171 protein-coding genes and 4 pseudogenes (1 of these 175 cut by a window edge) are annotated in these 213,458 nt (G+C 60.0%); 112 read left to right on the top strand and 63 right to left on the bottom strand.

Translation table 11 applies throughout. From position 1 onward, the window contains the following. Positions 1 to 392 (bottom strand): DNA-binding protein (locus tag AC3WOY_RS26050; RefSeq protein WP_492429105.1); only part of this gene is annotated, 392 nt, incomplete at its 3' end. 185 nt (positions 393 to 577) lie between these two features. On the opposite strand from AC3WOY_RS26050, the gene AC3WOY_RS26045 reads away from it, so the two are divergent. After that, a complete protein-coding gene (locus AC3WOY_RS26045; protein ID WP_492420140.1) occupies positions 578 to 1,582 on the top strand; it encodes a site-specific integrase in 1,005 nt (334 codons plus the stop codon). A gap of 35 nt (positions 1,583 to 1,617) precedes the next feature. On the opposite strand, the pseudogene AC3WOY_RS26040 reads toward AC3WOY_RS26045, so the two are convergent. Further along, positions 1,618 to 1,941, bottom strand: a pseudogene (locus AC3WOY_RS26040) (cation transporter); the annotation flags it as partial. Positions 1,942 to 2,252: 311 nt separating this feature from the next. Between AC3WOY_RS26040 and AC3WOY_RS26035 the strand changes: the two are divergent. Next, the gene (locus AC3WOY_RS26035) at positions 2,253 to 3,203 is read left to right on the top strand and encodes a DNA-binding protein (RefSeq protein ID WP_492420139.1); all 951 of its coding nucleotides are present in this window, start codon (positions 2,253 to 2,255) and stop codon (positions 3,201 to 3,203) included. Between the two features lie 2 nt (positions 3,204 to 3,205). Then, the gene (locus AC3WOY_RS26030; RefSeq protein ID WP_492420137.1) at positions 3,206 to 4,693 is read left to right on the top strand and encodes a tyrosine-type recombinase/integrase; all 1,488 of its coding nucleotides are present in this window, start codon (positions 3,206 to 3,208) and stop codon (positions 4,691 to 4,693) included. A gap of 220 nt (positions 4,694 to 4,913) precedes the next feature. Here the strand turns inward: AC3WOY_RS26030 and fur are convergent, their stop codons facing one another. Continuing rightward, on the bottom strand, positions 4,914 to 5,327 hold the full coding sequence (fur, locus tag AC3WOY_RS26025; RefSeq protein WP_492429111.1) for a ferric iron uptake transcriptional regulator: 414 nt from the start codon (positions 5,325 to 5,327) through the stop codon (positions 4,914 to 4,916). A gap of 605 nt (positions 5,328 to 5,932) precedes the next feature. On the opposite strand from fur, the pseudogene AC3WOY_RS26020 reads away from it, so the two are divergent. From AC3WOY_RS26020 to AC3WOY_RS25965, 12 genes and pseudogenes are all read left to right on the top strand, one after another. Next, positions 5,933 to 8,165, top strand: a pseudogene (locus AC3WOY_RS26020) (TonB-dependent receptor). A 40-nt stretch (positions 8,166 to 8,205) separates the two neighbouring features. After that, complete coding sequence (locus AC3WOY_RS26015) at positions 8,206 to 8,811, top strand: hypothetical protein (RefSeq protein WP_492429103.1); 606 nt, start codon at positions 8,206 to 8,208, stop codon at positions 8,809 to 8,811. Continuing rightward, positions 8,786 to 9,622, top strand: a complete 837-nt coding sequence (locus AC3WOY_RS26010) for a type III PLP-dependent enzyme domain-containing protein (protein WP_492429101.1) — start codon at positions 8,786 to 8,788, stop codon at positions 9,620 to 9,622. Before AC3WOY_RS26015 ends, AC3WOY_RS26010 begins: the two co-directional genes overlap by 26 nt. Before the next feature lies 1 nt (position 9,623). Continuing rightward, positions 9,624 to 10,670 (top strand): PLP-dependent cysteine synthase family protein, encoded by a 1,047-nt coding sequence (locus AC3WOY_RS26005; RefSeq protein WP_492420131.1) that lies wholly within the window; start codon positions 9,624 to 9,626, stop codon positions 10,668 to 10,670. A gap of 20 nt (positions 10,671 to 10,690) precedes the next feature. Continuing rightward, positions 10,691 to 11,833 (top strand): NAD/NADP octopine/nopaline dehydrogenase family protein, encoded by a 1,143-nt coding sequence (locus tag AC3WOY_RS26000; protein WP_492420129.1) that lies wholly within the window; start codon positions 10,691 to 10,693, stop codon positions 11,831 to 11,833. Positions 11,834 to 11,845: 12 nt separating this feature from the next. Beyond that, positions 11,846 to 13,753 (top strand): IucA/IucC family protein, encoded by a 1,908-nt coding sequence (locus AC3WOY_RS25995; RefSeq protein WP_492420127.1) that lies wholly within the window; start codon positions 11,846 to 11,848, stop codon positions 13,751 to 13,753. A 60-nt stretch (positions 13,754 to 13,813) separates the two neighbouring features. Then, entirely contained in the window at positions 13,814 to 15,007 is a 1,194-nt protein-coding gene (locus AC3WOY_RS25990; protein ID WP_492420125.1) for an MFS transporter, read from the top strand. Positions 15,008 to 15,034: 27 nt separating this feature from the next. Beyond that, positions 15,035 to 16,231 carry an ABC transporter substrate-binding protein gene (locus tag AC3WOY_RS25985; protein WP_492420123.1) on the top strand — a complete coding sequence of 399 codons (1,197 nt, stop codon included), beginning with the start codon at positions 15,035 to 15,037 and terminating at the stop codon, positions 16,229 to 16,231. Beyond that, entirely contained in the window at positions 16,228 to 17,289 is a 1,062-nt protein-coding gene (locus tag AC3WOY_RS25980; RefSeq protein ID WP_492420121.1) for a FecCD family ABC transporter permease, read from the top strand. Before AC3WOY_RS25985 ends, AC3WOY_RS25980 begins: the two co-directional genes overlap by 4 nt. Further along, positions 17,283 to 18,038: an ABC transporter ATP-binding protein gene (locus AC3WOY_RS25975; protein WP_492420119.1), complete on the top strand. Its 756-nt coding sequence runs from the start codon at positions 17,283 to 17,285 to the stop codon at positions 18,036 to 18,038. The genes AC3WOY_RS25980 and AC3WOY_RS25975 overlap by 7 nt, the downstream gene beginning before the upstream one ends. Before the next feature lie 19 nt (positions 18,039 to 18,057). Beyond that, positions 18,058 to 19,260, top strand: a complete 1,203-nt coding sequence (locus AC3WOY_RS25970) for an aminotransferase class V-fold PLP-dependent enzyme (RefSeq protein ID WP_492420117.1) — start codon at positions 18,058 to 18,060, stop codon at positions 19,258 to 19,260. Further along, a complete protein-coding gene (locus AC3WOY_RS25965; RefSeq protein WP_492420115.1) occupies positions 19,250 to 19,732 on the top strand; it encodes a ParB N-terminal domain-containing protein in 483 nt (160 codons plus the stop codon). Before AC3WOY_RS25970 ends, AC3WOY_RS25965 begins: the two co-directional genes overlap by 11 nt. A 15-nt stretch (positions 19,733 to 19,747) precedes the next feature. Here the strand turns inward: AC3WOY_RS25965 and AC3WOY_RS25960 are convergent, their stop codons facing one another. From AC3WOY_RS25960 to AC3WOY_RS25950, 3 genes and pseudogenes are all read right to left on the bottom strand, one after another. After that, on the bottom strand, positions 19,748 to 19,945 hold the full coding sequence (locus tag AC3WOY_RS25960) for a hypothetical protein (RefSeq protein WP_492420113.1): 198 nt from the start codon (positions 19,943 to 19,945) through the stop codon (positions 19,748 to 19,750). Continuing rightward, entirely contained in the window at positions 19,942 to 22,884 is a 2,943-nt protein-coding gene (locus AC3WOY_RS25955; protein ID WP_492420111.1) for a Tn3 family transposase, read from the bottom strand. The genes AC3WOY_RS25960 and AC3WOY_RS25955 overlap by 4 nt, the downstream gene beginning before the upstream one ends. Before the next feature lie 154 nt (positions 22,885 to 23,038). After that, a pseudogene (locus AC3WOY_RS25950) lies at positions 23,039 to 23,677 on the bottom strand (cation diffusion facilitator family transporter); the annotation flags it as partial. Positions 23,678 to 23,744: 67 nt separating this feature from the next. On the opposite strand from AC3WOY_RS25950, the gene AC3WOY_RS25945 reads away from it, so the two are divergent. Beyond that, complete coding sequence (locus AC3WOY_RS25945) at positions 23,745 to 24,020, top strand: metal/formaldehyde-sensitive transcriptional repressor (protein ID WP_492420109.1); 276 nt, start codon at positions 23,745 to 23,747, stop codon at positions 24,018 to 24,020. Positions 24,021 to 24,469: 449 nt separating this feature from the next. Here AC3WOY_RS25945 and AC3WOY_RS25940 read toward each other — a convergent pair whose 3' ends face one another. After that, positions 24,470 to 24,637 (bottom strand): hypothetical protein, encoded by a 168-nt coding sequence (locus tag AC3WOY_RS25940; RefSeq protein ID WP_492420107.1) that lies wholly within the window; start codon positions 24,635 to 24,637, stop codon positions 24,470 to 24,472. Between the two features lie 11 nt (positions 24,638 to 24,648). On the opposite strand from AC3WOY_RS25940, the gene AC3WOY_RS25935 reads away from it, so the two are divergent. The 12 genes from AC3WOY_RS25935 to AC3WOY_RS25880 all read left to right on the top strand — a co-directional run bounded on the left by AC3WOY_RS25935 (position 24,649) and on the right by AC3WOY_RS25880 (position 37,611). Beyond that, positions 24,649 to 25,332, top strand: a complete 684-nt coding sequence (locus AC3WOY_RS25935) for a response regulator transcription factor (RefSeq protein ID WP_492420105.1) — start codon at positions 24,649 to 24,651, stop codon at positions 25,330 to 25,332. Continuing rightward, the gene (locus AC3WOY_RS25930; protein WP_492420103.1) at positions 25,322 to 26,560 is read left to right on the top strand and encodes a sensor histidine kinase; all 1,239 of its coding nucleotides are present in this window, start codon (positions 25,322 to 25,324) and stop codon (positions 26,558 to 26,560) included. Before AC3WOY_RS25935 ends, AC3WOY_RS25930 begins: the two co-directional genes overlap by 11 nt. 84 nt (positions 26,561 to 26,644) lie before the next feature. Continuing rightward, complete coding sequence (locus AC3WOY_RS25925) at positions 26,645 to 27,007, top strand: GtrA family protein (protein ID WP_492420102.1); 363 nt, start codon at positions 26,645 to 26,647, stop codon at positions 27,005 to 27,007. Then, positions 27,004 to 28,026: a glycosyltransferase family 2 protein gene (locus tag AC3WOY_RS25920; protein WP_492429099.1), complete on the top strand. Its 1,023-nt coding sequence runs from the start codon at positions 27,004 to 27,006 to the stop codon at positions 28,024 to 28,026. The genes AC3WOY_RS25925 and AC3WOY_RS25920 overlap by 4 nt, the downstream gene beginning before the upstream one ends. Beyond that, entirely contained in the window at positions 28,023 to 29,606 is a 1,584-nt protein-coding gene (locus AC3WOY_RS25915; protein ID WP_492420100.1) for an ArnT family glycosyltransferase, read from the top strand. Before AC3WOY_RS25920 ends, AC3WOY_RS25915 begins: the two co-directional genes overlap by 4 nt. A gap of 232 nt (positions 29,607 to 29,838) precedes the next feature. Then, entirely contained in the window at positions 29,839 to 30,234 is a 396-nt protein-coding gene (locus AC3WOY_RS25910) for a YkvA family protein (protein WP_492429109.1), read from the top strand. A 27-nt stretch (positions 30,235 to 30,261) separates the two neighbouring features. After that, the gene (locus AC3WOY_RS25905) at positions 30,262 to 31,620 is read left to right on the top strand and encodes a bifunctional DedA family/phosphatase PAP2 family protein (RefSeq protein ID WP_492420098.1); all 1,359 of its coding nucleotides are present in this window, start codon (positions 30,262 to 30,264) and stop codon (positions 31,618 to 31,620) included. Positions 31,621 to 31,665: 45 nt separating this feature from the next. Then, positions 31,666 to 31,977, top strand: coding sequence for a sensor histidine kinase (locus AC3WOY_RS25900; RefSeq protein ID WP_492429097.1), 312 nt, complete (start codon positions 31,666 to 31,668; stop codon positions 31,975 to 31,977). A 112-nt stretch (positions 31,978 to 32,089) separates the two neighbouring features. Beyond that, complete coding sequence (locus AC3WOY_RS25895) at positions 32,090 to 32,965, top strand: class I SAM-dependent methyltransferase (protein ID WP_492429095.1); 876 nt, start codon at positions 32,090 to 32,092, stop codon at positions 32,963 to 32,965. A 229-nt stretch (positions 32,966 to 33,194) separates the two neighbouring features. Beyond that, positions 33,195 to 36,167, top strand: a complete 2,973-nt coding sequence (locus AC3WOY_RS25890) for a Tn3 family transposase (RefSeq protein WP_492429093.1) — start codon at positions 33,195 to 33,197, stop codon at positions 36,165 to 36,167. Positions 36,168 to 36,250: 83 nt separating this feature from the next. Beyond that, a complete protein-coding gene (locus tag AC3WOY_RS25885) occupies positions 36,251 to 36,439 on the top strand; it encodes a recombinase family protein (protein ID WP_492429406.1) in 189 nt (62 codons plus the stop codon). A gap of 176 nt (positions 36,440 to 36,615) precedes the next feature. Then, positions 36,616 to 37,611, top strand: a complete 996-nt coding sequence (locus AC3WOY_RS25880) for an oxidoreductase (RefSeq protein ID WP_492429091.1) — start codon at positions 36,616 to 36,618, stop codon at positions 37,609 to 37,611. Between the two features lie 53 nt (positions 37,612 to 37,664). Here the strand turns inward: AC3WOY_RS25880 and AC3WOY_RS25875 are convergent, their stop codons facing one another. Next, a complete protein-coding gene (locus AC3WOY_RS25875) occupies positions 37,665 to 38,639 on the bottom strand; it encodes an AraC family transcriptional regulator (RefSeq protein ID WP_492429090.1) in 975 nt (324 codons plus the stop codon). A gap of 160 nt (positions 38,640 to 38,799) precedes the next feature. Between AC3WOY_RS25875 and AC3WOY_RS25870 the strand changes: the two genes are divergently transcribed. The 4 genes from AC3WOY_RS25870 to AC3WOY_RS25855 all read left to right on the top strand — a co-directional run bounded on the left by AC3WOY_RS25870 (position 38,800) and on the right by AC3WOY_RS25855 (position 43,292). Continuing rightward, positions 38,800 to 39,258, top strand: a complete 459-nt coding sequence (locus AC3WOY_RS25870) for a (2Fe-2S)-binding protein (RefSeq protein WP_492429089.1) — start codon at positions 38,800 to 38,802, stop codon at positions 39,256 to 39,258. A gap of 11 nt (positions 39,259 to 39,269) precedes the next feature. Beyond that, positions 39,270 to 41,453: a xanthine dehydrogenase family protein molybdopterin-binding subunit gene (locus AC3WOY_RS25865; protein ID WP_492429088.1), complete on the top strand. Its 2,184-nt coding sequence runs from the start codon at positions 39,270 to 39,272 to the stop codon at positions 41,451 to 41,453. A 9-nt stretch (positions 41,454 to 41,462) separates the two neighbouring features. After that, the gene (locus tag AC3WOY_RS25860) at positions 41,463 to 42,473 is read left to right on the top strand and encodes an XdhC family protein (protein WP_492429086.1); all 1,011 of its coding nucleotides are present in this window, start codon (positions 41,463 to 41,465) and stop codon (positions 42,471 to 42,473) included. Positions 42,474 to 42,887: 414 nt separating this feature from the next. After that, a complete protein-coding gene (locus AC3WOY_RS25855; RefSeq protein ID WP_492429084.1) occupies positions 42,888 to 43,292 on the top strand; it encodes a GYD domain-containing protein in 405 nt (134 codons plus the stop codon). Positions 43,293 to 43,512: 220 nt separating this feature from the next. Here AC3WOY_RS25855 and AC3WOY_RS25850 read toward each other — a convergent pair whose 3' ends face one another. From AC3WOY_RS25850 to AC3WOY_RS25825, 6 genes are all read right to left on the bottom strand, one after another. Further along, positions 43,513 to 44,331, bottom strand: a complete 819-nt coding sequence (locus AC3WOY_RS25850; RefSeq protein WP_492429082.1) for an enoyl-CoA hydratase/isomerase family protein — start codon at positions 44,329 to 44,331, stop codon at positions 43,513 to 43,515. 14 nt (positions 44,332 to 44,345) lie between these two features. Next, positions 44,346 to 44,996, bottom strand: a complete 651-nt coding sequence (maiA, locus tag AC3WOY_RS25845) for a maleylacetoacetate isomerase (protein ID WP_492429080.1) — start codon at positions 44,994 to 44,996, stop codon at positions 44,346 to 44,348. Positions 44,997 to 45,031: 35 nt separating this feature from the next. Then, a complete protein-coding gene (locus AC3WOY_RS25840) occupies positions 45,032 to 45,718 on the bottom strand; it encodes an NIPSNAP family protein (RefSeq protein WP_492429078.1) in 687 nt (228 codons plus the stop codon). Between the two features lie 35 nt (positions 45,719 to 45,753). Further along, on the bottom strand, positions 45,754 to 46,527 hold the full coding sequence (locus tag AC3WOY_RS25835) for an SDR family NAD(P)-dependent oxidoreductase (protein WP_492429076.1): 774 nt from the start codon (positions 46,525 to 46,527) through the stop codon (positions 45,754 to 45,756). A 4-nt stretch (positions 46,528 to 46,531) separates the two neighbouring features. Next, complete coding sequence (locus AC3WOY_RS25830; protein ID WP_492429074.1) at positions 46,532 to 48,274, bottom strand: FAD-dependent oxidoreductase; 1,743 nt, start codon at positions 48,272 to 48,274, stop codon at positions 46,532 to 46,534. A gap of 169 nt (positions 48,275 to 48,443) precedes the next feature. Then, complete coding sequence (locus AC3WOY_RS25825; protein WP_492429072.1) at positions 48,444 to 49,361, bottom strand: LysR family transcriptional regulator; 918 nt, start codon at positions 49,359 to 49,361, stop codon at positions 48,444 to 48,446. Between the two features lie 168 nt (positions 49,362 to 49,529). Here AC3WOY_RS25825 and AC3WOY_RS25820 point away from each other — a divergent pair, with 168 nt between their 5' ends. From AC3WOY_RS25820 to AC3WOY_RS25760, 13 genes are all read left to right on the top strand, one after another. After that, a complete protein-coding gene (locus AC3WOY_RS25820; protein WP_492429070.1) occupies positions 49,530 to 50,426 on the top strand; it encodes a beta-keto acid cleavage family enzyme in 897 nt (298 codons plus the stop codon). Positions 50,427 to 50,451: 25 nt separating this feature from the next. Next, a complete protein-coding gene (locus tag AC3WOY_RS25815; protein WP_492429068.1) occupies positions 50,452 to 52,521 on the top strand; it encodes an acetate--CoA ligase family protein in 2,070 nt (689 codons plus the stop codon). A 53-nt stretch (positions 52,522 to 52,574) separates the two neighbouring features. Then, positions 52,575 to 53,624: a cupin domain-containing protein gene (locus tag AC3WOY_RS25810; RefSeq protein WP_492429066.1), complete on the top strand. Its 1,050-nt coding sequence runs from the start codon at positions 52,575 to 52,577 to the stop codon at positions 53,622 to 53,624. Further along, positions 53,621 to 54,316: a fumarylacetoacetate hydrolase family protein gene (locus AC3WOY_RS25805; protein WP_492429064.1), complete on the top strand. Its 696-nt coding sequence runs from the start codon at positions 53,621 to 53,623 to the stop codon at positions 54,314 to 54,316. The genes AC3WOY_RS25810 and AC3WOY_RS25805 overlap by 4 nt, the downstream gene beginning before the upstream one ends. Positions 54,317 to 54,411: 95 nt before the next feature. Further along, positions 54,412 to 55,410: a 3-hydroxyacyl-CoA dehydrogenase NAD-binding domain-containing protein gene (locus tag AC3WOY_RS25800; protein WP_492429062.1), complete on the top strand. Its 999-nt coding sequence runs from the start codon at positions 54,412 to 54,414 to the stop codon at positions 55,408 to 55,410. Between the two features lie 16 nt (positions 55,411 to 55,426). Continuing rightward, positions 55,427 to 56,227 carry a crotonase/enoyl-CoA hydratase family protein gene (locus tag AC3WOY_RS25795; RefSeq protein WP_492429060.1) on the top strand — a complete coding sequence of 267 codons (801 nt, stop codon included), beginning with the start codon at positions 55,427 to 55,429 and terminating at the stop codon, positions 56,225 to 56,227. A 32-nt stretch (positions 56,228 to 56,259) separates the two neighbouring features. Continuing rightward, positions 56,260 to 57,828, top strand: a complete 1,569-nt coding sequence (locus tag AC3WOY_RS25790; RefSeq protein WP_492429058.1) for a class I adenylate-forming enzyme family protein — start codon at positions 56,260 to 56,262, stop codon at positions 57,826 to 57,828. Between the two features lie 21 nt (positions 57,829 to 57,849). After that, positions 57,850 to 58,995: an acyl-CoA dehydrogenase family protein gene (locus AC3WOY_RS25785; protein WP_492429056.1), complete on the top strand. Its 1,146-nt coding sequence runs from the start codon at positions 57,850 to 57,852 to the stop codon at positions 58,993 to 58,995. 178 nt (positions 58,996 to 59,173) lie between these two features. Next, complete coding sequence (locus AC3WOY_RS25780) at positions 59,174 to 59,923, top strand: electron transfer flavoprotein subunit beta/FixA family protein (protein WP_492429054.1); 750 nt, start codon at positions 59,174 to 59,176, stop codon at positions 59,921 to 59,923. A gap of 2 nt (positions 59,924 to 59,925) precedes the next feature. After that, positions 59,926 to 60,861 carry an electron transfer flavoprotein subunit alpha/FixB family protein gene (locus tag AC3WOY_RS25775; protein WP_492429052.1) on the top strand — a complete coding sequence of 312 codons (936 nt, stop codon included), beginning with the start codon at positions 59,926 to 59,928 and terminating at the stop codon, positions 60,859 to 60,861. A gap of 89 nt (positions 60,862 to 60,950) precedes the next feature. Continuing rightward, a complete protein-coding gene (locus AC3WOY_RS25770; RefSeq protein ID WP_492429050.1) occupies positions 60,951 to 61,580 on the top strand; it encodes a TetR/AcrR family transcriptional regulator in 630 nt (209 codons plus the stop codon). A gap of 441 nt (positions 61,581 to 62,021) precedes the next feature. After that, positions 62,022 to 63,143 (top strand): IS110 family RNA-guided transposase, encoded by a 1,122-nt coding sequence (locus AC3WOY_RS25765; protein ID WP_492422126.1) that lies wholly within the window; start codon positions 62,022 to 62,024, stop codon positions 63,141 to 63,143. A 379-nt stretch (positions 63,144 to 63,522) separates the two neighbouring features. Further along, positions 63,523 to 63,750 (top strand): SDR family oxidoreductase, encoded by a 228-nt coding sequence (locus AC3WOY_RS25760; protein ID WP_492429048.1) that lies wholly within the window; start codon positions 63,523 to 63,525, stop codon positions 63,748 to 63,750. A 12-nt stretch (positions 63,751 to 63,762) separates the two neighbouring features. Here AC3WOY_RS25760 and AC3WOY_RS25755 read toward each other — a convergent pair whose 3' ends face one another. Continuing rightward, positions 63,763 to 65,493, bottom strand: a complete 1,731-nt coding sequence (locus AC3WOY_RS25755; RefSeq protein ID WP_492429046.1) for a methyl-accepting chemotaxis protein — start codon at positions 65,491 to 65,493, stop codon at positions 63,763 to 63,765. Between the two features lie 215 nt (positions 65,494 to 65,708). On the opposite strand from AC3WOY_RS25755, the gene AC3WOY_RS25750 reads away from it, so the two are divergent. The 3 genes from AC3WOY_RS25750 to AC3WOY_RS25740 all read left to right on the top strand — a co-directional run bounded on the left by AC3WOY_RS25750 (position 65,709) and on the right by AC3WOY_RS25740 (position 68,831). Further along, a complete protein-coding gene (locus AC3WOY_RS25750) occupies positions 65,709 to 66,617 on the top strand; it encodes an acyl-CoA thioesterase (protein ID WP_492429044.1) in 909 nt (302 codons plus the stop codon). 75 nt (positions 66,618 to 66,692) lie between these two features. Next, positions 66,693 to 68,216 carry an AMP-binding protein gene (locus AC3WOY_RS25745; protein WP_492429042.1) on the top strand — a complete coding sequence of 508 codons (1,524 nt, stop codon included), beginning with the start codon at positions 66,693 to 66,695 and terminating at the stop codon, positions 68,214 to 68,216. A 63-nt stretch (positions 68,217 to 68,279) separates the two neighbouring features. Further along, positions 68,280 to 68,831, top strand: a complete 552-nt coding sequence (locus AC3WOY_RS25740; RefSeq protein WP_492429040.1) for a glutathione peroxidase — start codon at positions 68,280 to 68,282, stop codon at positions 68,829 to 68,831. Between the two features lie 36 nt (positions 68,832 to 68,867). Here the strand turns inward: AC3WOY_RS25740 and AC3WOY_RS25735 are convergent, their stop codons facing one another. Beyond that, entirely contained in the window at positions 68,868 to 69,635 is a 768-nt protein-coding gene (locus AC3WOY_RS25735; RefSeq protein ID WP_492429038.1) for an SDR family oxidoreductase, read from the bottom strand. 20 nt (positions 69,636 to 69,655) lie between these two features. After that, positions 69,656 to 71,668: an oxidoreductase gene (locus AC3WOY_RS25730; RefSeq protein WP_492429036.1), complete on the bottom strand. Its 2,013-nt coding sequence runs from the start codon at positions 71,666 to 71,668 to the stop codon at positions 69,656 to 69,658. 158 nt (positions 71,669 to 71,826) lie between these two features. Between AC3WOY_RS25730 and AC3WOY_RS25725 the strand changes: the two genes are divergently transcribed. From AC3WOY_RS25725 to AC3WOY_RS25695, 7 genes are all read left to right on the top strand, one after another. Continuing rightward, positions 71,827 to 72,621, top strand: a complete 795-nt coding sequence (locus tag AC3WOY_RS25725) for an SDR family NAD(P)-dependent oxidoreductase (protein ID WP_492429034.1) — start codon at positions 71,827 to 71,829, stop codon at positions 72,619 to 72,621. Between the two features lie 23 nt (positions 72,622 to 72,644). After that, positions 72,645 to 73,463: an enoyl-CoA hydratase/isomerase family protein gene (locus AC3WOY_RS25720; protein ID WP_492429032.1), complete on the top strand. Its 819-nt coding sequence runs from the start codon at positions 72,645 to 72,647 to the stop codon at positions 73,461 to 73,463. Positions 73,464 to 73,640: 177 nt separating this feature from the next. Further along, on the top strand, positions 73,641 to 74,012 hold the full coding sequence (locus AC3WOY_RS25715; RefSeq protein ID WP_492429030.1) for a Zn-ribbon domain-containing OB-fold protein: 372 nt from the start codon (positions 73,641 to 73,643) through the stop codon (positions 74,010 to 74,012). Positions 74,013 to 74,022: 10 nt separating this feature from the next. Beyond that, a complete protein-coding gene (locus tag AC3WOY_RS25710) occupies positions 74,023 to 75,132 on the top strand; it encodes an acyl-CoA dehydrogenase family protein (RefSeq protein WP_492429028.1) in 1,110 nt (369 codons plus the stop codon). Between the two features lie 9 nt (positions 75,133 to 75,141). Continuing rightward, positions 75,142 to 76,350 carry an acyl-CoA dehydrogenase family protein gene (locus tag AC3WOY_RS25705; protein ID WP_492429026.1) on the top strand — a complete coding sequence of 403 codons (1,209 nt, stop codon included), beginning with the start codon at positions 75,142 to 75,144 and terminating at the stop codon, positions 76,348 to 76,350. A 24-nt stretch (positions 76,351 to 76,374) separates the two neighbouring features. Continuing rightward, on the top strand, positions 76,375 to 77,571 hold the full coding sequence (locus AC3WOY_RS25700) for an acyl-CoA dehydrogenase family protein (RefSeq protein WP_492429024.1): 1,197 nt from the start codon (positions 76,375 to 76,377) through the stop codon (positions 77,569 to 77,571). A 2-nt stretch (positions 77,572 to 77,573) separates the two neighbouring features. Further along, positions 77,574 to 78,719 carry an acyl-CoA dehydrogenase family protein gene (locus AC3WOY_RS25695; RefSeq protein WP_492429022.1) on the top strand — a complete coding sequence of 382 codons (1,146 nt, stop codon included), beginning with the start codon at positions 77,574 to 77,576 and terminating at the stop codon, positions 78,717 to 78,719. A gap of 99 nt (positions 78,720 to 78,818) precedes the next feature. Here the strand turns inward: AC3WOY_RS25695 and AC3WOY_RS25690 are convergent, their stop codons facing one another. Continuing rightward, positions 78,819 to 79,631, bottom strand: coding sequence for a TetR/AcrR family transcriptional regulator (locus AC3WOY_RS25690; RefSeq protein ID WP_492429020.1), 813 nt, complete (start codon positions 79,629 to 79,631; stop codon positions 78,819 to 78,821). Positions 79,632 to 79,864: 233 nt separating this feature from the next. Between AC3WOY_RS25690 and AC3WOY_RS25685 the strand changes: the two genes are divergently transcribed. Then, positions 79,865 to 81,451 (top strand): MFS transporter, encoded by a 1,587-nt coding sequence (locus AC3WOY_RS25685; protein ID WP_492429018.1) that lies wholly within the window; start codon positions 79,865 to 79,867, stop codon positions 81,449 to 81,451. A gap of 15 nt (positions 81,452 to 81,466) precedes the next feature. Here the strand turns inward: AC3WOY_RS25685 and AC3WOY_RS25680 are convergent, their stop codons facing one another. Further along, the gene (locus tag AC3WOY_RS25680) at positions 81,467 to 82,213 is read right to left on the bottom strand and encodes a hypothetical protein (protein ID WP_492429016.1); all 747 of its coding nucleotides are present in this window, start codon (positions 82,211 to 82,213) and stop codon (positions 81,467 to 81,469) included. Between the two features lie 296 nt (positions 82,214 to 82,509). On the opposite strand from AC3WOY_RS25680, the gene AC3WOY_RS25675 reads away from it, so the two are divergent. From AC3WOY_RS25675 to AC3WOY_RS25655, 5 genes are all read left to right on the top strand, one after another. Next, entirely contained in the window at positions 82,510 to 82,881 is a 372-nt protein-coding gene (locus AC3WOY_RS25675) for a hypothetical protein (protein ID WP_492429014.1), read from the top strand. A gap of 463 nt (positions 82,882 to 83,344) precedes the next feature. Then, positions 83,345 to 85,027, top strand: coding sequence for a DUF1302 domain-containing protein (locus AC3WOY_RS25670; protein ID WP_492429012.1), 1,683 nt, complete (start codon positions 83,345 to 83,347; stop codon positions 85,025 to 85,027). A gap of 70 nt (positions 85,028 to 85,097) precedes the next feature. Beyond that, complete coding sequence (locus AC3WOY_RS25665) at positions 85,098 to 86,480, top strand: DUF1329 domain-containing protein (protein WP_492429010.1); 1,383 nt, start codon at positions 85,098 to 85,100, stop codon at positions 86,478 to 86,480. Between the two features lie 131 nt (positions 86,481 to 86,611). Beyond that, complete coding sequence (locus AC3WOY_RS25660) at positions 86,612 to 87,739, top strand: WD40/YVTN/BNR-like repeat-containing protein (protein WP_492429008.1); 1,128 nt, start codon at positions 86,612 to 86,614, stop codon at positions 87,737 to 87,739. A 48-nt stretch (positions 87,740 to 87,787) separates the two neighbouring features. Continuing rightward, on the top strand, positions 87,788 to 90,268 hold the full coding sequence (locus AC3WOY_RS25655) for an efflux RND transporter permease subunit (protein ID WP_492429006.1): 2,481 nt from the start codon (positions 87,788 to 87,790) through the stop codon (positions 90,266 to 90,268). Between the two features lie 782 nt (positions 90,269 to 91,050). Here AC3WOY_RS25655 and AC3WOY_RS25650 read toward each other — a convergent pair. Both AC3WOY_RS25650 and AC3WOY_RS25645 read right to left on the bottom strand, forming a co-directional pair. Further along, positions 91,051 to 92,355: a spinster family MFS transporter gene (locus tag AC3WOY_RS25650; protein WP_492429004.1), complete on the bottom strand. Its 1,305-nt coding sequence runs from the start codon at positions 92,353 to 92,355 to the stop codon at positions 91,051 to 91,053. A gap of 116 nt (positions 92,356 to 92,471) precedes the next feature. After that, on the bottom strand, positions 92,472 to 94,100 hold the full coding sequence (locus AC3WOY_RS25645) for an AMP-binding protein (RefSeq protein ID WP_492429002.1): 1,629 nt from the start codon (positions 94,098 to 94,100) through the stop codon (positions 92,472 to 92,474). Between the two features lie 326 nt (positions 94,101 to 94,426). Between AC3WOY_RS25645 and AC3WOY_RS25640 the strand changes: the two genes are divergently transcribed. Continuing rightward, positions 94,427 to 94,576: a hypothetical protein gene (locus AC3WOY_RS25640; protein WP_492429000.1), complete on the top strand. Its 150-nt coding sequence runs from the start codon at positions 94,427 to 94,429 to the stop codon at positions 94,574 to 94,576. Here the strand turns inward: AC3WOY_RS25640 and AC3WOY_RS25635 are convergent. Continuing rightward, entirely contained in the window at positions 94,550 to 95,449 is a 900-nt protein-coding gene (locus AC3WOY_RS25635; protein WP_492428998.1) for an alpha/beta fold hydrolase, read from the bottom strand. The genes AC3WOY_RS25640 and AC3WOY_RS25635 overlap by 27 nt on opposite strands. A gap of 205 nt (positions 95,450 to 95,654) precedes the next feature. Here AC3WOY_RS25635 and AC3WOY_RS25630 point away from each other — a divergent pair, with 205 nt between their 5' ends. Together AC3WOY_RS25630 and AC3WOY_RS25625 are read left to right on the top strand one after the other, a co-directional pair. Further along, positions 95,655 to 97,916, top strand: a complete 2,262-nt coding sequence (locus AC3WOY_RS25630; protein ID WP_492428996.1) for a CoA transferase — start codon at positions 95,655 to 95,657, stop codon at positions 97,914 to 97,916. Positions 97,917 to 98,056: 140 nt separating this feature from the next. Continuing rightward, positions 98,057 to 98,953 carry a Bug family tripartite tricarboxylate transporter substrate binding protein gene (locus AC3WOY_RS25625; RefSeq protein ID WP_492428994.1) on the top strand — a complete coding sequence of 299 codons (897 nt, stop codon included), beginning with the start codon at positions 98,057 to 98,059 and terminating at the stop codon, positions 98,951 to 98,953. Positions 98,954 to 99,043: 90 nt separating this feature from the next. Here AC3WOY_RS25625 and AC3WOY_RS25620 read toward each other — a convergent pair whose 3' ends face one another. The 3 genes from AC3WOY_RS25620 to AC3WOY_RS25610 are packed head-to-tail and all read right to left on the bottom strand — an operon-like array spanning position 99,044 to position 102,394. After that, positions 99,044 to 99,868: an SDR family NAD(P)-dependent oxidoreductase gene (locus AC3WOY_RS25620; protein WP_492428992.1), complete on the bottom strand. Its 825-nt coding sequence runs from the start codon at positions 99,866 to 99,868 to the stop codon at positions 99,044 to 99,046. Positions 99,869 to 99,924: 56 nt separating this feature from the next. After that, a complete protein-coding gene (locus tag AC3WOY_RS25615; protein WP_492428990.1) occupies positions 99,925 to 101,475 on the bottom strand; it encodes a class I adenylate-forming enzyme family protein in 1,551 nt (516 codons plus the stop codon). Then, positions 101,465 to 102,394, bottom strand: coding sequence for an alpha/beta fold hydrolase (locus AC3WOY_RS25610; protein ID WP_492428988.1), 930 nt, complete (start codon positions 102,392 to 102,394; stop codon positions 101,465 to 101,467). The genes AC3WOY_RS25615 and AC3WOY_RS25610 overlap by 11 nt, the downstream gene beginning before the upstream one ends. Before the next feature lie 278 nt (positions 102,395 to 102,672). On the opposite strand from AC3WOY_RS25610, the gene AC3WOY_RS25605 reads away from it, so the two are divergent. Then, entirely contained in the window at positions 102,673 to 104,889 is a 2,217-nt protein-coding gene (locus AC3WOY_RS25605; protein WP_492428986.1) for an acyl-CoA dehydrogenase family protein, read from the top strand. Positions 104,890 to 104,922: 33 nt separating this feature from the next. Next, a complete protein-coding gene (gene folE, locus AC3WOY_RS25600) occupies positions 104,923 to 105,489 on the top strand; it encodes a GTP cyclohydrolase I FolE (RefSeq protein ID WP_492428984.1) in 567 nt (188 codons plus the stop codon). Positions 105,490 to 105,618: 129 nt separating this feature from the next. On the opposite strand, the gene AC3WOY_RS25595 is transcribed toward folE, so the two are convergent. Both AC3WOY_RS25595 and AC3WOY_RS25590 read right to left on the bottom strand, forming a co-directional pair. Then, positions 105,619 to 106,800, bottom strand: coding sequence for a lipid-transfer protein (locus AC3WOY_RS25595; protein WP_492428982.1), 1,182 nt, complete (start codon positions 106,798 to 106,800; stop codon positions 105,619 to 105,621). 70 nt (positions 106,801 to 106,870) lie between these two features. Continuing rightward, complete coding sequence (locus tag AC3WOY_RS25590; protein ID WP_492428980.1) at positions 106,871 to 107,737, bottom strand: SDR family NAD(P)-dependent oxidoreductase; 867 nt, start codon at positions 107,735 to 107,737, stop codon at positions 106,871 to 106,873. Positions 107,738 to 107,965: 228 nt separating this feature from the next. Between AC3WOY_RS25590 and AC3WOY_RS25585 the strand changes: the two genes are divergently transcribed. From AC3WOY_RS25585 to AC3WOY_RS25565, 5 genes are all read left to right on the top strand, one after another. After that, positions 107,966 to 108,835: a MaoC/PaaZ C-terminal domain-containing protein gene (locus tag AC3WOY_RS25585; protein WP_492428978.1), complete on the top strand. Its 870-nt coding sequence runs from the start codon at positions 107,966 to 107,968 to the stop codon at positions 108,833 to 108,835. Positions 108,836 to 108,862: 27 nt separating this feature from the next. Continuing rightward, complete coding sequence (locus AC3WOY_RS25580; RefSeq protein ID WP_492428976.1) at positions 108,863 to 109,672, top strand: enoyl-CoA hydratase; 810 nt, start codon at positions 108,863 to 108,865, stop codon at positions 109,670 to 109,672. Between the two features lie 32 nt (positions 109,673 to 109,704). Then, positions 109,705 to 110,544: an FAS1-like dehydratase domain-containing protein gene (locus AC3WOY_RS25575; RefSeq protein ID WP_492428974.1), complete on the top strand. Its 840-nt coding sequence runs from the start codon at positions 109,705 to 109,707 to the stop codon at positions 110,542 to 110,544. A 106-nt stretch (positions 110,545 to 110,650) separates the two neighbouring features. After that, the gene (locus tag AC3WOY_RS25570) at positions 110,651 to 111,922 is read left to right on the top strand and encodes an amidohydrolase family protein (RefSeq protein WP_492428972.1); all 1,272 of its coding nucleotides are present in this window, start codon (positions 110,651 to 110,653) and stop codon (positions 111,920 to 111,922) included. Positions 111,923 to 111,940: 18 nt separating this feature from the next. Then, the gene (locus tag AC3WOY_RS25565) at positions 111,941 to 113,131 is read left to right on the top strand and encodes a thiolase family protein (RefSeq protein ID WP_492428970.1); all 1,191 of its coding nucleotides are present in this window, start codon (positions 111,941 to 111,943) and stop codon (positions 113,129 to 113,131) included. 103 nt (positions 113,132 to 113,234) lie between these two features. On the opposite strand, the gene AC3WOY_RS25560 is transcribed toward AC3WOY_RS25565, so the two are convergent. Continuing rightward, entirely contained in the window at positions 113,235 to 114,263 is a 1,029-nt protein-coding gene (locus tag AC3WOY_RS25560) for a universal stress protein (protein ID WP_492428968.1), read from the bottom strand. 398 nt (positions 114,264 to 114,661) lie between these two features. On the opposite strand from AC3WOY_RS25560, the gene AC3WOY_RS25555 reads away from it, so the two are divergent. After that, entirely contained in the window at positions 114,662 to 115,858 is a 1,197-nt protein-coding gene (locus AC3WOY_RS25555) for an amidohydrolase family protein (protein WP_492428966.1), read from the top strand. A 214-nt stretch (positions 115,859 to 116,072) separates the two neighbouring features. Continuing rightward, a complete protein-coding gene (locus AC3WOY_RS25550; RefSeq protein WP_492428964.1) occupies positions 116,073 to 117,344 on the top strand; it encodes an amidohydrolase family protein in 1,272 nt (423 codons plus the stop codon). Positions 117,345 to 117,508: 164 nt separating this feature from the next. On the opposite strand, the gene AC3WOY_RS25545 is transcribed toward AC3WOY_RS25550, so the two are convergent. Beyond that, positions 117,509 to 118,696 carry an amidohydrolase family protein gene (locus AC3WOY_RS25545; RefSeq protein WP_492428962.1) on the bottom strand — a complete coding sequence of 396 codons (1,188 nt, stop codon included), beginning with the start codon at positions 118,694 to 118,696 and terminating at the stop codon, positions 117,509 to 117,511. Positions 118,697 to 118,864: 168 nt separating this feature from the next. Here AC3WOY_RS25545 and AC3WOY_RS25540 point away from each other — a divergent pair, with 168 nt between their 5' ends. From AC3WOY_RS25540 to AC3WOY_RS25495, 10 genes are all read left to right on the top strand, one after another. Then, the gene (locus AC3WOY_RS25540) at positions 118,865 to 119,560 is read left to right on the top strand and encodes an SDR family NAD(P)-dependent oxidoreductase (RefSeq protein ID WP_492428960.1); all 696 of its coding nucleotides are present in this window, start codon (positions 118,865 to 118,867) and stop codon (positions 119,558 to 119,560) included. Positions 119,561 to 119,602: 42 nt separating this feature from the next. Beyond that, complete coding sequence (locus AC3WOY_RS25535; protein ID WP_492428958.1) at positions 119,603 to 121,276, top strand: electron transfer flavoprotein-ubiquinone oxidoreductase; 1,674 nt, start codon at positions 119,603 to 119,605, stop codon at positions 121,274 to 121,276. A 70-nt stretch (positions 121,277 to 121,346) separates the two neighbouring features. After that, a complete protein-coding gene (locus tag AC3WOY_RS25530; protein ID WP_492428956.1) occupies positions 121,347 to 121,883 on the top strand; it encodes a VOC family protein in 537 nt (178 codons plus the stop codon). A 45-nt stretch (positions 121,884 to 121,928) separates the two neighbouring features. After that, the gene (locus AC3WOY_RS25525) at positions 121,929 to 122,789 is read left to right on the top strand and encodes a fumarylacetoacetate hydrolase family protein (RefSeq protein ID WP_492428954.1); all 861 of its coding nucleotides are present in this window, start codon (positions 121,929 to 121,931) and stop codon (positions 122,787 to 122,789) included. A gap of 62 nt (positions 122,790 to 122,851) precedes the next feature. Further along, positions 122,852 to 123,430, top strand: coding sequence for an amino acid synthesis family protein (locus tag AC3WOY_RS25520; protein ID WP_492428952.1), 579 nt, complete (start codon positions 122,852 to 122,854; stop codon positions 123,428 to 123,430). 684 nt (positions 123,431 to 124,114) lie between these two features. Continuing rightward, a complete protein-coding gene (locus tag AC3WOY_RS25515) occupies positions 124,115 to 126,688 on the top strand; it encodes a bifunctional diguanylate cyclase/phosphodiesterase (protein WP_492428950.1) in 2,574 nt (857 codons plus the stop codon). After that, entirely contained in the window at positions 126,685 to 127,824 is a 1,140-nt protein-coding gene (locus AC3WOY_RS25510) for a porin (RefSeq protein WP_492428948.1), read from the top strand. The genes AC3WOY_RS25515 and AC3WOY_RS25510 overlap by 4 nt, the downstream gene beginning before the upstream one ends. A gap of 5 nt (positions 127,825 to 127,829) precedes the next feature. Further along, on the top strand, positions 127,830 to 128,270 hold the full coding sequence (locus AC3WOY_RS25505; protein ID WP_492428946.1) for a phosphate ABC transporter substrate-binding protein: 441 nt from the start codon (positions 127,830 to 127,832) through the stop codon (positions 128,268 to 128,270). A gap of 109 nt (positions 128,271 to 128,379) precedes the next feature. After that, complete coding sequence (locus AC3WOY_RS25500) at positions 128,380 to 129,561, top strand: acetyl-CoA C-acyltransferase family protein (protein ID WP_492428944.1); 1,182 nt, start codon at positions 128,380 to 128,382, stop codon at positions 129,559 to 129,561. Between the two features lie 218 nt (positions 129,562 to 129,779). After that, the gene (locus tag AC3WOY_RS25495) at positions 129,780 to 131,441 is read left to right on the top strand and encodes a sensor domain-containing protein (RefSeq protein WP_492428942.1); all 1,662 of its coding nucleotides are present in this window, start codon (positions 129,780 to 129,782) and stop codon (positions 131,439 to 131,441) included. 152 nt (positions 131,442 to 131,593) lie between these two features. On the opposite strand, the gene AC3WOY_RS25490 is transcribed toward AC3WOY_RS25495, so the two are convergent. From AC3WOY_RS25490 to AC3WOY_RS25480, 3 genes are all read right to left on the bottom strand, one after another. Continuing rightward, positions 131,594 to 132,238 carry a TetR family transcriptional regulator gene (locus tag AC3WOY_RS25490; protein ID WP_492428940.1) on the bottom strand — a complete coding sequence of 215 codons (645 nt, stop codon included), beginning with the start codon at positions 132,236 to 132,238 and terminating at the stop codon, positions 131,594 to 131,596. Positions 132,239 to 132,463: 225 nt separating this feature from the next. Then, positions 132,464 to 132,844 carry a SpoIIAA family protein gene (locus AC3WOY_RS25485; RefSeq protein WP_492428938.1) on the bottom strand — a complete coding sequence of 127 codons (381 nt, stop codon included), beginning with the start codon at positions 132,842 to 132,844 and terminating at the stop codon, positions 132,464 to 132,466. Positions 132,845 to 134,048: 1,204 nt separating this feature from the next. Continuing rightward, positions 134,049 to 134,360: a hypothetical protein gene (locus AC3WOY_RS25480; RefSeq protein ID WP_492428936.1), complete on the bottom strand. Its 312-nt coding sequence runs from the start codon at positions 134,358 to 134,360 to the stop codon at positions 134,049 to 134,051. Positions 134,361 to 135,070: 710 nt separating this feature from the next. Here AC3WOY_RS25480 and AC3WOY_RS25475 point away from each other — a divergent pair. Further along, positions 135,071 to 135,277 carry a hypothetical protein gene (locus AC3WOY_RS25475; RefSeq protein ID WP_492428934.1) on the top strand — a complete coding sequence of 69 codons (207 nt, stop codon included), beginning with the start codon at positions 135,071 to 135,073 and terminating at the stop codon, positions 135,275 to 135,277. 367 nt (positions 135,278 to 135,644) lie between these two features. Here the strand turns inward: AC3WOY_RS25475 and AC3WOY_RS25470 are convergent, their stop codons facing one another. The 4 genes from AC3WOY_RS25470 to AC3WOY_RS25455 all read right to left on the bottom strand — a co-directional run bounded on the left by AC3WOY_RS25470 (position 135,645) and on the right by AC3WOY_RS25455 (position 138,771). Further along, a complete protein-coding gene (locus AC3WOY_RS25470) occupies positions 135,645 to 135,833 on the bottom strand; it encodes a hypothetical protein (protein WP_492428932.1) in 189 nt (62 codons plus the stop codon). Between the two features lie 4 nt (positions 135,834 to 135,837). Further along, positions 135,838 to 136,680: an ExeA family protein gene (locus tag AC3WOY_RS25465; RefSeq protein ID WP_492428930.1), complete on the bottom strand. Its 843-nt coding sequence runs from the start codon at positions 136,678 to 136,680 to the stop codon at positions 135,838 to 135,840. After that, positions 136,677 to 138,077 carry a DDE-type integrase/transposase/recombinase gene (locus AC3WOY_RS25460; protein ID WP_492429405.1) on the bottom strand — a complete coding sequence of 467 codons (1,401 nt, stop codon included), beginning with the start codon at positions 138,075 to 138,077 and terminating at the stop codon, positions 136,677 to 136,679. Before AC3WOY_RS25460 ends, AC3WOY_RS25465 begins: the two co-directional genes overlap by 4 nt. 133 nt (positions 138,078 to 138,210) lie before the next feature. Further along, positions 138,211 to 138,771 carry a hypothetical protein gene (locus AC3WOY_RS25455; RefSeq protein WP_492428928.1) on the bottom strand — a complete coding sequence of 187 codons (561 nt, stop codon included), beginning with the start codon at positions 138,769 to 138,771 and terminating at the stop codon, positions 138,211 to 138,213. A 388-nt stretch (positions 138,772 to 139,159) separates the two neighbouring features. Here AC3WOY_RS25455 and AC3WOY_RS25450 point away from each other — a divergent pair, with 388 nt between their 5' ends. The 3 genes from AC3WOY_RS25450 to AC3WOY_RS25440 all read left to right on the top strand — a co-directional run bounded on the left by AC3WOY_RS25450 (position 139,160) and on the right by AC3WOY_RS25440 (position 141,808). Next, positions 139,160 to 140,218: a DNA-binding protein gene (locus AC3WOY_RS25450; RefSeq protein WP_492428926.1), complete on the top strand. Its 1,059-nt coding sequence runs from the start codon at positions 139,160 to 139,162 to the stop codon at positions 140,216 to 140,218. Between the two features lie 124 nt (positions 140,219 to 140,342). Beyond that, positions 140,343 to 140,948, top strand: coding sequence for a type IV toxin-antitoxin system AbiEi family antitoxin domain-containing protein (locus AC3WOY_RS25445; RefSeq protein WP_492428924.1), 606 nt, complete (start codon positions 140,343 to 140,345; stop codon positions 140,946 to 140,948). 17 nt (positions 140,949 to 140,965) lie between these two features. Further along, positions 140,966 to 141,808, top strand: coding sequence for a nucleotidyl transferase AbiEii/AbiGii toxin family protein (locus AC3WOY_RS25440; protein WP_492428922.1), 843 nt, complete (start codon positions 140,966 to 140,968; stop codon positions 141,806 to 141,808). Between the two features lie 67 nt (positions 141,809 to 141,875). Here the strand turns inward: AC3WOY_RS25440 and AC3WOY_RS25435 are convergent, their stop codons facing one another. Then, positions 141,876 to 143,075: a tyrosine-type recombinase/integrase gene (locus AC3WOY_RS25435; RefSeq protein WP_492428920.1), complete on the bottom strand. Its 1,200-nt coding sequence runs from the start codon at positions 143,073 to 143,075 to the stop codon at positions 141,876 to 141,878. 1,118 nt (positions 143,076 to 144,193) lie between these two features. Between AC3WOY_RS25435 and AC3WOY_RS25430 the strand changes: the two genes are divergently transcribed. From AC3WOY_RS25430 to nhaA, 7 genes are all read left to right on the top strand, one after another. Continuing rightward, the gene (locus AC3WOY_RS25430) at positions 144,194 to 145,333 is read left to right on the top strand and encodes a tyrosine-type recombinase/integrase (RefSeq protein ID WP_492428227.1); all 1,140 of its coding nucleotides are present in this window, start codon (positions 144,194 to 144,196) and stop codon (positions 145,331 to 145,333) included. A gap of 20 nt (positions 145,334 to 145,353) precedes the next feature. Then, a complete protein-coding gene (locus AC3WOY_RS25425) occupies positions 145,354 to 146,967 on the top strand; it encodes a site-specific integrase (RefSeq protein ID WP_492428229.1) in 1,614 nt (537 codons plus the stop codon). Then, complete coding sequence (locus AC3WOY_RS25420) at positions 146,964 to 148,835, top strand: hypothetical protein (protein WP_492428231.1); 1,872 nt, start codon at positions 146,964 to 146,966, stop codon at positions 148,833 to 148,835. Before AC3WOY_RS25425 ends, AC3WOY_RS25420 begins: the two co-directional genes overlap by 4 nt. Next, positions 148,822 to 149,232 carry a TetR family transcriptional regulator gene (locus AC3WOY_RS25415; RefSeq protein WP_492428233.1) on the top strand — a complete coding sequence of 137 codons (411 nt, stop codon included), beginning with the start codon at positions 148,822 to 148,824 and terminating at the stop codon, positions 149,230 to 149,232. The genes AC3WOY_RS25420 and AC3WOY_RS25415 overlap by 14 nt, the downstream gene beginning before the upstream one ends. Before the next feature lie 592 nt (positions 149,233 to 149,824). Then, positions 149,825 to 150,280: a hypothetical protein gene (locus AC3WOY_RS25410; RefSeq protein WP_492428918.1), complete on the top strand. Its 456-nt coding sequence runs from the start codon at positions 149,825 to 149,827 to the stop codon at positions 150,278 to 150,280. Between the two features lie 107 nt (positions 150,281 to 150,387). Then, positions 150,388 to 150,969 carry an HAD family hydrolase gene (locus AC3WOY_RS25405; protein WP_492428916.1) on the top strand — a complete coding sequence of 194 codons (582 nt, stop codon included), beginning with the start codon at positions 150,388 to 150,390 and terminating at the stop codon, positions 150,967 to 150,969. A gap of 992 nt (positions 150,970 to 151,961) precedes the next feature. Beyond that, a complete protein-coding gene (nhaA, locus tag AC3WOY_RS25400; RefSeq protein ID WP_492428914.1) occupies positions 151,962 to 153,221 on the top strand; it encodes a Na+/H+ antiporter NhaA in 1,260 nt (419 codons plus the stop codon). A 204-nt stretch (positions 153,222 to 153,425) separates the two neighbouring features. Here nhaA and AC3WOY_RS25395 read toward each other — a convergent pair whose 3' ends face one another. Genes AC3WOY_RS25395 through AC3WOY_RS25370 form a run of 6 tightly spaced genes read right to left on the bottom strand, consistent with a single transcriptional unit; the run spans position 153,426 to position 160,224 of the window. Further along, positions 153,426 to 153,956: a response regulator gene (locus AC3WOY_RS25395; protein WP_492428912.1), complete on the bottom strand. Its 531-nt coding sequence runs from the start codon at positions 153,954 to 153,956 to the stop codon at positions 153,426 to 153,428. Then, complete coding sequence (gene nosR, locus AC3WOY_RS25390; RefSeq protein WP_492428910.1) at positions 153,953 to 155,287, bottom strand: response regulator c-di-GMP phosphodiesterase, NosR family; 1,335 nt, start codon at positions 155,285 to 155,287, stop codon at positions 153,953 to 153,955. Before nosR ends, AC3WOY_RS25395 begins: the two co-directional genes overlap by 4 nt. Then, positions 155,284 to 156,825, bottom strand: coding sequence for an ATP-binding protein (locus AC3WOY_RS25385; protein WP_492428908.1), 1,542 nt, complete (start codon positions 156,823 to 156,825; stop codon positions 155,284 to 155,286). Before AC3WOY_RS25385 ends, nosR begins: the two co-directional genes overlap by 4 nt. Further along, a complete protein-coding gene (locus tag AC3WOY_RS25380; protein ID WP_492428906.1) occupies positions 156,822 to 157,664 on the bottom strand; it encodes an HDOD domain-containing protein in 843 nt (280 codons plus the stop codon). The genes AC3WOY_RS25385 and AC3WOY_RS25380 overlap by 4 nt, the downstream gene beginning before the upstream one ends. After that, positions 157,661 to 157,981 carry a hypothetical protein gene (locus tag AC3WOY_RS25375; protein ID WP_492428904.1) on the bottom strand — a complete coding sequence of 107 codons (321 nt, stop codon included), beginning with the start codon at positions 157,979 to 157,981 and terminating at the stop codon, positions 157,661 to 157,663. The genes AC3WOY_RS25380 and AC3WOY_RS25375 overlap by 4 nt, the downstream gene beginning before the upstream one ends. Continuing rightward, complete coding sequence (locus AC3WOY_RS25370) at positions 157,978 to 160,224, bottom strand: EAL domain-containing protein (protein ID WP_492428902.1); 2,247 nt, start codon at positions 160,222 to 160,224, stop codon at positions 157,978 to 157,980. Before AC3WOY_RS25370 ends, AC3WOY_RS25375 begins: the two co-directional genes overlap by 4 nt. Before the next feature lie 810 nt (positions 160,225 to 161,034). On the opposite strand from AC3WOY_RS25370, the gene AC3WOY_RS25365 reads away from it, so the two are divergent. From AC3WOY_RS25365 to AC3WOY_RS25350, 4 genes are all read left to right on the top strand, one after another. Beyond that, positions 161,035 to 161,451, top strand: coding sequence for a response regulator (locus AC3WOY_RS25365; protein ID WP_492428900.1), 417 nt, complete (start codon positions 161,035 to 161,037; stop codon positions 161,449 to 161,451). Further along, on the top strand, positions 161,444 to 163,747 hold the full coding sequence (locus AC3WOY_RS25360) for an EAL domain-containing protein (protein WP_492428898.1): 2,304 nt from the start codon (positions 161,444 to 161,446) through the stop codon (positions 163,745 to 163,747). Before AC3WOY_RS25365 ends, AC3WOY_RS25360 begins: the two co-directional genes overlap by 8 nt. A gap of 238 nt (positions 163,748 to 163,985) precedes the next feature. Continuing rightward, entirely contained in the window at positions 163,986 to 164,402 is a 417-nt protein-coding gene (locus AC3WOY_RS25355; protein ID WP_492428896.1) for a disulfide bond formation protein B, read from the top strand. Continuing rightward, a complete protein-coding gene (locus AC3WOY_RS25350) occupies positions 164,399 to 165,061 on the top strand; it encodes a DsbA family protein (RefSeq protein WP_492428894.1) in 663 nt (220 codons plus the stop codon). Before AC3WOY_RS25355 ends, AC3WOY_RS25350 begins: the two co-directional genes overlap by 4 nt. A 221-nt stretch (positions 165,062 to 165,282) precedes the next feature. Here AC3WOY_RS25350 and treY read toward each other — a convergent pair whose 3' ends face one another. From treY to AC3WOY_RS25315, 7 genes are all read right to left on the bottom strand, one after another. After that, a complete protein-coding gene (gene treY, locus AC3WOY_RS25345) occupies positions 165,283 to 168,075 on the bottom strand; it encodes a malto-oligosyltrehalose synthase (RefSeq protein WP_492428892.1) in 2,793 nt (930 codons plus the stop codon). A 1-nt stretch (position 168,076) separates the two neighbouring features. Continuing rightward, positions 168,077 to 170,179 carry a 4-alpha-glucanotransferase gene (malQ, locus tag AC3WOY_RS25340; RefSeq protein WP_492428890.1) on the bottom strand — a complete coding sequence of 701 codons (2,103 nt, stop codon included), beginning with the start codon at positions 170,177 to 170,179 and terminating at the stop codon, positions 168,077 to 168,079. Next, a complete protein-coding gene (gene treZ, locus AC3WOY_RS25335) occupies positions 170,176 to 171,966 on the bottom strand; it encodes a malto-oligosyltrehalose trehalohydrolase (RefSeq protein WP_492428888.1) in 1,791 nt (596 codons plus the stop codon). The genes malQ and treZ overlap by 4 nt, the downstream gene beginning before the upstream one ends. After that, on the bottom strand, positions 171,953 to 174,070 hold the full coding sequence (glgX, locus tag AC3WOY_RS25330) for a glycogen debranching protein GlgX (protein WP_492428886.1): 2,118 nt from the start codon (positions 174,068 to 174,070) through the stop codon (positions 171,953 to 171,955). The genes treZ and glgX (AC3WOY_RS25330) overlap by 14 nt, the downstream gene beginning before the upstream one ends. A 154-nt stretch (positions 174,071 to 174,224) precedes the next feature. Continuing rightward, positions 174,225 to 176,471, bottom strand: coding sequence for a 1,4-alpha-glucan branching protein GlgB (glgB, locus tag AC3WOY_RS25325; protein ID WP_492428884.1), 2,247 nt, complete (start codon positions 176,469 to 176,471; stop codon positions 174,225 to 174,227). Next, complete coding sequence (gene treS, locus AC3WOY_RS25320) at positions 176,464 to 179,859, bottom strand: maltose alpha-D-glucosyltransferase (protein ID WP_492428882.1); 3,396 nt, start codon at positions 179,857 to 179,859, stop codon at positions 176,464 to 176,466. The genes glgB and treS overlap by 8 nt, the downstream gene beginning before the upstream one ends. Before the next feature lie 9 nt (positions 179,860 to 179,868). Then, complete coding sequence (locus AC3WOY_RS25315) at positions 179,869 to 183,135, bottom strand: alpha-1,4-glucan--maltose-1-phosphate maltosyltransferase (protein WP_492428880.1); 3,267 nt, start codon at positions 183,133 to 183,135, stop codon at positions 179,869 to 179,871. Between the two features lie 338 nt (positions 183,136 to 183,473). Between AC3WOY_RS25315 and AC3WOY_RS25310 the strand changes: the two genes are divergently transcribed. The 3 genes from AC3WOY_RS25310 (at position 183,474) to AC3WOY_RS25300 (ending at position 185,914) form a co-directional block, all read left to right on the top strand. Further along, entirely contained in the window at positions 183,474 to 185,024 is a 1,551-nt protein-coding gene (locus AC3WOY_RS25310; protein ID WP_492428878.1) for an alpha-glucosidase, read from the top strand. Positions 185,025 to 185,157: 133 nt separating this feature from the next. Beyond that, entirely contained in the window at positions 185,158 to 185,406 is a 249-nt protein-coding gene (locus tag AC3WOY_RS25305; protein WP_492428876.1) for a DUF3563 family protein, read from the top strand. Positions 185,407 to 185,701: 295 nt separating this feature from the next. Beyond that, entirely contained in the window at positions 185,702 to 185,914 is a 213-nt protein-coding gene (locus AC3WOY_RS25300; RefSeq protein ID WP_492428874.1) for a hypothetical protein, read from the top strand. A 58-nt stretch (positions 185,915 to 185,972) separates the two neighbouring features. Here AC3WOY_RS25300 and AC3WOY_RS25295 read toward each other — a convergent pair whose 3' ends face one another. From AC3WOY_RS25295 to AC3WOY_RS25285, 3 genes are all read right to left on the bottom strand, one after another. Beyond that, complete coding sequence (locus AC3WOY_RS25295) at positions 185,973 to 186,461, bottom strand: hypothetical protein (RefSeq protein WP_492428872.1); 489 nt, start codon at positions 186,459 to 186,461, stop codon at positions 185,973 to 185,975. Positions 186,462 to 186,498: 37 nt separating this feature from the next. Beyond that, positions 186,499 to 188,607, bottom strand: a complete 2,109-nt coding sequence (gene glgX, locus AC3WOY_RS25290; protein WP_492428870.1) for a glycogen debranching protein GlgX — start codon at positions 188,605 to 188,607, stop codon at positions 186,499 to 186,501. An 87-nt stretch (positions 188,608 to 188,694) separates the two neighbouring features. Next, on the bottom strand, positions 188,695 to 188,889 hold the full coding sequence (locus AC3WOY_RS25285) for a hypothetical protein (RefSeq protein ID WP_492428868.1): 195 nt from the start codon (positions 188,887 to 188,889) through the stop codon (positions 188,695 to 188,697). Positions 188,890 to 189,168: 279 nt separating this feature from the next. On the opposite strand from AC3WOY_RS25285, the gene AC3WOY_RS25280 reads away from it, so the two are divergent. Beyond that, complete coding sequence (locus tag AC3WOY_RS25280; protein WP_492428866.1) at positions 189,169 to 189,513, top strand: copper-binding protein; 345 nt, start codon at positions 189,169 to 189,171, stop codon at positions 189,511 to 189,513. A 48-nt stretch (positions 189,514 to 189,561) separates the two neighbouring features. On the opposite strand, the gene AC3WOY_RS25275 is transcribed toward AC3WOY_RS25280, so the two are convergent. Next, the gene (locus tag AC3WOY_RS25275) at positions 189,562 to 189,858 is read right to left on the bottom strand and encodes a BON domain-containing protein (RefSeq protein ID WP_492428864.1); all 297 of its coding nucleotides are present in this window, start codon (positions 189,856 to 189,858) and stop codon (positions 189,562 to 189,564) included. A 933-nt stretch (positions 189,859 to 190,791) separates the two neighbouring features. Between AC3WOY_RS25275 and AC3WOY_RS25270 the strand changes: the two are divergent. Continuing rightward, positions 190,792 to 190,881 (top strand): annotated as a pseudogene (locus tag AC3WOY_RS25270) (PEP-CTERM sorting domain-containing protein); the annotation flags it as partial. A gap of 143 nt (positions 190,882 to 191,024) precedes the next feature. Beyond that, positions 191,025 to 192,992 carry a peptidase U32 family protein gene (locus AC3WOY_RS25265; protein WP_492428862.1) on the top strand — a complete coding sequence of 656 codons (1,968 nt, stop codon included), beginning with the start codon at positions 191,025 to 191,027 and terminating at the stop codon, positions 192,990 to 192,992. Here the strand turns inward: AC3WOY_RS25265 and AC3WOY_RS25260 are convergent. The 6 genes from AC3WOY_RS25260 to AC3WOY_RS25235 form a co-directional block, all read right to left on the bottom strand. Next, a complete protein-coding gene (locus tag AC3WOY_RS25260; RefSeq protein ID WP_492429404.1) occupies positions 192,989 to 193,267 on the bottom strand; it encodes a c-type cytochrome in 279 nt (92 codons plus the stop codon). The two genes, AC3WOY_RS25265 and AC3WOY_RS25260, sit on opposite strands and share 4 nt — an antisense overlap. A 92-nt stretch (positions 193,268 to 193,359) precedes the next feature. Further along, positions 193,360 to 196,485, bottom strand: a complete 3,126-nt coding sequence (locus AC3WOY_RS25255) for an efflux RND transporter permease subunit (protein ID WP_492428860.1) — start codon at positions 196,483 to 196,485, stop codon at positions 193,360 to 193,362. Between the two features lie 12 nt (positions 196,486 to 196,497). Next, complete coding sequence (locus tag AC3WOY_RS25250) at positions 196,498 to 198,087, bottom strand: efflux RND transporter periplasmic adaptor subunit (protein ID WP_492428858.1); 1,590 nt, start codon at positions 198,085 to 198,087, stop codon at positions 196,498 to 196,500. Then, a complete protein-coding gene (locus AC3WOY_RS25245) occupies positions 198,084 to 199,367 on the bottom strand; it encodes a TolC family protein (RefSeq protein ID WP_492428856.1) in 1,284 nt (427 codons plus the stop codon). The genes AC3WOY_RS25250 and AC3WOY_RS25245 overlap by 4 nt, the downstream gene beginning before the upstream one ends. Positions 199,368 to 199,440: 73 nt before the next feature. Continuing rightward, positions 199,441 to 199,914, bottom strand: a complete 474-nt coding sequence (locus AC3WOY_RS25240) for a hypothetical protein (protein ID WP_492428854.1) — start codon at positions 199,912 to 199,914, stop codon at positions 199,441 to 199,443. Positions 199,915 to 200,032: 118 nt separating this feature from the next. Beyond that, positions 200,033 to 200,257 carry a hypothetical protein gene (locus AC3WOY_RS25235; RefSeq protein WP_492428852.1) on the bottom strand — a complete coding sequence of 75 codons (225 nt, stop codon included), beginning with the start codon at positions 200,255 to 200,257 and terminating at the stop codon, positions 200,033 to 200,035. Between the two features lie 245 nt (positions 200,258 to 200,502). Between AC3WOY_RS25235 and AC3WOY_RS25230 the strand changes: the two genes are divergently transcribed. Next, on the top strand, positions 200,503 to 200,916 hold the full coding sequence (locus AC3WOY_RS25230) for a hypothetical protein (RefSeq protein ID WP_492428850.1): 414 nt from the start codon (positions 200,503 to 200,505) through the stop codon (positions 200,914 to 200,916). Between the two features lie 42 nt (positions 200,917 to 200,958). Here AC3WOY_RS25230 and AC3WOY_RS25225 read toward each other — a convergent pair whose 3' ends face one another. Continuing rightward, a complete protein-coding gene (locus tag AC3WOY_RS25225) occupies positions 200,959 to 202,008 on the bottom strand; it encodes an AraC family transcriptional regulator (protein ID WP_492428848.1) in 1,050 nt (349 codons plus the stop codon). 91 nt (positions 202,009 to 202,099) lie between these two features. Between AC3WOY_RS25225 and AC3WOY_RS25220 the strand changes: the two genes are divergently transcribed. From AC3WOY_RS25220 to AC3WOY_RS25210, 3 genes are read left to right on the top strand one after another with little or no spacing between them, the layout of a single operon-like run. Next, the gene (locus AC3WOY_RS25220) at positions 202,100 to 203,737 is read left to right on the top strand and encodes an FAD-binding oxidoreductase (protein WP_492428846.1); all 1,638 of its coding nucleotides are present in this window, start codon (positions 202,100 to 202,102) and stop codon (positions 203,735 to 203,737) included. Next, a complete protein-coding gene (locus tag AC3WOY_RS25215; protein WP_492428844.1) occupies positions 203,715 to 205,346 on the top strand; it encodes a glycerol-3-phosphate dehydrogenase/oxidase in 1,632 nt (543 codons plus the stop codon). Before AC3WOY_RS25220 ends, AC3WOY_RS25215 begins: the two co-directional genes overlap by 23 nt. 14 nt (positions 205,347 to 205,360) lie before the next feature. Then, a complete protein-coding gene (locus tag AC3WOY_RS25210) occupies positions 205,361 to 206,923 on the top strand; it encodes an FGGY-family carbohydrate kinase (protein ID WP_492428842.1) in 1,563 nt (520 codons plus the stop codon). Here AC3WOY_RS25210 and AC3WOY_RS25205 read toward each other — a convergent pair. Both AC3WOY_RS25205 and AC3WOY_RS25200 read right to left on the bottom strand, forming a co-directional pair. Then, complete coding sequence (locus AC3WOY_RS25205) at positions 206,920 to 209,307, bottom strand: penicillin-binding protein 1A (protein WP_492428840.1); 2,388 nt, start codon at positions 209,305 to 209,307, stop codon at positions 206,920 to 206,922. The two genes, AC3WOY_RS25210 and AC3WOY_RS25205, sit on opposite strands and share 4 nt — an antisense overlap. Positions 209,308 to 209,439: 132 nt before the next feature. Next, the gene (locus tag AC3WOY_RS25200) at positions 209,440 to 209,760 is read right to left on the bottom strand and encodes a hypothetical protein (RefSeq protein WP_492428838.1); all 321 of its coding nucleotides are present in this window, start codon (positions 209,758 to 209,760) and stop codon (positions 209,440 to 209,442) included. A gap of 235 nt (positions 209,761 to 209,995) precedes the next feature. Between AC3WOY_RS25200 and AC3WOY_RS25195 the strand changes: the two genes are divergently transcribed. The 4 genes in view from AC3WOY_RS25195 to AC3WOY_RS25180 are tightly spaced (at most 58 nt apart) and all read left to right on the top strand, a layout consistent with a single transcriptional unit that may run on beyond the window. Continuing rightward, positions 209,996 to 210,769: a phosphoribosyltransferase gene (locus AC3WOY_RS25195; RefSeq protein ID WP_492428836.1), complete on the top strand. Its 774-nt coding sequence runs from the start codon at positions 209,996 to 209,998 to the stop codon at positions 210,767 to 210,769. A 39-nt stretch (positions 210,770 to 210,808) separates the two neighbouring features. Further along, complete coding sequence (locus tag AC3WOY_RS25190; RefSeq protein ID WP_492428834.1) at positions 210,809 to 212,056, top strand: NTP/NDP exchange transporter; 1,248 nt, start codon at positions 210,809 to 210,811, stop codon at positions 212,054 to 212,056. Next, the gene (locus AC3WOY_RS25185; RefSeq protein WP_492429403.1) at positions 212,043 to 212,954 is read left to right on the top strand and encodes an aldo/keto reductase; all 912 of its coding nucleotides are present in this window, start codon (positions 212,043 to 212,045) and stop codon (positions 212,952 to 212,954) included. The genes AC3WOY_RS25190 and AC3WOY_RS25185 overlap by 14 nt, the downstream gene beginning before the upstream one ends. Before the next feature lie 58 nt (positions 212,955 to 213,012). Continuing rightward, positions 213,013 to 213,458 carry the 5' portion of a hemerythrin domain-containing protein gene (locus AC3WOY_RS25180; RefSeq protein WP_492428832.1) on the top strand. It continues 166 nt past the right edge of the window, so the window shows 446 of its 612 coding nt (coding positions 1–446); it begins with the start codon at positions 213,013 to 213,015; its stop codon lies beyond the right edge, outside the window.

Here is a 213,458-nt window from a genome sequence, read left to right as displayed (position 1 = left end):
CTTGCGCGCGCCAATTCCTCGGTCAAAGCGGCATTGGCGGCCAGCGCTGCCTGGTGTCCGGTGCGCAGTTGCTTTTCCCGTTCAGCAGCCTCGCCCATCGCGATGCCATGTGCCTGCCGCGCCTGTTCGATCTGTTGACTGGCCTCGGCCTGCATGTGCTGGTGCAAGCCCTTTACGGCTTGCAGGAGGGGCGCCGGCAAGCCGGATTCGGCTTCGGCGATGGCATCCTGCTGTTCGGCTTTCCAGCGTTTTAGGAAAGGGGCGATGGTGCTCTTGCTGCCGGTGCTACCCAGCGCCTCGCGCACGCTGTCGACGGTGGGATTTTTGCCGTCTTGAAGCAGCGTTGCCGCCGCTTGGGCGACATGGGAATAGAGAATGCCGGCGCGTGCCATCAAGACCTCGAAATAAAGTTATGTATTACGTGTCACGTAATATTATCTTATATAACGATAAAGACAGTCTGAAAGTTTGAATTTAAAAGGCGCGATAAGAAGGATTATCGCAGGTTATGATGGCCGCTGCATGCTATGCTTAGTAACTCGCTGGTACAAATCTCGAATTTGAGCGACAAAATTGCATGACTGAAAATCCGCCTCTTCCCCCAAATTCATCTATCGAGGTAGCTCAGGAAATCGTTGTTCGTAACGCAGGTACAGTTATAGATGGCGATTTGACTGCACAGCACCGCGCGTTTCTAGCCGCCGCCACGGCCGAGAACACTCGCCGCGCCTACCGATCGGCGATTCGTCATTTCCATGCCTGGGGCGGTGTGCTGCCCTGCGATGAGCCGGCTTTGATCCGGTATCTACTGGCCTATGCGGCGTCGTTGAATCCCCGCACGCTGGCACTGCGGCTGACCGCGCTGTCGCAGTGGCACCTTCACCAAGGCTTTGCCGATCCGGCGTCGACGCCGACCGTGCGCAAAACACTGGCCGGCATAGAGCGCGTGCACGGAAAGCCGAAAAAGAAGGCCAAGGCGCTGCCGCTGGAAGATCTGGATCGTATCGCTGTGCATCTGGCTAGCCTCGACACCTTGAAAGCCAAGCGCGACAATGCCCTGCTGCAGGTCGGCTATTTCGGTGGATTTCGCCGCAGCGAAATAGTGGCTCTGGAAATCCCTCATATAGTGTGGGAGCCGGAAGGCATCGTCATCACGTTGCCGCGCTCGAAAACCGATCAGCAGGGTCGAGGCATCGTCAAGGCGATTCCCTACGGCAGCGGCCCTTGTTGCCCAGCCAGCGCGCTGCGCGCTTGGTTGGCAGCCGCCGGCATTACGTCCGGACCGCTATTCCGTCCGATCACTAAATGGGGCGAGCTCGGCCCCGAAGCATTGCACGAAGCGAGCGTCAACACCATACTGGCGACGTGCGCAACGCTGCTTCAACTAGACTATGCCCCGCAGCTCTCCAGTCATAGCCTGCGTCGTGGCATGGCCACCAGTGCGCACCGTGCCGGTGCAGACTTCCGTGATATCAAGCGGCAAGGCGGCTGGCGCCACGATGGCACTGTCCAGGGTTATATTGAGGAGGCGGGCCAGTTTGAAGAAAATGCAGCGCGCATTCTATTGCGACGCAAGCCATGAACCTATTGCGAATCCAGGGTGCGTTAGTTAGGGCGTTACGTTGATGGTCGACGGCGATTCACTTCAACCGAGATATGAACCAGTTCTTCGTGAATGCGCAGCTGCTGCCTGAAGTAGTCGGGTTCGACCTCATCCATGGTCGCTAGAGCAAGAATGCAGGCGTATTTGCCCTTGCCAACACGCCACACATGCAAATCACAGATATCGGCCTTGATTGGGCTGGCCTCAATTACCTCTCTGATTTCAGCCACGACAGGAGCATTCATCTCGGCATCGAGCAGCACACGTCCGGAGTCCCGCAGTAACCCATAGGCCCAAACCGCAACCAGTCCTGCGCCGACAATACCCATGAGGGGGTCCCTTTGATTTCCGTGCATTTTACGACGGTAGCCGCCCCTAGCATTCATGCGGGTTCCAGCCGATCGTCTCTCGCAAATCCTTTTTAAATCAGGCACTTGCTGTCTGGGTCTTTTACCTCGCCAATTCTCGCCCTGCGCACATCACGTTTCGGCACTTCTGGCCGTCGCCCCTCCGGTTTCTGCCGTCAGTTTTACCACGATAATAATTGTTATCGTCGGATCCAGGCATCCACATATCTAACGTTTATGGCTTACGTAACGTTATAAATGAATGTAAGATTAGCGCCGACTCCCCGCATCCGGAGCCCATCATGCCGCGCGCCGCCATCGCCACACCCGACCAAATCCGCTCCACGATCCTCGCCATGCTCGCCGAGGCGCACGACGCCGCGCCCGCAACGGGCGAGCGCTTCCGCCGCATCGTGTCAGTGCGCAAGCTCAAGGACCGCCTCGGCGGCGGTGACCCGGCCACGCTCGGCCGCGCGATCAACGCGGTCGAATCCGAAATCGTGACAGCCGGTTTGACCGACATCGCGCTGCCCGACATCCCGGCCGAGATCGCCGAGCAGATGCGTCAGCTCTGGCACGCCGCGGTAGCGGTCCAGCTTGACGACGTCGTCAAGCTCAAGGCCGAGGCCAGGCAGACCGTCGAAGCGGCGCAGGCGACCTTGACCGAATCGAGCTTGCGGGTCGACATGCTTCGCGAAGAACTGGACGCTGTGCGCGGCCTCCTGGCGGCGCGCGATGCCGACCTGGCGCAGGCGCGCACCGATTCGGCCGCCGCCAACATGCAGCTGGCATCGCTCCAGGAAAGCCAGGAGGCACTTCAGGCGGAATTACGGGCGGCGCGCCTGCACGCCGCCGCCCTGGCACAATCCCATACGGAAAGCCTGGCGTCCGCCCAGCAGCGTTACGACGGATTGTCCAAGCAATTGCTTCAAGAAACCGCGCAGCAGCGGCAAGCACTGCAGCAGGAACAAAGCCGCATCGCCTCACAGATGAAATTCGCCGAACGGCGCATCGCGACGCTGGAAGAAGCGGTCGCGCATGCCGAGGCTGACGCGGCGGCCGAGCGCGACAAGCGACAGGTGGCTGTCGGCGAAGCGAATGCGCTGAAAGCGATCAACGCCAGCCAGCGGGCGCAGCTCGATGAGCTGATGCGTGCCGCGATCGCCAAGACGCCGGTGCCGAAACAGCGCGCCGCCGCGCCGGCCGAGAAGCCCAGCGGCAAGCGTGCGGCGCCGCGACGCAAGGGAGGCTGACCATGCAGTGCTGGCTCGACCACGGCGTCACGCCGCCGGCACCATTGCCGGAGACCGTCGACGCCGCGCTCGCCTACCTGACCCATGTGCTCGGCCATGCCTGTTACGAACGGTGGACGCTGCCCCGGATCAAGCAAGTCTTCCCGTCGTTCGGCGAGGCGAAAGCCGCCAAGCCGGTCGTGTTCGAGCTGCTGCTCGACTATCCCGACGCCGTCGAGTGGTGGGAAGGCGGCCGGCTCCGCACAGCGGCTGCCGTCGACGCGCCGGAACCGGAGAATGTCCTGGAGCGATTGCTGCACGCGCACCGCCGGCGCTTCCGGCGCATGGACGGCTCGATGTCGGTACTGCAGAACGTCGATAGCGGGAACGCGTGCCTGGCCGCGATCGAGCCCCACCATACAGGTGCGCTGGTTGCATGGCTATTCCGGAGCGGCCGGTTCGTGAACCGTGACGCCGCGACGAACACGCTGGCGGTCTTCGACGACGCCCAGGCCGTCGCGCTGTTCCTGCGCGAGCTCGCGAACCGGTCGCGTCACACGCTGCGCGCGTACGCGGCCGATCTGCGCCGACTGATCGGATGGTGCCGCGACCGGCATCTCGGGCCACTGTCCGACCTCACGCGCAACGATCTACTTGCCTACCGCGATCACCTCCGCACGGCGCACGCCATTGTCACGCCAACCGGGCGGCAGCGCGCGACGGCGCCTGGCGAACGCACCTTGGCGCGGGCGCTGGCCGTGGTCGCGAGCCTGTACCAATACTGGTTCGAGACCGGCTACCTGATTGCGAACCCGGCCGCGGGTCTCGTGACCGGAACGCAGGCGCGGACCGGATTTTCACCGCAGCGTTTTCTGGCGCCGGCGGCGCTCGCCGCGTGCGATGCCTGGATGGCCGCGATGTCGTCCGGCGCAGATAACATTGCCTCATTGCGCCGGCGCGCCATCTGGGCGCTGTACCGTTATGGCGGCGTGCGCCTGGCGGAGCTGGCATGGTCGATCGACACCAATCTGCCGCGCGTCGAGGTCGAAGACGGCGGACAATGGACGTTGTATGTGCATGGCAAGGGCGACAAGCCTCGCGCCATTCCCTTGCCGGCCGTGGCAGTCGGGCCGCTGGCCGCCTATCGTCTGGCGCGCGGGCTGCCGGCGGATCCGGCCGCGCACGAGGTGCTGCCGCTGATCCACGGTTTCAAGGGCGGCTCGCTCCAGGAAGGCGGGCTGTACGCCGAGGTGAAGGCAATCTTCGCGGCGGTCGCCGCCGGCCTGCAGGCGGACCACCCGGCGCGAGCGGTGCTGCTGCGCGCCGCGTCGCCGCACTGGCTGCGCCACGCCTATGCCAAAGCGTTGGTGGTCGACCACCAGGTGCCTCTGCCGGTCGCGCAAGCCTTGCTCGGACACGCGTCGGTACAGACGACGGCCGCTTACGCGAAGACGGACCTGTCCCTGCTTCGGGCATTCGTGGAGGGGAGTTTTGCCGATGGAAGCAAATAGTGCCGCTCGCCTGTGATTTCAGGATTTCTCCAGCAAGCCACTGGATATTGGTTCGGACGGCAGCATCAGCTTCATTGACGGGAAAGGATGCTCGATTTCCTTATGATACTTAAGTATCGCGCTTTCATCGCACCTCAGGAACACGTCGCATTTGTTTTCGATGGCCAGCACGACGTGATGGGCATCGCTACGGTCCAGGTCAATATGCGGGATTTTCGGCTTATTTCGTGCAAGTCGAGCAAATGCCGTATAGGGAAAGCGAATGTTCCTGAAGCACAAAGCCGAGATCTTTCGCAATCTCTTCCTGACGGCGCTCGATCTCGTTATCGACGAATTCTTCCACTTTACCGCACGATGTGCAGATCAGGTGGTCGTGATGGTGCCCCTCATTCAGTTCGAATACCGCTGCGCCGGACTCGAAATGGCGACGACTGAGAATGCCCGCTTCGGCGAACTGCATCAATACGCGATAAATGGTGGCAAGTCCAACATCGATTTTTTCGTCCAGCAAGAAACGATAAATCTCTTCTGCAGACAGATGTTTGATTTGGCGTTCATGAAATAACTGCAAGATACGCAATCTTGGCAATGTCGCTTTCAGACCGGAGTCGCGTAGTTCTTTGGGTATGTCCATTTGCGCGCTCATCAAAACCGCTTTTGTTCCAAAGGGCTTCTTCTCATTTTTTCTTGTTACCAGCATCAGTTTATTGCGCCAGGACGGATAGTCCATTGTCAACGCCATCAGAGTGCATGTCGAATGGGGTGAAATGCAGTTCAACTCAACGACAAGTTTGGTTTTCAGAAATTCTTGCATCACCAATCACCAGTTACAGGCGCACATGGATAACTTCCCGCAAGTCTCGCAGCTATCGAAGCTTGAAGTTTAGATGAGAACAATTATTATTTGCAAATGATTCTCATTTGACTTATGATGGCGTCAATGGATGTCATGTCGAACAGGTAACAACCTGCTGTTTCAGTCATATATCCAGTAGTCCGTTCAGCCAGCCAGCTTTCCTGTCTTCGGAAAGCAGCCAGTCAATGATGCTTGCAAGGGTATGCACTACGCGTCCCGTGATCGGCTGGCAACACGCTCTTCCCGTTTGCCTCCGTCTGTTCCGTTGCTTCGTCCGGACTGATGGGTGCCGTCATGGTCGGCGTTTTCTTGCATTCGTCATGTTTACTGTGTCCTGACCGGGAGCCGTAATCGTCACGCCTATTCGTACTTCAAGAAAGCCAATCATGTTAGCGATGCCTCAGCCCGACTCCATAACTCGCCCTTCCATCTCTTCGCCTGATACCGGTGCCATGCTTCTCAAACCGCTGGCGTTTGCCATGCGCATGGCTTTCGCCGGCATGCTGGTGACCGGATTTGCTGCTCAAGCACAGACCAAGCAAGGGGAGCAACAGGCGGCGGTTGAAGACGCGCGAACACTCTCCGAGATCAAGGTGAGCGCCGAGCGGTCCGGCGGTCTTCCGCAGGCCTACGCCGGCGGCCAAGCTGCGCGCGGCGCACGGCTGGGGCTGCTCGGTAACGCGGACGCCATGAAGGCGCCGTTCAGCATCAGCAGCTATACCTCACAGATGATCCAGGACCAGCAGGCCGCCACTGTGGCGGATGTTGTGGCCAAGGATGCGTCAGTGCGCGCGACCGGCCAGACAGGCGGCATCCTTGACGCCTTCTTCATTCGCGGATTTCCGATTGGCGAAGGCAACCTGGGCGAAATCGCGTTTGACGGGCAATACGGCGTGGCGCCCAATTTCCGCGTGCTGTCCGATTATGTCGAGCGCGTCGAGGTGATCAAGGGGCCCGCGGCACTGCTGTACGGCATGTCCCCGAACAGCGGCATCGGCGGCGTCATCAACATTGTTCCCAAGCGCGCGTTGAATACCGACCTCACGCGGTTCACGGCCGATTATGCATCGAGCTCCCAGGGTGGCGGCCATCTCGATGTGAGCCGGCGCTTCGGCGCGGATCGCCAGTTCGGCGTGCGATTCAACGGCAGTCATCACCAGGGCGACACGCCGGTGGACAACCAGTCCCGGAAAGCGACCGTCGGCGCCGTGGCGCTCGACTACCAGGGCGAACGGCTGCGGGCATCGCTCGATGTGATCGATCAGCGGAGCGCTTCGATGCTCCCTCGCGCCCGTTTACCATTGCGGCGGGAGTCGCCGTGCCCGACGCGCCGGACGGCCGCCGCAATGTCTCCCAGGCATGGGAATGGGCGAAGATCGATGACCAGTCGGTCTTGCTGCGCGCCGAATATGACGTGAACGACAAGCTGACGCTGTTCGCCAACGCCGGCGGCAGTCAGACCGACGTTAACCGTCTTTTCGGAGGCCCGCAGATTCTGAATGCGGCCGGCGATGTACGCACGACCCCCGCTCACTTCATCTTCGACATCGAACGGTCGACCGCCGACGCCGGCCTGCGTACCCGCTTCGATACCGGGGCGGTACGCCATACCGTCACGCTGCAGGCAAGCACTTATCGCGATCAGCTGGATCGGGGTTCCAGAAACGGCACAGCGGTAACCTCCAACATCTATACGCCGGCGGCATATCCCAGCCAGGCTGTCGCGGCGCCGGCTCTGGTATCGAAAATCTCGGAAACGAAGCTTTCCGGTGTTGCGCTCGCCGATACCTTGTCCATGCTGAACGATCGCGTGCTGCTTTCCCTCGGAGCGCGTCACCAGCAGGTCGAGTCGGACAATTTCAATCCGACCACCGGCGCGGTCACTTCTTCCTACGACAAGAGCGCCGTCACCCCCCGGTCGGCCTGGTCTTCAAACCCTGGCAGAACGTCTCGCTCTACACCAACTACATCGAAGGGCTGAGCAAGGGCGATACCGCCCCGTCGACGGCGGCCAATGCGGGCGAGGTCTTCGCGCCGTACAAGGCCAAGCAGCACGAGATCGGCGTCAAGTTCGATCATGGCCGCGTGATGACCACGGTGAGCCTCTTCCAGATCGCCAAGCCCAGCGGACAGATGACCGGCAACGTCTTCGGCGTCGATGGCGAGCAGCGCAACCGCGGCCTGGAGATCAACGTGCTGGGTGAGGCAGCCCGCGGCGTCAGGCTGCTTGGCGGCGTGACGCTGATCGATGCGGAACTGACGAAGACCAACAGCGCCGCCACGCTCGGCAAGACACCGATCGGCGTGCCGTCGGTGCAAGCCAACGTTGGCGCCGAATGGGACACGCCTTGGGTAACCGGACTCACCTTGACCGGCGGCATTGCATACACCGGGAAGCAATACGTCAACCAGGCGAACACGGCACGCCTTCCCGCGTGGACCAAGGTTGATCTTGGCGCGCGTTATGCCACCAAGGTCGCCGGCAAATCCACGACCTTCCGGGCCAATCTCCTCAATGCATTTGACCGCGACTACTGGTCGGGCGTGGCATCGTGGGGCGGCTTCGTGCAGGGGGCGCCGCGTACCGTGCTGTTGTCCGCCTCGGTGGATTTCTGATCCCACCTGCAATCGCAATACTGGAAAAGGGAGGCGGCCTATGCGAAGCGACAAGCCATTGACCGAAACAGGCATGGGACGGATACAGATCCGGGAGCCGATGTCGCTCAAGCCCATACTCGACCGGTCGATCGCCGACCTTGTCCATTCCTCGCCGGAGACGCTGCTGGCCTTGGCCGACCGATATGGATCGCCGCTCAACATTGTCTGGCCGCATATCCTGAAGCAAAACGTGGAAGCGTTTCGTTCCGTATTGCGCGCGCATCAGGTGCGATTCGAGATCTTCTACGGCGCGAAGGTCAACAAGTCGCAGGCGCTGGTCAGCGCCGCCGTGGAATCCGGCATCGGCGTGGACGTGTCCAGCATCCATGAAATGAGGGATTCGCTGCGTGCCGGAGCGAATCCGGCAAGACTCTGCGCAACCGGCCCGGCGAAGACGGCGGCGTTCCATGCCGAACTGATCGCCAACGGCGCACTGATTTCGATCGATTCCGCCGAAGAGCTTGCGGAACTGGAAGAATCCGTCCGCAGGCTCGCACCGGATCGCCGGGCGCGGATTCTTCTCCGGTATCGTCCCGACGCCTCCCGCGCGAGCCGGTTCGGGATGGGGAGAGGATCTCATGCGATGCCTGCATCGCCTCGTTGAGGCGAGGAAGCAGTTTGCATTCGAGGGATTCCATTTCCATCTCGGCGGCTATGCGCATGAAACGCGGGCACAGGCGCTGCGCGAACTTGTCCGTTATATCGATGCGGCGCGCGGCTTGGGCCTCGGCCCGCGGATGATCGACATCGGCGGCGGACTGCCGATCCGGTATGTGGACAGCGACGAGTACGAGGCGTTCCTGCAATACCCGTGCAAGGAGCATTACCGCAACGGCAAGGTACCCGAATCCTTCTATCCCTATGGCGGACGCATCGGCGCCTGCGAATGGCTGGACCGCCTGCTGAAGTCGCCGTGCGCGGATGGCCAGTCGGTCGCCGAATATCTGAACGCGATGGATCTCACTCTGGCGCTCGAACCGGGGCGCAGCCTCGCCGACCAGGCCGCCATTTCCGTATTCAAGGTTACCCGCGTGAAGCCGCTGGCAGCGGGAAACCATGTGATTTTCGTCGAAGGAAGCAGCTTCAGCGCGTGCGAAACCTGGTTCGCCTCCGAATTCCTGGTCGACCCGATACTCGTGGCGACAGAGAAATCCGGCGACAACGGTGCAGCGCCAGGTCAGGCCTATATCGCGGGGCACAGCTGCCTCGACGACGACGTCATCACCAATCGGCTGATCGGCTTCGACAGGATGCCGGAGGCCGGCGACCTGCTCGTGTATGCCAACACGGCCGGTTACCAGATGGACTTGCTGGAGAACGAATTTCACCGTCATCCGATGCCGCGGAGGATTGCCGCCGCTTACGACGCAGCTGGAAAGATGACTATTTCACCTGACGATAGTACGGAGAATTGAGATGATTCTGAACAAAGTGACTGATTTGATCGGCAATACCCCTATCCTGAGCATTCCGATTCCTGCAAAGAACTCCAGGTTGCTGCTCAAGATCGAGAAAAACAATCCGGGTGGCAGCATCAAGGACAGGATGGCTCGCAACATGGTCATTGCGGCGCTCAAATCCGGGCGCCTCAAACCGGGTGGCGTGATTGTCGAGTCGTCTTCCGGCAATACCGGGATCGGCCTTGCCATCACGGCCATCGAATTCGGCCTGCGCTTCATCGCGGTGGTCGACCACCATGCGGCCCAGGACAAGATCGCCGTGATGCGCGCACTCGGCGCGGAGATCCGTTACGTCGCAGGAGACTATCGGGAGGACGAAGTTGCCGTCGTCGAACGCCAGCGCATGGCCGCCGAACTGGCCAGCCAGATTCCGGGCGCCGTGTTCATGAACCAGTCGGACAATATCGCCAATGCCGGCGGATATTTCGATTTTGTACGGGAAGTCATCGAGCAGATCGGCGGCCCCGTGGATGCCTATGTCGGTTGCGTCGGAACGGGCGGATCGATGACAGGGATCGCACGCGGACTGAAGCTGCATAATCCCCACACCAAGACAATCGCTGTCGAGCCGGACGGCTCGATCGTGTTCGGCCAGCCGGGCCGCCCCTATTATCAATCGGGAACCGGCACGCCCAAGGGCGATACCGTCGGACTGGTGCTCGACTACAGTTGCATCGACATGGGGGTGCAGGTCACCGATTCGCAGGCCTTCGAGACAGCCCGGTATGTCGCCAAACACACCGGGCTGCTCGTGGGCGGTTCGACGGGTGGCGTCATCTACAAGGCGCTGGAATTCATTCACAGCGGACTGATTGGCGGCAATGTTGTGGCCGCGGTGGCGGATGGCGGAGAAAAATATCTCCACACCGTGTTCAATGAGGACTGGCTGAAAGAGCGCAACCTGCTGGATCCGGGTATCTGGGAGAGTCTCGACGCCTGGCTATCCCAGGAAAGCGTGAGCGAACCAGCGCCGCGCGCGGTCCCACGTCTGAGCGTGGCATGACTCCGGAAAGGGATTGCAGGATGAAGCCGTTGAACGTGGTCGTTTGCGGCGGGGGCAGAACCGGGCACCTGAATGCCGTGCTGTTCAAGCAGCTTCCCGGCGTGCGCGTATCCCTGCTCACGAGCCGTCAGGACGTGATTGACCGGCATTGCCGTGACGAAGGCCTTGTCACGGCAATCCTGCCAGACGGGAAAACGCTCGACGCCCGCCTGGATGCCGTCGCGCGTGAACCGGAAGGCATCATGGCGGACGCGGATGTTGTCGTCATCACGGTGCCGGCGCAGGCGCGGCCGGACCTGCTGCAGTCGATCGCATCCAGCCTGCCGTCGCACAAGCCCGTCTATGTGGGAGCGATTCCCGGCTTCTGCGGCTTCGACTGGCTGGCGGAGAAGGCCCTGGCCGAGCGGCCCAATGCCGTCATCTGGGGCATGAAGGACGTGCCCCATACTGCCTACGACCTGACGCCTGGCGTGTCGGTCAAGATGGGCGGGGCAAAGAGCACGCTTTACATCGGGACGCATGTGCGCGAGACCGAAGCGGCGCGCCAAACCCTCCTGGCACATTTGCAGCGGCTGTACGAATCTCCCGTCGAGCTGCTGAACCACTACTTGGAAATCACCCTCACGCCCGGCAACCCGATCATGCACCCCTCGGTGGTATACGGGCTGGTCGGGCCATACGGCCAGTGGCACAACAAGACGTTTTCGTCGCCCATCTGCTGGTGGACCGATTGCCCCGAATTGGGCGCGTACTTCCTGGAACGCAGCGACGAAGAGAGCCAGCTTCTTTGCAAGGCCATCGAGCAGCGCCTGGGCGTGGACCTGTCTTCGGTGAAGCCGTTGAAGCAGGAAATCATCGAGGCCTACGAAGACCAGATACGCGATCACGGCACGATGCTGTCGGTATTGCGAACCAACCGGGCCTATGACGAGATCCAGGCGCCGCTGGTGCCTGCGGACGGCAATGCCGGCTACGTCATCGACAAGGAAAGCCGCGCATTCCATGAGGACGTGGCCTACGGTCTCGCGCTGCTCGTCAAGATGGCGAAGCGGCTGAATCTGAATGTCCCGCATATCGAAGAAATATTCAACTGGAATGTCGCCTACATGGGTGGTCTGCGCGGGTCCGCGCTCGACTACTTTCCCGAAACCTGGCCAGCCTGACACCTCTATCCTATGAAAACCAATCCGATTTTGTTGCAACCCGACAGCGCTTTCTATGTGGAGCGCAAGAATGACGCGCTGGCATTCGCACACCGCAATGCCTTGCGGCGCGTCGTCCGCTGCCTGTTCGCCGAGAAAATCCTCGACAAGAGCCTGCTCATATTCGCTCCTCAGGGATGCTGTGCATGGTTTCCACTCTGGCACAAGCACGCGCTCGTTTTCTTCGAAGACCTGTGGGCGGCGCCTGCGGATACCTTCATCAACCGTGGAGCCATCACCCTCATCGAATCCAGCGGTGCGCGCACTGCCATCGACACGTCCGATCAACTGATCGATCTGCTGCGCCCCTGCTTCGATTTTTCCCTCAGCGAAGAAGGCGTTGCCGGCCTGAAGGCGGATATCGAGAACAGTATCGCCAACGATGCGCTTGCCCGTATCCACCGGGATGCGTGGGCTGCGGACCTGAACAAACTCATCGATTCCGCCGGTGCCGGCGGCCTTGCGGATTACCTGCACAAGCACGCCACCATCAAGGACGCCGCGATGCTGCTGGACCAATGGGGTTCGCTCGAAGGCCACCCGTTCTACCCGACCTGGAAATCCAAGCCGGACCTGAGCCCCGAGGAAGTGGCCCTGCTGTCGCCGGAGTTCAATGCGAAGGTCCGGGTACGCATCGCGTCCTTGCGTGCGGACATGGCCTATATCGAACGCATGCCCCACGTACACAGTTACCAGGACTGGTTCGCCGACAACTTTCCCGACTTGTGGAACAGCTGGAAAGACGGATTGAACGCGAAACGGTTGAATGAACGGGACTGGCTTCCGCTGCCTATCCATTCCTGGCACCTCGAAAATTATGTGGGGAAGGAGTATGCCGCAGAGATTGAGGAGGGCATTTTGATCCTGGATGGCCCGGACGTCGAGACGCTGCCGACCATGTCGTTCCGGACCATGATGCCGCAGGAGCCTGAAGCCGCCCCGTTCATCAAACTGCCCATTGCGTTGTGGCTCACGAGCGAACAGCGCAGCCTGCAGGCGAAATCGATCCATATGGGGCCGCGCATCAGCACGGTGATCAAAAGCATTCTTGCCGCCGACAAGGAACTCGGCAAGGCGCTCGACATCTTCCCGGAAGAAGTGGCATTCCACTACAAGCATGCGGTGAAGCAGGAAGACCGGCCCGGGCGCCATTTGTCGGTCGCGTATCGCGCGAGCCGGGATGCCTTCGAGCGGACCGATGGCCTTCTTCCAGTCACGGTCGCTGCGTTATTCACCGGTTCGCCTGCGAACGGCAGGCCGCTCGTAACGGAACTGATCGAGCGCAATGGGACTCGTCCTGCTCCGGAAGTGGTGGAAACCTGGTTCAAGCAGTATGCGCGAGCAGTTACGCGTCCAGTGATCGCCATCTATCTGCTCTACGGAATCGGACTTGAAGCGCATCAGCAGAACACTTCCGTGCTGTTCGCCGCAGATGGGACGCCAAGAAGCCTTCTGATACGGGATTTCGGGGATGGCCGCACCTATGCGCCTCTGCTTTCCGAGCGTGGATACGGGCTCGAGCCCTATGTCCATCCAGGAATTCTCCCTACCGTCTTCACCGACGATATCGAACCGGTTCGCACTTTCGTGCTGGATGCCTGCTTCGTCTGTCACCTGCACGAACTGGCGATGCTGCTGACGCGCGAGTATGAACTCGGCTCGGCTCGCCTGTGGGAAATCCTGCGTGAAGAGACGGCGGGTGCCTTCGACGTGCTGGCACCGCGGGTATCCCAGGCGCTATGGGCAACGGAGCGAGAGGCGTTTCTCGAGCAGCCCTGGCCGACGCGCTCGGTACTGCGAATGCATCTGCTCAAGTACTCCAATTACCGTCTGCAGCATGATCTGCCCAACCCGCTGGTATCGGCGGACGGCGGGATCTGACCGATGTCGAACGCCGCCATAGCGCCGAGCCAAGCGTCGCGTCTGATTCACGTTCTCTTCGTGATTCAGCTCACTTCCATGGGCGCCATGGAAATGAGCGGCCCCTTCTGGCCCCTTCATTTGAAGTCGCTCGACGCCTCTGAGCTCTTGTTAGGTTTTGCCGGCATTGCAGTCTACGTGGGGCCGATGCTCGGCATCGTGTTGACCGGCGCATTCTGGGGGAGGATCGGCGACCGGTTCGGGCACAAGCCGATGATGATCCGGGCCTTGCTCGGCTTGTCCCTGACCCAATTGGCATTGGCCTACACGAGCGATATCTGGATGATCCTCGCGCTGCGCTTCGTCCAGGGCGCCTGCGCAGGATACATCGCCCCTGCGCAAGCCTATGGAGTCACCATCGAATCGCCGTCGCGCCGGGCCCGCCTGTTCGCCTACCTGCAGGTATCGACCAATGTCGGATCACTCGCCGGTGCGGTCGTCGGCGGCCTGATTCTCGATTACACGACCTTTTTCTGGATCAATGCTGCTGCATCGGCCCTGTGCGCCTTGTGTGCCTTGGCCGCGTGGCTGATATTGCCGAACGTACCACCGGCAGCGAAGGCAGCACCAGCAGCCGCGCAAACGGCCGTCGGTCCGGCGGACGCCGGCGCGCTGCTCACCTGGCGCTCGCCGCCCATTCTTGGCCTGCTTGGCGTCATCGGCATACTGCTCGTGAGCCGTATGATTACCCAGACCCCGTTCTCCCTGTATGTCCGCTCGATCTTTGATGTGAGCAACTGGGTGGTGGGCTTGTGCTACGGCTTGCTCGCGCTGGGCTTCATTCTGTCGGCGGCGATGTGGGCGAAGCATTTCGAGAAGAAATCCCTGTCCGAGACGATCCGCTGGATCGCTTGCATCGCCGGCGCTTGCGCAGGCTTGACGGCGGTCGCTGGCGCCACGCGCAATATCGGCGTATTTATCGGCGTGCATTTCGCCTGGGGCATCCTGCTGGGAGCGACCACGCCGGTATTGATGTCGCAGATATCCAGGGTGGCTGGCAGCCTGCGGCAGGGCTATATCCTCGGCGTCGCGTACAGCACATCGCAATTATCATCGATCGGCGGCATTGTGCTGGGTGGCTGGCTGAGTCAGGCCGTCGGGCTGGAATACACCTACTTCTTCGTTGCGTTTTTCTACGCCATGGCCGCGGTTGCCGCGCTGGCCATGAGACGGGGACACGCTGTGATTCAACCCGCCGGCATGACGCGGCAGTAATCCTTTTCATTCGCAAGAGTCTTTATCATGGCATTTCAACGTCGCTGGGCCGTAGCCCTCATTCTCCTCGTACCGGTCTGTCTTCTCGCCGGATTCTTCTTCTTTTTTAATCCGGCAAAGGGAGGTGAGGCCGTTGCCGACGCCGCACCCGGCACGGTCACGGTAACCGATCTTCTCGGGCGGCAGGTGCAGGTCCGCGTGCCCGTACAACGCGTTATCCTGGGAGAGGGGCGCCAGCTGTATCTGGTTGCGGCGCTGGATACGGATAATCCGATCCAACGCATCGTCGGCTGGCGCAAGGACCTGATCCAGGCCGATCCGGATACCTACGCGTTGTATCTGCAAAAGTTTCCAAAGATCGCCGACATTCCCACCTTCGGCGGCTTTGAAGACGGCACGGTCGATATCGAACAGACGATTGCGCAAAGGCCCGATGTCGTTTTCCTGAACATCGAGGCCGAACGCGCCAGCCAGGACGCGCGTACCATCGAGAAGCTCGGCGCACTGGGTATCCCGGTGGTCTACATCGATTTCCGCCACTATCCGATCGAAAACACCGAGCCGACCATGCGGCTGTTTGGCAAACTGTTCGGAAAGGAGCAGCGCGCCGAGGAGTTCATTGCCTTCCGCGCTAGGCAGATTCAACGCGTCACCGACGTCATCCAGGCCCGCCAGCCGACACGCCCGAAGGTATTCATCGAACGGATTGGCGGATATACCCAGGACTGCTGCCTGAGCTTTGGACATGAAAACTTCGGCAAGTTCGTCGAGATGGCCGGCGGCGTGAACATCGCCAAGGACGTCATTCGCGGCACGTTCGGTCAGTTGAATCCGGAACAGGTCGTGGCGGTCAATCCCGACCAGGTGGTGGTCACCAGCGCCAACTGGGAAGCGTATGTGCCGGGCGGAAGCTGGGTAGGAGTCGGACCGGGTGCAGACCTGACGGAAGCGGCGCGAAAACTCGAAACCTACACAAAGCGGCCGGCTTATGCGGGTATCAAGGCGAACCGGAATCAGGAATTTCACGCGATCTGGCACCAGTTCTACAACAGTCCTTACCAGTTCGTCGCGATCCAGCAGTTTGCAAAATGGTTCCATCCGACGCTCTTCCCCGACCTCGACCCGGATGCAACCTTCCGCGAACTGCATCAGCGCTTTCTGCCCTTTGAACACAGGCCCGGTTACTTCGTGAGCTTGAAAAACAAGATGGAGGCCCACCAATGAGCGCGGTCTGTTTGACGGAAAGCGGGCAGCGCACCGTCTATCGGGCAATCGTCAGGCGCAAGCGGCTGCTGATTGCGGCGTTCATCGTTCTGCTGCTGTTGAGCCTCCTGCTCGACTTGGCGCTCGGACCAGCACGGTACAGCCTCGACGAAGTCGTGCGCGCCTTGTTTCTTCCCGACAGCACTTCCTTGCAGGTAAGGGTCGTGATGTGGGAGATCCGCATGCCCGTCGCCCTGATGGCGATCGTCGTTGGCGCTGCGCTGTCGCTCGCCGGCGCCCAGATGCAAACGATACTGAACAATCCGCTGGCAAGTCCTTTCACGCTGGGCATTTCAGCCGCCGCAAGTTTCGGCGCTGCAATGGGACTCGCTTTCGGGGTCAAGCTTTTCCCGGTGGCGACTGAATACCTCGTCCCGCTCAATGCATTTGCGATGGCAATGTTGTCCGCCTTGTTGATCCATCTGCTCTCGATGCGCCGTGGCGTGACCGCCGAAACGGTCGTGCTGCTGGGGATTGCCCTGGTGTTTACCTTCAATGCCCTGCTTGCACTCGTCCAGTACTTTGCGACTGAACAGGCAGTTGCCGCTGTCGTGTTCTGGACCATGGGTAGCCTGACCAAGGCCACATGGCCGAAGCTGGCCGTGACCTGTCTCGTCATTGCGGTCACGCTGCCGATCTTTGCACGCCGGGCTTGGGCATTGACTGCGCTGCGCTTGGGAGACGACAAGGCTGCCAGTTTCGGGGTCGATGTGCCGCGCCTTCGGTTCCAGACCCTGGTAATGGTCAGCCTGTTGGCCGCGATTCCGGTTGCTTTCGTTGGCACGATCGGTTTCGTCGGTCTCGTGGGGCCGCATATTGCCCGCATGCTGATCGGGGAAGACCAGCGCTTTTTCCTGCCTGCTTCGTTGCTGACTGGAGCGCTTGTACTTTCGCTGAGCTCAGTGGTGAGTAAAACCCTGATGCCAGGCGCCATCTTCCCGATCGGGGTGGTAACGTCGCTCATCGGTGTGCCGTTCTTCATTTCGCTCATTCTTGGCAGCAAGAGGAACGCATGGTGAGACTACGACTGGAAAATATCGGTGCGCTTTACGGGCGACACTTGGTCATTTCCGGAATCAATACCCCCGCATTCCACGGCGGGGAGGTTGTTTCGGTCATCGGCCCCAATGCAGCGGGGAAGTCGACATTGTTCAAGCGCTTGGCCGGACTGCTTAAAGGGCCGGGTAACATTCATCTCGAAGGCTCTCGCAAGGGGCTCGACGGGATCTGCTACATGCCGCAGGAAATCAACGCCAATGCGAGACTGACGGTCTACGAATCTGTCCTTTTGGCACGCAAGCAGCAGACGCCAAGCTGGGCGGTGCATGACGACGATCTGAAGGTAATTGATGCCACCATGGCATCACTCGGTATCGCCGACCTTGCGTTTCGCAACCTGGGCGAACTGAGCGGAGGACAGCGTCAACTGGTGTCGATCGCGCAGACACTTGCGCGCGAACCGGAAATCCTGCTCATGGACGAACCCACCAGTGCGCTCGATTTGCACCGGCAGATCCAGGTGCTCGATTTCATGCGGCGCTTGGCCAGGGAGAAGGGGATGCTTGTGTTCATCGCCATCCACGATCTCAACCAAGCGTTGCGATTTTCCGACCAGACGCTCGTGATCGCGAGCGGCACTGCAAGGGCGAGCGGCCTAGCCCGCGAGGTTATCACGGAGAGAATGCTGCGCGAAGTGTACAGAATCGATGCCCGCATCGAGTGCTGCTCGATGGGGGTTGGGCACGTGATTGTCGACGGCGTTGTTTGAATTTCAGATCGAGGAACGGATGCTCAACGTAGCGCAACTGCGGGCCGACACGCCAGGAGTAAATGAGGCCATTCATTTCAACAATGCGGGGGCCGCCCTGATGCCTCGCGTCGTGCTGAATACAGTCATTGACCACCTCGAGTTGGAAGGCCGCCTCGGCGGGTACGAGGCTGCGGATGCGGCAGGCGACCGCCTGGAAAAAGTCTATGGTTCGGTCGCGCGCATGCTCAACGCGCATCCGGACGAGATCGCCGTGGTCGAGAATGCGACGCGCGCATGGGATATGGTGTTCTATTCCCTTCCACTTGCGAAGGGGGATGTCATTCTAACCTCGACGACGGAATATGCCGGCAACTATATCCCGTATCTTCAGCTGCAACGGAATCGGGGAATTGAGATCAGGATCATTCCAAACGACGAGCAGGGACAGGTATCCGTGCGTGCATTGCGCGAGATGTTGAACGACAAGCGCGTGAAGCTCATTTCACTGCCATTTATCGCATCGAATGGCGGCCCCATCCAACCGATCGGCGCGATCGGACCGATCGCCAGGGCAGCCGGTGTATGGTTCTTGGTCGATGCCTGCCAGGGAGTCGGCCACTTGCCGATCGATGTCAAGAAGATCGGCTGTCACATGCTCTCGGCCACCAGCCGCAAGTATCTGCGCGGGCCGCGTGGCATGGGATTTCTTTATGTCGAAAAGGACTTGTGCCAGCAGCTCGAGCCGGCTTTCCTCCATCTGCATGCAGCGACGTTGCAATCGCCAGACAAGTTCGAGATACGCCACGACGCGCGGCGCTTCGAGAACTGGGAGTGCAACATCGCCGCCAAACTGGGGATGGGAGCGGCCGTCGACTACGCACTGGGACTAGGTGTCAACGCGATTTGGCTGCGCATTCAGGCGCTTGCCGATCGACTGCGCGCAAGGCTTGCGGAAATCGACGGAGTGAGGATTCGCGACGGCGGTCTGGTGAAGTCGGGTATCGTGACATTTACTGTCAAGGATCGCGAACCGAAAGAGTTACAGCGGATGCTTGCCTTGCAGCCGCAGCGCATCAATGTGACCACATCCACTTTTCGCTCCACCATGCTGGACATGCATGCGCGCGGATTGCACGAAGTCGTGCGTGCGTCAGTCCATGCCTACAACACCGAGCAAGAAATTGAGACGATCGCTGAAGCGATCGATCTATTTTTCAAGGGGAAGGCAAGTGCTCAATAACGAATCCTACCGCATCGCCATCAAGCCGATCACCTTCTTCCTTCCATCCGAACAAGTCGATCCGGAGGCCGTACAGATTCTCGCAACCGCCATCGAGCATGCCGATGTATGGACCACACCGGTCCCGGTCGAACGCGAAACCGGTATCGTCATGGATGGCAACCATAGAATACGCGCGGCGCAGATTCTGGGACTACGCTATTTACCATGCGTATTGCTGAGTTACCGGGATCCCAGGGTGACGGTCGTGAACTGGTGGACTGCGGAGCCGTTCTCCGTCGACCACATCTTTCGTTCAATTCTGTTCAACAAAGAAATACTTCCTTATAAAACAACCAGGCATCACTTTGCACCGGTCCTGCCGGAAACCGACGTGCCCTTGGCAGTACTTCGAGAAAAGGCGTTCGCTCCCGAGAACGATGTAGCGATTTTGTCAAGAAATCGTTGCTGCCGTAGCTGGGCTCGCAATTGACTTTTTGGCAAGAACTTAATAGGAGCGGCTCACGCTACGGCTGGCGTTGACCGTACGCGTGAAGCAGTTGCAATTGCTGGGTTTCAGCATCGATTCGACTTGCGGAGCGGTACCGCCGGTAAGCGCGTCGCTCGCGCGGCACAAGCCGAAGCGGGCATCCATGCCATGACTGTCGATTGAGAGAGTAGCGCCGATCTGCATGGATGCCATCACATTGACCGTGTCCTGGTTGTCTCCAGTGGGATGGACGCACTGCTGGGCAAGATGCGCAGCGCATAGTCCGCCAGCGGAAACTCGAACGTTCCGCGTAGGTTGATACCTTCTAGGTTGGTCGGCGCGATGCGGCGCAGGTCTTCCGGTGACAGTTTCTCGCCGCCGACCGTCTCGATCCGTTCGATGGTGCGCTGCATGTGCTGCGTGTTCCACGCCATCAGGGCATTCGTCAGCAGCGACAGGCTCGACGATACGGCCGCCAGCGACTCCGGCCGCTTGGCCAGCTCGGTCGGGATCTTGCCTGTGTGGACGGCGCGCTGCACCGCATGGACCGCTTCGCCGCGGTTCAGGGCGTGCCGCAATTCGCGCCGGAACGCCGGATTGGTGAAATAGTCGATCAGGAAGATCGAGCGCAGCAGGCGCCCGAGCTGCACGCCGCCGTCGTACACGTCCTGGCCGCGGGCGGCCGAGCCGAAGCGCTGCAAGGCCTGTACCGCGGTGCAGCGGCCGCTCTGGATCGACGCGACCACGCGCACGAATTCGTCGTAGATCGCCTCGATCGCGTGCAGGTTCACGTCGCCGGCGACCACGGGGAGCACTTCGCCCGGCACCAGGTGGCCGACCGGCACATGCAGGTAGCGGTCGCGCATGTGCTGCAGGACCGGGCACAGGTCGAATTTCAAGCCCTTGGCCACGGCGATACCGAAATCGGTGTAGCCATGGGTGTCGACTGCGAGCTGGGCGACGTCATTGGTGCCGCTCTGCCTCACGACGCCCTCGATGGCGGCGCCGACCTGGCGCTCCTTGAGCAGGATCGGCATGTCGTAAAAGATGCCCCAGCGGTCGCGCACATGGGTGTAGATGCCGATCGAGGCGGTGCGCCGGCGCGGATCGGCGCGCGCCTGCCAGATGGTGCGCGTCGTCTCCAGGCTCATCATGTCGGACGATGCCAAGTCGCCGCGTCCCCAATGGGCCGCGATCGGATGGCGGTGCATAAAGCCGAGCACAGCGTCGGCCGCCTCGCGCAGCTTCCGTTCGTCGGCGACCAGCTTCATCATCTGCCGGATCGCCGCCGGCTTCAATTCGGGAATCATGCGCGCAATATCGGCGGCCAACAGCGAGGTGCCGTGCGCGAAGACGGCGGCGTACACAAGCAGCAACTCGCTGCGCGAGCGCGGTTCGCGTCCCAGCAGCATCCAGGAATACCGTACCTCGCTGTCGATGTCGAGGATGATCTTCGGGAGTTGCCCGACCGGCCGGTCCTCGAAGATTGCGCGCCGCAGGGCGTCGAGATGCGGCTTCTTGTCTTCGGCCACGAGCGCTTCGTTGTGCACGCCGTCGTCCTCGATCCGGACCTCGCCGCGCAGATAGGCGTCGCGCAGGCGTTCGAGGCCCTGGTCGAGGTGGCCGACGATCTTGGCCAGGAAGATTTTCGGGTCCTGCGGCAGTTCGAGATGGCCGTAGTAGTGGTTGCGCTTGGCTTTCCATTCGTCCTCGGGAATGAGCAGCGTCGCGCGGCTGCGGAATGAAAAGCTGTGGTCGACGTAGACCGAGCCGTTGCGCAATGCCATGCGCAGCGCGGAGATCGTCGCCCACTCGAAGGCGCGCAACGCCTCGACGCGGTCCTTACCGTGGATGAGCTCGCGCCACACGCGCCCGAGTTTGGTCTCGGTGTCGGCCGGCAGCTCGTTGCCGCCGTTCGGACCGTACAGGCGGCGCAGGATGTTGATCGCGTCGATCACGGGATGCTGCGTCTCCGCCTCGAACGGCAGCTTGACCAGCTTGTGCAGCATGGCGCGCGCTTGGGCGCTCTTGGTCATCAGCTGCAGGCGGATCAGGCTGCGGCGGCTCGGCGCATGCTGCTTGAGCGTCTGGTCGGCCAGATCGGCAATCTTGTCCAGCGTCTCGTCGGCAGGAAGGGTCTTGTCCAGCGCCAGTGCCTTGACCGCCTCGGCGAAGCCACACAGCTGCTTCTTGAGATCGGGGCGGCCGGCGTCGACCTGCCTGCCGGCCTCGTTGGTGACGTCGATCGCCCAGCGCCGGAACATCGCCAGCAGCTGGTCCGTCGCCGAGCACAGTGCATAGCGCATGAAGCAGGCGGCTTCCAGCCGCCGCGATTGCGACTGAATGCGCTTGCTGACCGACGGCGGGCGGTTCGCGCAACGGCGCGCGTAATGGCGCACCAGGGTCTCGTTCACGTCCGCCGGCCAGGCCGCGGCCACCTTCAGCGCGTAGAGCCGGTCGATCTTGTCGAACAGTTCGGCCATCTGGACCGTCGAATGTTTCAGCGGTACCGCCCACAGCCATTGCTGCAGGCTGCCGTGCTCGCCCTCCGGCGCGGCGAGCTGCCGGCCCCACTCAGCGATCGTGGTATCGCCAACCGATTGCATGAGCGTCCTCTCCAGGAACGCCTCATGGCTGCGGATCGCCTCGGCAATCAAGCGCTTGAGCAGGCGGTCGTGCGCGATCAGGATGCGGTGCTCGTACAGCCAGCACTTGACCTGGGCGAGCAGTGTCGATGTGTCAGGCCGGCCGACCAGCGTTTCCTTCAGCCAGCGCACCAGGTAGCGGCGCTGGTGCTCGGTCATGGCGGCAAAGCCGAGCGCCTGGTACGCGAGTTGCTGGTGGTCGATCAACGTGCGCGGCCGGGTGTCGTACAGCGAACGCAGCGTGCCGATCTCGGGCGGCGCGATGCCCAGTTGTTCGCCAAGATGCGTCCACAGTGCCTTCGGGATCTGCCGGTACGCATCGAGCGTGCGGCCGGTCATGCGCACGAAACCGAGATGCAGGGCCAGAGCCAGGCGGTACAGGTCGCGGCGCCTTTCGTCGATCAGGACGCGCTCTTTGGAGGAAAATGTGAAGAACGTGTTGAGTTCGAACTCGTTGAGTTCAGGCGGGATGTGACGCAGGCCGAGGTAAGAGGCGTGCCAGTGGTCCATTGTTATTCTTGGCGAAAAGAACAATGCGCGCCATCATACCTGTCGAAAACGACAAACAGCAAGTGATTGATTTAAAAGGGAATGCTGCGACGCACACCGCTGGAACCCGCATGAATGCTAGAGGTGGCAACCGTCGTATAGTGCACGGAAATCAAAGGAACCCCATGAGTGGATCCCGCCAACTTGCCCTCCAGAGTTTTCCGCCAAACAGCGCCGCGATGGCCAGAACCGAGGTAGCGGCGTCGGCCACGACGTGCAGATACGCGGAGCGCAGATTCAAGTCGTGATGATGGTTGTGGGATTTGTGATCGTGATGTGCATGGTGATGCTCGTGACCATGCACATCCTTGAGTAGCTAGGCGCAGACGAGATTGACCAATAGTCCGACCACGGCAATCGCAATAGCCTGGTCGTAGTGAATCGGCGTCGGCGCGATCAATCGCTCAATCGACTGGTACAACATCAGTCCGGCAACCCCGACCAAGAAGAGCGCGCTCGTGTAGCCGCCCAGCACCTCTATCTTCCAGGTACCAAAGGCAAACCGCGCATCATGGGCGAATCGCCGCGCCGCTCCATAAGCGAGCACGGACAAGCCGAGCGCCAAGGCATGCGAACTCATGTGCCAACCATCGGCCAGCAGCGCCATTGAATTAAACATCCAGCCGCTGGTAATTTCGACACCCATCATGATGACGGTCAGCATAACTGCCCAGCGTGTATTTCTCTCGGCCAGCGGATTGCCCCCGTCAAAAACGTGGGAGTGGCGCCAGTCCTCAACAGAAGAAGAATGCATTGAATGGTGTCCTTTACCGCAAATCAATATACTATACCCCACTATACCTTGCTGCACTAAGAGCGCCATGCCACACACCATCAAAACGAAAAAGCATTTGCTCACCCGCGTACGCCGCATTGGGGGGCAGTCGGAGGCATTGGAGAAGGCGCTGGAACATGAGACTGAGTGCGTCGCCATACTGCAGCAAATCGCCGCGATTCGGGGGGCGGTGAACGGCCTGATGGCAGAGGTACTGGAGGGACATATCCGGGAACACCTCGGTCCGGATGCTGTTTCATCAAGGCAGCGAAATGAGGATTTGGAACAGGTAGTCGCCGTGCTCAAATCCTATCTCAAGTAGTGCTGGCCTAACGTGCAACTTCTTCCGAATTTCCTGCAAGTCGCTGCCGAGTGAAGAGGCGACCATAATTCAGCTATCTGGTGGTCTTGCGTTTTCGTTGAATCACTGCATACGGGCGGGTCAAGGCGATATTGGAGGCATGTGCAAAGCCGGTTCAGCTAGTGTCGCAGCTTTCCGATCACAGTCTGCACCAGGGAATGGCCACGAGTGCGCACCGCTCCGGTGCCCAATTCCACGACATCAAGTGGAAAGGCGGCTGGCACCACGACGGCACCGTGTAGCGCTATGAAGGAAGCCATCCAGTTCCAGGATAATGCGGCCGGCAGTTTGCTGCGAAAGGTGGAGTGGCGAAGTTCCCTCGACGCTGGGGCCACCACGTCCCTGACCATCGGCCATCTTGGCATAACCCAAGACCCGGCCGCCCCTCAGTCATGGCCGTGCGGTGAATCTCAATTGCCGTCAACGCGGGTATGTTCGAGGCCATCAGCATAGGAGTGCTTTCGTCCAAGCAAGTCTGCTTTTGGATCAGAAAGAATGCTTGCGCCGAGAATATCTGTTCTTTCGTATATAGTTCCACCAAAATCGCAGTGCGCTGTATTGGCAAATACAAAATTCATGAAACATCATAATGCGTGTTCTACTCGTTGAAGATAACCCCGATATCGTCGCAAACCTGTACGGTTTTCTTGAACCGCTCGGCTATACGCTGGATTGCGCCCGCAACGGCATCGTTGGACTTGAATATGCGGCCAAGGGCCATTACGACGCGATCGTCCTGGATCTGATGCTTCCCGGACTGGACGGCCTGGAACTGTGCCGGAAGCTGCGTAAGGAGTGGAGCCGGCCGACGCCGGTACTCATGCTGACCGCCAGGGACACCATACAGGATAAATTGACCGGTTTCGATTGCGGGGCGGATGATTACCTCGTGAAACCATTTTCGCTGATCGAACTCGATGCCCGGCTGAAGGCGCTGGTTCGCCGCGCCAGAAATGAGCACATCGACGCCATTCTGGAATTCGGCGACTTACGTTTCGACCTCGGTCGCGTCGAGGCGACACGTTCCGGCCACCGTCTCGAACTCACTCCAACCGGCTATAAACTGTTGGCTGCGCTGTTACGGGCAGCACCACACGTGCTGACGCGAGAAGCCTTGGAGCAAGCAATCTGGGGCGATGACCCGCCGGAGAGCGACGCGCTACGCTCGCATATGCACGCTCTGCGCCAGGCGCTGGATAAGCCTTTTCCAGTGCCGATGCTGAGAACGGTGCAGGGAGTGGGTTACCGATTGGTTGACGGCAATGAAGCATAAGTTGTCGTTGCGTAGCCGCATTGCCTGGTCGTATGTATTGCTTGCGCTCACACTCGGCATTTTTTTCTCCGGCGTCGCTTATATTTCCGTTGAAGTCGCAGAACAATATCTCGTCGATAAACGCCTTCAATCGCTCTCCACGCAATTGATCAGTCGACATCTGCGAGGCGAGCCCCTTGATACCCCTCCCGGGATTAGGTTTTATGTCGATGATGCAATCCCCCCGCGTTTGCGGCAATTAGAAGCAGGGTTTCATGATTTCTTCTTCGATGTAGAGGAACTGCATGCGTTTGTTCTGGTAGATGCGGGGCGGCGCTTTGTCGTAGTGGATGACCAGAGTGAGTTTGAGCATGTGGAGGAACTCATTCATATTGCGTTGGGTACAGGCTTTGTCGCCAGTCTGGCGCTCGCCATTTTTCTTGGCCTTGCAACCGCCAGACGCGTGATTGCGCCAGTTACCGCGTTAGCGCAGGCGATCAACCACAACGTCCCCCCAGGTACACTTCCATCACTTGAATCGGAAGACGAAATGGGTGTCCTCGCCCGTGCTTTTGCGACTCGCACCGATGAGTTACAACGCTTCTTGAACCGTGAGCGGCTTTTCACCGGCGATGTCAGCCACGAACTACGCACACCGCTGACGATTATTCTCGGCGCAGCCGAACTGTTAAAACTCCAGCTTGATGGCCGGCCGCAGCAGCTGGCGGTTGCAGAACGCATCCGGCGTGCCGCGGCCGACACGGCCGAGCGTGTGAGCGCGCTGCTGCTGTTGTCCCGTGCTCCAGAGACGCTCGATGCACCCAGAATAGAACTCAGATCCGTGGTTGAGCGGGAATTAACGCGCTACAAGCCTCTTCTGGTCGGCAAGCCTGTCAAGTGTCGCTTTGACGCACCGCATGAAGTGTGGGTCTATGCCCGGTCGGAGCTCGCCAGTATCGCCGTTGGGAACCTGCTTCGTAACGCTTGCCAATATACGGACGCCGGTGCCGTGCATATCCGGTTGACAGGCGGTCGTCTTGTCATCGAAGACAGTGGGGCCGGCATCCCCGATTCGGTACGCAACCGATTATTCGAGCGTTTCGTTCGCGGGGATCATGATCAACACACCGGCACGGGCTTGGGATTGGCTATCGTGAAACGCGTTGTCGACCACTTGAGGTGGGAAATCAATTTGGAAACGCGCACGGAAGGTGGAAGCCGTTTTGTCCTGTCCTTTCCGCTAACTTAGCTTTTTCCTGGCCATCTTTACACGATCTTCACACCGGACCGGCTATCGTTGAACGCTGGGCAGTCTGATTTGCATTAGGTCGTGATGGCATTTCTACGTTATTCCTTGGTCGGTTGCATTGCGACCGGCGTGCATTATTTCGTCCTGTTCCTCTTGGTGGAAGGCGGGCATTTACGTCCAGCCTATTCCGCAACGATCGGCTCCGGCTGCGGCGCCTTGGTCGCTTATTGGGGAAACAGGCGATTCACCTTCTCCAGTGCATCCCCGCACTGGTCCGCGCTCAGCCGATTTCTGGTGGTGGCGGCGATGGGCGCAAGTTTGAGTGCCGCTCTGGTCTGGGCCAGCACGGCCCTTTTTGCATGGCATTACATGATAGGCCAGATTGCGGCGACTTTGCTTGCCTTGTTTTTCACCTATGGCTTCAACCGTGTCTGGACATTTCGATGAACACCTCCCCCCCGCTCTACAGCGTTGATGCTGGCGAACCGCCTCCGCTCACGTTAACTGTTGTTGTGCCGGTATTCAATGAAGAAGAAGTATTGCCAGTATTCCATCGTCGCCTGGTGAACGCACTCACGGGTGTGCAAGGTGGTTGGGAAGTCGTCTACATTGATGATGGCAGCACCGATAACTCTCATCAGATTCTCAAGCAATTGCGTCTGCTGACTCCGCATGTCGGCATTGCACGCTTTAGCCGCAATTTCGGTAAGGAAGAAGCGATGAGCGCAGGGCTTCGACTCGCGCGGGGAGATGCCGTCATCATCATTGATGCCGATCTGCAAGATCCTCCGGAGCTGATCCCGGCCATGCTCGCCGCCTGGTCGAACGGCGCCGATATGGTGAACATGCGCAGACGTCACCGCCGCGGCGAATCATGGCTCAAAAAAGCCACGGCGCATGCGTTTTACCGCATCATCAATCGCTTGAGCGAAGTGCCGATTCCCGAAGATGTCGGCGACTTCCGCTTGTTGAGCCGGCGGGCGGTTGATGCGTTGAACTTGCTTTCGGAGCGCAATCGCTTCATGAAGGGGATGTTCGCCTGGATCGGTTACCCCCAAATCACCCTCGACTATGACCGGGACGGCCGCGCTGCGGGACAAACAAAATGGCGTTATTGGCGGTTATGGAACTTTGCCATTGAGGGCATCACGGGCTTTTCAATCGCACCCTTGAAAGCGGCGACTTACCTTGGATTCGCTTGCGCTGCTGCGGCATTTATTTACGGCTTGTACTTTTTATTCAAGACGCTCTTTTTGGGCGATGCTGTCAGGGGTTTTCCCACGTTAATTGTCACCGTCCTGTTTTTAGGCGGCTTGCAGTTAATGGCCATGGGCGTGATCGGCGAGTACCTGGGCCGGTTGTTTGTTGAAAGCAAGCGCCGCCCGCTCTATTTGCTTGAAGAATATCAACCTTCATCCATCGCGGATGCGCCACAACACGCCGAAGTTGTTGGGGCCTTCAAATGACGCAGACACTGTCAGTGTTGAAAAATCGATGGGTCGTGTCATGCCTCGTGGCGCTCGTATTGCTTCGATTGTTATCCCTTGGCATGTATCCATTGATGGATACAACAGAAGCCCGCTACGCCGAGATTGCCCGCAAGATGGTCGAACTTGGTAATTGGATAACGCCGTGGTTTGACTATGGCGTGCCGTTTTGGGGCAAACCGCCCTTGTCGTTCTGGCTGACTGCGGCGAGCTTTAAACTGTTTGGCGTCAATGAATTTGCCGCGCGTCTGCCCCATTGGGTGATGGGGATAGTCACGGTCTGGCTGGTATGGAAAACCGCTGCGCAACGGTCTCAACGTGAGGCACTTTACTCGGTGGTTCTGCTGACTGGGTCGGGTCTGTTTTTTTTATCGGCCGGCATGGTCATGACCGATATGGCATTAACGTTGAGTGCGGTCATTGCCATGCGTGGATGTTGGCTGGGCTTGCAGGGGACGCCCGAGCAGAAAACACGTCAACGCTGGCTGCTATTTGTCGGGCTCGGATTGGGACTGTTGGCCAAAGGCCCCGTCGCTCTCATTTTGATCGGGGCGCCGATCGCGTTATGGTCACTCGCCTCCAAAAGCTTCCTGACGGTCTGGCGCGCGTTGCCCTGGGTACGCGGGGCTGCTCTGTCTGCCGCCATTGTCTTTCCGTGGTACATCGCCGCTGAACTGCGTACGCCTGGCTTTCTCGACTATTTTTTAATCGGCGAGCACTGGCATCGGTTTGTGACTCCAGGCTGGACGGGGGATTTGTACGGCAGTGCGCATGAATATCCTCGCGGAACGATCTGGTTGTTCGCCTTGGCGGATTGGCTGCCATGGAGTCTTCTATTGCCAGCGGCGGCGATCGTTTGGCACCGGGATATCAGACTTGTCGGACACGGACGCAGCGACGAAGGATCGTGGCCGATTTACTTGTTGTGCTGGGGATTGATGCCCTGCGTGTTCTTCACGCTGGCGGGAAATATATTGTGGGCCTATGTCTTGCCGGGCATGCCAGCTCTGGCGCTATGGATTGCGACCTGCCTCTCTCGTTTACCGCAACAAAGGGTCGAAAAGCTGTTGACCCTGGGGTTGGTTATTACCGGTTTCGGCTACGCAGGATTCCTCATCAATTTGCGCGTGGCAGATCGGGATCAGTACAAGTCGGCCAAGTCACTGGTCGCCGCATACAAGGCCAGACGTCATGGCGACGAACCATTGGTTATTATCGGCGGCGGACGTCTGTATTCCGCCGCCTTTTATAGTCAGGGAAGAGCTGAGCGCCTTGCCCGCCCCGATCTGCTGTTGCGGCGTTTGGAAGAGGGGCCGGCGATGGTCGCCATGGAAAGCGAACAAATGAAGAACCTGCCGGAGGCAGCCGGGCGTATGTTGATGCCTGTCGGTCAATACGGGAAGTTTGCACTGCTCGCATTGAAGGAGAAGCCGGATTTAGGACCGCTCGCGGCACGAACCGGCAGGAATGATTCATCCCAAGAAACTGCAAGCCAGGCGCTTTTGCCTCAACCTGACAGCCGGAGGAGTTCTGGCGCGTCGGCTATGCAAAATGAATGACGCGGCGCCATGAAAGACCGGTCGGTTTTCGCGTTTTGCCTGCCATCATCTATGATTGCGCAATCGAAAGCCCGGTTCCGAGCAGTCAGTGAGTGGATGATCAGGGAACTGTCATACTACGCAGACGAAACGAAAGGCTGTGTCGATATGCGTGCTTGTGTCTGTCGGTGCCGGATATGACGATCGCTCGGTCCGGCAAACTATTCAAAAACCAGTAAAAGAAGTTTTAGCTATGTCGTTATTCGAGAAAATCAGCCTTTGGGCCCGTCGCATCAAGCGCGATGCGATCACGCTCTGGTTCGCGTACAGACATCCGGCGACGCCGTTGCTTGCCAAGGCGCTGTGTGTTTTTGTCGTTGCATATGCATTGAGCCCAATTGATTTGATTCCCGACTTCATTCCAATTTTGGGGTATGTGGATGACGCAATATTGTTACCCGGTCTTATCTGGATCGCGGTCAAGTTGGTACCTCCTGGTGTGCTGCAGGAATGCCGGGAACAAGGGGATGCATGGATGGCGCGCGAGGGGCGCAAGCCTCGCAATTATTGGGGCGCGGCCCTAGTCGTGGGGATTTGGGTTGCGCTCACTTGGGCTGTTTGGACATTTGCCGTCGCACCGCATATCTGATGGGGCTCGATGCGATCAGGAGTCATCATGCCTGATTATCTGATCGATCTCGTCAGCCGGTTGGGCCAGTGGAGCTACCTCGTGATCTTCTTGGGGGCGACCCTGGAGTCTGCCGCCTTTCTAGGGGTATTCGTGCCGGGGGAAAGCTTGGTGCTGGTGGCCGGCTTTCTCTCGGCACAAGGGATGCTGGACCTCGACGGCGTCGTGTTCATGGCCGTGATCGGCGCGATCCTGGGCGACAACATCGGTTACGAATTAGGCCGGCAGCTCGGCCGGCCATGGATTCTGCATCATGGCAACCGCATCGGCATAAGCGCTGCGCGGCTGCAACGGGCGCAGGAAGTCTTTTCGCGCCATGGCGGCAAAGCAGTCTTCTTTGGCCGGTTCATCGGTTTTGCGCGTGCGCTAGTGCCTTTTGTTGCAGGTTTCACCCGCATGCCCTATCGTCATTTTCTTTGCTATAACGCTCTCGGTGCCACGCTCTGGTCGGTCGGCTTTATCTTGCTGGGATATGTTCTGGGCAGGGGTTGGCGCTTCGCCGAGCATTGGATGGGGCGCGCGAGCGTGATCTTCGGCGGCGCGTTGCTGCTCGTCATCGTTTTTGGCTGGGTGTGGCGCTGGCTGGTACGCCATGAGGCAGGCATCAAGCGGAGCTGGGCGCGCATAGATCAGGGGCCACGCGTCAAGGCGCTGCGACGCCGTTTTTACCCGCAAATTGTCTGGTTGCAGGAACGACTGACGCCGGGCAGCTATTTGGGACTCCAATTGACGGTAGGCTTGGTGGTGCTCATTACCGCCACTTGGATGTTCGGCGGGATCGCCGAAGATGTCGTCACAAATGATTCCCTGACCCAGGTCGATCAGGCAGTCGCCATGTGGTTCCATGCGCATTCAAATGCGCCATTGACTGCATTTATGTCGTCTGTCAGCCGAGTCCATGATGTTACAGGGATCGGCCTTCTCGCCTTGCTGCTCGCGGCGTATCTAGGATGGAAACGCCTCTGGCATCGGCTGCTTGCGCTCGCTCTGACGGTGCCTGGCGGGATGCTGCTCAACGTGCTGCTGAAGTTCGCGTTTCACCGCGCGCGTCCTGCCTTGGGAAATGTCGACCTGAACCCGACCACGTACAGTTTTCCTAGTGGTCATACCATGGCCGCGACCGTGCTCTATGGATTTGCCGCCGCACTGATTGTCAGCATGGCAACGACATGGCAGTGGAAGGTGTTGGCAGTGCTCGTGGCCATAACGATGATCATGCTGGTTGGCTTTAGCCGGGTGTATTTGGGCGTCCATTATTTGAGTGATGTGCTCGCAGCAATCGCGGAAGGGGTGGCCTGGCTTGCCTTGTGCCTTACTGCCGTCAGGACCATGCAGCGGCGTTCATAGACACACTTAATTATTTATGGCGCATGAATAGGTACGTCTCCCTCCTTGACAGAGCTTGCCGGTATCGCCGTTGGTAACCTGCTTCGTAACGCTTGCCAATATACGGACGCCGGTGCCGTGCATATCCGGTTGACAGGCGGTCGTCTTGTCATCGAAGACAGTGGGGCCGGCATCCCCGATTCGGTACGCAACCGATTATTCGAGCGTTTCGTTCGCGGGGATCATGATCAACACACCGGCACGGGCTTGGGATTGCCTATCGTGAAACGCGTTGTCGACCACTTGAGGTGGGAAATCAATTTGGAAACGCGCACGGAAGGTGGAAGCCGTTTTGTCCTGTCCTTTCCGCTAACTTAGCTTTTACCTGGCCATCTTTACACAATCTTCACATCGGGCCGGCTATCGTCGAAGCGCGATGCGATCACGCTATGGTTCGCGGACAAACGAGCTGAATGTGAGGACGTAGACAATGAGGGAAGCTGTGAAGGAAAATCAGGGCGCTTATCGCGTATCCCCCCTGCTGGAACGCCGCGGCGAGGAAGCCGATGTTCCGTATGCGCCGGCACCGTGGATATTGAAGAAATGCATGGAAACCGGTCTTGTGTTTCTGGCTAATCCTCCGGCGTATGAAGAGCTGGAAGTCGACTTTGCATATGAGGTAACGTACGAGAGGGAGTCGAATGCACGCAGACAGGCAGAACCGCTGAGATATGCGTTCAGCACTGCACTCAAGCGCTTGCGCGGCCGGGTCTTGAAGCGAAACAAAACCTTAAGATTGGTTCGCAGTTTGATTCAAACGATACCTGGCGAACGCATCAACATTCTCGACGTCGGGTGCGGATGGGGATCGCTGTTGAAGGAGCTCTTCAAGACATTGTCGCCAGCGCTGCAGCAGCGTTGCATCCCCCACGGCGTTGAAATTTCCCAGGAACTGTCGCGCATATCAAACGAAAAGCTGCAGCGCCTGAACGGAAGTTGCGTCCATGCTTCGGCGAAGGAAGGGATCTTGCACTTTGGCGAGCGCTATTTCGATGTCATTATCATGGCCTCATACCTTGAGCACGAGACAAACCCGCTTCCGGTTTTACGGAACTGTGGCGCTCGACTCAAACCCGGTGGCTCGATCATCGTTAAGGTCCCGAATTACGGGTGTTTGAACCGCATGTTACGCGGACGTCGGTGGTGCGGCTTTCGCTGGCCTGACCATGTCAATTACTTTACGCCGTCAACGCTGAGGTTGATGGCGGATAAGGCCGGGCTTCGACTGGCGAGAATGACTGTCCTGGATCGAAATCCCTTTAGTGACAATATGTACGCGGTCTTGAGGCTGCAGTCGTCGCACTAACCCCGGAGATTTCAGCGCGCCGCACAAAGGCTGCTGAATGGCAAGGTCGAAGTGCCATGGGGACGGAATGAGACATCGATGGCGCGCTTAGGCGAGTTGGCGTTTACGCCCTGTGCTCCAGTCGACGGACCACTTGCAGAAATGCGCCAACCCGTTCTCCGGCGCAGTCGCAGGCCATCAAGTTCTCGCCTTATTCAATTGACCATCAAGCGCCAGGCAAGCAGGTGCAATGAGCAGCGCATACGAAACCGCATATCCTCGACTCAAGGAAGAGTTCACCGAGCAGGAACTCATTGCCATCTATACCCCGACGCCGGCGGAGTTAAAATTCGTTGCAGCGCGCTACCGCCAAGTTACTCTCCAGACCTTCTTGCTGGTCCAGCTGAAACTGCTGCAGCGCCTGGGTTATTTCGTCGCGCTTACCGGCGTACCGACGGAGATCGTCAAGCACGTTTGCAGCCGCGCCGAGGTTAGAGTACCGACCAAGGCGGCGTTGGCCCGTTATGACAAATCCGGCACCAAACACCGGCACCGCGCATACTTGCGTGAATTTGTCGGCATCCGAGAGCTGACAGCAACCGACGAAACCTGGCTGCAAGGCCAGGCGCTGCAGGCAGCGCAGACCAAGCAGGAACTGGCCGACATCATCAATGTGCTCATTGAGGAACTGGTGCAGCGCCGCTTTGAGCTGCCGAGTTACACCGACTTGTATCGGATGTCGATCAACGCGCGGGCAACCGTCAACGAACGCATTTACAAGTCGGTTGCGGGGCAATTGCCGAACGCCGTTATTGCCCGCCTGGATGGCCTGTTCAGGACCGTGGCCGGCCGCAGTCAGTGGGACGGCTTGAAGCGGGAGCCGAAACAGCCCAATGTGCGCGAAGTGACCGATTTCCTGTCCCACATCGACAACATGATGATCTTGTCGAAGGATTTGCCGGATACGAGCCAGATTGCCGCCGCCAAGCGCGAGCAACTGGTCTTGGAGGCTCGGGCGCTCGATCTGGCCGAGATGCGGGCGATGAAGCCGCTCAAGCGCTACACGCTTGCCGTGCTGCTGGTCCAGACCCAGTTGCAAAAGGCGATGGACGATATTGCCGACATCTTCATCAAGACCCTGCGCAACATGCACAGCGCGGCCGAAGAGCGCTTACGGCAATATCATCTGCAGCAGGCCCAGCAGGTGGAGCGCCTGATCGGTCAGTTTCGCGATGTGCTAACCGTGTTTAGCGAAGAGGGAACCAACGATCAGCGCGTTGCCCGCGTTGAGACTGTGCTCGACGGCGATGCCGAACGGTGGATTGGCGCTTGTGACGAACACATGGCCTACGCCGGGAACAACTATTTCCCGTTCATGCTCAACAACTACCCGGGCAAGCGCAGTCTCCTGTTCAAATGCCTGGAGGCATTGGAACTACGCTCAAGCTCCCAGGACACGAGCCTGTTGCGCTCGATCGCGCAGGTTCAAAAATACCGTTCCAGTCACCGCGAGCACATTTCGGTTGCCGAGAGCGGCATGGACGTCGCCGACCACGACTGGATGGCAGACAAGTGGCGCGATCTGGTCTTTGGACGCCGCCAGCACGTCGAGCCGTCCACTTACCACCGCAAGTATTACGAGCTGGCCGTGTTCTCCGAAGTGATGATCGCCTTGAAGTCGGGCGACCTGTTCGTTGAACATAGCGGCGACTACGACGACTACCGCAACCACTTGGTGAGCTGGGAAGAGTATGAATGCGAGGTGCAAGGCTATAGCGAGATGGTCGGCTTGCCGGTCGAGCCGAGGGAGTTTGTTGCCAAGCTGCGACGCGAGATGAAGGAGCTGGCACGCGCGGTCGACCGTAATTTCCCGGAAAACTCAGGCGTCGATATCGATGAATCGGGCCTGATCATCCGCCGTCCGGAAAAGCAGAAGCCGCCCGCGGAACAGGAAATGGTCGACGAAGCGATCCGCAGCCAGCTTCCCGAGGCCAGCATCCTCGACGTGCTGACCGAGGTGGAAAATTGGCTTGACCTGCATCGTCTGTTCGGCCCGCTGTCCGGCTTCGAGTCCAAAATCGACGCCCCACGCAAGCGTTTCATCACGACCTTGTTCTGCTACGGCTGTAATCTCGGACCGACACAAACGGCCAGATCGGTCAAGGGACTGAGCCGCAAGCAAGTCGCCTGGCTCAATCTCAAGCATGTGACCGAGCAGCGGCTCGACAAGGCGATCTTCAAGGTGATCAACGCCTACAATCGTTTTGCGCTGCCGCGCTACTGGGGCTCCGGCAAAAGTGCCTCGGCCGACGGCACCAAGTGGAGTATGTACGAGCAGAACCTTTTATCGGAATACCACATCCGCTATGGCGGTTACGGCGGCATTGGCTACTATCACGTCTCGGACAAGTACATTGCACTGTTCAGCCACTTCATTCCCTGTGGCGTCTACGAGGCGGTCTACATCCTAGACGGCCTGATCAACAACCAGTCCGACATCCAGCCGGACACCTTGCACGGCGACACACAGGCGCAGAGTACGCCGGTGTTCGGCCTGGCCTACCTACTGGGCATCAACCTGATGCCGCGTATCCGCAACATCAAGGATCTGAAGTTCTACCGCGCCGGCCGCGACGATGAGCTGGAGCACATCAACAGCCTGTTTCGCGGCGCCATCGATTGGGACTTGATCGCCTTGCACCTGAAGGACATGCTGCGAGTCGTGATCTCGATCAAGGCCGGCAAGATCGCGCCGTCGACAATCCTGCGCCGGCTCGGCACGGCGAGTCGCAAGAACAAGCTGTACTACGCCTTCCGCGAGTTGGGCAGGGCGGTGCGCACCCAGTTCTTGCTGAAGTACATCAGCGACGCAGAATTGCGCCGGACGATCAACGCTGCGACGAACAAGAGCGAGGAGTTCAACGATTTCGTCAAATGGCTGTTCTTCGGCGGAGATGGCATCATCGCCGAAAACATCCGGCACGAGCAGCGCAAGGTGGTGAAGTACAACCAGTTGGTCGCCAACATGGTGATCCTGCATAACGTGCAGGGCATGACGCGTGTGTTGAAGGGACTGCAGGCCAAAGGTTTCCCGCTGACCGAGGATCTCCTGCGCGGCACGGCACCGTACCGGAGAGAGCACATCAACCGATTCGGTGAATATCCGCTGGACCTGGATCGGCGAGTTGAGCCGATCAACTACAAACTCGATTTCACCTTATAAATCATCGAGTTAACTTAACTTTGGCGAAAAAAACATTAATCCCGGCCGATCCTCATTCCCGGCTTCATGATGACCACGTGCGCATGAAGGAGGGCGCTTCAGGCGCTGCCGGCCCGATGCTTTGTTTGTTGGAAAATATCAATGCACGGCGGGCCAAGGGGGAGTCATTCGCGTCAATCGCTGCAGACCTGAACAAGCAGGGTTTGACTGGCCGCTACGGAGGTCGCTGGTATGCCAGCAGTGTCTGGACGTATCTGCAACGGTGGTCATAAAGGCATCGTCTCCTGAACCGGTGTCTCAGGTGCGTTATCGTAGACCCTTGGCATTGGCCTGAAGCCACGCCCCACCATCCAGGCCGAGAAGTAGCGATAAACTACACGGATCAGCAGAAAGTTGGATCGCTGATCCACTGTTTTCCAGCCATAAACGGGTCTACCAGGAGATATGCATGCCTTTTTTCAAAGCTTACCTCATCGAGCAGTCGGCCGACGGACAAGTCGGCGGACGCCTGTCTACGCTTTCGCCGGAGCAACTGGATGCCGGCGAAGTGCTGATCCGGGTCCACTACTCGAGCATCAACTACAAGGATGCGCTCGCGGCAACGGGCAAAGGCAAGATCATCCGTCGCTTCCCTTGCGCAGGCGGCATCGACATGGCGGGGGAGGTTGCGGAGAGCACCGACCCGCGTTTCACCCCCGGCCAAAAAGTGATCGCGACGAGTTTCGACATTGGGGTTTCGCACCACGGCGGCTACGCTGAATACGCACGCGTGCCGGGGAAGTGGGTTGTTCCGTTACCGGAGGGACTCGACCTGAAGGAATCCATGGCGCTCGGCACCGCCGGTTTTACCGCCGCCCTGGGCATCGTTCGCATGGAGGATAACGGTCTTGCCCCTGCCAACGGGCCGGTTGTCGTCAGCGGCGCCACGGGGGGAGTCGGCGGCCTTGCGATCGACATGCTGGCGCGGCTCGGATATCACGTCGTCGCGCTGACAAGCAAGGCGACCGAGTCTGACTATCTGCATATGCTCGGCGCGAATGAAATCAAGCTCACTTCCACAATCGATTTCGACAAGGTCCGCCCCCTTGAGGCAGGACTCTGGGCAGGCGCAGTCGACAACGTCGGCGGGCCGATCCTCCACTGGATACTGGCGACGATGAAGCAGGCGGGCACTGTCGCCAGTATCGGCAACGCCGCCAGTGCAAAGCTCGACACGACCGTGTTCCCGTTTATCCTGCGCGGTGTCAGCCTGCTCGGCGTTGATTCCGGCTACATGGGATTTCCAACACGGCAGCGGGTATGGGAGCGCCTCGCATCCGACCTCAAGCCGCGCCATCTCGATGCCGTGACGCGCGTCGTTGACTTCGACGAACTGCCCGGTTGCTTCGACGACTTTATTTCAGGCCGCGTCAAGGGCCGGACTGTCGTGCGTATAGGTGCGTAAGCACTCCGTGTTTCTCAACTTGTCCGGGAGCCATAAACAAGACATCCCGGCCGTCAGGAAACTGCAGCGGCGCGGGACGGCATCGTTTCGACCGGCGTTTCAGACAGGCGCAGCAGGTTCTCGATGTCGCGCCGCGGAGGGGCGCCGAACAGCCGGCTGTACTCGCGGCTGAATTGCGAAGGACTCTCGTAGCCGACGTGGAAGGCGGCGGTCGATGCATCCACACGCTCCATGAGCATCAGCCGCCGCGCCTCGTTCAGGCGCAACCATTTCTGGAATTGCAACGGACTCATCGCGGTAAGCAAGCGGAAGTGATGGTGGAAGCTCGATGTACTCATCTGCACATCGGCTGCGAGTTCCTCGATGCGCAACGGATGGGCATAGTGCGATTTCAGCCAGTCGATCGCCTTGGCTATCCGGTGGCTTTGACTGCCAACGGAAGCGATCTGCCACAGACGCGCGCCCTGGTCGCTCGTCAGCAGGCGATAACAGATTTCGCGCTGGATGAGCGGGGAGAGCACTGGAATCGATGCGGGTTCGTCGAGCAAGTCCAGCAAGCGCGTGAATGCCTGGAGCAGATGCGGTGTGGTCTCGCCAAGTACCATGCCGCGGTCGGATACATGCTCGGGCGGCGGCGCCATCCTGCTTTGCAACATCAGCTCTGCCACGACATGCAGGTCGAGTTTCAACACCAGGCCAAGGTAGGGCCTGTCGCGGCTAGCTTCGAAGACCTGCATCATGGCCGGCAGGTCGAGCGAAGTGATCAGGAAACGTTTGATGTCATAGAGATAAACATTGTCGCCAAGGAGGGCCCGCTTGGCGCCCTGGACAACGAGTGCGACGCTCGGTTCCACCATGCAACTGGCCGGCTGGGTCGGCTCGTCGCGTCGATAGAACGTCAGGTTCGGGATGGTTGTGCTGAGTTGATTGAGACCGTCCGTCCAGCGAGCCACAGTCTCGGCGAGCGGTCGGCGCAGCACTTCGATCTCTTCGATTCCCTGACGAGGCATGACGGCGTGCAGTTCCATGGAAACTCCTGATTTTATCCTGTTCGATGGTAAGTCACATTTATCCGCCTGTCGTCGACCTCGGAGGATTAGGCAATAAACTCATCGTATCGTGCTAACGAAAGAAGTGCGCGGGCAAGGAGAATGCAATTCATCCATTCTTCCGCCCCTGGAGGCACCGATGATCACACTCGAAATCAACGGCAAGGCGACCCGCGTCGATGCCGACCCCGATACACCGCTTCTTTGGGTGTTGCGCGATACGCTGCAAATGACCGGCACGAAATATGGCTGCGGCATGGGACTGTGCGGCGCTTGCACGGTGCACCTGGAAGGCGAGCCGGTGCGCTCGTGCAGCACGCCGGTGTCCGCCGCCGCAGGAAAGAAAATCGTCACTATTGAAGGTGCGGCCCGCGCGCACGTCGCCAAGGCGGTGCAGGAAGCCTGGCAGCGCCTTGACGTCGTGCAATGCGGCTACTGCCAGTCGGGCCAGATCATGAGCGCCGTGGCCCTGCTGGAAAGGAACCGCAAACCTTCCGATGCCGATATCGACACCGCCATGGCCGGCAACATCTGCCGTTGCGCCACCTATGTACGCATCCGAGCCGCCATTCATGAAGCGGCGAAATCGCTCGCTTGAAGGAGGCAGCAATGACGAACACGACTCGCATCGAGAATGAAAGCCGCCGCCGCTTCCTCCAGGGCGCTGCGGGACTGACGCTTGCCGTCTACCTGCCAAGCGCATCGAGCGCACCGGCAGCCTCAGGCGCGCAGCCCTTCGAGCCGAACGCTTTCCTGCGTATCGGCCCCGACAACACTGTGACCGTGATTTCCAAGCATCTGGAGATGGGCCAGGGCACATATACCGGGCTTGCCACCATCGTGGCGGAGGAACTGGACGCCGCCTGGCCGCAGGTACGCGTGGAAGGAGCGCCGGCTGATGCCAGGCGCTACAACAACCTGCTGTGGGGGACGGCACAGGGCACCGGCGGCAGCACGGCGATCGCGAACTCGTGGGAGCAACTGCGCCAGGCCGGCGCGTCGGCGCGTGCCATGCTGGTCGCCGCGGCTGCCCAGCAGTGGAAGGTGCCGGCAGAAGAGATCAGCGTGAGCGAGGGCATCGTCACGCATGCGCGTTCGAAGCGCAAGGCGAGCTTCGGCGAGCTGGCGCAAGCTGCGGCACAGCAACCGGTTCCGGCCGGGGTCAAGCTCAAGGATCCCGAGGACTTCAATCTCATCGGCAAACGCGTGCCGCGCAAAGATACGGCCGCCAAGATCAACGGCCAGGCCCGCTTTACCCAGGACGTGCATCTGCCAGGCATGCTGACCGCCGTCGTCGCCCACCCGCCGCGTTTCGGCGCCAAGGTAAAAACTGTCAATGCGACACGGGCGAAGGCTGTGAAAGGTGTCGTCGATGTCGTCTCCATTCCGGCCGGTGTGGCCGTGCTGGCAAAGGATACCTGGAGTGCGAAAAAGGGCCGCGATGCGTTGAAGGTGGAGTGGGACGAATCGGCCGCTTTCAAGCTCGGCACCGACGAAATCTTTGCGCGCTACCGCGAGCTCGCCAAATCGCCCGGCGTGGTCGCACACAAGCAAGGCAATCCAGATGCCGCATTCGCATCGCCGGCACGCGTGCTGCGCGCAACCTACGACTTCCCTTATCTCGCGCACGCGGCCATGGAGCCGATGAATTGCGTCGTGCACCTGAAGAAGGATGGCTGCGAAATCTGGAACGGCGAGCAGATGCAGACCGTCGACCAGATGAAAGTTGCCGCGCTGCTCGGCCTCAAACCCGAACAGGTGAAGGTGAACATGCTCTACGCCGGCGGCAGCTTCGGCCGGCGCGCGAGCAAGGATTCGGACTATATCCTTGAAGCGGTGAGCATCGCCAAGGCCATCAAGGGCAGGGCGCCGGTCAAGCTGGTGTGGCTGCGCGAAGACGACATGAAGGCAGGCTATTACCGGCCCGCATTCCATCATGCGCTCGAAGCAGCCCTCGATGCGCAGGGTAAGCTGACAGGCTGGCGCCATCGGCTGGTCGGGCAATCGATCCTGGCGAATTCGCCGTTCGCCGCGATGGTCCAGAACGGCGTCGACCGCGTTTCGGTCGAGGGCGCGGCCAACCTGCCGTATGCCATTCCCAATATGCTGGTCGACCTGCATACGCCCAATGATATCGGCGTACCGGTGCTGTGGTGGCGCTCCGTCGGATCGACGCATACGGCGTATTCGACAGAGACCTTTCTCGATGAAGTCGCCGCTGCAGCGGGCCAGGATCCGGTGGCATTCCGCCTGGCGCTGCTCGATCGCCATCCGCGCCACGCGGGCGTGCTGAAACTCGCCGCTGACAAGGCGGGCTGGGGAACACCGCTTGCCCAGGGCGCCAACGGCGAGAAGCGTGGACGCGGCGTGGCGGTACACGAGTCCTTCCGGTCCTATGTGGCGCAAGTGGCGGAAGTGACGGTCAAGCCGGATGGCAGTGTCAAGGTCGATCGCATCGTCTGCGCGGTCGATTGCGGCATCGCCGTCAATCCCGACAACGTGCGGTCCCAGGTCGAAGGCTCGGTGGGCTTCGCGCTGTCGGCGGCGCTGCACGGAGCGATCACGCTCAAGGACGGCGTCGTCGATCAATCGAACTTCCACGACTATGCGCCGATCCGCATCAACGAGATGCCCAGGGTCGAAGTGCACATCGTTCCCTCGGCAGAGAAGCCGACAGGCATCGGCGAGCCGGGTGTGCCGCCCGTGGCGCCGGCGGTCGCGAATGCGATCGCCGCGGCGACCGGCAAACGCGTCCGCCGCCTGCCGATCAGCGCCGACGAATTGAAGGCTTGACGGGCAAAGATGGACGCGGCCGATATCGCGGTACTGAAGCAGGCGCATGCCTGGGCCGAAGCCGGGCATGACGCCGCGCTGGTCACGGTGGCGAGGACGTGGGGCTCTTCCCCCCGGCCTCCGGGCTCGCTGATGGCCCTGCGCGCCGACGGACAAGTCGCCGGATCGGTTTCGGGAGGATGCATCGAGGATGATTTGATCGCCAGCGTGCGCGCGGGCGGACTCGATGAACTGTTCGGCAGCCGCCTGGCATTCTCGGTTCGGTACGGCGTCGATGCGGAGACAGCCCACCGGTTTGGCCTGCCTTGCGGCGGAACCCTGGAACTGGTCATCGAACGCGTGGGACCCGGCACGAGGCTCGACGAGTTGCTCGATGCGTTACAAGGTCGAGATCTGGTGCGCCGTGATCTGTATCTTTCCTCAGGCCGCGTCAACCTTGGCACGGTTGCCCGCGCCGATCCGGTGGCCTTCGATGGGGAGAGGCTGCGCATGGTCTTCGGCCCGCGATACCGTCTGCTCGTCATCGGCGCCGGCCAGCTCAGTGCTTATCTTTGCGATGTGGCGCTTGGGCTGGGCTTCGACATCACCGTTTGCGATCCGCGCGAGGAATACACTAGATCGTGGGAAGTGCCGGGGGTAAGGGTGGTGCATGACATGCCTGACGACGTCGTGCGTGCGATGCAACCGAACCGCTCGACGGCTGTCATTGCGCTTACGCACGATCCCAAGCTGGACGACCTGGCGTTGATGGAGGCACTCCGTTCTCCGGCCTTTTACGTCGGGGCCATCGGTTCCCGCAGCAACAACCGCAAGCGCCGCGAACGGCTCATGCAGCACTTCGACATGACCGAGGAAGAGGTCAACCGCCTGCATGGGCCCGCAGGACTTTACATTGGCAGCAAGACACCGCCGGAAATCGCGTTGTCGATTCTCGCGGAATTGATTGCAACGAAGAACGGCGTTTCCCGCAGTGTGGCCGGTATGGAAGTGCAGGAAGCGAAAGCCATTGTTGAAGTGTAGTCAATGTCAGCACGCGGTTTTTCGCAATGCAATCTTCGACGCAACGGCCGGGCGCAAGCGTCGGAACATAACATCAAAAATAAAGGCAAAGAGACTCTTGGAAGTCCGGGACAGATGACTAGAATGATAGTAAGTCAATAAGTAGTTGAGTCGGCAAATGCCGATTCGGTGAAAGCTGATGGCCCCTGACGAAGGGCAGAGATCATGCTGAGGAACAACCTGATGACGCATGATTACGAAGAGCCGCAATGTTGATTATTGTCGGCCCCGTGAATTCCGACTTTACGCGAAGCGTGAAGCAGAGCCCGATACTTCGCGTATCGGGCTTTTATTTTTTTGCATGCAAGAACAGGATCAACATTGAGCGAGGCTTGTTGTCATCCGCTTGCATGCCGGGCGCGAAAGGAGATCGAAGTGCCTAAATACCTTATTGAAGCCAGTTATGTTGGCGAAGGCGTCAGCGGCCTGCTCAAGGAAGGTGGAACCAGGCGACGCAAAGCTGTTGATGAATTGTTCGATTCGATGGGCGGCACAGTGGAAGCGTTTTATTTCGCCTTCGGCGAAAAGGACGTTTTCATCATTGGAGAACTTCCGGACAATGCCACTGCGGCGGCGTTGGCGCTCAGGGTAAATGCCGCTGGAGCGGCCAGGTGTAAAACGACTGTGCTGATCACGCCTCAGGAGGTTGACCAGGCGGTGAAGAAGACCGCCGCATATCGACCGCCGGGGTATGGGGTTGCCCCATCCGATGTCGCCAAGTGGAATGCCGAGGGCGGCCATCTTCGTCAAGACTCCCCGGGCGAAGAAGGCACGGAATGAATGACTGTCTGGGAAAAGTGATTTGAATTATGTTTCCTGGCGCAAAACATGTCCCGGAACTTGTGGAACGGAAGTTGACATTATGAGCATAATGTCTTCCGTCCACGGGTTTCTCAAATCCACTGGTTTCGGAAAAGTGCAATCTTCTCGCCTAAAGAACTTTCTGCTGGACCTTTAGCAACACGGGCTTACACAATGCTGCCTCGGCGCGGATCTTGACTCATCTGCCGGCGAAGGAAGGCGATTGTCGACTAAGAAAGGCATCGACACCCGAACGGAAGTCGGCCGTCTCGGCGCAGTGGGAAAACGACGTGAGTTCAACTTTTAATTGTGCCGGGAGGCTACGTTCGAAGGATGAACGCAGAAGCCTGCGCATATGACCATAGGCGATTGTGGGGCCGCTGGCTAGGCGATAAGCGAGCGCAAGGACCTGTTCTTCCAATGCCTCCTCCGGAACGACACGGTTGACCAGACCAACACGCAGCGCGTCCTCACAGTTCATCGTCTCACCCAGCATGGCGATTTCAAGCGCCTGCCGCAGCCCGACGAGCCGCGGCAACGCCCACGACGCGCCGGCGTCGCAGCATGCCCCTACGTTGATGTAGGCCAGGTTGAACTTGGTGCCTTCTGCGGCAATCGAGATGTCGGCCTGCAGCATAACGCTCATACCTGCGCCTGCCGCTACCCCGTGCACTTGCGCAATCAGTGGCGCATCCATTTCATGCAGGATACCGAGAGCTTCGTTGATGGGAAGCAGCAAGGCCCTTGCAGTGGCCACCGAGTCAACCGCTAAGGTGGACAAGTCGCCGCCGGCCATGAACCCCTTGCCGGAACCTGCTAGAACCACGCAGCGAACCAATCGGTCCACCGAAAGGCGACGTGCTGCAGCCAACAATTCATGTGCCATTTCCACATTGATGGCGTTCAGTGACGCCGGACGATTGAAGCGGATAACGGCAACCGACCCGCGCCGTTCGATCACAAGCGTGTTGCCGGTAAATTCGACCGCATCGGGAGAGGAACGGATTGAAGTGGACATGACGCGGCCAACCATTATTCGGCATCCGGTTGATTGGCAGGTGTCGCTCGCTTGAATGCATCTAGCTGCAGGCAGGCATCGTTGATCCGCATAATGGTCGGCATCGCCGACAGGTCGCAATTAAATCGCTGTGCGTTAAAGATTTGCGGCACCAGAAAACAGTCAGCCAGAGACGGCGCGTCACCAAAGCAAAACCGGCCGGCCCGCGCGTCGCGCGAGAGGAGCGCTTCGACTGCCGCGAGACCGCGTTCGCACCAGTTCCGATACCACGCATTCTTGTCGTCTTCCGACACCTTCAGGTCACGCGTAAGGTATTGAAGGACGCGAAGGTTGTTGATCGGATGGATTTCGCAAGCAACTGACAAGGCGATAGTGCGGACATACGCGCGATCGGCGGGTGATTTCGGCAGCAGCGGGTAGTTAGGGTAGGCCTCGTCGAGGTATTCGATGATCGCCAGCGACTGAGTGATTGGGGCGTGGTCTTCCTTGTCAATCAGGGCCGGAAGCAGGGCGGCCGGGTTGATCTGCTTGAACTCAGCAGAAAACTGTTCACCGCCGCCTTTGGTAAGGTGGATCGGAACCTGCTCGAAGGCGAGGTTCTTGAGGTTGAGCGCAATGCGGACGCGGTACGACGCGGAGCTGCGGTAGTAGCTGTAGAGCTTCATAGTGGTTTTGGGTGCCGACAAGAGTTGGGGCAACGTTATGCCCAGGTGACTGGCAAGTTGCGCATTAGATAAGTGTCGGCGCGGTCCAGCAGCGGGATCTTGCCGGCGGCACGCGTTTCCACGGTGCGCAAGTCGAGCGACTGCATCGCCTGCGCGCGCTTTTCCAAGTCCGGCCAGCTGACGAAAAACACGACGCAAGGTAGCGGACGGCCGCTCATGATATCGAACACGCCATGCACGAATGCACCGGCATTGCTCAGCGTCGGTACGGTCGCTTCCAAGATCTCGTTGCGCACCGCAGCCGTCTGGCCGATCGCCACCGACTGGATCACCATCTCGACCAGTGGTTCCGCGTGGTGGGCCGCCGAGGTCGGCGGGTCTTCCCATGCCTTGATGGCGCGCAGGAACAGGATGTCATAGCGTTCGACCAGTTCACTGCCTGCATTGGTACGCGCGCGGCATTCGGCCCAGGCCGGGTCGGCGTAGAAGCCTGCCCAACTCTCATTCCGCTCCTGCATGTTCTGGAACGGTGTGAGGTATACATAGAGCGGTGCAGCGGCCCCGGCAACGCCGGTCCATCCGGCGAGCGGACGGATTCCGTGTTTCGGGAAGATCGTGCGCAGATCATTCTGGACTCGTGCTTCCATGTCACGGATGCGGCCAGCGGCAACATTATAGAGGCGCAGCTCGTACACCGGATCGATTTTCAGTTCTTTTGCCATGGTGGGTTTCCTTTGGATTGTCTTTGGGGACATGCTTACTGCATGCGTTGGCCGCCGTTAACATCAAATGTGGCGCCGGTAATGAAGCCCGCATCCGGCGACACGATGTAGCGGACGGCTGCGGCGACGTCCGATGGTTGGCCAACGCGGCCGATCGGTATAACGGCAGGGTCGACGGGAGTTCCTGCGGGAATATTCTTACGCAGCATGGGCGTGTCGATTTGTCCGGGCGAGATCGCGTTCATGGTGATGCCAAGTGCTGCGCATTCCCGTGCGGCGGCGCGCAGGAAACCGATGACGGCCGCCTTGGATGCGGCATAATCGGCATACGTCGTCTTCGAGCCGCCGGTCTGGGCGGCTACCGAGGTGAACAGGACAATGCGGCCGTGTTCGACCGGTTTCTGCAGTCGGAGCTTCACGAATGCGGCGGACGCCAGGTAGGCGCCGCGTGCATTAATCGCCATGCTGGCTTCCCAGCGCTCGAGGCTCGACTCCCAGAAGCGCAAGTGCTTGCCATCATGCTCGGTCAGCAGGACACCGGCGGCGTGGACCAGTACGTCGAGCGGGCCCCCCTTCGATTCGGCAGCCGTAAATGCGCGCTCGACGCTATCGGCATCCGAGACGTCGACTCTGACTGCGCCATGGTCGTCGCCCGGCAGCGCGTCCGCCACGGCGATAGCACGTTCTTCGTTCAGATCGGCGACCACCACCCGATATCCATCCTTTGCAAGCTGGACGGCCACTTCGGCGCCGATGCCGCTTGCACCTCCAGTCACGAGCGCGGCACGGCGCGCAGCAGTTACATGCATGGGTTTAAGCCTCCTCTAGAGAATTGGCCGGTCTAAAGATCGGCGCTCGGGTTGTACGGGCGAGATGCAGGCCGGCGAGCCAGCCGAACGTCAGGGCGGGGCCGAGCGTAATGCCGGCGCTGGGATAGGTGCCACCCATAATCGAGTGCATGTCATTGCCCGCGATATACAGGCCCGGCACCGGGATGCCGTTTGTGTCGAGCGCTTGACTGTCTTCATTGCAGCGGATGCCGAGCGCCGTGCCGATGTCGCCGGGATAAACGGCAATCGCATAGAAGGGCGGCCGTTCGATTGGCCCGAGACACGGATTGGGCGTGCAGTCAGGGTCGCCGAGATAGCAGTTGTAGGCGTTGCCGCCCTTACCGAATTCCTCGTCGATGCCGTTGCGCGCCGCTGCATTGAATCGGTTCGCGGACGTGCAAAGAGCCGAGGCGTCGATTCCAAGCTTATGCGCGAGCTCGGTCAGCGAGCCGGCCTTGATCAGGTAGCCGTCGTCGATCAGATGTTGCCGCGGACGGCCACCGGGCAAGGCGAGGCCGAGTCCCCATTTTTCGATGAAATCGGCGTCGCAGACGAGATAGGCGGGAATGCTGTGCGTATGCGCGTGCGAGCGGTACATGGCAAGTACAAACTCGTGATACGAATTGGCTTCGTTGACAAAGCGCTGTCCTGCGCCGTTGACCGCCATCAGCCCCGGCTTGGCACGATCCCACACAAGGTGCGGGTACCGAACGATCGTGCCGTCCGCACGAGTGTGAATCGATACCGGCGCCCAGAGCGCAGGGCCGGCATGGCCGCTCCCGAGCGTTGCCCCTGCCGACTGCGCAAGCGCAAGCCCGTCGCCACAGTTGGATTGCGGCGCCATCGACCAGAGGCCGGTTGGCTTCGGGAAGTGCTGTTCGCGCATCGCGCAGTTCCACGGAAATCCACCGGTCGCCAAGACGATGCCGCGCCGCACGCGGATGTTCATCTCCGCGTTGTCCATATGGACGGTCACGCCCTGAACGCCTTCGCTATCCGTATGGATCGCGCGCACGTCAGCGGACAAATGGTATTCAATCCCACGCTCAAGAATGGTGTGGAACAGGCCTGCGGCAAGGGCGTTGCCAAGTACCAAGCGCGTACCGCGATGGTAGCCTTGCAAGCGATCCTTGAAATAGCGCATCACCAGGCGCATGCCGTGCCGCCACGCCTTGAGTGAGCGGGTGACGGCCAGCAGTTGCTTGGCGTCGAAGGTGTTGACCATCATACCGCCCAGCACGACGAATTGCGGCATCGGATCGCGCAGTTCCTTGAAGTGCGGGCCGAGGCGACGTCCGTCGAACTCGACTGGATCGAGGGCGCGTCCTCCCAAGGTCGCCCCGGGACAATTGGGATAATAGTCAGGTGCGGTGGCGCGCGCGGCGAAGCGCAGCGACGTATGCTGGGCAAAGTAGTCGACCATTTTTCCTGCCGCTTCCGCAAAGCGTTGCAGGAGGCCGGTCGGCGATGCATCGCCAACCGTTGCAGCGAGGTACTCCATGGCTTTTTCCGGCGAGTCCGGGTGTCCGAGTAAGGCCGCCTGCGTGTTGGCAGGCGCCCATACCACGCCACCGGAAATCGCGGTCGAGCCACCGATCCGGTCCGTCTTTTCCAGCAAGAGGACAGATAGCCCTTCGATATGCGCAGTAATGGCGGCGGACATGCCGCCGGCGCCCGCGCCGATCACGACCACATCGACGACTCGATTCCACCGCTCTGATGCCATTGCTGCCTCCTGGAAAAGGGACGGACGTACTCCGGCATACTTTTCTTAATGGCATACGACGCGCGGTGTATGCCGGCTCACCGGTAATAACTGACATTGTATCATTTATTCCCGGTTTGCCAATTGGGCAGCGCTCGCGATCTGTACTACGGCAATGCGGGGGGGCATGTCAGATCAGCATTTCTGCCCCCCGCCATTGGCCGTCATCAATGTGGCTGGACAAGAGGTCCAGCGCCAGGCGCTTGCCTTCGCGCACAGCGATCGAGTGGGTGCGGGCACCGTTTTCATACAGCGTCCAAGTCAGTTTGATTCCGGTGACAGGCGACCAGCTAAGCCCTTCGGTCGTGCTCTCGTCATACAAGGTGCAACTCGGGACGATCGTATGTGCCGCACCGCTGCGCGCCAGGTTCAGGCACAGCATCAGGGTGTCGACTTCAGCCGCTAGTTTCAGGCTTAGGCCCTTGCGGGCAAGGGCATGTTCAATCTGCAGCCGCAACCCGTTCGGGCGGCTGGGCAGGACCAGCCTGAGTCCGTCCACCATTGCCAGCGGGATCGCATTGTCTCCGGACAAGGCTGCTGCTTTAGTGCTAACCAGCATGGCCGGTTCGCGCACCAAGCGGGTGTGTCGATAGCCAGGTGTTGCTTCCGGATTGAACGGGAGGATCGCGAGGTCGAGCAGGCCGGCTGCCATGTACTCGCGCAGCACATTACTGGCGCCTTCGTAAATCCTCAGGCGGATGCCGGGCGAGCCGGCAATGATGCGCGAAGCAAAGTCCACCGTGAATGCATGGTGCCACGACGGTGGAATCCCGATGGAGAACTGTCCGGCGGCCTGTTCGCCCACCTGCTCCTTTAGGACTGATAGCTGCCGCAGGATGGGGCGAGCCCGTCCTGCGAGCAATTCCCCTGCTTCGGTCAACTGTACGCCGCCATGGCTTCGGTTGAACAGGCTAACGCCGAGCTCGTGCTCGAGTGCGGCGATGTGACGCGAGAGCGCGGGCTGAGAAAGATGCATGTCGAGTGCGGCCTTGCTGATGCTGCCCAGCTCAGCGACGCGCAGGAAGTATTCAAGAGGACGTGAATCCATGGCGGAAGGATATGCAAAAAGTGGATAACAAGTATAGCGGTAAAGCATTATCGCTATGAGTGGCGTCATCTTTAAGATACCTCAACGCCACAGTCCCGCACCCCTTCCTGGCGATGTGCCTCCCATGCGGCGGTGGAGCGGCGACCCATTTTCACAAGAGGAGAATCAATGAGCGCGCCCAAGATCATTGTCACTGTCGCCCCCACTGGCGGCATGGCCAGCAAGAAGCAGAATCCCAATCTGCCGACGCAGCCCCGGGAAATCGCCGACGACGTCTACCGCTGCTATAACGCCGGCGCCAGCGTCGTTGCGGTGCATGCACGTCGCCCCGACGATCAGGCGACCTGCGATCCGTCTATCTACACCAGTATCAACCGCCTGATCCGTGACAAGTGCGACATCATCCTGAACAACTCGACGGGCGGGGGCATCAACGGCGACATGGTGCATCCGGTCGGCGACAGCGAGTACTGGGAAATCCGCTGGTCCGAGCGCCTCAAGGGTATGGAAGGCGAGGGCGTTGAAATGTGCACGCTGGATGCGCAAACGGTGGTTGCCAGCTTCGGCGGCAAGGAAATTCTGGTGCCGACGATGCCATCCCGCATCCGCCAGTTGGCCCAGATGATGAAGGAGCGCGGTATCAAGCCGGAATGGGAAGTGTTCGGCCTGGCCGACATCGTACAGGACGTGCATCGCATGATCGCTGAAGGCTGGGACGAGGCGCCGTACTTCATCAATATCGTGCTCGGTGTGAACGCTTTCCAAGGCGCACTGCCTTATACGCCTCGCCTGCTGCAGACGATGGTCGATCACTTGCCAAAGAATTCCATTTTCAACGTGAGCGCGATCGGCGCGGCGCAACTGCCGGCGGCGATGAACTCGCTGCTGCTAGGCGGCCATGTGCGCGTCGGCCTGGAGGACAACCTCTACTACTCGCAGGGCAGGCTGGCGACGAATGTAGAACTCGTTGAGCGACTAGTACGCCTTGTCCGCGAGATGGGCTACGAACCAGCGACGCCGGAAGAGGCTCGCCAGATCATGGGGCTGCGTCCGCTCAAAGCGTAGTGTGGACCGATACGAGGAGACTAGCATGTCGCATGACGCACTCACCGCAATCCGCCAGAAGAATCTCGAGCGACTGTTCAACCCGCAGAGCATTGCGGTGGTCGGTGCATCCACCGACCTTGCCAAGGCAGGTTCCCAAGCGTTGCTGTCCCTGAAAGGGTTTCCCGGCCGTCTGATGGCCGTCAACCCGAAGGCGAAGGAAATCCAGGGCTTTCCCTGCTACCCGAGCATGCGGGAATTGCCAGAGGCCGTCGACTTGGCGATCCTCGCGATTCCAGCTGAACACTGCGTGAAAGCTGCGCAAGAGGCTGCCGAGCGCGGCGTTGGGGGCATCTTCATCATTTCGGGTGGTTTCGGTGAAACCGGCGAAGAAGGCGCGAAGCTGCAGGCGAGTATTGCTGACATTTGCCGCGCCAGCGGACTGCGTCTGCTTGGCCCGAATACCTCCGGCTTCATCAACACGCATGGGCAGTGCATCGCCAGCTTCGTTCCCGGCGTCGACCAGCTACGCAAGGGGCGTGTCGCTGTCGTCGCGCAGTCCGGTGGCGTCAATCTGTCGATCAGCTTCCTGATCGATCGCCTTGGGGAAGGAATATCGATTGCTGCCGGCCTTGGCAACGCGGTTGACGTATCGGCAGCCGACATCTTGCCCATGCTGGCAGAGGATGCGGCCACTGATGCAATCGCCCTGCATCTCGAGGGGGTGCCGAACGGCCGCGCACTGTTCGAGGCAGTGCGCGAGGTCACGCCGCACAAGCCGGTCGTCGCGCTGGTGGCGGGAAAGGCTGATATCGGCGAGTTTGCGGTCTCGCACACAGGCAACCTGATGGGATCGCACCAGCGCACCGTGTCTGCCTTGCGGCAGGCGGGCGCGGTCGTTGTGAACTCTACCGAGGAACTCGCGCAAGCGGCGGCCTTGCTTGCCTACAAACGATTGCCGCCGAGCGCCGACGCCCGTTTTGCCCTCGTCACCGGCCAGGCCGGGCCCGGCCTGTTAATTGTCGACGGTCTGAAGAGCGCCGGTGTGAACGTCCCCGAACTCGATGCCCAAACTCAGGAAGCAGTGCAAAAGCATTTGCCGCCGATGACGTTCATCAAAAACCCGGTGGACACCGGCCGTCCGGGCTCGGGCTTCCCGAACATCGTGGCGGCGGTTGCGAAAGCCGGCAACATCGACGGCATTCTCGTGTACGCACTGAGCGAGCCGTCGGTGCTGGCTCCCGCCGCTGCCTTGTCGCCGGCGTCCGAAGCCGGCAAGCCGGTCGTCTTTGGGACGCTCGGCTTGGAGCAAGACCTCGCCCCGGCCGTGGCGGCGCTCCGCCAGGCGGGAATTCCTGCCGTGCTCAGCCCAGAACGTCTCGTGCTGGCCGGAGTGGCGCTCGCGGTCGATGCCAAGGGCCGCTGGACCGCGCAGCAGCGCGGCGCCATGCCCGAGGTCGCTCCGCAAGAAACGCTGACCGGCTCCTTTGACGAAAACCGCGCCAAGGAATTGCTGGCGAAGTATGGCATTCGCAGTCCGCAACGCATCCTGTGCCACGACCCTGCACAAGCATTCGAGGCATTCCAACGCATGTCGCCGCCTGTAGTGGCGAAGATCGCGGCCGATGACGTGCCCCACAAGACCGAAGTCGGCGGCGTGCATCTGAATATCAAGGATCGCGAGGCGCTGAACGGTGCGCTGGACGCAATCGCCAAGATCCCGACCGGCGATCCGGGCAAGGTATTGATCGAGGAGATGGCGTCCGCCGGTGTCGAGCTGATTGTCGGTGCGGTACGTGATTCATCCTGGGGGCCGGTGGTGATGGTGGGATTGGGCGGCGTCCTGGCTGAGGCCGTGGCCGACAGCAGCGTCAGGCTCGCGCCCGTTTCCGACATCGAGGCGCAGCACATGCTGGATGAGCTACGCGGGCGCAAGTTGCTCGATGGCTTCCGCAACCTGCCAGTATGCGACCGGGCGGCGATTGCCGATGTGGTCAAGAGCATCGGCCGGCTGATGCTGGAGCATCCGGAAATCGCCGAGGTGGAAATTAATCCTTTGCGCGTGAATGCTGCCGGCGCGCTGGCACTCGACGCGCTGGTCGTTATCGACCGGTAGGAAACAACAAATCAGCGGGTTTCCTTAACACTAACCAAATGAAAGGAAGTCGGATGAGCAACAATCTTGGGCGCGTCGAGGACCTGCCAAAGGACTACTACGATGGACTAGTCTCCCGCAACACCTTGCCGCTCTGGCCCTCGCTACGCGCGGTCCTGCCGCATGGCCGCCCGGCGCGCCGTACACAGCCGGTCATCTGGCGCTTTGCCGATGTGCGCCCCGACCTGATCAAGGCGGGCGAACTGACGCCCATCGAGAAGGCGGAGCGACGCGTGCTGGTTCTGTGCAATCCGGGATTCGGGTTGCAGAACATGCAGGCGACGGGCAGCATCTATATCGGCCTGCAGCTGATCCAGCCGGGCGAAACGGCGCCCAATCACAAGCATTCGCCGTGCGCGGTACGCTTCGTGATCGAAGGCGAGGGTGGCTTCACGGTGGTCAATGGAGAAAAACTGCCGATGGAAAAAGGCGACCTGATCCTGACACCGTCGGGTACCTGGCATGAGCACGGCCATGAGGGCCGGGGGCCGGTAATCTGGCTGGACGCGCTCGACCTTCCGCTGATCTACAACATGGACGCGTCGTACGCGACGGACAGCAAGACTTCGCAGGAACTGACGAAGCCGGTTGGTGATTGCACCTTGCGCTTCAGCAAGGGGGGCGTTGTGCCGTACCGCTCGCTTGACAGCAAGGAGTCCCGCTATCCGCTGATGCGATTTCCATGGAAGGACGTCAAGCAATCGCTGCAGGGGCTCGCTACCTTGACGCCGATGGGGCACTTGGTCCATCTCGCGTACATCAATCCGGAAACCGGGCAGGAATGCCTGCCTACACTCGGTTTTTCTGCCATCCTGCTGCGTCCCGGCGAAACCGTGCGCCTGCCCAAGCGATCCGCATCGGCGGTCTTGCATGTCGTCGAAGGTCGCGGCCAGGCAGTGGTTGATGACGTCGGCCACAGTTTTAACGATTCCGACACGATGGCCGTGCCTACGCATGCGTCAGCGGTCCTGACCAATCTGTCCGCGACAGAGCCCACCTATCTATTCATGGTAGACGACGCTCCGTTGCATCGCAAACTTGGCATTTATGAGGTATTTGAATGACGACCTATCTGTTTCCCCCGCCCCCGATTGTATCTATTCCGGTCAAGGGCCGTACCGAGCAGTATGCGGTCCGCCGCATCTTCTGCGTCGGGCGAAATTACGAAGCGCATGCCAAGGAAATGGGCGTGCAGGTAGACCGCGAAGCGCCGTTCTACTTCACCAAGGCGCATGACACCTACGTACCATCGGGTGCGACCGTCGCCTATCCGCCGGGTACTCAGAATTACCACTACGAAATGGAACTCGTTTTCGTGATCGGCAAGGCCGGCTTCGAGATTGCGGAAAACAAGGCGCTGGAGCACGTGTTCGGCTATGCCTGCGGCTTGGACATGACGCGCCGCGATCTGCAACTGACTGCGCGGGAGCAACGCCGTCCGTGGGATCTGGGAAAGGATTTCGAAGAGTCGGCCGTCATTTCGGAAATTGTGCCTGCGGCCGACATCGGCCATCCGGACAAGGAAAGGATCGAGCTGCGTGTGAACGGCGAAACGCGCCAGTCTTCCGACCTGGGACTTCTGATCCACGGCGTGCCGCAGCTGGTTGCGCACCTGTCTCGATTCTACCGCCTGACCCCGGGCGACGTCATCTTCACGGGCACGCCGGAGGGCGTCGGCCCGGTGGTGGCCGGCGACCGCATCGAAGGTTCGATCGGTAAGGTCGGCAGCATCAGCCTCGATATCAAGGCATCGTGACCCAGCGCCGGCGCAGACGGGGCGACCGCAGTGGCGCCGGCACGCAGGGTACTTCAACGCCGGGGCACAGGCAGGCCGCCGGACCAGGAGCGAAAATGCATAGCACGAATGGGGCGCACAGCTATCCTGCGCCCGACCAGATTTCAGTCATCGGCGTCATCGGCACCGGCGCCGTGGGCGCAAGCTGGATTGCCTTGTTCCTTGCCCGCGGGCTGACTGTCCTTGCCCATGATCCGGCGCCCGACGCGGAGGAGAAAACACGAGAATTTATCCACGATGCCTGGCCGTCCTTGATGGCTCTGCTCGATACGCCGGAGATGACGATCCCCGAGTCTCGGCTGCGCTTCGTGTCGTCGGTCGAGGAAGCTGTTGCACTGGCCGACGCCATCCAGGAAAACGCGCCCGAACGACCGGAACTCAAGGCCCGCGTCATCGCCACAATCGACGGTGCTGCGTCACCAGAAAAAATCATCATGTCGAGCACGGGCGGCATTCCCCCGTCGGAGCTGCAGAAGGCTTGCAAGTATCCTGAGCGTTTCGTCGTCGTCCACCCGTTCAATCCGGCCCACCTGATCCCGCTGGTGGAAGTGGTAGCCGGGCAGGATACGGCACCGGCGGTCTCCGACTGGGCAGTCGCGTTCTCGCGCCGCATAGGCAAGCATCCTATCCGCCTCAAGCGCGAGGCGGCGGGGCACATGACCAACCGTCTGCAGTTCGCGTTGCTGCGCGAAGCGGTGCATTGCCTGGCCGAAGAAATTGCGTCCGCATCCGACATCGACGACGCCGTCCGCTATGGCCTCGGGCCGCGTTGGGCACTGATGGGCAGCCTGCTCACCATGCATATGGCTGGCGGCCCGGGCGGAATGAAGGGCATTCTCGACCATGCCGGCGATGCGATCGAGGGATGGTGGAGTGCATTGGGCCAGCCACACCTGGATGCAGCGACACGCGAAAAGCTGCTGCTTGCCGCCAGTGAGGTCTCACAGGGGCGCTCGATCAAGGAGCTCGTGCAGTGGCGGGACCGCAACCTCGCACGTGTCGTCAAACTGATGAAGCAGGACCAACCGACCGCTGCACAAAAATGCAAGAACTGAAACCTGGAGCAACATCATGACTACATTCAACACAAAATTGCCTCCCGTGCCGGACTGCATCAAGCTATCGCACGATGACAGCACGCTGATCGTACGTATCGCACGCCCCGAGAAACGCAACAGCCTGAGCGACGAGCTGGTGCTTGGCCTGTCTTCCCTGTTCGCCGCCATCTCTACTGACATTACCGGTGTGGTGTTGCATGGCGAGGGCGAACACTTCTGCGCCGGTCTCGACCTGAATGAAGTGAAGGAAGGCAGTCTGAACAAGGGCTTGCAGACCTCGATGATCGGGCAACGGCTGAACGACCTGATTCAGTACTGCCAGGTGCCGGTGATCGCTGTCCTGCATGGCGCGGTGATCGGAGGCGGCCTTGAGCTCGCTTGCGCGGCGCACATTCGTATTGCTGAGCCCTCGGCCTTCTACGCGCTGCCGGAAGGCATACGTGGCATCTTCCTTGGCTCGGGCGGATCGGTGCGCATCCCGCGACTGATCGGAACCGACCGCGTGCTGGACATGATGCTGACTGGCCGAACCTATAGCGCGGAGGAGGGTTATCACCTCGGCTTCTCGCAATACCTTGTTGACAGCGGCTCAGGCTACGACAAGGCGATCGAGCTGGCGAAGAAGGTTGCGCAGAATGCGCCGCTCGCCACATACGCCGTGCTGCAGGCGTTGCCCCGCATTGCGGAGCAGGATCCGGTGAACGGCCTGCTCACCGAGCGCCTGATGTCGACCATTGCACAGTCTGACGAAGAAGCCAAGAAGCGCCTGCGCGACTTCCTGGAGCGCAAGTTGAACAAGGTCACCCATAACTAGCCCGTCCGAACGATCGTAAGGAGTTGACCAGCATGCATTGGAATAATGTAAGGGTATGGGGCGACTTGTGTGACAACCTGGCGGACAGGTTCGGGGGAAAGACGGCGTTCGTCAACACGGACGGGGCCGAGCTCAGCTTTGCCGGCTTCAGGGATCGCGTCAACAAGCTAAACAATGCGCTTGCGAGCAAAGACGTCCACAAGGGCGACCGGGTGGCGATACTTGCAAAGAATTGCACCGAGTACGCCGAAACGTACGGTCTGGCCAAATCCGGTTTCGTCGTTGTTCCGCTCAACTGGCGCCTGACGCCGGACGAACTGTTGCGCTTGCTTGGACACTGCCAGCCACGCGTCATCATCGCCGACGCACAACATGTGCCGGTGGTGGATTCGCTTAAGGAGAGAATGACCGGCGTAGACCACTTCGTTGCCATTGGCGTCGCGCGGGAAGGATGGATCGAGTATGACGATCTTGTCGACAGTGCGTCGCCCGCGCCGCCTGTGCCAGTCGCACCGCTCGACGTTAACGACGTTGTGTGCCTGATGTATACCAGCGGTACGACCGGCGCCCCAAAGGGCGTGGCAATCACCCATCGCGGTATCCTCGGCAATGCCCGCACGTCCGCGCAGCATATCCTGCACCTTTCATCGGAAGACAGGACGTTGGCGGCCATGCCAATGTTCCATGCAGGGGGCATGTGGTACCACCTGCATCCGAGCTATTCAGCGGGTTGTACGTCGGTGATCATGGCCGGATTTGACGCCGCGAAAGTGCTCGACAATATCGGCACCCATGCAATTACCAATGTCCACCTCGTGCCAACGATGATCGGATCGCTGCTTGCCGACCCCGGCATCAATACAGCTCGGCTGGACACGCTGCGCGTCATGTTCTATGCGGCGTCCTCTATCCCCCTTGATCTTCTCAAGCGTGCGCTCGCGACCTTCTCGAAATGCGACTTTGTGCAGTCCTATGGCTCGACGGAAGCCGGAATGATTACGGCGCTGTCGGCAGCCGACCATTTGCGTGCCACGCAGGGTGGGGTTGAACACCTGTTGCAGTCATGTGGCAAGCCGGCCGCAGGAAACGAAATGCGCATCGCCGACGAACAGGGTGAAAACCTGAAGCCCAATCTCATCGGCGAGATCCTTATCCGTGGCTCCAGCATGATGTCGCACTACTGGAACAACCCGGCAGCTACCCAGAAGGCCGTTGTGAATGGCTGGTTCTGCTCAGGTGACCTCGGCTACCGGGATGACGAAGGCTACATCTACCTGGTAGATCGCAAGAACGACATGATCGTCACCGGCGGCGAGAACGTGTATCCGAGCGAAGTCGAAGAAGTGCTGAGCGCCGATCCGGCCGTCGCGATGGCATCGGTGTTCGGCATTCCTGACCCGGTGTGGGTGGAACGCGTGGTCGCCGCCGTCGTGCTTAAGCCCGGTGCAAGCGCTACGCCGCAGGACATCATAGCGCGCGCGCGGCAGCAGTTGGCGGCGTATAAATGCCCGAAGGAGATTTATTTACGTGAGCAGCTGCCCATGAACGCCGTCGGAAAAATCTCCAAGAAAGACCTGAAACTCGTCTTTGGCAACCAATAAACTACGAGAGGCATCCCTCAAATGAACCACCTACATTCAGATGTGCAGGAATTCCGCAATCACTTGGCGCGCTGGGTCAACGAACGGCTGGTACCGCAGGCTGAAAAACTGGACGAAACCGCTGAGTTTTCCTTCGATCTCATCCGCGAGCTTGGCGAGCTGGGCTATCTTGGCATCATGTATCCGGAAGAAGTCGGCGGCTCCGGTATGTCTTTCCCTTATACCTGTTACACCATCTTGTGCGAGGAACTCGCTCGCGGCTCGATGGGCTTTGCCGCCGCGGTCTGCATGCAGGGATCGACTGCGACCCATACCATCCATGAATGGGGTAACAACAAGCTCAAGGAGTTGTATCTCAAGCCGGCGTTGCGCGGTGAGAAGATCGGTGCGTTTGCGATCACGGAACCGAACGCAGGCTCGGACGCGGCGTCCTTGCGCACCAAGGCCACCAAGGTAGACGGCGGTTACCTGCTCAACGGAAGCAAGATCTTCACCTCAAATGGGACCGTTGCAGACTTCATCACGGTAGTTGCAACAATGGATGCTTCGAAGGGAGCGAAGGGTCTGGAACTGTTCATCGTCGACACCAAAACCAAGGGATTCACAATCGGACGGAAGCTGGACAAGTTCTCCATTCGATGCTCTGACACCGCGGAACTGGCATTCCAGGATGTTTTCGTGCCAGACGACCACTGCCTTGGCGACGGGCAGGGCGGCGGCTTTCGAAAGGCGTACAACTCCTTGACCGTGGACCGCATCTTCACGGCCGCGCTCGCGCTCGGCACCGGACGCGCAGCGTACGACGCGGCCCTGCGCTACGCAAACGAACGCAGCCAGTTTGGCCAGACGATCGGCAAGTTCCAGGCGGTACAGTTCAAGCTCGTCGACATGCTCGCTACGCTCGAGCAGGCGCGTCTGTATACGTATTATGCATCGGCATTAGCCGACCAGGGCGCACCGATCACGACTGAGGCGGCGCTGGCGAAGATTATCGCGGGCGACGGCTGTAACGAGGTTTGCCAGAAGGCGCTCTCCATCTTTGGCGGGTACGGTCTGATGAATGAATTCCCGGTGCAGCGCTTTCTGCGTGATTCGTATTTCCCGATGGTCGGCGGCGGTACCAGCGATATCATGCGCACGCTTGTCGCCAAGCAAATTGGTTTGTAGGCGATATTTTTGCGATCTCCAACAGTCCTTGAAATGCTCTAATAACTGATATATCATCAGTTTTAGTGGGCATTTCGAATCGTCAGCAACGACGATGTGCCGGGATGTTCCCGAAGCCGAGTACCGAAATACACGGCTTTGCTGGATATCGGCAATGCAGGCAATTGAAAGGAACAAAATGAAGGCACTTGTAGCGGTGAAAAGGGTCGTGGATTACAACGTGAAAGTTCGCGTGAAATCCGATAAGACGGGCATGGATATCGGCGCTGTCAAGATGTCGATGAATCCATTCGATGAAATTGCGGTGGAAGAAGCGGTGCGCCTGAAGGAAGCCGGCATCATCCAGGAAGTCGTTGTCGTTTCCGCTGGCCCTTCCGCCTGCCAGGAAACTCTGCGCACGGCGCTTGCCATCGGGGCTGATCGTGCAATCCTGCTGCAGACCGATGTCGAGTTACAGCCGCTGGCAGTCGCCAAACTCCTCAGGGCGGTGTGTGACCGCGAAAAGCCGCAGATCGCCATCCTCGGCAAGCAAGCCATCGACGACGACGCGAACCAGGTCGGACAGATGCTCGCTGCGTTGTGTACCTGGCCACAGGCGACCTACGCCTCGCGTGTGCAGATCGAAGGCGGGGAGGCGGTAGTGACACGCGAGATTGACGGTGGCCTGGAAACGATCAGGATTTCGTTGCCGGCCGTCGTCACGACCGATCTGCGATTGAATGAGCCGCGTTACGTGACCCTGCCGAATATCATGAAGGCCAAGAAAAAGCCGCTCGATATATTGACGCCCGGCGACCTTAATGTGGACGTGGCGCCTCGTCTCAAGGTAATCAAAGTGGAGGAGCCGCCTGCACGCAAGGCGGGCGTCATCGTCAAAGATGCTGCCACACTGATCGATAAATTGAAAAACGAAGCAAAGGTGATTTGAATATGGTTGCACTGGTTATCGCCGAGCACGACAACACGTTCCTAAAGAGCGCGACGTTAAATACCATTAGTGCCGCTAAAGCATGTGGCGCCGACGTGCACGTCCTGGTTGCTGGCGGCGGATGCGCAGCCGTGGCATATTACGCCGCCGGCATTGCTGGCGTGTCCCGGGTGCTTGTTGCCGATGCGCCGCATCTCAAGGATGGACTTCCGGAGAACGTCGCCGCCCAAGTGCTTGCCTGTGCGGCAGACTATGCACTGATCGCCGCTCCGGCGACTGCATGGGGCAAGGCGGTGGCCCCGAGAGTGGCCGCCCAACTTGACGTGAGCCAGATTTCAGAAATTACAAAAGTCGTTGCCGCGGACACTTTCGAGCGACCCATCTATGCGGGCAATGCGATCGCGACTGTCCAAAGCGCTGAACGCATTAACGTGATCACCGTGCGCGCGACTGGCTTCGATGCCGCTCCGACTGAGGGCGGGAATGCCACGGTCGTCAATATACCCGCCGTTGAGGATGGTAAGAAGTCGGTATTTGTGTCTCGCGAGGTTTTGAAGTCCGACCGGCCCGAGCTGGGGGCGGCGAGCATCGTGGTGTCCGGCGGCCGTGGCTTGGGTAGCGGCGAAAACTATCGTAATGTCCTCGAGCCGCTCGCCGACAAACTTGGCGCCGCGTTAGGCGCGTCGCGCGCAGCCGTTGATGCTGGGTTCGTTCCAAACGATTATCAGGTCGGGCAGACAGGCAAGATTGTCGCCCCGCAGTTGTACTTCGCGGTCGGCATCTCAGGGGCGATTCAGCACCTTGCCGGCATGAAGGATTCGAAGGTAATTGTCGCGGTTAACAAGGACCCGGAAGCGCCGATCTTCCAGGTAGCGGACTTCGGTCTCGTCGGTGACCTTTTCGAAGAGATTCCGAGAGTCGTCGACCACCTCGACTAAGCAAGGCGGGTAGGTGAGTCCGCTCATCCGATGGCGGGCAGCGTGCAGCGCCAGACAGGTCCGGATACAGCTACATCGCGGGAGTCGCCATGCGCAAGGGGGAACGTACCAAGGCATCAATTCTGAAGAAGGCGTTGCAGATCGCCAATCGCGAAGGCTTGCGCGGCCTGACCATCGGTGGCCTCGCCAGTTGCATGGGCATGAGCAAGTCCGGCGTGTTCATGCACTTCGGGTCGCACGAAGGCCTGCTGGTCGAGGTACTTGCAGCGCATCACGCGGAGTTCACGGAGCGGATACTCGTGAAGTGCCTGCATGAGATGCCCGGTCTTCCCCGTCTCCGCGCAATCGTAGGCACTTGGGCCGAACATATCAACTGCACGTCGGCAGTCGGCGCGCTCTACCTGAAAGCGGCGCTCGAGTATGACTTCGAAAGCGGTGAGGTGCGGAGGCATTTGCGAAGGATCGTCACCGAGTGGCAGGAGATCCTGACACGATGCGTGCGGCAGGCATGTGAAGCCGAGCAATTGCAAGGCGTGGATCCGGAGCAGTTCGTGTTTGAACTATACGGATTGATGTATGCCATTCTTCACGAAGCTCGTTTCCTGAAGCGCCCGGACGCCGTCGCGTGTGGGATGCAATCCTTCGACCGCTTGTTGCGCAACTATTTTGGGGGTCTAGTCCATGAGGCAGAAGGCGCACATGCGTCATATGCGCAATGAAATGGCTCAGCCCTCGGCACATGACCCGATGGCGTCAAATTCTGCGCATTAGCTGCCGCCGAGCGTAGTCGGGCGCACGCTCGCTTCCATTTTCCCCGAGACCCTGACGCTTGTCACCGTGATGATACGAGGGGGCGAAAGCGCTAGGTGCAAAGACAGCGCTACGGCCGTCTTGTCACGCTGGGAAGTTGTGCCGCTAAAGAGCCGCCGACGGAGATTAAGCACATCCTGGCCAATACCGTCCGGGCAGCAGTGGTCGGTCTCAACAAGTCGTTGGCTAACGAATTCGGCAAGGACGGCATTACAGAACGGGATGGATCGCCACTGAGCGCATGCAGGATTGCCTAGACATAATGTATTGACCTGCCGCACCTCAAGCGACGCGGATTAAGCTTGAGGTTTTTCAACCCAGGCTCAGAGCCGTAATTGAGGGGGCAGGCCGTGAACGAGTTTAGCAAATACGTTGGATTGGATGTGCACAAGGAGACGATTGCGGTCGCTGTGGCGGAGGCCAACGGTGGCGAAGTGCGCTATGTCGGAGAGATTGCCAACACGCCGGAAGCGATGATCAAGCTGGTACGGCAGCTTGGCAAGGGCGGCACGAAGCTGTCGTTTTGTTATGAAGCTGGGCCGTGCGGCTATGGGGTGTATCGACAGCTGCAAGGGCTCAAGCAGGCTTGTCTGGTGGTAGCACCGTCGCTGATTCCCAAGAAGGCTGGCGACCGTGTCAAGACGGACCGACGTGACAGCTTGAGCCTGGCAAGACTGCATCGTGCTGGCGAACTGACAGCGGTCTGGGTGCCGGATGAGGAGCATGAGGGCTTGCGGGATTTGACCCGGGCACGCGAGGACATGAAGCATTTGCAGCGGCAAGCCAAGCAACGCTTGCTGGCTTTTCTGCTACGGCATGGCAAGCGTTATGACGGCAAGAGCAAGTGGACGCAGGCACATTACCGATGGCTGGAAACGGTGAAGTTCGAGCAGCCGGTGCAACAAATCGTTTTCCAGGAATATGTCGATACGGTGCTGTCATGTCACAAGCGTGTGCAAGGGCTGGACAAGCAGATTGAGCAGGTGGTTCAGGCAGCGTCGGTATGGCCTGTGATTCAGGCGCTCATGGCGCTGCGCGGAGTAAATCTGCTCACGGCAGTCACCATAGTGGCCGAGATCGGGGATCTGAAGCGATTTGCCAATGCCCCGCAGTTGATGGCGTACCTGGGCCTTGTGCCCAGCGAGTATTCCAGTGGAGGCAGCGTGCGCCGTGGTGCGATTACAAAGACCGGCAACAGCCACGTGCGACGGGTACTGATCGAGGCGGCGTGGACCTATCGGCATCCAGCACGCAAGACTGCGGTCCTGCAGCGGCGTGCCGAACACGCGCCCGAGGCGGTTCAGGAAATCGCATGGTCGGCACAAAAGAGACTGTGCCGACGGTATCGGCTCCTCGACGAAAAAGGCAAGCTCAAGGTGCAAGTCTGCACGGCGGTAGCACGCGAGTTGGCCGGGTTCATCTGGGCAGTCGGACAGACATTGCCTGCGCCACGCAGTGCAAAAACAATTTGAAGGACACGCAGATGAATAATCAGCGGGCTCACAGCAGGGCAAGCAACGGTCGGAGAACCCTCGCACCCTCTATGAGGCACCAGACCACCGGATGATCCTCGCCACTAGAGAGAGGCAGCTCCACGACGAATCTTTGTCATGCGGTAACCAACCCGCGTATATCAGACTGATCAACCGTCGTATCGCCGCCTGCTCTGCTGTGAGTCCGTTGTAATTGTAATGATGATTTTTTGAATGACCTTGACGGGTCAATACATATCAGAGGGTGTTATGAACTGGATTGGGGGTCGCGCAGCCCCGAGAACCGGCCGAATGCAAGGCGCAGCGACGCGTCGCGCCTAGCACTGCATCCGGGGGGCGCCGAGCCCTTCTCGATCGAATGCGACCCCCAATCCAGTTCATAACACCCTCTAGACCTCGTCGCGCAGGACAAAGGTGGCCAAGGAACAGCTTTGAACAGATGACCAACCAGTTGATCCCGTCCGGACGACCGGGCACGCCGGAGGAGATGGCGTCGGCTGCGGCATATCTCTGTTCCCGGCAGGCCGCCTATATCACTGGCAGCCTGATTCTGGTGGACGGAGGGCATCACCGTTCGGCGTGGTAACGCTCGCCCGCATTAGAATTGTTCCCAGTCACCGCCCACCTGCGCACTCGCGGCGCTAGCCCTCTTACGTGTTGCGACCGCGTAGCGAGTGCGCACAAGGTCATGGGATTCAGCAGGCACGGATGCGGCCGCCTGCGGAAGCGCAACGATGCTTGCACCTATCCTCGCCGCCTCCTCCCGGGACGCGGCACGCAGGTCTTCCAGCTTGAATATGCTCACCGACTTGGCCAGACTGGCCGCTTGATCCTTCATGGATTCGGTGGCCGCCGTCGCCTGCTCGACGAGCGCAGCGTTTTGCTGGGTAATGTCATCCATGTCATTAATCGCATGCGTCACCGACTCGATTCCGGAACTTTGCTCGCGGCTTGCCTCCGTAATCTCGGACATGATGCCGGCAACTTTTCCGACCGCAGCCAGGATCTCGTCCATCGTCTTGCCCGCTCGGTCGACCAGGGCGCTGCCTGTCTCGACCTGGTCGACCGAGTCGCCAATCAATTCCTTGATTTCCTTTGCCGCTTCAGAGGAACGCTGAGCGAGGCTGCGCACTTCCGCGGCGACGACCGCAAAACCGCGGCCTTGCTCGCCTGCTCGCGCCGCTTCGACCGCCGCATTGAGCGCGAGGATGTTGGTCTGGAAGGCGATGCCGTCAATGACACCGATAATGTCGGCGATGCGACGTGACGATTCCTTGATCAAGTCCATGGTCTGGATGACCTGATTCACCACATCGCCTCCTTTAAGCGCTGTCTCGCGGGCCGAATCCCCAAGCATGTTCGCCTGCTCAGCATTGCAAGCGTTCTGACGCACGGTATCGTTGAGTGCACCGATTGACCTGGCCGTTTCGCGAAGCGAATTCGCTGCGTGTTCGGTACGCGATGACAGCTGTGCCGTACCAGCAGCAATTTCGACGGAAGCGGTTGCGATCGATTCGGTGCCGCTTCGCACCTCGCCGACAATCCTGCCCAAACTTGCGTTCATGTGCTTGAGGGATTCCATCAGCTTGCCGATCTCGTCAGTCGAGCCGGTTTCGATTCGCATGCTTAGGTCGCCATCAGCAACTTTTTCAGCCAGCTGCACGGCCACAGTCAGCGGGCGCACGATTCCGATGGTCACGATGATCGCGATTCCGATTCCGATCAGGGTGGCCGCGCCGGCAAGCGCGGCCATCACGATCAGCGCCTGTCGTGTCGACGCTTCTGCCTGAATGCCGGCAATTTCCGCCTGTTTCCCCTGAAAGGTAATCACTTGGTCGACTGCGCCCACATAAGCATCGGCGAAGCCGCGAATCTCCGTCATCATCAGGCCGCGTGCCGAATCAAACTGACTTTCCTTTATCATTTGCAAAAAGCGTTGTTGCGCTTGCATGAAGTCCTGTCGCTTGGACTTGACGTACTCAAGCAGTTCTCGCCCCTCTCCGGATTTCGGCATCATTTCATCCAGTTTCTTCGTATTTTCGTCAATGAACTGGTTTCCCTGCTCAATCAGCGCGATGTCCGACTGTGCAGAATGAGGGTCACTGTTGAGAACAATATTTCGCATGTTACCGACAACGTCGGTGAGGTCGCTTTTTAAAAGGTTTGCCACCACCGTTTGCGGGAATTGAACACTGACGATTGCCGCCGTGCGTTGGTTGCTCTCAAAGAGCTGAAAGGCACCTATGCCAGTAATGGCCATCATTAGCAGGATGATGGTTCCGAAGCCAACACCCAGTCTTTGGCCAATTTTCAGATTTTTTAGTTTCACGTTTCCTCCCGCTCTTTTCATCGTTGTTTTTCGCAATCCTTGTATTCCCGTGCTCTGCGCCACCTTCGAAGAATTGCGATCCTTCAGAACCTGTAGACAGTCCTGCCAAAAAACTGATACTTTGACAGTTTATGGAGTTATTTGCCGGGCGGCAAGCGTATTTGCGGATACGGCGCAACTAAAACCTGTATCAAATAAGTTAAATAGGGGACTTAATGAGGGACGAATTCATTTCGCGGCGATCGCGGCCATGGGACGGAAAGAATGTTGGCGAACTGCTTGATCTACATCGGACCAGTGCTTCTTCCTTCCGCAGCCGCCTCACCGACGACAACAAGAACGGGCGCGTATTCGGTGGGCAACTGATCGGACAGGCGCTGCGCGCCGCACAACGCACGGTGTCAAGTGAGCGTTTGCCAAGTTTCATGCAGGTACTTTTTGCACAAGGTGCGCTGCCCCATTCACCGATTGATTTCGAAGTCTTTTCCCTGCAGGACGGAAAACGGTTCTCCAGTCGGCGCGTTGAAGCGTCACAGGAAGAACGCTTCCTGATCGAAGCGACCGCCACCTTCCAGCTACCGGCTGCTGGACTGGACCATGCGTTACCGCCACATACCAACGTGGAAGAGCCGGACAAGTTGATGTCGATGTCGGCGCTGGGGTCGTCTTCCGACTGCGAGTTCGCCAGTTTCGATTGGGGATGGTTCGAGAAGCCATGCCTTGAATTGCGCGTCGTCGAACCGCAACGCCACCTCATTTCGACCAGTTTGACCCCCCATTCCGCGCACTGGATTTGCCTGCGCGAGAGACTGGATGACGATCCGCAACTGCATGCAGCAGTCCTAGCCTATCTCAGTGACTATTGGATCAATACGGCGGCGATCACCCACCACATTCCGACCCGCGATGTCATCCCGCAGCTCTACATTGCCAGCTTGAATCATGCGATATGGTTCCACCGCCCGTTCCGGGCGGACGAATGGCTCCTGTTCTCGACGGAGAGCCCTAGTTCGCACAGTGGCCGTGGATTGACGACAGGGAGGATATATGACCAACGGCGAACGCTTGTCGCGTCCGTCGCCCAGGAATGCCTCCTTGTGCCTCGGACGGCTTCGATCAAGTGAGACAGGTAGGCGGACCGCAGCAAAGTATCGGATGCGGAAGTAAGATGAACGATCATTGAAACAGGAAAGGACCCTATGCGGCCGGATGATTATCTTGCGCATACGCCAAACAAGGCGGCGCTTATCGTTGCTGGTCGGGAGCGCGAGCGTACGCTCAGTTATGCCGAGTTGTGCAGGCGAAGCATTTTACTTGCCCGATTTTTCAAGGCGCGCGGCCTGGCGGAAGGCGACACCATTGCCATCCTTCTTGAAAACTCGGTGGAAGTGGCGGAACTGGTCTGGTCCGCACAGCGCTCTGGTCTGCGCTACACGTTAATCAATCATCATCTCCATCCGGACGAGGCGCGATACATTATTGTGGATTGCGATGCGCGCGCGCTGATCGTGTCTGCGGGCCTGGCACCGCTGGCGGAGGATATTGAATGCAGCGACGCCGGGCCATTGACCGTCCGGCTCGCTGTCGGCGGCGAAGTCCCGGGGTACGAATGCTACGAGTCCATCGTCGCTGCAACGACTGCAGTCGACCCCGATCCCGATGCGGTTGAGGGGGCAATGATGCTTTACTCATCAGGCACGACCGGGCGTCCGAAAGGGATCCGGTACATCCATCCGCGCCAGAGGTACGGGGATTTTGTAGCCGTCGAGAACCTCCTGCGGACTGCGTTCGGTATCGATGCGTCCAGTATCCTGCTGGTTGCCGGCCCGCTGTACCATGCGGCGCCGATCAGCTGGACGACGGGGGCGCAGCGGCTGGGCGCCACTACCATCGCGCTTGAAAAATACGACCCGCTCGAATGCCTGCGGCTCATTGAACACCATCAGGTCACGCATGTGCTCATGGTGCCGACGCATTTCGTGCGCCTGCTCAAGCTTCCTGACAATGAGCGCCAGCGGTATTCGACTGCATCGTTGCGCTGCGTGGTGCACGCGGCGGCTCCATGCCCGGTCGAGGTCAAGGAGCGCATGCTTGCATGGTGGGGGAAAATCATTTACGAGTTTTACTCGAGCACCGAGGCGAATGGCTTCGTCATGATCGGCCCGGAGGACTGGCTCGCGCACAAGGGGTCGGTCGGCCGGGTTGCGCAGGGAAAGATCCTGATCACAGACGAGAACGGCAACGCCCTCGGTCCTGGCGAGCCAGGACAGATCTGGTTCGAGGCAGCCGGCTCCGGCTTCGCCTATCACAAGGATGAAGCCAAGACGCGGGAAGCGTACGATGCGCAAGGGCGCAGCACGGTGGGCGACATCGGCTATGTGGACGAGGAAGGTTATCTCTACCTGACCGACCGCAAGTCGAACATGATCATCTCCGGCGGTGTCAATATCTATCCCCAGGAGATCGAAAGCCAGCTTGCCCTCCATCCCGCGGTGATCGACATCGCGGTCATTGGGGTGCCAAACGAGGAGTTCGGCGAGGAGGTCATGGCGGTGGTCGTGCGATCTGACACCGAAGATCCAGACGATGCGTTGGCCCGGGAACTGATCGAGTATTGCCGGGCCCGCATCGCGCACTATAAATGCCCGCGCAAGGTCCGCTTTGTCAGTGCACTGCCGCGTTCACCCGCGGGCAAGCTGATGAAGAGGCTGATCAACTTTTGACCGTGAGCCCGACTAACAGGACGAGCGGATTGAGTCAACTTACTTTGAAATGGAGATCGAGACATGCCTCAAGAAATCTACGACATACCGTTTAACCGGATCAACGGTGAAAGCGCATCGCTTGCGCCTTACCGTGGCAAGGTGCTGCTGCTGGTGAATGTCGCATCCCGCTGTGGACTGACGCCGCAATACGACGCACTCGAAAAACTGTTCGAAGCACGCCAATCGGACGGCCTGGTCGTGTTCGGGTTCCCTGCCAATGACTTTGGCGCCCAGGAACCGGGATCGAACGAAGAAATTGCGCAGTTCTGCAGCAGCAGCTTCGGCGTCAAGTTTCCAATGGCGGCAAAGGTCTCGGTCAAGGGACCGCAGCAGCATCCGCTATACCAGTACCTGACCCGCGCTCGGCCTGACGCCGCCTCGGCGAGCCCGGGCACGTTCCGCACCAAGCTGGAAACTTATGGCTACAAGCAGGAAAATCCGGCGGACGTACTCTGGAACTTTGAAAAGTTCCTGGTTAATCGCAAGGGCGAGGTGGTGGGGCGCTTCTCTCCCGAAGTTACCCCGGACGATGCATTGCTCAAGGACGCCATTGATACGGCGCTGGCAGAGTGAGAAGGGGGGCGCTTCGCGGCGCCCCGATGGCAACGATCAAAGTAGCTTGCCGCCGTCAACCGTGAGGCACGCGCCGGTGGTGTAACTTGAGGCGTCGGAGGCGAAGTACAGGACTGCGCCGGCCATCTCCTCCGGCTTTCCCATGCGGCGCATCGGCACTGTCGGCAGAAAGGCGTCGAGCATTTCCTTGTCCTTCAGCATGGGGGCGGCCAGGCGCGTCTCAGTGGCACCGGGGAGCAGCGCGTTGACGCGAATCTTGCTCGACGCTACTTCTGCGGCAAAGGCCTTGGTCATCGAAACCACGGCCGCCTTGCTCACCGAGTAAATCCCCTGCTGCACGATCGGACTCACCGCATTGATCGACGCAATGTTGATAATGCTTCCGCCGCCGTTCTTTTTCATCAGCTTCACCGCATGCGCGGAGCAGAAGAAGTAGCCGCGTACGTTGACGTCCAGCGTCTTTTGGAACGAAGCCGGATCGGTTTCCTCGATCGGGCCGAAGTACCGCATGATGCCTGCATTATTGACCAGGATGTCGAGCCGGCCATGACAAGCGGCGATGTCACCGAACAGTGCATCGACCTGCTCCATGCTGCCGATGTCGCACGCGCGCGCCTCCGCGCGCCCACCAGAGGCGCGGATGGATTCCGCTACCGAGCGACAGTCGTCGAGCTTGCGGCTGGACACGATCACCAGCGCGCCGTTGGCTGCCAGTGCCCTGGCGATCGATTCACCAATTCCCCGACTTGAACCGGTTACCAGGGCGATCTTTCCGCTCAGGTCAAAAAGGTTTGCATTATTCATGATGCGTGCCTCCAGGACCATCAGCAGGCCAACTGCCGGGAACGTGAGCCAGTTGCGCACAGCGCCGCGACTGCCGTATAGGCCTGGTTGACCGCATCGCCGATGCGCCCGCCACGTCGTGCGTCGCCAATGGCGACGACCGGGATGCCCGATTGCATCAGTTTTTCGGCCAGCTGGGTGTCCGGCTTACGGCCCTGAGCGATCAGCACGCAACTTGCCCTGACGGTTGAGATTGTTCCTTCCCTCGACTGCAGCGTGACGTCGCCGTTCTCGGCAATCGCGACAATGCTCGTGTTGTCAATGATACTGATCCGTTCATTACTCGCCAACCGCTTGCGCAGCACAGTACGGTACACAATCTCTGCCGATCGTGCGAGTTGCTTGGCCGGCGAGCGCGAAACGAGGACGACGCCGTACCCTCGCTCGCTCAGGTACTCTGCCGTTTCGCACCCGGTTTCGCCGCCGCCATACACCACGACCGGCCGCCCGCCGGATGCGGGAAGGACGGAAGTGTCCCCCATGAGCAGTTCGTAGGCATCGTGGACGATAGGATGGTCGATGCCGTCGATTGGCAGGCGGATGGCGCGTGCCCCCGACGCCATGACCACAATCGCTGGCTTCTCGCCTTCCAGATGCGCCAGATCTACGCGCGTGTTCAGATTCACCTTGATCGAGCTCTTGCCAATCTGCTGTTCAAGGTAGGTCTGGTACCAGGTCAGCTTTTCCTTGAACGGAGGCGCGGCCGATGCGATCAAGCCGCCGCCGAGTGTCGGGCGTGACTCGTACAATTCAGCCTTGAAGCCGGCCTGTTCGAGCATGAGTGCAGCCGCCATACCCCCCGGACCGCCGCCGACGACGACTGCGCGGGAACCGCGCAGGTGGCCCGCATCCGGAATGGCATCCATTTCGTGTCCGGTACGCGGATTCTCGGCACAGCCGATCGTGCCGTGCACGCCTGCATGGACGGCAACGCAGTAGTTGCAGGAGGTGCAGGGGCGGATACTGGATTTGTCGCCACGCTGCGACTTGTTCACCCACTCCGGGTCGGCCAGCAGCGGCCGGCCAAGCGCGATGAGGTCTGCGTCGCCTTGCTCGATTGCGCGATCGGCTGTCTCCGGCCAGCGGATCTGGCCAACGCCGATAACGGGGACGTTAACGGCTTCGCGAATTCTTCTGGCATACGGCAGACGCCAACCTTCGGGCATGTTCATCGGTTCGATCACCTTGTCCATGCCGGTCCAGCCGGTGCCGATGGAGACATGCAGCACGTCGGCGCCGGCTTCGGCCAGTTTAGGCGCGATGCGCGCCGTGTCGTCGATGGACAGGCCGTTGACACTGAATTCGTCCGCGGAGAAGCGATAAACGAGCGGCCGATCCCCGATCGCCTGCTTGACGCGCTGGATCACCCGGCGCGGAAAGTTAAGTCGGCGCTCTTCATCGCCGCCCCATGCGTCGTTGCGGTGGTTGCTCATCGGCGAGAGAAACGAGGTCAGCAGGTAGCCATGCGCACCGTGCAGTTCAAATGCGTCATAGCCCGCCTTGACGCCGAGTTCGGCAGTGCGGCCGAAGCACTCAATGATGTGATCGATCTCCGCTTCCGTCATGGCACGCGTGCTCAGCTTGCTCGGGTCCTTGGTCGAACGAATGTCGCTCGGGGCGATGGCGATGCCATCGGCAAGGAGACTGCGGATAGCGCCTTGGCCGCCATGCTGCAACTGCAGGCACGCAGCAGCCCCCGCACCCTTGATCGCTTCGACGAGACGTTGATGGCCGTACACGTGTGATTCGGATTCGAACGTCAGTTGCCGGTGTTCGGAGCGTCCGGTTGCCGCGTCGACGCAGCAGAACTCGACGACGATCATGCCGACGCCACCTTCGGCACGCGCACGGTAGAAGGCGACCTGAGCCGGGCTTACGGAACCGTCGACCATGCTCAGGTTGGTGGACATCGGTGCCATGATCGTGCGGTTGCGCAGTGTAAGGTTCCCGATCTTGAACGGACTGAACAGGTGGGGATAGGGTGTTTGTGCCATCAGGATACGCCTTAAGGTTGAAGGGGCGCGCGAATCGGGGGCCCGGGATGCTTGACAGTGCAGTGAAACGCGCTCAATATAAATGACGATATGTCAGTTTTATATAAAAGCGGACCGTCGTCAATAGGGGCATGTAAGGAAACGAACGAGGAGATGCAATGAGTGGTCGATTTGACGGAAAAATCGTGCTGGTCACCGGAGGCGGGCGGGGTATGGGCAAGGCGATCGCAAATGCGTTTGCCGACGAAGGGGCGACAGTGGTCGTGTCTGCGCGCACGCAACAGTATGGAGAAGAAGTGGTGGCGGCGATCCGCGCGCGTGGCGGCTCATCCAGCCTTGTCGGCGGCGACATTTCCGATCGTGCGGCGGTAAGGAAGATGTTCGCGGCGGCCATCGAGAACCACGGCCGGCTCGATATCGTCGTCAATTGTGCCGCCGACAATGCGCATGGCCTCGTTGCCGATATGACTGACGATGCCTATGACTACCTGATCCGAAGCAACATCCATGCGCCGTTCTGGATTGCCAAGGAAGCGCTTCCGCATTTGTCCAAATCAAAGGACAAGGGCAGGCTGATCTTCATCTCGTCGGCGACGGCTAACCGGACCTATATGCCGGGATTGATTCCGTATGCTGCGACCAAAGCCTATCTCAACGCATTCGCCCGCGGGCTGGCAGTTGAATTCGGTGCGAAGAACGTACTCGTCAACGTGGTCGAACCCGGCATGATTGCCTCGGACCGCATTCGGGACGCGCTCACCGATGCGCAGGCCGCCGCGATGTCGGCAAATTTCCCTGTGCCGCGCCCGGGCGAAACAAAGGAAATTGCTGCAGCGGTCATGTTCCTTGCCTCCAATGATGCCGCATACATTACCGGTAGCAGCATTCTCGTGGATGGCGGGGTCAGCATGGTGCCGCTGGTCGGCCTGTCGAACGTGCTGACCAAAACTTAGAGCGCACGTCTTCTCCAATGAGCATGCACCGTACAGACGCGATTGTGCTGCAGCAAGAGGTGGCGCCGCATGTGTTGCTGGTGACATTGAATCGACCGGACAAGCGGAACGCGATGAATGTCGCTATGGCGCGTGCGCTAGCCACCATTGTCAAGCGTGTCGAGGAAGATCGGGCTGTTCGCGTAGTGGTGCTCACGGGGGCAGGGAATCGCGCTTTCTGTGCGGGTGCTGATCTTGCCGAAATTGCCGAAGGCAGGGGCGGCGAGATCGCGATTGGCGCTGACGGCCTCGGTGGGATGGTCTTCGCCGAGCGTCGCAAGCCGTGGATTGCTGCAGTGCGAGGCGCCGCACTTGGCGGCGGACTGGAGCTCGCGCTCGCCTGCGACATGATCGTCGCCGCAAGGGATGCAGTATTCGGTCTTCCCGAAGTCACCCGTGGCCTCATCGCTGCTGCTGGCGGCGTCTACCGTCTCACGCACTGTCTCCCTAGAAACCTGGCATTGGAGGCCTTGGCGACCGGCGAATCCTTCAGCGCCGCGGACGCGCATCAGTACGGGATGATTAACCGGCTGGTGCCCGACGAGGGCGTCGTCGAATGCGCGGTACAGCTGGCCAGCCGCATTGCCGGCAATCCGCCTATGGCCGTCGCGGAAAGCATCCGGATTGCCCGGAATGCCGCCCACTGCACAGAAACCGAGTTGCGGACCATGATGGATGTCGCGGCCCGTCGGTTGTGGGAGTGTGGCGAGGCGCGTTCGGGCATTGACGCGTTCATCGGACAAGGCGTGCCGGCAACATCCGGAAGTCGCCGTCACGGAAACGGCGGCAGCCGCAAGAAGTAGGCTGAACGCCGAATATTTCTAGAAAATTACGCGTGACAAGGATGTTCACCATGGTATGATAAAAACTGACTGTTTAACAGTTTTTGGGGCGGGCGAGATGAGGCCCTTGCCAACTTGTTCAATTCGACTATTTTCAGCACGATGACTTCAGCCCGACCACTTCCGCAATTGACCGACTTGAACAGGTTCTTCTGGACGAGCGGTGCCGACGGCAAGCTGCGGATGCAGCGTTGCCGGGATTGCGGACACTGGATCCATCCGGCCGGCGCGATGTGCCCGGAATGCCTGAGCCGCAACATAGCACCCGAGGAAATGGCGGGCACCGGGACAGTCGAGGCCGTGACGCTGAACTACCAGCCGTGGATTCCCGGCATCGATGTGCCCTATGCGATTGCGATCGTCAGCCTGGACGAACAGCAGGGGCTGAACCTGACAACTAACATCGTTGGCGTCCCGCCCGAGTCGGTACAGATCGGGCAGCGTGTGCGCGTGGTGTTCGAAGCGGTGGAGGACGTGTACCTGCCGCTATTTACCCCGATTACCAATTAAAGAGATGGAAATGAATCAGGAAATCGACGAATACGAAATGATCCGCGACCAGGCGCGGCGCTTCCTTGACGACGCCATGCATCCGGAACATCTTAAGACCTTGCTTGAAAACCCGGGGTCGTTCGACAGGAAACACTGGGGCAGTGCGGTCGAACTCGGTTGGACCGCCGTTTCAGTTGCAGAAGAGCATGGCGGGCTCGGGCTCGGCTGGCGTGGCGTTTGCGTGCTGGCCGGAGAGCTGGGGCGCAAGGCTGCATCGCTTCCGCTTGTGGCAAGCGCGACGGCCGCTGATCTGCTATTCGCCGATGCGACGAATGCACTCGCCCAAGAGTACGCGGGCACGCTGGTCAATGGTGAGCGCTTCGCCTGCTTGGCTCTTGCACAGCCGGGCGAAGCAGGACTGGCACGTGCACCGACCGTCCGGATGGTTGACGGACGGTTGACTGGCAAGACGGCGGTAACCGCATTTGCTGCCACGGCCGATGTGGCCGTGGTGCCGGCCTCATTTGCTGGCACAGTCTGCCTGACACTCGTGACACTGGATCAGCCGGGAGTCAAACGTGATGTCGCGCCGGTGGTCGATAACAGTCGCGCCGCAGCCGTACTCGAATTCAGCTCCGCCAAAGCGCTGCTGCTGGCAACGGGTGCCATCGCCATCGAAAAAATCTGGCGCGCAGCCAGTCTCGGCGCGCTTGCGACCGCATTCGAGCAGGTCGGCGGCGCGCAGGCGTGCCTGGAAATGGCGCGCGACTATGCGCTGGAACGCAAGGCGTTCGGACAGCAGATCGGCCGTTTTCAGTCTATCAAGGCGAAGCTGGCCGACATGTACGTGCGCATCGAGATGGCACGGGGATGCGCACTTGACGCCCTCGCGGCTCTCGAGGCCGGGGAACAGGGATGGCTCGGATTGGCGGCATCGGCCCGCGTCGGCGCTATCGACGCTTACGAAGTGGCTGCGCGCGAAAACATCCAGACACATGGCGCCATCGGCGTCACTTGGGAAGCGATGCCGCACCACCATTACCGCCGGTCGCGTTCGCTGGCCCTCGAACTGGGCGCGACCGTCGCCTGGCGCGAGCGCCTCCTTGCCGAAGTCGGTTTAGACGCCGTCACAGAATAAGGAGCCGGCATGAGTCATGGACAACAACAAGATTTGCGTGCGTACCGCGAACGGGCAGTGGCATGGCTTGCTACGCATGCGCCGAAATTCTCCGGTGCGGCGCGGCGCGGCCTGACATTCGAGCAGGATCTTTCGCTAGCACGTGCCTGGCAGGCACTGAAGGCCGATCATGGATATGCAGGAATCACGCTGCCGAAGGAATATGGCGGTGCCGGTTGCACGGAGCTCGAAAAGATCGTGTTCTGCGAAGAAGAGATGCGCTACGACCTGCCGCTCGCATACTTCGGCGTCAGCTTGAGCAATCCTGTACCCATCATGCTGCGGCACGCGCCGGAGGAATATCGGCGCCGTCTCGGCCCGCCGGCCATCCGCGGCGAACAGATCTGGTGCCAACTGTTTTCGGAACCTGCCGCCGGCACCGACCTCGCCGCGCTGCGGTTGCGGGCGGAGCGCAAGGAAAATGGCTGGTTGTTGAATGGACAGAAGGTGTGGACAAGCTGGGCCCAGATTGCCGACTGGGGCGTGATCATCGCCCGTACCGACCCAAGTGTTCCCAAGCATGCCGGCCTCACGTACTTCTTTGTCGACATGAAGTCGCCCGGCATCACCGTGCGCCCGATTCGCCGTCTGGTCGATGACCCGGACCTGAATGAAGTGTTCTTCGACAACGTGTTTGTGCCGGACGTACAGCGTCTCGGCGGGGTCGGCGAAGGCTTCAAGGTGGCTGTCGAGACCCTGATGATCGAACGTTATGCGGTGACGGATGAGTCCGGCTATGGACCGACGCTGGAAGCCTTCGTGGAGCTAGCCCGTCGCTCAAGAATCAACGGTAAGCCCGCGCTCGAGGATGGCGAGGTGCGTGCGGTCGTGGCGCAGGCATTCATCGAACGCCAGGGCTTGCGGTCGATTCACCGGCGTGCCATTACTGCCATGGCGGCCGGCAAGATGCCTGGCCCGGAGGGCGCCATCCGCAAGCTGCTGCTTGGACGGACGCGACAGCGCCTGGGCGCGCTCGCCCTGGACATGATGGGCGCGGACGGTCTGCATTACAGCCCCGGTGCGTCGCCCATCACCGACTTCGCCCGCTCCTGGATGGATCCAAGCCTGCGCATTGCCGGCGGAACGGACGAAGTGCTGGTCAATACGCTGGCCGAACGCATACTCGGCCTCCCCCAGGATTACCGGCCGGACAAGGGGCTGCCTTTCAACCAAAGCTGACAAACGCCGTATCTGGAGAGTTTCATGAATTTCGATATCGACCCCGCGGACATTGCGTTCCGCGATGAGGTGCGGGAGTTCCTGCGCGAAAACGTGCCGCCGGATATGGCCGAACGCACACGCAGCGGTTTCCATTTCCTCCGGGAGGACCAGCGCGCATGGACCAAGATCCTGAACAAGAAGGGGTGGTCTGGACAGAACTGGCCGAAGGAATGGGGCGGCACTGGCTGGTCACCGGTGCGCCAGTTCATTTTCGAGGACGAGTGCTTCGCGGCGGGCGCGCCGTTCATCGATACCGCTGGTTTCAAGATGATCGGTCCGGTCATCATGACCTTTGGCAGCGAGGAGATGAAACGCGAGTTCGGCCCCCGTATCCTGAACGCCGACGTGTTTTGGGGGCAAGGTTTCTCTGAGCCGAACGCCGGTTCTGATCTGGGTTCGCTGTCCACCAGGGCAGTGCGCGATGGCGATGAATATGTGATCAACGGCCGGAAGATCTGGACCTCGTATGTCGAGACGGCCGACATGATCTTCCTGCTTGCCAAGACCGACCCGGAAGCGCGGCAACGCGGCATTTCGATGCTGCTGGTGGACAAGGATGCGCCGGGCATTACGATTCGTCCGATCATCGACATCGGCGAGGGGCATAGTCTGAACGAGGTATTCTTCGATGACGTGCGCACACCCGCACGCTATTTGGTGGGCGAGGAGGGAAAGGGTTGGACGTACGCCAAGTATCTGCTCGACTTGGAGCGTGCATTTAGTGCGGAATGGCCCCGCAACAAGCGTAACCTGGCGCAGCTGAAGGCAATGGCGAGTCGTGAGCGCGCTAATGGCGAACGGATGATCGATTCTCCCGGTTTTGCCGCACGCTTGGCCCAATTGGAGATCGACCTGCACGCACTGGAGTGGCTGACCTTGCGCGCCCTGTACGACAAAGCGGGTGGCAGCAAGTTGCCCGTCGGATCGCTCTTGAAAGTGCGCGGATCCGAGCTACTGCAAAAGATCGGCGAGATGCAGGTCGAAGTGCTGGGCGACTATGCGTCCTACTTCTATGCAGACCCCTACCGCGGCACCGGCAAGAAGGTCGAATGGCCATCCGGACCGGAATACGCGCCAGGGGTCGTCGCCGATTTCATGTATCGACGTGCCACAACGATCTACGGCGGCGCTAACGAGGTGCAACGGACCATCATTGCGCGGTCTTTCTTGGAGCTTTAAGTATGGATTTCCAACTGACTGAAGAGCAGCAGATGCTCAAGGATAGCGCCCGACGCTTCCTCGAAGAAAACTGCGTGTTCGAACAACGTCAACGCTTGATTGACAAGGGCAGTTTCGACACGACGCGCTGGAATGTGGTGGCCGAACTGGGCTGGCTCGGTATGTCACTTCCCGAGCAATACGGCGGTCTTGGAGGCTCCGCAATCGAAACTGCGATCCTGATGGAAGAGATGGGACGGGTCCTGTTCGTGGAACCGTACTGGGCGGTCGGCGTCTTGGCCGCGCAGACGATCCTCGCTTCAGGCGACGCTGCGAGGGCGAGTGAAATCCTGCCCTTAATTGCTGCAGGTGAAGCGCGGCCCGTGCTTGCGCATGGCGAAGCCGAAGCACACGGGGTGCTCGAATTCGTCGCGACGCAAGCGAAATCGGCGGGGCCTGGCAGCTGGCGGCTTTCCGGCAACAAGACGCTGGTCGTTGGCGGCAACGTCGCCGATCGCCTGATCGTCTCCGCACGCACGTCCGGATCGATATCCGATCGTCACGGCATCACCCTGTTCTTGATCGACCGTAACGCGCCAGGCGTTCAGATCCGTGACCTGCGCTTAATTGACAATCGTTGGGCAGCCGACATTCAGCTGTCCGATGTGAGTGTATCCCGCGCCAATGTCCTGGGCGAAGTTGATCAGGCATGGAATGCGCTGGACGAAGGCTACGCGCACGCACTAGTCGGATTGTGCGCCGAGTCAATTGGCATGATGGAGAAGGCGCTGTGGATCACGCGGGATTATCTGAAGATCCGCAAGCAGTTCGGCACAACGCTGAGTACCTTCCAGACGCTGCAGCACCGGATGAGCGAAATGCTGATTGAGGTGGAACTGGCGCGCGGAATGCTGCACAAGGCGCTCTCGGCCATGAGTGCGCCCGCCGAAGAGCGGCGCCGTGCCTTGTCAGTCGCTAAAGTGCATGTGGGGCGTAGCGGCACTTTCGTGTGCGGACAGGCGATTCAGTTACACGGCGGCATCGGCGTAACAGAAGAGTATGTAATTGGACATTACTACAAGCGCATGACGACGATCGAGAATGCACTCGGGACGTCTCACTTTCACTTGCAACAGCTTGCCGAGACTCTACGCGCGGAAGCGGCTTGATACGACCACCGGATACGATGGGGCAGTGCATGTGACACCGTCTTATCCGTTCTAACCATAAGAAAGCCCCCGAAAAATTCGAGGGCTTTTTTGTCTGTATCAGGTTGTCTTTTCCGATTTGCTCGCCTTTGGTGGCTTCGCCTTGCTACTAAGTACGGCTTTCGGTTTCGCGCCTGGTTCATCGGTTGCCTTCACCCTGGCCCTTCCCCTTGCCTTGTCCGCTGGCTGTGGTAGTAACGTTGATTGCGGCGGGACGGCGACGGCAAGCGCGGCAGACGTGCCGCCGCGCATGACGAGTGCGACGATTCTTGCGAGATTGCTGTTGATGCGTTTTCGACCCAAGCCTCCCGCCATCACCTCGGGTTCCGTCGCTGCCATGTGCTCCATCGCGCCTTGTAGTATGGATGCCTCGGCGTAGGCATCCGACCGGCGGCGCGTGCCTCCGGTCGGATTGATCATGAGAATGCACTCGGCAAATCGTTCGATGAAAGGAATGAACGTGTTCAAGCGCAGCTCGGCGAACCGCTTGTCGCCCCGTGTCGCTTCGAGATTCCGGTAGCGCAGCACGGGTCGGTGCTTGTCCCACACTGCATTGAGGGCATCAATGACCTCACCCGCGCGCTGCTCCAGATTCTCGTACGTCCACGGCTGCTCAAAGAGCGTGTGGATAGTGGCCATCTCCTGACCCGCTACCTCGCTCAAGGCGTACAAAATGTCCTTGGTGTCGTCGAAATACATGTAGAAGCTTGCCGGCGACGTGCCTGCCTCGGCGGCAATCGCCACGGTAGTCAACTCGACGGGGGAGTGGATCGTCAGCAGGCGCCGAGCAGCATCCATCAGACGCGCTCGCGTCTCCTGTCCCTTCCTGCCAAGCGTTTGCCCCTGTTTGTTCTTCTGCACGTCAATATCCATAACTGTTTTCGGTTCCGTTTCGGTTTCGTTTCACTATGCACGAAGCACTAAATAGCTGACGACCACTTATTTTTACGTATATATCATTGTACCCGCTATGGCAAGGACAAAACAGTCTTTCAAGCGCGCGCTGCGGTGTGCGGTAATGATTTAAAACTGTTAAAGTGTCAGTTTGTGGTGCGGACGGCAACTGCGTCTGCGAATACATGACGACAAGGACACAGGCGGTGGCGGTGGAAAAGACAAGCAATAGCGTGTGGGGAGCATTGTCCAGTCCGGCGTTTCGCGCGCTCTGGTTTGGCAGTGTAGCGCTGAACATCATGATCTGGATGCACAGTGTGGCGGCGGCATGGCTGATGGTATCGCTCACCACGTCGCCGTTGATGGTGGCGCTGATCCAGACTGCAAGCGCGTTGCCATCCTTTATTTTTGCCTTGCCCTCGGGTGTGATGGCAGACCTTGTGGATCGCCGGCGCTATCTGCTTGCCGTCGTTGGCTTCATGGTTGCCGCTGCGCTTGCCTTGTGCGCGCTGTACTACGGCGGTGCGGTAGGCGGTTGGACGCTGTTGGTCTTCACGTTTTTCCTGGGTGTGGGTTTCGCCCTCCAGGGACCTGCGTGGTATACCGCACAGACTGACGTTGTGCCGCGACAATTGCTCGCTTCAGCGTTGTCACTCTCGGCCGTCTCGTACAGTTCCGCACGCGCTGTCGGCCCGGCGTTGTCGGGTGCAGTCGTGTCGTCCTTTGGAGTCGGGGCGGTGTTTCTGGCTAGCGCGGCATTGCTGGTCGGGGCCACGCTGGTCCTGGTCCGCTGGGAAAGCCCGAAGCGTACGAGTGGGCTGCCGCCTGAAGATTTGATTTCAGGGCTGCAAAGCACTTTCCGGTATGTCCGCCACTCGGAAATCATGCGTGCGCAAATCCTGCGCACGATTGCCTTTGTCGGCGTTGCCAGCGCCCTGTGGGCGCTCCTGCCATTGATTGCAGGCGGGCAGCTCCGTGCTGGTCCAGGCGGTTATGGTGTCCTGCTTGGCTGCATCGGCGCGGGATCCGTGCTAGGGGCGATTCTGATTCCGCGGTTGAAGGATATGCTTGAAATGAACCGCATGATGGCTCTCGCTGCCGCCATGTACGGCCTGGCAACCCTGACCTCAGCATACATTCCGAATCTGTACGCAGTCTGCGTCGTCCTGTTCCTGGCAGGCATAGGGTGGATCGGCGTTGGCAATACCAATATGCTGGCTATGCAATCGTCCGTGCCTGGCTGGATCCGGGCGCGGACGATTGCGGTTTACATGCTGGTATTCCAGGGCGCGATGGCCGTTGGAAGCGCATTCTGGGGGGCGGTGGCTGCTAAAGTGGGGACATCGAACACGCTTGTTCTGAGCGGCGTCCTGATGGGCGGCGTGATGGTGATTATGAAGCGCTGGCCGGCGCGTATTAGCGACGAAGCGGAGTCGACCCAATCGCCGGACGCGTCGCAGTTTGATCTGCAGTCGTTTGCCGTGTCACGCAATGCACCGGTGGCAGTCCAGATCGTCTACGAAGTAAGTCCCGACAGGCGTGACGCCTTCCTGCGTCAGCTTTATGTGATCGGGAAGGCACGTCGCCGCGACGGGGCGAGCTTTTGGCGGGTTTACCGGGAGATCGAGCATGACTCAAGATATGTTGAACGATTTCTTGTCGATTCCTGGGGGCAGTACCTGCGCCAGTGCAGCCGGGCGACTCTGGCCGACCTGGAGGCAGAGCGTCGATTGCGCGAAATGCACGGAGGTGAAGCGCCTCCGGTCATCTCCTATTACGTCGCAGAGCCCTGTCCTTGACGCCTCTGCAATTCGCTAAGCGGGGAAATCCTTAAGCAACCTTTCAGGGTGGTCGGCGAAATCTCGGACGCTGCCCTTGTTGCGCTTTGCTTCTGCAATGCGAACCGGCTGAAACACATAGCAGGCGCCGGACATACGGTCAGCAAATACTTGGGCGTCTTCGAACTGGTCTAAGTCGATTCCTCGCCCGCTGGCAATCATGACCGCCCGCCGTAACGAACTGACTGCCTCCGCCATTTCGCAATCCGCGCCCGCAAGCTTGCGCACATCGAGGGAACGCAGGCTTTGTCCGGCCCAATCGGCCGGGGAGACGACCTGCGTTCCGTCTAGCGTCCAGTCGAGGAGGAGCGCACCATCACGGAACACGCGGGCCTGCCGTTTTGTACCAACCGCATCTGTTACTTCCAGCTCGTAAATCCTGCTCTTCCCGCGCGCCGCGCATGCAATGGCCAGCAGCGCCAGGTCAAACTGGTGCGTGCACTGTCCATGCGGATCAATATGTGTTGTGGCGCCGAATACATCAATGGACAATGGGGTGCCGATCAGTTCCTTAAGCATTTGTCCGGCATGAGCACAGCTCGTCCACGGGGTGCGCTTGTTCTGTGATCTGATCGCGACGATCTGCTTTCCGTCATGCTCCAGGCGGACCAGGAAATGGTGATAATCGTCTTCCACCCCTGCCTCGACGACTCCCTCATTCACGCGGACAATAATCTTTCGGCGCAAAGCGCCCGGCCTCGCGCCGACTGTAATGTGATCCATATCTTCAAATGTCTGTACTGAAGGGAGCCTTCAGTTAATAAAACTAAAAATATATCAGTTATCCGTGCTGTTAGGGAGTTGACGTCGCGTGTCGGAGCTGTCGACTCAGGAGGGGAGGGCAGAGGTATCGCCGAAAGGAAAGTTTGTCTTTAAGCAAAATAACCGCACGCTATGAAGCGCATCTAAAGCCATCGAAAAAGTAATTTGACATGTGACGGTCTCCTTCGATATTCTCACTCCATAAATAACAAAGTATCAGTTCGCTTCAAGCGAAACGACTACCCGCAGGAGCAGTCTTGACGCTCGGCGTGGAGGAGATGGCAATGTCGAAGAACTTCATTTCCCGCAGGAGGACTGGCTTACCTGCTCCAAGGTATGTCTTCCGGCCAGCGAAGCTGCATCCCGGCATTTCCGTTCGAAAGCCTGTCGATCGAGAAGCGCCATATGGCGTCATGTCGTCGATTGCGCCAAGGCGCAGTCGACGTCAGGAGGCTCATCCGCTTGAAGACATCGTGTTCGCAATCGTGGTAGCTGTGCTCGTGTCTCTGATTCTCATCCTCGTATGCCACATACTAGAGGGCGCGGACCATCCCGTCCCGTTACTTGATGCCCCCATTGGCTTCTATATCCTGAGCCATCCGTTCAACACGCTCTTTAGCCTTTACTAAGCTCGCTCGTAAAGCGCGGCTCTAACAGGCTGTGGAAAAACGACGTGTTCGTGGGACTGCCAAAAGCTTTGGTTGCTCAACACGCCCTACAAACGATTTTCTTTGAGCTGCTAACGGTTTTTTGTGCCGCTGATAACACGAAAAGGTGGACGAAGAAATCGTTTTTCGACGCCCTGCTAGGTCTGGCCGCAACACCCTCTAGACTCCTTCGAAGCGTTGTCTTCGTCCGGTCACCCCGTCACGCCGCCCCTCAACCTCCCCGACCTATACCTCCTGCGGCCGTCATGCAAAGCAATGACAAAAAACATGCGCACAAATTGTTGACCTGATCTTGGTTCTATGGCTTACTATCAAAAACTGACAATGTGTCAGTAATGAATCGCCGCTAGGTCAGTCTGCTGGAGGCGCTAAGTTCTAAGGTGAGGAATCCAACCGGATAATAACCAAAAGGAGTTGATGGAGAATGAGTACAATAAAGGCACGCTTCAAGCGTAACAAGATCGCAACAACAATAGCTGTCGCCTTCGCTGCTTTCAGTGGCGGGGTCCACGCGTTTAGTATTGAGACCGATAACCCGGATCTCGACATTCGTTGGGATAACACTATTCGCTATAACGGCGGCTTCCGCATGGAGAAGGTGAATCCGGCCTTCTACAATAATCCGGGACATGATGAAACCACCGGCCGTTTTTCGCGCGGCGAGATGGTGACCAATCGCCTTGACCTCATCTCGGAACTCGACTTCATCTACAAGGGGAAGTATGGCTTCCGCGTCAGCGGTGCGGCGTGGACGGACGGCGCCTACGGCGACCATTCCATCCGCAACCCCGCACTTCCGGTCAATGGCGCGTATCGTAACGATATTTTCAATAATTATGCCAAGCGTTACATCGTTGGGCCTTCAGGTGAAATCCTGGATGCATTCGTATTCGGCACGTTCGAACTCGGCGCTTCGCGCCTGAGCGTGAAGGCCGGCCAGCACAATGTGTATTGGGGCGAGTCGTTGTACTCGGCAACCAACAGTATCGCGTATTCGCAAAGCGGCATCGATACCATTAAATCGGCAACCAGCCCGGGTGCCGAGGCCAAGGAGCTTTTCTTGCCGCGCAACCAGGTGTCCGCGCAGATGCAGTTGAGCGACGATCTGTCACTCGGTGCGCAGTACGCATTTGCCTGGAAGCCGTTCCGTCTGGTCCCCGGTGGCACTTATTTCTCTGGCTCTGACGGTACTCGTTCCGATTTCGGTTCCAACTCGCCTGGCTTCAACCTCGCAAACGGCGGTGACATTGCGCCTCCCGACCGCGGCGACCTGGGCCTGAGCTTGCGATGGAGCCCGGCTGCCCTTGGCGGCACGGTCGGTTTCTACTATCGCAAGTTCGATGAAAAGCTGCCATGGTCAATTACCCAATTGCGCCCGACCGGCGGTGCCCCGGCGCCGGCGGCAGTCCGTCTGTCCTTCGCACGTGACACCGAACTGTACGGCATCAGCTTGACGAAGAATCTGGCGACGGTTTCCGTTGGTGCGGAGGTTTCGTACCGCAAGAATACGGCGTTGAATTCGACCGCCGGCTTCACCGTCCTCCCGGCAGACGGCATCGAACCGACCTACGCGGAAGCCGAAGGTGCCCGGGGCGATACGCTGCACGCACTCGTAAACGGCGTCTACCTGTTACCGGAAACTCCGTTGTGGGTGGGAGGTACCCTGCAGGGCGAATTGAATTTCAGCCACCTGATGAAGGTATCGAAGAACCCGAACCGTTTCTTCGGTGAAGGTTATGGCTGCCCGGCGGGACGTGACAGGACGGACGGATGCGCCACCAAAAATGCTGTCGGTATGAACCTCGCGTTTACGCCCTCCTGGCCTCAGGCATTCGCAGGTTGGGATCTCAGCATGCCGACGACTTTTGCCTACCAGTTGAAGGGTAACGGCGCCGCGCTTGGCGGCGGCAATGAGGACACAATGGCGTGGTCGATCGGCCTGACTGGCATGTTGTATTCACGCTACGAGTTCTCCGTCAAGTATGCGGACGTCAAGGTGCGTTACAAGACTAATCCCGTGACGGGCCTGGTGTCGACTGCCAACGGCAGCAACGCCGTACAGAACGATCACGGCTGGATCTTCTTCACGTTCAAGACAACGTACTGACGTGTAGATGAGAATCGTTAGCGAGGGGCGTCGTCGCCCGTAACTAATATAGCAACACAGGAGACTATTCATGCAATTCAAAAAGCACATTCCGGCTATTGCTGCACTTGTAGCGCTTGCAGGCCAAGCTATCGCTGCCCCGACTCCAGAAGAAGCCAAACAGTTGGGAAATACACTAACCCCCGTCGGTGCAGAAAAAGCCGGCAATAAGGATGGCACTATCCCGGCCTGGACCGGAGGTCTTTGCACGCCGCCGGCGGGTTACAAGCCTTCGCAGGGAGCTGCGGCAGGTGGTGGCCCATACGTCGATCCGTTTGCCAATGAAAAGCCATTGTTCCGCATTACTGCGGCGAATCTGGGGCAGCATGCCGACAAGCTCGACGAGGGCACCAAGGAACTCTTCAAGCGATATTCAACCTTTGCAATTGACGTTTATCCGACGCACCGCACCGCCTGCTTCCCGACGTGGGTGTACGAGAACACGATCAAGCGTGTGATGAATCCGAAACTGGCCGGCGATGCGCCCGGCCTGACCGGCGCGCATGCACAGTTCCCGTTCCCGATACCGAAGAACGGCTACGAAGTGATGTGGAACTTGCTGATGAAGTTCCAAGTCCCGCATCATCGCTTCGTTCTGGAAAGCTCGCTGATGGACACCTCCGGCACCTTGACCGTCACGTCGGTCCAGGTGATCGACGAGGCCCATCCGTTCTGGGATAACTCTGCCGGTCCGCTTCCAGACGACAAGCCATATCGCACACTGATCTCAACGTCCAAGGCGCCGGCATCGCAGGCCGGCCTGAAACAAATGCGCTGGTCTGCGCATCGCACGGACGTCAAGGACGATATGGCCTGGAGCTACGTCCCCGGCCAGCGCCGCGTTCGCCTTGCGCCTGAATTCAAGTACGACACAGTATCGACGACTTCCGGCGGTATCCTGATTTTCGACGAGATCAATGGCTTTGACGGCAAGATGGACAAGTACGATTTCAAGCTGATCGGAAAGAAAGAAATGTACGTGCCGTACAACACGGTCAAGCTGTTGAGCGCGCCGACAGAGGAAGCAATGAAGAAGAACCACGCGAACCCGGATCTGCTGCGCTGGGAACTGCATCGCGTGTGGGTCGTCGAAGGCCACTTGAAGGCGGGTCAGCGGCACGTGCAGAAGAAGAAGGTCTTCTACGTCGACGAAGACAGCTGGGCGCCGCTCGCGTACTATGCACTGGATCACTCGGACAAGGTGCATCACGTCGCACATTATCCGACCATGCAAGAGTACGACAAGCTGGTTGTGCGGGTTGCGCCGCAATTGTTGTACGACCTGAACCGTGGTATCTACGGCTTCCAATCCAAGCCCTTGGGTCGTGCGGACCAGTTCGGTTATATCAAGGCACAGCCGTTCCCGACCAATTACTTCACGCCTGACTCCCTTGCCGGAAGCGGTGTGCGCTAGGTAATTGCGCCCAGGCATAGTTAAGCGGAAGGCTGCCCACGGGCGCCTTCCGCGACAGTCACATACAGGCCAGATGCACCAATGTAAGCAGCGTGCAAGCAGTAAGCAGGTAGACTGTTGACGTACCAGGAATGCGCGCGGAACACGCCGGGCTCCTGGCGATGACTATTTCGGATTTCATGCAAGGAGTTTTTCAAGTGCGCCAGATCTTAGTTGCAGTGGCCGCGTCACTTTTGATCCCGGTTGCAATGGCTGTCTCTGGGCAGGACAAGGCAAGGGATCCGCTCGATATCCCCGCAGCCGTTACCAAACTGACGACAAGTACCCAGCTTTCCGGCATCGCACGCGCGGGAAACCGCTTGGTTGCCGTCGGCATTCGTGGGTTGATCGTAACCTCGGATGACGACGGCGGGACATGGGCGCAGCGCCAAGCACCTGTATCGTCGGACTTGCTTGCAGTGCATTTTCCGACGCATGAGCACGGCTGGGCCGTCGGGCACGATGGAGTCATCCTGCATAGCCAGGACAGTGGCAAGTCCTGGAGCAAACAGTTTGATGGCAGGCAGGCGGCGGATCAGCTGACCAAGCATTTCACGGCGCTTGCCGCCAGTGGAGACGAAACCGCCAAGCGCTTGCTCGAAGAGACGCGCCTCAATTACGAAAACGGGCCGGAACAGGCGCTCCTCGATGTTTGGTTCGAGGATGAAAAGAATGGCTTCGTCTGCGGTACCTTCGGCACCTTGCTGCATACAAGCGACGGCGGCAAGACGTGGACATCATGGGTTGAAAGCATCGAATCCGACCAGTTGCTGCACTTGAATGCAATCCGTGGCGACGGTCGCAATGTCTACATTGCATCGGAAAAGGGCACAGTGTTTCGGCTTGATCGCGGGCGCAAGCGCTTTCTGCCCTCCTCGACCGGTTACAACGGCAGCTTTTTCAGCGTGGTAGCTTCCGGCGAAACGGTGATTGCAGCTGGCCTGCGCGGGTCCGTGTTTCGCTCGGGCGATGCTGGAAAGACCTGGGAAAAGGTCGACTCGGGATTGATTGCGTCGGTGACTGGCGCCACAACCACGCAAGACGGCAAAATCCTCATGGTTAGCCAGAATGGCAGCCTGCTGATGAGTAGCGATTCGGGCGCCCGTTTCACGACAGTCCGCGTTCCGCGGCCCACAGTCCTTTCCGGAATTGCTCCGGCGGGCGCTAACAAGGCCGTGGTGGTCGGATTGACCGGTATCCAGCAGGTGCGGCTGAAGTAACGGACACCGCGGCGCCGGCCTGAAAATTAACGTATTTGGAGTACATGCATGGCAACTTCCATCCGGGCAGGCTATCTGCCAGTCGTCACTGACCCGGCGCAGTTTGACAAGAACAGCGGATCGTTGCTCGAGCGCTTCATTTTCAACCATCGCGCGATTATGGTCGTCATCTGCCTGCTGATGACTGTCTTCCTGGGATGGCACGCCACGAAGCTGCCGGTCAACGCCAGCTTCGAGAAGATGATTCCGAGCTCGCATCCCTACATCAAGAATTACTTCGACAACCGCAATTCCATTCGTGGGATGGGCAATTCGATCCGCGTTGCGCTCGAGAATACCCAGGGCGATATCTATGACAAGGATTACTTGCTCGCGCTGCAAAAGCTGAATGACAAGATTTACCTCATGCCTGGCGTCGACCGCGCATGGATGCGCAGTCTCTGGACGAGCAGCCTCCGCTGGACGGAAATCACGGAGGAAGGTTATCGCGGCGGGCCCATCATGCCTGACCGCTGGGATGGCGGCACGGATGCTACGCGCCAGCTACAGGCGAACATCGCTCGTGCGGGCATTGTGGGCAGCTTTGTCGCCGATAACCTGAAATCCGCGGTGATCTTTGTTCCGCTTGTCGAAAAACACCCGGAAACCGGCGAACAGCTCGACTACGCGGAGTTTTCGCGCCGACTTGAAGCGGAAGTACGTTCTCTCGAGACCGACAAGTACAAGATCCATATCGTTGGTTTTGCCAAGCTCGTTGGCGACCTTATCGATGGCTTGTACGATGTCATGAAGTACTTCGCGCTGTCCGCAGCGATTGCGGCGGCGTTTGTTTTCCTGTACACACGCTGCATTCGCAGCACGATCCTGCTCGTCACAAGCGCCACGCTTGGCGTGGTCTGGCTGCTGGGAATTCTGCAGCTGATGGGCTATGTGCTTGATCCGTATTCCATCTTGGTGCCTTTCCTGATTTTTGCCATCGGCCTGTCGCATGGGGCGCAGAAGATGAACGGCATCATGCAAGACGTGGGCCGGGGAACGCACAAGTATGTAGCGGCGCGTTATACCTTCCGCCGCCTTTTCATGGCCGGCCTGACAGCGCTGCTGACCAACGTTGTCGGCTTTGCAGTCTTGGTGATTATCGACATTCCCGCGATTCGTGAAATGGCGGTGACGACGAGTATCGGTGTGACAGTCCTGATTTTCACCAAACTCGTGCTCATTCCAGTGCTGCTTTCGTATACCGGTGTCAGCGCGGAAGCTGCCAAGCGCAGCGTGATGAACGAGTCCGATCACGCGAGCGCCAAAGGGCCTTTCGAAGCAATCCGCTCCGTCCTGATTCGGCTGTGTGAGCGCCGCAATGCGATTATTGTCATTGCTATTTCGGTGGCGCTGACGGGGACCGCGCTGGTCGTTCGCAAGGATATCCAGATCGGCGACCTCAACGCTGGCGCACCCGAATTGCGTCCGGATTCGCGCTACAACCAGGATGCGGCGTTCATCACCGCTAACTACGGTCTGTCGACCGACCAGTTCGTAGTTATGCTGAAGACACCGCCCGGCGAGTGTTTCGCCTATTCCAACCTGATCGAGGCCGACAGGCTGGGGGCAACCCTTCGCCAGGTGGAAGGGGTGCAGACGACCCTCTCGCTGGCGGACGGCGTGCGCCGCGCCACATCGGGCATGTTCGAGGGAAATCCGAAGTGGCAGGCGATTCCGCGGAACACTACCAACCGATCTACAGCCTTCGCCATTTTCCAGGGAGACCGCCCGGAACTAGCTGACAGCACCTGCGCCGTCACGCCGCTAGTCGCCTATCTGGCGGATCACAAGGCGGGGACGCTGACGCGCGTCGTGGAGACCGTCGAGAAGTTTGCCAAGGAGAATAATGCGCCTGGCCGGGAATTCCAGCTTGCAGCGGGCAATGCCGGTATCGAAGCGGTAACCAATATCGTCGTGAAGAAGAGCTTCTGGACAATGCACTTTGTGCTGTACGGTTCGGTGGTTCTGCTCTGCTTCATCACGTTCCGCAGCTGGCGTGCAACGATCGTGGCGATCATCCCACTGGTGATCACGTCGGTTCTTTGCGAAGCGCTGATGGTGTGGCTAGATATCGGTATCAAAGTGGCGGTCCTGCCCGTCATCGCGGTCGGTGTCGGGGTGGGCGTCGACTATGCGCTTTACCTGCTCAGCGTCCAGCTCGCCTTGCAGCGCCGCGGTGTGACGCTCGCCGAAGCTTACACTCAGTCGCTGGACTTCACGGGCAAGATCGTGGGGCTGGTCGGTTTGACGATGGCGGCGGGCGTGATTACCTGGGCGTGGTCACCGATCAAGTTTCAGGCCGACATGGGCATCTTGCTCACCTTCATGTTCATCTGGAACATGGTGGGCGCCCTGCTGCTGATTCCAGCCTTGTCCTATTTTCTGCTGCGTACTGAGGTAGACAAGGACAACTCAGCTGAGCATGCGGCGCGGGATCAATCTACAGCTGAGCAAGAGGTCATGGCGGCGCGCGCTGTTATGAACGGCTGATCACAATCTGCTTCCAACTACCAGGACGGTGCATTGCAGAATGCCCGTCCTGTTTTGCTTCTACATCTAAGTGTACGTCGTGACACCGATGCTCGATTCGGCCCACCGCCAAACAGTTCATTGATCAGAACGTTCCATTCAACGGGGCGAGGCACGGTAGGGTAGGTATGCTCTCGGAGATTTCTCCCTTTTTCAGTACCGGTGTGTCTTTGTCAGCTTGGGCCCGGGACTTCCTGTCTTGGCTAGAGAATTCGAGGACCGGAAGTATCGCTTTCAATCGGTTGCGGTCTCGTTGCCGAGATAGGGGGCACATCACGGGCAGGCCCTGCGCTAATTGTTCAACGCGATCAAGGCGCAGTTCCTGCCTTTGGCAGATTTACAAGAGGCCGCGGACGCGCGCTGGAAAGGGGAGAGGCAAGGATAAATGGACCTGTCAGACATCGTCGTCAGCATCGACAACGTGGCCGCCGGCTTAGAAATTCGAGCGGCTACGCAAGCACAATGCGCAAAAGGGACGCTGCGCACGTGTTCGGCAAGATTACAACAGCATGTTCATCAGTGCCGGCATCTCTGCGTTATCAGCAACAATGTCCGGTTGCGGGATATATCTATCGCTTCGACACCGATTCTATTGAAGAATTGCCGGGAAACGCCTCGATATGAGGATGATGCCAAACGCCGCGAGGGCCAAGCCCGCATATACACCAGAGCCGACTGTGCAAAAGGAATGAAAACGGGAGGCAGGAAAATTCCTGCCTCCCGTTCGTTTCGCTGCACGCTTATTATTTTGCCTGTTGCATTAGGCGATCGCAGGCGCGTGCCGAGAACCAGAAGTGTGTAGCAGCCCAAGGGAGGCAGATGGACATGACGGTAATCATTGCGTAGCGCAGGTCACCGCCGTAGAAGTCGCTGAATACGCCGACCATGAAGGGCCCCACACCGTATCCGATCAGGTTGGTGGCGATTTGCACGGCTGCCGCCGTGGTGCCCCGCATACTGGTCGAAGTAATGCTCAGCATTGCGCCGAAGGTTGCGGGAAACGCGACGAAGGCAATCATCTGAGTGAGTGACAGCAGCCCGACTGACACGGCAGCGGAGCTGGCAAGCATACCAGCAACCGCGACTCCGGCTGCCAGCAGCGACACGGCGAGGCTTACGTCCATCCTGCGACGCGCGCGGAATTTCGCCAGCTTGTCGCTGATCACACCGCCAAGGACAGAACCGATGGCGCCGCAAAATCCGCTTGCGAGGGCAACTGAAAACCCGGCTTCCTTAATGTTAAGGCCATGGACGCGCATGACGAATGACGGCAGCCAGGAGCCGATAGTCGCGACTGCGGCAGCCGTCAGGGACACGCCGGCAAGCAAATGCAGCATGGCGTGGTTGCCGCCGACATGACGGATGACTTGCGCCAGGGTCGCCGCCTTCTTTTCCTGCTCCTGCGGTGCTTCCTCCATCGCGCCACGCTTGGGTTCCCTTACCGTCACGATCAACACGACGGCGAGTATCAAGCCGGGTACGCCGGCGAGGTACATCGCGGTGCGCCAGCCGTAGGTGGCGGTAACGTAGCCGCCAATTACGATACTGAGCACGGCGCCGACCGCATTACTGAGAAAGAAACAGCCGATCGCCGTCGAACGTTTCGCCGGTGGGAAGAGATCTGAAATCAGCGAAAGGCTGGCTGGCGAGCCGCCGGCTTCCGATCCGCCGACACCCATGCGGGCCAGCAGCAGTTGGAGGTAGTTTTGTGCCATGCCAGAAAGCGTTGTCATGCCGCTCCAGACGGTCACCAGGATGGCTAGCAGCTTGACCCGATTGACACGGTCAATCAGCAGGCCGAGCGGAATGCCTGCAAGTGCGAACGTCGCGCCGTAGGCGAGGCCGGTCAGAAGGCCGATCTGGCTGTCGGTGAGCTGGAATTCCGCGCGCGCCGGTTCAATGATGATCGCAATCATCATGCGGTCGAGAAAGTGGCAGGAATAGATTAGCGTCAGGATCGCAAGCGCGTACCAGTTTGCGGCCGGGACGGCGCCGGCTGCGACGGGCGCCTTGACGTCGCCGACGGCGACTGAATCGTTCATTTTCATTTGCTACGTCTCCTTATTGCATCGCGGGCTGCTGATGCTACGGTTTTCGTTGGCCGCCAGGGCCGTACGGCCACAAAAAAACGAGGTGCATTGGAATGCACCTCGTTTGGGTCGGGTCAGCGTTTCTTCAGGGTGACCGTGGATTTTTCGCGATCCCAGGTGGTGGGCGTCACACCCTGGTCACGCAGTTCATACTTCAGAATGCGCCCCACCGCACTACGGGGGAAATCGTCGCGGAACTCGATGTAACGCGGCACCGCGTAGTACGGCATCTGGTCGCTGGCCCAGCGGCACAGGCTCTCCTCGTCCAGTGTCACGCCTTTCTTCAACACCACGGTGACCTTCAGTTCATCTTCGCCCATCGGATCGAGCACGGCGTGGGCTGCAACGTCTTCTACGGCTTCATGCGCTCGAAACGCATTTTCGACTTCGAAACTGGAAATGTTCTCGCCGCGACGGCGCAAGTAGTCCTTTTTGCGGTCGACGAAATAGAAGTAATCATCGTCGTCGAACATGCCGATGTCGCCAGTGTGGAACCAGAGGTTCTTCATCACCTTCAGCGTATCTTCCGGCCGCCTCCAGTAGCCCTCGAACATGATGTGCGGCATGCGCGGACGAACAATGATTTCACCTGGGGTGTTGGGCGGCAGTTCGTTGTCCTTGTCGTCGACGATGCGAACGTCGAACCATTCGTTGCGCTTGCCCGAACTCCGCGGTTTCGCCGCTTCGCCATAGGGCAGCACTGTCATGAGCGAGCATTCGGTAAGGCCGAAGCAACCGGACACGGTGTGCTCGGCGCCGAAACGCTCTTTCCAGATTGCCTGGATGTCTGGAGGGAAGGGCGCGCCCCACACATGCTTAAGCTGACCGTAGCAGCGCTTCATGGCTTCGTTGTCGGGCGCGTTGGCCAGCATCGGGAACATGGTGGCAAGGAGTGAAACTTCATTCGCTTTCGTGCGCTCGATTTCGGGCCAGAAATTGGAAACCGAGAAGCGCGGGTAAATCGATACGCGGGCGCCGACCATGAGGTTTGCCATGACCGTCGAACACACCGCATTCATATGGAACAGCGGTAACGGCGTCCACGTATGCGTGTCTTTGTTGCGACCTGTCATCTTGAGCATTTGCAGGCAAAAGTTGTACGCATAGTTGTGGCTCACCATGCAGCCCTTCGACGGCCCCGTGGTGCCGCCGGTATAGATCAGCATCGCGAGATCGCCGGGTTTGACGTTGATGTCCGGATCCACGGCGTTGGCGCTCAGGATCTCCGACCAAGGCAGCAGCTTGTGTTTGAAACCGGGTAGATTCGGTTTCGTGCCGCGATAGACCAGTGTCTTCAGTTCCGGCAACCGGTCCGCGATGGCTGCGACACGTTCCGCGTAGTCCTGTTCTGCTATGACCAGCGATGCGCCCGCGTCGCTCACCTGGTGGCGCAGGAATTCGCCCTTGAGCGCGGTGTTGACCGGTACGCTGATGGCGCCGAGCTTGTTGATCGCGAACCAGATGAATACGGCGTCGGCAGAATTGTCGAGGATCGTGACAACGGTGTCGCCGTGTTTGACGCCGAGGGCAATCAAGCCGTTCGCAAGGCAATTGGCACGGTTCTCAAGGTCATTGAACGAATACTCTTCGCCGAGGAACTCTAGAAACGTGCGATCGCCGTGTTCCTCTACGGCACGACGCAATACCATGTTGATCGTGCCCTGGTCGCCGGCCTTCCAGGCGGTGCTGATATCTGCCTTCATCGCTGTATCTCTCCTATTGGATATCCACGGTCATGATTCATCCCGGCGCGGCGGCTCCAGATGGCGGGGCTTGATGCAGGTGCCGCCGCGCCGGGAAGTCATGATTCATCATCTAATAACTGACACTCTACCAGTTTTCTGCCGAAATTGCTCATTTTCTTTCGCACCGAGGGGTGTGCCCGGATGCTTTCCTTCGGGTGGCATGGGAAAAGTACAAGGCCCTTCTTTGAAGCCGTCTAACTGGAGCGTTTTTACTTGACACCGACGCGCACTGATTTCGATGGATTGCTGGACTGGGAAGTGCTACAGGCCTGATCGCGGGTGTCGTGTCCTTCCTGACAAGCGACGGCGCTGCCTACATGATGGATGAAGCCGTGGTGGTCGACGGCGACCGTCCGGCGCTCAATTACATGATGCCGGCATGCCCGGTAGGGCGGGTGGCCAAACGGCTATTCATGCTTGCGCGGAGCGAATAGCGCGCGCAGTGTGCTGATCAGGGCGATCGGCTGGTCCAGCAACAGGTGGTGGTGTGCATCGGGAATGACAATTGGCTCACTGGCATTCTGCGCGCTTCTCACGATGCGCCATGCATGGCCGTCATCGATCAGTGCGCTGCGTTCACCGTAGAGATAATCAAAGCGCGCCGTCATCCTCGACAGCAAAACACTCCCGTCATGCTCGTGCGTGCCTGCTTCTTGCAGCGCGCTGTCGAATTTCCAGCAGTATCCGTGATCGGTCTTGCGCAGCGAATGCAGCGCGACGTGGTCGACCAGGAAGCCGAATGGGACCGGCTGCGGCGGCAACAGGCGATAACGGTTCCGCGCGGACTCCAGGTCTGGATAGATCCGTGCGCCGCTGATACGCGCCGGACCGCTCGGAAGGACCTCGTTCTCGAACAGTACGTAGCTGTCGATGGCAACCAGATGGCGGAAGCGTTCCGGCTGCTCCGCCGCCGCGCGCATCGCGCACAGGCCGCCGTAGCTGTGCGCGACCACGATGGCCGGTTCGGGTGCGACAGCAGCAAGGAAACCGTTAATGTCGTTCGACAGGATTTGGGCCGAATAGGAGGCGCGGTGTCCGCTGTCTCCCATGCCGGACAGATCGAGCGCATACACGCGGTGCGTTTGCATGAAGAACGGTGCGATGAATTCCCACCAACGCGCATGCGCCCGAAAGCCGTGCACGAACAGAAGCGGCGGAAGGGAAATATCTGCTTCGTTCCAGGCGAGGTAATGCAAACGATTGCCGTCGACGTTCACCCAGCGGGATACGGCCGCCTGTGACAGCGCCCATTGAAACCATTCGTCCGGCGCATCAGTCGTTTCCGATTCCGGTGTTGCCAATGTCATCGCTGTTTCCTTACTTAACAGGTGCACCGTACCTTTGCCATGGCGCATGGTGACGCGCATGCGTGCTTCCAATGCCTTGTCTCAAGGGAGACTATGCGTTAGAGTAGCACAAAACTGAAAAGATGTTAGTTATAAGGGTGGTCGACGCGCGGCACTTTTGAAAGGGTGTTGCGCATGTCGTGTACTGTCTATACAGGAGAACAACATGGAGACGAAGGCAGGCGAAAGCCTGGGGACAAACGGAGTCCTGGAAGGTGTACGCATCCTTGACCTTGGACGTTATCGTGCGTGTGCAGAAGCGGCTTTGCTGCTTGCCGAACTCGGCGCTCACGTGATCAAGGTGCGCTTTGCCGAGGAAAACGGTCTTGGTCTGTCGTCGGTACAGGCGGCTATCTGGGACCGCAGTAAATCTGTATTGGATATCGACCGTACTCGCGCGGATGACCAAGCGCGCTTCGAAGCGTTGCTGGACGGGGCGAGTGTCGTGCTTCAGGACCGTACTCCATCCGAGATGAAACAGTCGGGTCTCGATCAAGCAAGCCTGTGTGCCGGCCGCGCAGACCTCATTTTTGCCTCAATCGGCAGCTGGCCAAGCGAGCACGCCAATGCCGAGCGCCCAGTCGACGACATCCTGGTCCTAGCGGAGGCGGGAATGATGGACGAACAACTGGCGCTAAACCGCGACGGGCCGGTCTTCCTCGGCATGCCGCTGGGGTCGGTCCATGCGGCGTTCCTGGCAGCGGCCGGCATCCTTGCCCGCCTGATACACCGCAACCAGTCGGCCCGGGGCGGCGCCGTCGCGACCAGCCTGGTGCAGGGCGCGCTGCTGCCTATGATGATGTACTGGGACCATGCCGAAGCGCCAACGCCCGGACTGCTCAAGGGCATGCCCAAGCAGACGCCGCAGTCGCAATATGAATGCAAGGACGGCAAGTGGATGCACGTCATGGGCGATCCGACGAGGGCACCTTTGGTGCGCCGCCTGCTGGACGAAATGGGCCCGGAGCGTATCCGCGAAGCCAACGACAAGTTCTATGCGGGTCGCCCGATCGTTCTGCCCAACATTGGCGCGCTGGGCGAGGTTTTTCGGCAACGCTCGCGCGAGGAATGGCTGCAGGAATTGTGGCAGTCCGATGTCGCCGTGCAGCCGGTGACAGAAACCGGTGCCTTGTTCTTTGACGAGCAGGCCCGAGCATGCGGTTACGTCACGCCGGTGGACACGCGCGAATTCGGTCGCACATTGCAGGCGGCCGTTCCCGTCCATCTCTCGCCGGCACCCGCAGTCCGTACAGACGTAAAGCCCGAGTGGGATGAGCGGCCTGAAGATACAGCGAGGGCCGGCGCACCATCCACGCGTCACCCGTTGGCCGGTATCAAGGTGCTCGATTTCGGCAGCTATCTTGCCGGGCCGTTGGCAACGATGCTGCTGGCTGACTTGGGTGCCGAAGTGATCAAGGTCGAGGCAGTCGAGGGCGAGCCAATGCGCCATGTCGAATGGGCATTCAATGGTTGCCAGCGCGGTAAGCGCACCATCGCATTGGACCTTGCTAACCCCGGCGCCGCTGACGTGATCGCGCGTTTGGTTCGCGATGCCGACGTCGTGCATCACAATCAGCGCATTCCGACCGCGAAGAAGCTCGGCATCGACTATGAATCGCTCAAGAAGATCAATCCTGATCTCGTCTATACCCACGTCAGCGCCTACGGGCCGGTCGGGCCGCGCAAGGACTGGCCGGGTTTTGACCAGTTGTTCCAGGCTGCATCAGGATGGGAGATCGAAGCGGCAGGCGAAGGTAATCCTCCTACCTGGCTGCGCTTTGGCATGATGGACCATCTTGCGGCGCTTGCGTCCCTGCTGGCGACCCTCGGCGCCTTGTACCATCGCCAGCGCACCGGCCAGGGCCAGCAGACCGCAGCGTCGCTGCTTGGCGCCAGCCTGTTTACCTTGGAAACGGCGGCGGATGAAAGCGGATGCTTGTTGCCGTACCCCAAGCTGGACAAGCGCCAACTCGGATTCTCGGCCGTACGTCGCTTGTATCAATGCAGTGATGGCTGGGTGGCCGTGTCAAGTGCCGATCCGGACGCCTTGCCACGCGTACTGGCGATTGGGAAATGCGCGGACGTAACTGGGCTGGAGTCAGTGCTTGCCGCACAGACTGTCAAGCAGGCGATCGGATTGTTTGCCGGTGCCGCGATTCCTTGTGTGAAGGTGGCGTTGGAGAACAAGACCGCATTCTTCGATGACCCACGCAACAGGGCTTGCCGGCTCATTGCCGACTATCCGCATCCGGTCTACAAGCGACTGGAGCAGGTCGGCGCGCTATGGGAGTTCGGCGACCTCGACTGCGCGCTCGAACTGGCCCCGCCGGTCATCGGGCAGCACACCAGGGAAATTCTGTTCGAAGCCGGCTATCAGGCGGCGGAGATCGACATGCTGTTGGAGAAGAAGGTTGTGAAGGCCGCATGAACGGGTTCGCGGAAGCCATGGAACGGACCGAAAACACAGTCATGAAACCGAAATCTGGAATACGTGCCGCATTGCGGCGCGGCATGCTCTTGTCCCTGTCGGCGGCAGCAATCGCGCTTTCCGTTCCAGCAGCCGCGCAAGTGCGCGCCGCGCCATTGACGTTGCTTGTCCCATTCTCCGCCGGTGGCCCGTCCGACCAACTGGCGCGTGCCTTGGGACAGAAGATGACGGCTCTGGCAGGCTATCCTGTCATCGTCGAGAACAAGCCCGGCGGCGGCGGGCAGATCGCCGCCGCCGCACTGAAAAGCGCGCCGGCGGACGGCAGGACGATGCTCATCGGCGACATTGGCGTGTTGGCAGTCAACAAGTCTTTGTATCGCAATCTGTCATTCGATACTCTGAAAGATTTTGCACCGGTTTCGCTAGTCGGCAAGTCGCCCATGCTGTTGCTTGTGCCGCGGGATTTGCCGGTGAAAACAGCGAAGGATCTGGTCGACCATGCGCGCTCGACGCCGGACGGTATCTTCTACGCTTCGCAAGGGGTTGGTATCGGCGGGCATTTGCTTGGCGAGATGTTCCGGCAGCAGACCGGGGCCAATTTCTCGCATGTGCCCTACAAGGGAGCGGCGCCCGCCGTGCAGGATCTTCTTGCCGGGCGCGTCGGGTTTCTGTTTGAAGTTCCGGCCGTCACGCTGCAATATGTCAAGGAAGGACGCTTAAAAGCGCTGGCTGTCGCGTCCGACAAGCGGACGCCTTTGCTGCCTGGCGTGCCCACCATGTCCGAGGCGGGTGTGCCGAGTGTCTCGATGGATATCTGGTGGGCGATCGTGGCGCGTGCCGGCACACCGCCAGCCGAGATCGTGGCCATGAACAAGTTGCTCCGCACGGCGCTGGCGTCCGATGACCTCAAAACGAAGTTCGCCAGCCTCGGTGTCAACCTGCAGTCATCGACGCCCGAAGAACTCCACGCCTTATTCGTCATGGAAATCAACCGCTTGGGCAAGGTTGTCAGGGAATCCGGTGCGACCGTCGATTGAGTAGGAACGGGCTGCGCTGAAAAAAGGGAGTAATACGGTCCCTTACTCCTTTTTTGCTGGCGTTGGCAGGATCAGCGCCGATTGAAGATCCTACTCGTGATAGAGCGCCCACGTGCCGTCTCCCCGCGCCCGCGTCCAGCCCGAAGAAGCAATCGTGCCGCCGTCGACGGGAATGACTACCCCGGTCAGGTAAGACGCCATACCAGAAGCGAGGAACACGATGACCGAACCCATTTCCTCGACATTGCCTACGCGGCCGAGCGGGATGTAGCGGTCACGCGCGGCATTCATCTCCGGCGTGGCATTGAGTGAGAACTTGCGCAAGCCTGCCGTCTCGATCATGTCCGGTGCAAGCGCGTGCACATGGATACCGTGTTCCGACAGTTCCAGCGCCATCGTGCGGGTAAAGCTGACGATAGCTGCCTTGCACGCGGCATAGACGGCGTAGCCCGGCGCAGCACGCAAGCCTTCGCTGCTCGCGATATTAATGATGGTGCCCCCCAGGCCGCCGGCGATCATGACCTTGGCCGCTGCGTGCGTGGCGGCCAGCATGCTCACGAAGTTGAAATCGATATGCTTGCGCCAGCTGCGCTCGTTCTGCGCCATGAACGGGTTTTGGCGTACGGCGCCGGCATTGTTAATGAGGATGTCGATGCGCCCGAAATGTTCGACCGTCTTGGCGACGGCCGCTTCGATCTGGTCGGTATGCAGGACGTCGGTCCGGATGTAGATCGCCCTGCGGCCCAAATCGCGCACGGCTTTGACGACGCGTTCGCCGTTGACCTCGTCAATATCGGCAATGGCGACGTCGCCGCCGAAGCGGGCAATATGCAGTGCGGCGGCCTCACCAAGGCCGTTGGCGCCTGCGGTGATGAACGCTACCTTGTCATCGAGGCGGTAGCTCTGCTCATTCATGTTCTTCTCCTGGTTGTCGTAATGTGATTGCGCGAGCACAAGCAGACGCTCTTAGGCTATTGCCGGTCTGCAAACATTTCTCGCAGCTTATACTTCAGAACCTTGTTGAATGTGTCGTTTCGCGGCAGGCGGTCCACGACTTCCAGCTGCTCGGGGATCTTTTGCCGCATCAAGCCGGCGTCCTTGAAGAACGCGACCATCTCGTCGAACAGCAGTGGGCAACCCGGGTCGCGCAGTTCGATTACGGCGCAAACCCGTTCGCCGCGCTCACGGTCGGGCAAACCGATCACTGCGGCTTCGGCGACTTTTGGATGCTGGTACAGAATCTCCTCGATTTCCCGGGCGGACACGTTTTCCCCCTTACGGATGATGACGTCCTTCAAGCGGCCGGTCAGGGAAATATGGCCGTCCACGCGGCGCACGCCGATATCTCCCGTACGGAAGAATCCATCCTTGTCAAATGCGATCGCATTGAGTGCGGGATCGCTGTAGCCCTTGCAGACAGTAATGCCTCTGATGCGGATCTCACCCGGTTCGCCGGGATTGGCCAGGCTTTCGTCCTGGCGCACGATCCGCACTTCCATGCCGTTAATAACCATACCGTCACTGTACGCAAGCTGTTCATCGCTGTGCGTGGGAGACCCAGCCGCGATCAATGGCGCCTCGGTCATCCCATAGCAGTGGGCGATAGTGCACTGCATCTCGCGTTTCACCTCGAAATACAGTTCCGCCGGCTTGGCCGCGCCGCCGCCGGACATCAGTTTCAAGGTGGTCGCCACGGGCACGTCCGGGTTCTTGCGTTGCTCGGCGAGGTAAGCCATGTAATGTGCGGTACTGCCCGTGGTGACGGTGACGCCGTGTTTGCGGTAGAGTGCGACCGCGTTCGTGACCGCGAACTTTGGCAGCAGCAGTGCCGACATGCCGCAGGTCAGGAGCATGACCAGGTTCATTAGCCCGCCCACATGTGCAAATGGAAAGGCAATTGTGCCCACGTCGTCCGGGCCGAGTCCGAGCATCTGGCAATAGACGCGGCCGGCGGCCATTAGCGTCCGGTCGGAATGCAGCGCACCTTTCGGGTCGGACGTGGTGCCCGACGTGTAATACACCCAGCGCGGGCAATCCCCATCGGCCGCGGGCTGGGGCAGGGCCTCGCCGGCACCCGCCGCTAGTTTTTCATTGAAAACGAGGATGGAGGGGGGCGTCGCCATGGACGTACAGACCAGATCCGCCAGCGCGAGGTAGCCTTCATTGCCATTCGTCGGCGCCGGGATGATGTAGTAGGCCGACTTGTTCTGGCCGAGGATCGCGGTCACTTCCTTCTTGCCGTATAGGTGGATGACAGGATTCTGCTTCGCACCCAGGCGCGCCAGGGCAGCGGCGAGGATCACTGCATCAATAGATGTCGGCATCTGCCAGGTCACTTGCGTGCCGTTTTCGATACCTCTTTTTTTCAACGCAGCGGCAACACGTTCCACGCTCAGCGCGAAGTCTGCAAAGCGCATCACCCGGCCGTCGGCCTCAATCAGCATCGGTGCATCTGGCGTCTTGGCCGCACGGCGCTGGATCAGTTCCCAGAGAGAGTCGGCCTCAAGCAGTTCATGTTCCATGGCGACAGTCCTTCGGTGCAGGCGCGGCAAGCAGGGCGCGGAGTGTGCTGATGAGGGCCAGTGGCTGATCCAGCATGAGGTGATGGTGTCCTGCCGGGATCTGAATCGGGCCGCGGCCGAAGGTCAAATGGGAGACGATGCGCTCGGCAAGGGAACGGTTCACCACCTTGCTGTGTTCACCGTACACGAAGTCGACCGGCCTGCGAATGCGCGCCAGCAGATCTTCAGCGTCGATTTCCTGATTGCCGTTGGTCACCATGTCCGGATCGAACTTCCAGCGCCAGCCCCCTTCGACCTGCCGTAACGAACGGCGGGCAATATGGTCCACGAGAAAGGGAAGTGCGCCAGGTTGTTCCGGCATGAGGCGATAGCGTGCACAGGCTTGCTCGAAATCTGGATGCACGCGACCGACCAGGCGAAGCGGAGGAGGGCCGGGCTCGCCTCGGAAGCGGACAAAGCTGTCGATGATGATCAGGTGCGCGAAAAGATCTTCGCGTTCCGCGCACGCGCGCAACAGTCGCGCGCCGCCGTAACTGTGGCCGATGGCGGTGACAGGGCCGCACGACAGTGCTTCCACCACGCCACAGATCTCTGCGGCAAACAAGTCCACACTGTATTCAGGCCGATGAGCGCTGTCACCCATTCCGCCAAGGTCCATGGCAATGACGCGATACTGCTCGGCGAAGAACGGCGCAATGAAATCCCACCAGTGGGCGTGGGCACGGAAGCCATGGATGAACAGCAGTACGGGCTTGCTGTTGCCTTCCTCTCCCCACGACAGATAGTGGATACGCGCGCCCTGGATTTCAACGAAGACGGAGGCGGGTCTATATGCGATTGCGCGCCGGTACCATCCGGGGACGCCGTGCGCATGGTCATCTGCGTCATCGCTTGCTCTTGTGACAGGCCAGCTGTTCATTCGGGTTGATCCGTTTTATTGATGTTCGCTGGCGGGCGCTGCAAATAAATATGGGCGCGGCCGCCAACTCGTCTCCTGCTGGAGCAAGTCCAGCGCATAGAGATTACCACGAAACTGACAAAATGTTAGTTAACCGAGGGTTGGGTTTACTCTTTTGTAATCGCGAGAGCGAAATTGCGACTTGTCGCATCTAAACCGTTGGCAAATGGCATAAAACTGATAGACTCTCAGTTATAGAAAGGGCGGTGCCGCGACGCACCGCAAATCAAGGAGACGATATGAACCTCAACCTCACCGACGAGCAGCAGATGCTGCGCGACTCCATCGCTCGACTGCTGCAGGCTGAATCCAGCCCGGCGCGCGTTCGTGCTGCCGAGACGCTCGGCTTCGATCGGAAACTGTGGCTGCAGCTGTGCGCTACAGGCATCAACATGATGCGCGTTCCGGAAGACCTGGGCGGCGGCGGCATGGGCCTCTTCGAAGCGGTGCTTGCTGCAGAAGAAGCAGGCCGCCATCTCGCTTCCGTTCCGCTGGCGGAAGCGGTGCCCGCTCTTGGCCTGCTGGCTGCGCTCGGTGGCGACGTCAGTGCTGGACTCCTCGCACGTGCCGGTGATGGCGAGGTGATCGTGCTGCTACCGTCGGAATTGCGTCGCGATCAATCGCACGCGGTGCCGCTTCCTGCTGGGGGAGTGGTGCTCGGACTGGACGGCGAACAGGTGATCGCGTTCCGCAAAATTGCGGCATCCCCGCGAGCCAATCTTGGCTCGGCGGCCATCGCCTCCCTGGTACTGTTGGGAGCGGGGGCTGTAGGTGAACGGGAAGTCGTCGCAGTGGGGCCGGCAGCACGCGCCGCCTTCCTGGCCGCGATCGAGGAATGGAAACTCCTGAAAGCTGCAATGCTTAACGGCCTGGCGCGCCGCTCCCTGGAAATGGCCGCCGCCTACGCGTCCGAACGCCAGCAGTTTGGCAAGCTGATCGGCTCGTTTCAGGGCATTGCACATCCCCTTGCCGACGCACTGGCGGAAGTCGACGGTGCCCAGTTGCTCGCTTGGCGCGCCGTATGGTCGATCGCGCACGGCAAGCCGGAAGCGGCGGCGACTGTTTCGATGGCTTGGTGGTGGGCGACGCAGTCGAGCGCAAACGCGGTCGCGCGCGCACTGCACACATTTGGCGGTTACGGTGTTTCCCTCGAATACGACATTCAATTGTATTACCGTCGGGGCAAGGCGTGGGCACTGCTTGCGGGTGATCCGCAACAGGAGTTGCTGGCCGTTGCCGATCGCTTGTGGGGGCAGGAAAGGACGGTGGCACTTCCCGATGCTGGCGAGGTGACTATCGCGTTCGGATGTGGCGAGGAGGCGGAAGCATTCGGACGAGAAGTGCGTCGGTTCTTCGAAGAAAACCTGACAGACGAGCTCAAGAAGCATGCGCACCACTCGGTTGCCGGCTACCACCGCGAGTTTCAACAGAAGCTCGCGCGGGCAGGCCTGCTTTTTCCCCACTGGCCGCAGGAATACGGTGGGAGAGGCAAGAATGCCTTCGATATGGCGGAACTGGCCGAAGTTTTCGAGGAATTCAACTGGCAGCGCATCACCGGCCCCGTCACGAACCAGGTAGGGCAAATCGTAATGTCGTTTGCGACGGAGGAGGTACGGAACGAAGTCCTGCCGCGTTTCGCGTCAGGCGACGCGGTAGCCTGCCTTGGTTTCACGGAACCTTCATCCGGGTCGGACGTGTTCGCGGCAAAGACCCGCGGTGAGCGCGACGGTGGGGACTGGATCATCAACGGGCAGAAGATCTTCACGACGGCCGCCAATGTCGCCGATTACGTCTTCCTGCTTGCGCGTACCGATCCCGATGCAGCCAAGCATGCAGGCCTGACGCTCTTTCTCGTTCCCATGCACCTACCTGGAGTCGAAGTGCAGCCGGTGCACACCATTCAGGACGAGCGCACCAATATCACCTACTTTGCCGACGTGCGCATCCCGGACCGGTACCGCATCGGTGAGGTGAACGGCGGCATTGCCGTCATGGCCGCGACCCTGGAACTCGAGCATGGCGGCGATCAGTACCGCATCAGCTTTTCGCACATGCTTAAACATGCGGTGCAGTGGGCCAGAAACACGATGCGCGACGGCAAGTCGTTGCTCACGCACGAAGATGTGCGACGCCGCTTGGCAAGGATCGCCGTGCACGAGCGAATTGCCAGGGATCTGTGCTACCGCGCAATCTGGGCAACAGAACATCGCATCCCAGGACGTGCCGCCTATGGCCCCATGTCCAAACTCTTCAGCACGGAGTCGTATCGCGCTGGCTCGGCCGACTTGATGGACCTGGCAGCGCCCGATTCACTCTTCTCCGGGAATTCAGGTCCCGGCTTTATCGAGCTGGGCTACCGACAATCCATCGGCATGACTATCTATGGCGGCACTAGCGAGGTACACCGCAGCCTTGTAGCAGAACATGGACTCGGCATGCCGCGCTCGCGCACCTAAGTGCTTCAGACGACAATTACAGGGGGCTGACACATGTTTGATGATCAATTTGGCCAGAAGGACTGGCGTCGCTTCCTCGCTACCATCGGCGAGGATCCAAACCGTCCGGGGCTGCTGGAAACGCCGTTACGCGTCGAGAAGGCGTGGAAGGACTGGACCGCGGGTTATGCGCAGGACCCTGCGGAAATTTTGAAAGTGTTCGAGGACGGCGCGGAACAGTACAACGAACTCATCGTGGTGCGCGGAATTCCCGTGTACAGTCACTGCGAGCACCACCTGGCGCCGTTCTTCGGCAAGGCGACGATCGGTTATCTACCAAACGGAAAAATCGTTGGACTGTCCAAGCTGACCCGCCTGGTTGACTGTTTCGCCCGTCGCTTGCAAGTGCAGGAACGCCTGACCACCCAGATCGCCGAAGCGTTGATGCAGCATCTTGATCCGAAGGCGGTTGGCGTCGTGGTAAGTTGCCGACATATGTGCATGGAAAGTCGGGGCATACGCACGGCAGGCGAAGAAACAATTACTTCGGCATTGATTGGGGAGTTGCAGCCAAATCTTGCGTTGCGAACGGAGTTTCTGGCGCTCGCACGGGACAGCTGATCCATTCCTTGAACTGAGCACATATGTAAAAGAAGCCACCGTTTTTCCCGGTGGCTTCTCTACTTCTACGGCAATGTACCTGCATCCGCCCGCCGCAAGAATTCCTGTGGCGACGGACGGTTGCGCGGCTCAGCGCTTGAGTACCGTCACCACGCAAGCACCGCCCAATCCGACGTTGTGCTGGACGCCTACGCGTGCGTTCTCCACCTGCCGCTCGCCCGCCTGACCGCGTAAGTGCCAAGTGATTTCGGTGATTTGGGCCAGACCGGTTGCACCAAGCGGATGTCCCTTGGAAAGGAGGCCGCCGGAGGGGTTGGTGACGACCTTGCCGCCGTAAGTATTGTCGCCGTCGATGACGAATTTTTCCGCACCGCCTTCCGGGCACAGCCCGAGTGCTTCGTAAGAAATCGCTTCGTTCGGCGAGAAGCAGTCGTGCAATTCGACCAGGTCGATGTCGCCCGTGTCGATGCCCGCCTGCGCGTAGGCCTGCGTCGACGCCCTGCGGGTCATGCCTGCACCGACCACGTTGATCATGCTGCCCGATTCAAAACTCTCCGGACTGTCGGTGGCCAGGCCCATGCCGGCGATTTCGACCGTGTTCCGCAGGCCGTTCTCGCGAGCGAACTTTTCCGAGACGACGACAACGGCGGCGGCACCGCAGGTCGGCGGGCAGCACATGAGTTTAGTCAGAGGGCCGAATACGTGCGGGGCATTCATCACCTGCTCCAGGGTCAGCGCTTCACTAAACAGCGCATAAGGATTGCGCAGGGCGTGGCTGCGCGCCTTGACCGAGATGCGGCCGAACAGTTCGGCCGTGACGTTGTACTTCTCCAGGTATTCCGCGCCCGCGCCTCCGAAGTACTGCAGGCCGGTCGGCACGTTTTCGTCGAAGCCGCGAATCTTGCGCATGGCATCGTCAATACGCCAGGTAATCGGAGTGCGGTCCGTGGCGCCGAGCGACAGGGCACCGGGGCTCATCTGTTCGAAGCCGAGTGCGAGGGCGACGTCCACCACACCGCTCATGACAGCCTGGCGTGCGAGGAACAGAGCGCTCGACCCCGAGGAGCACGCGTTATTGACGTTGACGACCGGGATCTGGGTCATGCCGACAGAGTACAGCGCTGTCTGGCCGGAGCAGGTGTCGCCCGCGACGTAGCCAGCGTAGGCCTGCTGGATCTGCTCATACCTGATCCCGGCGTCTTCCAGTGCCGTGCGCACGGCCTTGGCGCCCATGGCGTCGTAGGGTTCGCTCTTGCCGGGTTTGGCAAACTTCACCATGCCGACGCCGGCCACCAATACTTTGTTGCTCATGTCTGTTTCCTTTCAATGAATGGCGCCCGCAGGTGCCGGATGAAATGTCTTGCGCAGCCCTCGCGGGTCTTTACTTCGAAAAGTCCATGATGGTCAGCGCCGGCTCGGTGCGATAAAGTTTGTCCTCCGCTTCTGCCAGCGCACGGGCGGTGACTACCGCACCGGTGCCGCCGCCGCGAATGCCTTCTGCGGGCACCAGTTTGAGCTCGCGGATCGCCTGACCCGAGGCGAAGATCGTGTGGCCGGTACGCTTGCCGGACAGCTCGCTGACCATGTACAGCACTACTTCCGCTACGTGTTCGGGAGCGAGCTGCTTTTGCATTTCCTCCGTCATCAAGCCGGCAGTAAGGGCGGAGGTGGCTGCCGGCGCCAGTGTCCACACGCGCACCCCACACTTGGCGCCTTCGAGCGCGAGTACGTGCGAAAAGCCCCAGACACCGGCCTTGGACGCCGCGTAGTTCGCCTGGCCGAAATTGCCGACGATTCCGGATACCGAGCTGGTGTTGACAATGACTCCCCCGCGGCCGTTTTCCTTCATCCATGCGAATGCCGGGCGTGTCACGGTGTACATGCTCTTGAGGTTGATCTTTTGGACGAGATCCCAGTCCGCCTCTTCCATTTTCGGAAAGCTCTTGTCGCGCAGGATGCCGGCGTTATTGATCAGGATGTCGACGGCGCCGAAATTGTCCAGCGCGCACTTGAGAAGGTTGTTGCCGCCTTCTACTGCCGAGATGTCTTCGGTGTGTGCAGCCGCGCGTCCGCCCGCTTCACGGATTGATGCAGCCACGCGTTCGGCCATGTAGTTGCCGCCTTCATCCTTGCCGATGTCATTGATTACCACCGCTGCGCCTTCTCTTGCAAGCAGGCGTGCGTACGCTTCGCCCAAGCCGCGCCCCGCACCGGTAATAATTGCAGTCTTGCCTTCGAGTAATGCCATGTCAATTCCCCTCCTCGTATTCAAATAAACAGGTAATGCTTTGCTGGTCAGACGCGATATCGAAGTGGATTTGCAATGCCACAAGCCTATGCAGACAACGTTCAAATCCTCAAAAACTGATTTACAGTCAGCTTCAATATTCTGCTATGATAACCAAAAACTGACGAACCAACAGTTTTATTTGGGCCGCTTTTGATGGCTGGAATAAGGCAACGACAGGAGGAAGACGTGTCGCTCGATTACGATTTGGTCAAGAACTGGCCGTTGGAAAGGACCACGCAGCAGTTTACGAGGAAGGACGCGATTCTGTACGCGTTGGGCACCGGCGTGGCCACCGAAAATCCGCTGGCCATGGAAGATCTCAAGTTTGTCTACGAGCGCGGCTTGCAGGCGTTGCCGACATTTGCGTCGCTATTAGCCGGGAACCCGGGTTGGATCGGTGATCCGCGCACCGGTATCAATGTCAACATGGTGCTGCACGGTGAGCAGTTTCTGACCATACACCGGCCGCTGCCAGCGGAAGGGACGGTGTACGGCATAGAAAAGGTGGACGAAATCTATGACAAGGGCGCTGGCAAGGGTGCCGTCATGTACCTGTCCCGCACCATCCATGATGCCAAGACGGATACCTTGCTGGCGACGACTGGCTTTTCGATCTTCATGCGCGGCAACGGCGGTTTCGGCGGCACTGCTACCGGCCAGCCGATCCCGTACGTCATGCCCGAGGGCCGCGTTCCGGACGCAGCCGTTGATTTGATCACCCGGCCCGAGCAGGCCGCAATCTATCGTCTGTCCGGCGACGACAACCCACTGCATATCGACCCCAAGGCCGCCGCCGCCGCCGGTTTCGACCGGCCTATCCTGCATGGCATGTGCAGCTACGGCATCGCCGGACGCGCATTGCTGAAACTGCGCTGCGGCAACGATCCCGCGCGCCTGCGCAAGCTCAACGTGCGCTTTGCCAGTCCGGTGTTCCCGGGCGAGACGCTCCGTACGGAGGTTTGGGATATCGAGCCCGGCAAGGCCGCGTTCCGTGTCAAGGTAGTCGAGCGGGATGTGGTCGCACTGAACAATGGCTACGCAGAATTCGCTGCATAACACCTCAGAATGTAATGGAGAAAGGCTATGAACTACACGGAAATCACTTACGAGGTATTGGGTCCCGTTGTGCGCATCTGCCACAACCGTCCCAAGCAAGCGAATGCACAATCGGAAACCCTGCTGGCCGAACTGGACGACGCACTGACCCGCGCAAAGCGGGATGACAGCATCCGTGTTCTAATCCTCGGTGGCGTGGGCAAGCATTTCTCCGCCGGTCATGACCTGACCGACCCGATGTCCACTCGCCGCAACCTGGTGAAGGCCGAGGACATCTGGGCCTGGGAAAGCGAACATTACTTCGGCAATGCACTTCGTCTGTGGGATTTTCCGAAGCCGACCATTGCGCAGGTGCAGGGTGCTTGCATCGCCGCCGGGTTCATGGTGGCCAACATGTGCGATCTGATGGTGGCGGCGGACGACGCCTATTTCAGTGATCCGGTGAACCACAGCCTAGGCGCTGCCGCCGTCGAGGTGCTGGTGCATCCATGGGTGCTCGGCTTGCGCAAGGCAAAAGAGCTGCTTTACACCGGCCAGCGCATCACGGCTGCGGACGCCAAGGAATGGGGCATGGTGAACCACGTCGTGCCGCGCTCGGAACTGGAGGATTTCACGCTCAAGCTGGCGAACCAGATCGCTGCCGCGCCGCCGATGAGCATGCGTATGCTAAAGCGCTCGTTGAACCGCACAGCAGACGTTATGGGATTCCGTAATTCGCTCATGGCCCACTTTGATACGCACCAATTGAGCCACGCCACTGAGGAGCACAAGGCAATTGTCGAGGCCGGCATGCAAGCTTCGATGGCGGCGGCGAAGAAAACTCAGAATGCTGCTTGACCGAAAATTGCCAGTGTGACAGGAGGGACGCGGTGCCGCTTGATTATCAAAAGCTTATGAACTGGCCCTTTATGCCGGTAACACGCTGCTATACGGCAGAGGAGTCGGTTCGCTTTGCCAAGGGTTTCGGAGCGGGACTGCCGGGCAAACTCCATGCAGGCGACGCGCCATTTCTGGATGGTGTTGCCGCGTTGCCCATGAACGCGGTAGCGCTGGCGGACGGCGAGTTCTGGCAGATGCGCCCGGAGACTGGAATCGACTGGCGTCGTATCGTGCACGCGGAGGAAGGAATCACCGTGCATCGGCCGCTACCTGCATCCGGCACGGTCGTGGTCACGCAACGCGTGACCGGGTTGTTCGACCGCGGCGCGGATAAGGGCGCGGTAATGAAGCAGGAGCAAGTGGTGTCTGCGGAAGACGGCCAACCGCTCGTCACTGTTGATGTGACGACTATCCTGAAGGGCGACGGCGGGTTCGGCGGCCGTCCTTACGAACAGACGCGGGTGAGCATTCCCGAGGCCTGCGCCCCCCACAACACTATTGAACTTCGTACTCCCGGCGACAACGATGATGCAATTTTTCGACTGAACAAGGAGATTGCCGCCGCCGCAAACGCCGGGCCGGGAAAGGCGATGATGCGAGGGCTGGGATGTTTCGGTCTCGCGGGCCGCGCTGTGCTGGCGCTGGCATGTGGCAATCAGCCCGAGCGGCTTAAGCGTCTGTCCGTGCGGTACGCCGGCCCAATGCTGACGGACGAAACCATGTTCCTCGAATTGTGGCATGTTGAGAGGGGACGGGCAGTTTTCAGAATGTCGTCGCGGGAGCGAAGCGCGCTAGTCTTGAACAATTGTTATGTGGAATTCGAAGCCTGACAGGGGGCTTCACGGAGGCGCCGAATGCGAGCCGGCGGTTGCTTACCGAATTGTTACGGCCGTACGTTAGTTGCAATAAATGGAGACCAAGATGGAAATGAATGACATGATTCTGATCAGTGTCGATGACCACGTGATCGAGCCCCCTGATATGTTCAAGAACCACCTTCCGAAATCAATGCTGGATCGCGCGCCGAAGATGGCCACGATGCGCAGCGGATCCGATTCCTGGATCTACGAAGGCCGCACCAATCCTAACTTCGGCCTGAACGCCGTCGTTGGCCGCCCGCCGGAAGAGTACGGTATGGAACCGGCCTCGTACAGCCAGATCCGAAAGGGCACGTACCAGCTCGCCGAGCGCCTGGAAGACATGAACGCCAACGGTGTGCTCGCATCTATCTGCTTCCCGACCTTCCCGACGTTCGCCGGTGCCTTCTTTTTGCATGCCAAAGACAAGGAATTCACAAAGGCGGTGATCAGCGCCTACAACGACTGGCACATCGATGAGTGGTGCGCGGGCGCTCCCGGCCGCTTCGTGCCGCTGGCGATCCTGCCGTTGTGGGATATTGATGCCTGCGTCGCCGAAGCCAAGCGCGTCGCCGCAAAGGGTTGCCGCACCATCAGCTTCCTCGACAACCCGGTCGCCAAGGGGCTGCCGAGCGTGCATAGCGGCCATTGGGACCCGCTGTGGGAAGTGATGGAAGCGAACAATATCGTCATCTCCATCCACATCGGCTCCGGTGCAAGCGCACCGTACTCGTCGACTGACGCCCCGATCGATGCCTGGATCGTCAATATGCCGATGTACATTGCCAATGCCACCACCGACTGGCTGTTCTCACCGATCTTCAAAAAGTTTCCGAACCTGAAGATAGCACTGTCTGAAGGGGGCATCGGCTGGGTGCCGTACCTGCTCGAGCGTGCCGACTTCACTTATCGTCATCACAAGGCATGGACGAACTGCAGCTTCGGCGACATGCTGCCCAGCGAACTGTTCAAGCGCAACTTCATTACCTGCTTCATTGATGACGTGTTCGGCCTGCATAACACCAATTTCATGAATATCGACAAGATCACCTGGGAATGCGACTACCCGCACTCGGACACTTTGTGGCCGCACGCGCCGGAAGCGCTGTGGGCATCAATCAAGCACTTGCCGAAGGAGGCGATCGACAAGATCACGCACCAGAATGTGATGCGCGAGTTTGGTTTCGACCCGTTCAAATACATGGCCCCCAAAGAAAGTACCGTTGGCGCGCTACGTGCCAAGGCTGCTCACGTCCAGACCGAGCCGGTTGCCGGAATGGGCGGCCACAATCCGTCCAACCGTGAAGGCCGTCCGGTGACCGCCGGCGAAGTCATGAAGCTGTTCGCCTGACGGGCGGCAAGGACGTACATGAGTATTCAGGTGCCCGAGCGGCAAGCTGTCATCTCCGGGGTCGGCCAGTCCGCGGTCGGCCGGCGTCTTGGTCGCAATGGTCTTGACCTGACCCTCGATGCGGTGCTCGCCGCGATCGAGGACGCGGGTATCGACCGGCGCGAGATCGACGGCATCTCCAGCTGGCCGGGTTACCGCTCGGACTCGCCCGGATTTTCCCCCATCACGATCGGCCAGCTGAAGGATGCACTCGGTCTGAAACTGAACTGGTACAACGCCGGTCTCGAGGCGACGCAGATGGCCGGCGTGCTCAATGCATGCATGGCGGTAGCCTCCGGACAGGCACGGCACGTGCTGTGCTTTCGGACCGTCACAGAAACCACTGCAATGGCACAAGGAAGCACGCGTCCGAGTCTGGCAGGCGCGGGTGCGGGGCGGGTCACCGGTTTCGCCGAATACCTGGCGCCGTTCCTGGCTCCCTCCGCTGCAAACTGGGTGGGTGTCGTCGCCAGCAGGTACTTCCACGAGTTTGGCGCCAAGCGCGAGCAGCTGGCGCAAATCGCATTGACCGCCCGGCATAACGCCGGGTTGAACCCGAACGCGATTTACCGCGAACCGCTGACCCTGGACGACTATATGAATGCCAGGATGATTTCAACGCCGCTGTGTCTATACGACTGCGACGTTCCGATCGACGGTTCGATCGCGGTGATCGTGTCCCATAAGGATACGGCCCGCGACCTCAAGTCAATACCAATCCGCGTCGAAGCGATTTCTGGCTCACTGCAAACCAGGGACTCGTGGGACCAGCTCGACGACCTGACACGCTTCTCGGCAGAAGGCGCGGGCAAGCGATTGTGGAGCCGCACGGACCTGAAACCGTCTGATGTCGACATGGCGCAGTTGTACGACGGTTTCAGTTTCCTGACCTTGCTGTGGCTGGAGGGACTAGGCTTCTGCGGTCGTGGTGAGGCGGCCGAGTTTGTTGGCGACGGCAAGCGAATTGCGCTGGACGGCGAGCTGCCGTTGCTAACCGGTGGGGGACAACTGTCTGGCGGCCGCTTGCACGGCATGATCCATGTGGTTGAAGCAGTGACGCAGCTTCGCGGACGCGCTGGCGCGCGACAGATCAAAGGCGATCCGCGGGTTGCCGCAGTGTCCAATGGCGGTGGTCCAATTGCCGGAGCGATGCTGTTGGTAAAGGATTGAGCGGCGTACGCACACTGTCGCGGCACTGCGTATCGATCCTGCATTGTCAAGGCTGCCAGTTGCACAATTCCTGACGGATTGGGCGCCGGCAGCTTTTCTGTCATCAAGTCCTAGTGAGACTATGCGTCAGCCGCGCAATGCGAGAGAACATGTCGCGGAATTCCTTGTCTGGCACTGCCCCGAAACGGGGATCGCCATTCTTGCCGAATGCATCGGCGATGACGGCCCAATCTTCTTGGTGCAGGTACTCCTTTGCTGCAGGAAGAATTACCTTTTCCTCCAGTCCCATGTGCCGCCACTGTGCCTCTGAAAACTGCGCGAGTGTGTCCGAAAACGCTTCGACACCGTCCTTGCCAGCCTGTTCGAAGCGGTGCAACGCCTGCTCCAGCGCTTCGAACGGCGCCTTGTCATCGTGTTCCTTTTCCAGTTCTGTGAGCGCGGCGTCGACGATATTGGTGCGCTGGCGCAACCGCGCAAAGAGATATGACGTTTCCTTGGGGTGATGCAGGCGCTCCGGGAATTCGCGTATGTACGCGAGCAGCTTCCAAAGCAGCTCGAATTCCGGTGCCGTTGCTTCTTCGCGTGACTTGTTGCACAGATGCTGCAGTGCGTTCAACACGGCGGCCAGAGAGCGGTGTTCGTCCTGGATGATCGTGATCGCCTTATTCATGTCGGGTGTGGCCGAATTGCGCTGGACGGAGGATACCAGCACCGGGATCGGCGCATGCATCAGTACCTTCAATGTCTCAGATCCGAGCAACAAGCCGCCAAGGCTGCGCGGGCCGCGCGATGCCATGAAAATCAGGTCGCACTCCTGGTCTATCGCTGCGCGCAGAATTGCTTCATGCGGTCTGTCGCTAACGGCGTAAAGCGAATTGAATTCCACACCGGCACCGCGCGCCGCTGCCTCCGCCTTCATCAGGATTGCATGTGCGTCTCCAGTGACGCTCTCGGCCACCGCGAGCGGTGAAATGCTGCGCATTAGCGCACCGTCGTCTGTTGCCAGGTAATCGCGCGCGGCATAGAAGAACGTGACACGCGCGCCGGCATCCTTTGCAAACTCAAGCGCTCGGGTAATGGTTTGGTTCGACAATTCGGTGCCGTCGGTGGGCACTAGCAGGTGCTTATACATGGAATCCTCGCAATACGGTGGGCCGGCATGATCAATTGTTGCTCGCACATAGGGTTCGTTTGGTCATCCTTGAGGGGCGGTGCAGCGGGCGGCCATCAATGCCGGACATTGCTCCTAATGCCTGTTTCCGAAGAATGAGGGACGGCCCGGGCGACATAAAACTAACATAATTTCATTTTTAAAGCATCCGCGGCTCTATCTATTTTCACTAAAAACTGACAGGTTATTAGTTTTTGACTTGGATCAAACTTTTTTTGGAGGCGCTTTGCTGTAATCAGTTCTGTTGGAAAAGCCGCAACGCATGTAGGGACATTTTTGGGGTTGCAGCGAGCGCTGCGCCCACATCTCGCGCCTCGGCCTATTCCGACACACCAATAACCTAGCGAGAGGAGCTAACCATGTCAGTAGCAGCCGCAATCGATTACCCGATCTACGATGCCGATCATCATTACTATGAACCGCCCGAAGCGTTTCTCCGTCATTTGCCGAAAAAGTACAAGGAGGATTTTCAGTACGCGGAAATCAACGGCCGCATCAAGCTGATAGTCGGCGGCGTCCTTTCCAACTACATCCCGAATCCGACCTTCAATGTGGTGGCAGGTGCGGGTTCGCAGGAAAAGTGGTACCGCGGCGACAACCCGCAGGGTTTAACGCTACGCGAGTTCGCGGGCGAACCAGTGCCTTCCGAACCGGCCTTCCACTCCGGTGCGGCGCATCTTAAATTAATGGACCAGGAGGGCATCCATGCGGCGGTTGTGCTTCCCACTATGGCCTCGATTATTGAGGAGCGCCTCGAGCACAAGCCTGAGACGATCCAGGCACTGATGCACTCGTTGAACATGTGGGTAGCAGACGAGTATGGGTTTGGAAATGGCCGCCAGTTCCCCGCTGGCGCGATCAACCTGTCGGATGTGGATACTGCGTGCAAGGAACTGGACTTCCTGCTCAAGGCAGGGGCACGCTGCGTGTTGATTCGCCCGGCGCCCGTTGCGGGCATCCGCGGCAGCCGCTCGCACGGTTTTAAAGAATTCGACCCATTCTGGGCACGCGTCAACGAATCGAAGATCTTCGTCATCCACCATGTGTCTGATTCGGGCTACGACCGTATCTACCGCTGGTGGACCGCCGGCGGACAGGGCGAATTCCGCCCGTTCGAGAAGGATCCATTTAGTGAAATCTTGGACTGGATGGGGCGCCCGATTTCAGACTCGCTGGCCGCCCTGATCTGTCACGGCGTGTTCGACCGCTTCCCTGACGTGCGCGTCGCCGTGCTGGAAAACGGTTCCGCTTGGCTGGAGCCGTTGCTCAAGCGCCTGGCAAGCACGTACCACAAGATGCCTAAATCGTTCACCCGCGATCCGGTGGAGACCTTCCGCAAGCATGTTTTCCTGGCACCGTTTTATGAAGACCCGGTGGACAAGGTCGTCGAATTGCTGGGCGCGAACCGCGTACTGTTTGGTAGTGACTGGCCGCACCCGGAAGGCCTGGCTCATCCACGTGACTTCGTGAAGGATCTGGAAGGCGTCTCTCCGGAACACCAAAAGTTGATCATGTCGACCAACCTGAAGGGTCTGCTGGAGGGCAAACGGGATTAATCGACCTATCGGGCGGTAACGGGCGCCGATGATCGATTACTTGCCGGCAGACGGGCTGATGCCATGTCAGATAGCGGTTATCTCGGTGACAAATATTCGCCGGCAACGAGGACGGTACGTCTTGCCCGGGCCCTAAGACACTGAACATTATTCCCGCCGATGAAGCGGGACAATTCAACATTGCACACGGAGGAGCACCATGGAAATGAACGATATGATCCTGATCAGCGTGGACGATCATGTGATCGAGCCGCCTGATATGTTTGACAAGCACCTGCCTGTCAAGTACCGGGACAAGGCGCCGAAGATGAGTACTATGCGCCACGGTGAAGACGCATGGATCTTCGAAGGGAAGTTGATTCCGAACTTCGGCCTGAATGCCGTCGTCGGCCGCCCGCCGGAAGAGTATGGCATGGAACCTGCTGCCTACAGCCAGATCCGGTCCGGCACGTACAATATTCAGGCGCGCATTGACGACATGAACGCCGACGGCGTGCTAGCGTCGATTTGCTTTCCGACCGTGCCGTTCTTTGCCGGCAACCGGTTCTGGGCGGCGCAGGACAAGGAAGCAGCGCTGGCCATCATTAGCGCCTACAACGATTGGCATATCCACGAATGGTGCGAGGCGGCGCCGGGGCGCTTCATCCCTTTGTGCATCCTGCCGCTGTGGGACGTCAATGCGTCAGTCGCCGAGCTCAAGCGCGTTGCCGCCAAGGGCGTGCGGACGCTGACCTTCCCGGACAACCCGGCAGCCGTCGGCCTGCCGTCGATCCACTCGGATTACTGGGATCCATTGTGGAAGACTGCGTGCGACCACAAGATTATTGTTAGCTGTCATATCGGGTCCGGTGCGCAGGCACCGCATGCGTCGATGGAATCTCCCATTGACGCCTGGATTGTGACGATGCCAATGGCCATTAATGGCGCTGCGGCGGACTGGCTGTTCTCACCGGTGTTTAAAAAATTCCCCGAGCTCAAGATCTCTCTTGCGGAGGGCGGTATCGGTTGGATTCCATACCTGCTGGAGCGCGCCGATTTCGTCTACAAACACCATAGTGCATGGACAAACGCCGACTTCGGCGACATGCTGCCGAGCGAGCTGTTCAAGCGCAACTTCCTGACTTGTTTTATCGATGACGCTTTTGGACTGCGCAACACAGATTTCCTCAATATGGATCTGGTCGCATGGGAGTGCGACTACCCACACTCCGATTGTGTATGGCCGAAGTCGCCTGAAACCGTCTGGAACGCGATCAAGCACTTGCCGAAGGAAATGATCGACAAGGTTACACACCTGAACGTCATGCGCGAGTTCAGCTTCGATCCGTTCAGTCACCACAGGCGGGAAGAGTGTACGGTCGGCGCGTTACGCGCAAAGGCCGCGCATGTCAATACTATCCCGGTCGCCGGCATGGGCGGACACAATCCGTCTAACCGAAACGGGAAGCCGGTTACTTCTGGCGAAGTCGTAAAGCTCTTCTCGTAAGTGACAGGCGGGCCACCCGTGGCTCGCCTTCAAGGTCTACACGTGCGGCCACATGACGCGCTGAAAAAAAATCCCATGCGAACAGAGTTCGCATGGGAAACACCCTCTGATAGAGCGGAGACATCATTTCGCGAAGCAGGTTTCGCGGCAGTACAGGCGTGAGACTAGCGTACGCCTTCTAGCAATTCTTTCAGGTTCGTGCTCATCACCCGCTGGGTCTGCACGGGGTTAAGGTCAGCGATATCCTTGAAGAAGTCCAGCGGATTGGCCAGGCCTTCCGGATGCGGCCAGTCACTACCAAACAGCACACGCTCGACGCCAATCAGATCGATAACCTGCTTGACCGAATCCTCGTAGAACGGCGCGACATAGACGTGCTGTCGGAATACCTCGACCGGATCGCGGGTGAAGGACTTCGGCATCTTGTGGAATGTGCTCGCCATCCGTTTGAGCAGGGGCTCCAGCCAGGCCGCGCCGTTTTCCAGCGATGCCACGCGGACGTTCGGGAAGCGATCAAAGACGCCGTGGCAGATTAGGGCTGCCAGCGAATCGGCAATCGGGCGGCCCATCCAGTCGAGGATTTCGCCGAACGGATCCTTCTCGAACGGACGGAATTCACCTTTGCCGCCGGCCGTCCACCATTGGTAGATCTTGTCGTAACCGGAATCGGATACGTGCATGACGACGAAGATTCTGGCCTCGTTGATGCGCGCCCAGAACGGGTCGAATTCCTTGAAGCCCATCGAGCGTCCGCCCTTCAAGCCGGCAACCGGGGCCGGACGAATGCCGACGACGCGTGCGCCTGACTTGAGCAGGAAATCCAGTTCCTTACACGCGGCTTCGACATCGGACAGGTTAACCATCGGCACAGGGAACAGGCGGTTGTCCAACGCGAATCCGCATTCTTCCGCCGTCCACTGATTCACGCTGTGCAGCAGCGCCTGGATAACTTCCGGCCGCTGTGCCAAGCGCTCTTCAATAATTGAGGCCAGCGTTGGCAGGAATAGGCCGGCATGAATCTTCTGTTCGTCCATCACCTTCAGATGCGCGGCACCGTTATTGAACGCCGGCTGTGATGGCGCCGGCTCGCCGGTAAGTTCGCGCAACGTCAGGCCCTCCGGATTGTTGGCGCGATACCACTGCTCGTGCACGCCGGGCGCGGCGACCACTTCAAAGGTTGGATTCGGGATGTAGTCAGAGAGCATGCCGCCGACCGCGAGCTTGGTGCGACCGTTGACCTCTACATATTGAAATTCCTTCTGAAACTGTTTCGGAAGGTGGCGCAGGAACGCTTCGGGTGGTTCATAGAAGTGGCGATCCGCGTCATAGATCGGGTAATTCACAGCGGTCATCAAGGCCCTCGTTTGAGAATGGTTTAAGACAACAACTCGGTAAAACTAACTATATGTCAGTTTTCATGAGGCGTCAACAAGCTCCGCCGAGTAAAGCGGGTCCGTCTTGTTGTTCCAGAACTGATAATGTGTTAGTTTACGTCAAGCTAAACTGTTCAGGAGCCAGCCATGTCATCTCCCGTTGTAGTCGTCACCGGCGCTGCCGGCGCTCTAGGGAAATCCGTTGCAGATACCTTCATTACCCAAGGGGCAATCGTCATTGCCGTGGACGTCGACGCTGCTCGCCTTGCCGATATATACGGACAGCACGCCAGCGTTGTCACCGTCGCAGTGGACCTGACAGATGCACAAAAGTCGTTCGAGGCGATTTCGGACGTGCTGTCAGTCCGCGGTTCTGTAGCTGTTCTGTGCAATATTGCTGGTGGCTTCGATATGGGGCCGTCAGTCCACGACACAACGGATGCGATGTGGCGGCGCCTCATGGACATGAACGTCGCCACGCTCATCAACGCGAGCAGAGTGGTCGTGCCCGGAATGGTTGCTGCAAAGAAGGGAAAGATCATCAATGTTGCCGCCGCGTCTGCTTCTGCTGGGAAAGCGGCGATGGGTGCCTACTGTGCATCAAAGAGTGCGGTCGCCAGGTTGACTGAATCTATGGCAATGGAGTTGCGCGAAGCAGGTGTCAACGTCAATGCCGTGGCGCCGAGCCTCATTGATACGCCTGCAAATCGCGCGGCGATGCCTGGTGCCGATACCAGCAAATGGGTATCACTGGCGGATCTGTCCTCGGTCATTGCATTCCTTGCGTCGCCTGCGGCTAATGCCGTGCATGGTGCGGTCATCCCCGTCGTTGGGTTGAGCTGATGTCCTCTGGCGCGTCCAAATTTGGTACTAACACTCATAAATATGAATACAAGCAGCAGCCTTGAAAAGTATGGCGTGCGTGAGGCCATGGAATACGACGTTGTGATCGTCGGCGGGGGGGCGGCGGGCCTCTCCGCTGCTATCCGGCTCAAGCAACTGGCGGCGAAAAACGGCAGCGAGGTGTCCGTATGTGTACTGGAAAAGGGAAGCGAAATTGGTGCGCACATCCTCTCCGGTGCCGTCATGGACCCAATCGCAATGAACGAATTGTTTCCGAACTGGAAAGAACTGGGGGCGCCGCTCAATACCCCAGTGACGGAAGACCGTTTCCTTTTTCTGACGGAATCCAAGGCCATCAAGACGCCGAACTGGCTGCTGCCCTCGTGTTTCCAGAACCATGGAAACTACGTGATATCGCTTGGGAACGTCGTGCGTTGGCTTGGCCAGCAAGCCGAAGCCCTTGGGGTGGAGATCTTCCCTGGTTTTGCCGCCGCCGACGTGCTGTACAACGACGATGGCTCGGTCAAGGGTGTGGCGACCGGAAATATGGGAGTGGGGCGCGAAGGACAGCCGACCGAAGCATTCCAGCTCGGCATGGAACTGCATGCGAAGTACACGTTCTTTGCGGAAGGCGCGCGCGGACATCTCGGCAAGCAACTCATTTCCAAATTCGAGCTCAATAACGGCAAAGATCCGCAAACCTATGCGATCGGAATCAAGGAATTGTGGGAGATTGATCCAACGATCCACCAACCTGGTCTGGTAGTTCACACTGCAGGTTGGCCGCTGGATACCGAGACCTATGGCGGATCGTTTCTGTATCACCTTGAGGGCAACCAGGTTGCGGTTGGCTACGTAGTCGGTCTCGCCTACAAGAACCCCTACCTGTCCCCATATGAGGAATTCCAGCGATACAAAACGCACCCCGAGATCCGGAAGTTTTTTGAAGGCGGAAAACGTATTTCCTATGGTGCACGTGCAATTGTCGCAGGCGGTCTGCAATCCCTTCCGCGGCTGACCTTTCCTGGCGGTGCGCTGCTCGGTTGCGATGCCGGCTTCCTCAATGCGTCCCGTATCAAGGGCAGTCATGCAGCGATGAAGTCCGGAATGATGGCCGCTGAAGCCGCATTCGCTGCACTTTTCGAGAATCGCCAGCACGATGAGTTGCAAGCCTATTCGCAGGCGTTTGAGCAGTCGTGGTTACACCAGGAGTTGTACAAAGCGCGCAACTTCAAGCCGCTTATGGCGCATGGGTTGATTCGCGGAACACTGATGGTCGGTATCGACCAGACCTTATTTCGTGGAAAGGCGCCGTGGACTTTTCGCCATAAGCACGCGGATCACGAATGCCTGCGTCCGGCCGCCGAGTTCGCACCCATCCCGTATCCCAAGCCGGACGGCAAGCTGACCTTTGACCGACTCTCCTCAGTGTTCATTTCAAACACTAACCATGGAGAAGACCAGCCGGTACATCTGCAGCTCAAGTCGGCGGATGTGCCGGTGGCAATCAATCTACGCCGCTTTGCCGGTCCTGAAGCACGCTTTTGCCCGGCCGGGGTATACGAATACACAAAGGTGGAAAGTGGCGAGGACCGCTTGCAGATCAATGCACAGAACTGCGTGCACTGCAAGACCTGCGACATCAAGGATCCGACCCAGAATATCAACTGGGTCGCCCCAGAAGGCGGTGGGGGACCGAATTACCCGAACATGTAATGGCATTGCGCGGCGCGCTTGACGAGTATCCGCCTTTCGCCCGCACGCACTTCCCTAAGAAGGAGATTCCATGTCCATACCGGAACGCCCGATGCCGTCCCACTTCGGCATCTTTGTCACCAACCTCGACCGCATGGTCGACTTTTACACGTCGGTCTTCCACCTCGCGATCACGGACCGCGGCATGGGGCGAACCTTCCGTAACGAACTCGTTTTCCTGAGCGCCAGTAAGGATCATCATCACCAGCTTGTGCTGGCCTCGGGGCGCCCGGAAAGTGCCACATTCAGCACTGTAATGCAGATTTCGTTCAAGGTACCCGATCTGCGCATGCTCCGGGAAACACGCGCTGCAGCCGAACGGCAGGGGGCGACGCAGATGCGTGGTCTGAATCACGGCAACGCGTGGTCCGTGTACTTTTCTGATCCTGAAGGAAATACTGTTGAAGTGTACGTCGACACTCCGTATTACGTTTCGCAACCACACGGCGACCCGCTGGATCTAGACAAACCCGACGCGGCAATCCTAAGAGAGACCGAAGCCATTTGCCGTAGCGATCCGACATTCCTGCTGGTCGAAGAGTGGCAAAAGAAGTTTCCGTCCGTTTGACCGTCTTGTCAGAGTTTCCATTCAACCAATGCACAAGGAGAACCCATGAAATTGCTGTCCTACGTCTATAACGGCCAAGAGGCATGGGGCGCAGTCGTCGGCGACCAGGTCGTCAACTTGCGGCAAGTGCTGCCCGAATATCCGACTTTGGTCGATTACATTGCCTCCGGTAGCTACCGGAACTGCAGCGAACATGTCGTCGGCCGTGCACCGCAGGCCAGACTTGCCGACATTACCTTCCTGCCGGTCATCCCGAAACCGGAGAAGATCGTGTGTGCGGTACGCAATTACCTTGACCACCATAACGAAGTGGTGGCGTCGGGCATGCAGCGCGAACTGTCCGAGTTTCCGCCGATTTTCTTGCGCGTCTGGCGTTCGCAGACCGGGCATGACCAACCGCTGGTTAAACCGGCGATTTCCGACACGCTGGATTGGGAAGGCGAATTGGCGGTCATCATCGGCAAGGAGGGGCGCAACATTCCAGTGGAGCATGCGTACGAGTACATTGCCGGGTATTCCTGCTATAACGACGGAAGCGTGCGCGAGTGGCAGTTCCACGCGAAGCAAATTGCCGCCGGCAAGAATTTCGAGGCCACTGGCGCCTTTGGCCCGTGGATGGTGACCGCCGATGAAATCGCGCCCGGAGGCGAGCTGAAGATCGAAGTGCGCTTGAATGGTGAAGTGGAGCAGTCAAGTCACACTGGGAACATGATCTTCTCGATCCCTGTCCTCATCAACTATATTTCAACGATCTTCACCCTCGTGCCGGGGGACGTCATTATTACAGGCACGCCAGCGGGCGTGGGCTGGGGACGGAATCCAAAGAAGTTCATGCAGCCTGGCGACACGGTGGAAGTGGAAATCGAAGGCATCGGCATCCTCCGCAACAAGATCGTTCAGGCCTGATACAACGTACGGGCCAGTTCCATGGCACGTCGTTTCGGCCAATTCCAAAAGACGGAGACAAAATGTCACTGATTGCAATACGCAAGCGTAGCCTGAACATCGAGACTGTATTTCATGAAAACGGCCCCGCGCCGAACGTCCCACTGAGAATTGCGTCCGCCAGTGCGGTGATCCACAACCCTTTCGCCGGACACTACGAGCAAAATCTGTTGCCGTTCATGGCAGAATTGAGGCAGCTTGGCGCACTGCTGGCCGCCGAGTTGGTCGACCTCCTTGGGAAGGATCGCGTGGAGGCTTATGGAAAGGCGGCCATAGTCGGCGTCAATGGCGAGCTAGAGCATGGTGCGGTTTGGCATGAGGCCGGCGGGTGGGCGATGCGTGAAGCCTTAGGCAACCCGAAGGCGATGGTGCCGTCGACGAAGGCGGTCGCCTCGGCCGGTTATCGCCTGATGGTGCCGATGCATTATATCCATGCATCCTATGTGCGCAGCCACTACAACGTGACAGACGTCGGCATTCAGGACGCCCCGCGTCCGGACGAGATTCTCTTTGCGCTCGTGATGGCAACAGGTGGCCGCATCCATGCTCGCTTGGGTGGATTGTCGAAGGACGATGTGTCCGTGGGCGATGGGCAGCGCTGAGAGGAAAGCTGTGCTTCGGCTGGAGGCGATTCATCGCGAAGGTCGCTGCGTATAGGGGCACGTGTCGTTTGTTCCCGGTCGAATTTTCGGCCTCTTCAAGAATCCGGCGCCGGCCATGTCCGGCATGCTGCCGGTAAGCGCGGTCAACTCGTCCTCTGCGTCTACTGTCTACTATGTGTTCCCAGACGGCGGTAGTACTTGCCATGTGTGATTGATCTGATGAACGGCCAATCTCGGCAGACTTGCTTGCAGCACTGAGCGTGATGCTGAAGGGACATACCAAAACGCTTCCAGATGTGTCCCAAGGACTATGAAGCGTCAGTGCCGTTGCGGTGTTGTGCTGGAAAGTTGCTGCCGGGGGCCGCAAATGAATTCAAGCTTTGCCCATGCGGGCTTTCTTTGCGAACGGGTCCTGATTGCCCTAATGAAAGCATAGCCTCTATGCCGGAATAGAACTAAAATTTTTTTAGTTACGTAACGTTCCGCTCTCTTCGCGTGCGTAGCGAATAGAAAGCAAAGCGATCGATCATGACTCTACGCAATTCTCTCCCAAAGCGATCAGGCCTCCGGAGTGACGTTCCAATAAGCAAAAGCTTTTTCAAGCGTCACGCTATTTGTCTTCTCCCGTGGTTGGGTGGCGCTGCAATCATCATTGCCATTGGATGGGGAGCACTATTCCATTCCTTGCATAAACACGCAGCCGATTCTGAAAGGTTTGCCCATAGTGGAGCCGCCGCGCTTGCGCGCAGTTACAGCGAACAGCTTTCCCGCATGCTTGAAGCTGTAGATCAAACGATTCTGCATGTGCGCTTCGAATGGGACTTGACCCAAGGTAGCTTGCAGCTCGAATCTGCTCCTGATCAAGGATTGTTTCCGCCGACGTCGCTGTTCTTTGCTGGAATCACCGATGCAGAAGGCGATCTCATCACGAGCACGATCCCAGATAACGAAAAGATCAACGTCGCGGACCGTCCATACTTCAAAGTGCATTTGGACACAGTCGTTGACACACTCTACATGGCGCCTCCGGTTTCAGGGCGCGGCGCCGGTACAAACGTACTTCAGTTTTCGAGACGGATCTCCGGCAAAGACGGGCGTTTCCAAGGCATACTGTTTGCGGCCGTCGCCCCTTCGTACCTGACGTCAAGCTATGACACCAATTCGCTGGGCGGAAACGGGATGCTTGGTATCGTTGGGAATGACCGGACAGTTCGTGTTACACGAATTGGCGCGACGGTTCAACCCGCGGATATGCCCGCGCTCCGGCGCACGCCACATTTCAGCGGAGGCAGTGGCAGCATGTATCTGGACGGCAGGGAATGGTTCGTCGATGGCCGCTCGCGCTTCCTGGCATGGGAGACGGTAAAGGGATATCCGTTGATCGCTACCGTGGGGCTCGATGAGGAGCATGCTCTTGCTGCTCATTCCACGTTCCGTCGATCCACCCTCCTGGCCGGCTGGACGGGAACGGGGATTGTCACATTACTGGCATTGGCAGGTGCCGGATTTTCGCTTCGCCTGTCGTCAAAAAAATACGAACTGGAGCGCACTCGCTCAGCCTACCGCATGGCGACAGAAGACGGGAACGATGGTTTCTTCATCGCACGCCCGGTTTCCGATGAGCGGGGTGAAATTCAGGACTTTGAGGTGGTTGACTGCAACCAGCGAGGAGCGGAGTTCTTCAAGATGCCTCGTTCGGAACTTGTTGGCCAGTGCATTTCGCGGTCACCCATCGGAGCGGTTCTATATGATCGGCGCAGTATCCTGATGGAAGCGTTTATGGGCGACAGTGTCGAAGCCGAACTGAGGGTGCCGGAAAAATTGGGCCTCGACGCGCGATGGCTAAAGGTCAAGGGTGTATTGGCAGAGCAAGCGGTCGCCATAACTCTGCATGATGTTAGTGAGTCCAAGGAGCATCACGAGGAGCTTGCTCGCCGTAGCCTATTCGATGCGTTGACCGGACTGCCAAACCGTCAATGGTTTGACGAGAAACTTCCCGCAGCGCTGGAAACTGCTGCAGCGAGCGCCGGGCAGGTCGGGGTGATTCACGTGGACCTTGACGGATTCAAGGTAGTGAACGATACCGCGGGCCGAGCCCGCGGTGACGAACTGCTGCGCGCCGCTACTGATCGCCTCCGAGCAGCGATACGGCCCCAAGATGCAATTGCAAGGGCAAGCGGTGACGAATGGATCATCTTGCTGGAAAGACTTGCCGATGGTGCGGAGGTGGCATACATTGCGGAGCGTATCGTCCACGCATTCAAAGAAGGATTCGCGCTTTCCAACGGACTCGTCAATATCGGGGCGTCTGTCGGCATTAGCCTCTTCCCGCGCGACGCGCGGGACGCCCCGGCATTGCTGCAATGTGCGGATGTCGCCCTGTTCTCTGCCAAGACGAGCGGCAAAGGTACCTATCGATTTTATGACGAGGGATTTTACGAGAAACTGCGCTTTCGAGTTGAAATGGAAGCGCAGTTGCGCCAAGCGATTGAGGAAGACCAGTTCGTCATGTACTACCAGCCGCGGATTGATATTCGGTCCGGCGAAACGTCAAGCATGGAGTCCCTGATTCGCTGGAAGCATCCAGAGAGGGGGATCATCAACCCCATCGAGTTCGTTCCACTGGCTGAAGAAACGGGGCAGATTGTCGGCATGGGGACGCTGGTGATCGACAAGGTATGCCGCCAGATAGGAGATTGGAAGCGTACCGGCCAGCCGGTCGTGCCGGTGTCCATCAACGTCTCGCCACGTCAATTTTCGGAATCTGATGTCGTTGCGCTGTTGAGCACAGCAATCGAGCGATACGACATTCATCCAAGCACGGTTGAGGTCGAAGTGACCGAGGCGTCCATGATGGGGAGCGACAGTCGCATATTGAATGCTTTTTCTGCCCTCCAGGCAATGGGGGTTAAACTCTTGGTCGACGATTTTGGCACGGGATACTCGTCCTTGTCCCAACTGCAGCGCATGGACTTTGACTTCTTAAAAGTGGATCGCTCGTTTACATGTGAAGTGGACCGGACGAAGGAAGGCAATGTATTTGTCAAGGCGATTATCACTATGGCTCATGCCTTGGGTATGCGCGTGGTGGCCGAGGGTGTCGAGAATGAGAGACAACTCGTCGCTCTCAGAATGCTTGGTTGTGACGAGATACAAGGATATTTCGTTTCCAGGCCATTGCCCCCGATGGAAAGACAGCCAGTGCTGGCCGATTGTTTTAGTGGCACGGCAACATGTGCATGGAGTGCGAGCAGATGACGCCCCGTGCGCGGCTTGACGTACGAGCTTTCCTTCCCTTGTGTCGAAATTTTGTGCTGGCCGGGATGCTCGTTACTAGCGCAAATGCACTGGCTTCTGGCAACGTACAGCCATGGCAGTTCCGAGGCTTCGGAACGATCGGTGTCACACATAGCAGCCAGCGGGAGGCGGACTATGTTGGCACTCCGGTGCAGCGCCGCGGCGCGGGCAATTTCCATCCGTGGTCAGCGGAAGTGGATAGCAAGATTGGTTTGCAGATCGATCACAGTTTTGGCGATAAAATTGATGGCGTACTGCAGGTAGTGTCAAGGCAACGGGCAGATACAGGTTATCGACCTCGCGTGGAATGGGCCAATCTTCGGTATCGTCCTGATGATGCACTCTCGCTGAGGGTTGGTCGTGTCGTCCTTCCGGCGTTCATGGTGTCTGAATCTCGCCTGGTGGAATATTCGCATCCGTGGGTACGTCCACCTATTGAGTCCTACAACCTGATGCCGTTCACCAACTCCGACGGAGTCGATCTCACATTTCGACGGCATGTCGGGACGGGGCTGAATATTTTTCAGGCGCTATACGGAAATTTTGATGCTGTGGTCGTCGACGTAACCAGCCGTGGTACCGAAGTGTTGCGCGGGCAGTTTCAAGATATTTTTTCTATTGCCAATACCTACGAGATTGGTGAATGGACGATGCGTGCTGCCGCTATTACCGGACGGGCAAAAGGCGAACGGGTTGACTCCCGGCTTCGATTTATTAATGCCGGTCTAAGTTATGACGCCGGACAGTGGTTCGTGCAGGGGGAATGGAGCAGATTGCTCTTCCCTCAGGTGGCCCTAGCCAGCAATGCAGCGTACCTGACAGCCGGGTTGCGCCGGAGTGCTCTGACGCCATATATCACGTATTCCAAGCTCTACAGTACACATACGGGCGGGGCGTTGCTTGCAAATGATCAGAGCACCGTATCGGTGGGATTGCGCTGGGATTTCTCAACGCAGACTTCGCTCAAAATACAAATTGACCGGGTGCAAGTCGAAGATAGCACGAGAGGAAATGGATTCTTCATCAACACAACGCCGCGGTTTCCCGAAGCCCCTCGCACAACTGTGTTCGGTGCCGTCGTCAACTTCGTTTTTTGACTGCGATGGTACGCATATACCGAGATGTATTTGCCGCTTGGACGGTCGTCGCGGCGATTTTCGCGTTTAGTAATAAGGCATTTGCCGAGGTGGCTGTTGTTGTCTCAGCCAGCAGTCCTGTCCTGTCCCTGACGCAGTCAGAGGTGGCCGATACTTTTTTAGGACGTGGACGAGCTTTAGCCTCGGGAGAATATTTGATTCCCCTCGATATGCCGGAAGAAGCACGTGTCCGGCAGGAGTTCTATGCGAAAGCAGTCAGGAAGGATCCGGTGCAGCTCAAGGCGCACTGGATGCGCCGGGTGTTTACCGGCAAGGGAGAGCCGCCGCGCGTGATGCAAGACGTTATACAGTTAAGGTCCTACGTCGCGCGTACGCCTAACGCTGTTGCCTATATAGACCCTGAGCTCGTCGATGGAAGCGTTCGCGTCGTCTTCCTCATCAGATGACAAGCCAATGTACGGCTGTGTCCGGTGCGCGCATAACTGATATACTATCAGTTATTGGATGGCGCTGCGGGAGTGTGCCGGGTTTGGCTTAACGAGCAAGGGGACAGGAATGAATCAGGATGTCGTAATAGTCAGTGGAGTGCGGACTGCAATTGGGGATTTTGGTGGCGCGCTAAAGGATTTTTCACCGACCCAGCTGGGCTCGCTGGTCGTGTCGGAAGCAATGCGCCGTGCGAAGGTGAATGGAGACGAGGTGGGCCATGTTGTTTTTGGCAACGTCATTCATACTGAACCCAAGGACATGTACCTGGCGCGCGTGGCGGCACTCAGCGGCGGGGTCTCCATATTTACGCCGGCACTCACGCTAAATCGCTTGTGCGGCTCGGGTCTGCAAGCGATCGTGTCCGCGGCACAATCAATCATGCTTGGAGATGCCGACATTGCGATTGCTGGCGGCGCCGAAAGCATGAGTCGCGCTCCACATCTCGCACCTGCGACACGTTGGGGATCGCGGATGGGCGATGCGACAATGGTCGATATGCTGACAGGTGCATTGCGCGACCCGTTTGATTCCATTCACATGGGAGTCACTGCAGAGAATGTCGCACAGCGGTACGGCATTTCTCGCGAGGAGCAGGATGCGCTCGCCCTGGAGTCACACCGCCGGGCAGCATTTGCCATTGCAAATGGTTATTTCGACGACCAGATTTTGCCTGTCGAAACGGTCACACGAAAAGGAAACGTCGTCTTTAATAAGGATGAGCACGTGCGCCCGTCGACGACTATGGATGAACTGGCGGCTATGCGTGCGGTGTTTCAGAAGGATGGGACAGTCACTGCGGGTAACGCATCTGGCATTAACGATGGTGCGGCAGCGCTCGTGCTGATGGACGCAAGTGTCGCGAAGGCCAGGGGGCTTCAGCCGCTCGCCCGTCTGGTAAGTTACGCCCACGCGGGCGTAGAGCCGAAATATATGGGAATCGGCCCGGTGTCTGCTACACGCATAGCCCTCAAACGCGCCGGCCTAAAGATTGCGGATTTGGACGTGATCGAAGCCAACGAAGCATTCGCGGCACAAGCATGTGCCGTCAGCAAAGAGTTGGGCTTCGATCCGGCGAAGGTCAATATGAATGGGTCGGGTATTTCGCTCGGTCACCCGATCGGTGCGACCGGTGCCATCATTGCGATAAAAGCAATTTTTGAGCTGCAACGTACACAAGGCCGCTTTGCCCTTGCGACCATGTGCATTGGAGGCGGACAGGGCATTGCTGCCGTGTTCGAACGCATGTAACAATCGGTATACGTCGGCACGCGTGCGTCGCAGCCGGTTTGGAATCGTGAACATTCTCCCTGGAGTGGCGTGTTTGTTCCTAATGTCGCCAATGTTGTGACCGCAAATTGAAAATTGGCTGTTCAATTTACCAGTGGCACCACTACGATGCTACGATAACGATCCCAATCTTGTTACATGCCCGAGATTGCCGGGTGGCTCTCCGGGCGGGCTGCAATATGACGCGATCGAGCACTTCGGATGTACTGAATCTTTTGCAACGACTGGCCGATTCACCGGACACAATTGTCTGGATGAGCGACCGATTCGGCAACTGCATTTATCTTACCCAAGCGAACAACGCGTACGGGGCTGTGCCCGCACCATTCGACATGGCAACGTGGGTACACCAGGTGCATCCGGCGGATCACGCGCAGTTCGGCTCGCTTGTTGCGTCCGCTCGAGAGGCACGCCGGGCGTACAAGGTGAAATACCGGCTAATTCGCAGCGATGGAACGGAGCGCGGTGTTCTTGGAGTCTCGGAACCGCGATTCGATGTGAATAATGAGTTCGAGGGGTACGTCGGATTCATTCTCGACATATCGGACTGGAATTTCATCTTTAGTTCCAGTCCGATTGCGACCGCCCATAGGCTGGTCACCGAAAACTGCTCTGACCTGATCACGCACCATGCGCCTCGCACAGGCAATTACTTGTATGTATCCGCGTCCATCAAGCAGACCCTCGGCTATGAGCCTTCTGAAATGCTCGGCGCCTGCGTGTACGACTTCGTGCACCCGGACGACATCAGTGTCGTGCGCACTGAAATTGCACGCCAAGCAGGTGGCCTGCCCAGTAGCGTGATCGAGCATCGGTTCCGTACTAAAGAAGGGGAGTACCTCTGGCTTAGCACCAATTTCACACTCCTCAAGGATGTCGAGACTGGTGCAGAGCTCGGTGCCATCGCAGTGGCGCGCAATATTACGGCCGAGCGAAAGTCGCGCGAGGCGCTGCGCCGCAGCGAGGAACGCTTGCGCAGCCTGATGAAGCTCTCATTGGACTGGTATTGGGAAACCGACGTAGATGGTCGCTTTACGTTCGTGTCTGAGGGTTTACATCGACTGTTAGGGACTTCGCCAGCGGCCTTGCTGGGTAAAACGCGGCGCGAACGCGCGGCGGACCTGGAGCAGCAAGGCCTAATTGATTACGAGGCGAAAATTGCCGCCCGTGAGCCGTTCAGGGATCTGGTGTATTCAACATATACCGCGGTGCCGGGCGTGCTGCGACACTCCGCTATTTCCGGTGAACCAGTGTTTGAAGATGGCGAATTCGTGGGATATCGTGGGGTGGGACGCGACATAACCCGTGACGTTGAAATGTCGAAGGAGCTAGAGCAACAGGCCCGGCACGATGTGCTGACCGGCCTGCCAAATCGTGTGCACCTGCAGCAGCGTTTGGCAGAGATGCTGTCCTGTCAACGGAATGAGCCGTTCGCCGTGCTCTTTATCGATCTCGACCGTTTCAAGGAAGTCAACGACACGCTCGGACACGCAGCCGGTGACCAGCTACTCAAGGTAGTCGCAGGCCGACTTCGTGCCAACGTGAAGCACGATGACCTGATTGCCCGTTTCGGTGGGGATGAGTTTGTCGTATGTGCGCGAGCATCAAGCCGCCAAGTGGCGGCAAAAATTGCCAAGCGACTGCTGTTCGCGCTCAGTGAACCGATTGTGCTGGGCACGCAGGCAGTACCAGTTCAAGCGTCCATTGGCGTTAGCCTCTTCCCTGAAGACGGTGACACCATAGAACGTCTATTCCACCATGCAGATTTGGCAATGTACGAAGCTAAATCATCCGGCCGAAGCTGTTTTCAAATGTTCGTGCCCGCGCTGGCCGAGCGCTGAATGAAGTAATACCCGTCTGTTTCGTCGCATGTGCGGATGACCTGACCGGTTTTATCAGACCAAGCTAATTTGGGATGGCTCCGGTTGACGACTCGACGAGGTTCCCGGACCAGTTCGAGAGCAAGCTTCCGGCGCTGCGATCCGACCCGAGGTTACGTGTCAAGACGCTTTCTCAGGCTCTGTGAATAGCGCAGTGTGTCAAGGCATGCGTCAACAATGCGTTCGTAGTCATCTGCAAGAGACAGGGAATCCGGGGCGGTAAGCCAATGGCGCACAATTCCTTCCATACTTGCATGCAATAACGATACTGCTAAAGGGATGTCCAAGTCAGATGCCAGATGACCTTGCTCGACTGCCAAGGCGAGCATGTTCGTCAGGCGCTCCCTCCCGCGACTGAAGGATTGTTTCTGATGAACGTAAGCAACGTCGGAGGGCGAGGTAAATTCAATCTTGCGAAACAGGATAGTCAACACCTTCCGAAAGTGGTGGTTCTGAGTGACCTCTTTCAGATAGTACAGACATGCTCTTCTGATATAAGTAATCGGGTCTTCGATGCCCGCCTCAAGCGCCGCTTCATGCAGCTGTTCTATCGGTAATCGGACCCGCTCACACATGGCGTTGAATAATTCGCCCTTGTTTGCAAAATGCCGACAGATGGTGGCATGAGTCGTGCCCGCCGCGTCTGCAACGGCTTCTAGCGTCGTATTGGTGTATCCGTCTCGCAAGAATACATCTTCAGCGACGTCAAGAAATTGGTCGAGTGTCTTCGTTCCTATTTGCTTTGTCATTTTCGACATATCAGATTCGTCCTAGAAGCAACGGTAAGGTCTTGCGTAAACGTGCCACTGTGCAGTGAATAACCTTGAAACAGTCAGTTCCTGACCGAGTACACCATATCTGTTTCTCTGAGGCACTAATTTTGCCCATATTAGCGCAAATTTGAACCGCACCGAAAATCGAAACGGCTCCGCCATAGGAGAGAATGGCGCGGTGGAAAAGGAATTAGAACGCCTTGAATGTCATTAAATTCTTTCCTCGAGCCATAAAATCGCTGCCGTCAAGTCGTTATAAAAAACGCGGTAAGTGCCCTCGCCAAATTGACCAAAAGCGATTCGAGCCAGGTAGGCAATTCGAGTATTTGGGACCAAAATAGCTCTTCGCAGGGGTAACGCCCCTAGCTGTTGCCAAGTTTCCACATCCATCTTTTGTTGCAGTATTGCTAGATCGACTGCGGGATCTTCCACCTCAAGCGCGTCATATAACACCTTTGCCTGCTGCATGTCCTTGTCCAGCAGGAGTACGCGTCTCTGACAATCCCTCAATATTTCCTCTGTGCACTTTCCACGGATGCGCGCGATAATGATTTCACCTACTGGCTCCACCCAAAGCGGTTGCTGATTCATATGTCAATCTACTGACGTTATCTGTGTACCCGAAACTCTACCAGACTTGAAGAAGCGGCTTGCATCTGAACCTGTGGCACACTTTATTACACAGTCGATTCGCAATCGAACGCCTGACTCGTCTTCTGTTGCCATGATTCAATGGGAGTGCCAAACGCGCGGTGCTCATTACATTCCTGCCTTTTGCTGTCCGCACCCGGTACGATGTTCGAGCATAGTGGAGCGGGAAGCACCCATCCCAAGGCATATGCCCCTTCAGCATTCCATAGCATGGCAACAATACGCAGAGACCGATGCATACAATTGCATCCCGCTTGTGCACGACGAGCGTTTTCAACATTTTGTGTCGCGTTGTCTCGTCACGTTAATGGATCACCTGATAAGCGCAAGCACGTCCGCGACCTTGGGCGGTACGCTGACGGCAGCAGAGTATGTTTTCCTGGGAAGATAGTCGGCGGGCTTAGGGGGAATTATTGCGGTACGGGCTGTACGTGATTCCTTCAAGATTAAGTTCGAAGCGGTCACCATCTGCGAACTGCCCGGTTTCACGGAGCAAAGCGTACTAGTCTGGGCGATGTAATATCGGCCCCCAATCTGCAATCGCCATGTTGATCATTCGGATCAGCTCAGGGTAAGCGCCTCGTTTGGTGTACATGCTGCTCATATCTCTCGCCGAGAGTCCATATGAACCAGGGGCAAGTACGGACGGCGTCCGCATATCTATGGAAAGGGGAGGGCGCTTAACCCGCGGAGATACGAGCTGCTCATCGTATCGGAATCTCGATACATGATTCCGATACTAAATGCGCCCGCCTAAAGTGACTGGATTGTCCGGTTATTGCCGCACGGTCACATCCGATGAACATGGTAATTGCCGGGCATCAGAACAACTGCTGGCTTTCTGTTGTCATACTCGCCTAAGGGCATGTAGGCGTTCATGCGGCATTGTCATGTAAATCCTTTCTTAGTTTTCCTAGTACCCGACATCTTCCGTCTTGGGGCCAATACCGAGATCAGTGCGCGGCAACAGGTGCGTTCAATGGCCGCGGTCGCTGAAATGGCCGCTTACCAAACTGTTGACAGGCATCTTCGGGACGGGTAGAGCCTATTCGCTGTTCTTGCGCTACGACTGCATCGGCGCGTTTAGCTGACGATGCATATCACCATCGGCCCGACCGCTTACGTTGTCGGACAGGATGCGGAATTAGACTGGAATACGCACAAGCAAAAGGTGTATCACGTCCAGTGCCGCCGCGCCTACGGGGCGTGTCAAAGAATGACCGAGTGGTCCAGTGCGCGTCGCGGTCGCAGCTCCACCGGGAATTTGCAGTTCTACAGTCTTCTCGAATTGCCTAAACATTGCTGCCTCACGAATAACCAGGCGACGCAGGTCGGCGTCAGAGACAACTTCCGAGATATTGGCGAGCAGGTGGGCGTAGATTTCGAGGGCAGTCTCCGGATCAATGTCGCCCGCGTCGCATGTTCGCAGGGCTTTCTGGATTTCTCTTGCCAGCATGTAGTTGTTCTTGGTTTGACACCTTTGAACGAGCTCCAATTACTCGCAGTTCCTGCTTTTTTTCAAATTTACCGCGATACGTGCACCGGCCATAGAGCCTTGCCCCTGGCAAGCGCAACCAGTTTGGCGTAAGGAAGTGTTGCCGCTATCAATGAATCATTGGCTGTGGTAATAGCCTGCTCACCTATGGCAGTGCGTCCGGCCAGGATTTTCTCGAGGCGATGTGACGCCAAGAGGGATCGGGGGGGGCAATGCCCGCACGTACCATTCCCGCATACGCGGCCCGCGTCAGGTCTACATGGGCAAGTAGTTGGTCCTTGGTTGCCCGCGCTGATGCGTCGACCGTCTTTTCTGCGGCAGTAATACTCACCCTTGCAAGACCGATCGGGTTGTGATGACTTTGGAAGGCAATATTTACCGTTTTCGCACAGATGGCACGAAGGTCCTGAGCGAGTTCAGCTTGCCGCTTCGGCTGTGTTGCAGCGAACTCAATGTGGGGCCCAACAAGCTCTGCGACGGCAGAGAAAGACGGGCGGGGGGGTAATCTTCATGGGACTCCTTTCAAAATACGTTGCAATGCATCATAAAAGCAGGCTATATATATAGGGCGCTGCAGTGCAGCATACAGGAATCGCGCCAGATGTCGTAACGCCGCTGAAACATGACGACGTCAAGCAGACCTTTGCTGGAATTGAAACAGGAGTCTTGTCATGAAGCTCCAGGCACGTCCCCTCAGGAAGGAAGAGATTCTTCGCCTCGCGGCCCGGGCGAAGCTCATGCTTGAACTTGGTGACGAGTATTGCGTCAACGATATCGCCGGCGAAAAGGAACTACTCGCCTTTGCACGCTTGCTCGAAGACAGGTTGACTCAATCGCATGGCAATTCTCTTGCAAATGCGGAGTCAGCCGACAGCTAGCACCAACGCACCTCGGTTAGATACGCAGCGACCGATTATTGTCACACCAGAATAGCCTGAGCGCCTAACCCGTCCATCAAGAGGACGTTACCTGGCAAGCCAGGCGTTGGCTTTAATGTCAAGCGTTGACCGTCCGCTTTCGGCGCGCTTCAATGTCGCCTTCGGGGCGATCGCCGCCAATCAACAAATTTGGATGAACTTTCGCTTCTTTTTACATCCCGGTCGGTGAAAAAATTTGCCGTGCCGTGATGAGTGTGGTCACGCGAGTTGATGGCCCGATTTTCACGTAAATCGATGTGCCGGCAGCCAGTGCAGGCTTCGTGCAGTGCCGCAACGTGAAGTCTAGCGGCACTGCGTCCGACTGAGATCAGAACGGTTCGCCGCGGAACCTGACGGGTCGTTCGTGTTCAGGGTGTTGGTCGTAGTAGCGCCAGAGCTGGAACCCGTAAGCCGACTCGACAGCGTCGATCAAGGCGCCAAGGCAGCGATGGAGCGCGACGACGCCGTCATCCGACATGGGCGGCAGGTTGATGACCGATGGAGATGGTTTTTCCATGTCGTCACCTTGCAGCAGAGCGACGCTGCGGCTTGGTATCCGGTTGCGCGAACACGTCCAGGTACAGTTTTTCATCCAGCACGGCCAGGTCGCGCCGGGCCGCCACCCCCAACAGTTCGCCGGCCAGCGTCATCAGGATACGATAGTTGCCCCCCGCATGGTCGCACAGCGTCTGGCGCAGGCCCGGCGTCATCAGGCTGGCGTTGCCGGCCCCGGCCAGCAGGTGCTCAAGGCAGGCCAGCAGCTCTTCCCGGCTCGCATATTCGGTCGCCAGCCGTGCGCGGATGCGCGAGCCCAGCGGCACCAGATCCTCGCGCCGCAGCTTGTCGGGCAGGCGTGCATCGCCGGCCAGCACGACGCACAGCAAGGGCTGCGAATCGAAGCGGGCCGAAGCCATCAGGCGCAGCTCAGACAGCACCGGCGGTGCCATCTCCTGCGCCTCATCGATGAGCAGCACGGGACGGCGCCGCGTCGATTCAAGGTGTGCCTGCCACTGTTCGCGCAGCGCCTTGAACCCGCCCCAGCGGTTGTGCGGGCGCAGCGGTACGCCGAACACGTCGCCCAGCTCGCGGTAGAAGTCGGCCAGGTTGCTCTGCGGATGGTTGATGGCGCCCACCGTGACGTCCGGCAGCCGCGCCAGCCGGTCGGCCAGTACCCGCAGCGCAATGCTCTTGCCGCTGCCCGGGTCGCCGTGAATCATGGCAAAGCCGCCTTCACGCACCTGCACCTGTTCGATACGCCAGCAGAAGTCCTCGATGCGCGGCGGCACATAGATGGCGCCGGTGGGCAATTCAGGGGTGAAGGGATTGAATTTGAGCCCGTACAGGGCCAGCAGGTTCTGGGTCATCGATTCCTCTCGCCGTCAGTGGGCAGGTAAGCGGGTGGCAGGCCAGTGGCGGCGTAATCGGCCAGCAGTTCGCGCAACAGTGGCGCCATGCCGGCCGGCGCGGTCGGCGTCATCACCGTCGTCGCAGGATCGAGCAAACGCCGTACGCTGTTGGCGTTGGCGGTCTTGTCCAGTGGCTGCACGGCGCACAGCACGGTGCCCTCATGCGGGTCGACCAGATCGACCCGACTCAGATCCCAGCGCGCGTAGCGCACCTGTATGCTGTGCAGATGCCGATAGCGGGCCGGGATTTCGAAGCGGGTGCCCTCCAGGCTGAAGGTGCCGTCGGAGCGGCGCTGGCGACGGGCGGCCTCGATGCGGAACGCCGCGCACAGGGCTGCTGCCGACGGACATTGGCGTCCAACGTTGGGGCCCTCCAGATAGCGTTGCAGCGGCGTGGCCCGCAATTCGGCGTGCGCACTGCGGTGGTATTCCTGTTCGACCCAGGCTTGCGTGGCCAGGTTGAGCGTGTCCAGCGTGAGCATGGCCTCGCCTTCGAGCATGGCCATCAGACGCCCATCGACGCGGCCCCAGAACACTTCCTGCTTCCCATTCTGATAGGGCGAGTACGGCAGCGTGGTCTGGTGCAGCACGCCCAGCGCGGCCAGTCCGCTGGTGGTTTCCTCGGCCAGCATGGCCGCGCCGTTGTCGGTCATCAGGGCGCGCGGCAGGCCACGCTTCATGAAGGCCTGGCACAGGCCGTGAACGAGGCTGGCGGCAGTCTCGTCGAGATACCACTGCAGATGGCATACCAGGCGCGAACGGTCGTCGATCACGCCCAGCAGCATGGGCTTGACCCAATCGCCACCGGCGGTGAGTACCTTGCGCGAGCCATGATGGAAGTCCAGGTGCCACAGGGCGTTGACATGCTCGACCTCGTAGCTGCGCACCTCAAGCTGTTCCTTCCGGTCGCGGGCGGCCAGCGCCCCCGCACTGGCGCGCGCCAGACGGGCCTGGCGCAGCATGCCGTTGGCCCGCAGGTAACGGCGGATGGTCGGATAGGACGGCAGCGTGGTGCCGCGCAGCGCGGCCTTCAGATTGTCGAAATGCAGCTGCACGCTCCAGCCGGGGTGCGCCTGGTATTGCGCACGCAGCGCCGCGATCACTTCCGGCGCCAGGCTGTGGAAGCTGCCGCGGTCGCCACGCCGGCGGTCGCGCAACTGGTTTACCGGATCGCTGGCATGCCGTGCAGTGTAGAACCAGCGTTCAATCGTTGCGGTGGCGAAGCGGACATCCTTGCCCGACAGCGGGTGACGCCAGGTCCTGGCCGCCAGTGCGCGCAGCGCCGCGACCAACTGGCCCGGCTCCGGCGGCGCCGCCAGCAGCGGTCCGATGATCGAGAAGCGCAAGCGCGCCATGGCGTCGCGTCTGGGGACTACGGGGTTCGAACTCAAACAGGTCTCCTTGGATGGCTGGCGCCGGCGGCGCCATGCAGGCCAGGCAGACTACAAGCGGGACCAACGCGCGGCTATCGGCATCTTCTGCGTGCGATCAACGGCCCTTGCGCAGCGCGATCAAAGCGACGCCGGTCAGCGGCGTCAGGAACATCAGGAGGCGCCGCATGGCTTCGTCAAGCGTGCCCTGGAAGCGCGACAGCAGCTCCCCGGGCAACAAGGCGGGATCGACCGGCGGCACGAAGCGGGCACATAGCGTTTGCCATAGACGGGTAGCGGGGAAGCATTCGCGCCACCACTGCCGCCAGCGCCGCAGGGTGCGCATGGAAATCGACAGTTGCTGCGCCAGACGCGAGGCCGCCGCTGGTGTCGGACCTCGGTCCGACACCAGCACCACCGCCAGGTGAACACGCCGGCCAAGGAAACGCACCGATACCGATGTCACGCGCCGGCGACACTGTGCGCAGCAGAAGCTGAAACGCACAGCGAAGTCGTCGCGCACCTCGCGCGGGCAGCTGCGCGGCTTGCGCGGAAAGTGGGCTTGATGGAGAGTGCCGCCGCATGGGCAGCCTTGAAGGCGGGTCTGGTCGGCCAGCTCGCGGTCGATTCGGACCAGCTGATGAAAAAACTTGAGGTCACTAATGAGGGCGTGGCACACTGCAGGCAGTCTGAAGTCGTGAGAAACCGAAGACTCCCCCAAAAGGATCGTTTGTTCAAGTTCCTCGCGGGGGTTCTCCCTGCGTCCATCACGCTACGTGATCAAAATCGCCTCGAAATCCATCAGGTTGAGTGAACATACTCACCGTGATGGTGTTCCCGTCTACAGCAATGGGTACCGCATAGAGCTTAAATGCTTGCGCTTCGCGGGCCAGAAAAGTGAACGTCCATTGGCAGAAATTCAAGGATGCGTTCTCAGACACAAAGCGCGGCGAAGAAGTGACATTAATTAACATTATAACGCTAATGTCATATTTGTCGGCGATTGAATTGGATATTTAACGTATTACGTTATATTATCGATGCATTTCCTGCCTTTTCCCGCCGCCATGACCACGTCCGAACCCAACGAAAAGCAGCTGCTCGCCGATATCGACGCGCTGCGCGGCCAGTTCCTACAGACCCAGGACCTGTACCGCGAAGTGTGCGTGTTGCTGTTCTTTAGGTACGGTATCACGCCGACCACCAACAAACTGTACCAGCTGGTGCGCAAGGGCAGCATGAGCGCGCCGGCCGAGGCGCTCAATAAATTCTGGGAAGATTTAAGGGACAAGAGCCGGGTGCGGATTGAGCATCCGGACTTGCCGGAGTCACTGAAAACGGCCGCCGGTGAACTCGTTGCGACGCTGTGGTCATCCGCGCAGGGCGCCGCGCAGGAGGCGCTGGCGACATTGCGCAGCGAAGCGCAGGCGCAGGTGGTGGAAGCGCGGCAGGCACACGCAACCGCGGAAGCTGATCGGGATTCGGCTAGGGCATCTCAAGCGCTGGCCAGCCAGACGCTGGAGCAGGCGCATATCAGGATTGGCGAGCTGGAGCAGGCAGTGGCCGCGCGCGATGCGACGATTACCGCGCTGGAAGGACAGCTGCAATCGGCCCGAGGTGAAAACGCCGGGCTGCTTCAGAAGCTGGACGACGCAAGGCGGGATTTCGGGACAGAACTCGAAAAACTGCGGTCGGCGGGGAGTCTAGCGGAAGAACGGTTCCGCGCGTCCGAGGCGCGTGCGCTGATGGAAATCGACCGCGAACGAACCGCAGCTAGCAAACTGCACAAGGAGATGGAAGGGCTACGCTCGAACGCAGTCCAGACGGTGGAGCGCCACCGCGCCGAATTGTCTGCCGTTCAGGAACAGCTCGGCAATTATCGACAAAGGGCAGGGGAGCTCGAGGGGAACCTGAAGGCGGTTACTGCAAGCCGGGATATGGCGGTGGATGACCTGAAGGCGACACGTGCTCTTCTCGACGATAAGCACGCGCAGCAGGCGCGCGCGGAGAGTTTGGTTGCCGAGTTGCGGACACAGTTGGAAGAAGCGCACCGCAAGATTGAGGAACTCGGGAAAGCATATAAGCCTTCCCGTACACCAAGGAAGCCGAAAGCTGTCCCGCAATAGTCCTCATTTTCAATTGCACGGCACCCAGGACAAGCGTTGCAGCGCTTCAATACCGTCGAGCTCAAATGTTCCGGTTTCTCATCAAATATTTGCATTGGACGAAATAACGGAACATACTCCTTCCATGCTCTCCGGTACCCACACTCAGCGCGTCCTCGATCTAGCTAACCAGAAGGGACTGCTGCGCGCCAGCGATCTGGACGCCATCAGCGCGCCCCGGGTTGTCCTGACGCGCCTGACCGCAGCAGGTCTGCTTGAGAAGGTGGGGCGCGGCCTGTATCGCCTGCCCGACGCACAGGTGTCGGAATTCGAGAGCCTCGGCGTCATTGCCACCAAGGTGCCTCAAGCGGTGTTCTGCACGCTCACGGCATTGCAATTTCATGAACTGACCACGCAACTGCCACGTCAGGTCTGGATCGCCATGCCTCGGGGCAGCCATCCACCCCGTATCGACTACCCGCCCATCAAGATGCTCCAGTTCACGGGCGATGCCTACTCAGCGGGCATTGAGGAAGTCGAACGCGACGGCGTCAAACTACGTGTGTACAGTGTGGCCAAGACCGTGGCGGACTGCTTCAAGCATCGCAACAAGATCGGTCTGGACGTGGCGCTGGAGGCGCTGAAGGACGCGCGCGCGCGCAGCAAGGCCACAGTCGACGATATCTGGCATTTCGCCAAGATCTGCCGCGTGGCCAACGTGATGCGCCCCTACTTGGAGAGCGTAGGATGAGTGCGCCCAGGCCAAATATGGCGGCATCCGTTCGTGCCCGCCTGCTCAACCTCGCCAGGGCACAAGGCGTCGATTTCAATCAGGTACTGGTGCGCTTCGCCTTGGAACGCATTCTCTACCGTCTGACTCAGTCTCCGCACGCGGATCGCTTCCTGCTCAAAGGTGCATTGCTGTTCACGCTCTGGTACGACATGCCGCACCGGGCCACACGCGATGCCGACTTGTTGGGCTTCGGTGCCAGCGATTTGGAGTCGGTCGCCCAGGCATTCCGGGACATCGCAGCCGTATTAGTCGACGACGGCATTGTGTTCGATCCTGCCTCGGTCACGGTCGACGAAATTCGCAAAGAAGCAGGTTACGGCGGCGTTCGTGTGATCATCGCAGGCGACCTGGCCAGAGCACGCTGCAAGACGCAAATCGACATCGGTTTCGGGGATGCCGTCACGCCAGCACCCGTTGACTCGGTCTACCCGGTACTGCTCGAAGAAATGCCCGCGCCACGGCTGCGTGCCTACCCAACGTACACGGTCGTTGCAGAGAAACTTCACGCCATCGCTTTGCTGGGCATGGCCAACAGCCGCCTGAAGGACTACTTCGACCTGTCAGTGCTATTGGAACGAGAAACTTTGGACATCGATCTGTTGGGCCAAGCGATCAAGGCCACCTTCGAAAGACGGGGCATGGCGGTCTCTGATACTCTGCCGGTCGGCCTGACGGATGAGTTTGCGCACGACGCCTCACGGCAGGCGCTGTGGCTGGCATTTCTCAAGAAGAACGAATTCCCGCCTGAGCCTTTGGCCGCCGTCATTGGCCGCTTGAGCGTGGCTTTGGCTCCCGCGGTGAACGCTGCCGCTCGTTGAACACCCATTCATCGGATAGCCGCTTCGCCCCCTTCGTCACTATCCGTGGTGGTGAAGCAAACGGCAATCACGACCACTTGATTTTGTGACGCTCCTCGGTTTCCCGATGTCGAGCATCGTCAGACGAGTGAAGATATCCACTGGTCGTCGAAATTGACTCATGGCCAAGGTTATCGCGGACATGTCGCAGATCCACATTACTATTCGCCATATGTGACCCCGCCGTATGCCTTAGCCAATGGGCGGACGCGACTTCAACACGGGCAGCAAGTAGATCAAAATCTGGTCCACGCGCCTTCAAGCGATGCGAGGTATCCAGGAAAACCTGCTTGACGAGCGCATGCACCGCGCCCCGTGTCATGTGACGGTGCTGTGTCCTAATCGGCAAGAGTAGTGGAGTTTCTTCGGAAGGGGTGGGGAAGGGGGCAAGTCCCTTTTCTCGCCGATAGCGCGCCAGCTCGACCATCAACTCGTTGGTTGCCGGGACAATTCTCGTCTTTTCGCCCTTACCTACTATTTCCAGCCACCAGCGTTCTTCACCGTCTTTGTCGCGCCGGCAGAAGAACCCGCCCATCGTATTGCCGACAACCTCGGAGATCCTCAACCCACAGAGATAGAGTAACGAGAACAGCCAGCGCGTCCGCAAGTAGTGTTCGCGATCCCGATCGGCCTCCTTTGGCATCGCATCGATGGTGAGCTTAACTTCGGTCCACAGATCTTCCTCGAGATACCGGGTCACCCTCGGTTTAGCTTTTCTCGTGCGTTGGCGGGACAGGGAAAGCGGATTGCCGGCCAGGTAGCCGGCATTGACGAGCCAGGAAAACAGCGTATTGAGAATAATAAATGCCTGGCGTTGGCTTGACGATGAGAGGGGGCCAGCGAACGGGCGCCATTCTGGATGGGACCTCCCGAACTTCCGCCCGTCCCGCATGATCCAGCGCGTCGCCGGCTGGGGATCGGCGAGGAAATGCTGATACGCAAGCAAGTCTTCGTGAGTCAGCGACGAGATCGGCTTTTGCAGTTGCACGGTCGACCACAACAGGAGGCGTTCCGCTTCCTTCCGGTAGTTATCGAACGTGGTTTTCGTATCGGCGAAACGTGCCAGCCAGGCTTTGATCGCATCGATATCGTTCTTGGCAGAGATCTGAGGCCGGTTTCCAGTTGCTCGATTTGTGCCGTCTCCGCCGTCTAGGCCAGCTGGAATAACGACGGTTTCAATGGGCGCCAATGAGCCGGCAGGAGAAGGGCTACGAGGATCGACGGGCATTCGGAGGCCCAGGGGGCGTAAGACTTGAATCCCACATTATAGGTGCAATGTCGATTTGCACCGTCAAGGGAACAGCAACCCAGCTGCAGCTTCCCGAATACGAGCAGCCCCTGTTAGTAACTTGCCTAGATGCAACAGTTGGCCAACTGCTGTCATTCAACTGCCGCCCATAACTTCGGAAGGCGGGAATTTCGATAGACTTGTCTACAGCGGCGGCGGGCCGGCAGAAGCATAGTTCTCGCTGTTAGCAGGCGATGCAAAATCAGCATTTCGTGCGCGGTGCACCACGCTGCAAAACAACCGCTCATATCTTTCTTAGTGCTATTTAACGTTTTCAGTTTGTAAATTTCTATTGGAAATGCGTGCGGCATTCACTAATCTGACAATTACCCCTAGCCTCTAGCTTCTCGGAGGACATGCCCGCCGCGAGCGGGCATTTTTTTGCGTCGCCGTCCGATGCTTACCTTCATCGTTATCGGGAAAATGCAGATATTTGCAGGCTGATGATGTGCGGCTTTGCAGTGGGCTGATTGCGCCATTTTGATATGCTTCTTGGCGCCACACTCCCTGCTGCAGATCAGTTCCGACTTACCCGTGGCGCGTTTTTCTGGGACCTGCGCCCATGTGGCGTCAGGAGAATATCGTCACGTTGGCCGCCAGCGGCGTACGGTTGACGTGCTGTGGCACTATTCAAGGAGGGAAAGCCATTCGTCGACTTCGGGAGGTAACGCATTCGCCCGATATCCGTAATGGCAATCAGCCTCCTGCTCGGCACCGCAGTACGGACATGTGATCTTGCCGATTTCATTGACAGTGGCAAAGCACGGACTAAAGCGTTCGAGGATATAGGTGCGCCTGCAGTAAGACTTCGCGCATTTCTGGAATAGCATCGTCATACGTCTCCCCAATATATTTTCTTATTGCCGCTGGCCGGTGATGGCTAGGCTTCCTCAAGTGTAGGACTCATTGACTCAGAAACAAGCCGCTACAGGAGTGCCTCGGGAAGCATTCGGAACTCGACTACGCTAGGGACGGATGATATTTCATATGTTATAGTCCGTCGCCATTGTTGCCGAAATATCTATATTTAAATCAAGCAGATAGCGAGACAGGGGGACGTGAGACTCATCCACAGCACAGACGAATTCCAGCTTTCGCAACAGCCTTATCCTGACATTCCCATCCTGCTTGATCGGAACGGAGCAATTGTTGTTCCGGCACTGCAATTTCTGATTCATCAATGCCTGCATCGAGGGCGCGTACAGTCGGCTGCCACATGGACCGCCTATGGCGAGGCCCTGTACGACTATTTTGGGTATCTCGAGGGCTCAGGCCACGCTTGGGAGCAGCGCCAAAAGGCTGGCATTCCCTCCATCCTTGCCCGCTACCGTGATTGGGCCCTCAAGCGCAACAAGGAAAGCACAGTCAATTTCCGGCTGCGGCTGGTGGTGCGCTTTTACCGATGGGCGCGCGATCGGGGCTTGATTGTCGAACTGCCGTTCGACGATGAGGCGGTCGTGCGGCGTGCCAGTGGCGGCATGTTGGCCCACGCACAGCGCTTAACCAGCACCACGTCGCCCGATATCTTGCTCAAGCAACGACGAGAAGTGTTGCCGGTCCTGTCCAAGGGGCAGGTGGCAGAAGTGCTGCATGCAGTAGCGGGCAACCCGACGCACTATCTGATTGTGCTGTTGGGGTTGCAGACGGGATTGCGCCGCATGGAGCTCGCCACGTTCCCTGCGCACTATGTCATGAATGGTGGCATGCAGAGTTCAGAGCGCCGGGTGTTTCCTGTGTTGCTCGACCCAGCGCACGTGCAAATCAAGGGGCGGCAAAAGCGCACCATTCATCTGACGCGGCACTTGCTGGACCAGCTCTGGCAGTATCGCCACACGTACCGGCCGATGCTGGCCAGACGCCACGGCGCGGCAGAACCGGCGACGCTGTTTCTGACTGCGGATGGCGGGCCGTTTACGAATGGTGGCATGGGAAAAATCTTCGAGGCGATATCGCGGCGTGTTGGATACAAGGTGCATTGCCACATGCTGCGCCATACCTATGCGACGCATACGCTGCATGCACTGCGCAGTGCGATGAATATCGGCAATGCGCTGCTCTACCTGCGGGAACGGATGGGACACAGCCATATCAGCACCACTGAAAAATACCTGCATTACCTGGAACAGATTGAAGACGGGGTGCTCAACGATTACCAGCGTGAGGTCGACCAGTTGTTTGCCGGGGGCATGACGTCTTGAAGCCGCGCAAACGATTTGACGTGCCGGAGACAGACAGGGAATCTGTGGTCGATCAGACGGGCGCAGCTGCCGGTCGAACGATGGCGGGCGACGACCTGGCGGAAGAGCGGGACCGCTTCGACTTCTCGCCGTGGTACGGAAAAGGCATCGATGCGATCACCGACCTGCTCGCGCAATCCCTGCAGCAGCTGCGCGTGGCCAGAACTTACCAAGAGACGTCGATGACGTCATTGTTCAATGGCGGGATACGCAAGTTCCTGTCCTATTGCATTGAACAAGCGCAGGCACAAGGCCGGGAGTTGCGTACCGAAGAGATTGACCGTCCGTTCATCGACCATTACATCGCCTGGATCCGACGCCAACTGCGAGACGATGGGGAAGCGCTCAGCTATGTGGCGCAAAAGTCGATTTACACCAAGACCAAATCGGTCTTGGTACCTGCTTGCCGGCAGGGGCGGTTGCCGGACCGCAGGCAACTGTTCCCGGTCAATCCCTTCCCCAATGTAAACCGGCATTACCAGGGCGAGCAGCCGTTATCGCTGGAGGCGAGGCGACGGTTTGCGGAAGCATTACGCGTTGAACTGGCTGCTATTGCCAGGAATGAGTTCGACGGTACCGACGGCCAGGCGCTCGCGCTGGTATGCCTGCTGATTGCGTTGCGGACCGGTCTCAATACCACGCCGCTGCTGGAGCTGTCACGCGACGCGCTGCTGCCGCATCCGCTCAAGCCGAACTGGCGCATGCTGGTCTCCCACAAGCGGCGCGGTAATGCCACCCATGTGCAGTCCATGCGCTGGAGCGACCAGTTGGCGGAGACCGCATCGGCGCAGACTGATGTGGTGTGGTGGTATGAATGGGTCAATCAAAAGACGGCCCCGCTGGTTGCCGAGGCGTCGTCCGATTTGCAGCAGCGATTGTGGCTGTATCGCCATGAACAGGTGGGGCGCCCACGCTCGGTGCTGTCGCTCACCGTCAGCCAGCTCATTCTTGCCGCGCAACGGCTGGTACGGCGTCACGCCCTTGTTGGTGATGATGGGGAGCCGTTACGGGTGAATGTGGCGACGTTGCGCAAGACCTTCGTCAACCGGCTGTACGAGCTGAGCGGCCGGGACATGCTGGTCACGGCGCGTCTGGCCGGTCATTCGGTGCAAGTCTCCCAAAGTCATTACTTGAAAATATCGCCGGAAGCCAAGCGTGCGTTCCACTTCGCCGGCAAGACCCTGCTATCGACGCTGCAAACCCCATCGTCAGGGCCGGAGGTGGTTGCGCCTGCGGCCGCCACGCCGATCGGACACTGTGCCGACCCGGTGCACGGGGAACGCGCGCCGCAACAGCCGGGCCGGCTCTGCACCGACTTCCTCAGCTGCTTCCAGTGCAAGAGCATGGTGGTTACCACCGAAGACCTGTGGCGACTGTTCAGCTTTTATTACCTGATCGACAGCGAGCGCACCATCCTCAATGCGCGCGACTGGGAACAGTGGTACGGGCACGTGCGGGACATCATCGATACCGAGATCGCGCCGGACTTCCCGGCGGACGTGGTGCGGGCAGCGCGCGAGCGGGCACGGCACGAGCCGCACCCGTACTGGCAGACGCGCGACCGCTTGGGCTTGCCGCATGGAGCGCTGGCATGAGCGGCGCCATGCAGCGCGCCGCGGTGGCGCCGGCACCCGCGCCCGCAGACCGCGACCAGTGGCCGATCGCATACGTATCCGATCCGGATGGCGGACGCCAGGTGTTGTGCCGGTATGGCGACATGGTGTGGGACTTGACGCCGCTAATACCGAACTCCAATGCGACGCCCGGGATGCGGCGCTTGCATTTCGATCGCCTGCCGCCAGCGTGGCGCGACAGTGCCAAGGCGTTGCTGTATGCATACTGGGTGCATGGGCGCCCGGGATGGAAAGCCCCGGGCTCCTTGACTCTGTCCAATGTGTTCCGTCGCTTGCAACGGCTGGTGCGTTACTTGGATACGCTCGGTGTGCAGCGGTTTGCGGATGTCCGGCCGCTGCATATCGAATCGTATGTGCAGCGCCTCCGTGCGCGCAACAGCGTCTTGCATACGGTGCACGAATACGTGGTGCTGGAACTGGCGTGGACCCTCAGGGATCACTTGCAGGACCACCTGCCGGCCCATCCATGGCCGGACAGCTCTGCCCGTGATGTCGCCGGTCTGAGTACGCGCGGCAAGCCGGTCTCGGGCACGCAAGCGATTCCGTTGGAAATTGCGTCGGCCTTGTTCCGGCACGCGGACGCCGCCCTGCAAAAGGCACCGCTGCTGCTTCAGGTGCGGGACGAACTGAAGGACCTGGAACGCCGGGCGACGGTGGGCTACAAACGGATGTTTGTGCTGAAGAATCGGCATCTGCGTTCACGCGGGTTGCCGCCGTTGCAGGCGTATCAGCGCGCGCTGATCGATGTGCGCATTGCCGGCTACATCGTGCTGGGCTTGCTGAGCGGGATGCGCAACCAGGAACTGGCGGATATCCGGGTCGGCTGCTATTACGAAACCGAGGTGGACGGCGTCACCTACGGCTGGCTGCGCAGCGTGAGCCGCAAGACCGGGGAGGGGGCGACCGAATGGATGATTCCGCCGTATGCGGCGCACGTGATTGCGCTGCTGGAGCGATTGTCGCAGCCGCTGCGGGAAGAATTGCAGGCGGAACTGGCAGCCATCGATGGCCAGTTGGCGAATGCGGCTGCCAGCGACGCGCACCGGGTGGCCCTGTTGGCACGGCGCATGGCGCTGCGCCAGCATCAACACGGGCTGTTCCTTGGCAAAACGGTAGCCAGCGGCAATATTGCGATCTTGAGCCTGTTCAGCTGGAACTCCGAACTCAAGCTATTTGCGCGCAACTGCGGCATCCCCTGGCAACCAACCACGCATGAACTACGTCGCACCTTTGCGGTGTTCGTCGCTGCCCATGGCAGAGGCAATCTGCTGTACCTGCGCGATCACTTCAAGCATTGGTCGCTGGACATGACGGCGCTGTATGCGTTGAACGAGACCCAGGATGTCGACCTGTACGCGGAGATCCTGGAAAAGATGGAACAGGAGCAGGCTGTGCGGATTGCCAGCTGGCTCGATCCGTCCGTCCGGTTGGCGGGCAAGGCTGGCGAACGCATCATGCGTCAGCGGGTGCACATGAAGTCGATGAACATGGTCAGTCGCAAGGAGATGGCCGAACGTGCAGGCCAGGGGATCCTGTTGCGCAGTACCGGTCACAGCTGGTGCATGGCCGATGCACTTAGTTGTGGAGGCCGCGGCTTGTACGACGCAATGGAATGTGCGGACTGCAGCCATGGAGTGATCGATGAAACGCAGCGGGACACTTGGCATGGACTGTGGTTGCAGCAGCTCGAACTACGTGATGTCAACGATATCGGCCCGGCGGCGCAGGCCAAGATCGAGGAAAGCATTGAGACCGTGAAGCAGATTCTAAGAAAACTGGATCCCGGCGTAGCCGACGCCCCGGGAAAGGAACCCTATGTCGCGTCGTGACAAGACCCAGCAGGAATTGCTGCTGGCATTACACCGGATTGAGCGGGGGACACCGCGCACTGTGGATCCCAAGCGCAAGCTGTCGATCGCGGCAGTAGCGGAAGAAGCGGGCGTACACGCTACGACAATCCATACCCGCTACCCGGATATCGCCGAGCAGGTTAGGAAACGGACGGCCCGGACAGGACGAGTGCAGCGCGACGTGAAAGCACAGGAATTGCAGGCGGCGCGCGAAAGCAACCGAGCATTACGGCGCCAACTGGCAGAAACGGAGGCTCTGCTGCGTTCCCTGGCGTCGCAAAACGCGACGCTGACGATGGAAAATCTGCAGCTGAAAGCGATCCTGCGGGCAGAAAACGTGCGGCTCCTGCCGCAGTTCAAACCAGCCAACCAATAGCGTCCTGTACGCGGAAAAGTGTTGCATCCTCAAGGTGCAAAAGGAATCAGCAACTTCAAGAAAGCAACAGTTGCTAATGAATCCTAAGGCTGAAATGTCCGCTACCTGACTTGCTGGTAGGCAGCTTTGGGTCGATTTCCGCCAGTCAACGGAACTTCTGCAACGGCGGCTCTGAGGTGTATTTCGGTCGCTTACTACCTGTTGATCCTCTCGGCGTTACAGGAGCGTAGGGGGAAGACGAGCAACGTGCTCCGACGCCTACCACAGTGCGAACAAAGGCACCGCTGCCACCGAGAGAGTTATGCCCAATCTGCACCTCTGCGCCGGACCGCTATGAGGAGTGGATTTTTCTTTGGCACGACAGAAAAAGTGAGGAGAGCTCTCACATGCACATGCATAGAGACAGGTGCCATCATGTGACATTATATTAGTAATGTCATATTTCATGTGTGGGACTGAGAGGGGATTCCTGTTACTCTTTGCTCTCTGGTCTGACTGAACTGCAATCCGCCAGGGCCGCGCACTAGCGGGGGCTGGCACAGATCCTTGATTTGCACCCAAATACCACCGGGACTAATCGCCTGACAAAACCATGCTCCGGATTTTTCTAGACACCGAATTCACGAACCTAAATGAGCGCAATCTCATATCGATCGCGCTCGTCGCCGATCGCCAGGATTTCTATGCTGAAGTAGAAGGCTTTCCAGTCGATCGCTGTTCCGACTTCGTTCAGAAAAATGTGTTGCCGCAGCTAGGGAAGGTTGCCGACGCAAGGATGACGCAAGAAGTACTCCGATCCGCGCTACTGGTCTGGCTTGAACAGATCCGCGGTGACGAGCCTGAGGTAGTAGTTGCGTTTGACTTCGAGGGCGACTGGAAGCTCCTCATCCAGGCACTTGGCGAGGCGCCGGTATGGCTTAAAGCGCAAGACGTGCTTGGCAATACGGACGAGACAGTCAGGAAAGAATTCTTCAACATGACTGGTCTGCCCGAGCACCATGCACTCTATGACGCTAAAGCCTTAAAGTTTGCCTTTCGAAGGCCTTAGCGGCAAAAATATCATGCCGGCAATTAGGCAGTGACTTGACCTGCAATAGCCGTTGATTCCGACTCGCCTACATAATGTCCGCGTGAAATTCCGGGCCCGTTGCAGGCTTGATCGCGAATTCGGTCGTGGTACTTGTGGCTACAGTTGCAAAATCGGCTCAGGAAAACGGCGAAAAATTTTTCATGGCGACACGACTAATCATTTTCGATTTAGATGAGACTTTGGTGCACTCAACAAAGGAGCGGCTCCCGACGCCACACGAATTCGAGGTGCCGCCGTACTTCGTGTATGTCAGGCCTTTTGCACGGGAGTTGCTACAGTTCGCCGCGGCCAATTTTGATATCGCTGTATGGTCTTCATCTAGTCCGGCCTACGTTGAGGCGATTACGGCATTACTTTTTGGCGTCCAGTACCCCACAAAATTCTCTTGGGCGGAAAACCGGTGTGTCCAGAAGGTGGATCCGAGGACAAATGGTTATGTGTACATCAAGGACCTACGGAAGGTGCAAAAACACGGCTACACGGTCGACGAAATCGTGATGGTCGATGACAGCCCTGAGAAGGTGCAGCGGCAGCCGAGAAACCATCTGTCGGTGTCGCCTTTTCTTGGTGACTTGACCGATCGGGAATTGCTGGTCGTGCTGGAGAAGTTGACGGCGCTGAAGGGTGGACATTCGTTCGAGACTTAATGCAGTGTCTACTGTGAACCGGTTCTCCAAGTTCATCCCGTAATGCAGACGTATCGGGGAAAGCGCTTTAGCGAGCTCACATTGAACTAAATTTCCGTCAACTGTGCAAAAAGTGGTTGACGGCAATTTAGTTCCAAATTTGACGGAAAATTAGTTCCGGGCGCTCGAACGCCGGCAGTGTTCGCATAAATTTCACAGAACTCGAAAACTGTCTCTGGATTTTCTCGCACAAGTTTCACATAAATAGAAATCTTCCCGAATTATGAAATCTGTGAACTTTGTGCGAAAAAAATAGTGAAACTTATGCGAACGCTCTCAGGTTCACGATTCCGCGCCGCTATGAAAAGGCCGAGGTTTCGTCGTTACATAATTTTACATAATGCAAATTATGAGTAATTAACAAATCTGTTAGCGCCAAATAGTAATTTCCGCTTTTAGCAAAATATTAATGTCACTGTGTGGCGCACCCTATGCAGTGTCGATCGCTCCTTTCAGACGGTAGTTCACGGGCCGTTGCGTTGTCTTGAACAACTACCGCGAGCGCTCCAAGGTAAATCTTATGGGGATAACACGGTAACTGTACTGGGAATGTCTTCATCGGCCGAGCCTTGCGTGCGAATCGGATATACTCACTCAGGGTGCTCACACAAACAGGTGTGGCAGGATGTGCGCTGGTCGGGCCGCCGCGCGGCTTGCGTACGATCTATGACCGCACCCATCATCAACAACTGCACTCCCCCTCAAAGCCATCGTGCCCGTTTTCACCTTACGGGCCGACGCCGCTTAAAATTTAGGGACGTTCCACCCAGGTACCGTGCCCATCAGCACTCCCCCTTAATTTCTTCATGCCACCCCTTCGTTGGGGGCGAGTCCCTCCGAAGAAGCTGGCTTTGCGGCGACGCTCTTGCGACAGTCCTTGGACCAGGGCATACGCACAAGTACGAAGTTCCGACCTTCAATAATCAATTTCTGCATCCAATGAAAGGAACCGAATGACCGCTATCGAGCGAAGGCTTTCCAACACCTTCAAGCGTTTCTTCGAATCAGAGAAGGCAGGTGGTGTCGTGCTGATTGCTTGTACGTTCATCTCGCTTCTGTTGGTCAACTCGCCTTTTGGCGAAGATTACCTGCAATTCTGGCACGCTTCCGTGGCCGGATTGAGCATCGAGCACTGGGTGAACGATGCGCTCATGGCGATTTTCTTCCTGTTGATCGGTCTTGAACTCGAGCGCGAGCTGTATAACGGCGAGTTGTCGAACTTCAGAAATGCACTTCTTCCCATCGTGGCGGCGATAGGTGGAGTCTGCGTACCGGCACTCATTCATTTTGGGCTTAATCGAGGATTACCGACGCAACCAGGAATTGGTATTCCAATGGCAACGGATATTGCGTTTGCATTGGGCGTACTTGCCCTTCTCGGCAGCAGGGTGCCTGCATCATTGAAGATATTCCTCACCGCACTTGCCGTGATGGACGATCTCGCGGCCATCATTGTCATTGCCTTGTTTTACACCTCTGAGCTGGCATTGGAATATCTGATCGGATCCATTGCTGTGTTCGGCCTGCTTGTCTGCATGAATCGCTTCCTGCGCGTAATGGCCCTGACTCCTTACCTGGCAGGAGGCGCAATAATGTGGGTTCTGATGCTGAAATCAGGGGTACATGCAACAATTGCGGGTGTCCTCTTGGCATTCGCTATTCCCTTCTCGGCGAAGCAGGACGATGAAGAGTCGCCTTCGCACCGGCTCGAGCATTTTCTGCACAAGCCAGTGGCTTTCGTCATCCTTCCAGTCTTTGCCCTTGCCAATACCGGCATTGTGGTTGGGACTGACTGGGCCCAGGACCTGGCGTCTTCCAATAGTCTCGGCATCCTTGCCGGCCTCGTTCTCGGTAAGCCGCTAGGGATCACGCTATTAAGTTTTCTGGCGGTTGCAATCGGCATCTGCACGCTGCCAATCGACTTGCGATGGCGGCACATTGTCGGAGCCGGGCTCCTTGGTGGCATTGGCTTCACGATGTCGATCTTCATCACCAACCTCGCGTTCACCGGCGAGCCGGTACTGGTCAACGCCTCGAAAATGGCTACCCTCGTGGCATCGTTAACAGCAGGGCTGCTAGGTTTCGCATGGTTGAAAATCTTCGGCAAGACATTGCCATTGGATGCCTCCACCAATACGATGAATGTTGACGCGGACGAGGCAGGAAGTGGCGCCGGACGCGCCCAACGGCAACCATCGAATCAGATGGATTGACGGCGGGCGAAAGAAAACTATCGGTCGGTCAACACATGTCCGTCCTGTCCCGCGACAGACGAAGTCAAGCAAATGTACTCGGGCTTTGCCCGCCCCCGGGTCGAAGTATCGTTTGAAGACTTTGAAAGTGAATGATTTTCTTGTATGCAAGGTGTATGGAATTTACTTCCGCCTACTCACAAACCCAAGTACTTCCCCGAAATCTCAGTCAATGCGCACCGATCCGTCTTCCCCCCAGTTGACCTTAGTGATCCCCGGCTCTTCCGTTTCCAGACGCCGGGCTTCCAGTTCTTGCGGCGTCAGTTCGCCATGTTCCGGACGCAGCAGATCAGCCAGCTTCCGGTCTTCCATGATCTGATCGTGACGTGCGAATGCTGATGCAATCGTCGCTGTCAGCTCATCGCCTTGCCAGGGCTTGGGGATGTACCGGAATACCTCCGCCTGATTGAGTGCCTGCATGACGGTTTCAAATTCCGTCGACGCACTGAGCACCAGACGGATGGCATCCGGTTGCGTTTGCTTGATCATCTTCAGGAAATCGATACCGTTGATTCCCGGCATGCGGTAGTCGGAGACAACGACGTCGAACATGCTTTCACCGCTGCGTACGAGTGCCTGTTCCGGGTCGGAAAATGTCTCGACATGGAGGTTCTGGCCGGGGAAACTTTGACGCAGCGCCCGATGCAGTGCTTGCAGGACGTGCACTTCGTCATCAACCAGCAATAGCCGCTTCATTGCCCTCTCCTTTCAGAACGCACATATATCTTCAGGCGGCTTTCATCTGCGACGTCATAGCTCATGATCTGCTGGATCAAGCGATGGTCGAGCACGTGGTCGGCGGGAAGAAGCAGCAAGCCGTCGTTGGTGAACAGGTCGCGCGACAACACCATGCCTGATTGCAATTCTCCGGCCGTCAACTGGATTTCCTTTGCAATTTCATCAAGGCCTCCATGGATGATCTCCGCGAACGCCTTGACGACCTGCGGATCGTAACGCTTTCCGCTGTTCTGCAGGATCAGGGTGACCGCTTCGTCCGGCCGGAGACGACGCTGGGTCAGTGTCCCGATCTGCAAATTGTCGAAGTCGCTGGCAAGCGCGAGGATGCGCGCGCCGATCGGGATCGCCAGACCCGCGAGATGATCGGGGAAACCCTCACCGTCAAATCGTTCCATTTGCGAGCGCAGGATCTGTGCGGCGCCGCGCAAATCCTCCAGCGCCGTCAGTAGTTGTTCTCCCGATTGGGGATGCTTGCGATAGAGTCCGAGCATGTCGCCTTTCATCATGCTGACCGGAATCGACAACATGTCGTCGGAGAATCCTATCTTGCCGATGCTGTGCAGAAGGCCGGCGACGAAAACATCCTGTACCTCGTGCGGCTCGAGATGCATTTTCACCGCGATGCGGCGTGCCATGTCTGCAACGCGGCGCGAATGTCCGGCGAGATTCTTGCTGCGCATCTCGGTCATGCCCGAGAACACCTTGATCGAGGTGAGAAAGCTGGCTTTCAGTTTTTCGTTGGTGGCCAGCAGCGAATCGTGTGCCCGCTTCAACTCGGCGGTGCGCTTCTGTACGGTGGCCTCGAGTCCGGCATTCAGCTGTTTGAGTTCCTCGTTCTGACGCTGGGTCAATGCTTCCAGGCGTTGCTTCTCCTGCTCGAGCGCCTTGCGTTCGAATGCATGGCGGACAATCAGCAGAATGTCGTTGTCATCCCATGGCTTGGTGATGTAGCGATAGATTTCGCCGCGATTGATTGCATCGAGGATGGATTGGATATCGGCGTAGCCCGTCAGCAGAAGGCGCAGCGTGTCCGGGCGTGCTTCACGTACCCGCTCCAGGAATCGCGCGCCATCCATTTCCGGCATCCTCATGTCGGAAATGACGATGTCCACCGATTCTGCCTCCAGCTTCGCAAGCCCTTCCTGTCCGCTCTCCGCCGTAATCACATGGTAGCCCTGCGTACGGAACAGCCGGCGCAAGGACGCCAGGATGTTCGGTTCGTCATCCACGCACAGGATACGCGGGCCGAGGCTCAACATCGCATCGGGGACCATTGCCGTCTGCATCATGGTTGTCCTTCCTTCTTGATTGCAGTCTCGTTATGGCGGATCGGCAGCGTGATACGGAATGTCGTGCCGCGGCCCACTTCCGTGTCCACGTCTATCCGGCCTCCATGCTTCTGGATGATGCCGTAGGATAGCGACAATCCGAGTCCGGTGCCGGTGCCGATAGGCTTGGTGGTATAGAAAGGATCGAAGATGCGCGGGAGGGCATCTTTCGGAATGCCGGAGCCGGTGTCGGCCACCTCTATCCAGATGCTTTCGCCGGCCGCCCCTGTCCTGATCGTGATCGTGCCCCGCGTGTCGTTGCTGATGGCCTGGGCCGCGTTCACGACGAGGTTCATGATGACCTGGTTGATCTGTGAAGGCAGGCATTCGACCTCCGGGATGTCGCCGTATTCCTTGACGACGTCGGCCTTGTACTTCACCTCGTTGTTGACGATGTTCAGCGTCGATTCGATGCCGCGCAGGATGTTGGCCCACTGCCAGCTCTGGTCCACGTCGACACGCGAAAAATCCTTCAGGTCCTGCACGATTTTCCGCACGCGCACGATTCCTTCCCTGGATTCGTTCATCAGCGCGGGAATATCTTCTTTCAGGTAATCAAGCTCGATCCGGCGGCGTTCTTCGCTGATCCGGGAAAGCACCTGGGGAGAGGCAATGGAGGATTCGGCCTCTTCATACACCTTCAGCATCTCGAACACTTTGACGATGTATCCCTCGAGGGTGCCGAAATTCGAGAATATGTAGCCGATGGGATTGTTGATTTCATGCGCCACGCCCGCCGCAAGCTGGCCGATGGAGGCCATCTTCTCCGATTGCAGCAGCTGTTCCTGCGCCTGGCTCAGTTTCTTGTTGAGTTCAGTGAGTTCGTTGTTGCGGCGCAGGAGCTCGGCCTCGGCCGCCTCCCGCTTGCGGATGTCCTCTTCCAGAAACAAGTTGGCCTGGGCCAGCTGCGACGTGCGCTGTACGACGAGCTCCTCCAGCTTCGCCTGTACGTTATACAGGTCGGTTTCGGCGAATTTTCTCTTGGTGACGTCCTGCAGCACTTCGATGGCGCCAGCGATCTTTCCGCTCGCATCGTGCAGGGGCGCCGCCGAAAAGAACAGCCAGCGTCCGCTCTCTCCAAGCTGGGGAAAGAAGTCCTCGACTTCGTACGCCCCGGGGATCAGGGTCGAACGCTTGACCTTGCCTCGATAGTGCTCTTCCACTGCCTCGTCGGTTGTTCCCGCCACGATGAGATCCGCCAGCAAAGGACGCTTGTGCTTGTAAAAAGCCTGCGAATGGGAGCTGGATCCGACCATCGCTGCCGCAGAAATGCCGGTGATCTTTTCACAGGCCTTGTTCCATTGGGTGACCACGTGGTCGGCATCGATGGCAAAAGCGGGCACCGGCGATCCATCAAAGTACTCGGAAATCGGCAAGGCATCCGCCTTGCTGCGCCAGTCGCAACCGCTGGAGCCGGAATCCGGTTCCAGGTACTGCATCTCTGCCTCGGGGACGGGCGCTGTCGAATTGATGAAATCGTTCATAAGTTGGGCACTCACACAAAAAGAACCTGGCATGCTTCTTCGAATTCGGCTTCGGTATCACGGCACACCGCTCGAAAGCCCGAGGCATCCAGCCCGAGGCTTTTCCAGGCGTCGTCCGAGACAACCGGAACGAGGTCATCGTCATCCTGGGTCATGTCGAGCGCATGCGCGGCGGCATCCGCGACATGCACGATTGCCGGGATGTCGCGAAGATCATCCCTCTGCGGGTTGTGGTGGTTGGCGATTGCCTTTTGCATGATCAAGGGGAATTTCCAGTGATCCGCCAGTGCACGTCCGACCGCGGGATGGTCCGTGCCAAGCACACTGCGTTCGGCCTCCATTACATAGCAATCCTTTTCATCCCGGTATTTCATCGCCGCGGAATACTGGTCAGGAAAGCGGGTCACCAGCACCAGCCGCCCGATATCGTGCAGAAGTCCACAGACGAAGGCGTGATCCTGGTTGAGCTTTATCTGCCGGGCCAGCATCTTGGCGCATAGCCCGGTACCCATCGAGTGCCTCCAGAAAGCCTTGAAATCGAACGAGCCATGGATGTCTCCGGAAAAGATATCGGTCACCGCCGCGGCGGCAATAAGCGCGCGTACGCTGTCGAATCCAAGTATGGTGATCGCCTGCTGGATAGTCGTCACCCTGCGTGAAAGACCGTAGAACGAGGAGTTTGCGATGCGCAGCGTCTTCGCTGCCAGCGCCTGGTCCTTCGCCACCTTTTCCGCCAGGGCTCCTACATTGGCATCGACCTGCTCGAAACTCTTCAGCACGTCGATCACCACCACAGGAAGCGAAGGCAGGTTGCGGATGCCCTTTGCGACGTCATCGGGGGACAGGTGCGTCATGTTTCGGTTCCCATCCTGTATTCGAAGACGCACTGCTTCAATACATCGGACGCGCCGCTTCCCGCGCAATTCCGGAACAGGCGCACAAGGCGCACCTGCACGCGCCGGGACTCGGCCTCCCATTCTTCTTGCGATATTTCGTTATCCACAATGACGACATGCCCTATTCCACGACGCTCCAGGGAGCGAAGCTGCGTATCGGTCAGTGTCGTCGCTTCGGGCAGCAATACCGCGTTCTGTCCATCCCGCACCGCTTCAGCCAGGACCATGCCGGATTCGGCGTCGTCCAGTGGCACCTGCTTGCTTCGGTTGATCATGAATATTCCCTGTTCAAGGTCACGAGAACACCCCGCGATTCAGATCCTTGCCCCATGCGGTGGCAGATCGCCCGGTACCTTGCGCCATTCAGTTGCAGCTGACCCGGGCTGCCATGGGCCATCGCCCCCACCGCAGCAACAAGTTCCGGCATCACCTCCCTGGCATCGCAGCCGAGGAGGAATCCGCCTTCACGCAAGATCCCTTGCGCGGCGACGTTGATAAATGCGATGTAATCGTCTTCGTCCAGCCCGATAACCGGTAGTGGAATGTTTTGCAGCGCCTCGCGCACGACGTGCAGGCTGACCTCGTCACGCCTTATCTGCTGTTGCTGCTGCCGGGCGATTTCCTCGAGCCGGCGATTGGCGACAGCCAGATCGAAGTTCGCAGTGCGAACCTCCAGGTCGAGCCGGCGGTTTTCGTCCGCCATTTCCTTGCGCCGGAATGCCTCGTCGATGTGCGCGCGCAAGTGGTTGTCTTCCCACGGCTTTGTCAGGAACTTGTAGATGGCACCTTCGTTTACCGCATCGGTTACCGAATGCAGTTCGGTATAACCGGACAGTACGATGCGGACAGTGTCCGGATGGAGTTCCTTGGCGTGGCGTAGAAATTCGACGCCGGTCATTTCGGGCATGCGCTGGTCGGAGACGATCACGTCGACAGGGTGCCGCGCCAATATCTCCAGCCCTTCCCTGCCGCTGTTGGCGGTCAGGATGTTGTAGTTATCCGGACGGAGCAGCCGCTTGAGTGCGGAAACAATGTTCACCTCATCATCGACCAGCAGCAACGTTCGAGACGGACGTGCGAAGCGCAGGAGATGGCCCGCGAGACTTCGCTCTTCACTTACAAAATCGTGGAAGGCGTCCAGCGCCAGCGGCGGCGCATACAGGAAACCCTGGATCTCGTCGCACATGTTTTTGCGCAGGAAATCGCACTGCTCTTCTGTTTCCACGCCTTCGGCGACCACACGGATTCCGAGGGAATGCGCCATTGAAACGACCGTCCTTGCAATGGCGCCGTCGTCACCGCCAGTGGCGATGTTTTCGATGAAAGAGCGGTCGATCTTCACCTTGCTGAATGCATACCGCTTCAGGTACGCAAGCGACGAATAGCCCGTGCCGAAATCATCCAGGACGAGGTCGATGCCCAGCGCCCGCAGGCGTGCCAGCGTTGCTTCGCTTGCCGGCGAATCCTGCATCAGGACGTTCTCGGTGATTTCGAGGCAAAGCATGTCGGTGTCGATCCTGAACTCGCTCATCGCATTGCCGACCTTTGCGGCCAGCGAGGGATCCCGGAACTGCCTGGGCGATACGTTGACCGCCACCCTCGGCACGGCCAGACCGGCATCGAGCAATCGGCGAATGTCCATGCACGCCCTGCGGATAGCCCATTCGCCCAACTGTTCGATCAGGCCGCACTCCTCCGCGACCCCGATGAAACGGGCCGGAGCGACGTTCCCGAGCTCCGTGCTGTGCCAGCGTGCCAATGCCTCCATGCCTGCCAGCTTCCCGGTCTGCAGGTCGGCAATCGGCTGGTAGTGCAGATTCATTTCCTGCTTCTCGACCGCTTCGCGCAATGCGATTTCGAGTCTTGCTCGTTCCACGACTCTCGCGTTCAATTCCGGAGCGAAGAATTGCGAATTGTTGCGCCCGATCTCCTTGGCACGATGCAAGGCCAGATTGGCGTAGCGAATCAGGGCTGAAGGGTCGTTGCCGTCCTGGGGATAGAGAGAGATTCCAATGCTGCAGGTAATGCGCGTGAGGGTGTCGTCGACTGTGAACGGCCCCTCGACAGTACGCATGATTCGTTCGGCAATGGTTGCAGCATCCCGCGCATGACGGATGCCGGTCAGCACGATTCCGAATTCATCAACGCTATGGCGCGTCACGGCGCCGTTGCCGCGGATGCAGCAGTCCAGCCGCTGCGCAAGCTGTTGCAGCAGCTTGTCGGCACGATCGTATCCGATGTTCTTGTTGATGAAGCGAAAAAGGTCGACGTCAACGACAAGCAGGGCAAATATCTGTTCGCCGACAGGTGTGCGTGTGATGGCGTCTTCGAGGATTGTCCAGAGCGCCTGCCTGTTCGGCAATCCGGTCAGATCGTCGAGTCCGGCCCGAAGTGGAAGCAGCTTGTGCGCTGCCGGCAAGCAGTGAAACTGGAAGGCCTTTCCGGCCTCGCAGGTGGTTGTCTTCAATGTGCCGCCGGGGTTGAAGGCGGACTGCATATCTTCAGACTTGACCGTCATATATACCTTTCTGGCCGCGATTTTTAGGCGGCGTCCCGGAAAGACAATCGGCTGACAGATTGCGCGATGCGCACGCCACATAATCGCACACGTGTTTTCTGCGGTAAAGATCAACAGCAGTAACACGTGTGTTCCTCGCATGTTGCATCAACAACGCGCACTGTGTTTCAGCCGCACTGAGATCTATAACGGCATCACAAATCCACAATTGATCCCATATTCGTGGGATTCAACGCTGCGCGTGAATCACATAGAGACGGAGAGTTACGGATCAATCCCGACAGTCGGTGCGCAATGGCGACTTCATGTCTCAATCAACGTGCGGAGCAACAGCGCATTTCGATTGCGCGCAGATCGGGAAAAAATATCGGCAGAACGAGTTCAAAGGAAGGAGTCCAATGGAAGATGGTCTCGATGGAGAGTCTCTGCCATGGATCAAGGCAGGCATGCCGATGGTAGTCACATCTGTACGTCAATATCTTGCGGCATGGTCGCCCATCTTATGAATAGGGGATACCGCTCTGCGGAAAAGCGAATTGGCAAGGCGCTGCTTGTGATTGGACTGGCAATACTACTGAAGCCCATTGAGCTTGCCCGGCATTCCCATGGGAGTTGTTGAGTCTCGCTCGTATCCGATATTCCGCCTATGGCAGTCAAGCATTGAGAAATATCAACCCCAAAATAATTCCATGTGGCAATATTTTGAGCCATGGCATTTAACCAAATGAATATGGGATACCGCTCGCCCGAGTGAGGACGTAGGCTGTATGAACGGGCTCCGAAACTCGGACACGAGGACATATTGCGTCAATGGAAAACACTGAGCGCGCCACCATCCTCATCGTTGATGATGAGGAACGCAACCTGCGATTGCTTGACGTCTTGCTAAGAACGGACGGTTATCAAACCCTGTCAGCCAACTCTGGACGGGAGGCTTTGGCATTGGCGGCATCGGCTCACCCTGACCTGATCCTGCTCGACCTGATGATGCCCGGCATGGATGGTTTCGAAGTAACTCAGGCGCTCAAGAAGGCTCCTGCCACCTCTGCGATTCCGATCATGATCATTTCGGCACTGGACGATGTGGCGACCCATCGCCGCCTGCTTGCGTCAGGCGCAGATGAGTTCATTCGCAAGCCCGTTGACCGGTGGGAGCTGTCATTGCGCGTGTCGCGGCTGCTCGGGATCGACCGACCTCCGGAAGGAGGTTCTACGAATCATGCGTAAAAAGAATATCAGTCTCAAGAAATCGAACAGCGTCCTTTCGATGCTGAGTCGTATCAATCGGACAATCGTGCGTGCAGAATCGCCGGACGACCTCTTTCGGAGCGCATGCACGATTGCCGTTGAATCCGGTTTGTTCGACGCGGCCTGGATCGGTCTCGTCGCACCGTCTACCAGGACGCTGCGGGTACTGAGCAGCGCCGGCGGGATCGGTGCCATCGAAAGCGCACTGGCCCTTTCAGGCGGCTTTTCAGATATGGTCCGGAAGGCCGCTAAGATCCGCATCCTCGATAATCTGGACGCCCTTCCTTCAACGATGTATCCGGCCGAACTCGCGCAGCGCGGGATTCGCGCAATGGCCGGACTCCCCTTGCGCGAACATGGAAATGTCGTGGCCGTCCTGACGGTCTTTGCTGTCGATGCCGGCTGTTTCGACACGGCGGTGACCGCGCTGTTGCAGGAAGTGACCGAGGATATCTGCTTCTCCCTTGATCATCAGTTGAACGAGCAGCATCGCCTGGCAGCTGAATCGAAGCTGTATTACATGGCATCCTACGATGCGCAGACAGGCATGCCGAACCGGTCCTTGCTGGAGGAGCGCCTGCCGGAACTGGCCGCTCGCGCGCAGCACCGCGGCGCATTCCTGACCTTGTTCGATATGCGCCTGTTGCGGCTGGAACGGGTTGCGCAGATCCTCGGACCTGCTGCCACGAATGATGTCATGCGCACCATCGCATTGCGCCTGGAGGATTTAAGGGGGACGGACGGCCTGCTGGCGCAGTTGGGGCACGAAGAATTCGCACTGGTGACGCTTAACGCGCGGGACAGTTCGGGCGCCGAATCTCTTGCCCGCGAGATGGTAAGGGTGGTCGAGCAGCCTGTGCATGTCGACGGCAAGGAGGTGTTTCTTCACCTTGCCATAGGCGGAGTGACACACCGGCTCCACGAGCAGGATATCGCAGCCCTGCTCCGCCGCGCGCGTGCTGCGGCCAATGAAGTCGGTCCCGAAGGCGGCTTTCGCCTTTATAGCCCGGATCTTGATCGTGACCTTGAACGGCATGTGGAGATGGAGGCCGAGCTCCACCGCGCCCTTGAGCGTGGAGAATTCGAACTTTATTATCAGCCGCAGCTGAACATGAAAAGCGGCATGGTAGTCGGCGTCGAAGCACTGCTTCGCTGGCGGCACCCGGTGCGCGGGCTGATTCCCCCGAATCAGTTCATTCCCCTCCTTGAAGAGTGCGGGCTGATGTCGCGCGTCGGGACGTGGGTCCTGCAGGCCGCATGTAGGCAGGCAAGGGAATGGATGAGGCTGGGTCTCCCCGCCATCCGCATGGCGGTCAACCTGTCGGCCCAGCAGTTTCGCCTCGCCGACCTGATGACATCGGTGGAGCAAGCGCTCGGCGATGCCGGATTGGCTCCGGAATACCTTGAACTGGAGCTGACCGAAAGCCTGATCCTCGAGAACGCCGAGCAGACCATCCAGATCATGCACGACCTGAAGAAGCTCGGGGTCAGCCTGTCGCTGGATGATTTCGGTACCGGCTATTCTTCGCTGAGTTACCTGCGTCGTTACCCCGTGGACCGGATCAAGATCGACCAGTCCTTCGTCCGCGACATGATGGAGCACAGCAGCAGCGCCGCTCTGGTGAGAAGCATTCTCTCAATGGCGCACAACCTTGGCCTTGCGACGATTGCCGAGGGCGTGGAAACCCCGGCGCAACTGGGATACTTGCGCAAGCAGGTGTGCCAGGAGATGCAAGGTTTCCTGTTCAGCAAGCCTTTGCCGGCGGCCGAGCTGACGGAATTGCTCCGCCAGGGGCGATGCCTGGCGTCTGCCGACCCTGTCGATGCCGCTGCGTCGACGCTGCTGATCGTCGACGATGAGCCGGAAGTTCTGCAAATGTTCAGTCATGCGTTCCGCTCCGAAGGCTGGAAGATCCTGACGGCGAAAAGCGGCGAGGAAGCCCTGGTAGTGATGTGGGAGCATGGCGTCGGTGTCGTCGTCTCCGATCTGCGAATGCGCGGAATGCCGGGAACCGAGTTCCTGCGGCGCGTAAGGGAAATGTATCCGATGACTGTCCGGACACTCTTTACTGCCCATGCCGATTTCGAAACCGTCGCGGAGGCAGTGAACGCCGGCAACGTGTACAAGATCCTGAGCAAGACCTCAAGCGTCGAGTCGCTCCGCGCAAACTTGCGTGACGCCTTCAGGCAGTACGAAACCAAGGTGCATTTGCATAGCAACGCCCGGCCGCAAAATGCAGGCAATGGCAAGGGGCCTGTGGCCGAAGCCTCCTGATAATTGGTTTGAGGTTGCCATTATCCGGCTCCGCTTTTCCCGTTTTTGAGAACCGCCCGCTTGCCCGCACTGCATCCATTCCAACTGAAATGACTCCCAATCGCGCTCCCCACAGGGTTTTCCGGAGTTTGGCGGTCAAGGCACAACAATTGCTATAGTCCGGTCTTGCCTTCATTCCGGGAAACTTCGTGCAACCTCAATTCGTACTTCAATTCTTCAATGCCCATGGGGGCGCAGCATGAAACTGTCTGCATGGGCACTCGTCTTCGGCGCCTGGCTGGTGGCTGCGGTTTCAACCCTAGGCGCGCTGTTCCTCGGCGAAGTCATGGGACTGGCGCCTTGCGTACTGTGCTGGTACCAGCGCATTTTCATGTTCCCGCTGGTGCTGGTCCTTGCCGTCGGTCTGTTCCCGTTCGATCCCAGGGTGGTCCGTTACGGGCTTCCGCTGGCAATCGGCGGCTGGCTCGTAGCGGCCTATCACGTGCTGTTGACTGCCGGGATCATTCCCGAGAGCGCCACGCCTTGCACCCAAGGCGTGCCGTGCGGCCTCATCCAGGTCGAATGGTTCGGATTCGTGACGATTCCACTGCTGGCGCTGGCCGCCTTCACCGTGATCAATGCCTTGCTCTTTCTTACCTTTAAATCAGCCAAATGAAACAAAAACATCTCTTCATCGGTACTGCCATCCTGCTGGTTGCAGCCTTTGCGGCCGGCGCGTTCGTGTTCAAGAGCCGCCAGGCGGAACAGGCTGCCCAGACAGCGGCCCGAAACAGCGAGGCGCTGGTGCGCTTCCATTCCCAGACCACCGGCAATGCCGACGCACCGGTGCATATCGTGGAATTCCTCGACCCGGCCTGTGAAACCTGCAGGGATTTCTATCCGATGGTGAAGGACCTGATGGCGGCGCATCCAGGCAAGGTCAAGCTGACCGTCCGCTATGCGCCCTTCCATCGCGGCTCCGACCAGGTTGTCGCGATGCTGGAGGCGGCACGCAAGCAGGGCAAATTCTGGCCTGCGCTGGAAGGCTTGCTGGATGCCCAGCCTTATTGGGTCAAGAACCATGCAGCCCAGCCGGAAGTAGCCTGGAAAGTCATCGACAGCCTCGGACTGGGACTGGACATGCAACGCGCAAGTGCAGACATGCAGTCGCCCGAAGCCGCCCGGATCATCCAGCAGGACCTGGCCGATGCGCAAACCCTGAACGTCACCAAGACGCCGGAGTTCTTCGTCAACGGCAAGCCGCTTCCGAGCTTTGGCTACGACCAGTTGAAGAAGCTGGTTGACGATGCGCTGGCAAATGCAAAGGCGAAATAGCCAGAGGATTTTCTAATCTATTTATTTAAATAATGGCGGCAAGTTATTGAATAAAAAAGAAATTATGCCGCCATTTTTATATTTCACGACACTCCTCCAAACAACTTTAAATTTACGCCGGAAGTCCTTGATCCTCAATTTAACCTGGTGGTTTATGTTTCTCCTTCAATACATTGATTTGAAATAGAAATACTCCATCTCGCACGTATAGCAATTCACCCCTACACCAGGACAGCCACCGGAAGCTGGGCGAACGCCTCGGCGAGCATCAGCTTTCCGGAGCTGATCCTGACCTGGCTTCCGGTATAGACCTCGCTCCAGGTTGAGTCTTGCGCCCAGGGACACAACAACGCCGTGTCCTGCCAGCGCACTGGCGGCACCACGGGCGTTCCGTCCTGCGCCAGGATGCGAAGCGGGAGGTGCGTGGTCAGGACGATGGCCGAACGGTCGCCGAGCCGGCGCGCGAAGGCGACCGCGTGTCCGGCCAGCGCGCCTTCCAGTTCGAGCGGCAGGTAATCTCCGCGCAAGAACAGCTCGGGCTCCCGCGCGCGCAACTGCAGCGTGCGCAGGATGAGCCGCTGTTTCAACCGGCCGTCCTGCCAGTCGTTGATATCCACCGAAGGTGCGTCGGCTTGCAGCGCCTGCATGCGCCTGCCGTAGTCCACCGGCCGCCGGTTGTCCGGGTCGACCAGGCTGAAATCCCAGAATTCGGTGCCCTGGTACAGGTCCGGCACGCCCGGCGCGGTCATGCGCAGCACGGTCTGCGCAAGGCTGTTGACGACGCCGGGCGCAGTGAGGCTGCCGACGCAAGCGGCAAGCTCCGTCAGGAAGCGGTTTTCCGTATTAGCCTCGAGGATGGCGAACAGGAAGCGCCGGCAGGCGGCTTCGTACTCCTCGTTCGGCATCACCCAGTCGCTGACCTGCTTGGCTTCGCGCAGCGCCTTGGTCTGCCATTTTTCTAGCCGTTCGGCGAAAGCGCGCACGCCTTCGCGGTCTCCCGGCTGCAGCCCGATGGGCCATGCGCCGACCAGCATCTGGTAGAGCATCAGCTCGTCGGCAGGCTGCGGGGCCATCGCCGCCGTCCCGCCCTCGCCCGCCACTTCGCTGCGCTTCTCCGCGTTGAGCGCCATCCAGCGCCTGACGGTGGTATTCCAGACGGCCGGAATCTCGCTGATGGCCGCGATCCGTGCCCGCACGTCTTCGCCGCGCTTGTGGTCGTGGGTGGCGGTGGCGAGCATGGAATACGGGAAACGGGATGCGCGTTCCTTGTTTGCCGCGTGGAATTCGCGCACGCTGCAGGCGAACTGGGTCGGATCGGAACCGACCTCGTTGCGGGACAGCAGCCGGCCGTATCGGTAGAACGCCGTGTCTTCCACCGACTTGGCCGCCAATGGCGGGGTGAGCTGCTGGAAACGGGTGATTGCGCGTTGATGCAGGTAGCGCACCCGCGGATTGGCGGCGTCGCGTGGTGCGTCGCCGCCCAGCCAGTGCGCCACCACGTCCAGCAGCGGCGTTTCGTTGCGGTCCGCGCTCTGCCGCGCCTGCTCCAGCGCCGTATCGATCACGGCCTCGTCGAGCTCGTCGCGGCCGTTCGCGTCGGCATAGGTGCGGTAGACCGGGAAATGCACCAGCAACTCGGCAAATACCCGCCGGATCGCGCCGAGCGAGAAGTCGCGCGTGCGCAGGTCGGTGCGGGCGACCGCATGCAGGGCGCGTGCCGCCGCCTCGAATTCTCCCGCAAGGTTGTTGGAGAGCAGCTGGCGGCGCGCCTGCCGGACCTCGGCCTGGAAATCCAGGTCATGCCCGGTCAGCGCGTTCCACATGGTGGCCAGCGGTTCGTCTCCGTCCGGATCGTGCAGCAGCGCGCCGACGCGGTCCATGAAATCGTAGCCGCTGGTGCCGTCGATTTCCCAGTTCTGCCGCAGGTGCTCGCCGTGGGCGAGTATCTTTTCCACGACGATCCAGGCCGGGGCCGGCGGCAGCTCGATCGGTCTCTGGGACGTCAGGGCCTGCAGGCGGCGCCGCAGCTTGCGGCAATAAGCGCCGGGATCGGCAAGCCCATCCACATGGTCGATGCGGACGCCGTCGATCAGGCCTTCTGTATATAGACGAAAGATCATTGCGTGCGTTGCCTCGAACACGTCATCCTGTTCGGCGCGCACCCCGGCGAGGTCCGTCACCTCGAAAAAGCGGCGCCAGTTGATGCCGTCGGCGGCACAGCGCCACCAGGCCAGGCGGTAGTGCTGCCTTTCCAGCAAGGCGTGCAGGGCGTCCCTTCCCTGGTCCGATGCCACGGAATAGGCGGCTAGCGCCATTTCGATGTCCGAGCGCCCTTCCTCGCTGATTCCGGCCTCGCGCAGCAGGCCGAAGCCGAGGTCCGCATAATGCTGCGTGAGGCCGGCCTCCCCGGCGGCCCGCTCCTCGAAGGTGGCGATGGCCGGCGTCAGCCGGTCCGAACCGGCATGGCGCAGGATGCTGCTGTAATCCGAAGGTGAAACCGGGAACCGGTGCATGTAGTAGGCGATGAAGAACTTGCCGCGCGTCTCGTCGTATTGCAGCGCAATCTCGCCATCGTTGAGGGCGTCGCCGTAGGGTTTGCCGAGGAACGGCGCCATCACCTTGCCGCGCAGCGTTTCGTCGGCGGGATTCCAGTCGATATCGAACCAGCGCGCGTAGGGACTGCCCTCGCCCCACTCGAGCACGTGCTGCCACCAGGGATTTTCCGGGCCGACGCCCATGTGGTTGGGCACGATATCGAGAATCAGTCCCATGCCGGCTTCCCTGATCTTCGCCACGAAGCGGCGCAGCCCCTCCTCCCCGCCCAGCTCGGGATTGATGCGCGTGGGATCGACGATGTCGTAACCATGCGTCGAACCGCTGCGCGCGGTCAGGATCGGCGACGAATAGATATGGCTGATGCCGAGCGATGCGTAATACGGCACCACTTCGGCGGCCTGGTCGAAATTGAAGTCTTTATGCAACTGCAGCCTGGCAGTCGCGCGCGGGATGGACATGTCAGCGGTTTCCTTTTTCGGAACGCGTTCGGTTCATTGCCGCCAGGCGGTTGCGCACTGCCGGTTCGTCGAGCACCGACTCGACCGGTTGCAGCAGCCGGCGGCGCCAGTTCGGATGCGAGTCGATGGTGCCGGGCAGGTTCGGCTGCTCCGGCAAACCAAGCGCATCTTCGATCGGCAGCATTGCGAGGGGGGCCGGCGTCGACGCGATGAAGGACGCTGCGGCATCGACGACGGGGACAGCATCCTCGGCAGGCTGGGCGCCGCCCGCCGCGCAGCCCGCATCCGACAAGGCCTGCCACATGGAAGCGCGCTCGCGCGTGCGGTCGTGCCGCGCGTCGCGCTCGGTCTGGCCGGGCATGAGCAGGTCGAGCCGCGTGCGCCAGTCGACGTCGCGCCCCCGCCACCAGCCGGCGATGGTCGGCAGGTCGTGGGTGGTCGTCGTGGCGATCGCATGCGCGGGCCATTCGTCCGGGCGGAAGAAGCGGCCGTCGTGCTGCTGGAACAGGAGCACGCGAATGCCGAGCAGTCCCGCCTCGGCCAGGAGGACGTCGTAGCCCTGCGGCACAGTGCCAAGGTCTTCGCCGATGACGATGGCGCGGTTGCGCCAGGATTCGAGCGCAATCAGGCGCAGGAGGTCGTGTACCGGGTATTGCAGGTAGGCGCCGTGCAGCGGCGAGTCCCCGTCCGGCACCAGCCACAACCGGTTCAGGCCGAGCACATGGTCGATGCGCGCGCCGCCGGCGCAGGCAAAGATGGCGCGCAGCATTTCGATATAGGCGCCGAAACCCTTCGCCTTCATCGCATGCGGCGAGAAGGCGCCGAGTCCCCAGCTCTGGCCGCGCGTATTGAGTACATCGGGCGGCGCGCCCACGGAAAGTCCGTTGATGATCTCCGCCTGCCGGCTCCAGGCCTGGCTGCCGCCGTTGTCCGCGCCCACCGCCAGGTCGGTGATCAGCCCGATCGCCATGCCGGCGTCCCGCGCAGCCTGCTGCGCACCGCCCAGGCCGCGCGCCGCCTGCCATTGGAGGAAGAGATGGAACGCGACCTCGGCCGCGTGATGCCGGGCGAACTCCCCGACAGCAGCCCCGCGTGGATCGCGCAGGCCTTCGGGCCATTCTTTCCAGTACCCGCTTTCCCCGTTGGCCAGCTGCCACGCGTGCAGCGCCTCGAAACGGGCATGGTCACGCAGGGCGTCTCCCCCCTGCCGGACGAAAGCATCGAAGTCGCTGCTGCCGCCTGCCGCCTGCAGACGCGCATGAAGGCGGCGCAACAGTGCCAGCCGCAATTGCGCGGAACCCGGCCAGTCGATCAGATCCGCTCTTTCCATGGCTTCGTACCTGGCCGGCGCGTCATTTCCCAGCGCCGCAAGTTCGGCATTGAATGCATCCTGCCCCAGCACCGCCGCCGGATCGATATGCAGGGCATTCAGGAAGAGCCGGCTGGACGGGCCGTACGGGCTGAAGCGGTTGACGTTCGCGCTGAACATCGCATGGACTGGGCTGATCGCGAGCGCGGAAGCCCCCTGGCCCGCAGCAGCACGTGCGAGCGTCGACAGCGCGGTGAAGTCGCCGATACCGCCGTCGCCGGTGCGGCGCAATGCGTAGAGCTGCACGCCGAGCCCCCACAGGCGCGGCGAAGCGCCGGTGCCGTCCAGCGCATCGGCGATGCCGAAACATTTGGGCGGCGCGATGGCGAGGGTCGTCACCGTATCCCCGGCGTGGAGCTGGTGGTAGCCGTAGTGGTCGATGGCCGGAAGCTCGACGCCGCGTGAAGTATCGGCAGGAAACCGGCCGCTCAGTTCCTTGCCGTCTTCGAGTTCGATGCGCCACGCTAGGCCTGCAAGCCGCGTCGCCGCCGGCAAATGCAGCGGACGGCCGGCCACGCCGGTGACCAGCGGCGGCAAGCTTTCGCCGCCCTCCAGCGCCGCCAGGCGCGCAAGGCTATCCCTGCATTGCTCGTCGCCCGCGCAGGGAAAACCCAGGCACTCCAGGATGCGGCGCAAATCTTCGGTTTCGACGCGCATCGGCTTGCCGAAGGCACTCGTCCATTCATGGGCCAGGCCTGCTGCCTGCGCCAGTTTCAGTATTTGTTCATCGTTCATGCGGAAGACTCCAGGACTGCGAGGAAGGCGGGACCGGGAAGGGAATGACGGATGATGGATTCCTCCACGCCTTCGGTTGCAAAAAGCAGCAAGCCGCCCTGCCCGTCGGTCAGCCGGTCGTAGGCGATGGGTACCGGGTCCGCGCCGAGATTGATAGCCAGCATCAGGACCATGCCGTCCCCCATTTGCCAGCGCGCCCTGACGGAGGCGGGGCCGAGGATTTCGGTCCCCAGCGCGCTGGCACCTTCGAGGCGCGGCGTGACATGGGTATGGCGGATCGCCAGCACGGACTTGACCCAGTCGCTGAAAGCCGGGCCAAGCGCGGGATCGGCTTGCGGGATCGATTGCAGGAATGTCTGCTTGTCATTCGGATCGGGAATCCGTTCGCGCTGCGCCGGATCGGAAAACGCGGAGAAGCGGGCGAACTCCTGGCGCCGTCCGTTGCGCACCGCATCGGCCAGTTCCGGCGTCAGGTGACTGGTGAAATACAGGAAAGGCTGTGCCGCGCCGAATTCCTCGCCCATGAACAGCAGCGGGATCTGCGGCGACAGCAGTTGCAGCGCCATGGCCGCGCGCAATGCATGCGGATCCGCGAGCGTCGACAGCCGCTCCCCGAAGGCGCGATTGCCGACCTGGTCATGGTTCTGCAGGAAGAACACGAAGGACGTCGGCGGCAGGTGGGCGCTCGGTTCCCCGCGCGGCGCACCGCCGGGATACAACGATGTCTCGCCCTGGTAAATGAAGCCTTCGGCCAGACCGCGTGCGAGTTTTTCCGCCCCCTGGCTGGCATAGCCGCCGTAATACCCCTCGCGCTCGCCCGTCAGCATGACATGCAGGATGTGGTGCATGTCGTCGTTCCACTGTGCGTCGAACAGGCGGGATGGCGAACGCGCCAGCAGGCTTGCGCCATTGTCGTCGTTCTCCAGCACCAGGTGCACATGCCGTCCTGCCGGCATGGCGGCACGCACGCGCTGCGCCATTTCCACCAGCCAGTCCTTCTCGCTGATCGCATGCACGGCATCGAAGCGCAGGCCGTCGAAGCGGAACTCCTGCAGCCAGTAAATGGCGTTTTCGGTAAAGAAATCGCGCACCGGCTGCTGGCGGAAATCGATCGCCTGCCCCCACGGCGTCTGGATGTCATTCCGGAAGAAATCGGGGGCGTAGGCGCCGAGGTAATTGCCGTCCGGCCCGAAGTGGTTGCAGACGACATCGAGGAAGACCATCATGTCCAGCCCGTGCGCCGCATCGACGAGCGCCTTCAACTGCTCCGGCGTGCCGTAGGCGGCATCGGGCGCGTACGGCAACACGCCGTCATACCCCCAGTTGCGCGGTCCGGGAAAATCCGCAACCGGCATCAGTTCGATTGCCGTGATGCCGATATCGGCCAAGGCCGGCAGCCGGTTCATCACGCCCTCGAAGCCGCCGAGCGCGCCGGCATGCAATTCGACCAACACCGTCTCGTGCCACGGACGCCCGGCCCAGTCCTTGCGTTTCCACTGGTAGGCATTCGGGTCGCAGACGATGCTCGCGTCATGGACATCGCCCGCCTGCGCACGGGAAGCGGGATCGGGCACGGCAAGGTCCGGCGACACGCGGAACTTGTATCGCGCGCCGGCCCCGCACGCCGCTTCCGCCTCGAACCAGCCGCCCTCCAGGCGGCGCATGGCAACCGGCGGCAAGCCTTCGATTTCGACCCTGACGTCTTCCCTGCCCGGCGCCCACAGGCGGAACAGGGTACGGTCCGGGGCGAGCAGGCGCGCGCCGAAGGATGGATTAAATGATGACATTGTCGGTTACAAGCAAAACCGCACTGTGTGCGGAAACGGTGAGCCTGCCCTCGTCCGGCATGCGGTTGTTGTCGACCGACGCATCGGCCGCGTCGAGTGCGACCTGCCACGGCAGGTCCGGCTTTGGCAGGATGAATTCGCCATCCTTTGAAGAGGCGTTGAGCAACAGCAGGGATGCGGACAGCTTTCCCGCGCGCAGTTCCTGGCCGATGCGGCGCAGCGCCAGCAGCCGCCCTTCGCTGAAGTGCCAGCGCTCCTGCGTCATTTCAACGCCGGTCTCGTCGAACCAGCTTATTTCCGGAATGCGGTGCAGCGTGCGCAGGTTCGACGCGAGGAAGCGGGTGCTGCGCAGGCGCGGCACGATGCGCCGTGCGGCAATGCAGCGGCGGGTAAAGTCGAGCAGCGTCCTGCCCTCTTCCGTATCGATGAGACTCCAGTCGAACCAGGAAATTTCCGTGTCCTGGCAATACGGATTGTTGTTGCCCTGCTGCGTGCGGCCGAACTCGTCGCCGCCCAGCAGCATCGGCGTGCCGTGCGAGAACAGCAGCGTCATCAGCATCGCGCGCTTGATCCGTTCGCGCTTCACCCGGATCGCGGGATTGTCGGTCGGCCCTTCCACGCCCCAGTTCGCGCTGCGGTTTTCGTCTGCGCCGTCGCGGTTGTCCTCGCGATTGGCCTCGTTGTGCTTGCGGCTGTAGCTGACGAGGTCATGCAGGGTGAAGCCGTCGTGCGCGGTAACGAAATTGACCGACGACCAGGAGCGCCGCCGGCGATGGTTGAACATGTCGGCCGAGCCCATCAGGCGGCTGGCGACGGCGCCGCGCAGTGCGGCGTCGCCGCGCCAGAAGCGGCGCACGTCGTCGCGGAAGCGGTCGTTCCATTCCGCGATGCCCGGCGGATGGTTGCCGACCTGGTAGCCGCCGGGGCCGACGTCCCACGGTTCGGAAATCAGCTTGACCCGCGCCAGCACCGGGTCCTGCAGCAGCGAATCGAAAAAGCCCGATCCTGGATCGAAGCCGTAGTTTTCGCGGCCCAGCGTCGCGCCAAGGTCGAAGCGGAAACCGTCGACATGGAATTCCTGCACCCAGTAGCGCAGCGAGTCCATCACCATCTGGATCACACGCGGATGCGTCATGTTCACGGTATTGCCGCAGCCGGTGTCGTTGATGTGGTGGCGCGGATAGTCGCGGTTGAGCCGGTAGTAGCTCGCATTGTCCAACCCGCGGAAGCACAGCGTCGGTCCCAGCTCGCTTTCCTCGCAGGTATGGTTGTAGACCACGTCGAGGATGATTTCGATGCCGGCGGAATGCAGCAGCCGGATTGCCCGCCGCATCTCGTCGGGGCTGCCGGTGGACAGGTAGCGCGGTTCCGGCGCGAAGAAGGACAAGGTGTTGTAGCCCCAGTAATTGAGGAGGCCGTTGTTGACCAGGCGGCGGTCGTCCAGGATGGCATGCACCGGCAACAGTTCGACGGCGGTCACGCCGAGGCGGACGAGATAGTCGATCACCCAGGGATTGGCCAGCCCGGCGAAGGTGCCGCGCTCGGCCTCGGACACCTTGTCGAGACGCATGGTCAGGCCGCGCACATGGGTCTCGTAAATCACCGTCTTTTCCCACGGCACCCGGGGCGGCTTGTCCCCGTGCCAGTTGAACGAGGATTCCGTCACGATGCATTTCGGCATCGACGCCGCGCTGTCGCGATGGTCGAAGGACAGGTCGGTGCGCGGGGAGTTGATGCGGTAGCCGTACAGGCTGTCGGCCCAGCGCACATGGCCGTGGAGCTGGCGCGCGTACGGATCGAGCAGCAGCTTGTTGGGGTTGAAACGGTGGCCGATCTCCGGCTGGTAAGGGCCGTAGGCGCGGTAACCGTAGAGCGTGCCGGGATGCACGCCGGGCACATAGCCATGCCACACTTCATTCGTGCAGTGGGGCATGGGTACGCGCGCGATTTCATGGCGTCCGGTTGGATCGAAGAAGCAGAGTTCGATCTTCGCGGCATTCGCGGAAAAGACGGCGAAATTGGTCCCGTCGCCATCGTATGTGGCGCCCAAGGGGTAAGACGCTCCCGACTGGACTGGCGGGAGTGGCAGGTTCAGAGTCGCCATGCAATGTCCACGCGTTGACCGGACGCCCCTCTCCCGCAGGCGGAAGAGGGGTTGGGGGTGAAGGAGGTCGCAAAGCCGCATGAAGTCTTGGCGAGCCCCCTCATCCCCGTCCCTTCTCCCGCCCGCGGGAGAGGGGAGATTTTTTTCCCGCACCTCACCGTGCAGGTATCAAGACCAATGCCCCCAGCGGAGGCAGCCGCAACGAAACAGACTGCGCCATGCCATGTGACGCCACATCCTCCGAGTCGATCCGCTCGCCATTTCCCATGCCGCTCCCCCCATACACCGACGCATCGCTATTCAACACTTCCACCCACTCCCCCGCCTCCGGCACACCGATCCGGTAGCCCTCGCGCGGCACGGGCGTCATGTTCAGCACCACCATCACCGGCCTGTCGCCCTCCTCGCCTTTCCTCAGGAAGGAAAAGACGCTGTTGGCGGCATCGTCCCCAATCACCCAGGCAAAGCCTTCCGGGCTGTAGTCGCGCCTGTGGAGCGCGGGATGGGATGCATACAGCCGGTTCAGGTCGCGCAACAGCCGCTGCACGCCGCGATGCGCCGGGTTGTCTAGAAGGCTCCAGTCGGGCGAGCTATCGTGGTTCCATTCTGTCGGCTGGGCAATCTCGCATCCCATGAAGAGCAGCTTCTTGCCGGGATGCGTCCACATGAATGCAAGGTAGGCACGCAGGTTGGCCATCTTCTGCCAGCCGTCGCCGGGCATCTTGTTGAGCAGCGAACCCTTGCCGTGCACTACCTCGTCATGCGAAATCGGCAGGACGAACTTTTCCGAAAACGCGTAGATCAGGCCGAAGGTCATGTCATGGTGGTGGTGCATGCGGTACAGCGGATCGGTGCTCATGTAACGCAGCGTGTCGTGCATCCAGCCCATGTTCCACTTGTGGGTGAAGCCGAGGCCGCCATCCTCCACCGGCGTCGATACGCCGGGCCAGGCAGTCGATTCCTCGGCGATCATCAGCGCGCCGGAACAGCGTTGCGCGATCACCTGGTTGAGGTTGCGCAGGAAGGCGACAGCCTCCAGGTTCTCGCGCCCGCCGTACACATTGGGCACCCATTCGCCTGCCTTGCGGCTGTAGTCGCGGTACAGCATCGACGCCACCGCATCGACGCGCAGGCCGTCCACGTGGTAATGCTCCAGCCATTCCAGCGCGCTCGCGATGAGGAAGGAACACACCTCGTTGCGGCCGAGGTTGTAGATGAGGGTGTTCCAGTCCTGGTGATAACCCTCGCGCGGGTCCTGGTGCTCGTACAGCGCGGTGCCGTCGAAGCGCACCAGCCCGTGCGGGTCGGACGGAAAATGCGCGGGCACCCAGTCGAGGATCACGCCGATCCCTTCGGCATGGCAGCGGTCGACGAACGAGGCGAAGCCCGACGGGGAGCCGAAGCGCGCGGTCGGCGCGAACAAGCCCAGCGGCTGGTAACCCCAGGATCCGCCGAAAGGATGCTCCATGATCGGCAGGAATTCGACATGCGTGAATCCCATATCGCGCACATACGGAATCAGCCGGTCGCCCAGCTCATGCCAGTTCAGGCTGCGGTTGTCCTCCTCAAGGATGCGTAGCCATGATCCCGGATGGACTTCATAGACGGCCATCGGCGCGGCGTGGCCTTGCCGCTGCGCACGGCTTGCCATCCAGGCATTGTCAGTCCAGCGGAACGGCATGTCGGACGGCACCACCGACACCGTCGAGGGCGGCATTTCCGTCGCGCGGGCGACCGGGTCCGTCTTGAGCGGCAGGACATTGCCGTCCACGCCGAGGATTTCGTACTGGTAGCGCGCGCCGCTGCGCAGGCGGGGAATGAACAGTTCCCACACGCCCGCCTCGATGCGCAAGCGCATCGGGTGCCGCCGCCCGTCCCACAGGTTGAAGTCGCCGACCACCGATACCCGGCGCGCATTCGGCGCCCATACCGCAAAACGCGTGCCGGCCACGCCGTCGATTGCCATCGGGTTCGCACCCAGGCAGCGTCCGAGCTCGCGATGCGTTCCCTCGCGCAGCAGATGCATGTCGAGATCGCCCAGCAGCAGGCCAAAGCGGTACGGATCCTCCGTGAACTGCACATGCTCGCCGCCGGATGCGGTCGGCCAGGTGATGCGCAGCAGGTAATCCTGGCCGCGGGCGAGCGTCGGCGTGCCGCTCACGAACAGTCCGCTCTGGTTGACGTTGTAAAGCGACTCCAGCAGCTTTCCCGCCGCATCGTCGCCAGGTTCGCGCGTCACGACATCGACCGCCAGCGCGCCCGGCTGGAAGCTGCGTATCACGACGCGGTCGCCCGCGCTGTGCGGCCCGAACAGGCCGAACGGGTCCGTCAGATGCCCATGGAGGACGGCGTCGATCGTCCTCTGGTCGACGCCGGTCAGGTCCTCGGTATGCTCAACCATTCGAGGGTTCTCCTTCAGAAACGCTCAACAATTCCTCGGCGATCTTGGCCAGGCCGTTCATCGGCACGGGAATCCAGGCAGGCCGGTTCGCCGCCTCGTAGCAGACTTCGTAGCCGGCCTTTTCGAGCACGAAGAGCTGGAGCAGGCTGGCCTCGGCTTCCGGAGAAACACGGTACGCCCCCGTATAAGCAGCCTCCCGATAGGCCGCCAGGAAGGCTGCCTGGCAGTTGGGTGCGAACTTGCGGATGATTTCCTGCTTGCGCAGTTCCCCCGTCTCGTCGAGGTCGGTCGGTCCTGCACTGCTGGCAAATGCCGCGGCGTAATCGAACGAACGCAGCAGGCCCGCCACATCGCGCAGGGGACTCGACTTTTCGCGCCTTGCCGCGAGCGCCTTGGCGGGTTCTCCTTCGAAATCGACGATGTATACATCCCCCTGCGCCACCAATACCTGGCCGAGATGGAAGTCCCCGTGGATACGGGTGCGCAAGGTTCCGACGCCGGCGGCGGCGAGTGCGTCCAGTCTTTCGAGCAGCCGCTCGCGCTGGCCGATGAGGCGTGCAGCGCGCTGTGCTTCGGCCTCGTTGCTCCACTCGGTCTTTGCCTGGAGGTCGGTAAACGCCGCTTCCAGCTGTTTCTTCGCGCCCGCCGCCCACGCTTCCGCATCGTCGGCCGTTGCGGGTTCCGGCGCAAAACCCGGATCGTCAGTCGGCGTGGCCAGTACGGTGTGCATCTCCCCGAGACGTTTGCCGAGATTGGCAGCCAGGCTGAGCAACTCGTCCTGCGGATGCGCAATCTCCTGCGAGGTCTCGGTCGAGGTGGCCGATTCGGGGAACGCGACCTGCTGTATCCATCGTGCGAGCGTATCCAGCGTCCACTGCCAGGCGTCGCCCTGGTTGTGGATGAACTGGAGCACCATGATCATGGAATAGCGCGTGCCGTCGCTTGCGATGCGTGCTACCTCGCCGTACATGCGCGGCGCATTCGCATAGCCGAGAGCAGTAAGGTAGCGTCCCATTTCCGCTTCCGGATGCACGCCCGGCAGCAGGCGGCGAATGACCTTCATCACCAGCTTGTCTTCAATGATCAGCGACGTATTCGACTGCTCGGTCGACAGCCTGCGGATCGGCGGCTCTGCGCTAAGCTCCACGCCGTCGATGCAAGCGGTTGGAATGAAATGCACTTCTCCGTCGTCCGAAGGCAGCTTAACCCTGGCACGCAACTGCTCGATGATGACGAAGGAGAAGGAATCGAGCACGAAGGCATCCGTCAGCAGGCCCACGAACCGGCCGCGGCGGGCACGGGCGAGCGCCAGTTGCTGCGGCATCGCGGTGACGATGTCTTCCTCGCGGATATAGCCGAGCGGCAGCAGGTAGCGGTCGGTTCCGCCCGGCGTCACGGTCTCGATCTCCGCCAGCATGGCCGGCATCACATGCGGCCGTGCGGTGGAACCGGGCAGCAAGGTCGTCGTCGCGATCCGGACCGATTTCAGCTTTTCATGCTTGGCCGCATACCAGCGGCGTTTGGACAGGTAGACCGGCAATGCCTCGTTTTCGAGGATGTTGCGACGCGGTGCTTCCAGCACTTCCGCAATGCCGTTGCGCAGGACCAGCGTTGCGAGCTCGGGCAGCGGTTCCGGCGCCGGGATGTGCCACGGCGGCAGCCGGGTTTCGGGTGCCAGCAGGAACCAGTAGAACCCGTAAGGCGGCAGGGTCAGCAGGTAGGGCAGCTTGCCGATCGGCGGGAAGGCCGAGCCCCCAAGCATTTCGATGGGCACCCTCCCCGCATAGGTAGACAGGTCGAGCTCGACCGCCTGCGCCGAGCGGGACACGTTGGCCACGCACAGGATGGTCTCGGTTTCGCCGTCGCAATCGTACTCGCGCAGGTAGGTCAGGATGCGCCGGTTGACGGGATACAGCAGCGTAAACGTGCCACGGCTGAATGCGCAATGCTGCTTGCGCACGGACAGCATGCGGCGCATCCAGTTGAGCATCGAATACGGGTCGGCGATCTGCGCCTCGACGTTGACCGCCTGGAAACCGTACAGCGGATCCATGATCGGCGGCAGCACGAGCCGGGCCGGGTCGGCACGCGAAAAGCCGCCGTTTCGGTCCGAGGTCCACTGCATCGGCGTACGCACGCCATCGCGGTCGCCAAGGTGGATGTTGTCGCCCATGCCGATCTCGTCGCCGTAATAGATTACCGGCGTGCCCGGCATGGACAGCAGGAAGCTGTTGAGCAGTTCGGTGCGGCGCCTGTCGCGTTCCAGCAGCGGCGCAAGACGGCGGCGGATGCCGAGGTTGATGCGGGCGCGCTTCTCGGACGCGTAGTAATTCCAGAGGTAATCGCGCTCCTTGTCGGTCACCATTTCCAGCGTCAGCTCGTCATGGTTGCGCAGGAAGATCGCCCACTGGCAGGCTCCGGGAATTTCCGGCGTCTGCCGCAGGATGTCGGCAATCGGGAAGCGGTCTTCCTGTGCCAGCGCCATGTACATGCGCGGCATCAGCGGAAAATGGAAGGCCATGTGGCACTCGTCATTGCTGCCGAAGTAAGGCAGCACGTCCTCCGGCCACATGTTGGCCTCGGCCAGCAGCATGCGGCCCGGATAGCTGCGATCGACTTCGGCGCGGATGCGCTTGAGGATCGCGTGGGTCTCGGGCAGGTTTTCGTTGGTGGTGCCCTCGCGCTCGATCAGGTAGGGGACGGCATCCAGCCGCAAGCCGTCGACGCCGAGGTCCAGCCAGTACTTCATCACCCCCAGCACGGCCTTGAGCACCTGCGGATTGTCGAAATTGAGGTCGGGCTGGTGCGAGTAGAAGCGGTGCCAGAAGAAGGCGTTGGCCACCGGGTCCCAGGTCCAGTTCGACTTTTCGGTGTCGCAGAAGATGATGCGCGTGCCGTTGTAGGCACTGTCGTTGTCCGACCATACATAGAAGTCGCGCGCCTTGGAACCGGGCCTGGCCTTGCGCGCGCGCTGGAACCATGGATGCTGGTCGGAGGTATGGTTGACGACCAGCTCGGTGATGATGCGCAAGCCGCGCTTGTGCGCTTCGGCGATGAAGCGTTTGGCATCGGCCATCGTGCCGTAATCCGGATGCACGCCGCGGTATTCCGCGATGTCGTAGCCGTCATCGCGGCGCGGCGACGGATAGAACGGCAGCAGCCAGATGGTATTGACGCCGAGTTCTGCGATGTAATCGAGTTTCTCGATCAGGCCCGCGAAATCGCCGATGCCGTCATTGTTGGTGTCGTAGAACGACTTGACGTGCACCTGGTAAATCACCGCGTCCTTGTACCAGGATGGTGCTTCGCTGAAGGTCTGCTCGGGGGTGGCCGCGGGAGAGCCTTGTGCGCGGCGTGCTGTCCTGCGACGGTCCGTACTCATGTCCATGTTGAAAACTCACTTCTGTCGAACGCGCCAGATGGCATAGGGGCAAACATAGGGATCCAGCCGCAGGTGCTGGTGCTTTCCATGCCAGGTCGAATGGCTGTTGTTGACGAGGTCGTCCAGTTCCAGCGCGCCTTCGTCCGGCAGGCCGAATTCCCAGAGCGGCACTTCGAGTGTCGTGTCATGCGCGGCGAAGGGGTCAAGGTTGATCGCCACGAACACCACGTTGTCTCCGCAGCGCGATCCGTCTTCGTGCGGCATCGTCGACTTCACGAAGAACAGGATGTTGTCGTCGGATGCAGGCAGGAAACGGATATTCAGGTGCGTCTGCAGCGCCGGGTTCTCGCCCCGGATGCGGTTGAGCTGGGTGATTGCCTGGATGATGTTGCCGGGACGGTTCCAGTCCCAGGCCTTGATCTCGTATTTTTCCGAGTCCAGGTATTCTTCCTTGCCCGGCACCGGCGTTCCCTCGCACAGCTCGAAACCGCTGTACATGCCCCACAGCCCGGAAAGCATGGTCGCCAGCGCGGCGCGGATCAGGAATCCCGGCCGGCCGGAGCGTTGCAGGAAATACGGATTGATGTCCGGCGTGTTGACGAAGAAATGCGGCCGGAAGTATTCCTTCACCGGCGTCTGGGTCAGCTCCGTCATGTAGTCGATGAATTCCTGCTTCGTGTGGCGCCAGGTGAAGTAGGTGTAGGACTGCGAATAGCCGATCTTGGCAAGCCGGTACATCATCTTCGGCCGGGTAAAGGCCTCCGACAGGAAGATGGTGTCCGGATAACGGCCGCGGATGTCGGCGATCATCCATTCCCAGAAAGGGAGTGTCTTGGTGTGCGGATTGTCGACCCGGAACACGCGCACGCCCTCCTTCACCCAGAACAGGACCACGTCGCGCAGTGCAATCCACAGGTCGGGCACGGCACCGTCCGCGTAGAAGTCGACGTTGACGATGTCCTGGTATTTCTTCGGCGGGTTTTCCGCATAGCGGATCGTCCCGTCCGGCCGCCATGAGAACCAGTCCGGACGCTCCTTCAGCCAGGGATGGTCGGGCGAGCACTGGATGGCGAAATCCAGCGCCAGTTCGAGCCCGTGCCGCGCTGCCTCGTCGCGCAAGTGACGAAAATCCTCGATCGTGCCAAGCTGCGGATGCACGGCATCGTGGCCGCCCTCCTCCGCGCCGATCGCATACGGGCTGCCGGGGTCGCCTGCCTCCGCGGTCAGGCTATTGTTGCGTCCCTTGCGGTGCTTCCGGCCGATCGGATGGATAGGCGTGAAGTACAAGGTATCGAAGCCCATCGCCTGGATCGCCGGCAGGCGCTTCTCGACATCCGCAAAGGTGCCGTGGCGCGCCGGATCGCCGCTCTGCGAACGCGGAAACAGCTCGTACCAGCTGGAGAACCGCGCGGCCGTCCGTTCGACATCGATGCGCATCACCGGCTCGCTGCGTACCGCGAACGGCCTCGCATCGGCGGCGCGCATCGCTTCCAGCATCGGCTCGGACAGCAAGGCGGCGATGCGTTCGGCATCGCGCGCCGCAGCCTTCGCCTTGTCGCGCGTGACCTTCAGCGATTTCGTGAATGCCTTCAGGCAGTTTGCCGCATCCTCGATGCCATTTTCCTGCGCGTATGCCTGCGCTGCCTCGACCAGCAGGCGGCCTTCTTCCAGTTCGACCGCAACGTTCAGGCCGGCGGTCGTTTTCTTTTCCAGTTCGTCGCGGTAGGTGGAAAAGACGTCGCGCCACGCCTCCACGGCAAACAGGTAACGGCCGATGCGGGTGAGCGGCAGCGACGCCGCCCAGCGATCATTGCCGAGCGGGTGCATGCGCATTTCGTGCCACTCCGCCTCGTCGGCGGTCCGCCACAAGGCCGCGACCGCCAGCTTGTCGTGACCGTCCGTGAAGACGTCGGCTTCGATGCTTACCGATTCTCCTACCGTCCGCTTGACGGGGAACTTGCCGCCGTCGACGGAGGGCGATACCGCTTCAATCGCGATGCGCGGGGACTTGGCCGCCGCGCTCACCGCCTGCTTGCCGCGCGGCGGCGGCATGAGGACCGGCGGCGGCTTGTGCACGGCATACATCTGGAAGTCGCCGGCTTCGAGTGCGATCGGCCTGTCCATATCGAGCGCGTCCTCGCCATCCGGCCAGACGCGGCTGTGGCGGATGTATCCGCCGGCGCGTTCCAGCAACTGGTTCTCGGTGATCGAACAGGTGCGCGATGTGTCGGCGTTGGCTGCTACCAGCAAGGCCGAGCGCGGCGCGTTCGGCGCAGCGTTTGCGTCGCGCAGGAGCATGGCGACACCGGCGTTCGGACTGCTGATGAGGCGGAACGGATTGCCGTAGAACGCAGTGCCGCCGGTGGCGATGAAGCTGTTTGCCTGCGCGATTTCGGCGGAAAGATCGAAGGGTGCATGCGCGCGCATCTCGTCCCAGCCGGGACGTCCGCCGAGCGGTGTCGTAATCCCAGAGGCCCCGTACTCAAATCCCATCGTCACCAGCAAGCCGTTTCCTGCCGCTGTGGCCAGCCCCAGTGCGCGCAGGAATACCTTGCGCCGCACGGCAACTTCCTCGTTGCCGGTGAGGCGTCCCACAACCGGTTCGTCCGGGCTGTCGGGAAATGCGATCGGCGGAGCGATCCGTCCCAGCCGCGCCTGTTCGTCAGCCAGCCAGCGGGATCGGAAATCCCACCACGCGCCCGACGAGAAGGTGGCGTCGAAGGGACAGCCGGCCAGCGCTTCGAGCTGCATGGGTGTGCATCCCGGTGTCCATGCAAGGAAACGTACCTGCGGATGCGCTGCCCGCACCTCGTCCAGCATCCCTTTCCAGAGGGCAGCGGAAATCTCCGCGAGTCCCATGCAGCGAAACCCGGCAACGCCCGCACGAATCGCGGCGAGCAGCTTCTCGCGCCAATGCGCGGCTACCTGGGCGGCGATATCCGCATCGGCGATTTTCAACCTGCGCATGCCCGGCCGGCGCGCAGGCCGCCGCGGATCGGGAAGATCGTCCAGCGATGCACCCTGCTCGAACCAGTCGGGATGCTGCTCCGCCAATACGGCGTCCTCTCCCGTCGACCGCACATCAATGTCGAGCAGAAGCTTCAGCTTCCTTCCCGCGCATGCCTTCGCCAGCACGCCGGCATCGCTCACAGAAGGAACCATCACATGGTCGAAGCCCAGTTCCGCGCAGCGCTCAAGCAGCTGGTCCAGTTCTGACGTATCGCGGAGGAGTCGTGGATCGAGGTAGTAGATCCTCGGAAGGAAGGGCTTCGCTGGTCGCATTGTCGTCGTTCGAATTGCTTTGGTTGCGAAAGTTGCACGCAGGCGGGCAGGACTCCGGCTGCGCCAATCATTTTCAATAGAGCAGGCAAGACGAGACTTTGTTCGCGAAAAGACATTCAGAAATCGCAATCTTGCAGCGAGACCATTGCAAGAGACACCATGCAAGGGCGAAATCAGTTGCGGATGAGGAACAAATCGCCCTGGTTTTGCCTCTACGACATTGCACAATTCCCTTTAGCAACAGATATTGCAGGGGAAGATTCTGCATGGCGGAAATCTCGTGTCCTGCCCGCGCCCGAGCGTGCGTCGGCGGGCAGCAATGTTTTGTGAGGCAGGCAATGATCATTTACCAGGTATACCCGCGCAGCTTCAGCGATGCGAACAATGACGGCATCGGCGACCTCGCAGGGATCGAGCAAAAGCTCCCTTACATCAAGAGTCTCGGCGTCGACGCCATCTGGATCAGCCCGTTCTTCAAGTCGCCGATGAAGGATTTCGGCTACGACGTGTCCGACTACCGCGCAGTCGATCCCATCTTCGGCACCATGGACGATTTCAGGAGCCTGATGCGGCGCGCGAAGTCGCTCGGCCTCGGCGTGATCGTCGACATGGTGATCTCCCACACCTCGGAGGAACACGGCTGGTTCAAGCAAAGCCGCGCACGCGAGAACGGCAAGTCGGACTGGTACCTGTGGGCAGACCCGAAACCGGACGGCAGTCCGCCGAACAACTGGGTTTCCGTCTTCGGCGGCCCGGCATGGCGCTGGGATGCGGAGCGGCGGCAGTACTACTTCCACTCCTTCCTCTCCAGCCAGCCCGACCTCAACATGCACCATCCTGCCGTGCAGGATGCGGTGCTGGAAGAAATGGATTTCTGGCTTGACATGGGCGTCTCCGGCTTCCGCTTCGACGCCTGCAACCATATCTTCCAGGATCTGTCACTGCGCAACAATCCGCCGCGCGAGAATACCGGCGATGCATTGCATCCGTATGGTTTCCAGGTACACCTGTACGACCAGGGCCGTCCCGAAATGCTTCCCTTCCTGGAACGTATCCGCACGCTGCTCGATGCCTACGGTGCGTTCAGCCTGGCGGAGGTCGGCGGCGTCGATCCGTTGAAGCTGATGGGGCAGTACACGCAACCGGGACGGCTGCATTCCGCCTACAGCTTTGCGCTGATGCGTCCGGATTACAGTGCCGCCTATGTGCGCAATGTGATTGCGACGCTGGAAGAGCACATCCATCCTTCCAGTTCGGCGTGCTACGCCATGAGCAACCACGACAAACCGCGTGTCGCCACGCGTTGGCTGCAGGGCCGCGATCCGGCCGATACCGCCAAGGCGCATTTCGCGATGCTGCTCTGCATGCGGGGCGATATCTGCCTGTATCAAGGCGAGGAACTTGCTCTGCCGCAGGCCGATGTGCCTTTCGAACGCCTGCAGGATCCGTTCGGCATTTCGTTCTGGCCCAAGTTCAAGGGCCGCGACGGCTGCCGCACGCCGATGCCGTGGAAAGATGCGGCGCATGGCGGATTCAGTACGGCCGAGCCATGGTTGCCCGTTGATTCCACGCATGGCGCATTGAGCGTGGAAAGCCAGGAGACCGACAGCGGATCGATGCTGCACTTTGCGCGCGGCATGATCGCGCTGCGCAAGGAACGTGTCGAACTCAATCATGGCAGCATCGAATTGATCGACGCACCGGACGGCGTCCTGGCCTTCGCCCGCGTCCACGAGGAACGCAGGATGACTTGCATCTTCAACATGGACGGTATCGCGAAGAAAGTTGCGGGATTCGGTTCAGCGGAAATGGTGCGCGGCCAGCATGCGGCCATGGACGGCGGTACGGTAACGCTTGGTGTCAGCGGATTCTGCCTTCTCGGCAATTAAATGCTGGTTATTGGCGCTTTCGCACAAATTCACAAAAGCCATATCTCTCATTCCCGATCGAAAGTATCCAGCAAGTATGCCCCTCCCTATACTGTGAATGCATGACCCATGCATCACTTAAGAGGACAAGAAAATGTCAACCGCAACTCTCCACATGCCGAATGCCCTGGTTACCGCCATGCGTGCAGCAGGCCACGGAATCGCCGCGACTACCCATGCGGCGCTTGAACAAATCGGCAATGCACTGACCCGTAGCATGGAAGAAGGCCGTCGCGAAAATGAGGAAGCCTACCTGGCCGAATCGACCGACTGCTTCGACCTTGAGCGCCGCATGCGCGAGCTGGACCGTGGTCCGCGCGGCGCACTGACATGGTTGTATTAATAGCATGACAGTGCGGGAAGCATAAGGCGGCATCCATGCCGCCTGCAACCCGCAGTCAACTCTCCGCTGTCTCCCTCCGCACCTCCTTCCCGCTCGAACCAGTCGTTCCCGAACAGCTCCTCCGGATGCTGCGCGCGTTCGCCTGCACCTACACGTTGCGTATCTGGTTGTTCCAAGTCGCAACACTTGTTACGAATCAATTCAAGCCTTGAGCCTGCAACCGGCGCGGCGCTAGAGTCATTCCAAGGGAGCCGTGCGCTTACCTGCTATCAATCAAGCGTAACAAGGAAGCAACATGAGAATGAGATTTATGCATCGTGACGACAACGCCTGGGCACTGGGCGATCTCGCCTACGATCTTGATGACACCATCGAATCCGGAGCAGTAAAGGCGCGCCGTTTCGGCCTGGCGCCGGGGTCCGACAGCTATGCGGCATTCATGACGGCCTTTTCCCGCCGCGTGCGCAGCCGTCAACCGGCCGAGAAGAAGGAAGCCCTGGCGGCCTGAATCCGCTGTGCACGGACCGCATTCAGGACTGGTCGTAGCCGCCTATAGCGTCTGTCTCCTATCCTTGGATGTGTCCCGCCGCAGCGATGCCGTCATGGCCTTTGTCTTCCAACCCAAGTGCTCGCGCAAGCGCCGAACAGGTTTCCGAAACTTCCCGTTCCCGGGCACCGTACGCGTTCCTGAAGCGCTGGATCTCCACGACTTCATCCGCTGGCGTGCCCACTTCGACCACCAGGTCGGGCAGATCGCTCCTCACGCCTACCCATGCCATGCCGGGAAGCGCTTCCGTACGCACATGCAAGGGAATCGAAAACAGCGTGACTGTCGTAGCGATCCGTTGCTGTTCCGTATCGATCGAGATGGTTCGTCGCAGGGTCAGCGAGCCGGCTGCGATCAATGCGACAAGGACTGCGATCGCTAACGCGCCCGCCGCAAATCCCGACAGCCGGGCAAAGTGGAAGGCAAACAGGATGACCACGATAACGGCCATGCTGTGGACGGCACGGTTCACAATGGCCGGACCGGGGACTTGGACAATGTGCTTCATGGGGCATCCAGAAATTGAATCGCCCGAGTATATACCTCTACCGCAACGCTTTCGGCAACCGGTTGGCAAGCACCAGAACGCTATGGCCGGGAACCTCGATCTCGTCCTCGGAAACAGCGCGAACCTCCGTCTCGTCCGTGCTGCTGTCCACCAGCAAATGCCAGCGGCGCTCCGGCCGCGGGAAACGGAATGCAAGCGCATCATGTCCGCCGTTGACCAGCATCAGCACGACGTCGAGCTTGCCGTCATCATCCACGCTCGCACGCTGCACGGCCAGCGCCCTTGCTTCCGGGTTCTGCCACGCATCCGGCGGCAATTCCTCGCCCCGCTCGTCGAACCAGGCAAGGTCGCGTATGCCTTCACCGACTTCATCGCCGTGCAGGAATCGCTGCGACTGCATGACATCGAAACTGTGCCGCACGGTCAGCAGGCGGCCGACATAGGCAGTGAGCGACCTGCCTTCTTGCGATTGCGCCGCATTCCAGTCGACCCATGACAGTGCATTGTCCTGGCAGTAGGCGTTGTTGTTGCCCTGCTGGGAACGGCCGAACTCGTCGCCGGCAAGCAGCATCGGCGTTCCCTGCGCCAGTGCAACGGTGGCGAGCAAGGCTCGCTGCACGCGCTTGCGCAGCGCGAGGATAGCCGGATCTTCGGTCGGCCCTTCCACGCCCCAGTTGTTGCTGTAATTCTCGGAGTGCCCGTCGTTGTTGTTCTCGCCGTTCGCTTCATTGTGCTTTTCGTTGTAGCTGACCACGTCCTGCAGCGTGAAGCCATCGTGCGAGGCGGCGTAATTGATCGAAGCCCAAGTCTTGCGGCGGCGGCGGTTGAACATGTCCGCCGAGCCCGAGATGCGGGCGGCAAAATCCGCTCGCTGCCCCGGATCGCCGCGCCAGAAGCGGCGCACGCCGTCGCGGAACTTGTCGTTCCATTCGGCAAAGCCCGGCGGGTGGTTGCCGAGCTGATAGCCGCCGGGGCCGATGTCCCACGGCTCTGAAATCAGTTTCAGCCGCGACAGCATCGGGTCCTGCAGGATCGCGTCGAAAAAACCGGACCCCGGATCGAAGCCTGTTCCTTCCCGCCCCAGCGTCGCCCCGAGGTCGAACCGGAAGCCGTCGATATGGAAGGACTCCGCCCAGTAGCGCAGCGAATCCATGACCAGTTGCAGCACGCGGGGATGGGAGACGTTCAGCGTGTTGCCGCAGCCGGTTTCGTTGATGTAGTAGCGTTCATTGCCCGGCATCAGGCGGAAATAGCTTCCGTTGTCGAGGCCGCGAAAGCAGATCGTCGGCCCCATTTCATTGCCGCTGCCCGTGTGGTTGTACACCACGTCGAGGATGACTTCGATGCCTGCCGCATGCAGCCGCCGCACAGCAAGCCGCATGTCGTTCAGAGCGCCGCTGGACAGATACCCCGGCTCCGGCGCAAAGAAGGAAAGCGGACTGTAGCCCCAGTAGTTGCGCAGCCCCTTTTCCAGCAGGAAGCGGTCCTGCAGGAAGGCGTTCACCGGCATGAGTTCCAGCGTGGTCACGCCCAGCTTGAGCAGGTGATCGATGAAGCGCGGATTGGCCAGCGCAGCGAAGGTGCCGCGCAAATCCGGGCGCAGGTCGTCGCGCAGGATGGAAATACCGCGCACATGCGCCTCGTAGATGACTGTCTTCGACCACGGCACGTAGGGACGCTGGTCGCCTCCCCAGTTGAACAGGTCTTCCACCACGACCGACTTGGGCATTGCTTGCGCGCTGTCGCGCCGGTCGAAGCTGAGGTCGCCGCGCGGCGATCCAAGGCGGTAGCCGAACAGCGCATCCGACCAGCGCAGCGGGCCCGACATCAGGCGCGCATACGGGTCGAGCAGCAGCTTGTGGTGGTTGAAACGGTAGCCGCGCTGCGGATCGTAAGGACCGTAGGCGCGATAGCCGTACAGCAAGCCGGGCGCGGCCTCGGGCAGGTAGCCGTGCCAGATCTCGTCGGTGCAATCGGGCAGCGGCAGGCGTGCCACTTCCTTGCGGCCGGCTGCATCGAAGATGCAGAGCTCGATTTTTTCCGCGCTCGCCGAAAAGACGGCGAAGTTGACGCCCTGCCCGTCGTACGTGGCACCCAGCGGACTCGGACGTCCCGGCAACAGACGGTCAGGGATTTCGAAAAACATGGGGCATGTCTCCAGGCAAGGCTGTCATTTCTCTTTCTGTATGGAGTGTTGTCGATCCTTTAAGTTGTCTGGCGGTCTGGATAAATGTCATGCAGCCATGTACTGCACGACCTCGGGACCATTTGCCGCGGGAAGCGTTTCGAATAACGCCTTCGCATCGTCACAGGCCAAGTCCCGATGCATCGCGGTGTACTCCTGTGCCGGCAAAAGGCCGGCCTGCCAGTCGTCCGCGTGTACGACATGCGGCGGCACGATCGCGACGATGAGAACGCGGGCGTTCAATGTGGTGACTCCGGATTCTTGTTGTGTTGAGCCCGGCCGATGGCGAGGGTGGAACCAAGATAATTCGCCCGCCCGATTGCTCTCCTGTCAAATATCAATTCTTCGTTGCCTTCATTTCAAAGCGCCTGCCGGCCGCCAATCGCACGCCTGCGACCATTCGGCGGGAAAGCAGGTCAAGGATTCCCATGGCAGACATTGCCCGATGCGTTGGTTGTAGGCACAATGTGCGGGCCAGCAAATGCTTTATCTCTACTTTCCACTCGCACCATGAAGGAAAACATGACACACGTATCCAAGCTCGCTCTCGTCCTGCTCGTCGGCCTCGCCACTGCGCAATCCGGCATCGCCCAGGATGCACACAAGGGACATCACGGCGCAGCCGCGGACACAGCGGCCGCCTCGCAACTGGCCGCGGGCGAAGTCAAGAAGATCGACAAGGGCGCCGGCAAGATCACCATAAAGCACGGCCGCATCTACCGCCTGGACATGGAGCCGATGACCATGGTGTTCCGCGTCAGCGATCCGAAGATGCTGGACCAGGTCAAAGTCGGGGACAAGATCCGCTTTGATGCCGACAAGGTGAAAGGCGCGCTCACCGTCGTGAAGATGGAAGCAGCGCAGTAATACCCTCCGCAATCGCGGCCCGCCGGGCGGGCCGCGCCTCTCGCAGTCCTACTCTCCCGAACTCCGGTTCAGCACCTGCAGGTTGTTGAACACCTGTTGCACCCCGGAGACCTTCAGCGCAGTCTGGGCCGCATCGTATTTCTGCTTCTCCGTGCCGATGAATCCGGAGAGGATCACGACTCCCTTGGCCGACTCGACATTCACCGAGCGCGCACTGCCGATTCCTTCCGTTTGAGCAATTTCCTGTTTGACACGCGCCGACAACTGGGCGTCGGGTGAAGGCTGCTGCGTGGCGCAGGCGCCGAGCACCAGCACAGCACCGAGGATGAGACCTGTGGTTTTCATTGCACCTCCTTTTTTCGTATCAGGTAAGGGAACTGAGGGGTATGACAACACCCGGCCGCAAAAAAATTCCCTGATCAAAAAGAGCGTGAGTGGTGCAATCCGCATGGAACTTGTCGAAAGAATTGACAGTGACAGGAGGAAAATCGTTTGCGATGAATCAGCTATCGGATATCAATCAAGACCGTGTGGAAATTTACCGCTTCGCATTCGTGCATCGCGGACATTTTCCTGAGCGCGACTATACACATCTCGTCCTTGGCCTCTCGTAAGACATTGATAAATATCAGTTTTCGTCGGTCATCCTTACATCTCCCGCACTTGCCGGGCGCAACCGCTTATGAATTCCAGTTAAAACAATGAGTTAACTCTCTGGCATCAATGCTGCTACTCCCGATGGGCGAGCAAGGTTTTTTTGCCACGCATGTCCCCCATCACCAGAGGGAGAAGCCCATGAGAAAGAAAATCTTTTCCGCCGCACTTGCAGCGGTCTCCTTATGTCTCACGATATCGGCCCATGCATTGACGCTGGGGCCGGGCGACGCCGACTACACCGGCGCGGATCTGACTCCGCCGAACCCGACGAGCACCAGCGGAGAGAAAGGCTACATCGAGACCCTCTTCAACACGTCCAGCTTGTCGCTGTACTACAAGGCGCAAGTCGGCGGTGCCGACGAGGGCTCTTTCGCCGCCTCGTATAACACCGTGTTCGATCCCAACAACAGCGAGGCGCAGGATGCCATCATCAGCTATGTGCTCGGACCATCGATCAGTTGCCCCGAGTGCTACCTGGCCGTGAAGGATGGGAACCAGAATCCCTCCTACTATTTCTTCGACCTTGCCAGCTGGAATGGCACCGAAACGCTGAATTTGCTTGATTTCTGGCCAAGCCGCGGCGCCATCTCCCATGTGTCCATCTGGGGAAAACCCGGCGACACCACGAATGTCCCGGAGCCGGGGAGCATTGCACTCCTTGGCCTTGGGCTTGCCGGCCTCGCTGCAGCAAGGCGCCGCCGTTCCGCTTGACGGCGCAGCCGGGAACAGGGGCTTTCCGGTCCCTTTTCCCGGCTTGCCTGAACGTCAATCTCCTGCTCCTTCCGGAACTTCTCCGGCACCGACGGGGTCGTGCATTGGCTATAATTTCCGCCTTCGCCCGATTGGATCCCGCCATGTCACTCCCCGCCCACCATCTCGAACTGCTCTCGCCCGCCAAAACCGCCGAGATCGGACGTGAAGCCATCCTGCACGGCGCCGACGCGGTCTACATCGGCGGCCCCGCTTTCGGGGCCCGGCACAATGCCAGCAACCCGCTGGAAGACATTGCCGCGCTTGTCGAATTCGCGCACAGCTACCACGCCCGCATCTTCGTCACGATGAACACCATCATGCACGATGCCGAGCTGGAAACCGCGCACAAGCAGATCTGGCAACTGTACGAAGCCGGCGTCGATGCCCTCATCGTGCAGGACATGGGCCTGCTCGAACTGGACCTGCCGCCCATCCAGTTGCATGCCAGCACGCAATGCGACATCCGCACGGCTGACAAGGCGCGCTTCCTGGGGGCTGCCGGGTTCTCCCAGCTGGTGCTCGCGCGCGAACTGACACTGGAGCAGATCCGCCAGATCCGGACGGAAGTCGACACGCCGCTCGAGTACTTCATCCACGGCGCGTTATGCGTTGCGTTTTCCGGCCAGTGCTACATCTCCCATGCCGATACCGGCCGCAGCGCCAACCGCGGCGACTGCTCGCAGGCTTGCCGCCTGCCCTACACGCTCACCGACGGCGAAGGCCGGGTGGTGGCCTATGAAAAGCATCTGCTGTCGATGAAGGACAACGACCAGAGCCGCAACCTGGAAGCCCTGATCGACGCCGGTATCCGCTCGTTCAAGATCGAGGGGCGCTACAAGGACATGGGTTATGTGAAGAACATCACCGGTCATTACCGCATCCTGCTCGACGAAATCCTGGAACGGCGCCCCGAATTCGCCCGCGCCTCCAGCGGACGCACGCGCCTGATGTTCACGCCCGACGTGGACAAGAATTTTCATCGCGGCCACACGGACTATTTTGCGAACGGACGCCTGGCCGATATCGGGGCCTTCGACTCACCCAAATACGTGGGCGTGGAGCTGGGGACGGTGACGCGCCTTGGCGCCGACCATTTCGACATCGTGACAAATGCCCCGATGGCCAACGGCGACGGCCTGAATTACATGAACAAGCGCAGCACGGCCGGCATCCAGGCCAACAAGGTGGAAAAGCTCGGCGAGGACGAGGGCGGCCAACGCTGGCGGGTCTTCCCGAATGAACAGATGACCGCCCTGCCCGGCTTCAAACCCGGAATCGTGATCCACCGCAACCGCGACCACCAGTGGGAAGGCGCGCTGAACAAGAAATCCGCCGAACGCAAGGTGACGCTGCACCTCGCATTGAGCGAGCATGCGGACGGCCTGCGCCTTGCCACATGCGACGAAGACGGTATCGCCACCGTGACCGATGCGGCCATCGCCTTCCAGCCGGCCCAACAGCCCGAGCAGGCGGAGACGTCCCTGCGCTCCAGCCTCGGCAAGCTCGGGAACACGATGTTCGAGGCCGGCAAGGTGGAACTGAACCTGTCGCGGCCGCGGTTCGTGCCCGCTGCGGCGATCAACGCGCTGCGCCGGGATGGCATTGCTGCGCACGAAACAGCTCGCCTCGCCTCATGGCAGCGCCCGCCGCGCAAGGCATCGGCAGAGCCTCGTCCCACCTATCCTGAAACGCAGTTGAGCTACCTCGCCAATGTGTACAACGAGAAGGCGCGCGCCTTCTACCGCAAGCATGGCGTGCAGCTGATCGATGCGGCCTACGAAGCGCACGAGGAACCCGGCGAGGTGTCGCTGATGATCACCAAGCACTGCCTGCGCTTCTCGTTCAACCTTTGCCCCAAGCAGGCAAAGGGCGTGCAAGGCGTACAGGGCCAGGTGCGCGCCGAACCGATGACGCTGGTCAGCGGCAGCGAACGCTACACGCTGCGCTTTGACTGCAAGCCCTGCGAGATGCATGTGATCGGGGCAATGAAGCCCGGCATCCTGAACTCGCCGCCTCCTTCCGCCGTGCCGTACAGTCCACTGGTCTTCCATCGCAAGCGCCCTGCCTAGATTCCGACTTTCCGCTGCTCCATGCGGATGAAGGCGGTGATGTGCGCGACATCGTCCGGCGTCAGCCCCGGCACGGGCGCCATGTCGCCAAACTTCCAGTGATGCGCGCGCACGCCATTCCTGACCGCGAGCTGGAAGGCGGCGTCGCTGTGATGCGACGGCTCATAGACCTTGTGCAGCATGGGCGGCCCCTTGTCGCTGCCTTTCAGGTCAGCCCCATGGCACGCCGAGCACCGGGCAGCGAACATGTTTTTTCCCTTTGCGGGATTGGGCATCAAGCCGTCGCTCGGTTTCGGTATTTGCAGGGACTGCGCGCCCGCGGTACTTGCTGCCAGTAAAAGCAACATCCCGATCAGTTTCCTTTTCATTATTTTTCCATTCCCTTGTCCAGCCGCCACTGCTTGATCAGCGCGTACAGCGCCGGAATCACTGCCAGCGTCAGTATCGTCGACGAAATCATGCCGCCGACCATCGGCGCCGCAATGCGGCTCATCACTTCGGAGCCCGTTCCCGTGCTCCACAAAATCGGCAGCAGGCCGGCCATGATGGCGACCACCGTCATCATCTTCGGACGCACGCGTTCGACCGCGCCTTCCATCACCGCTTCATAGAGGTCGCCCGCGGTCGGCACCCTGCCTTCCTCGCGGCGCTGCTTCTTCAACGCTTCCCATGCGTGGTCGAGGTAGATCAGCATCACCACGCCGGTCTCGGCCGCCACGCCGGCCAGCGCGATGAAGCCGACCGCCACGGCCACCGACATGTTGTAGCCCAGCCACCACATCAGCCAGACGCCGCCCACCAGCGCGAACGGCACCGAGAGCATGACGATCAATGTCTCGGTCAGCCGCTTGAAGTTGAGATAGAGCAGCAGGAAGATGATCAGCAGGGTCACCGGCACGACGATCTTCATCTTGGCGATCGCGCGTTCCATCGCCTCGAACTGCCCGCTCCACGTGGCGTAATAGCCCGGCGGGAACTTCACCTGCTCGCTGACGGCCTTGCGGGCATCCGCCACATAGCCGCCGATATCCCTGCCGCGGATATCGACGTAGATGTACGCGGAAAGAAGCGCATTCTCGGTGCGGATGCCCGGCGTGCCCTTGGCAATGGAAATGCGGGCAAGCTGGCCGAGCGGGATCATCGCGCCGTCCATGACAGGCACCAGCACTTCGCGCGCGATCTGCTGCGGATCGGTGCGCATTTCGCGCGGGTAGCGGACGGTCACGGCGAAACGTTCGCGCCCTTCCACGGTCGTGGTCGCCATTTCCGCGCCGAGGGCGGTGGCGATGACGTCCTGCACTTCGCCGACGGTCAGGCCGTAGCGCGCCAGCTGCGCGCGATCCGGTTCGATGTTCAGGTAGAAGCCGCCGGTGATGCGCTCGGCGAAGGCCGAGGTCGTGCCGGGGACGTTCTTGACCACGGATTCGATCTGCCGCGCGAGCTTTTCCATCTCTTCAAGATTCGTACCGAACACCTTGATGCCGATCGGCGTCCGGATGCCGGTGGACAGCATGTCGATACGCGCCTTGATCGGCATCGTCCATGCATTCGACACGCCCGGGAACTGCAATGCTGCATCCATCTCGCCGATCAGCTTGTCCGTGGTCATCCCCGTCCGCCATTGCGATTCCGGCTTGAGGTTGATGACCGTCTCGAACATTTCGGTCGGTGCCGGATCGGTCGCGGTACCGGCGCGGCCCACCTTGCCGTACACCGACTCGACTTCCGGGAAGGATTTGATGATCTTGTTCTGCGTCTGCACCAGTTCGGCGGCCTTGGTCATGGTCATGCCAGGGAGGCTGGACGGCATGTAGAGCAGCGTGCCTTCATTGAGCGTCGGCATGAATTCGCTGCCGAGGCGCATGGCGGGGTACACCGTGACGGCCAGCACGATCACGGATGCGAGGACGGTCAGCTTCCTCCAGTGCATCACGCCGCGGATGATCGGGCGATAGATCCAGATGAGGAAACGGTTCACCGGGTTCTTCGCCTCCGGCATGATGCGGCCGCGGATGAAGAGCATCATCAGCACCGGCACCAGCGTGATCGACAGCAGCGCTGCGCCGGCCATGGCGAAGGTCTTGGTCCAGGCCAGCGGGGCGAACAGGCGGCCTTCCTGCGCTTCCAGCGTGAACACCGGCAGGAAGGAGACCGTGATGATCAGCAGCGAGAAGAACAGCGACGGCCCGACCTCCTTGCAGGCGGCGAGCATCGCTTCCACCCGCGACTCCCCGTCCTTCAGGCGTTCGAGGTGCTTGTGCGCGTTCTCGATCATCACGATGGCTGCGTCGACCATGGCGCCGATGGCGATCGCGATGCCGCCCAGGCTCATCAGGTTGGAGTTCATTCCGAGCACGCGCATGGCGATGAACGCCATCAGCACGCCGACCGGCAGCATCAGGATGGCGACCAGCGCGCTGCGCACATGCAGCAGGAAGACGATGCACACCAGGGCGACGATGATGCTCTCTTCGAGCAGCGTGACCTTCAGCGTATCGATCGCGCGGTGGATCAGGTCCGAACGGTCATAGACCGCCTGGATGCTGACGCCTTCCGGCAACCCGGCGCTGATCTCGCCGATCTTGTTCTTGATGTTGCCGATCACCTCCAGCGCATTCTGGCCATAGCGCGACATCGCGATGCCGGACACCACTTCGCCTTCGCCATTCAGCTCGGCCATGCCGCGGCGCTCGTCCGGCGCGAGTTCGACGCGCGCGATGTCGCGCACGAGGACGGGCGTGCCGCCTTCGGACTTCAGCACCAGGCTTTCCAGGTCGGCCTTGCCGCGCAGGTAGCCCTTGCCGCGCACCATGTATTCGGTTTCTGCCATTTCCACCACGCGTCCCCCGACGTCGCGGTTGGACTCACGGATCACCTGCGCCACCTTCATCAGCGGGATGCCGTAGCCGCGCAGCTTCACTGGGTCGACCGTTACCTGGTAGGTCTGCACGAAGCCGCCGACCGAGGCGACCTCCGCCACGCCGGGCGCCTTGGCGAGCTGGTAACGGAGATACCAGTCCTGCAGCGTGCGCAATTCGGCAAGGGTCTTGTCCTTGGCCAGCACGACATACTGGTAGACCCAGCCCACACCGGTGGCGTCAGGCCCGATCTGCGGCGTCACGCCGCGCGGCATACGGCTGGAAGCGAAGTTCAGGTATTCCAGCACCCGCGAGCGCGCCCAGTAGATGTCCGTACCATCCTCGAAGATGACGTAGACGAAGGACGCGCCGAAGAAGGAAAAACCGCGCACCACCTTCGACTTCGGCACCGACAGCATGGCGGTGGTGAGCGGATAGGTCACCTGGTCTTCGACCACCTGCGGCGCCTGCCCCGGATACTCGGTGTAGACAATGACCTGCACGTCGGACAGGTCCGGCAGCGCGTCGATCGGCGTCCTGAAGACGGCAACGATGCCGGCAATGGTGATGAACAGCGTGGCCAGCAGGACGAGGAAGACATTCCTGCCAGACCAGTCGATGATCTTGTTCAGCATGATGTCGTCCTGTTATCGATGGCCTGCATGCGGGTCGGCAGCCGGTGCGGACGGCTTCCGGATGGTTGCCGGCATGGGCTGGAATCCGGTGATCACCCATTCGCCCGGCTGGCGCTCGACGAACTCGAAACTGACCGGGTCTCCCGGCTTCATGTTCTTGAGCAGCGCGCTGTTGGCAACCTTGAACTCCATCGTCATCGCGGGCCACTTGAGGCTCGCCACCGGGCCGTGGCTGACGCTGACCATGCCGGAGCCGGCGTCGATTTCATCGATGGTGCCTTCGGCCTTGTGTCCGGCGCCGCCGGTTTTCGGCGCTTCCTTCGCCTGCGGGGCGGTGAAGCTGCCCGCGGCGGCCTTGAGGTTGCTCTCCGCATCGATCAGGAAGTTGGCGGCGACCACCACGTCTTCGCCCTCCTTCACGCCGTCGAGGATTTCGACATAGTCATTGCCGCTCGCCCCAAGCTTCACGTCACGCGGTTCGAAGCGGCCCTCGCCGCGCTGGACGAACACCATGCGGCGCGTGCCGCTGTCGATCACGGCGGAAAGCGGTACGGTCACCGCACCGGTGCGCGATCCTACGCCGAGCCGGACGTCCGCGAACATGCCGGGCTTGAGCAGGCGGCCCGGATTGGGAATCTCCAGGCGGACCTGCACCGTGCGCGTGGCGGATTGCAGCGTCGGATAGACATAGGTGACCGTGCCTTCGAATTCCTTGCCGGGGTAAGCGTTGATCGTGGCAGTGGCTTTTGCTCCCGTCCTGAGCAGGCCGATATCCTGTTCGAAGACATCGGCCAGTACCCATACCGTGGAGAGATCGGTCACCTGGTACAGCATCTCGCCCGGCATGAAGCGCATGCCCTGCACCGCCTTCTTTTCCGTCACGATGCCGCTCACCGGGGAACGGAACGTCATCGTGCGCTTTGCTTCTCCGCTGCGCGCCAGCGCGCGGATCTGTTCTTCCGAGATGTCCCAGTTCTTCAGGCGCATCAGGCTGGAGTCCGCGAGCTGCTTCATGCTGCCCTGGACATCGCTGTCGGCGCCCTTCAGCGACTGCATGCCCTGTGCGGCGATCGCGTATTCGCGCTGGGCCGAGACGAGTTCAGGGCTGTAGACCTCGAACAGCGGCTGGCCCTTGCCGATTTCCTGGCCGGTAGCGTTGACATGCAGGCGCTCGACATACCCTTCAAACTTGGGTGCGATGGTATAAGTGCGCCGCTCGTCCGGCTCGACCCGTCCGACCGCGCGTACGGCCCTGTCGATGGACTTGAGGGCCGCCTTTTCGATGCGCACGCCAAGCTTCTGCACCTTTTCCGTATTGATACGGACTTCGCTGCCGCCTGCGGTATCGGCTTCTTCCTCGCCTTCGCGCACCGGGATGTAGTCCATGCCCATCGGGTCTTTCTTCGGCACCGGCGAGGTGTCCGGCAGGCCCATGGGATTGCGGTAATACAGGATGCGGCCTTGCTTCTTGCCGCCTTCGGGGGCGGTGCTGGCGGCCGGCGCCGTTTCGACGGCGTCGCGATTGCCGATCCAGTAACCGCCGCCAGCCGCGACGGCGGCAATGAGGACGGCGCCGATGGCCAGGGATGCGCCTTGTTTCATAGTTCTTCTCCGAGGATGCGTTCGATGTCAGCCAGGCGCGCTTGCGCCTCGGCCTGTGCCTTGATCTGGTTCTGCCGCGCGGAGCGGATCTGCCGCTGCGCGTCCAGCAAGGTGGCAAAGTCGACCTTGCCGTTTTCATAGCTCGCGAGCGCCGACTTGTAGGTGAGTTCGGCCTGCGGCAGCAGGTTGTTGGCAATGAGGATTTCGGTGCGCCGCGCGGCGTCGAGGCCGGAAAGGTTTTCCGCGAGATCGGCCAGTACTTCGTTGGACGCGGCCTCCTTGCGCGAACGGGCAGCAGACAGCATGGCCTCCGATTCGCGCTCCATGGCACGGCGCGAGGATTGCTGGATCGGAATGTTCATTTCGAACATCACTTCCCATTCCTTCACCGACTTGCCGGTCTGCACCGGCGCGAATCCCACGGCGAAATCGGGGTAGCGGTTCTTGTACGCAAGGTCACGGCTGCGCTCGGCTGCCTTCAGCTTTGCGTCCTCGGCGGCGATCTGGGGATTGCGCGCGCGTACACGGTCTTCCAGAGCGGAAAACTCCAGCTTCACCGGCGCGGGCAGCGGCCGCAGGCGTTCGGGCTCGGCCAGCGGAGCGACGGCCGGCCGTGCCAAAAGCATGTTCAGGCGCGATTGGGTCATGCGCCTGTCGTTCTCCAGCATGAGCAGTTCGTTGCGCATCGCGGTCTGCTCGACTTGCGCGCGGATGGCGTCCGACTGCGCGGCGAGCCCGCCGGCGTAGCGCGCCTGCGTCACCCTTTCCAGGCGCGACATGAGGTCCAGGATCTCGCGCGTCAGGCGTTCGCTCTGGACCACGTAGTAATACTTCGCATAGGCGGCCTTGATGCGGGAGGCAAGCTCGCTCCAGGCGCCGCCGGCCTTTTCGCGCGCGGCATCGGCCTCGAAACCCGCGATCTCGCGCTGCAGGTCGCGCTTGCCGAACCATGGCAATTCCTGCATGACCTGATAGCGCGCCTTGCCGGCCCTGCCGGGAAGCAGCGAGGCATTCTGCTCGCCCATTTTGGTAATGTCTTCGAGTTCGACACGAATCTTCGGATCGGGCAATGCGCCCGCCGACGCGGAACGTTCGATCGCCGCGTCGGCTTCGTGGCGCATGGCTGCGTATTCGGGATTGCGTTCCCGCGCATAGGCAAGCAGGCTTTCCACGGAGTTGCCGGGCAATGGTTCCGAGGCAAAGGCGGCAAGCGGAGCCGCGAACGCCAGCACGACCATGCAGGCGCGTGCAGACGGCACAACAGTTTTCTGGATTGACATGGATACTCCGGACGACAAAAGGCACGCGCTGCCCGCACATGCGAGGCAGCACCGGTTCAGTCAGCCGGGAGGATCAGATTCGGAAGCAGCAGTTCCGGATGGAAATCGGTGGAGCGGAGGCGCGCATCAGCCAGGGAGCTTGCGCGTAGGTGGAGTCGGGGAGAAAAACAAGGGAAGCGTCGACGACCTGCCGCACGATATCGATCACGACAGCAGGCTGGACGTCGGGCACCTGGGGTTTGTAGAGCGACTGTCCGCCTTCCTGGGAGTAGGCAAAACAGAGCGCGGGCTGCTCGAGATCGACGCCGCCTTCGCAGCCGCTCATCTCGCGGTGCGAATCGGCACTTGCCCAGCCGTCGTGGCTGGCGATTTCCGGCGTCGACTTGATCGTCGGGCAGGCGTAGGCTGCCACGGCGAGCTGCATGAACAGCACGCTGAACAGCGCAACAAGCGCAGTGACGAATCGCGAGTGACGGGTAAATCGCATGGTCTGGTTGACGTTGCTTCCCAAATGAAGCCGGCATTGCAGCACTGTCAGTGTATGCAATCGTACTCTCCCGGGTCATTGACCTGAATCAACACCTTCAGGATTCAATGCCGGGGACGTCGCGCATGATACTGCAAATGTCGGCTTCGTGTAGAGGATGCCATGGTCACGGAGCAATTCAACGAGCACGGGAAAGGATGACCAGCCACTTCTTCCACAACAGCAGTTCGAGATGGCCGGCTTCCACGCCGGTGCTGCAGTCGATCAGCGGATTGACGCGGTAGTAACGCTTGCGGAAATCGCGGCACACGAAAATTTCGCGGCTGCCGAAACGAAGCAGGAACGAGGTCGGGGCATATTCGAGGCCGAAGCGTGCGCCGAAGGAGTTGTTCAGGTGTGCCATGTCAGTCCTCCAATAAATCGTCGTTGATCGAGTCCTTACTTTAGCACAACTACTGTATAAAACAACAGGCATGTGAAAAAAACCAGTATATTATCAAAAATGCAATTTTATTCAACTATTCCCTCCTCCTTTTTTTCGTCCTTTCGGACGATTTCAATCGCCGAACTTCGCGCCTAGCATGCACGAACAACAAAGGTAACCAAACGTTCACAGAAACGTATCACCACAAATCAAGAGGAGACAACATGTCCTTTGCTTGGCGACAACTGCAATCCGCAATGCGCGTCCTGGCTGGAACGGGCGACCGCCGCGACCGCCTCAATGCTGCACTGAGCAAGCTCATCAAGCTCAAGCAGCGCGACCTTCCCTCCGAAGTGGCCGATGATTTCAATGCCCTCGTCGGCGGGATATCACGCTTCCCCATAAGGAGTATCAACCAGGAGATCAAGACTGCCGTCGAATTACTCACAGACAAGGAAGTGATCGAAGCAATCGATAGGGTCATGCGCATGTATGACGCGGTCTCGACATACCAGCCACGTCCGGTGAAGCATCCCGGCGGCCCGCGGCGCAGCGAGGCGCACTTGTTGCCCTGGCCTGTTCCCGCACTGCACATCCTGGAAACAAGGCACGGCGCCTTCTTCCACGAGACAGCCTGAGCGCTTCCGGCGAGAGCGGAAAACGTTCCCGCCTCCTTCCTCTTACGTCCTGCCTTCCTGGCTTTCCCGGTACGCGCCGGGATTCATCCCTGTCCATTCCTTGAATGCGTGGCAAAACGAGCTTTGCTCCTGGTATCCCAGCAGGAAGGCGATCTCGGCCAGGCTCAGCCTGTCGCGCTTCAGATAGCCGATTGCGAGTTCATGGCGGGTACGGTCCAGCACCTGCTGGAACGTCACGCCCGCGTCTGCGAGCTTCCGCTGCAGCGTGCGCTGGGTGATATTCATTTCCTCTGCAATCGTGGCCAGCCGCACCCGGTCCTGGGCGAGGTTGCGAACGATGGTGCCGCGTACCTGCGCGACGATGCCGGCATCCGCCTGCGCGCGCAGCTTTTCCCGCAATAACTGCTCCGCGTGCTGCTGCAGCACGGGATAGAGCCCGACGTCGGCATTGCGTACGGGCCATGCGAGGAGCGCTGCGTCGAAATGCGCGCAATGAGCATCCGCGCCGAAGCGCACCTTGTCGCCGAAGATGCGGCGGTGCTCTTCGCAATCCTCCGGGGCCGCATGCATGAAGGAGATCTGCGCATGCGGCAGCGTTGTTCCCGCCAGCCAGCTGCCCATGACCTGGATACCGGCGAAGACGCTTTCCGCGAGGTGCCGGCTTGCTCCGAGCAGTGCGCTGTCCCAGCGGTATTCCGCCATGCCACCCTCCACCCGCAATGCCGATCGCCCGAGGTCGTGCGCCAGCCCCTCGAAACGCAGGGTCTGCTGCAGGGCCTGCCCGAAATCGCGGCAGCTCAGCAGGATGAGGCCGTACACGTTGTAGGCGCCCAGCTTCACGCATTCGCCGACATGCAGGCCGAAATGCGGGTCCTGCGCGAGTGCGGCGCCCGCATCGAGCAGGCGGACGTACGCGTCGGCCCTCAGCGTTTCCGGAAGCGGTGTCAGTGCGCCCGCAGGAAGTCCGGCCGCATGCGCAAGGTCATCTGCATGCACGCCGCGTGCAGCTGCCGCCTCCAGCAAGGGCTGCAGGTAAGGCCCCGCGACGACGCCCGAGGCTTGATCAATTCCGGTGCGTAGTGCTGTTGTCATGTTAGGACAAACGGCTTGTCATGAATGCGCAATACAAGGGGGACTCCCGTCAATAAGCTGCTGCCAAAGTATAAACAAAAGGAGCAGGAAGATGAGACGATGGAATGGCTGGGGCGACGATACGATTGATTTCCCCCTGGCGGAAGATGCGCTGCAATTCCTCCGCGAACGGATCGGGCCGGGGACGGTTCCGCTGGACGCCGGCTTCGAGGAGGTTTGCCGCGGCGTGTCGCAGAGCCGGCTCAGGCCGCATCGTCTCATTGACGTTTCGCCGCAAGTCCGCGTGCGCAACGGACTTGGCCAGAGCATGCAGGACTGGCTGCGCCTGCGCTACGGCGTGCCCGGTCAGTTGCCCGACGGCGTCGCCTTTCCAGAGAGCAGCGAACAGGTGCGGGAATTGCTGGATTACGCGGCGCGCCATGATGTTGCGGTGATTCCCTACGGCGGCGGCACCAGCGTCGTCGGCCACCTGAGCGCGCCGCCCGGCGACCGTCCCGTCCTCACCGTCAACCTGTCGCGCCTGTCGCAGCTGCTTGACCTCGACGCGGACGCGCAGCTGGCGACTTTCGGCGCAGGTGTTGCGGGTCCCGACCTGGAAGCGCAATTGCGTGCGTACGGCTACACCTTGGGGCATTTCCCGCAATCCTTCGAATATTCCACGCTCGGCGGCTGGGTGGTCACGCGTTCATCGGGCCAGCAATCGCTGCGCTATGGCCGCATCGAGCAGCTCTTCGCTGGCGGCAGGCTGGAAACGCCGCGCGGCACCATGCGGATTCCCGCCTTTCCGGCATCCGCCGCGGGCACAGACCTGAGAGAGATGGTCCTCGGCTCCGAGGGGCGGCTGGGTATCCTGACCGAAGCGACGGTGCGCATCTCGCGCCTGCCGCAAGCCGAATCCTTCCACGCGGTTATCTTTCCCGGCTGGGTGGAAGCCGAAAGCGCGCTGCGCAACATCGCACAGTCACGCCTTCCGCTGTCCATGCTGCGCCTGTCGAATCCGGTGGAGACACTGACAACCCTGCGGCTGGCCGGACACAAGACATTGATTGGCGTGCTGGAGCGTTACCTGCGCTGGCGCGGATGCGGAGACGACAAATGCCTGCTGTTGCTGGGCGCGAGCGGCGAGCCTGCAGCAACAAGACTGGCGATTGCCGCTGCCCTGAGAATTGCCCGCGTCCATCACGGCATCCATGCGGGAGAGGCCATCGGCCGCAAATGGAAGGCAAACCGGTTCCGCAATGTCTACCTGCGCAATTCCCTCTGGAGCCGCGGTTATGCCGTCGACACCGTGGAAACGGCAGTCGAATGGCCGAAGGTCCGGGGCACCATGTGCGAGGTGGAACAGGCCGCGAGCCGGACACTGGAAGCAGACGGAGAGCGCGTCCATGCCTACACCCACCTGTCGCATGTCTACCCGCAGGGCGCGAGCGTCTATTCCACCTTCGTCTACCGGCTGGCGGGTGATTTCCACAAGGACCTCGCGCGCTGGCAGCGGCTGAAGGCGGCGGCCAGCGAAGCCATCGTTGCCTCGGGCGGCACCATCAGCCACCAGCACGGCGTCGGCACCGACCATGCGCCCTATCTCCATGCGGAAAAAGGCGAACTCGGCATGGGCGCGATGCGCCAGCTGTTCCATCATTTCGATCCCCAGGGATTGATGAATCCCGGCAAACTGGTTGGCGCAGGCAACGAGGAGGAAGGCTGCCATGTGGCTCGAAAACTCGCGTGACCGGCTGCCTGCCGAACTCGGGTCACAGGAATGGGATGTCCTCGTCATCGGCGGCGGCATCACGGGCGCGGGCATCCTGCTGGAAGCCGCCCGTCAGGGACTGAAAGCCCTGCTGGTCGAGCAGCGCGATTTCGCCTGGGGCACCTCCAGCCGCTCGTCGAAGCTGGTGCACGGCGGGCTACGTTATATCAAGGAAGGGAAACTGCTCCTGACGCGCGACTCGGTGCGCGAACGGCAGAACCTGCTCAAGGAGGCGCCCGGGCTGGTCGAAACGCAGGGCTTCGCATTCGCGGACTACCAGGGCCGCAAGCCCGGGCGCCGCCTGTTCTCCGCCGGCCTCGCCCTGTACGACCTGATGGCCGGGCAGCGTACGCGGCGGTACCACGCGCCGGACGATTTCCTCATGCTCGCCCCGCACATCCGTCGCGAACGCCTGAACGGCGGCATGTGCTACGCCGACGCCAAGACCGACGATGCCCGTCTCGTCCTCCGCGTGCTGCAGGAAGCGGTCGATGCAGGCGGGACAGCGGTCAACTACCTTGCAGTGAAACGCCTTCACCGCGTTGGCGGGCGGGTGGCCGGCATTGAACTGCTCGATGGGCATACGGACACGTCCTTCTTCGTAAAGGCGCGCGCCGTCGTCAATGCGACCGGTGCGTGGGCCGACACGCTGCGCAATGTCTCCGGCAGCCGCCAGAAACTGCGTCCCTTGCGCGGCAGCCACCTCATCCTTCCTGCATGGCGCTTGCCCGTCGCGCAGGCGATCAGCCTCATGCACCCGCTCGACGGCAGGCCGGTGTTCGTTTTTCCCTGGGAAGGCGCGACGCTGGTGGGGACCACCGATGTGGACCACACGCCCGCCCTGCAGCACGAGGCGTCCATCACGCCGGATGAGTTCTCCTACCTGATGATGGCCATCGAGTTCCAGTTTCCGGAACTCGCCATCCGCCCGGACGACGTGATCGCCACCTATGCCGGTGTACGTCCGGTCATCGATACCGGCAAGGCCGATCCTTCGCGGGAAGGACGGGACCATGCGGTATGGCTGGAAGACGGCCTGCTCACCGTCACCGGGGGCAAGCTCACCACGTTCCGGCTGATTGCCCGCGACGCGATGAGGCACGCAAAAGAACTCCTGCCGGATTGGCAGCCCGACCTGCGCCTCAAGCCGGTCTTCTCGGTGTCCCCGCCGTTGCCCCGCCATCCTGCCCTGACGAATCTGCAGAGGCGGCGGCTCGAAGGACGCTACGGACGCCACGCGCTGCAAGTGGTCGAACATGCCCTTCCCGGGGAGCTGGCGCCGATTCCCGGCACCGAAACGCTCTGGGCGGAACTGCGATGGGCGGCCCGCTCGGAGGCGGTGCTGCGCCTCGAGGACCTGCTGCTGCGCCGCACCCGTATCGGACTGCTCCTGCGCGACGGCGGCGCACCGCACCTGAACCGCATTCGCCAGATCTGCCAGCCTGAACTCGGATGGAGCGATCAACGCTGGCAAGCCGAACACGACGCCTATCTGGCACTATGGCAACGGCACTACGGATTGCCGCCGCAGCATCTCCTGCCTGACTGGCGCAAGCCAAGACCGGTGTTGCGGCCCGCGCGTGCCTGACAAGAGGAGCAGACATGTCATCCGAATATCTCCTTGCCATCGACAACGGGACCCAGAGCGTGCGCGCGATCCTGTTCGACCTGCAGGGACACATCGTCGCCAAGTCCCAGGTGCATCTCGACGCTTATTTCTCCGATCAGCCGGGCTGGGCCGAACATGGCGTCGAGGAATACTGGCAAGCCTTGTGCACCGCCTGCCGGCGCTTGTGGGCGCAATCGAACGTCCCGCCGTCCGCGATCCGGGGCGTCGCCGTCACGACACAGCGCGGCACCGTGGTCAACCTCGACCGCCAGGGCAAGCCGCTGCGCCCCGCCATCGTGTGGCTGGACCAGCGTCGCACGAGCGACGTACCGAAGATCAATCCACTCTGGCGGGCGGCGTTCAAACTCGCCCGCGTGGAGAATACGGTCGACTTCTTCCTCGGCGAGGCGGAGGCAAACTGGATCAAGGCACACCAACCCGACATCTGGGAGCGTACGGACAAATTCCTCCTGCTGTCGGGCTACATCAACTATCGTCTTGGCGGCGAATTCGTCGATTCCATCGGCTCGCAGGTCGCCTATATCCCCTTCGATTACAAGGGGCTGCGATGGGCACCGTCCTGGGACTGGAAATGGCAGGCGCTTGCCATCGAGCGACGGATGCTGCCGGAACTGGTTCCGCCCGGAACGGTGATGGGCAAGGTGACAGCCAAAGCCGCGCAGGAAACCGGCATTCCGGCAGGCACGCCGCTGATTGCCGCCGCTGCCGACAAGGCCTGCGAAGTCATCGGCGCGGGCTGCCTGGAGCCGCACATCGGCTGCCTGAGCTACGGCACGACGGCCACCATCAACACGACAAGCCGCAAGTACGTCGAGGTCACTCCCTTCATTCCGCCCTATCCTGCCGCCGTTCCGGGCGCTTACAGCACTGAAGTGCAGATCTTCCGCGGCTACTGGATGGTGAACTGGTTCAAGGAACAGTTCGGCCTGCATGAAAAGATGCGTGCGGCCGAGGAAGGCGTGGCGCCGGAGGAATTGTTCGACGACCTGGTGAATGCCGTGCCGCCGGGGGCGATGGGCCTGATGCTCCAGCCCTACTGGACGCCGGGGATCAAGCAGCCGGGGCCGGAAGCCAAGGGCGCGGTCATCGGTTTCGGAGATGTGCACAACCGGGCGCACCTGTACCGTGCAATCCTGGAAGGGCTCGCCTACGCGCTGCGCGAGGGCAAGGAGAAGATAGAAAAGCGTAGCGGCGTGCCGATCACGTCACTGCGCGTGTCCGGCGGCGGCTCGCAGAGCGATGCGGCGATGCAATTGACCGCCGATATTTTCGGCCTGCCGACGGCACGGCCCCATGTGTACGAGACCTCCGGACTGGGTGCCGCAATCAATGCCGCCGTCGGTCTCGGATTGCACAAGGATTTCGACGCGGCCATCGGCGCCATGACACGGATCGGCAAGGTCTTCGAGCCGAAGCCGAGCCATCGCGAGACCTACGACGCGCTGTACTCCCGTGTCTACAAGAAGATGTACGCGCGGCTGGGGCCGCTTTACCAGCAGATCCAGGAAATCACCGGGTATCCGAAAATTTCCTAGTTCCCCCTATAAGTCATGTCGTTCGGCTGCTGGACTTCGCGCTGCACGGGCGGCGCTGCGGACCGGCCGCCGAACAGGCGATCCCAGAAGCTGCGCAACGGGTCGACTCCAACGGATTGCACGGCATTGTCACGGGTGTATTCCTCGTACATCCAGTCGCCGTCCACCTGCACCAGTCCCGCAGGAACTCCGCGTTGCACCGGCCCCTTTCCTTTTAGCGCCGTGCGCATGTAGTCGACCCAGATCGGCAGGGCGACCGTGCCGCCGTACTCACGTCCGCCCAGCGAACGCGGCTTGTCGTAACCCATCCAGGCCACCGCGACGATGTCGGCGCCATAACCCGCAAACCAGCCGTCCATGGAATCGTTGGTGGTGCCCGTCTTGCCTGCGAGGTCACGCCGGCCGAGGCGCTGGCTTGCAGCGTAACCGGTGCCGGAATTCACGACGTCGCGCAACATGCTGTCCACGAGCCAGGCGTTTCGCGCATCGAGCACGCGCGCATTTTCATCCCCGGCGATCTCCGCCTTGTTTTCGAGCAGTACGTTTCCGCGGGCATCGACCACCTTCTGGATCAGGTACGGCGCCACCTGGAAGCCGCCGTTGGCGAACACCGCGTAGGCGCCCGCCATCTGCAGCGGCGTCACCGCCCCGGTGCCCAGCGTCAGGGTCAGGTTGGACGGATGCCTGTCCTGGGTAAAGCCGAAGCGCGACAGGTGCTGCAGCGCGAATGGCGGCGAGATCGTCTGCAGGATGCGGATCGACACCAGGTTTTTCGAACGCTTCAGGCCGGTGCGCATGGTGACCGGCCCATCGTAATTGCCGTCATCGTTCTGCGGATTCCATGCAGGGCCGCCGCCTTCGGTGAAGTTCACGTCCAGCGGCGCGTCGTTGACCATGGTGGCGGGCGAAAATCCCTTTTCCAGCGCCGCCGAGTAGATGAACGGCTTGATGCTGGAACCGGGCTGCCTCCAGGCCTGGGTCACATGGTCGAACTGGTTGAGGTTGAAGTCGAACCCGCCCACCATCGCGCGGAACGATCCGTCGTTCGCATTGATCGAGACGAAGGCTGCAGATACTTCGGGCAGTTGCGTGATCCACCAGCGTTTCTTGGCGTCGCGGCTGACGCGGATCACCGTGCCCGGCCGAATCCGGTTCTTGCCTTTTCCGGTGAGTGCCGAGGCGGCGAATTTCAGGCCCTCGCCCGTGATCTCCGCCACTTCGCCCGACATCAGCTCGGCACGGACTGACTTGGCCGATGCGGAGAGCACGACCGCGGCGCGCATGTCGTCGCTGTCCGGATGCTTCGCCAGGATCTCGTCGATCGCCTGCGCACGATCCTCCTCGTCCGCCGGCAGGTCGATGTAATCTTCCGGCCCACGGTAGCCGTGCCGGCGGTCGTAGTCGAGCACGCCTTTGCGCACCGCCTCGTAGGCAGCATCCTGGTCGGCGCTGCTGAGTGTCGTGTACACGCTGTAGCCGTGCGTATAGACATCATCCTTGTACTTCTCGACCATATACTGGCGCACGATCTCGGCCGCATGCTCGGCGTGCGTCTGCATCAGGTAACCCTTGCTGCGCACCTGCAGCTTTTCCTTCGCCGCCTGTTCGTACTGCGCCGGCGTGATGTATCCGAGCTCGCGCATGCGCTTGAGGATGTATTGCTGGCGCTGTTTCGCGCGGGTCGGGTTGACCACCGGATTGGCGGTCGAGGGCGCCTTCGGCAGGCCGGCAAGCATTGCGGATTCCGCAATCGTCAGTTCGCTGACTTCCTTGCCGAAATAGATGCGCGCCGCACTGCCGAATCCGTAGGCGCGCTCCCCGAGGTAGATCTGGTTCATGTACAGCTCGAGAATCTGGTCCTTGGTCAGCTTTTCCTCGATGCGGTAGGCAAGCACGATTTCCTGGATCTTGCGCGAATATTCCTTCTTCCGGCTCAGGTAGAAATTGCGCGCCACCTGCATGGTGATGGTCGAGGCGCCCTGCGAGCGGCTGGCGCCGAGGTTCATGACGAAGGCGCGCGCGATTCCCGTATAGTCCACGCCGCCATGTTCATAGAAATTGGCATCCTCGATTGCCAGCACGGCATCCTTCATGACCTTGGGCATGTCGGCGATACGCACGAAATCGCGGCGCTCCTCGCCGAATTCGCCGATCAGCACCTGGTCGGCGGTGTAGACGCGAAGCGGAATCTTCGGACGGTAATCGGTCAGCGCGTCGAGCGACGGCAGGTTGGGAATGACGATGAGGGCGACGTAGCCGGCCAGCAGCGCACACCCGGCAGCGCCAGCGCCGGCAAGCAGCAACAGGAATTGAAGGAGGCGGCCCTTGAACGGCTGCTTCCCCGAGCGTGACGACTTCGAATTGGCGGATGATTTTCGCGCCACTCCGTACCCCCTTCGGCGAATATGCAATCCGCAACTTTATCAGGCATCAGGGATGCAAGGCCGTAAGAAGATGTAACACATGCCGGCGGAGCGGGGCTCGGGATAATGGCCGGCACGACCGCCGGCCGCTGGTTAGTGCAGTTGCTGCTTGAGGGAGGAAATCGCCTTGCGCGCCTGGCGTACGGCGTTCTGGACCTGCACGTCCACGTAGTCGCCTTGCGAGCAGGATTGCATGGCGCGGTCGCCGATCTTTTCCAGCTTGCTCACGCATTGCCGGATCTGCTCATCGCCCTGGCCTTGTTCGGCCACCTGGATGGCGTGGTCCGCCTCCTGCTCCAGTTCGCTCAGGCAAGTACGCAGCCGGTCCGGCACATCGGTGCTCATCTCGCACATCTGGGCGGCCGCATCGATGCACTGTTCCACCTGGGAAAAGCGATCTCTGAGCTGGTTCATCTGCATGGGGGCTCCTTTCCATTTTGTTACGTGGATGCAGTTTGGTAACCGGAGGCGTCATTAGTTCCGCAATCTTCCTTCTTGCCTGGCTTGAAATGCCGGCCGGAGCGCGTAATTTGTACAAGAGGGGCTGTAAAGACGCCCATGCGGATGTCCTGTCCGGCCCAGCCCCCTCCCGGTTCGCATGGCAGGCATCTTGCACGAAGTGTCATCTGCAGCATGGAGTGTGAACGACATGTTTTCGAACCGCCATCCGTTCAACGACCGCCGCGATGCCGGCAGGAAGCTCGCCGCGGCCCTGCAATACCTGAAAGAATCGGACCCTGTCATCCTGGCCCTGCCGCGCGGGGGCGTGCCTGTCGCATTTGAAGTCGCGCAATCGCTGCATGCCCGCCTCGATGTCTTCCTCGTGCGCAAGATCGGCGCACCGGGCTTTTCGGAGCTGGGCCTGGGTGCCATCGCCGAGGGCCGGGAGCATTACTGCGTGATCAACAAGGAACTGGCGCTGCGTGCCCACGCCTCCGACCAGTACATGGAGGAAGAAAAACAACGGCAACTGGCTGAAATGTCGCGGCGGCGGGAGCGGTATCGCGCCGGCCGCGAACTCGTCGACTTGCGGGACAGGATCGTTGTCGTGGTTGACGACGGCATCGCCACCGGCGGGACGATGAAAGTAGCACTCCAGGCGATCGCTGCGGCCAAGCCGGAACGCCTGCTCTTCGCGGTGCCGGTCGCGCCAGCCGAGTCCGTTGCCGTACTCTACGACCTTGCCGACGACGGCGTTTGCCTGCTTTCCCCTGACGATTTCCGCGCGGTCAGCCAGTACTACGACAACTTCGACCAGACCAGCGATGAGGAAGTGATCCAGCTCCTGCAGGCGGCCGCGTCGTTCCACTACCCAGACGACACGCGGGAGGAGATCTCCAGTCCTTCCGAACCGGGCCGGCAGACCGTGGACGACGCGTGCCTGCACCGACCATCCTCCGACCAGGCCGGAGGACGCTTCTGATCCGGGGCGCGCACCATGGGCGGACGGCAATGACCGCGCATGTCCATGGATGACGACAGCGCGCCATCAATCCCGCGGCAGGAGGCATTACTGCCAGGCGAGACCCGGCGCGTCGCCTTTGCCTTCGCGGCCTTTTTCCTGATCCTGTGCAGCTACTATATTCTGCGGCCGGTGCGCGATGAAATGGCGGTGCGCTTTGGGGCGGACAAGCTGCAATGGCTGTTCAGTGCGACATTCGTTTTCACGCTGCTGGCCGTGCCGCTGTTCGGCTCCGCCGTGCGGGCGCTGCGGCGCGACCGGGTGCTGCCCGTGGTGTACGGCTTCCTCGTGCTCAACCTCCTGTTTTTCCAGGCTGCATTCAGCATGGGAGGCGCGTCCGTTGCCGCGGCAGTGTTCTTCGTCTGGCTCAGCGTGTTCAACCTGTTTGTGGTTTCGCTGTTCTGGAGCCGGATGGGAGACTGTTTCTCCACAGCCGAATCGCACCGCCTGTACGGCTACATTGCCGCCGGCGGAACTTGCGGCGCGCTGGCGGGACCTGCGGCCACGGCGCTCCTGGCCAGGCATCTGGATACGGCGCACCTCCTGGGCTTGTCCGCCCTCCTGCTTTGCGCATCGATCGCCTGCGTGCTTGCCGTGCCAAGGACCGGCGCCGGCGGCGTGCAGCGGCCAACGGGAGGATCCATCCTCGCCGGCATATCGCTGGTCATCAGGCAGCCCGACCTGCGCGGCATCGCCCTGCTTGTCCTTTGCTATACGACCGTTTCCACCGTCCTCTACATCGAGATGGTGCGTCTGGTCGGTATCGAATTTGCGGATAGCGGAGAGCGCACCAGCTTCTTCGCCCGCATCGACCTTGCCGTGAACGCGAGCGCGCTGGTCCTGCAGCTGCTCGGCACGCGCAAACTGGTAGGGCGCTTCGGATTGCGCATCGCCCTTCCCTTCGTGCCCCTGCTGCTGGCTGCCGCCTCCGGCGTGTTGGGGACCTGGCGTGGCTTGGCCGGCGTGGCTGCGGCGCAGGTCATCCATCGGGCGGGGGAATATGCGGTGGGCAAGCCCGGCCGGGAAATGATCTATACCACCCTCGATACGGAGAGCCGCTACAAGGCGAAGAACTTCATCGACACTGCCGTTTACCGGGCCGGCGACGCCGGCAGCGCATGGGCAATCTCGGGATTGCGCGCGCTCGGGCTGGACGTGTTCCTGCTGGCCGCGCTTCCCGCGGCGCTGCTCTGGGCGGCGACGGCATACAAACTTGGAGAGAGGCATGACAGGCATCAATCGACGTGAAGCAATGGGACTGCTCGTTGCAGCCGCCAGTGGTTTCTGCAACATCGCGCACGCGGCTCCGCAGGGACCGGGCACAAGCCTGCTTCATACGCGACGCATCCCGTCTTCCGGCGAAATCCTTCCCGTCATCGGCCTGGGCACCTGGCAGACCTTCGACGTCGGCAGCGGAAAGACGGAACGGGCGCCGCTTGCGGAAGTGCTGTCTGCTTTTTCCGCACTCGGCGGACGCCTGATCGATTCGTCGCCGATGTACGGCCGCTCGGAAGAGGTGGCGGGAGATCTGATCACCAGCCTCGGCCTGCGCGACAAGCTGTTCGTCGCAACCAAGGTCTGGACGCAGGGCAAGAGCGCGGGCATCCGCCAGATGGAAGAGTCGATGCGAAAACTGCGCGCCCGTCCGATCGACCTCATGCAGGTGCACAACCTGGTGGACGTGCAGACCCACCTCGCCACCCTCCGGGACTGGAAAAAGCAAGGCCTCGTGCGCTACATCGGTGTGACGCATTACACGGCCGGCAGCCATGCCGAAGTCGCCCGTGTCCTGCAGTCCGAAAGCGTCGACTTCGTCCAGATCAATTACTCCGTCGGCGAACGCGAAGCGGAACAGCATCTCCTTCCGCTGGCGCAGGAGCGCGGCGTGGCGGTGATCGCCAACCGTCCTTTCGCCGGCGGCGACGCGATCCGCCGCATGCGCGACCGTCCCTTGCCGCCCTGGGCGGCGGAAATCGATTGTTCCAGCTGGGCACAGGTACTGCTCAAGTTCGTCATCGCCCATCCGGCCATCACCTGTGCCATTCCCGCCACGTCGAAGCTGGCGCATCTGCGGGACAACATGGCGGCAGGCACGGGACGCCTTCCCGACGGAAAACTTCGGGAAACGATTGCCCGCTTCCTGTGAGCCGGTACGGTGTTTGCTGGATGTGTCATCCGACCACGACATGATGAAGGAGGATGCCATGATGAAATCCCTCAGGAACACCGTGACCAGTACCCTTTCCCCCACCATTACCAACATGATCCGGATGGATCACACTGCTGTACTGGAAACCTTCCACCAGTACGAGATCAACAACAGCCCTTCGACGAAGAAGGCACTGGTCAACACCGCATGCATCGCGCTGGAAATCCATGCACAACTGGAAGAAGAGATTTTCTATCCGGCCATGCGCATCGTGTGCACCGACAAATCCGTGCTTGAGAAAAGCGTTCCGGAACACAACGAGATGCGGCGCCTGATTGCCCTGCTGCACTCGATGGATGCCAAGGACCCGGCATTCGACCGGGTCTTCATGGACCTGATGCGCAACGTCCTGCACCATGTCGCCGACGAAGAAACAACCCTCCTGCCGGAGGCCGAGCGGCTGCTGGCTCCCCGCCTCTCCGAACTCGGGGCAGAAATGAC

The sequence above is a fragment of the Noviherbaspirillum sp. FW303-A3 genome, from assembly GCF_058788695.1.
This window is presented reverse-complemented; position numbering and strand designations above follow the sequence as displayed.

Coding starts and splice junctions, on each gene's coding strand:
- AC3WOY_RS26045 (WP_492420140.1), top strand. CDS start 578: ATGACTGAAAATCCGCCTCTTCCCCCAAATTCATCTATCGAGGTAGCT.
- AC3WOY_RS26035 (WP_492420139.1), top strand. CDS start 2,253: ATGCCGCGCGCCGCCATCGCCACACCCGACCAAATCCGCTCCACGATC.
- AC3WOY_RS26030 (WP_492420137.1), top strand. CDS start 3,206: ATGCAGTGCTGGCTCGACCACGGCGTCACGCCGCCGGCACCATTGCCG.
- fur (WP_492429111.1), bottom strand. CDS start 5,327: ATGGACATACCCAAAGAACTACGCGACTCCGGTCTGAAAGCGACATTG.
- AC3WOY_RS26015 (WP_492429103.1), top strand. CDS start 8,206: ATGCGAAGCGACAAGCCATTGACCGAAACAGGCATGGGACGGATACAG.
- AC3WOY_RS26010 (WP_492429101.1), top strand. CDS start 8,786: ATGCGATGCCTGCATCGCCTCGTTGAGGCGAGGAAGCAGTTTGCATTC.
- AC3WOY_RS26005 (WP_492420131.1), top strand. CDS start 9,624: ATGATTCTGAACAAAGTGACTGATTTGATCGGCAATACCCCTATCCTG.
- AC3WOY_RS26000 (WP_492420129.1), top strand. CDS start 10,691: ATGAAGCCGTTGAACGTGGTCGTTTGCGGCGGGGGCAGAACCGGGCAC.
- AC3WOY_RS25995 (WP_492420127.1), top strand. CDS start 11,846: ATGAAAACCAATCCGATTTTGTTGCAACCCGACAGCGCTTTCTATGTG.
- AC3WOY_RS25985 (WP_492420123.1), top strand. CDS start 15,035: ATGGCATTTCAACGTCGCTGGGCCGTAGCCCTCATTCTCCTCGTACCG.
- AC3WOY_RS25980 (WP_492420121.1), top strand. CDS start 16,228: ATGAGCGCGGTCTGTTTGACGGAAAGCGGGCAGCGCACCGTCTATCGG.
- AC3WOY_RS25975 (WP_492420119.1), top strand. CDS start 17,283: ATGGTGAGACTACGACTGGAAAATATCGGTGCGCTTTACGGGCGACAC.
- AC3WOY_RS25970 (WP_492420117.1), top strand. CDS start 18,058: ATGCTCAACGTAGCGCAACTGCGGGCCGACACGCCAGGAGTAAATGAG.
- AC3WOY_RS25955 (WP_492420111.1), bottom strand. CDS start 22,884: ATGGACCACTGGCACGCCTCTTACCTCGGCCTGCGTCACATCCCGCCT.
- AC3WOY_RS25945 (WP_492420109.1), top strand. CDS start 23,745: ATGCCACACACCATCAAAACGAAAAAGCATTTGCTCACCCGCGTACGC.
- AC3WOY_RS25940 (WP_492420107.1), bottom strand. CDS start 24,637: ATGAATTTTGTATTTGCCAATACAGCGCACTGCGATTTTGGTGGAACT.
- AC3WOY_RS25935 (WP_492420105.1), top strand. CDS start 24,649: ATGCGTGTTCTACTCGTTGAAGATAACCCCGATATCGTCGCAAACCTG.
- AC3WOY_RS25930 (WP_492420103.1), top strand. CDS start 25,322: ATGAAGCATAAGTTGTCGTTGCGTAGCCGCATTGCCTGGTCGTATGTA.
- AC3WOY_RS25925 (WP_492420102.1), top strand. CDS start 26,645: ATGGCATTTCTACGTTATTCCTTGGTCGGTTGCATTGCGACCGGCGTG.
- AC3WOY_RS25920 (WP_492429099.1), top strand. CDS start 27,004: ATGAACACCTCCCCCCCGCTCTACAGCGTTGATGCTGGCGAACCGCCT.
- AC3WOY_RS25915 (WP_492420100.1), top strand. CDS start 28,023: ATGACGCAGACACTGTCAGTGTTGAAAAATCGATGGGTCGTGTCATGC.
- AC3WOY_RS25910 (WP_492429109.1), top strand. CDS start 29,839: ATGTCGTTATTCGAGAAAATCAGCCTTTGGGCCCGTCGCATCAAGCGC.
- AC3WOY_RS25905 (WP_492420098.1), top strand. CDS start 30,262: ATGCCTGATTATCTGATCGATCTCGTCAGCCGGTTGGGCCAGTGGAGC.
- AC3WOY_RS25895 (WP_492429095.1), top strand. CDS start 32,090: ATGAGGGAAGCTGTGAAGGAAAATCAGGGCGCTTATCGCGTATCCCCC.
- AC3WOY_RS25890 (WP_492429093.1), top strand. CDS start 33,195: ATGAGCAGCGCATACGAAACCGCATATCCTCGACTCAAGGAAGAGTTC.
- AC3WOY_RS25885 (WP_492429406.1), top strand. CDS start 36,251: ATGAAGGAGGGCGCTTCAGGCGCTGCCGGCCCGATGCTTTGTTTGTTG.
- AC3WOY_RS25880 (WP_492429091.1), top strand. CDS start 36,616: ATGCCTTTTTTCAAAGCTTACCTCATCGAGCAGTCGGCCGACGGACAA.
- AC3WOY_RS25875 (WP_492429090.1), bottom strand. CDS start 38,639: ATGGAACTGCACGCCGTCATGCCTCGTCAGGGAATCGAAGAGATCGAA.
- AC3WOY_RS25870 (WP_492429089.1), top strand. CDS start 38,800: ATGATCACACTCGAAATCAACGGCAAGGCGACCCGCGTCGATGCCGAC.
- AC3WOY_RS25865 (WP_492429088.1), top strand. CDS start 39,270: ATGACGAACACGACTCGCATCGAGAATGAAAGCCGCCGCCGCTTCCTC.
- AC3WOY_RS25860 (WP_492429086.1), top strand. CDS start 41,463: ATGGACGCGGCCGATATCGCGGTACTGAAGCAGGCGCATGCCTGGGCC.
- AC3WOY_RS25850 (WP_492429082.1), bottom strand. CDS start 44,331: ATGTCCACTTCAATCCGTTCCTCTCCCGATGCGGTCGAATTTACCGGC.
- maiA (WP_492429080.1), bottom strand. CDS start 44,996: ATGAAGCTCTACAGCTACTACCGCAGCTCCGCGTCGTACCGCGTCCGC.
- AC3WOY_RS25840 (WP_492429078.1), bottom strand. CDS start 45,718: ATGGCAAAAGAACTGAAAATCGATCCGGTGTACGAGCTGCGCCTCTAT.
- AC3WOY_RS25835 (WP_492429076.1), bottom strand. CDS start 46,527: ATGCATGTAACTGCTGCGCGCCGTGCCGCGCTCGTGACTGGAGGTGCA.
- AC3WOY_RS25830 (WP_492429074.1), bottom strand. CDS start 48,274: ATGGCATCAGAGCGGTGGAATCGAGTCGTCGATGTGGTCGTGATCGGC.
- AC3WOY_RS25825 (WP_492429072.1), bottom strand. CDS start 49,361: ATGGATTCACGTCCTCTTGAATACTTCCTGCGCGTCGCTGAGCTGGGC.
- AC3WOY_RS25820 (WP_492429070.1), top strand. CDS start 49,530: ATGAGCGCGCCCAAGATCATTGTCACTGTCGCCCCCACTGGCGGCATG.
- AC3WOY_RS25815 (WP_492429068.1), top strand. CDS start 50,452: ATGTCGCATGACGCACTCACCGCAATCCGCCAGAAGAATCTCGAGCGA.
- AC3WOY_RS25810 (WP_492429066.1), top strand. CDS start 52,575: ATGAGCAACAATCTTGGGCGCGTCGAGGACCTGCCAAAGGACTACTAC.
- AC3WOY_RS25805 (WP_492429064.1), top strand. CDS start 53,621: ATGACGACCTATCTGTTTCCCCCGCCCCCGATTGTATCTATTCCGGTC.
- AC3WOY_RS25800 (WP_492429062.1), top strand. CDS start 54,412: ATGCATAGCACGAATGGGGCGCACAGCTATCCTGCGCCCGACCAGATT.
- AC3WOY_RS25795 (WP_492429060.1), top strand. CDS start 55,427: ATGACTACATTCAACACAAAATTGCCTCCCGTGCCGGACTGCATCAAG.
- AC3WOY_RS25790 (WP_492429058.1), top strand. CDS start 56,260: ATGCATTGGAATAATGTAAGGGTATGGGGCGACTTGTGTGACAACCTG.
- AC3WOY_RS25785 (WP_492429056.1), top strand. CDS start 57,850: ATGAACCACCTACATTCAGATGTGCAGGAATTCCGCAATCACTTGGCG.
- AC3WOY_RS25780 (WP_492429054.1), top strand. CDS start 59,174: ATGAAGGCACTTGTAGCGGTGAAAAGGGTCGTGGATTACAACGTGAAA.
- AC3WOY_RS25775 (WP_492429052.1), top strand. CDS start 59,926: ATGGTTGCACTGGTTATCGCCGAGCACGACAACACGTTCCTAAAGAGC.
- AC3WOY_RS25770 (WP_492429050.1), top strand. CDS start 60,951: ATGCGCAAGGGGGAACGTACCAAGGCATCAATTCTGAAGAAGGCGTTG.
- AC3WOY_RS25760 (WP_492429048.1), top strand. CDS start 63,523: ATGCGACCCCCAATCCAGTTCATAACACCCTCTAGACCTCGTCGCGCA.
- AC3WOY_RS25750 (WP_492429044.1), top strand. CDS start 65,709: ATGAGGGACGAATTCATTTCGCGGCGATCGCGGCCATGGGACGGAAAG.
- AC3WOY_RS25745 (WP_492429042.1), top strand. CDS start 66,693: ATGCGGCCGGATGATTATCTTGCGCATACGCCAAACAAGGCGGCGCTT.
- AC3WOY_RS25740 (WP_492429040.1), top strand. CDS start 68,280: ATGCCTCAAGAAATCTACGACATACCGTTTAACCGGATCAACGGTGAA.
- AC3WOY_RS25735 (WP_492429038.1), bottom strand. CDS start 69,635: ATGAATAATGCAAACCTTTTTGACCTGAGCGGAAAGATCGCCCTGGTA.
- AC3WOY_RS25730 (WP_492429036.1), bottom strand. CDS start 71,668: ATGGCACAAACACCCTATCCCCACCTGTTCAGTCCGTTCAAGATCGGG.
- AC3WOY_RS25725 (WP_492429034.1), top strand. CDS start 71,827: ATGAGTGGTCGATTTGACGGAAAAATCGTGCTGGTCACCGGAGGCGGG.
- AC3WOY_RS25720 (WP_492429032.1), top strand. CDS start 72,645: ATGCACCGTACAGACGCGATTGTGCTGCAGCAAGAGGTGGCGCCGCAT.
- AC3WOY_RS25710 (WP_492429028.1), top strand. CDS start 74,023: ATGAATCAGGAAATCGACGAATACGAAATGATCCGCGACCAGGCGCGG.
- AC3WOY_RS25705 (WP_492429026.1), top strand. CDS start 75,142: ATGAGTCATGGACAACAACAAGATTTGCGTGCGTACCGCGAACGGGCA.
- AC3WOY_RS25700 (WP_492429024.1), top strand. CDS start 76,375: ATGAATTTCGATATCGACCCCGCGGACATTGCGTTCCGCGATGAGGTG.
- AC3WOY_RS25695 (WP_492429022.1), top strand. CDS start 77,574: ATGGATTTCCAACTGACTGAAGAGCAGCAGATGCTCAAGGATAGCGCC.
- AC3WOY_RS25690 (WP_492429020.1), bottom strand. CDS start 79,631: ATGGATATTGACGTGCAGAAGAACAAACAGGGGCAAACGCTTGGCAGG.
- AC3WOY_RS25680 (WP_492429016.1), bottom strand. CDS start 82,213: ATGGATCACATTACAGTCGGCGCGAGGCCGGGCGCTTTGCGCCGAAAG.
- AC3WOY_RS25670 (WP_492429012.1), top strand. CDS start 83,345: ATGAGTACAATAAAGGCACGCTTCAAGCGTAACAAGATCGCAACAACA.
- AC3WOY_RS25665 (WP_492429010.1), top strand. CDS start 85,098: ATGCAATTCAAAAAGCACATTCCGGCTATTGCTGCACTTGTAGCGCTT.
- AC3WOY_RS25660 (WP_492429008.1), top strand. CDS start 86,612: ATGCGCGCGGAACACGCCGGGCTCCTGGCGATGACTATTTCGGATTTC.
- AC3WOY_RS25655 (WP_492429006.1), top strand. CDS start 87,788: ATGGCAACTTCCATCCGGGCAGGCTATCTGCCAGTCGTCACTGACCCG.
- AC3WOY_RS25650 (WP_492429004.1), bottom strand. CDS start 92,355: ATGAAAATGAACGATTCAGTCGCCGTCGGCGACGTCAAGGCGCCCGTC.
- AC3WOY_RS25645 (WP_492429002.1), bottom strand. CDS start 94,100: ATGAAGGCAGATATCAGCACCGCCTGGAAGGCCGGCGACCAGGGCACG.
- AC3WOY_RS25635 (WP_492428998.1), bottom strand. CDS start 95,449: ATGACATTGGCAACACCGGAATCGGAAACGACTGATGCGCCGGACGAA.
- AC3WOY_RS25630 (WP_492428996.1), top strand. CDS start 95,655: ATGGAGACGAAGGCAGGCGAAAGCCTGGGGACAAACGGAGTCCTGGAA.
- AC3WOY_RS25620 (WP_492428992.1), bottom strand. CDS start 99,868: ATGAATGAGCAGAGCTACCGCCTCGATGACAAGGTAGCGTTCATCACC.
- AC3WOY_RS25615 (WP_492428990.1), bottom strand. CDS start 101,475: ATGGAACATGAACTGCTTGAGGCCGACTCTCTCTGGGAACTGATCCAG.
- AC3WOY_RS25610 (WP_492428988.1), bottom strand. CDS start 102,394: ATGAACAGCTGGCCTGTCACAAGAGCAAGCGATGACGCAGATGACCAT.
- AC3WOY_RS25605 (WP_492428986.1), top strand. CDS start 102,673: ATGAACCTCAACCTCACCGACGAGCAGCAGATGCTGCGCGACTCCATC.
- folE (WP_492428984.1), top strand. CDS start 104,923: ATGTTTGATGATCAATTTGGCCAGAAGGACTGGCGTCGCTTCCTCGCT.
- AC3WOY_RS25595 (WP_492428982.1), bottom strand. CDS start 106,800: ATGAGCAACAAAGTATTGGTGGCCGGCGTCGGCATGGTGAAGTTTGCC.
- AC3WOY_RS25590 (WP_492428980.1), bottom strand. CDS start 107,737: ATGGCATTACTCGAAGGCAAGACTGCAATTATTACCGGTGCGGGGCGC.
- AC3WOY_RS25580 (WP_492428976.1), top strand. CDS start 108,863: ATGAACTACACGGAAATCACTTACGAGGTATTGGGTCCCGTTGTGCGC.
- AC3WOY_RS25570 (WP_492428972.1), top strand. CDS start 110,651: ATGATTCTGATCAGTGTCGATGACCACGTGATCGAGCCCCCTGATATG.
- AC3WOY_RS25565 (WP_492428970.1), top strand. CDS start 111,941: ATGAGTATTCAGGTGCCCGAGCGGCAAGCTGTCATCTCCGGGGTCGGC.
- AC3WOY_RS25560 (WP_492428968.1), bottom strand. CDS start 114,263: ATGTATAAGCACCTGCTAGTGCCCACCGACGGCACCGAATTGTCGAAC.
- AC3WOY_RS25555 (WP_492428966.1), top strand. CDS start 114,662: ATGTCAGTAGCAGCCGCAATCGATTACCCGATCTACGATGCCGATCAT.
- AC3WOY_RS25550 (WP_492428964.1), top strand. CDS start 116,073: ATGATCCTGATCAGCGTGGACGATCATGTGATCGAGCCGCCTGATATG.
- AC3WOY_RS25545 (WP_492428962.1), bottom strand. CDS start 118,696: ATGACCGCTGTGAATTACCCGATCTATGACGCGGATCGCCACTTCTAT.
- AC3WOY_RS25540 (WP_492428960.1), top strand. CDS start 118,865: ATGTCATCTCCCGTTGTAGTCGTCACCGGCGCTGCCGGCGCTCTAGGG.
- AC3WOY_RS25535 (WP_492428958.1), top strand. CDS start 119,603: ATGAATACAAGCAGCAGCCTTGAAAAGTATGGCGTGCGTGAGGCCATG.
- AC3WOY_RS25530 (WP_492428956.1), top strand. CDS start 121,347: ATGTCCATACCGGAACGCCCGATGCCGTCCCACTTCGGCATCTTTGTC.
- AC3WOY_RS25525 (WP_492428954.1), top strand. CDS start 121,929: ATGAAATTGCTGTCCTACGTCTATAACGGCCAAGAGGCATGGGGCGCA.
- AC3WOY_RS25520 (WP_492428952.1), top strand. CDS start 122,852: ATGTCACTGATTGCAATACGCAAGCGTAGCCTGAACATCGAGACTGTA.
- AC3WOY_RS25510 (WP_492428948.1), top strand. CDS start 126,685: ATGACGCCCCGTGCGCGGCTTGACGTACGAGCTTTCCTTCCCTTGTGT.
- AC3WOY_RS25505 (WP_492428946.1), top strand. CDS start 127,830: ATGGTACGCATATACCGAGATGTATTTGCCGCTTGGACGGTCGTCGCG.
- AC3WOY_RS25500 (WP_492428944.1), top strand. CDS start 128,380: ATGAATCAGGATGTCGTAATAGTCAGTGGAGTGCGGACTGCAATTGGG.
- AC3WOY_RS25495 (WP_492428942.1), top strand. CDS start 129,780: ATGACGCGATCGAGCACTTCGGATGTACTGAATCTTTTGCAACGACTG.
- AC3WOY_RS25490 (WP_492428940.1), bottom strand. CDS start 132,238: ATGTCGAAAATGACAAAGCAAATAGGAACGAAGACACTCGACCAATTT.
- AC3WOY_RS25485 (WP_492428938.1), bottom strand. CDS start 132,844: ATGAATCAGCAACCGCTTTGGGTGGAGCCAGTAGGTGAAATCATTATC.
- AC3WOY_RS25480 (WP_492428936.1), bottom strand. CDS start 134,360: ATGCTGGCAAGAGAAATCCAGAAAGCCCTGCGAACATGCGACGCGGGC.
- AC3WOY_RS25475 (WP_492428934.1), top strand. CDS start 135,071: ATGAAGCTCCAGGCACGTCCCCTCAGGAAGGAAGAGATTCTTCGCCTC.
- AC3WOY_RS25470 (WP_492428932.1), bottom strand. CDS start 135,833: ATGGAAAAACCATCTCCATCGGTCATCAACCTGCCGCCCATGTCGGAT.
- AC3WOY_RS25465 (WP_492428930.1), bottom strand. CDS start 136,680: ATGACCCAGAACCTGCTGGCCCTGTACGGGCTCAAATTCAATCCCTTC.
- AC3WOY_RS25460 (WP_492429405.1), bottom strand. CDS start 138,077: ATGGCGCGCTTGCGCTTCTCGATCATCGGACCGCTGCTGGCGGCGCCG.
- AC3WOY_RS25450 (WP_492428926.1), top strand. CDS start 139,160: ATGACCACGTCCGAACCCAACGAAAAGCAGCTGCTCGCCGATATCGAC.
- AC3WOY_RS25445 (WP_492428924.1), top strand. CDS start 140,343: ATGCTCTCCGGTACCCACACTCAGCGCGTCCTCGATCTAGCTAACCAG.
- AC3WOY_RS25440 (WP_492428922.1), top strand. CDS start 140,966: ATGGCGGCATCCGTTCGTGCCCGCCTGCTCAACCTCGCCAGGGCACAA.
- AC3WOY_RS25435 (WP_492428920.1), bottom strand. CDS start 143,075: ATGCCCGTCGATCCTCGTAGCCCTTCTCCTGCCGGCTCATTGGCGCCC.
- AC3WOY_RS25420 (WP_492428231.1), top strand. CDS start 146,964: ATGAGCGGCGCCATGCAGCGCGCCGCGGTGGCGCCGGCACCCGCGCCC.
- AC3WOY_RS25415 (WP_492428233.1), top strand. CDS start 148,822: ATGTCGCGTCGTGACAAGACCCAGCAGGAATTGCTGCTGGCATTACAC.
- AC3WOY_RS25410 (WP_492428918.1), top strand. CDS start 149,825: ATGCTCCGGATTTTTCTAGACACCGAATTCACGAACCTAAATGAGCGC.
- nhaA (WP_492428914.1), top strand. CDS start 151,962: ATGACCGCTATCGAGCGAAGGCTTTCCAACACCTTCAAGCGTTTCTTC.
- AC3WOY_RS25395 (WP_492428912.1), bottom strand. CDS start 153,956: ATGAAGCGGCTATTGCTGGTTGATGACGAAGTGCACGTCCTGCAAGCA.
- nosR (WP_492428910.1), bottom strand. CDS start 155,287: ATGATGCAGACGGCAATGGTCCCCGATGCGATGTTGAGCCTCGGCCCG.
- AC3WOY_RS25380 (WP_492428906.1), bottom strand. CDS start 157,664: ATGACGCACCTGTCCCCCGATGACGTCGCAAAGGGCATCCGCAACCTG.
- AC3WOY_RS25375 (WP_492428904.1), bottom strand. CDS start 157,981: ATGATCAACCGAAGCAAGCAGGTGCCACTGGACGACGCCGAATCCGGC.
- AC3WOY_RS25370 (WP_492428902.1), bottom strand. CDS start 160,224: ATGACGGTCAAGTCTGAAGATATGCAGTCCGCCTTCAACCCCGGCGGC.
- AC3WOY_RS25365 (WP_492428900.1), top strand. CDS start 161,035: ATGGAAAACACTGAGCGCGCCACCATCCTCATCGTTGATGATGAGGAA.
- AC3WOY_RS25360 (WP_492428898.1), top strand. CDS start 161,444: ATGCGTAAAAAGAATATCAGTCTCAAGAAATCGAACAGCGTCCTTTCG.
- AC3WOY_RS25355 (WP_492428896.1), top strand. CDS start 163,986: ATGAAACTGTCTGCATGGGCACTCGTCTTCGGCGCCTGGCTGGTGGCT.
- AC3WOY_RS25350 (WP_492428894.1), top strand. CDS start 164,399: ATGAAACAAAAACATCTCTTCATCGGTACTGCCATCCTGCTGGTTGCA.
- treY (WP_492428892.1), bottom strand. CDS start 168,075: ATGTCCATCCCGCGCGCGACTGCCAGGCTGCAGTTGCATAAAGACTTC.
- malQ (WP_492428890.1), bottom strand. CDS start 170,179: ATGAACGATGAACAAATACTGAAACTGGCGCAGGCAGCAGGCCTGGCC.
- treZ (WP_492428888.1), bottom strand. CDS start 171,966: ATGTCATCATTTAATCCATCCTTCGGCGCGCGCCTGCTCGCCCCGGAC.
- glgX (WP_492428886.1), bottom strand. CDS start 174,070: ATGGCGACTCTGAACCTGCCACTCCCGCCAGTCCAGTCGGGAGCGTCT.
- glgB (WP_492428884.1), bottom strand. CDS start 176,471: ATGGTTGAGCATACCGAGGACCTGACCGGCGTCGACCAGAGGACGATC.
- treS (WP_492428882.1), bottom strand. CDS start 179,859: ATGGACATGAGTACGGACCGTCGCAGGACAGCACGCCGCGCACAAGGC.
- AC3WOY_RS25315 (WP_492428880.1), bottom strand. CDS start 183,135: ATGCGACCAGCGAAGCCCTTCCTTCCGAGGATCTACTACCTCGATCCA.
- AC3WOY_RS25310 (WP_492428878.1), top strand. CDS start 183,474: ATGATCATTTACCAGGTATACCCGCGCAGCTTCAGCGATGCGAACAAT.
- AC3WOY_RS25305 (WP_492428876.1), top strand. CDS start 185,158: ATGTCAACCGCAACTCTCCACATGCCGAATGCCCTGGTTACCGCCATG.
- AC3WOY_RS25300 (WP_492428874.1), top strand. CDS start 185,702: ATGAGAATGAGATTTATGCATCGTGACGACAACGCCTGGGCACTGGGC.
- AC3WOY_RS25295 (WP_492428872.1), bottom strand. CDS start 186,461: ATGAAGCACATTGTCCAAGTCCCCGGTCCGGCCATTGTGAACCGTGCC.
- glgX (WP_492428870.1), bottom strand. CDS start 188,607: ATGTTTTTCGAAATCCCTGACCGTCTGTTGCCGGGACGTCCGAGTCCG.
- AC3WOY_RS25280 (WP_492428866.1), top strand. CDS start 189,169: ATGACACACGTATCCAAGCTCGCTCTCGTCCTGCTCGTCGGCCTCGCC.
- AC3WOY_RS25275 (WP_492428864.1), bottom strand. CDS start 189,858: ATGAAAACCACAGGTCTCATCCTCGGTGCTGTGCTGGTGCTCGGCGCC.
- AC3WOY_RS25265 (WP_492428862.1), top strand. CDS start 191,025: ATGTCACTCCCCGCCCACCATCTCGAACTGCTCTCGCCCGCCAAAACC.
- AC3WOY_RS25260 (WP_492429404.1), bottom strand. CDS start 193,267: ATGCCCAATCCCGCAAAGGGAAAAAACATGTTCGCTGCCCGGTGCTCG.
- AC3WOY_RS25255 (WP_492428860.1), bottom strand. CDS start 196,485: ATGCTGAACAAGATCATCGACTGGTCTGGCAGGAATGTCTTCCTCGTC.
- AC3WOY_RS25250 (WP_492428858.1), bottom strand. CDS start 198,087: ATGAAACAAGGCGCATCCCTGGCCATCGGCGCCGTCCTCATTGCCGCC.
- AC3WOY_RS25245 (WP_492428856.1), bottom strand. CDS start 199,367: ATGTCAATCCAGAAAACTGTTGTGCCGTCTGCACGCGCCTGCATGGTC.
- AC3WOY_RS25235 (WP_492428852.1), bottom strand. CDS start 200,257: ATGGCACACCTGAACAACTCCTTCGGCGCACGCTTCGGCCTCGAATAT.
- AC3WOY_RS25230 (WP_492428850.1), top strand. CDS start 200,503: ATGTCCTTTGCTTGGCGACAACTGCAATCCGCAATGCGCGTCCTGGCT.
- AC3WOY_RS25225 (WP_492428848.1), bottom strand. CDS start 202,008: ATGACAACAGCACTACGCACCGGAATTGATCAAGCCTCGGGCGTCGTC.
- AC3WOY_RS25220 (WP_492428846.1), top strand. CDS start 202,100: ATGAGACGATGGAATGGCTGGGGCGACGATACGATTGATTTCCCCCTG.
- AC3WOY_RS25215 (WP_492428844.1), top strand. CDS start 203,715: ATGTGGCTCGAAAACTCGCGTGACCGGCTGCCTGCCGAACTCGGGTCA.
- AC3WOY_RS25210 (WP_492428842.1), top strand. CDS start 205,361: ATGTCATCCGAATATCTCCTTGCCATCGACAACGGGACCCAGAGCGTG.
- AC3WOY_RS25200 (WP_492428838.1), bottom strand. CDS start 209,760: ATGAACCAGCTCAGAGATCGCTTTTCCCAGGTGGAACAGTGCATCGAT.
- AC3WOY_RS25195 (WP_492428836.1), top strand. CDS start 209,996: ATGTTTTCGAACCGCCATCCGTTCAACGACCGCCGCGATGCCGGCAGG.
- AC3WOY_RS25190 (WP_492428834.1), top strand. CDS start 210,809: ATGTCCATGGATGACGACAGCGCGCCATCAATCCCGCGGCAGGAGGCA.